Raw genomic sequence first — 227,501 nt, 5'->3', positions numbered from 1 at the left:
ACCGCCGCGGCGGCTCCATCGGTGCGGCGGCCGGGTCGCCGCGCCCTCTTTCCCGAGGCGCTGCCCGATCCCGAGGGCGAGGCCGCCGCTGCGATCGCATCGCTGCGCTTTACCGTCACGCTGGCGGATCGCAGCAAGACGATCGACCTGACGATGCTCGCCGGCCGCAAGGCATTGGCGCGGACCTTTGCCGGCGCGCTCTGGCGCGCCTGCCAGGTCGGTGGTCCGGCCGGCTCGATCTCGACGGCCTACGCCTATGCCAATGCGCTCAAGACATTTTGGCGCTATCTCGATTCCGCCGGATCGCACGTCGCCCGTCTCTCCGACGTCAGTGCCGTCTGCATCGACGGCTTCGATTCCTGGATGGAGGGGAGCGGCCTGCATCCCAATCACCGCCTGCACCGCATGAGCAAGGTGCTCAACCTGCTGCGGCTTGCCGAGGCCGCGGAGCCCAGCCACCTGCCGCCCGATGCCTCACGCCGGCTGATGTACACGAGCGATCGGCCCGGCGTGCGCGCCAGGCCGCGCGATGCCTATGGCGATGATGTCGCCGCGGCATTGCGGAAGGCGGCGCGCACCGATCTCGCCGCCATCATCCGCCGCTTGGGCGAGGCCGATCGTATTCCGGCGGTCGAGGATTCCGATCGGAGCAAGGCGCTGGCAGCAACCCACAAACAGGTAATGGAAGTGATCGACGCGGAAGGCGTCATCGGGCACAGGCACCCTCTCTTCAAGCGACTCTACACGCTCCGCCGCGAGAGTGGCCTGCCGAACGATCGCCTGATCCACGATCTGCATGGCCGCCGGCATCTCATCGCCGCCGATCTCGTGCCGCTCATCGTGCTTATCTCGCTCGACACCGGCATGGAGATCGAAGCGATCAAGGGCTTGCGAGCGGACTGCCTGAAGAACCCGGCGGGCGGCTATGTCGAGATCGAGTATTGCAAGCGTCGGGCGCGCGGCGCCGAGTGGAAGCGGCTGCGTGTGCGCGACGGCGGTTCCTCGACGCCGGGCGGCTTGATCCGCAAGGCGCTGCAGTGGACCGGTCCGGCGAGAAGCCGGCTCGGCGCCGACACGCTCTGGGCGCACTGTGCCTGGGGCCGCCTGACCCCTCGGGTGCTCAGCATGAAGGAGCTCGCGGCTTCATGGACGCGCCGGCACGGCATCCTTGATGAGCGGGGCCAACGCCTTCGCCTCAATCTGACGCGCCTGCGCAAGACGCATAAGGCGGCATGGTACCGGCGCACGGGCGGCCAGCTCGACCGCTTCGCCGTCGGCCACACTGTCGCGGTCGCGGCCGACCACTACGCCGACATTCCCGCGCTTCGTCATCTGCACGAGGCGACAATTGCCGACGCCATGACCGATGCGCTCGACGCCGCGTTCCCCCCCTGTGTCCTGTCGTCGGAGGAGGAAGCGGCCGTCCAGACCGATCCCGACAAGGCGACCGGCCTTCCCGTTGTCGGCGCCGCCGCGGTCAAGGCGCTGTTCGGCGGCGAGCAGGACGTCTGGCTCGCCAGTTGCGGCGGCTTCTACAACAGCCCGTTCGGCTCGGAGGGAGAGGCCTGTCCGTCCCCCTTCTGGGGGTGTCTCGAATGCAGCAATGCCGTGGTCACCGCCCGCAAGGTGCCCGCGCTCCTGGCCTTCCTCAACTTCATCCGGGCGCAGCGGCAGGTGCTGAGCGAAGCCGACTGGATCGCCAAGTTCGGCCGGGTTCACGGACGCATCGCCGAACAGATTCTGCCCCGGTTCGCCGACGCCGAGATCGAGGAAGCCCGTCGGATTGGGTCATCGGACCCCGCGCTCCTCTACCTGCCGCCCGAAGCGAGAGCGCCATGATGCCGGCACCGATCAAGCTGCCGCAGCACGCGTCGCTGCCTTCGGCCATTTATGGCAACGACGAGCCCGTGCTTGCCGGCGTGGCGGTCAGGGACGATGCCGACCGCACGCGACTTCCGCGCTTCGGTGACGATCTTTGGGACCTGGGCGCCGCCATTTTCCGGGTGAACGCCCGCTACAGCAATTACCGGCTGAACCTCGCCCGCATCGCCGATCCCGTCACGCGGCGGCTGGCGAAGGAGTACGTGATCGCCCGCCTGCGCATCCATGTGCCGGGATATCGGGCGCCCTGCGGCGCGACCTCGGCGATCCGCCTGCTGCGCTACATCCAGCATTTCGCCGCGTTCCTCCGCGCAAGGACTGGCGCCGTCGATCTCAGCCGGATCGATCAGGCGCTGCTCGACGCCTATCTGGCGTATGCCCGTGACGGCGGACGGCGAACGCCTCACGAGACGGTGAAGTATGTCGAGGTGCCGATCGACCTGCATCACCTGGCGCCATGGCTAACCGGCGGCGGCATCGGTTTCCTGCCGTGGCGTGGACGTGCGGCGCACCGCGTTGCCGGCCGGCCGCCAGCGCCCGCCGAGAACGCCACGCCGCGCATTCCCGAGCCGGTCATCGGCGCCATGCTGCGCTGGGCGCTCAAGTATGTCGAGGTCTATGCGCCCGATATCCTCGCGGCGCGGGCCGAGCTTGACGCTCTCGAAGCCCGCTGCGCCCGATTGATGGCGCGGGACGCGCGGGCCGGACGGGCCGTGGCCAAGAACTATCGCGCCCGCGTGGCCAAGTGGCTCGACGTGCGCCGGGCCATGGGCCGAGGCGTGCCGATCTGGGAGCACGCGCCCAATGTGGCCCGCCGCATCGACCCGCTCACCGGCGAAGAGACCCCGCCCTACAATCTCCATCTGATGCGCCTTCACGCCGGCGCTCCGCAGAGCGGCCGCATCAGCCAGTCCGAGCCGACTGCACGACTGATCGAGAAGGCAGCCGCCGAGCTCGGAACCGAGATCGGCGGGCTCGATACGCCGATCTCGATCGATCCGGACACCGGACTGCCATGGCGCGAGCGCTTCGACGGCCTCAGCCTCGCCCGCGAAGAACGGATGTTGCAGGGCGCCTGCTATCTCGTCTGCGCCTACCTCACCGGCATGCGCGACAGCGAGGTGCAGGCGATGCAGCCGGGTTGCGTGTCGCCGGTGCGCAGCGCCGACGGCCTGGTCGAGCGGTACCGGCTGCGCAGCACGGTGTACAAGCGCCATGGCGCGCGCGGCGTCACGGCCGACTGGATCACGATCGAGCCCGTCGCTCGCGCCGTCGCGGTGATGGAGGTTCTCTCGGCACGCAATCGCCGAGAGAAGGAACTGTCATCCTTGTGGGTGGCGCTGAAGGACTGGCCCTGGAGCAACGATCATCTCGGGATGGGTGCAACGCCGACACTCAACCTTTTCCGCGAGGGCCTCGACACGCGCTCGGAGGCCGCGCCGGCGATTCCGCGCATCGGCGACGAGCCTTGGAAGTTTACGACCCGGCAGCTCCGACGCACGATCGCCTGGTACATCGCCAACCGGCCGTTCGGCACGGTCGCCGGCAAGATCCAGTACAAGCACGCCTCGGTCGCCATGTTCGAAGGCTATGCCGGATCGGCGCAGGCCGACTTCCGCTTGGCGATCGAGCGCGAACGTGCACTCGGCCAGCTCGACGACATTGTCGCCCATTACGAGGCCTATCTTCGCCGTGAAGGCCCGGCGGGACCGGGTGCTGCGCGACTGCGACGCGAGTTCGGCCGCGTGCAGGAGGAACTTGGCGATCTTCCCGGCCGGATCTTGGACCGCAAGCGGCTGCGCACCATGGTTGCCCATCTCGGGCGGACCCTGCATGTCGGTTTCCTCAACGACTGCCTGTTCGATGCAGCGACCGCGCTCTGCCTCACCGGCGCGCCAGATGCCGAGCGGACGGCGCCGGCCCTATCGCGCTGCAGCCCCGACCGGTGCCCGAACGCCTGCCTGACCGCCCGGCACCGCGAACCGTGGCAGGCCTCGATCGTCGAGGGCGAAGCGCTTCTGGCCGACCGGCGTCTATCGCCGCTGCAGCGCACGGCGATCCTGCGGGACAACGAGCGCAAGTGCCGGCTGATCGCGCCTCTCATGGACGGTGACGCATGACCGCGCTCGGGCCGAAGAGCCAAGCGGCGCTAAGGGCTGCCATGAAGCGGTTGCTCGACGGCCGCCCTGAACGCACCGACGGGGCGCTGACCGTCGCCAACCTGGCGCGCGAGGCCGGCGTCAGCCGAGCGACGGCGAACCGGGCCGGCGATCTTCTCGCCGAGCTCCGCGCGGCCGAAGCCCGCCTGCGGCGATCGTCGCCCAGGGCCCTCAAGGAACGCATCCATGCTCTGGAAGCGGAACTACGCGCCGTGCGTGGTGCCGAGATGGCGGAGCTGCGGGCGCTCACCCGGACGCTCGCGCAGCACATCCAGATGCTGACGTTGCAGCTCGCCGAGCGAGATGCCGTCATCGAAGGTCTGCGAGCGGAGCTGTCTCGATCCGTGGACGCCAGGGTCGTCCCGTTGCGGCGTCCGCCTCTGGACGGCACCGGCTGACAGCCGCGCTTCATCCTGACCGGTCCAGGCGCCGCTCGCCGGTCATGGCTGCCTCCCGTGCTCGCCCGTCGAGGCAGGGCTCGGGTTGTGGCAGACGCTGCCGGCCCATCAACCCTGTTCCGCACCAGCACCGAGAACAGGGTGTGACGGCCCGGCTTCCCGCGTCTGCCCCTGCCGCCTCGCCCTCGACGGAGAGGGCGAACACAGGAGGCAGCCATGACCACCGATCGCACACCCCAGCCCCGGAACGACATCTACGAGCGTGTCACCAGCCAGATCATCGCCGCCATCGAGGCCGGCGCCGACCAGTACCGGATGCCCTGGCACCACGACGGATCGGCCATCACTACGCCCGTCAACGTCGCCTCGCGCAAGGCCTATCGTGGCGTCAACGTCATCGCACTCTGGGCCGCCGCGCACGCCGCCGGCTTTCCCGCCGGCATCTGGGGCACCTATCGCCAGTGGCAGGCGCTCGGCGCCCAGGTCCGCAAGGGCGAGCGCGGGCACCTCGTCGTGTTCTGGAAGACCGTCGATCGCCACGGCAAGGCAGACGTACAGGACGGCGACGAGGATCGCGACGAGCCCGCCCGGCGCATGTTCGCCCGCGGCTACACGGTCTTCAACTGCGCGCAGGTCGACGGCTACACGCCGCCCGAGATACCGGTGCTACCCGAGGCCGAGCGCATCGAGCGGGCCGAACGGTTCTGCGCAGCGCTCGGCATCGACATCCGCCACGGCGGATCGCAGGCCTGTTACCGCCCATCCACCGACCACGTGCAGATGCCCGACTTCGCCTGCTTCCGCGATGCCGCAGCCTATTACGCCGTGCTGCTCCACGAATGCGGGCACGCCTCCGGCGCCAGGCATCGCCTCGACCGTGATCTCTCCGGACGGTTCGGCTCGGCCGCCTATGCTATGGAGGAATGCACGGTCGAGCTCCTGAGCGCCATGATCTGCGCCGACCTCCATCTCAGCGTCGAGCCGCGGCCCGACCACGCCAGCTATATCGCCTCCTGGCTCGAGGTGCTTCGCTCCGACAAGCGCGCGATCTTCACCGCCGCAGCCAAGGCGCAGCAGATCGCCGACTGGCTGCACGCCCAGCAGGGCAACGCTTGCCGGAACGACGTCAGGGGCGCCGCATAGGCGCTCCTCGACCCGATCAGTTGACAGTTCGCTCCCGGAACAGCGCCTCAATCAGCGGACATTCCGGCCGCGTGCCGTCGGCGCATTGCGCGACGACGTCCTTGAGCACCCGCTCCATGCGCTTCAGGTCAGCGATCTTCGCCCGCACATCGTCGAGATGCGCGGCGGCGACCGCGCTTGCCTCGGCGCAGGGCTGGTCGCGTTCGTCGACCAGGCGCAACAGCTCGCGGATTTCGTCGAGTGAGAAGCCGAGCTCGCGTGCCCGCAGCACAAAGCGAAGGCGCCGCTCGTGCGTCGTGTCGTAGCTGCGGTAGCCGGCCGCCGTGCGCGGTGGCTCGGGCAGGAGCCCGACCTTCTCGTAGTAGCGCACAGTCTCCAGATTGCTGCCCGTCCGCCGGGCGAGCTCAGCCCGCTGCAGGCCCTTCACGCCAGCGTGATCGCGCATCGCAAAAATCCCTCTTGACCCTGTAGTTGCTACAGACCGCATGGTACTGCGCAATGAGGATTTCGGCAAGGAAAGCGAGATCGGACATGGATATATCGCGACCCAGCACGGCGGGCATGACGTCCGCCACGACCGACGTGCTCGCGTCGGACCGAGCCGAAGTCGGACGGCAGCGCCTGGTCGCCGTCGGCGGCATTCTCGGCGCGCTTGCCGCCTCCTCGTGCTGCATCGTCCCGCTCATCCTGTTTAGCCTAGGCATTGGTGGCGCCTGGATCGGCAATCTGACGGCGCTCGCGCCCTACAAGCCGCTCTTCGTCGCCGGGACGACGGGCGTTCTCGGCTACGGCTTCTATCTCGTCTACTGGAAGCCGAGGCGGGCCTGCGCCGAGGATGCTGCCTGCGCGCGCCCGATCCCCAGCCGCATTGTCCAGATCGCGCTCTGGTTTGCGACGGTGCTCGTCGCGGCCGCCTTCGCATTCGACTACGTCGCCCCGCTGCTGCTTTCCGCCTGACACCAAGAGGAGACCCGTCCCATGAAGAAGAGTTTGAGTGCTCTTGCTTTGATCATGTCGGTGATGACCGCGCCTGCCGTGTTCGCTACCGAACGCACAGTCACCTTCGCCATCGACAACATGACCTGCGCCTCCTGCCCCTACATCGTGAAGACCTCGATGGCGGCGGTCCCCGGGGTCTCGACGGTGGCCGTCTCGTTCGAAGCCAAGACCGCGACCGTGACCTTCGACGACGCGCAGACGACCCCGGATGCCATCGCGGCCGCCAGCATGAATGCCGGCTATCCGGCCCGCCCGACGCAGGAGCAAGGCAGTTGACATGCATGACCGCGCCCTGATCCGCACCGGCGCCGCAGGCGCCATTGTCGTTGCGATCTGCTGCGCGGCGCCACTCCTTGCCGTGCCCCCGCCGCTGGCCGGCCTCGGCGCGTGGTTGACGGGTTCGGGTCTGGTCGTGCTTTCCCTGATCGCCGCGGGCCTCGGGCTTGTCGCCTGCGGCATCCATCATCGCCGTGCAAAGGTCGTCTGTTCCAACACGAAGATTCTGAATGAAGGCCTGAAGCCATGAACGATTGCTGCACATCCTCCGCGTCCCGCGACAAGGCGACGGTTTCTACATCCGCAACGGTGCCGAGCTTGGCCGTGCGGCCGGGTGTGACGTTTCCGGACTGGTCGGTGGTTTCGTCACCCGTGGTGAAGGAGGCCCTGCTGGCCATGGTCGGCTCCGACCATGTGCTCAACCGCTGGAGCGGCTACGAGGCGGCCACGGATCGCGTGCGCGTTGCGTTGCTACAGCTCTACGCCGAACACGGGCGAGCCCCGACCCCAAGCGCGCTTGCCAAGCGTGCGGGGCTGAGCGAGGAAGCCGTCCGTGCGCTGCTCGAAGAGCTCCGCCGTCGCGACCTCGTCGTACTCGATGGCGACATGATTGTCGGCGCGTATCCCTTCACCGACCGCGACACCGGCCACCGGGTCACACTGGACGGACGCACTCTTACTGCGATGTGCGCGGTCGACGCGCTCGGCATCGGCGCTATGACCGACCAAGACATCTCGATCGTCTCGCGCTGCCGCCACTGCGGCGCGCCGGTCCGGATCACCACGCAGGAACGGGGCCGGGCTCTGGCCGACGTTGAGCCGACGACGGCCGTCGTATGGCTCAGCGTCCATTACGAAGGCGGATGCGCTGCGAACTCGCTGTGCACTGCAACATCCTTCTTCTGTTCCGACGATCACCTCGCCGCGTGGCGCCGGCAGCGTCCTGCAGAGGAGCCGGGATTCCGGCTGTCGATCGAGGAAGCTCTCGAAGCAGGTCGGGCGATCTTCGGGCCCAGCCTTGCCGGAATCGGCACAATCGCCGGCCACGGCAACAACGCGGCCGAGACACAAGGTGAGCCTCAATCGTCGGGCGATACGGCATCGCCGGACAGGCCCGTGACGCATCGGCGCCTTGGCACGAATGGCCGCAACAATGGTTCCTACGACCTTGCCATCATCGGCGCCGGCTCGGCCGGCTTCTCGGCCGCGATCACGGCAGCCGATCAGGGCGCCCAGGTGGCCCTCATCGGCAGCGGCACCATCGGCGGCACCTGCGTCAATATCGGTTGCGTGCCGTCGAAGACGCTGATCCGCGCCGCCGAGACGCTCCACAATGCCCGAGCCGCGGCACGTTTCGCCGGCATCACGGCCGAGGCCGAACTGACCGACTGGGGCGGAACCGTCCGTCAGAAGGACGCGCTGGTTTCGGAGCTACGTCAGGCCAAGTACGCCGACCTGCTCCCGGCTTACAACGGCATCGCCTATCGCGAAGGGCCGGCGCGCATCGTGGACGGCGGCGTCCAGGTGGACGGCACGTTTGTCTCAGCCGGCAAGATCATCATCGCGACCGGCGCGCGACCGGCCGTCCCTGTCATCCCCGGCATCGAGACCGTGCCATACCTGACGAGCACGACGGCGCTTGATCTCGAGGCGCTGCCCCGATCTCTGCTCGTGATCGGCGGCGGCTATATCGGGGCCGAACTCGCCCAGATGTTCGCCCGCGCCGGCGTCGAGGTGACGCTGGTGTGCCGCTCGCGTCTCCTTCCGGAGGCCGAACCCGAGATCGGCACGGCGCTGACGGGGTATTTCATGGACGAGAGCATCGCGGTGATTTCCGGCATCACGTACCGGACGATCCGCAAGACCGCGGACGGTGTTGCACTCACTGTCCATCGCGACGGCAAGGACGTCACGATCGACGCCGATCAGGTGCTCGTGGCGACGGGCCGCGCGCCCAATATCGAAGGTCTCGGGCTCGCCGAGCATGGGATCGCTCTCTCGCCGAAGGGCGGCATCTTCGTCGATGACCGCATGCGCACGACAAGATCGGGCGTGTACGCTGCCGGCGACGTCACCGGTCACGATCAGTTCGTCTACATGGCCGCCTACGGTGCCAAGCTCGCGGCGAAGAACGCCCTCAACGGCGACAGCCTGCGCTACGACAACAGTGTCATGCCGGCCATCGTCTTCACCGATCCGCAGGTGGCGAGCGTCGGGCTGACAGAGGCGGCTGCGCGGACCGCCGGCCACGCCGTCCGTGTCTCCACGATCGGTCTCGACCAGGTGCCGCGCGCGATTGCCGCCCGAGACACACGCGGGCTCATCAAGCTCGTCGCCGACGCTGGCAGCGGCCGGCTGCTCGGGGCGCATATCCTCGCACCGGAGGGAGCCGACAGCATCCAGACGGCGGCCCTGGCAATCCGGCACGGCCTCACCGTCGACGACCTCGCGGATACGCTCTTTCCGTATCTCACCACCGTTGAGGGCCTGAAGCTCGCGGCTCTTGCCTTCGACAAGGACGTGGCGAAGCTCTCATGCTGCGCCGGCTGAGCCGTGAAGGCTCGGATGTCGAACGTGACAATGTTGGAGGAGATCTAGTGGCGAAGAGATATGACCTTGCGATCATCGGCACGGGAACGGCTGCGATCGTAACAGCACACAGGGTTCGTGCGGCTGGCTGGAGCGTCGCCGTCGCGGACTTCCGGCCCTTCGGGGGCACCTGCGCCTTGCGCGGTTGCGATCCGAAGAAGATGATGGTCGGCGGCGCCGAGGCGGCTGATCACGCCTGGCGCATGAGCGGACGTGGAATCGAAGGGGACGCGACGCTCGATTGGACGGGACTGATGGCCTTCAAGCGCAGCTTCACCGATCCGGTACCGCAGAAGCGTGAGAAAGCCTTTGCCGACAAAGGGATTCACGCCTTCCACGGTCACGTTCGCTTTATCGGCCCGAATGCGCTCGAGTTCGGAGGAGAGAGGATCGAGGCGGACCGTATCGTGATCGCCGCCGGCGCCGAGGCCGTGCCGCTCGGCATTCCGGGCGAGCAGCACCTGATCACCAATGAAGGCTTCCTGGAACTGGAGAGCCTGCCTGAACGCATCGTCCTTGTCGGCGGCGGTTATATCGCGGCCGAGTTTTCGCACATCGCGGCGCGCGCCGGAGCACAGGTCACAATTCTTCAGCACGGGAAGCGAATGCTCAAGCAATTCGACCCCGATCTCGTCGGCTGGCTGATGGACAAGTTCAGCGAGCGCGGCATCAATGTCCGCACACAGGCAGGGGTGACCGCCATTGAGAAGGTATCAGACGGCTATCGCGTCCGGGCGGACTGTCCTGACGGCGAACTCGATATGGACGCAGATCTGGTCGTCCATGCCGCGGGTCGGGCGCCGGCGCTCGCGACGCTCGATCTCGATGCCGGGAGCGTAAAGCACCATAACGGGCGGCTGGCGTTGAACGGATTTTTGCAAAGCGTCTCCAACCCCGCGGTCTACGCAGCAGGTGATGCCGCCGGCCTAGGACCGCCGCTCACTCCGGTATCAAGCCATGACGCGAAGGTAGTCTCGGCGAACCTGCTCAACGGCAACACGGTCAGGCCTGAATACACAGGCGTTCCGAGTGTCGCCTTCACCATCCCGCCGATCGCAGCCGTCGGCATGAGCGAAGCCAAGGCGCGTGAGAAAGGCCTGAACGTTCGCGTAAAGACCGAGCGCGTGGACGGCTGGTTCACCGCACGCCAGCAGGCCGAGACGGTGTATGGCTTCAAAACGTTGGTCGACGCGGACACTGACCGCATCCTCGGCGCCCATCTTGTCGGTCCGCACGCTGACGAAGTGATCAACATCTTTGCACTGGCGATCAGGCAAGGGCTGACGGCAGAGCAGTTGAAGACCACCATGTTCGCATATCCCAGCGGCGCGTCAGATATCGGCGAGATGCTTTGAGCGTAAGTGAGGTGGTCGACCGGTACGGCCGCGGAGCAGTCTGCACGAAAGAAATCCCTTCACCAGTCGCATTCGGTTCGCTGAGCAGTCGTAAAAACCACGAACCGCAATGCGAAGAGCAGCCCTCCAGATACTCCCGAGTGTCTCACCCGTTCTAAAACCGCGCAACGCCGCCAGATCGGCTGGTTTCGGCTGATGAAAGTCCGCTGAGACAGCTTGACTGTTCAGATAAGTCGCCGAGCTTGTGAAGACGCTTGAGGCGGATGACGGCCGCATTGAGCTTCGCGCCGTGACCGGCCCCGACTATGGCCGCATCTGGGATCACGAGCTTGTCGCCGCCGTCATGAAGATCGCCGGCAACGGCACTGGCGACACCATGTGGAAGGTGCCCGGCGTGCTGGACTGGGCGACCATGACGCACAATCCCTTCGTGGACATCACGAAGGATACGACCACCCTCTATGCCAGCGACCGCGACGTGTTCCTGTTCCTCGTGGACGACACCCACCCCATCGAGGCAGGGCGCCTGCCGAACGGCGAGCCGGATTTGTATTTCCGGGGCTTCTACTGCTGGAACAGCGAAGTCGGATCGAAGACCCTCGGCATTGCGAGCTTCTATCTCCGCGCTGTGTGCATGAACCGCAACCTTTGGGGCGTGGAAGGTTTCGAGGAGATCAGCATCCGGCACAGCAAGTTCGCGGCCCAGCGCTTCGCCCATGAGGCGGCGCCCGCGCTGACGAGCTTTGCCAATTCCTCGCCCGCGCCATTCATCGCCGGGATCAAGGCGGCCCGGGAAAAGATCGTCGCCCGCACCGACGAGGAGCGCGAGAGCTTCATGCGCAAGCGCGGCTTCAGCAAGGCCGAGACCGGCAAGATCATCGAGACGGTCTTGCAGGAGGAAGGCCGCCCGCCAGAAAGCATCTTCGATTTCGTGCAGGGCATGACGGCGCACGCCCGCGCCAAGGCGCATCAGGATAGCCGGCTAGAACTGGAAGCGAAAGCAAAGACCCTGCTGGAGAAGGCCGCATAGCCGCAGATGCCGCGCGGCCTTCTATATCCGGAAATTTTCCGCCGATCCGTAAATCCGGGTCGGCGGCGCGGCCGCGGCTCGCCGGGCTCCGCCCGGCTCGCAAAGTCATAGCTGGTACGGCCTCAACTATCCGAACAAATACCGCCTGCAATCGCCCTCTCCCGACGATGCACGACACCTTAACTTTAGCCGCCTCATTTTGGGGGACACGGTGCGTGCTCTTGAAAATAGAAGCTTTCCGAAACACATGGAGAAAACATGCCCCACACGCAAGACTGGATGGCCAACGCCGCCTATCTCTACATCCTCTTTCTCGACCGTCCGGCCGTCGCCTGGGAGCACCTGCGGCGCAATCCCGGCTATCGGAATGACTGGCGCCGCTTTGGCACGAAGCGGCGTCCATCATTGAGCGCATATGCGCAGAATTGGGGGTTACGATTTCTTCGAGAACCCCAAACACGACGCGCGCGACGCGCTGCCGTTCTGGCGGCCTGATCCAGACATCGCCCTGCCGATCGTGCCGGACGAAGACCCGGAGGCTGGTACGCCGGTCTTCGACCTCTGGACCTTTCCCGGCCGCAAGGCGATCGGCCATGACGGCGGCCGCCTCGCGCTGAAGCTCACCCGGCGCGGCCGCTCCTGGCATATCCATATCGCTGGCGCGCTTGACGCCACCATGCCCTTCACCTTCGCGATCGCACCGGACGACCGGGCCGATGCCCGCTTGCGCGAGGCCAAGGAACTGCTGGCCGTGATCGCCACTCGCCCAGCCGGACTTGCCGGCCGGCGCGGCTCGCCCGAGCCGATCATCACCATGCAGTCCTTGCAGGCCCTCGACGGTCATCTCGCCGGAGCCAGCGAGCGCGAGATCGCCATCGCGATCTTCGGCGCACGCCTCGTAGAGGAGAAATGGCATGGTGACAGCGAGCTGCGCGCCAGGGTCCGCTATCTCGTCCACCGTGGCCGCGCCCTCATGAACGGCGGCTATCGCCGTTTCCTGTGGGGCGCGACCGCGCGTCGGGCCGGCGAGTATCCCATGCCCGCCGCCGCCCCGTGAGGGAGAAAGCCGACCGGCCAGGATTCTCCATACGCAGCAGGACAGGCTTTCCCCAAGCTGCCTCCCAACCGCTGGACCGGGCTTCGCTCGGCCAGCCTGAGACGGAGGCAGCTTCATGGATCGTCCCGAATCCAAACCGGCCAGCCGCTACCTCACCAATGAGGAAGCGGCCGCCTATCTCAAGCTCTCGCCGCACACGCTGAACAAGAAGCGCGTCATTGGCGGCGGACCAAAGTTCCGCAAGCTCGGCTCCCGCGTCGTCTACGCGATCGACGACCTCGAAACCTGGATCGAGGCGCGCGCTTGCAACACCACCTCAGATCCCCGCTACGCCCAAGCCCGCTGACGGCAACGCATGGCGGCGCGCAGACACATATCCGAGCGCGACCAGCTCGAACTGTTCCGATCGCGCCCCGGCGACATGGCGACCCGCGACTCGCAGGATCTCATGGCCTATCCCTTCTTCTCCCTCGCCAAGTCGAAGCGCGTCCAGCCGATTAAATTCGAGGCCGGCGACGTCCGCATCCATGTCGAGGCCCCGGCCGAATTCGGCCTGGCCACCATATGGGACGCCGACATCCTGATCTGGGCCGCTTCGCAGATCGTCGACGCTCGTGACCTCGGCCTGCGCACCTCGCGGCTGATGGCGACGACACCCTATGAAATCCTGACCTTTATCGGCCGCGGCACCTCCGTCCGCGACTATCAGCGCCTCAAGGCCGCGCTCGACCGCCTGCAAGCCACCACCGTCGCCACGTCGATCCGCCAGCCCTCCGAGAGGCGCCGGCATCGCTTTTCCTGGATCAACGAATGGAAGGAAAGGCTCGACGCCAAAGGCCGACCGCTCGGCATCGAGCTGATCGTGCCGGACTGGTTCTACGAAGGCGTTCTCAACAACGCCCTGGTCCTGACGATCGACCGCAACTATTTCGATCTGTTCGGTGGCATCGAACGCTGGCTGTACCGGCTGGTGCGCAAGCATGGCGGCCGCCAGCCCGGCGGCTGGAGCTTCGATTTTCATCATCTCCATGCCAAGTCGGGCAGCCTCTCGCGCTTCTCGAACTTCGCCTGCGATTTGCGCGACATCGTGCGCCGCCAGCCCTTGCCTGGCTATCGGTTGCGCATCGACCGGCTCGACAACGGCCGCGAACTGCTCGTCTTCGCGCCGGCCACACCGCTTCTGTCCGCTCGTTCAAGGGAGGCTGTGGAAAGGCTGTGAATAGTCTCGTGCTATCGAAGGCATTCGGACTCGTGCTATCGGGGGCACGGCTATCGTGCTATCAAAGGCGCGAATGCGCGTTAAGCAATTGCGGCGCTTTGCAAAAATTATCCCCTAACTTCTCTAATATGGAATCTAACTCTCTTTATTTATCTGGCGACATTGTTGATAACTATGACCAATATAAACTGAGAAAAGACGATTATGTCTTAAGTTATACGAATAAGTACGCTTATGAACAATCCCATACGATCGTCGCGCTGCCTATCGCGCCAGCATGCCCCCAAGGGCGACCGATACCCGGACATGACGACCGTGCCAGCCTGGAGGGCGCGTCATGATCGTGGCGCTCCTCAACCAGAAGGGCGGCGTCGGCAAGACGACGCTCGCCACCCATCTCGCCGGTGAGCTGGCGGCCGCTGGCGCGCGTGTCGCCGTCGTCGACGCCGATCCGCAAGGCTCGGCGCTTGACTGGTCGCAGCGGCGCGCGGAAAGCGGCCTGCCGCGCCTGTTCGGCGTTCTCGGGCTCCCCCGCGAGACGCTGCATGCGGAAGTTCCTGACATCGCCCGCGGCGCTGATCACGTTGTCATCGACGGCCCGCCACGCGTAACCGCGCTGGCGCGTTCCTCGATCCTCGCCGCCGACCTGGTGCTGATCCCGGTCCAGCCGTCGCCCTATGACGTCTGGGCGAGTGCCGAGATCGTAGCGCTCATCGGCGAGGCGCGGCTGTTCAAGCCGCAGCTCCGCGCCGCCTTCGTCGTCAACCGCCGCATCGTCGGCACCATCATCGGCCGCGACGTGCGCGCCGCGTTGCCGGAGGGCTTGCCCGCGCTCACCGCCGACATTGGCCAGCGCGTCGTCTTCGCCGAGAGCGTCGCCACTGGCCGTCTGGCCAGCGAGCTGGAGCCCGGCGGCGCGGCCGCACAGGAGATCACCGCACTCGCTGCCGAGATCATGGGAGGCAGCTCATGAGCGGCAAGCGCGTCACCTTCGGCGCGAAACCCGCCGCACCCACAGTCGATGCCTGGGTGCAGCAGGGCAACGGCGTCGAGGTGGCCGTTCAGGCAACACCGCCGACTTCGGCAGCGAAGGCCGAGATCTACACCGCGCGCCTTACCATCGACGTGACGCCGGAACTGCGCGGCCGCGTCAAGGTCGCCGCCTTCAGGCAAGGCGTCACGGTCGCCGAGATGATCCGCGCGCTGCTCGAGACGCGCTTTCCTGAGGGCGGAGCAGACGCATGACCACGCGCCGCTACACTTGCGTCCTGGCCGTCTTTGAGCGCGACCGCATCAATGTCCGGCTGCGCTTCGGCAAGCCGGTGTGCGAGCGTCAGATCGATCGTCGCAGACGCCTCGCGATGTTCACTCCGGGCAGCACATTCGCGCTATTGCGCTGGGAGGCGAACGCTTATGGCACAACCCTCTCCCATCTCGCCATCATGCGCGCGGTTGCGCCGGGTGAAACGTGCTGCATGTGGCCTTATGTGCGTCCCGGCGCGAAAATACTGCTCTTCGTCGCCGGATGGGGTCAGGTCGAGCGCGCCTTGAAGGCGGTCGACACCGTCGAAGCCCTCGGCGTGGCTCCCTCTGACGCCGCGCCGGAATATTGGCAGCAGGTCCACAACAGGCTCTGGGTGCATGAGACACCACGCACCTATTCGCAAGAACAGCATGACGCCTGGCTCCGTCGCCGGGAGCTGCTGTCATGACGGCACGTGGCCTCTTCTTGATGATGACAGCCAGCGGTGTGCTGCTGATCGCAGCACCCGTCTGGTCGGGGCACGCGCCGCGCTTCATCTGGAATGCGTCGGCAAGTGTGCCGGTCGGCCTCTATCGCGTCGAGCCGGCAGACCGGATCGCGGTCACGGACCTTGCCATTGTCATGCCGCCGGAACCGCTCGCCGGTTTCCTCGATGCCCGCGGCTATCTTCCGCGCGGCGTGCCGCTCTTGAAGCGCGTGCTCGCGCTCGCAGGCCAAACCGTCTGCCGTGAGGGCTTCGACATTATCGCTTACGGCTGGCGCTACGGGGCGGCTCGTGAGCGTGACAGTCGTGGCCGACCACTGCCTGTCTGGCAGGGCTGCCGCGTCGTCCCGAGCGACGCCGCTTTCCTCATGAACTGGGATGCGCCGGACTCATTCGACAGTCGGTATTTTGGCCCGCTTCCCCTCTCTTCCATCGTCGGTCGCGCGGTTCCGATCTGGACCAACGACGGCGACATTGATCCGGCTTCAGAGCCGGTTCCCGACGAGCCATAGGCGGCTCGTGTCCGACCCCAGAAGGAGTGTGCCATGCCGCAGATCGGGACTTTCAAGAAGACGAAGGACGGCTTCACCGGCCGTATCCGGACGCTGACGCTCGACGCCGAGCTGGTCATCAGGTCGGCTGAAAATGCGGACGCCGAAAATGCGCCGCACTATCGCATCTTCACCACCGACGATATCGAAACCGGTGCTGGTTGGAAGCGCACCGGCGAGAGAGCCGGAGACTACCTGTCGCTCGCCATAGACGATCCGTCCTTCACCCAGCCGCTCCGCGCTCACCTGTTCCAGTCGGAAATCGACAACGCGACTTGGAACCTGCTCTGGACACGCCCATCGAAGCGTGATGAGCGGACCTGATGTCATGTGTGGGTCGCGCGAACTGGGATTGACCCTTATCCCTCTGATCGATGGGAAACGGGATCATCCCTCCGACCCGATCGCTGGCCAGACAGCCACCGCGCGCAGTGAAGGTCAGGGGCGGTCGCTTTGCGGCCGGCAACGCCTCGCCCTTGACCGGAGCGAGGACGGTGGCAGGCTGTCGGCGCTCGGACAAGGAGCATGGTGCAAAACGTCGTCGCGCTCGCCTCTACGGCGCGTCATGCAAGCGATCATCACCTGTACGCTGATGATGATTTCCGGCGCCGTGGCCCGAGCGGAACCTGCGTCCTCACCGCCGCCTGGGAAAGCGCCCACGAACCATCAACTATCGGCCGATCCGTGGGCTGCACAGATCGCCGAAGTGGCACAACGTTTCGACATTCCGGAGCAGTGGATACGCTCCGTCATGGGTGTCGAAAGTGACGGCGAAACCCGCGTGGTGTCAGCGAAAGGTGCGATCGGCCTGATGCAGATCATGCCCGCCACCTGGGAGGCGATGCGCAGCCGATACGGGCTCGGCGACGATCCCTTCGATCCGTATGACAATATCACCGCTGGTGCTGCCTATCTGCGCGAGATGTACGATCGCTACGGGGCGCCGGGATTCCTCGCCGCTTACAATGCGGGGCCAGCGCGCTATGAGGAACACAAACTCCTCGGTGTGCCGCTTCCTGATGAGACGCGTGCTTATCTCGACAAGCTCGCATCGATCATCGGCAGCCCGACTCCGAGCCTCTTCGCGGGTTCGGAGACGCACACAAACCGCGGTCCGGAAGCACCACTGTTCGCGGTCGACGCGCGCAAGAAATCTACCGTCGGTGCACTCCCCTCTCGACCATCTGCTGGCGCGCTCTTTGTGACCGTCAAGCCACGCGTCGAATACGTCGAACCAAACGACAGCGACAGCTCCGACGTGCAGCAGAAGTGATCCCATAGCCACGATGAAGCACGGATTCGGAGCGCTGAAGGCGCAGGGCAAGATAAAAGGGGACGGCACGCGCCTGTCCCGAAGTTCTTGTCTGCACGTCGGTTGGGGCGGCACGCGGCGGATGAGCCCGCGTGCCTATAGAATCATCAAGCCATTGTTTATGCGTGAGCTTTCGCGTGCTTCATCGCATGGGCTTGTACAGGATTGGCAGGATCGCCGTCATGCCAGATCGTGACGACAACCGCTTCCGGCCAAGGGCCTCGCCACCAAAATCGCGTGGTCGAGCAAGGACGCCTAAGTTCACCGCACGCGTTCTTAAGGCCGTTTCCCATTCCGGTTCGACAAGCGGCCGGTCGTTCAGTTCCGGGCGGGTGCGTTCCGGCGCCCGTCTCGGCCGCGGCCACGTCGCCGCGAAGTTCGCTGGTCAGACCCTGCGCGGCAGTTCTCGCCGCGTGGTCATCAAGACCCGCTTGGTCAAGTTGGAGAAGGCCGGTACGCGCTCGACCATCACCCATCTGCGCTATATCGAGCGCGACGGCGTGACCAAGGATGGCAGCAAGGCCCACGCCTATGGACCCGGCACGGACAAGGCCGATACCACCGCTTTCGAACAGTGCGGCCGCGAGGACCGACATCAGTTCCGTTTCATTGTCTCGCCGGAAGATGCGGCCGATCTTGGCGATCTGAAAGCCTTCACTCGCGATCTCATGGGCCGCATGGAAGCCGATCTAGGAACCAAGCTCGATTGGGTGGCGGTCGATCACTGGAACACCGACAATCCTCACACTCATATCGTGCTGCGCGGTCGCCAGGACGACGGATCGGATCTGGTCATCGCCCGCGATTACATCGCCGACGGCATGCGCAACCGTGCCCGCGAACTGGCAACCGAATGGCTCGGTCCCCGCACTGAGATGGAAATCCACAACTCCATGTTGCGCGAGGTCGAGCAGGAGCGCTGGACCGCCATCGACCGAATGATCCAGCATGAGGCGGAGGCGGGTGTCATCGACCTGCTTAGCGAACCCGCCGACGCCCACGCTCGCTTCCGACGCACGGTGATGATCGGTCGGCTCCAGCGGCTCGTCGAGATGGGCCTTGCCGACCGCACTGGCGGTTGCATCTGGGCGCTGCACGACGACGCCGAAACCGCGTTGCGTGGCATGGGCGAGCGCGGCGACATCATCCGTACCATGCAGCGCGTCATGTCCGGCGAGAAGCGTGAGCTGGTCGTGCTTGACGCGATGTCATCACAAACGCCCGTCATCGGTCGCATCGTCGACAAGGGACTGGCTGACGAACTCTATGATCGAGCCTATCTCGTTGTCGACGGGATCGATGGCCGGGCACACTATGTTCCGCTTTCGGTGAGCGCCGATCTCGAAGCCCTTCCGATCGGCGGTATCGTCGAGACGCGCGCGGTAGTGGAACGCGGGGCGGATAGGACCATCGCCAGCCTCGCTGTTGACGGCGTCTACCGCGCCGAACACCATCTTGCGGTGGAGCGCGCCGAAGCCAAGCCAGGATACGATCCGGAGAGCTTCGTCGCCGCACACGTCCGTCGACTCGAAGCCCTTCGCCGGGTCGGGATCGTCGACCGTACGGAAGACGGCGTCTGGCGCGTGCCGGCCGACCTCGCCGAGCGCGGTAAAGCTCATGATGCCCGCGGCCTTGGTGGTGTCGATGTCGAGCTTCGATCACATCTGCCGCTTGATCGACAGACGCGCGCGATTGGTGCGACTTGGCTCGATCGGCAGCGCTTTGGCGACACCTCCGCACTCGCGCAGACCGGATTCGGCGCCAGCGTTCGAGAGGCCATGCGCGAGCGGGAGAACTTCCTCGTCGATCAGGGCCTGGCCGAGCGGCGTGGGCAGCGTGTGTTGCTCGTCCGGAATCTGCTCGCCACGCTGCGCGATCGGGAAGTCGAAACCGCTTCCAGAAAGATCGTCGAGGAAACCGGCCTGCATCATCGTGCCGTGCGCGACGGAGAACACGTCAGTGGCATCTATCGCCGCTCCGTCATGCTCGCCAGTGGTCGCTTTGCCATGCTGGACGACGGCGTGGGATTCAGCCTCGTGCCGTGGCGTCCGGTGCTGCAAAAGCGCCTTGGCCAGACGGTCGCTGGGGTTGTTCGTGGCAATAGCGTCTCGTGGGAATTCGGGCGGCACAAGGGTCTGGGAATTTGACGTCAACCTTGACGCCGAGCCACGCGACGACCATCTTCGACGTGGGCTTGCCACCTTCGACCTATCGCCGGGTCAAACGGCCTAAATATTGATCTTCATGCCACCTCTCATCGATCCTTGCGGATTGGGCTGGCTGCGTAATCGGCGAACTGCTCGAGCCCGCAACCGAGGACTTGATGATGAGATTGGAAATCACCGCAAACGATGTCGAGGACATGAAGGCAGAGCTGCGTGCAACTCTGCCGGAGGTGAAATCGTCGCATAGGATCGAGGCTCTTGCTCGGGGCCTCGGGTGGAACACCAATGCCGCCATGAGGGCGAGCCTCGCGAATGGCTCAGCCGAGGTTTCCACCAACGAAGGAGCCTTCCTGGGCTATCTCCAAGAGCACGGTTTCGATTCCGAACCTGGACGGATCGCACGCACTTTGGCCAAGGTCGGCATTCGACGTGCGATGGCGCTGGAACCGCTCCTCACTCAATTCGGCTACAATGTTTATCGCGGCCGTTCAAAGACCCCTGAGGAGCGCCGGGCCGAGTTCATGGCAGACCGAGCGTCAATGCTGGGCGATCACGCCGCCGATGAGTTCATCCAAGCATCCCGTTTTCTATCGCAATTCAGCAAACGTAAGACGATCAACCGCAAATCTTCTAGTTATGGTCTGAAACATCAGGCTGAGCGTTTCGGGGATTCGCGGCATTCGCGTGGTTATGTCGCGAATGGAATGCTGATCGCAGCCGCCTTAACCCTTGGTTTCAAGGTCCAGCAGATCGATCCCGATTCTCCAAATGCGTGGTTCAACATCAGCTCCAAGATGACGAACGACGGGGCAAAGCTGGCGTTGGCTGCCTAACCAAGCGGGGAATTGAGAACAGCTCAACTTTATCGTCATTGGCGCTTTCAATTCTTACCGAAAATGCCAATGACATCGATCGGAAGCGCGGGACCGTGATCGATCGCATGAGCCAATGCGAAGTCGGGAATGTCGACATGGCTTCTAAGCTAAGCGGAGTATATACCCGCTTGCATCACCCATTTTGACGCGTTGCACAAATCGTTATCGGGGTAGACGCCTTCCGCGTATACTAAAAGTAGAATGCAGGTACTGTATTGCGCGGCTGTATGCTGCTTGTCTCTGACGCGTCTTGGTGCCCAAGATATTTCTGGCGCTTTACGTGACTCATTGCCGCAATACCAAATTGCCATCAGTAGTAATAAATAGTAAGGAGTAATGTCGGATCGTACTTAGATCATAGTTGCCGCTGTTACGCGCAAGAATGGTCTTTGACTTAACCCCTTCAAGCAACAAGCCTTATGCCTTGTCGGTCGTTCGCACGGCCGAAAACTGCGGCTGTTGCAGGAGCGGGAATGACACCGACGAAGGTGTTGATCGGTCAGATGCTGGTGGTGTTCGGCATCGCGCTTGCCGGCACCTGGGCCGCCACGCAGTGGGTGGCCTTTGAGCTTGGCTTCCAGCGACGCCTTGGAGAACCCTGGTTCTTAATCGATAACTTACCAATTTACTACCCTTGGCGGTTGTTCGAGTGGTGGTATGTTTATGATGCTTATGCTCCGGACATTTTCCAAACGGGGGGTACGGTCGCTGGAGGCAGCGGCGTCATTGCCGCTCTGTCCGCCATCATCGGTTCCGTCTGGCGAGCCCGGCAATCGAAGCTCGTCACCACCTATGGTTCCGCCCGCTGGGCCGATAAGACGGACATCGCGGCGGCGGGCCTGACGAAGCCGGCCGGCGTCTTTCTCGGGCTCATGGCCAGCACCTATCTGCGCCATGCCGGCCCCGAACACATCATGGCGTTTGCACCGACGAGAAGCGGCAAGGGCGTTGGGCTCGTTGTGCCAACGCTGCTGTCATGGCCGTACTCTGCCGTGATCCATGACATCAAGGGGGAAAACTGGACGCTGACCGCCGGCTGGCGCGCGCAGTTCTCCCATTGCCTCCTGTTCAACCCGACCGACCCGAGGAGCGCCGCCTATAATCCTCTCTTGGAAGTCCGCAGAGGCGTCCATGAGGTCCGCGACGTCCAGAACATTGCGGACATATTGGTGGATCCCGAAGGCGCGTTGGAGCGGCGCAATCACTGGGAAAAGACCAGCCATTCGCTTCTAGTCGGCGCGATCTTGCATGTCCTCTACGCCGAAGAGGACAAAACGCTCCGCGGTGTGGCCAACTTTCTCTCCGATCCGGCCCACCCCTTCGAGAAAGCCTTGTGGTCCATGATGACCACGGCGCATCTCGGGGCGCTTGGCCCGCATCCCGTCGTGGCCAGCGCCGCGCGCGAGGTATTGAACAAGAGCGAGAACGAGCGCTCCGGTGTGCTCTCGACCGCCATGTCGTTCCTCGGCCTCTATCGCGATCCGACGGTCGCGACCGTCACATCGCGCTGCGATTGGCGCATCGCCGACTTGATCGCCGCCGATCATCCGGTCTCGCTTTATCTGGTCGTGCCGCCTTCGGACATTTCGCGCACCAAACCGCTCATTCGCTTGATCCTCAACCAGATCGGCCGCCGGCTGACAGAAAGCCTCGACGGCTCGGACGGCATCGCCCGCAAGCACAAGCTGCTTCTCATGCTCGACGAGTTTCCGGCGCTCGGCCGGCTGGACTTCTTCGAGAGCGCCTTGGCCTTCATGGCCGGCTATGGCCTGCGCTCCTTCCTCATCGCGCAGAGCCTCAATCAAATAGAAAAGGCCTACGGCCCGAACAATTCCATCCTCGACAACTGCCACGTTCGAATCGCCTTCGCGACCAACGACGAACGCACAGCCAAGCGCATTTCGGACGCGCTCGGCACGGCGACGGAACTTCGCGCCCAGCGCAACTATGCCGGCCATCGCCTGTCACCCTGGCTGGGGCACCTAATGGTATCTCGGCAAGAGACGGCCCGCCCGCTCCTGACACCCGGCGAGGTCATGCAGCTTCCCGACACTCAAGAAGTCATCATGGTCTCCGGCCATCCACCGGCCAAGGCCACCAAGATCCGATATTTCACCGACAGCAATTTCACTTCGCGCGTGCTGCCAGCACCGGTTCTCTCAGACGATGGATATGCTGATCGGCCGGCTGCGCGAACGGACGATTGGACCGGCCTTCCGCGGTCGAAATCTCCTATCCTCGCTTCTACGGGCGCACAGGCATCCGCCGTGCCCGTAGAAGGCGGACATCAGCTCGTCCCGGAGTTCGACAAAGCCGAAGTCATACGTCTGCCTGATGGTCGCGATGACGATCTGTCCGTCCTCGACGATGAGACAGATAACCCCGTCACACGCGACGGTAAGCTTCCCAAACCGGACCGGCAGTTCCGGCGCGTGGCGCGTCTGGCCTCGCTCGATCCCGATGACGGGATCGCGCTATGAGCAAAACCCGTCTCAACATCTTCATCGAGCCCGACCATGCCAAGCGGCTGCGTCAGCTTGCAGCCCTCAAAGGTGAAACGAAATCAGCGATCGTCGCGGCTGCGCTCTCTTCCTATCTTTCTCCCGATGGTGCCGACCGGCGAGAGGCGGCGCTGGCCTCACGCCTCGACCGACTGTCGAACCAGTTCGGCCGGCTGGAACGCGACCAGACCATCCTGATCGAGACCCTGGCGCTATTCATCCGCTACACGTTGTCGGTTTCAGCTCCTCTTCCGGAGGCGCATCAGAAGGCGGCTCGCGCGCAGGGGCGCCTACGCTTCAACCAATTCGTCGACCAACTCGGCCGCCACCTGCAGCGTGGCGGCAGCCTCGTTCGGCAGGTCCATGAAGAGATCTTCCCTGATGAAGGTTGCTTCTTCGGCCAGGCCGACGACAACGAGGATCAGGGGTCCGCTGGATCGGAAGACCACGATGCCGAGGCGGCGCCACATGATGGATAGGCCGCGCTCCCCGTCCCGGATCGTCAGCGATCGTCAGGTCCGCATGCTGCGCAGTGCCATGGGGCCGGCGATCATCGCCGCGCTCGACGATCCGGACGTCGTGGAAGTCATGCTCAATCCCGACGGAAAGCTTTGGATCGACAGGCTCGGCTCGGGCCGCGAGCCCACGGGCGCCATCCTCTCCCCGGAGGATGCCGCCCGCATCATCAAGGTTGTGGCGAACCATGTCGGCCTGGAGGTCAACCGCGAGCATCCGATTCTCTCCGCCGAGTTGCCGGAAACGGGTGAAAGGTTCGAAGGCGTCCTGCCACCCATCGCCGTCGCACCGATCTTCGCCATCCGCAAGCGCGCCGCCGGCGTCATACCGCTGGCCCGATATGTCACCAACGGCATCTTGACCGAGGTGCAGGCAGAGTTTCTGAGGAGCTCTGTCCTCGACCGACGGAACATCATCATTGCCGGTGGAACGTCGACGGGAAAGACCACCCTCGCCAACGCCCTGCTCCAAGAGATCGCGGCCACTGGCGATCGCGTTCTGGTGCTCGAAGACACGATCGAGCTGCAATGTGTAGCCGACGATCATGTGGCTCTCCGGACAAAGGCTAATACCGTCTCCACCGCCGATCTGGTGCGTTCCACCTTGCGGCTTCGCCCGGATCGCATCGTTGTTGGCGAGGTGCGCGGCGCTGAAGCGTTGGACCTCCTGAAGGCGTGGGGAACCGGGCACCCCGGCGGCATCGCGACATTGCATGCAGGCTCTGCGCGGGGAGCACTCACCCGGCTGGAGCAGCTCATACAAGAAGTCGTCGTCACCGTGCCGCGCGCGCTGATCGCGGAGGCCGTGGACATCATCGTCTTCATCGCCGGGCGCGGTAGCAAACGCCGCGTCGAGGACATCATCCGCGTCATGGGCCTCGACGGCGATGCCTACGCAATAGAGCACTTCACAGGAGATTAGGGATGCCGCCCATCACGTCCGTATTCATGCTTTTCCTGAATGCTGGAACAAACCAGAAACGTAAATCCGCAAGTGCGGATTCGAGCGTTTCCGTAAATCCGGAGACACCCATTTCAGCAAATCCGCTTTCGAGCGTTGCAGGAAAGTTTCGAAACCGGATCTCCGGAACGGCGGCTTTGCTGATGTCCGCCTTTCTGGTTTCCCCAGCTTACGCCGCTGGTTCGTCCATGCCATGGGAAGCGCCCCTGCAATCCATCCTTGAATCGATCGAGGGGCCGGTTGCCAAGATCATCGCCGTGATCATCATCATCGTGACCGGGCTCACCTTGGCGTTCGGTGATGCCGGCGGCGGTTTCCGCAAGCTGGTCCAGATCGTCTTCGGCCTCTCCATCGCCTTCGCCGCCAGTTCCTTCTTCCTCAGCTTCTTCAGCTTTGGCGGCGGAGCGCTGGTCTAATGGCGGTCCATGCCGACGGCTTCGAAGTGCCGCTGCACCGCTCACTGACGGAGCCCGTCCTGCTGGGCGGCGCCCCGCGATCGGTGGCGATCCTCAACGGGACACTCGCCGCCGCCATCGGCATCGGCCTGCATCTGTGGATTGGCGGCATCGTGCTCTGGATGGCGGGCCATGCGCTCGCCGTCTGGGGGGCGAAGGCCGATCCCCAGTTCATGGAGGTCTTCGCCCGCCACCTGAAGCACCGCGCGTTTCTGGAGGCGTGAGTTCATGATGAACCTTGCCGAATATCGCACGCACCCCGCGAGCCTCGCGGATTATCTGCCTTGGGCCGGGCTCGTCGCATCGGGCGTCGTGCTCAACAAGGACGGTGCGTTCCAACGCACCGCACAGTTTCGTGGCCCCGACCTCGACAGCGCAACGGAAAGCGAGCTGGTGGCGACCACTGCCCGGCTCAACAACGCGCTGAAGCGCCTCGGCTCCGGCTGGGCGCTGTTCGTCGAAGCTGAACGGCGCATCGCCGCCGGATATCCCATCTCGGAATTTCCCGACGCGGTGTCGTGGCTCGTAGAGGAAGAGCGGCGCGCGGCGTTCGAGGAAGCAGGCACACATTTCGAGAGCGCCTACTACATCACGCTCGCCTTCCTGCCGCCGTCCGAAAGCAAGGCCCGCGCCGGCCAGCTCCTCTACGAGAGCACCGAGCGGCGCACCGTGAATTGGCGCGACCATCTCGCAGCCTTCATTTCCGAGACCGACCGCTTTCTCTCCTTGCTCGACGGCGTCATGCCGGAGATCCGCTGGTTCTCCGATGAGGAAACGCTGACTTACCTTCACGCTTGCATCTCCACGCAGCGGCACCCTGTCGCCGTTCCCCAGGTGCCGTTCCATCTCGACGCGCTGTTGCCTGACTGCGATTTCACCGGTGGACTAGCGCCGATGCTGGGGGACCAGCATATGCGCGTGCTGACCATTCGCGGCTTTCCGCCCTCGACCTGGCCCGGCGTCCTTGACGACCTCAACCGTCTCGGCTTCGCCTATCGTTGGTCGACCCGTTTCCTGTCGCTCGACAAGGCGGAAGCCGAACGCGAGCTGACCAAGGTGCGGCGGCAATGGTTCGCGAAACGCAAGGGTATCGTCACGCTGCTGCGCGAAACGATCTTCCAGCAGGAAGTTTCGCTAGTCGATTCAGACGCCGCCAACAAATCCGCTGATGCGGACGAAGCATTGCAGGAGCTGGGCTCAGATGCCGTGGCCTATGGCTATGTCACGGCCACCGTTACGGTCATGGACAAAAGTCCGGATCTCGCTGACGAGAAGCTGAAGGCCGTCGAGCGGATCATCCAGGGGCGTGGCTTCGTCACCATTCCGGAGACGCTGAACGCGACGGAGGCATGGCTGTCCTCGATCCCTGGACATGCCTACGCCAATGTTCGCCAGCCGCTGATCTCGACTCTGAACCTCTCACACATGATGCCGGTCTCGGCGGTTTGGGCAGGCCCCGAGAAGAATGGCCATCTCGATGCTCCGCCGCTGATCGTCACCCGCACGGCCGGCGGCACGCCGTTCCGGCTCGTCACTCATGTCGACGATGTCGGCCACACTTTGATCGTGGGCCCTACCGGTGCCGGCAAATCCGTGCTGCTGGCAATGCTGGCGCTCCAATTCCGCCGCTATGCCGGCTCTCGCATCTTCATCTTCGACAAGGGTGGCTCGGCCCGCGCCACCATCTTGGGCCTCGGCGGCGAGTATTACGATCTCGGATCCTCCGACGCCATTGCCTTTCAGCCGCTCGCCCGCATTGAGGATGACGACAGCCGCTCGTGGGCGGCCGATTGGATCGCCGGCTTGCTCGGGCATGAACACGTCGAAATCGTGCCCGATGTGAAGGACGCCGTCTGGTCGGCACTGACCAGCCTTGCATCCGCCCCACGTGAGGAGCGAACGCTCACCGGCTTTTCCACGCTGTTGCAATCGAACCGGCTCCGCCAGGCGCTGCAACCCTACACCCTGTCGGGGCCACATGGCCGGCTGCTGGACGCCGATGCCGATCGGCTTGGCTTCGGCGACGTGCAGGGCTTCGAAATGGAGGAACTGATGCACACGGCGAGCGCCGTGACGCCGGTCCTCACCTATCTTTTTCATCGTCTCGATGAGCGTTTCGACGGATCGCCCACGCTGCTCGTGCTCGATGAGGCTTGGGTGTTTCTCGACGATCCCATCTTCGCTGCGCGCATCCGTGAATGGTTGAAGGTGCTGCGCAAGAAGAACGTCGCCGTCGTTTTCGCCACCCAGTCGCTTGCCGACATCCAGCGTTCTGCCATCGCGCCAGCCATCGTCGAGAGCTGCCCGAGCCGGATCTTCCTGCCGTCGCCGCAGGCGAGCGAACCGCAGCTCCGCACGATCTATGAAGGATTTGGCCTCAACAGCCGCCAGATCGATATCATCACGCGGGCTCAGCCGAAGCGGGATTACTACTACCAATCCCGTCTCGGCAATCGGCTGTTCGACCTCGATCTCGGACCTGTGGCGTTCGCCTTCGCCGGTGCCAGCCGCCCCGAGGATCATCGCCAGATGGACGATGTCCTCGTGTCCCATGGGCGCGATGCCTTTGCCGCAGCATGGCTCGACGTGCGCGGGCTCGATTGGGCAGCCGACCTCATCCGCCAATTCCCGCTTCCGCAAAATCAGGAGACCGCATCATGAGGACACCACTTTGCCTTGCCGGTGCCTGCGCGCTCGGCATCGCTCTCGCGCCGCCGGTCGCGGCGCAGATCGTTTTCGATCCGAACAACTACAGCCAGAATGTGCTGTCGGCGGTTCGAGCCCTGGACCAGGTCAACAACCAGATCAAGAGCCTGCAAAACGAAGCTCAGTCGCTCCTCAATCAAACAAAGAACCTGACGAGCCTCGATTTCTCCGCACTAAACGATCTGAAACAGTCCGTCGCCAAGACGGAGCGCCTTATCAGCGAGGCCGAGGGCTTGAGCTTCGACATATCGGCGATGGAACGGCAATTCCAGCAGCTCTACCCGAAGGAATACGCGGCGTCCGCATCGAGCGATCAGATCCTCGCCGATGTGCGAAAGCGCTGGGAGCAGTCTCGATCCGCTCTGGAAACGGCCATGAAGATGCAGGCGCAGGTCTCCGAAAACCTCGCCTCCGACGAGGCTACTCTCGGCGATCTCGTCACTCGCAGCCAGTCGGCAACGGGGAATCTCGACGCGACGCAGGCGACCAACCAGCTCCTTGCCCTTCAGGCTAAGCAAGCGATCGACGCCTCCCGGCTCAAGCTCTCTCAGGACCGCGCCGTCGCCGCGGAACAGGCCCGTGCCGTCGCGGAGGAGGAGCGGGCGCGTGAGGTTCGCCGCCGATTCATGGGTGATGGCAGCAGCTATACGCCGGCACCCGTCCGGTTGTTCCGCGATTGAGGGACCCGCCATGCTCAGACAAATCATCCGTCTCGCTGTCGTGGCCGCGGTTGCCACCGGCGCCGGACTTCTCGTCCAATCGGCGCGGGCGGCCGACACGGTGGACAGCCTCGCCGCCGATCCGCAACGGCTCCGTGAGGTGCAAAAGCTTTGCAAGGACGACTGGGTTGGGACAGGCGACGAGCTGTGCACCATGGCCAGCAAAGCGCAGCGGCGCCGCTTCATGGGTTCAGGCAGAACGCCGTACACGCCACATCCGGTCGATCTATTCCCGTCACTGAAGAAGAGCGGAACTCCGGAGAAAACCGACCCTATCGCGCCGGACGCGGAGTGATTGTCCATGGACGATCTCTCCGTCATCGACCGCTTCACCGACACCTTCTCGCAGTATATCGACAGCGGGTTTGGCCTGCTTCACGGTGAGATCACTTACCTTTCGGCGACGCTCATCGCCATCGATATAACGCTCGCCGGCCTGTTCTGGGCCTTCGGAGCCGGCAATGACGAGATTCTGGCGAAGCTCATCAAGAAGGTCCTCTATGTCGGTGCCTTCGCCTACATCATTACAAACTTCAATTCGCTGGCCGGCATCATCTTCAGATCTTTCGCCGGGCTCGGCCTGACCGCCTCTGGCTCCGGCCTGTCCCAGGACGATTTCCTGCGTCCCGGTAAGCTCGCCTCTGTCGGCATGGACGCCGGCCGGCCGATCCTCGCGCAGATAGGCGACTTGTCCGGCTTCACCTCCGTCTTCTCCAACATCGACACCATCGCCGTCCTGTTCCTCGCCTGGCTCGTGGTCATCGTCAGCTTCTTCGTGCTCGCGGTGCAGCTCTTTGTGACGTTGCTGGAGTTCAAGCTGACCACGTTGGCCGGCTTCGTGCTGGTGCCCTTCGCATTTTGGAACAAGACGGCTTTCCTGGCCGAACGCGTGCTCGGCAATGTCGTGTCGTCCGGGATCAAGATCCTGGTCCTTGCCGTTATCGTTGGCATCGGCAACGGCCTCTTCGCGGAATTTCGTGCCTCGGCGGGAACAGAGCCGTCCATCGATCACGCGCTGGCGATCATGCTGGCGTCGCTCGCCATGCTTGGGCTGGGCATCTTCGGCCCGTCGATCGCGACGGGTCTCGTCTCCGGCGCCCCGCAGCTCGGCGCGGGTGCAGTCGCTGGCACCGCGCTCGCCGCCGGCGGCATGGCGGTCGCGGCAGGCGCCGGAGCTGTCGGCGCGGCACGGCTCGGCGGGGCCGCTATAGGTTCCGGCGTCAAGGCGGCATCCACCATGTCGGGCGGCGCGCGTGCCGCCTTCGAGCTTGGTGCGGCGACGTCCGGTGCATCGGGCATGGGAGAGGTCGGAGCTGGTCTTGCCAGCGTGGCGCAAGCGGGTGGTGGCGCCGTCATGCAGGCGGGCCGCAGTGTCGTGTCACGCGTCGCGGGCACGGTCGGCGCCCGTGCTTCCGCCGGCGCCCATAGCGCTTGGACGGCTACCGGCGGCAAGCCCATGGGAGCGATGGGTGGGGCTGGGAACGATGCGTCGTTCGCCGGTGCCGGCGGTGCTCCCGCATGGGCCAATCGCGTGAGACATGGACCGCGCAACTCGCGCGTCTCCCACGGAGCAACCACTGCGGCTCACGCCCTTCGCTCGGGGGATCATGGCGGCTCGGGAGCCAACCCATCCCTGCGACAGGAGGATTGAACAATGCGCTTCAAACGCGCTGGCGTGCGCTATTCGCAAACGTCGGAACCCGCCACGCCCTATCAGGCCGCCGGCCAGTTGTGGGATGAACGCCTAGGCTCCGCCCGCGTTCAAGCACGCAATTGGCGGCTCATGTCCTTCGGCTGCCTGACACTTGCCGTGGGCATGGCTGGCGGTCTGCTGTGGCAGGCTGGCCGCTCCACCGTCACGCCCTATGTGGTCGAGGTCGATCAGCTCGGTCAAGTCAAGACCGTTGGCCCGGCCGTGGAAGCTTATCGGCCGACCGACGCCCAGATTGCCTACGCGCTCGCCCGGTTCATACAGAATGTGCGCGCACTGCCCACCGATCCCATCGTGGTGCGGCAGAACTGGCTCGAGGCTTACGACTTCACCACCGATCGCGGCAGCGCCGGGTTGAATGACTATGCGCGCGCCAACGATCCGTTCGGCAAGGTCGGCAAAATGTCGGTCGCCGTCGAGGTCACCAGCGTCGTGCGCGCATCGGACAGCTCCTTCCAGATCCGCTGGATCGAGCGGCGCTATGAGAACAATCAGCTTGCCGGCACGGATCGCTGGACCGGCATCCTCACCATCATCATGCAACCACCGCGCACCGAGGACCGGCTGCGTAAGAATCCTCTCGGCATTTTCGTCAACGGCATCAACTGGAGCCGTGAACTCGGCGCCGGCGGGTCGTGAAGGAGAAAAGGATCATGACCCGCATGCTGCCATTCCGCATTCTCCTCCTCTCGTCCGTCACGTTGCTGGCGGGTTGCGCCGGGAAAACACCGCCGCCGGAAATCTCCCTGGATGAACCCTACGAGGCGAGCCGGATCGTCGAGCCGGCTGGTCCCGTCGAGATAGTCGAGCTGCCGAAGCCATTGCCACTGCCCGGCCAGTTAAAGCCGATGCCAGTCAAGGGCGGAACAGTTGAACCTGCCGATCCGAAGCTACGCGTCACGACGGCCAATGATGCGGCCCGCGTGCAACCGACCCGCACCGGCTATGTCAATGCAACGCAGGTCTGGCCCTACATGGCTGGCGCGCTCTATCAGATTTATGCGGCGCCTGAAAAAGTAACGGACATCGCCCTGCAGAGCGGCGAAGAGCTGATCTCCGTCTCGGCCGGCGACACCGTGCGATGGGTGATCGGCGACACGACCAGCGGTGGGGGCGGAAGCCAGCAGACCCACATCCTGGTGAAACCCACGCGGCCGGATCTGAAGACCAATCTGGTGGTCAACACCAACCGCCGGACCTACCTCCTCGAACTCACATCGACGCCCCAGACCTGGATGGCATCGGTTTCCTGGGACTATCCACACGACCGTCTTCTCGCGCTGCAACGTCAGAATGATCGTGCGGGGACTGCCACGCCGGTCGCAAATGCCGTCGCGCTCGAGCGAGTCCAGTTCCGCTATGAGATCACAGGCGACAATCCATCGTGGCGGCCGACCCGCGTCTTCGATGACGGTGAGAAGGTCTATATCCAGTTTCCCGCCGGTATCGCCCAGGGCGAGTTGCCGCCGCTGTTCGTTGTCGGCCCCACTGGGGAGAACCAGCTCGTCAACTACCGCGCAAAGCCGCCTTATTACATCGTCGATCGCCTGTTCGGTGCGGCGGAGCTTCGTCTCGGCGGCGAGAAGCAGCAGATCGTGCGTATCTCGCGCACCGATGGCAACCGGCTGGGGATCTTCGGGCTATGACCGTGCCACCCAAATCCCCGCCACCCGATCTCGCCATTCGCGCCAAGCCGCGTCCCGTGACCCGTCTCAATCGCTGGACCTTGATGGTGCTCGCCGGCGCCGTCTCTACCGCAGTGCTTGGCGCGATGATTTGGGCGTTGCAAAGCCGGGACAGATCAGCCCGGACCGATGAGGAGCTCTACAACACCGATCGCGTCAACCCGGCGGAGGGGCTGCAAACGTTACCGCGCGACTATACGCAGGTTCAACCACCGAAGCTCGGTGCCCCCTTGCCCGGTGAGCTCGGTGGGCCAGTCGTGCGCACCGAACGGGAGGCGGGCATTCCGCCCATGCCCGAGCGGCCGAGTTTCAGGGCTGATCCGGAAGAGGATGCCAAACGCGCGGCGCGCCTTCGTGCCCAGCAGGAAGCGGAAGCCGCAGCGAAAGCAGCCGTGTTCTTTCAGACGACACGCCCGAAGCAGGAGGTATCGGCAACCGCGGCCGCCTCGCCGGAGCCAAACCGGCTCGATCTCACCGCCATACGCGCTACCGGTGCGGAATCTACCGTTGCTCCGCCCGTCGATGAAATGACCACGCAGAATATGCAGGATCGCAAGCAGGCGTTCGCAAGCCGCGAAGCCGACCAGAAGATTTACGGATCTGGAACTCTCCAAACGCCACGCTCGCCCTATCAGGTAATGGCCGGCACCATCATTCCGGCCGCCTTGGTGACGGGGATCAATTCCGATCTGCCGGGCCAGATCATCGGTACCGTCACCGAGAATGTCTACGACACGGCTACGGGCAGGCATCTCTTGATCCCCCAGGGCACCCGCCTGATGGGCCAGTACGATTCCGGCGTCACCTTCGGCCAGAGCCGTGTGCTCCTGGTCTGGAATCGCCTCATCATGCCGGACGGCTCCTCCATCGTGCTGGATCGTCTCTCCGGCGTCGATACCGCCGGCTATTCGGGCCTTGAAGATGAGGTCGACAATCACTGGCTCCGCCTGATCGGAGGCGCGGTCCTCTCCTCGCTGCTCGGCATTGGCGCCGAACTGGCAGCCCCTCAAAATCAGGGAACGAACGGCGATCAGGTCATCATCGCGACCCGGGATGGTGCCCAGGACACCATCAACGATGTCGGCCAGCAGATCACACGGCGAAATCTCAATATCCAGCCGACCTTGAAGGTGCGGCCGGGCTTTCCGGTCCGCGTCATCGTCAATAAGGATCTCGTCTTGCGACCCTATCGCGCCGCCCCGATGACGGCTGACATCAGGAGGGATGATTGACCAGAAAACTTAGCCTCGGACCGGTGCCGAAAGCTGAAACCGTCAAACTCACCATCACCATGACGGTGCAACTTCGAGCCGACCTCGATCGATATGCCGCTCTTCATTCCGAGCTTCACGGCACGGTTGTCGATGCTTTGACGTTGGCCCCACTCATGCTCGAAACCTTTATTGCTCGTGACAAGGGATTCCGTGCCGCGCGGCCTTGCCGTAGAGGCGCTTTAAATAATGGCCCGGGCTCGCTCGATGAAACGAGATAGTGGCTCGTTGAGTGTCCCCTCACGCACCATCAACCAAGTCTTCAGATCAGCGGGCGCATCGCTCAGGGGCCGGAGGGCAATGCCATCCACCTCGACCGCCTCGAGTTGAGCGGCGGTCGCTATTCCGATGCCATAGCCCGCAAGAACCAGCGTAACCAACATCGGAAGCGTCGTGGTGCGACTAACAATATTGGGGGTCGAGCTTGCGCTTCGAACGAACTGTTCGATCTGGGATTGTTGGCTAAGACCCGTGTCGGGTCTACTTAGAATGAGAGGCTCTTTAACAATCCCAGACAGTTTGATCCGCTTCTTTCCGGCCAGGGGATGACCACTCGGCATCAAAGCGATCGGCGGGTCTCGCCAGACTGCTTCGGACAAAATCCCCTTGCCGTATCCGCTCTCTGGCGTGAGCGCCGCATCAAGAAAGCCGCTTCGCAAGCCTTCGATATTCTGCGTCACTGACGCTTCATGGATATACACGACGACTTGTTGACTTTCCTGTTTTACTTCGTAAATCAGCCGTGCGAGGCGTGCTAGTGGTACACCGTCGCAAATGCCGATGTGCAAATGGCTGATTGTGTCTCCCGTCGTTGCTGCCGTGCGAACGTCTATGCGCGCTTCGTCGGCGGATGCGAGGAGCGCACGCGCATGGACGAGAAGACGTTCACCGGCCGGCGTTAGCTTCGTGGATCGCCGTGTACGCTCGAATAATACCACGCCAAGGCGCCGTTCGAGAGTCTTGATTGATCGAGACAATGGGGATTGCTCGATGCCGGCGCGTTGCGCGCCACGTGTAAAATGGAGCTCTTCTGCGACCGCCACGAAATGCCGAAGATGACGAAGCTCCATTCCCGCTCCCGTTGATATCAAAAGGTTAGCGTCCGAACCCATGAATTGTTTGGCGTTTTCAGCGACGTGCAATTCACTGCTTCGGAGAGGAAGTCGCGATGGATCGGGATCGTTTTTGCCCGGCAAACGCGCAGTCTCACGCATTGAACCTCATTTTCAGAGAGACACGCGAAGCAAGCCGCGTGTCGATGACCGCCGGGTAGCCAGCGACATCGTTCATGTTGAAGTCCGGTGGCCGCTGGATTGACGGATTGCCCAACTACGAGCCGCGCAAAACGCTCTAAAACCGGTATATCCGGTGGGCCAACGAGGGGCGGGATCGATCTCTTCCATGCTCTTGCGAGCGCAGGCGGTCCTCAGGCCCAAGTGCTCATCTCGACCGTTCTGCTGTGAAAGCGCACTGCTCGGCCTCCGGCGGAAAGGGGGAGAGCCCAGTCAAGCAATCGGCCGCTCACGTGGCGGGCGCACGACCAAGATCCACACGCGGACCTCCCAACGCTGGAAGAACTGCTTTTCGCCGGCGCTCTACCGAGACCACAACGCAATCGACCGCATGTTCTGCCGCCTCCGGGAGTTCCGACGTGTCGCCATGCGATATGACCGCCTCGCCGCCAACTTCCTGACCGCGGTCTGCATCGCCGCGACTGTCAGTTACTGCTTATGAACCGGACCCTGGATCGACCTTATTGTCAGGCGCTATCCTCCCGCGGATGTTTGGGAGGCCTCCCAGCCTGCCCCGTCACTGCATCATACCCATCGGTCCCATTGGGCTCGTCATCAGTTGATCAGCCGCGCGCTTCTGCTCATCGCTGAAGCCCGCATAAAGCGGCGCCACCGCTGCTTTGATCTTCTCGATCGTTCGGAGGCAGACGGTGAGCGCCTTCTCGGTCTCGTCGATGCGTGCCGGCAGAGATCCGCCGCGCGCATTCATCATGCTCTCGCGCATCCCCATCATTGCCGTCGCACTGGCCCGCGCGGTCTCCGCGAACGTGCTCCACTGGGTCTCCTGCGCTGCCGTGATCTTGAGTTCTGCCTTCAAAAACGCCAGCCGACCCTCGATGTGGTCCGTCATCATTCCCATCATGGGCATGGCGCCGCTGCCCATCATCGACATCATGCCACCCGACGGCATCGGAGGTCCGGGCACATTTATCGATTGGGAAGGAGCCGCAGCGCCGTCAGCCGGATGATGTTCATCGGCCGCCAACGCAGGAGCGCCAACCAAGAGCATGGCGCCGAAAAGAAGATGTGAGCTTATCTTGATCATCCAAGCCGACTCCATGTTGATGTGATGCATTGCCTGCTGGAACCGTCATCAGTCCGTCGTGTTTAATCCGCGAGGCCGAGTCGCATGCCCTTAGCCCTCTCCGGCTTGGCTATGTTTCGGACCGCTGAGCCGTGGAATGAAGCCCGGAACGTCCTGCATGTATCGTTCATAGTCAGAGCCGAATTCGGCAAAGGACTCGCGTTCTTCGGCGCGCGCGAGGCGCACGTACATGAACACCAGCACCGGGAACATCGCGAGTGTCAGCAAGGTCGGCCATTGCAGCAGGAAGCCGAACATCACCAGCACGAAGCCGACATATTGCGGATGCCGCACATAGGCGTAGACACCGCCGGTGGCGAGCGTGCGATGGCGTTGTGCTTGATACAACACCTTCCAGCCGGCCGAGATGAGGATAAAGCCGCCGCCGATGAACACGAAGCTCAGCAGGTGAAACGGCCCGAAATGCGGATTGGCTCTCCAGCCGAACATCTCCTCGAGAAGATGCCCGGCGTCATGGGAAAACCAATCGACACCCGGAAAGCGGCTCTGCAGCCAGCCCGAGAGCAGATAGATCGTGAGCGGGAACCCATACATCTCGGTGAACAGCGCGACCAGAAAGGCGCTGAAGGCGCCGAAGGACCGCCAGTCGCGCTTGGTCTGCGGCTTGAAGAAACTGAAGGCGAAGAAGATGAAGATCGCCGAATTGATAATCACCAGTGACCAGAGGCCATAGGCAGGAACGTCGTCGTGCATGGTCGACCTCCGGACCGTTGATCGCGGCTCAGTGATTGTGGGGCTGGTTCTTGCGAACGTCCGCTGATCCGCTTCCGCTATCGTCTCTGCGCCCATGTCCGCCGTGGCCGCCATGCATGAAAACATGCATCAACGGGCAGGCGAGGATCAGCAGGAACGGCAAATACCCCAGATACGGGATGAGATGCGCGCGGTGCTCGGTCAGAAGATAGAAGGCACCGATCGCGAGAAAGCCGATCAGGACCCAATTTGCGCGGGAGCGAAAGAAGCCACCCTCACTACCATGACCGTCATGTTCCATGGAGACTCCACCCACATCAGACCGGGACGCACCGGCACGCCCTGCAATCGTCTAGAGCTCGCTAGACGATGCAGGCTGGCATCGACCTGGCGCCATCCTCCGAGCGACACGACAGCGCTCGAACCATGGCCGGCCATCTGTTCTGAATCTTTGATCCCGGTTAAACTTGTGCCGGGTATGGGCCGAAGCAGCAGGATCGATCAGATGTTCCGCCTGTCCCGCCCCGCGGCAGCCGGCGTCATGCGGCAACGAGAGCGGGAAAGCAGGCCACGAGCTCCTGGATCGTCCTCACGCATGGCCCGAGCCTCACATCGATCCCGGCAGCACAAAGTCTCTGTTTCTCTGGCTCGCCGATAAAACCGCAAACCAGGCGACCCGGTCTGGCCGCGACAATGAGATCGCATAGCGCGGCGGACGTGCGCTGGGGATTGGCGTGGAACTCTGTCGCGCCCGTAAGCGTATCGACGATCCATATTCCATCGCACTTGCCGAAGAAGGGGCATAGTGCTGGGCCCGCGTCGGTTTTCATCACGATGACCGCAATGCGATTTGCCGGCGGGGGTGGTACGCAGGCGGACCTAGCCATCGGCTCCTCGTTTGAACACCAGCAAAGCGAGCGAATTATATGACCGGCTAACATATCGGACTTTAAACTCGATCAAACATTCGCGTGGGCGGGGCGGCACCTCACAATCTGCAAGGTGTCCGGCGGACAGCGGGAAGGCGCCACGCGCGCAGGGTTCCGGGCGGTCGGTGCGCACCGACCGCCACTTGATTTCAATCAATCTCGTCGAGCCTTTCCCCGTATAGGTTTCCGCCGGGCTAATTGGTAGCTGCGGGGCCGTGTGGTAACTTGCGGCTCAGGCCTTCTTGGAAAGAGGCGGATGCTACGGTTGCTCGCCATATTGATCTTTGCCACGGCGATCTTCACGACGCTGAGCGGGCGGAGTATGGCCGGGACTGTAGCGATCAGCGCCGACGCGACTATGGTGGTCGTAAGCGCTTCTGACTTTCGGCCCCATATTGACGAATGCGATGATTGCCCGGAGTGTCCGAATTCGGACAAGACCTCCTGTCCGATGAGTAGCTGCTCCTGCCCGGCGGCCTGCTCAACGACTTTAGCGCCCCTGCCTGGCAACCTCCCGGCCCATGCGTTCCACCGCTCTTCAGCGGGGATGCGGCCCGAAGAAGCCGATCCAAACTCAGTCGTCCCCGGACTCGACCCCCCAGTTCCTCGGCGCTCGACCTAGCGGGTCGATCGGCCCAGCGGAAGGCGATCCAGCTTCCAACGGTTCACGCCTCGCGTGGACCGGGATGGCGGCTGGATTGACCAATCTCCGCTGGCGTCGCGCCGCCAAGGCGGCCGGCTGAGCCGGGCGACCTGGTCAGATGGATTCAACCTTCCAGGTGAAACCGACCAGATCGAGGACTGTAATATGACTCCGAGCCAAGCGTCTTATTTGGAGAGCACTATCCGAGCGTCGCGGGATCACGCCCATGGCCGATACGAAGGTCTGCAACCCGGCGTGCTCCGGTCCCCAGTTCCCCGGGGAGCCGCAAACACAATCAGTGATGCGGAAAGGAACGCCCGTATGCCGATGCCGGGGAATGGCACGACAAAGCAGCTACCGGGTTGTGAGGCTTGCTTCGCCCGGGTTAACCGGGGTTTGTGCGGGGATTGCCAGCCGGGATCTCCATGTGCGGTCGCGAGTTATAAAACTGCTGATCGGGAATACAAGGTCGGCCAGGATCTCTTCAGCCTGGGCGAACCGTGTGACTCAATATTCAATCTCCTCGAAGGTTGGGTTATTCTTTACAATATATTGGATGACGGTCGGCGACAGATTTTGCACTTCGCTTTGCCGGGCGCTGTGCTCGGATTCCATCCCGGCGGCGGCGCGATGATGACATATGGCGCGCAAGCTCTGACTGACATCGTCGTCAGCACAATTCCGCACAAGGCTCTACAGCCGATTGTCAGCCAGCAGCCCGAGTTCGGTCTGCGGCTTGCCTGGCTGGTCGCGCGGGATTGCACCTTGGCCTACGATCGCCTTACCAGCATTGGCCGGCATTCAGCGCGGGAGCGCGTTGCGCACCTGCTGCTCAAGCTGTTCGTCCGCTGCCGCGCGCAATGGCCGGGCAGTCATATCGAGGAGATGAATCTTCCGCTGACCCAAGAAGATATTGGAGATGCAACGGGTCTGACCTTCGTCCATGTCAACCGGGTGCTGAGGGATCTGCGAAAGGATAGGATCCTAGAATTCCACTATCGACGGCTCCGAATCCTCGATCCGGACAAACTCGTCGACGTTGCAGGTCTTGACCCGCAACTCGTCATGTCCTGGATTCGCTGATGAATGATCGGCCGGGACAATATGGAATGGAGCGCGCGGAGTGTCCGATCCAAGCGCTGCTTCGTGCTGGCGCGTCCCGCTCCTTCGGCTCCATTGTCGCACAAACACAACTGCTGATTTTCCGTCGCCACCGACCCTTGCGTCGCGGCGTCGCCCGTCGCGTCTGCGCCCAAGATGCGATCTCACACCACGACGAGGCTACCTCGAACATCCCCATCGGGCCGCCGAACTTGCCGGGTTTGTCCGGCATGATCTCGACGCAAACCATCTCTCCGGTCGGCAGGTCCTGGCGCTTGTTGACGTCAGCGAAAATGACCCTTTCGGAGCCGGACACCAACTCCTTCCGCCGAAAGCTCAATCGTACCAACTTGCCATGGCGAACGACGATGGTGTCGAGCCTATACCGCCGGTGGCGTTGCTGGCCGTGCTGAGGCGGGAAGATCGTAAAGCGCCTGGAAGACCCGCTCCTCCGCCGTGTCGCGCTGCTTGCGGCCGTTTTCGATAGCCTCGGAGACACGGTCAATCGCCTCCCGCTCACGACGCAGATTGCCATCGTCCTCCGGCAGTGGCTGCCGGCGTTTCTCGATCAGGCGCGCGAGTGCAGCGACGCCATGCATCCATGGACTGAAGGATTCCGACATCAGGTAGCGGCTCGTGCGCATGGGATGGAGCCATTCGAGCGTTGCCGCGGTCCAGGGATTGGAGGCCATACGCACGAATGGGCTGACCATGGTCTTGTAGAACTGCTCGTTCACCTCTGAGCGATGGCGAACCTGCTCGAATGCTGCCCGGGGCGTCTCGAACCGCAGATCCTCGACGGCCCGCTCGTCGAACCGGACCGAGTATTCCGGCTTGCGGCAGTCCGGATCGCCGGTCGGATTGTCGATCTTCATCTCGTAGAGACCGGGAGCGAGGGTCTCGATCTCGCCGAGGCTTTCGAGGATTGCGCGATGTTCGAACCTCGCCACCTTGGCTGACACGAAAATGCCGAGATGGCCGGCATGGGGGTTCGTCAGGTAGATGATGCGCTGACCAGCGGCCTTGAGATCGTCGGTATCTTTGTACACCACCGGGATCCAACCGAGCGCCTGGTGCGGCGGGGTGATGTTGTCGCCATAGGAGGCGAAGATCACCAGCGGATTGCGAATGCGCCGAAGGTCGGCGACGCACCCTTCGCAGATCCGCATCTTTCCCTCCTCGAGGCGATTGCCGATGAAGAGGTTCTCGACGATGGCGACGATCTCTTCCCGGCTGAGCAAATAGAAGCCATTCCACCACCGCTCGAACTCCAGGAAGCGCTCCCGTTCCGTGTCGACATGCGTGAACAGGTTGGCGTATTTTTCCCAGACGGCTTCGGGCTGAAGATTCTCGAAATTGAAGGCGAGCCACGCACCGTCCAGGCGGCCGTCGTTGAGATCGGCGAGAAGATGGGTAGCCCAGACGCCGCCAAGCAGCCCGCCGGCGATCCGCATCGGATTGACGCCTGATTCTCCCGCCCAATAGGAGAGCGGAGAGCCGTTGAGCACGGCCGGGCCGACCAAGCCTTCGCAATCCGCCGAGAGCAAGGTGATCGCCCAGCCGGCCTGACAGTTGCCATAGAGCACCGGAGGCTTGCCGGGGTGGCGTTTGACCACGTCCTCGACGAAGCGCCGGAGCGTGTGCAGCACATCGGCTAGGGTTTGGCCCGCGCAGGGTTCAGGAAAGAAGGAAACGAAATAGACCGGATAGCCCTCGTGCATGGCGATCCCAACCTCGGAGTCGCGCTTGAAGCCGCCGATGCCGGGCCCATGGCCGGCTCGAGGGTCGAGGACAACGACGGGCGGCTTCGCCGGATCGACACAATCCTCAATGCAATCGTCGCCGATCCGGGTAATCCGCAGGAGGGCGTAGTTGACGGGTCGCTCGAAGCGGCGGGCATCGACCAGCGTCTCATAATCGAAGTCGAGAAGCGGCGGCTTGCCGGCCCGCTCATGCGCGATCATGTTGTTGGCGCGCTGGCGCAGCGTATCCCAGAACAGAATCGACCGTTCGAAGAAATCCCGCTGATAGGCGAACGGATCATCGATGTTGATCGGCGGTCCGGCTGGATTCGCCGCGACGGCCGGTTCCGGGCTCTTCAGCGCGGCGGCCGCTGCGATATCCCGCCGAACAGCCAATTGCCGACCCGGCGACGCCTTCGGCTGGTCAATCAGCGCGGAATCCGATCTTGCTTCGGGCATCACCATCTCCATCATCCGATCTTTAGGGCGAGGACGTTGAACAGCGGCCAGAAGTCAGGATGCTGTGTCAGCCATATACCAAGGTCTCGACAAGACCCCGCCGAACGCTCTTCAACCCAGCGTGCGGCTAAGATGCCTTGACGCTGCTTCTGGCGTCAGGGGTTTCAGTTGCTTGCTGACGAATCTCACCTGCGGTCTCCCGTGCCATGTTCGCGCAGTATTGCTGGACCTTCTGCGAGAGCTCGAGCCAGGTCTTCGTCTGCAGCGACGTCTCTTCCAGGATGGCCGCCATGACGCCCGATTCTGCGGCGACCACGTCCTGCGGTCGCCGGCACTGGACGAATTCCAGAAGCGAGCGTCCGATACGCTCGTTGGCGCCGAGGAGAGTGCTCATCTGAGCGCTGTATGTCTCGCCATAGGCCTTCTGCAGATCGGTCGTGAATGCCTGGAACCGTTTGAACTGGCCGTCGAGCTTGCCGGTATTGTCGACGCCCGACAGTCCCCACCATGTGAATACAGCGTTCACGCGATCGAAACCAACGGGCGCTTCACTCTTCGTAGCCATTGTTCTCTCCTTCATTATTTGGTTGCGGCTTCAGGAATTCGACGTTCGGTTTATTGTCACGGGTCGCTTTTTTCGCTCTCGCGGTCAGTGGAGAGCCTCAAGCGCCAACGCGACCCCCTGACCGCCGCCGATGCACAGCGTCACCAATCCGCGCCGGATACCGTCTCGGTGCATCGCGTGAAGGAGGCGGGTCGTCAGCACGGCTCCTGTCGCACCGATCGGATGGCCATGTGCGATGGCGCCGCCCTCGACATTGACGATGTCCTCGGGGAGCCCGAGTTCCCCGATGAGCGCCAAGACGATCGCCGCGAAGGCCTCGTTGATCTCCACGCGCTCGACGTCGCCGAGCGTCCAACCAGCGCGATCCAAGGCCTGCCGCACCGCGGGAACAGGCCCGAGACCGAACAGGCCGGGTTCGACCGCGCCGACCCCGAAGGCCACAAGACGGGCCATCGGCGTCAGGCCATGCTTCTCGGCCCAGCGGGCATCCGCAACGATCATGCCCGCGGCGCCGCTGTTGAGGCCCGGTGCATTGCCGGCGGTAATGGTTCCATCCTTGCGGAAAGCCGGCTTCAGCTTGGCCAGCGACTCCAGCGTTGCGTCCGGGCGGTTGTGCTCATCCTTGTCGAAGATCGTCGGCCCCTTGCGACCGGGGATTTCGATCGGCGCGATCTCGGCATTGAACATGCCGGCCGCCTGCGCCGCGCCAAAGCGCTGCTGCGTCCGCTCCGCCCAGCGGTCCTGCGCCTCGCGCGTCACCTGAAACTTGCTGACGAGGTCCTCGGTCACCAAGCCCGAGTGGTGATCGGAGAAGGCGTCGTTGAGGCCGTCGCGCAGCATGCTGTCGTAGATTTGGGCATCGCCCATGCGGTAGCCCCACCGTCCGCCAGACATCAGGTAGGGCGATTGGTCCATGTTCTCCATGCCGCCGGCGATGGCGCTCTCGGCGAGGCCGAGCATGATCTCCTGCGCGGCGGTCGCGATCGCTTGTGCACCCGAGCCACATACCCGGTTTATGGTCATCGCTGGAACGCCGACCGGAATGCCGGCCGTGATCGCCGCCTGCCGCGCTGGGTTCATCTTGGCGCCGGCCTGGACGACCTGCCCCATCACCACGGTGCCGATCGCGCCGTCTGCGATCTTCGCGCGCGACAATATTTCCCTGATCACCACCGCCCCGAGATCGGGTGCCGCTATGTCCTTCAGCGTTCCGCCATACGTGCCGATGGCTGTCCGCACCGGGGCGCAGAGCACGACGTTCGACTGTGCCATGTGGATGTCCTTTCTATTTCCGGGGGGCGCCATGCCATGAACAGGCCGCCATTGGCGGTGACCTTCGAGCCCGTGACGAACGTTGCCTCCCCGCTCACCAAGAACCGGACGATGCGTGCGACCTCGTCGGCATTGCCCAGCCACCCGACAGGGATTTGCCCCTCGATTTTTGCAAGAGTATCTTCAGACATGGCATCAAGCGTGTCCGTTGCGATGTAGCCGGGCGCGACAACATTCATCTGTGTTCATTGCATTCATCCGTCCTGGGGCGGCGACTTGGTTTCGTCGGCGAGACCGCGAGCTCGTTGGCGAATGCGCTCGGCCTCATCGCACCGGCAATCGAGAAAGCCGTGGACCGGACAGGTCAGGCACATTTCCTCGAGCCTCTTGCGGAGCGCCTGGCGCCCCCTGTGGAGCCTGACCGCGATGTTGTTGAGCGTGGTGCCGAGGCTGGCGGCGATCCGATCACGCGGCTCGCCAAGAATGTCAGAGCGCCAGACGACGTCGGCATATTCGGGCTTGAGCGTCGGTAGCAGCTTATGCAGGCAGTTACAGACGGCCTCGTCGGTTTCTCGATCCGGCTCGATCGGCAGGCTCTCCACATCCGACTGGTCCATGTCGACCTCCTGGCGACGGCGTCTGATGGCGCGTCGCTGGTGATCGACGAGGGTGGTCGCCAGAATGCGCCCGAGCCAACCGCGAACCGTGCGGACGTCCCGCAACTGCCAGGCGCGCTCGAGCGCCCGAAGCGAGAACTGCTGCAACAACTCTTCGGCCTCGTCCCGGCTGCCTACCCGATGATGCAGAAAGACCAGAAATTCTTCGCGTGCCTCGACAAGCGCTCGTCGTACAGCCGCGTCCGCCGGCTTCGCGGCTTCCTGTCCTTCCGCATCACCTTCCGAATGCCGGACATCCTCTTCATGCCTATTGGTCATCGTCCAGCCAAATCTTTCAATGGTTGAGACGTATTCTTAAACTGTCCCTATCAGAACCAGACAGAATTTGACGTTACGACCGCACCCACCCACGTTCTTTAACGCAGATCAAGCTTTCCTCTGCCAACCCTCGTTATGAATTCCTCTTGGATATCTGCCTTTCTGGCTGCGGCGGGCTGCTATCGCGGCGGGTTCGGAACGGAGCGCCCCCCGCCGGTGCTTCGCACGCCGCCGTAGAGCTTTGGCCAGAGGTGGGAGGGCTTACGACCATGCGAGCAAGGAGTGTCGGAGTGGCGCTGAGCTTGCTTCTGCTTTCTGGATTGGCCCACACCACGGCAGCGGCCCCTAGCGGCGACAGCAGGGTCGTCAGCGATGTCCAGATCTATATGGGAATCCTGCTGTCGGAATTGATCCGCGGTCATCCGCAAGGCCACACGGAGAATTCCATGCATAGCGGGCAGCCCGCCACCCGCGGGGAATTCCATATCGTTGGGTCACTGTGCAAAGCCTCCGCTTTTCGCTGGATGGGAAACAGAGTGAGCGGGCACATCGACATCCGCCGCATCAATCTTGTGTAATCGCTCCCAGTTCTGGATGTAATCGCGGGTCAACGGCGCGGCATTGACACGCTTACTCACCTGAATCTGGAAATTGATCAGGCCACCGTGACGAAAGGCTGCTTCGCAACTGGCCAGGTAGAATTCCCACATGAGACAGAACCGCTGGTCATAGATTTCCGCGACGCGCCCACGGTTTGCGATGAAGCGTTGCCGCCACGCCTTCAGCGTTTCTGCATAGTGCAGCCGCAGTATCTCGATGTCGGTGACGTACAGCCCCGCCTGCTCGATGGCGGGCAGAATCTCTGACAGCGCCGGGACGTACCCACCCGGAAAGATGTACTTGTTGATCCAGGCGTTGGCCGCGCCCGGACCATCGGCGCGCCCAATCGTATGGATCATTGCGACCCCGTCGTTCGTCAGGAGGCTCCTGACCTTCTTGAAGTATTCGCGGTAATGTCCCACCCCGACATGCTCGAACATGCCGACCGAGACGATGCGGTCGTACCGGCCTTCTTCTTGGCGATAGTCTTTCAGTAGGAATCTCACCCGGTCCCCCAAGCCGGTCTCGGCAGCGCGGCGTTCGGAGTATGCGTGTTGCTCGGTCGAAAGTGTCAGGCCTGTCACGTCAACAGCGGCGATCTGGGCAAGATAAAGGCTGAGCCCACCCCACCCCGATCCGATGTCGAGAATCCGCTGTCCTGAGCTCAGTAGCAACTTAGCCGCCAGGTGCCGCTTCTTTTGTTCTTGCGCGCGCTCAAGGGTGTCGTCGCTAGAATTGTAGTACGCACAGGAATACTGACGGTCTGCGTCTAGAAATTGCTCATAGAGTGTGTCCGAGAGGTCGTAGTGGTGCGCGACGTTCGCACGTGCGACTGGGATGGGATTGTGCTGAACAAAGCGTCGGACGAGGCGACTCAGGGATGCACGCGCGCGCCTTACCCCTTGGCCAGAACTCGAGCCGATGTTTGAAAAGCAGATATCCAGAAAACCGTAAATATCCCCGTCATCCACCAATAGCGCGCCATCCATGTAGGCCTCGCCGAGGGCAAGATCTGGATTGAGGAGCAGGCGCGGAATCACAGCTGGATCCACAATACGAATCGTAATCGACGGTGTGCCATTGCCGATGTGATGGATGCCTCCGTTCGGAGCGATCACAGTCAATCTACCGTCGTGGATGATCTGCCCGAGCATCTTCCGCAACAGGAGCATTGTCGCATTCGTGCTCACGTTTTTGAGCGACCGAATTGGGCTTGATCGGCTCACTTCGATATCAATCGATTGGTGCCTCTCAGAAACGGCGGAAGCAGACGAAGGATCGGATGGGATGCTCATTCTCGGACCCACGCTGACGACGGTTGGCTGCCAATCAACCCTGCAGGGCGGGCGCGTTCTTTGATTGGAGTTAAACATCGGTATTCGATGATGGCTTCAATCGATCGCCGATGAGAGCGGCCGCGACGACGGCTCGGGTGCCCCGTGAATGCACGATCGACCCAAGGAGATCTTCAATGGCATTGATGAGAGCAGCCGTTTTGTCGAGCCTGGTCGCATTGTCCTTGATGAAAAGGCGATTCCAGAGATTGGTCCGCTCGACGCGCTCATCAGGATTGCGGCCACGACGATCTGTGGAACTGACGTGCATATTTTCAGGGGCGAGTATCCGATGGAAAAAGGCCTGACCATTGGTCACGAGCCGGTCGGAGTGATCGAGAAGCTCGGTTCTGCCGTTTCCGGCTTTCACGAGGGCCAGCGTGTCATCGCCGGCGCGATCACACTAAGCGGTCACAGCAATGCATGTCTTTGCGGCTATCACTCGCAGGACGGCGCGGGCACCAGGCACGGCTGGAAACCGGCGGGCGGCTGGAAATTCGGCAATACGATCGATGGCTGTCAGGCCGAGTTCGTGTGCGTCCCCGACGCCATGGTCAATTTGAGTCCCGTACCGGACGGTTTGACCGACGAACAGGTGCTGATGTGCCGGACATCATGTCGGCAGGCTTCGTCGGTGCAGAGAATGGAGACATCCGCATCGGCGATAGCGTCGTGGTTTTCGCTCAAGGGCCGATCGGGCTTTGTACCACCGCCGGCGCCAAATTGAGAGGCGCCACGATTATCATCGCCGTCGATGCAATCGCCGAACGAATGGCCGTGTCGCACATGCTCGGCGCGGACTTCGTCGTCGATTTCAAGAATGCCGACCCCGTCGAGGAGATCATGAGGATCACGGATGGCCGCGGGGTCGACGTCGCGATCGAAGCGCTGGGGACGCATACAACCTTCGAGGCTGCGTTGGGCGTGCTTCGGCCGGGCGGCACGCTGTCGAGCCTCGGCGTCTACTCGACCAATCTTCGGATTCCGCTCGCGGCGTTCGCCGCAGGGCTGGGGGACCACAAGATCGTCACGGCGCTGTGTCCGGGCGGCAGGGAGCGGATGCGGCGGCTCATGGACGTGATCGCTTCCGGCAGGATCGATCTGACGCCGCTCGTCACTCACCGCTACAAGCTCAACGACATCGAGAGTGCCCATGAGCTTTTCTCCAATCAGCGTGACAGGGTGTTGAAGATTGCCATTACGCCCTAGTCCCTGCAGGGCAGCTTGCGGCTAGTACGTCGAACCCGTCCACGCGTTTTGCTACATTTCTCTATGAGGCGGCGCGACACAGCAGCTACTCCGCGACCAAGCCATTTGTGATCGCCGCTTTGTCGTACAGGAATACGATGTTGGGATCGGGAAGGTCGCGAGCTCGGTCTTTGCCCTCGAAGTCAAAGCGGGTCAGGAGATCTCGGATGACATTGAGCCGCGCGTTCGGCTTGTCATCAGCACGCACAACCGTCCACGGCGCAAATGGCGTGTGCGTGCGCGCCAACATCTCGTTCCGCGCAGCACTGTAATCGTTCCAGTGCTTCGCCGCCGCATCGTCGATGGGGCTGAGCTTCCATTGCTTGAGCGGATCGTCGCGGCGATCCTTCAGCCGGCGCTTCTGTTCGGTTCGTGAAATATCCAGATAGTATTTGAGGATGGTGACACCACAGTGAGCGAGCAATTGCTCGAACAACGGAGCCGTCATGAGGAACTCGTCATATTCCTCGTTGGTGCAGAATCCCATCACCCGCTCGACACCGGCGCGATTGTACCAACTGCGGTTGAACAACACGATTTCCCCGCCTGCCGGTAGGTGCGGCACCCACCGCTGAAAATACCACGACTTCTGATCGCGATCGGATGGTTTACCCAGGGCGACCACGCGGGTCTCCCGTGGGCTGAGATGCTCGATGATTCGCTTGATTGTTCCATCCTTGCCGGAAGTGTCGCGCCCCTCGAAGATCACAAGCACCTTTTTGTCAGAACTGATGAGGTACTTCTGGAGACGCGCCAAGTCTACTTGAAGGTCATGAAGTGCCTCCTTGGCCGCCGCACGCTTCTGTTTTTCGCCCATTTGGAACTCCTGCTGGTATGCGCGCTTTTGATGCTGGTTCCTCGCTGAGGCGATCCAGACTTAGCGAGCGAATTCGATCATGGCGTCGTTTCGAGCAGCCCGCGGCAGCGGCCATGTACCAGAAGCCTCGAAATGCCGATGCTTGCGACGAGACCTCCCACGACGACGACGGCCGCGAGCATGAAGGGTGCGTTCGGCAAGAAGGCGAGGCCGAACAACAGACCTCCGGCGGCCGATCCGCTAGCCTGGCCCAGACTTGCTGCCGCGGTCTGTCTGCCCAACTCGATCCCTTGCCGCTCATCGGCATTGAGCGAAATCCAATAGGTCGCGATGGGGGAAAGGATACCCGCGCTGGCCGCGATCGCCGCCACGACGACGGCGGTGGACATGGTCGCTTCCGCGAATGGCACGGCCGCGACGCTCACCGCCAAGACAGCGAGGGCGGGCGTGAGAAACCAGCGTGTGACCTCTGGCTTCACGAGCGGCGAGAAGACTACCGTTTGGGCGACCAACATGACGAGGCTGCACACGCTGAACATGAGCCCGATCTGGTAAGTGCTCATGTTGAGAATTTGCGTTCCGCGAAGCGCCAGGCTGACTTCGAAGGCTCCCAGAGCCGCGGCGGTTGCGAATGAGATAATAAGCAAGCGTGGCAACGCAGCACCGGCCTCAGGCCCGCTTGCAGTCCCCCCCTCGCCAGGGCTGCGCTGAACAGAGCCGGGCACGAAGATCCATATTGCCAGCGCCACAACGAGCGAAAAGCCCGATATGGCAAAGTAGGGCGAACGAGAGGCCGCAACCTCGCCCGAGCCTGGAACGAGGGCAGCGGTAACAACTACGGTGAAGCTTCCCAGCATCGGTCCGACCAGAAAGCCGATGGCGCCGGCAATGTTGAGCAGAGCAAAGCGGCGCGCGCGCCATTCCCTGGACCGAGCATAGTCGCCGACAAGAGCATAGGCCGCCGGCACAATGGAAGCGGCGAACAGCCCATTCAGGAAGCGGCCGAGATAGAGCAGCGGGAGGCCATCGGCAACCGCAAACAGTGCCAGGGTCAAGGAGAATCCAACCAGTCCCGCGAGCAGCACGGGGCGGCGGCCATGCCGATCCGCAAGGCGGCCCCATAGAGGTGCGAACAGAAACAGCGCGAGGGTGTAGGTGCCAGTCAACATGCCGGTGTGCCGCGACACAACAATGGGATCCGTCGTTCCTGCGAGCCGTTCGATCGCAAGCGGAAGTATCGGCAGAAGGAACCCATAGCCCACGGAAATCGTGAACATTGCGAGCAGCAATGACAATGCCATCCACCATCGCAGTGGCTGGAAGGCGGTTGCCCCAATCACGTCGCCGCCTCGGCCGCGGCTTCCGTTGGTCCGCTTTGGATTCTGCTGCCGCGCGTAATGCCGGCCCGCCACGGGCGGTTGAGCATCAGGACGTTGATCGCCACCAGTACCGAACGGCTGGAGATAGCGAGAGCGCCGATTTCCGGATTGAGCAGCATCGGGCGCTCACGCGGCACCGTCTACCTGGGCCCGGATCGCGGCGTCAGCCACCACCACAGCAACCGGATTTCTTCGGGTGATGACCAGCACTGGAGACCGGTTGGTCCTGATCGCTGGCAGGCACGGCGGTGTCGGGCGCCGCCGCGCTTCCGTGATTCCCGCGGGAGCCAGGGGCATTCGCCTTCTCCGAGGCTTCCGTGCCGGTATGGTCCCCGCCACAGCAGGACGACGCATTCGAAACCGAAGGCTCAGGGGTCGCCTTGGTGTGGTGGACGGAGGTGTTGCTCATTCCGATGGCTCCAGCTTTCGGGGCATGACGATCGAGGGCGGCTTTGCGGGCGCTTTCACCCTATGCCGCCCATGCCCTCCCATTTCGTCATTTTCCAGAGTAGGCGCTGGTCCGGGCAGGCATCTTTAACCTCGATTAAGGTCCGTCGTCATTGGGGCGCCCATTGTTGTCGTACTAGATGCTCCCCCTTGGACTCAACATTCCGGTTGTCTCACTTGGCCGCATTTCGACTTGCATCGCTGCGATACGCGGCGGTTGGAACAGGGAAACCCTCTGGCGCCGGGCTATGTCGCTCGGATCAAGACTCGACCTGGGCTCACGGAACCGGCCACTCAAAATGCGGCAGCGTCGCAAAGGCGGCATAGCCGAGCGCTATTGCCGCCACCGTGGCGCCCGCCAGCGGGAGCCAGAAACGAACCGGTCCCGCGGCGGCAGCGATGGACAGGCGGCCAATGGCATTCGTGGCGAGCGCCAGAAGGACGGCATGTCCGACCGCCTCAACGGTTGCCGACTGCCCGAGCAACCGCAGCGCGCTGAGCACCGCGATGTCGACGTCGAATAGTCCCGAGATGGCAGAGGTCGCCACCATCCCGCCGCTGCTTCCGACCGAAAGGGCGGCGCTCACGGTGGAGACGACTGCGAAGAGCACCGCGAACAGGATCAGCGGCCCCACCTCGAAGGGGTTGCGCGGCGATTGCGCATCTTCACCCGAGACGGTGTGGCGCGACAGCAGGATGAGACTGCCGCAGGCCGCAAAGCCGGCGAATGCGGCCAGGATGGCCAGACCCGCGACGCCCAGCACCGCCGGCGCGATGATGGCGACGATTGCGGTAACCCGGATCGCGGATACGCCCGCCGCAAGGATCGCGGCACCCGCCAACGGCCAGGGATCCCCTCCCGTCCTGGCGGTCCGCGCCAGCGACAGGGTTACCGCGGTGGACGAGATGACGGCCCCGGCAAGACCGCTGACCAGAACACCCCGGGTGGTGCCGAGAACCCGCACCGCGATGTAGCCGAGGAAGGAGATCGCCGCCGTCAGCACGGTGAAGAACCATACCTGCCGGGGATTGAAGCCGCCCCAGGGATCGACCGCTCGATCGGGCAGCAGCGGCAGGATGATCGCCGTCATCACCGCGAGCACCAGAGCCGAACGAAGCTCGATCCAGGAAATTCGCCTGAGAAGCCCGTGCAGAAGCTCGCGACTGGCGAGAACGGCGGCGAGCGCGGCCCCGCCGGCGGCGGCGGCGCGTTGATCCCCGACGACGGCAAGCGCACCCAGGGCGAACACACCCAGCGCGGCGATGGTGCCGGTCACGCTGTAATCCTCGTCGTGGAGGGATTCGCGCGCCTTGTACCAGGCGAAGACCGCGGTGAAGGCGAGGAAGCCGGCGATCAGGATGGAGGGGGCGTCGAGGCGGACGCCGAGAGCTGCCGTCGCGCCGCCGAGCAGTCCGGAAATGCCGTATGTCCGGATGCCCGCCGCGCGCCCGCCCTCCGGTGTGTCGCGCTCACGCCATCCACGCTCCAGGCCGACGAGCAAGCCGATGGCAAGCGACAGGCCGAGTTGCAAGATCAAGACGTCCATGGCTTGGTCCATGATGGATAAGTCACCCGATCTGCATAGCTGATCAGGATTTCTGCCCGTTCATCCGGAGCAGTAGCTTGTCGCACCGATGGAATGAATGCCAAAGCGCTGCCGCGATCCACGTGAGAATCCGTGGCCCTGCACATTGCGTTCAACACGCTAGGGAGCGTAGCAAAGCTGAATTTCAGCTTGGTCGCGGCGGTGCCAATGACTGCGTAGAGGCGATAGGAACCTTGGAGATACACGCCGCAGCGAGCGAAACATCCCGCGCCGCATCCTCATTTGTGCCGCCTGTAGAAACGCAGGAACTGCGCGTTGATGGCGACGATAACGGTGCTGGCGGACATGAAGACAGCGGCGACGGCCGGGGTCATCAGGAAGCCCGTTCCGAAGGTGATGCCAGCCGCCATCGGGATGGCGATTGCATTGTAGCCGGTCGCCCAGATCAGGTTCTGCACCATCTTGCGATAGGTAGCGCGTGACAGGCCGAGGATCGCGGCTACATCGCGCGGGTCGCTCCTGACCAAGACGACATCGGCGGATTCCACCGCGACGTCGGTGCCGGCGCCAATGGCGATCCCGAGATCGGCCACAACCAGCGCTGGCGCGTCATTCACGCCGTCGCCAACCATGGCAACCTGCAGTCCGCGCGCCTGCAACTCCACGATCTTCTCGGATTTCTGATTCGGCAGCACCTCGGCGAAATACTCGGCTATGCCAAGTTCCTCCGACACCGCTTGCGCGACCCCCGTGGCGTCGCCGGTGAGCATCACGGAGTCGATGCCGAGCGACTTCAGTTCGGCGATGGCCGCCTTCGATTCCGGCCGGACGATGTCGGCCAGCGCGAACAGGGCGCGCGGCTCGCCATCGCGGACGAGGATGACCACCGTCTTGCCCTGAGCTTCCAGTTGGTCGAGCCGATCGCGGCCGATCGCCTTGCCCTGCCTTGCGAGATGGCCGGGGCTCACGATACGGATGTCGGCGCCATCGACCTTTGCGACGATGCCCTCGCCGGTGATGTTGCTGACCTCGCTGGCCTTCGGGATGGTCAAGTTGCGAACTCTCGCCTCGGCTACGATGCCGTGGGCGATCGGATGCTCGGACTGGCTCTCGGCCGCTGCGGCGAGGGCGAGTTCCTCGTTCTCGTCACCGCCGGCGAGCAGCACGATGTCGCTGACGCCAAACCGGCCTTCCGTCAACGTGCCGGTCTTGTCGAAGACCACAGCGTTCAGATTGCGCGCGCGTTCGAAGGCCGCGCGGTCACGGATCAGAAGTCCGTTCCCAGCGCTGAGCGAGGTGCTGACGGCGACGACGAGCGGAACGGCAAGCCCGAGCGCATGTGGGCACGCGACCACCATAACCGTCACCATGCGCTCAAGCGCGAACTCGAGCGACTCTCCGAGAACCAGCCACCAGACGAAGAGCGTGCCGAAGCCGACGGCGAGAGCGATATAGGTGAGCCATGAGGCGGCGCGGTTGGCGATGTCCTGCGTTCTGGAGCGCGTCGCCTGCGCCTTCTTCACGAGATCGATGACTTGGGCGAGATAGGTAGCGTCGCCCGTAGCGGTCACCTCGATGGTCACGGCATTGGCGCCGTTGATCGCGCCGCCAATGGCGGTGGCGCCGACCGTCTTGGAAACCGGGCGGGATTCGCCGGTCAACATCGCCTCGTTGAAGCCGGATGACCCCTCAATGATCTTCCCGTCCACGGGCACCTTGGCGCCCGGGCGTACGAGAACCCGATCCCCCGGCTGCAATGCGAAGATGGGAACCTCTTGCATCGAGCCGTCGGCGCCGATCTTCGTAGCGCTATCGGGCAGCAGCCGGACCAGTTCCTCGAGCGCCCGCGAGGCACCCATCACGGAGCGCATCTCGACCCAGTGGCCGAGAAGCATGATCGCGACCAAGGTCACGAGTTCCCAATAGAACGGCTCTCCCGGAAAGCCGAAAGTGGTGGCGGCCGAGAAGAAGTAGGCCGCCGAGATCGCCAGGGCGATCAGGGTCATCATCCCGGGCTGCCCCTTGCGCAGCTCGGACGTGAAACCGGTGAGGAATGGCCACCCGCCATAGACGTAGGCGATGGTCGAGAGCGCGAATAGGACGATGCTGTCGCCCGGAAATGCCATTTTCTCGGCGATGCCAAACCAATGCTGGATCATCGGCGACAGAAGCAAGACCGGAGGCGTGAGAACGAGCGTGACCCAGAAACGGCGCCGAAAGTCGGCGACCATCGCGCCATGATCATGCCCGGCATGCTCGGAATGACTGGAACCGGCTGCCGCCACGATCGTGGGATCGGTGTGACGATCATCCTGCCGCAGGCTGCCAGCATGATCGGCATGACCGTTGTGATCGTGGGCATGTGGCCGGTCGGAGGTCATTCTACGCAATCCTGCTGTTTGTTGCGGCCTTCGGGAGATTGTGGTGCTTACGGAATCGATGAAGTTCGGCCTGCGCACCCCCAACGTGGGCGCACTTTCATGCCGCGCCTGTTTGGTCGCCGGTTGCTCAAGGCATGTCTTTGATCGAGGTTAAGTTCGCCGATGGGCCAAGAGGTCATGGATGAAGCTCAATTTGGCGTCGTGCACCAACGGCCGAGCAGGCACGGCTTGCCGGGCCGAATCGTGAAAGCTCGTGCGGCCAGCGATTTCGGGAAGACAAGCCGGCTCTCGGACAGAGAGTTCGCCCCACGCTTCCATGCGTGCGCTAGGCAAATTCGTCTGGTCACGTTCTTTTCATGCCGACGACCATTCGACGAAGAACCTCGTCGCGCTGGACGAAATGATGCCAGAGGGCAGCGCTCACATGAACGACCGTGACGGCGAGCAGCAGCCATGTGAGAACTCAATGGATTGGGGCGAAGGCCGTGCTGTCCACATACATCGCGACAATGCCACTAATCGGCAGCGCCTTCCGAATGCTCTCCGATCGTTCGTCCATGGCTGTGCGCTCAACTTGGAATCGGGCTGGCGCCGCGGAAGCGCATGAACACGCTCGGCGGTTCGGAACCAAAAGCCATCACGTCGTAGGTCTCGGGTTCCATTCCGGCGACGTCCATGCCGGGTGATCCCACCGGCATGCCGGCAACAGCAACTCCGCGCACGGACGGCCGGGCAGCCAAGAGCCGGGCCAAAGCCGCGGCCGGAACGTGGCCCTCGAGAAGGAAGTTCTCGACCTCGGCCGTGTGGCAGGACCAGAGCGCCGACGGAATCCCAAAGCGAACTTTGATCGCGTTGATCCTCGGCTCCTCGACGATCTTCGTGGGAAAGCCGGCCTTCGCGATGTGGTCGGCCCAAGCGCTGCAGCAGCTGCAGGACGGGTCCTTGTAGACCGTGACCAGAGGTTGGCCAGCGGCCCTGGCAGCCGCCGGCGCGAACAGTGTCGCGCCCGCGAGCAGGAGCATGCGTCTGCGGTCCATGTTCATCGGGCAATCCTCCGGCGGACGGGGAGCGCTGCGGCGCTCCCCGAGACAACGAGATGTTACTTCGACTTGTCGATCTTGGTGACCGTCAGTCGGCCGCTCACCCGATCGGCCTCGAACTTCACCTTGTCGCCCACCTTGACCGCTTTCAGCATGGCCGGGTCGGCGACGGCGAACACCATCGTCATGCCGTCCATGTCGAGGTTCTTGATCGGCCCATGCTTGAGCGTGACCTTGCCTTGGGCCTGGTCGATCTTGGTGATCTGCCCGTCGACCGGCGCGGTTTGCGCCAAGGCGACGGTCGAGAACGCGGAGATCGCTGCTGCTATCATCAGTTTGCGCATGTCTATGCTCCTTTGTTCGGTGCAACTACTTGACGATGATGGTGCCGGACATCCCGGCTTCCCGATGACCGGGGATGAGGCAGGAGAAGTCGAACTCCCCGGCCTTGGTGAATTTCCAGACGATGTCGCCGGTCTTCTTCGGGGCCAGGCGCTTGGCGTTGGGATCGTCATGCTCCATGTCCGGGTTCTTCATCATCTCGGCCATGTGCTTGAGGTTTTCGTCGAGCGTGCCGACGACGATCTCGTGATCGAGCTCACCATTGTTGCGGATGGCGAACTTGACCTGCTCGCCCTTGCGGATGTCGATCTTGTTCGGGATGAACACCATCTTCCCGTCCGCTTCGCGCATGGTGATTTGGATGGTGCGTGCTGGTTTCTTGGGATCTCCGGGTTCGCCATAGGCCCGGTCATCCCCGTGGGAATGACCAGCGTCGGCCAGCGCTGCGGTCGACAGAGTAAGGGCCGCAAGCGCGGCGATCAGGAATCGTGGTTGCACGTAGAAATCCTTCTCAATGATTGCCATGGGGGGATTTTTTGCCGGGTTTCACGACGGTGAACTCGGCAGTTTTCGTCTTGTCGAACGCGGCGGGAGGCTTGCGTTCGGCTTTTTTCGGTTCGCCCTTCCACTCGAAGGCGACCGTCCCTTCCGGGTGCTTGAACCAGCCCGGATCCTTGTAGTCGCCGGATGCGAGCCCCTCGCGCACCTTGACGACCGAGAACATGCCGCCCATCTCGACCGCCCCGAACTGGGCGAAGCCCGTCATCATCGGCAGGGTGTTGTCGGGCAGCGGCATTTCCATCTCGCCCATGTCGGCCATGCCGGCGGTGCCCATCGGCATGTAGTCCGGCACCAGCTTGCGGACCTTCTTGGCAAACTCCTTCTTGTCGACGCCGATGAAGTTGCGCACGTCGTGACCCATGGCGTTCATGGTGTGGTGCGACTTGTGGCAGTGGATCGCCCAATCGCCGGGCTTGTCGGCGACGAAATCGAAAGCGCGCATCTGTCCGACGGCGCAATCGATGGTGACCTCCGGCCAGGCCGCCGCCTCCGGCACCCAGCCGCCGTCCGTGCACGACACCTTGAAGTCGTAGCCGTGCATGTGGATGGGGTGGTTCGTCATGGTGAGATTACCGAACCGGATGCGGACTTTCTCACCTTTGCCGGCGACGATGTGGTCGATGCCGGGGAAAACCCGGCTGTTCCAGGTCCACATGTTGAAGTCGGTCATCTCGGCGACCTTCGGCACATAGGTGCCGGGATCGATGTCGTAGGCCGCCATCAGGAACACGAAGTCGCGGTCGACGCGCCGGAAGGCGGGGTCCTTCGGATGCACCACAAAGAAGCCCATCATGCCCATGGCCATCTGGACCATCTCGTCGGCATGGGGGTGGTACATGAACGTGCCGCTCTTCTGGAGCTGGAATTCGTAGACGAAGGTCTTGCCTGGCCTGATGTGCGGTTGGGTCAGCCCGCCGACCCCGTCCATGCCGCAGGGCAGCAACTGCCCGTGCCAATGGATGGTGGTGTGCTCCGGCAGCTTGTTGGTGACGAAGATGCGGACCTTGTCGCCCTCGACCGCCTCGATGGTCGGTCCTGGCGACTGGCCGTTATAGCCCCACAGGTGGCCGACCATGCCGGGCGAGAACTCGCGCACCACCGGCTCGGCGACGAGATGGAATTCCTTCCAGTCGCCGTTCATGCGCCACGGCAGGGTCCAGCCGTTGAGCGTGACGACGGGCTGATAGTCCGGCCCGCTCGTCGGAACGAGCGGTGGCTGCATGACCGATTCCTTCATGGTTGCGGCTTCGGGGATCGCAGCCGCCTGGGCGCGGCCTGAGACCGCGCTTGCGCTGATCAGCGCCATGCCACCGGAGGCGCCGAGGAAATTTCGACGTGAGATCGTCATGATGGTCTCCCTTTTCCGGTCAGTTCCCGCCTTCGGCGGCCGCGGTTACGACGGAGCCCTCGGCCGAACCGGCTGAGCTGCCTCCGCCGATGATCGCGGTCTCGAAGTCCACGGTGGCGATGAAGAAGTCGCGCTTGGCGGCGATTGCCGCGACGTTGGTGGCGATGCTTTCCCGCGCCGTCGTCAGAAGCTCGAAGACGTCGATCAGCATGCCGTTGTATTCGAGCAGGGCCTGCTCGTTGATCGTCCGGCGCAGCGGCAGAATGCTGTTCTGATACTGGCGGGCAATGTCGTAGCTGCCGCGATAGGTGAGATAGGCCGCGCGCGCTTCCGAGCGCACGTTCACTGCTTTCTCCATCAGGCGGTTGACCGCCTGCATGTAAGTCTCCTGCGATCGGCGCACATTGACTTCGCCGCCGTCGAAGATCGGGATCTGGATTTCAAGTTCGAAGCCGCGCGGGGACGAGCTCTCCCGCACGCCGTCCACGGTTGATCGCTCGTAGTTGCCGCGCCAGCCACCATCGAGCATGGAGATGAACCGCGTCGCCTCGGTCAGCCCAAGGGTCTTGGCCATGGCGTCGAGCTCGAGGCGTGCCGCGATGAGATCGACCCGCTTTCGAATGGCATCGACTTCGACCTGTTGTGCCGTCTGGATGCGGGGCATGCCCGGGAGTTGCCCCGGCAATCTGTAGTCGACGTCGGGCCCCCACAGGCCGAGCATGCGGGTCAGCGCCTCGCGATCCGTGCCGACCCTCAATCGAGCCTGGGCAAGCTCGTTGGACACCTCGGCGTAGAAGGCACTTGCTCGGGCCTGGTCGAGTTTCTTCGCGGCGCCGGTCTCTCCGAGCTTGCGCGTGAGGTCGGCGGCTGCGTCGGCCGAGACCCGCGCCTGTTCGAGGAACGACGCCGTCTGCCGCGAAGCCACGGCGCGGTAGTAGGCACGGCGTGTCTCCGCGGCGGTGCGGAAGGTTGCCTCGATCGCCTTCTGTCGAGCGGCTTCGAACTGCGTCCTGGCGATATCGCTGCGGGCCGGAAGTGTCAGGAGCGCCAGGATATTGGCGATCACGCGACGTTCGATATCCAGCGAGCCGCCGGTGGAGAGTCGCTCGACCCCGATGACCGGATTGGGCGGCAGGCTGGCCTCGACGAAGGCGGCCTCGGAAATGCCGAGCGCATTGTACTCGGCCTGAAGACCCCGGTTGTTGATGAGCGCGAGCTGAACGGCGCCGTCCGCGGTCAGGGGTTTGGTCAAGAGCGCATTGACGCGGCTTTGGACCGCTGACGCCTCGGCCGATGATGCGATCTTCACGGTGTCCTTGCCGATCGCGGCCGAGACCTCCGCCGACACCGGGCTCATGCCACCATCCGGCGTGAATGTTACGCAGCCACCCAGCGTCGCGGCGACGGCGCCGATCGCGACGAGCCGCCTCCAAGGCGGTGCAGGAAGAGGCTTCGCCTGGCTGTCGATTGTGAGCACCATCATTCGCCCCCCGTCTTGGGAGCGACGCGCTCATTGCGTTCAATCCAGGGTTTCGGATCGACCGGACGGTAGTCGACCGTTCCCGCGGTGACGGGCGCGTAGCGCAATGGCTTCACGCTCGAACTCGCGTCGGACGGGCTGGGACCCACCTCAATCAAAGGTGGTCCGGAACATGCGGACAGGACGACGGCGAAGGCCGTCAGGAAGACAGGTTTCATGGAGATCCTCGGAATCGGCCCAGTCGGCCCGAGCGGCATGGCCGCGCGGCATCGAACAGCGATCTTCAGCGGCTGCGGAGACGCAGCAGCAAAAGCCGTCGGCAGAAACCCGAAGACAGAAACGGAGACGGATCTTGTCCGTCAGCGATCAGAGGTCGTGAAGGGAGTCGGCCGACGATCAGACGTCGGCGGATCTCGGCGGGCGTTCAAGGCGCGTCGCGGACGATCCCTTTACACCCGCCTCAAGCGACGGATGATCGATGGTCCGCTCGAAGGCGATAACGACCATGGCGCATGCGCTAGCCGGAATTGCAGTGTGGCAGGCCATAGCGCAGCAGGAACTCGATGTGTCGCTGTGTTGATGCTTAGCAGCGCAGGCTGGGCCGTCCGCTTCCAGACAAGCGGAATTCTGGGCCAAGTCGCTGTCGCCGTGCTCATGCGATCCGCTAGAATGGCTGGCTTCGATCGGCGCGTGGTGCCCTTTCCCACCGCTCGACGCCATCAAGCCGCTCGCAATGCCCCAACCCGTGCTTGCCACCGAAAAGGCGAGCACGGTCAGAAGAATCACGAATGAGCGAAGCGAAGGCATCATATCGCATTGCAAACTACGGGTGACGCCGCGAAATGGCAAGGACCAATTTGGCCTCATATGAAAAAACCCCGAGGCTGGTGTTCGGCAGTCGCACCAATTTTCCCCGCAAGGCTTCCGCTGTGGAACGTCAGCCCGTGAATACGACGTGTTAGACGGCTCAGGATGAAGAAACAACTTTCCACGTGACTTTGACGTGACGACGGCCGTCATTGCTGCCGACTCTGCCAAGAACGTGAACGCGATGCTCTTCCACCGATCAAGATATTGTGAGATTTAGGATATGACGATCCAGTCTTGGCTTTTTCGACTGCTCTCAATCCTGGCGATCGCCGCCCCGTCGCCGCACCTGCCGGTAGCGACATAACAACGGGGGTATGACGGCGGAAACCAGCGGGGTCATGCTGATCTACCTCGACCGCGTTTGGAACGAAGTTGGCACGAAGATCACGGCAACAGGCCGGAGCCTGACGCGCGCCGACCTCCATCACGCCATCATGGAGGGCGCCGTCGAGCGCGTGCGGCCCAAGATGATGACCGTGGTTGCCATCATGGCGGGCCTGATCCCGATCCTGTGGAGCACAGGAGCCGGCTCCGAGATCATGCAGCGGATCGCCGTGCCGATGATCCGCGGCATGGTTTCTCGACCCTGCTGACGCTGATCGTCATTCCGGCGATCTACGGCCTAGTCAAGGGATGGGGGCTGGCGTCGAACGCTGCGGCGGTGAGGTCGGAGTCTGTTGCCGGCCAACTCGCGGCCGAATGAGACATGCGCCGGGACAGAATCGGCGGCCCCAGCCCAAAGGCCTCGCGAAGGGACACGTTCTCGTGACGCGAGAACACCTCACAGAGGCCATTGATGTGGATCAAGGTGGAATTGTGCGGAGGGTGCCTTCTTGAGGAGGCAGGGGTCAGGCATGAGCGTCGGGTTGCAGACGATCGGATGGATGAGAGCGTTGCTGGCCTTTCTGGTCGCGATCGCGCTGCTCGTTGCCCCTGTCGCCAGCGCACAGGCCATGCCGTGTCATGACCTTGTTCGCCACGAGCAAACAACCGTCGTGGAAAGCGGGCAGCTTCGGGCCGTCATCAGCGGCGATGGTCTCCAAGGTCATTTTCACGCCGTCGACCATGCGCTCTGTTGCAGCAGCGTATGCGCATCCTGTGTTGTGGCCCTTGCCGCGCCAGATGCGACTGTCCCGCAGCGCATCGTGCTCACTGCGCGTTACGCACAGCGTGACGAGATCGTCACCGGCGTGGCGTTTCCACCCACCCTCGGTCCTCCCCGAACCCGTGCCTGATCGGACCTGACCTGATGCTCCGTGGGCATCAGGTCGCTCAATGCGCATTCGCATGATCAGTCAGCCGGCCTGCTACCGGCAAGGGAACAAGGACCCACACCATGAATCGTCGTCATTTTCTCAACCGGATGATGGCCGGAGCGGCCGTATTCGGCACCTCAGCTGCCTTTCATCCAATCAACGCCTGGGCGCAGACGGCACCCGACGCCACTCCGCCCGCGTCAAACGCCATACCGCGCCCGCTCGGCGTGGTCAGTCGGACCATCGAGGTCAATGGCAAGGCAGCGCGCGTGTTCGGGCTTGCCCAGACCGACGGCACATTGGGCCTGGCGCTGGATGCCGGGAGCAGCTTCGACGTCGCGCTCTCCAACCGGATTGGTGAGCCGACCCTGATCCATTGGCATGGCCTGACACCGCCCTGGACGATGGACGGCGTGCCGGACAATCCCGCTGCGCTTCTGGGACCCTCCGAAACGCGCCGCTACACCTTCCCGGTCGGCACCGGAGGCACCCACTGGATGCACGCTCATACGCTGCAGGAGCAGAATCTGCTGGCGGCGCCGCTGATCGTGCGGACCGCCGCCGACCGGCAGCGGGACGAGCAGGAGGTGGTGATCCTGCTGCATGATTTCTCGTTCACGCCCGCGGAGGAGCTGCTCGCCAAGCTCAAGGCAAGCTCCGCCGGCGCCATGCCGATGGATCACGGCGCGATGGGCCAAAGCGACGCGATGAAGGGAATGGCGGGCATGATGGCCTCCGGCGCGATGGGCCAGATGCAAAGCATGCCGGGCATGGCGATGGACCTCAACGATATCGACTATGATGCCTACCTCGCCAATGACCGCACGCTGGACGACCCCGAGGTCGTCGCCGTCGACAAGGGCGGCCGGGTGCGCCTGCGGATCATAAATGGCGCGACGGCGACCGCCTTCACCATCAATACCGGAAGTCTGGATGGTGAACTCATCGCGGTCGACGGCCAAGCCGTTCAGCCGGTCGCCGGCCGGTCCTTCCCGATTTCCATGGGCCAGCGCTTGGATATCCGGTTGGCGCTGCCGAAGGCGGGCGGGTCGCATCCGATCCTCGCCCTTCGGGAGGGTGGCGCCGAACGAGCGGGAATCATCCTGGCATCCGCCGGCGCGGTCGTCGGCAAGATTCCGGAGCTCGGAGAGGCCAAGGGACCCGTGCTCGGGCTCGGCCTCGAGCAGAGGCTGCGCGCCATAGAACCGCTCGCGCAGCGTCCCGCCGACCGCCGCTTCGCGCTCACCCTCACCGGCAATATGGCGGACTATAGCTGGGGTATCGGAGGAGGCGACGCGCTACGGATCAAGCGGGGAGAGCGCGTTGAGCTCGCATTGACGAACATGTCGATGATGGCTCACCCGATGCATCTGCACGGCCACGCATTCCAGGTGGTCGGCGTTAACGGCAAGACGCTCGGCGGTGCGCTGCGCGACACTATTCTCCTCCCGCCGATGGCTCGCGTGACCGTTGCCTTCGACGCGGACAATCCCGGACGCTGGCCACTCCACTGCCACCACCTGTACCACATGGCGACCGGCATGATGACGTTCGTCGCTTATGAGGGCGTCGGCTGAAACCGGGAAGCCGTTCACCGGCGCGATCATCACGATCATTAGCCGCCCTCTCCTTCGCGGGGATGATCTCCGCGATCGAACGCGCTCCGCTGCACCCCCATCGGGAGGTGGTGCAGCGAGGGCCGGTACCTGAAGCCGCTATCTTTCGTGAACGACCAGCTCAACGCGTGCATCGGCGTCGGCTGTAGCCAGGACTGCCTGGTATTATGATATTCTCGACGGCCTCCCTCTTTCGGCCATCCCCCGGGTCCAACCACCCAACTAAGACAGTTGCGCGCGATAATTTTTTCCTCCACAAATGAGGCGATGAAAATTATCGTGGGAGTGATTCGATGGCTGCGGTTCGTGTGCTTGCCGATCATCCTGAAGTCGATGCTCGCCTCGCCGAGTTCGGTGTCACGCGCCAGGCGCTGCTTGAGGTCGTGCGCGGCGTGGTCGCTGCGCGTGCCGACGCGATCGCCGATGATCCCGCTTCTGCGGAGGGGCTGCTCGCCTACATCTACGGCACCCGATATGTGCGGCAACTTTTCCGGGCAATCGGCTGGGTCAATTATCGCGAGAACAACGTCGAATCCGTCAAGCATCCGGATAGCCCCCTCAAGGTGGTCTATCAAAGTGTCGACCTTGCCGCCGACAAGTTGCACAAGCCGCAAGCGGTTTCCGGGAAAGGCTCCGGCGCCGACCGTATCATTGCGGTGGGACAGGCCGGGCTGTTCCCCGAGGAAGAGATGTCAGCGGTGCGGGATCAGGGGCTGGCGGAACTCCGGACCGGCGTATGGTTCTTCTGCGTGTCGGTTCAAGGTGATGATGTCCGCGCCGAGCTGTCGCTGCCTTCAGGTATTTCCGGCGGCAATTTCGAGGGCTTTATCGAGCGCATCTTCATCCTCGGTGGTGGTGAATGGCCGGCGGATGCCATCCTTGATAGCGATCGTCCGGATGGCATCGAGTTCGAGCCTGCTGTTCTGCGTCGCTAGGCCATGTTCAACATTGGCAGAATGGAGCTCGCGCGGAAGCGGCAGCGGTTGACCGCCAAGGCCCTCGCCGAGCAAGCCGGCATATCGCCGGTCACCCTGTCGCGTGTCGTCAACGGGCAGCAGGTTCCGGATGAAGACACGGTCGACGGCTTGGTGCGCGCGCTGGGATTCCCGCGGGAGTTCTTCTTCCGGGACGACGCGGCACCGATCAGCGCTGATGCCGCCAGCTTCCGGAGCCTCACGGCGATGTCGGCGCGAGAGCGCGATGCGGCGCTCGCGGCTGGCTCACTGGCCTTCGAGATGTCAGCCTGGGTGCGGGAACGGTTCGTTCTGCCGCAGCCAGACCTGCTCGACCTCAGCCATGAACGCGATCCCGCTGGAGCCGCACGTGCGCTGCGCCAGCATTGGGCGATCGGCGAACGGCCGATCTCGCATATGATCAAGCTGCTTGAGACGAAGGGCGTCCGCGTCTTCTCGCTGGCCGAGAACACGAAGAATGTGGATGCCTTTTCCTGTTGGCACGATGGCGAGCCGTATGTCTTCCTCAACACCTTCAAGACCACGGAGCGCAGTCGGTTCGACGCTGCTCATGAGCTGGCGCACCTTGTCTTGCACAAGCATGGTGGTCCCAATCAAGGGCGCGCTGCCGAACTCGAGGCACATGCGTTTGCATCGTCGTTCCTGATGCCTCACGACGACGTCGTGGCGACGATCCCATTCGTCCGAAGCCTCGATCAATTGGTGCTCGCAAAGAGGCGGTGGGGCGTATCCGTCGCTGCGCTTGCGCATCGCCTCCACCGGATCGGCCGGATCTCCGATTGGAACTACCGGACATTCTGCATCCAGATAAACAAGCGGTTCGGCGTCAACGAGCCTGACGGCCTTCCACCGGAGCGATCTGCAATATGGCAGCGTGTCCTTACCGAACTTTGGCGGGAAGGCGTGACGCGCCGGCACGTTGCGGCCCGCTTGGATATCCCTGAGGCAGAACTCGACAATCTACTGTTTGGGCTTACCGGCGATGTGAATCCGCCATCCGTCGGTGGTTCGTCTCTCCGGCTAGTTCCGTGATTGAGCCCGGTAGCTTCGCCGTTGCGGCGCTTCGCCGAAGAACCTGTTGCGGATTCCGTCGAGCGGCCACGCTCCCAGCTCTCTTCGTATGGCATGGTCTCTTTGCGCTTGCGGCTACCGCTGGTGGGGATCCTGCTTCGCTCCGTGTGACCATCCCCGACATGTGATCCGGCGACGGCGGTTCCGATGCCTTTTCTTCGCCGGCCGCGTGCGTTCGCGATGCACGTCCTCATCCTGAGAATGGCAGTGACGTCCATCTGCCACGAACCTGTGACAACTCCGTACCGCTGCTCGCGTTCCCAAAATGCGTCGCCTATGACATGTTGCGCTGCATGAAGGTCGCCCCTTGGCTACGCAGGTTGCTCCCGATCCTTGCGATCGTGGGGCTCATTGCCGGACCGTTCACCGCGCCGGTGAGCGGCCCCGCGATGGCGGCGGCCTCCGATATGTCCATGTCCGCGATGCCGGACGACATGCCATGCTGCCCAGACAAGCCGGCCGTTCCGGACTGCCAGAAGACCTGCCCATTGATGGCATTGTGCATGGCCAAGTGCTTCTCGGTCGGGCCGATGCTCTCAAGCCTGGCTTTCGTTCTGCGGGCCGAGGGCGATGCCATCCGCCCCGGCAGTGACGCCATGGGCGATGCACTCTCGATAGAGCCTCCGGCTCGACCTCCGCGAACCTAGAACATCGCCGGCGTTTGCGCGCCGGTTCGTGCCGCCCCAGCGAGACTCGGGCGGCCGAGAGCGCGTGGCCGTAGGCCGCGCAACGCCGGGCCATGCGCACGGTGCTCCGATCAATCTGGGATTTTCAGACCATGACAACTTCTTCTATGAAGCGCGCCGCTGTGGCGGCGCTCGCGGCCGCGCTTTCCGTGGCGGCCCTCTCGACGGCGCGTGCCGACATCACGGACTACGAGTTCCGGCTCGTTCAGACGGACATCAAGCAGGGCAACGGCGCCATCGTCGCTGTCCGGCTCGTCGACAAACGATCCGGCAAGGCGGTTCCCGACGCGGTGATCTTCGCGACCCGAATCGACATGGCGCCTGACGGCATGGAGACGATGGTAGCGCCGATCGAGGCTCTCCCGTCGACCGAGCCGGGTGTCTATCGCTTCAAGGCCAATCTGATGATGGCTGGCGGCTGGCGCCTTTCGCTCGGCGCCAAGATCCAGGGTGAGACCGGCACGATCGAGAACAAGCTGGTCCTCAAGGCCACGCCATGAAACGGATCGCCCTTACGGGCCTCGCCCTCGCCGCCATATCGGCGGCGGGGGTCGGAGGCTATTGGGCCGGCGTTCGGGGTCTACCCGCGCCCGGCCTTCGCGAGTTGTTCGATGCCGCAGGCATTCCGGCGGTGGCCGAACCGACCGGCACGGGAACCGTGATCTATTATCAGGATCCCGACGGCAAGCCCGCCTATTCGGCGACCCCGCGCCAGACCGAGGACGGCCGGGCATTCCGCGCCGTTCGCGCCGGCGAGGACGTGAGCTTCGAGGACAAGCCGCCAGTGATGGCCGAGGTGGCGAGCCCGCGGCGCGTCCTCTACTACCGCAATCCAATGGGTCTGCCGGATACCTCGCCGGTGCCGAAGAAGGACTCGATGGGGATGGACTACATCCCCGTCCACGAGGGCGAGGACGACGACGGTACGGTCGTGAAGGTCTCGCTCGGCAAGCTGCAGCGGACGGGCGTGCGTTCGGAGCTGGTCGGGCGGCGTGTCGTCGGCAGGCTGGTGCGGGTGCCGGGAATGGTCCAGCTCGACGAGCGGCGCGTCTCCGTGGTTGCAACGCGGAGCGACGCTTTCATCAACGAGGTGGCGGACGTCACCACGGGCGACCGGGTGACGAAGGGCCAGATGCTGCTCCGGATCTATGCGCCGGATATCGCCACCGCCGGCGCCCAACTCCTCACCGATCTCAATAGCGGCGGCCGCGATAGCGCTCTCGGAGGCGCCCGCCAACGCCTGGAGAATCTCGGCCTCCCGCCCGAGGCGATCGCCGACATTGAGCGCACCCGCAAGGTGCCGCTGTCGATGATCTGGCGGGCGCCGAGCGATGGCATCGTGCTCGAACGCAATGTCGTCGACGGTATGAAAGCGGCGCCGGGCGATGTGCTGTTCCGCCTTGCCGACATCTCGACCATTTGGGTGCTGGCGGATGTGCCGGAGTTCGATCTTGGGGCCGTTCGGCTTGGCGCGCCGGTCACGATAGGGGTGCGGAGCCTACCGGGACGCAGCCTCAGTGGCCGCGTGTCGCTGATCTACCCGCAGGTCGGCGAAGCCACGCGGGCCACAAAAGTGCGGATCGAGATCGCCAATCCCGACGGCGCGCTGCTGCCCAACATGTACGCCGAGGTAGAGATCGGCACCGGCGCTGCCGCTCCAGTCGTCGCCGTGCCGGACGACGCCGTCATCGACACCGGCACAAGGCAAGTGGTGATCCTCGACCGCGGCGAAGGCCGGTTCGAGCCGCGCGCGGTGAAGATCGGCTTGCGCGGCGAAGGCTTCACCGAGATCCGCGACGGCCTCGCCGAGGGCGACCGAGTCGTGGTCGCGGCTAATTTCCTGATCGACGCCGAGAGTAATCTGAAGGCGGCGCTGCGCGGCCTGACACCTGCGAAGGCACAGCCATGATCGCCCGCCTCATCGGCTGGTCCGCCCGCAACCTCGTGCTGGTTTTTGTCGGTACGGCCTTCGCCGTCGCTGCCGGGCTTTATGCACTGAAGACGCTGCCGCTCGACGCCATCCCCGACCTCTCCGACGTGCAGGTGATCGTCTACACCGACTATCCCGGCCAGGCCCCGCAGGTGGTCGAGGACCAGGTCACCTATCCGCTCACCACGTCCATGCTGACAGTGCCGAAATCGAAGGTGGTGCGCGGCTTCTCCTTCTTCGGCGTCTCCTTCGTCTATGTGATCTTCGAGGATGGCACCGATCCTTATTGGGCACGGAGCCGCGTGCTGGAATATCTCAACGCCGCCGCGCAGCGCCTGCCGGCGGGCGTCACCCCGACCCTCGGGCCGGATGCGACCGGTGTCGGCTGGATCTACCAATACGCCGTCGTCGCCAAGGAGATGACGCTTGCCGAGCTGCGCTCGCTGCAGGATTGGGTGATCCGCTTCGGCGCCTCCAAGGCGGAGGGCGTTGCCGAGGTCGCCAGCGTCGGCGGCTTCGTGAAGCAATATTCGATCGTGGTCGATCCGAACCGGCTGCGGGCGCTGGGCATCCCGCTCGACAAGGTGCGCGACGCCGTAAAGGCGAGCAACACCGATGTCGGCGGGCGCACCGTCGAGCTCTCCGAGTTCGAGTTCATGGTGCGCGGCAGGGGCTATCTCCGCAGCGTCGCCGATATCGAGAACGTGGTGCTGAAGACCGACCGCGGCGTGTCGCTGCGGGTGAAGGATGTCGCCCGCGTCGAGATCGGACCGGACGAGCGGCGCGGCATCACCGAGCTCAATGGCGAGGGCGAAGTCGCCAGCGGCATCGTGCTGCAGCGCTTCGGCGCCAATGCGTTGACGGTGATCGAGAACGTCAAGGCACGGCTCGCCGAGATCGCCTCCAGCCTGCCGAAAGGCGCCGAGATCGTCCCGGTCTATGATCGCTCCGGATTGATCGACCGGGCGATCGAGACGCTGAAGGGGACGCTGATCGAGGAGAGCATCATCGTCGCGCTGGTCTGCGTGGTGTTCCTGCTGCATCTGCGCAGCGCGTTGGTCGCGATCCTGATGCTGCCGGTCGGCATATTGATGGCGTTCGCGGCGATGAAGGCGATCGGGCTCGGCTCCAACATCATGAGCCTGGGCGGCATCGCCATCGCGGTGGGCGCCATGATCGACGCCGCCATCGTGATGATCGAGAACGCCCACAAGCATCTGGAGCGCGCGTCACCGGACAAGCCGCGGGTCGAGATCCTGATCGAGGCGGCGAGCCAGGTCGGTCCGGCGCTGTTCTTCAGCCTGCTCGTCATCACCGTCTCCTTCCTGCCGATCTTCACGCTGGAATCGCAGGAAGGCCGGATGTTCGGCCCGCTCGCCTTCACCAAGACCTTCGCCATGGCAGCCTCGGCCCTTCTGTCGGTGACGCTGGTGCCGGCTTTGATGGTCGTCTTCGTGCGCGGCCGGATCATCCCGGAGCACAGGAACCCGATCAACCGCTTCCTGATCTGGGTCTACCGGCCGGTCATAAGCGGCGTGCTCAAGGCGAAGACGCTCACCATCCTCATCGCCCTCATCGTGCTCGGGGTGACGCTCTGGCCGGCGCGCCAGCTCGGTTCGGAGTTCATGCCGAATCTCGACGAAGGCACGTTGATGTATATGCCGACCACCTTGCCGGGTATCTCCATCACCAAGGCCGCCGAGCTACTGCAGGTGCAGGACCGGATCATCAAGAGCTTCCCGGAGGTGGCCTCGGTCTATGGCAAAGCGGGGCGAGCATTGACCGCGACCGATCCGGCCCCGACCGAGATGTTCGAGACCATCATCAATCTGAAGCCGAAGAGCGAATGGCGGCCCGGCGTCACCATCGACAGCCTGAAGGCCGAGATGGACCAGGCGTTGCAGTTCCCAGGTGTCTCCAATGCCTGGACGATGCCGATCCGCGCTCGCATCGACATGCTTGCCACCGGCATTCGTACGCCGGTCGGCGTCAAGGTGTTCGGCACCGATCTCAGCCAGATGGAACAGAGTGCCCGCGAGATCGAGCGGGTGCTGCGGTCCGTGCGGGGCACGTCCAGCGCCTATGCCGAGCGGGTGATCGGCGGCTACTATCTCGACATCGTGCCGGACCGGGAAACGCTCGGCCGCTACGGCCTGGCCGTCGGCGACGTCCAGAGCGTGATCGCGACCGCGCTCGGGGCCGAGACGGTGACGACCACGGTGGAGGGGCGCGAGCGCTATGGCGTGACCATCCGCTATCCGCGCGACTTCCGGAGCGATCCGCAATCGATCGCCCGCGACGTGCAGGTGCCGCTGCCGGGCGGCGGCACGGTGCCGCTCGGCGAAGTCGCCAAGGTCGAGCTGACGCGCGGCGCGACCTCGATCCGCACCGAGAACGGCCAGCTCGCGGTCTATGTCTTCGTCGATATCGCCGGCCGCGACCTTGGCGGCTATGTCGCGGAGGCTCAAGCGGCGGTGGCGAACGAGGTCAAGCTGCCGCCCGGAACCTACGTCTCGTGGAGCGGCCAGTTCGAATATCTGCAGCGCGCCGAAGCGCGGCTGAAGATCGTCGTGCCGGTGACGCTGCTGGTCATTTTCCTGCTGCTTTACCTCAACTTCCGGGCCCTGACGGAAACGCTCATCGTCATGCTATCGCTGCCCTTCGCGCTGGTCGGCGGCATCTGGCTGATGTGGTGGCTCGGCTTCAACATGTCTGTTGCCGTGGCGGTCGGCTTCATCGCGCTTGCCGGCGTCGCCGCCGAGACCGGCGTCATCATGCTGATCTATCTCGAACAGGCGATGGCGGAGCTGAAGGCCGAGCGGGTGGCGGAAGGGCGGCCTTTCACCCGGACCGACCTCTACCAGGCGATCATGCTCGGAGCTGTAGAGCGCGTCCGGCCGAAGATGATGACGGTCATCGCCATTACGGCCGGGCTCGTCCCGATCCTGTGGAGCACCGGCACGGGCTCGGAAGTGATGCAACGCATTGCGGTGCCGATGATAGGCGGCATGGTGTCGTCGACGGTGCTGACGCTGGTCGTGATCCCCGCTGTCTATGGACTGATCAAAGGCTGGCGGTTGCCGCGGACCGTCACCGCCGACGAGAGGGCAATCGAACAGGGGCCAGCCGGCCTCAAGGCTGCCGCCAAATGAGAGGAGGTTCCAATGATGCACGACATGATGGGATCCATGGGATGGGGCATGGGCCTTGCCGGCCTGATCGGCATCCTCGTCTTGGTGCTGGTGATCGCTGCCCTCACGAAATACGTCTTCTTTCGGTGAGGAGCGTCATGCGCAGCTTCGATCGGAAGCTGGACGCGAGGAAACAGCCAGCGAAAGGAGAAGCGCCATGACAACCAGGCTAGGCAACTTCACTTTCTATGGTCTGGTGTTCATATGCACCCGATTGCCCGCTCTGAGCCGGTGTCTCGTTCTTTCCCGCCAGTGCCTCAGCAATCTTTCCCGAAATCCGAGTAGCCGCACGACGCGAAGGATCATGTTGCACATGCGCGTAGATAGCCGTCGAGCGTGCATTAGCATGGCCAAGGATGGCTCCTGTCAGGGGCAAACCCTCGCCATAGGAGACGGCGGTGGACCCCATCGTATGCCTCAGCGTATGGGGGGTAACGCCAGGTAGTTCCGCTTTCGCGACAACCTTAGTCCAAACGCCCTTTGTTCCCTGAAAATGGCCATCTCCCCGTTCCGCCGGGAATACGAAGTCGGAACCCGGCTTCCTTGTCATGCCACGCAGCAGCACGATTGCAGCCGCGCCAAGCGGCCGAATGGACTTTCCAGTCTTGCTGTCGTCCAAAACGAGAAGGCCGTGCTCGAAACTCACCTCATTCCATCGCAGCGCGGCAATCTCGTCGCGACGACAGCCGGTCAATGCCCACAGGCGTGCAATGTTCAATGCTTTGGCGTTGACGCCCTCCTGTTCCAGCGCGTCGAATGCCCTGCCGAGACGGCCGATCTCCTCGAGCGTCAAATACCTATCGCGCCTGTTGTCGGTTTTTTTCACAGCAGCGATGTCGCAAGGATTGGAAGACACGATCTTGCGCCGCACAGCAAAGCTAAAAACGGCGGAGAGATCCTTTACGACCTTCCGTGCGGCTCCCTCGCCGCCGCGAACGATGATGCGTTTGCGGAACCCGATTTTCTCATCCTTGGCGGTCTTGCCGTTGGTCACATCCCGCACGAAGCGTTCGATCTCGCCCGCGCCAACCTCCGACACACGCTTTCGTCCGAGCAGCGGCACAACATGGTGTCGTAGACGCGCGATCGTGTAAGCCTTGGTGCGGGGCTTCATGGGCTCGCCCTGCCGAATGCCGCGCTGAACGAAGCAGCCTTCTTCGTCATAAAGGTCGACCAGCTCGGCCATCAGCATTTCGCGACGCTTTGTCTGAAGCTCGCCGGCAGGATCCTCACCTTTCGCGGCTGCGCCGAGCAGAATCTTCGCCTTCTTGCGTGCCTCGTCGACGGTCAAATTTCCATAGCGGCCGACCGTCTGAAACCGCTTGGGAGCGTTCCGCCCGCCGCCATTGGCGCGGTATCTGATGATGAACGTCTTTGATCCGCTGGGGTCTGCTCGGACACCAAACCCGGATAGCTCACTATCCCAAACGAAACGACGCTCATCGTTCGAGACGATGCCATCGACTACCTTTTTTGTAAGCCTTACGGCATTTTCCTTCGTCATTTCCGTGCCTTTCGATCGGCCGACACCATCGAAATTGGTGACCACCTGGTGACCACCTTGACGGAAAATCTCATACCATGTCAGAAAGGCGAGTATCAATAACTCACTGAATAATATTGACTTTTACAAGTCAGTCCAACTGAGGAAAACCCCAGAAAACCCTGTCCCCAATTTTGCCAAGGTTGGGGTCGAGGGTTCGAATCCCTTCGCCCGCTCCAGTTTCTCCTAAGAAAATCAATGGCATGCCGCGCACGGCGTGTCATTTTTGATGGAGAGAGCGGCCGGGTTGGCGGCTCTTGTCTCCATATTGTCTCCAGGAAAAATCGCAAAAGCGGCTCCTTCCGGAATTCCCGGAGCAGGCTGCCGGCAAGCGCTTCCCCACGGCCCGGGCTATTCTTCCAGCAGTGCCTATCGGACCTGGACCAAATCCTCTCGGACCTGACCCAGTTCGATCGGCTCTCCCAAAGCTCAAGGCCCCCCCGGTCCGCACGCGAGAAGTCAGCGCTTGCGGCTCTCGATCTCTTCCGCGACGCCGATCGCCTCGAAACCGGCCGACACGAACGGCAACATGATGCTGAAGATGCGCTCAATCTCGGTCGATTGAAGCGCGCCGTCGGAGAGATTGTTGGCGCGACCGGTCTCTGCGGCGATCCCAAGCATGGCACTTACCATGAAGGTGAAGCCGGCCGTCAGGTGATCGCGTGAGCTCGCCGGCAAGGTGCGGTGGAGCTCTCCGAGGAACACGGACGCCACCGGATCGTAATAGGCGCTGATGAGAGACGTCCAGCGCGGTGAGTTTGCCACGCTCGAGATGATCTTCGTGTAACTCTTCCATTCTGGCCCGGCGGCATGCGAGAGCTGAAGGAATGGCCAGCAATACGCATAGATAATACGCGAAACGGGAATCGGGCCTGGTGCGTACTTCCGTCTTTCCTGCCCCAGAAAATCCAGCCGGCGCTGACCCACTTCTGATGATCGCCGCTCGATGATCGTCTCGTACAAGGCTTCCTTGGTCGAAAAATGGTACGAAACCAACCCGATCCGCGTCTCTGCCAGCATCGCGATGTCCCGCAGGGACGTGGCGTCATAGCCGTGTTCGGCGAAGAGATTTTCAGCGGCGGCCAGAATGCGATCGCGAGTTGGCGCGGGGGCGTCAGGTACGGGCTTCTTTTTCACTCTTCTCTCACGTCGCACGCGCACGGGCGCTGATGAAAGGAGGATGTCGCATCGCCTGCATGCCCACAAGCCTCCACATCGATCCCATGCATCAACATTGAGTTGGACGTATGACTCATTGGCGGAGGTCGCGGACCTCCTGAAAAAGAAAGCCCCGCCGGACGGGCGAGGCAAGGGAGGGTTCAATGGCTGCACACTGCAGGCGGGCTACGCGGCCTGCCTTGTGGTGGATCAGCCCGGCTTCTTCACCGCAGGACAGGCGCTCTCGGAAAGTGGGCGAAAGGCCTCTTGGCCGGGAATGACCTGCAGGATGTTGTAGACATCCCATTCCGACGTCGATTGCGCCTGCGTCTTCACCTGCAGCAGGTAGGTATCGTGAACCAGCCGGCCGTCCGGCCGCAGTGTCGCGTTGCGGACGATGTCGTCCTCGATCGGAATGTCGCGCATCTTCGCGATCACCGTCTTCGGATCCTTCGAGCGGGTCGCGGCAACCGCCTTCAGATAGTGCAGCGTTGCGGAATAGGCGCCGGCGTGGCTGATGGAAGGCATCCTCCCGCCGCCGAAGGCCTGGCCGAACCGGGCCGACCAGCGCCGGGTCCGGTCATCATAGTTCCAGTAGAAGCTCTCGGTGAGTTGCGTGCCTGCGGCAGCCTTGAGCCCGAGGGCCTTCACATCCTGCAGGGTCAGGAACAAGGCAACAGGCTTCTGCCCACCGGACTGCAGGCCGAATTCCGCCGCCTGACGGATCGAGGTGGTGGCGTCCGCACCGGCATTGGCGAAGGCGACATAATTTGCGCCCGCCCCCTGTGCCTGCAGAAGAAAGGAGGAGAAGTCGCTGGCCTGGAAGGGGTGCCGGACCGCGCCGACCACCTGGGCGCCCTGCGCGTTGATGATCTCCGTCCCGTCCTTCTGGAGGGAATGGCCGAAGGCATAGTCGGAGGCCAGGAAGAACCATTTGGTACCCGGCTTGGCCAGCGGCTTCACCGCGCCCGCCACCTGGCTGTACGTGTCCCACATCCATTGCACTGAGGTGTTGGGAGAGCAGTCCTCATTGGTCAGGCGTGCTGTTCCGCCGGGAAACAGCACCGCGAAAGTCTGCCGTTCCTTGGCCAGGGACTGGATCGCCAGTTGCACGGCCGCATTCACGACGTCGCCGAGCACATCCACGTTTTCAGTGTCCACCCACCTGCGGGCTATGCCAACGGCCACATCTGCCTTGTTTTGGTGGTCCGCGGAGACCACCTCGATCTGCATGCCCTTGCATTCAGCCTTCAGGCAGTCATCCACCGCCATTTGCGTGGCCACCACCGAACCCTTGCCGGCGAAATCCGCAAAGCTGCCGGAAAGATCCGTCAGCACGCCGATCTTGAGCTTGAAGGGCCACTCTTGGGCCCGTCCTGGAGAGGACGAGGCGCAAGCCATGATTACGGCAAGCGCGGTGGCGCAGATTTTTGCTCGCATGTTTCCATCCCTCTTTTGTCGATTCTTGGCGCCGTGCGCAGATCTTCACGGAAGATCGCTTGCATTGAAGGCAGGAACCGTCTTCGGCAGCCCGAATAGATCGCCACCATCCGGCTGAGACAGGTGTCCCCAGGCTCGGTCGGGAGCGCATTTCCTGCGGCCACGTACCCCGCTTCCTCCACCGCAACGCCGCTACCGGCAAGAGCTGCCTTTGCCGCTCTCGTCGCGAGTTGGGATCGGGAGACGTTCTTCCGAAGGTGCCGATGGCCGTGCGTGCTGCATCGACGATCACGATGGCACGCACATGCCCCCTCTTTCGCCGAGATCGCCGTGCATCGACGCGCACCGGGCCTGGTCCTGGCCGTATGTTGCCACGCGGCGGAAACCCGAAGGCACAAGGCCTCCGCCGCGATCTCATCAAGCAACGTCGACGAGGTGCTTCTTGATAAAGGCGGACGCCTGCGCTCCCGCGCGGGACAGGTGATCCTGCTGGGAGTAAAGGCTCATGTGCGAGACCTTCGGGATCACCGCCAGCTCCTTCTTCGCGGAGGGCACAGAATGGTAGGTGGCGATCTCCAAATCCCAAAGCGTGATTTCGTCACCTTCCGCGATCACGAACATGATCGGCTTGTCGTAGATGCGCCGGGCGAAAGGCCCAACGTCGTAGCTCAGCAGCAACTCGGTGCTCTCCACCGTGCTCCAGTGCTCGTGGTTGGGAGCTTCCCGCTCCTTGATCTGGTTGAACACGGTGTGGATCGTCGGGAAAGGCCAGGTCGAGAGTTCCGTCGGGGGCGTCAAGGAGGACATCGGCATGCGACCGTCTTCGCCCTTGGCTCGGGCGCGACGATCTTCCAGCAACAGTTCCTCGAGGTCGTTGAAGCGGATCGACCCATGGGTCCGGCGCATGGTCTCGAAGCCGTCGACCACCGGGATATTGGACACGGCAAGCTTGACACGGCTGTCGATCGCCGCGACCGCGATGACGTGTCCGCCGGCATAGGAGATGCCCCAGACACCGATGCGGCGCGGGTCGATCTCCGGCAGGGTTTCCACATAGGTTACGGCGTTCCGGAAATCCTCAATCTGCTCCCATGGATCGATGTGCTGGCGACGGGTGCCGCTGCTCTCGCCGAAGTTGCGATAGTCGAACATGAGAACAGCCGCGCCGGCAGCCAGGATGCCCTTGGCATAGTGCGGCATGACGATTTCTTTAACGTAGCACCAACCGCCCCCCATCACGACAATCGGCACCGGACCCGCTGCAGCCTCAGGCAAAATCAGGATGCCACTGAGGGTGAAGTCCCCGCTCTTGAATTCGACCTTCTTCGTGTTGCTCATGTTCCTCAAGCCCTTGGCGCTTCCGTTTTTAAGTTGGTCGTACGACCTATTCAATATGGCTGCAGACAAGAGGTGTCAAGACGATGTTTGTCGCCGGATGCTCGCCAAAATGTCCGTTTCCATAACCTTCCGCCAGACCTCTCCCTGTCCGATGCTCGTCCACACGAGCGGGTATATTGGTCGGTCACCCCACTCATTTATCGAGCGAAGGGAGCGCCCAACCGGGCGACAGGGCGCCCGTCGCCGGACGGCCATCCTGCTCAGGTTCGATGCCCGCAACGAAGCTTGATCCTTGGACCAAGTCCATGGCCGCTTGCCATCGACCGCCCCTTCTTCGACCGCCCGTAGGCGTTCCGTCACGCCTGTGCCGGAATGACCGGCAGCAGGACACAAGCATCCTGTCGTGGACCGACGTGCAGCGTGCAGGTTTCGCGGTCTGGATGCCGTGGGCGACCTGCTGGCAGCGCCGGATGCGCCGCGCCCCATCGGGAACACCACCGGAAGATGCCCGAGCGCTCGACGAAAGGGCTGTGGCTCCGAAGGCCGGCGGCGCGGCGCAGACCCGCGCAAGGGAGAAGTTGCGGCAGTGGCTCGGGCCGGGAAGGCAACGCCCTGCCCGCGACAAGGCCAGCGCGTTTACGGCAGCTCGCGGTGGTGTGCGGATGCCTTCAAGGCAATTGCATCCGCAATGTTGCGCAACGCCTCGGAATGGGCCGACAGGGCATCCGCCAGGGAAAGCGCCGACCGGATCCAGATCATCGACACCACCGCCTCGACGTGATCGCCGATCATGACGGGAACGGCGATGCTGGATGTCTTCGGCCTGAACTCGCCGCCGTCGCGCACGGCGATCATGCGCCGCCGGGTCTCCTCGATCATGCGTGCAAGCCACGCCCCATCGAGGAAAGGGCGGTCCTCCGGGTCGTCGATGCGACGCAGATGGTCCAGGATCATCGTGCGCTGCTCCTCCCGGCAGAAGGCGAGATAGGCCCGGCCGGCGGAGGTGCGCAGCATGGGCAGGCGGTAGCCGATCATGCCGCGGTCGATGGAGAGGGGGCTGCGCGTGTGCGTGGTTTCGTGGATCACCATGGCCGCATTCTCATAGACCGTCAGGTCGAGCGGCCAGACCAGACGCGGGCCATATTCGCCCAGCACCGGGCCCGCCGCCTGGCATATGCGGGAATGCGCGGCATAGCTGTCACCGAGGCTGGCGGCGAGGCGGGTGACCCGCACCTGCGTGGAGGAGGCGGAGAAGGCGATGTAGCCTTCCTCTTCCAGGGTCTGCAAAAGCCGGTAGACGGTGGGCCGGGGGATATCCAGGGCGCGCGCGATGGCCGCGGCGCCGGTGCTGCCGACCGAGTTGATGTAGCGCAGCACGGCGAGCCCGCGGCGCAGCGCACGCACGCTGTCGCTGCGGTCCTGCATTGCCGTGCGCTCGTCCGCCAGTCGCGGGCCCATGATCAGAGCCAATCCTCGGCCTGTCCAAGATGATCCGGTTTGGTCCGCATGGTATACATCATGCGCATGTCGTGCCCAGCGGGGCACGACATGCGCCGGAATGTCCCCTGCGGAAAGAGACCTGCGGGCCTGCCCTCAGGCCACTTCGGCGACGATGGGGTTGCGCAGCACGCCGATCGCGCTCACCTCGACCTCCACCACGTCACCGTCCTTCATGAACAATTTCGGCGTGCGCCGCGCGCCCACCCCGCCGGGCGTGCCGGAGACGATCACATCGCCCGGCAACAGCGGCAGGATGGTGGAAGCGTAGGCGATCAAGGTGGGGATCGGCGTGATCATGAGGTCAACGGTGGTGTGCTGCACCTCCTGGCCGTTGAGGCGGGTGGCGAGGGTCAGACGGGTGGGATCGCCGATCTCGTCGGCGGTCACCATCCAGGGACCGAAGGCGCCGGTGGAGGCGAACGTCTTCCCGGCCATGAACTGGCTGGTGTGGCGCTGCCAGTCGCGCACGCTGGCATCGTTGTAGCAGGCGTAGCCGGCGACATGGGACAGGGCATCGGCTTCGCGGATGCGCCGCCCGGCCTTGCCGATGATGACGGCGAGCTCGCCCTCATAGTCGAACTCGTCGGATTCCAGCGGCTTCACCAGCGCCGCGCCGGCACCGACCTGGCTTCCCGGATAGCGCGCGAACAGCATGGGATGCGGGGTGACGGTTCGGCCGGTCTCGTTCACGTGGTCATGGTAGTTGAGGCCCACGCACACGATCTTGTCCGGGTCCGGAATGACGGGCGCGAGCACCACGTCCGCCAGCGCAACATCGGCCGGCGCCTGGGCGAAGGCCGCCGCCCGGTCGAGCCCGCCGGCGATGAAGGCCCGCAACGTGGGGGCGTCCGGGAACCGGCGGGCGAGGTCGACGATCCCGGCGTCGGTCACGAGACCGTAAGCGGCGCGGCCGGCATGGGTGAAGGAAGCAAGCTTCATCGGGGCAAACCTTTTCCTTGAGCGTCTTCTTGGTGGTGAGGTCTTCTGGAACCGGGATCAGGCGGCGGAGGCGCGCCGCGGCTGGTAGGGCGCGATCCAGTCCGCCAGGGCGGCGAGCTCGCCTTCGTCTGCGGCGGCGCCGGCGACGTAGCGATCCGGGCGGATGAGGAGGGCCGGCACCCCGGCATCGCCGAGCAGGCCGGCGAGATCCGGGCAATCGGCCTCGGTGACGACAGGGATGCCGGCCTCCTCGAAGCGCTTGCGCACGCTTTCGCCCGCGCTGCGCCACAGGCGATCGCTGGCCAGCAGGGCAAAGGCATAGCCCGCCGCATCGTCGATGCGTCGCCCGTCGCCGAGCCGGGGCTGGGCCATGCGGCTGCCGGCGAGGTCCGACCGGCCGATGGCGATCCCCGGCCCCAGCCGCGGCACCCGGCTGCGCAGCCGCACCACGCCGTCCGCATCGCGGAAGGCGGCGCTCAGCGCGGCTTCGGTGCCGCAGGTATTGATGAGCCCACCGAGGCGCACCGCCGTCTCGATGTAGGCGCGCGCGTCAGGCGCACGCTCGCTCTGGTAGGTGTCGAGCAGGCCATCGCCGGCGCGGCCCTGCACCACCAGCGCCAGCTTCCAGGCGAGGTTGGCCGCGTCGCGGATGCCGGAGCACATGCCCTGGCCCATGAAAGGCGGGGTCTGGTGGGCGGCATCGCCGGCGAGCAGCAGCCGGCCGGAGCGCCACTGACGGGCGACCGCAGAATGGAAGGTGTAGACCGCGGCGCGCTCCAGCTCGGCGTCATCCGGGGCAAGCCACGCCGCGAGCAGGGACCAGACCTTCTGCGGATGCACCATCGCACGGCTGTCCTCGTCCGCAAGGACGGTGATCTCCCAGCGCCGGCGGTCGCCCGGGCCACGCACATAGGTGGCCGGGCGGGCCGGATCGCAATACTGGATCGTGTGGTCGCCCAGCGCCGGCTTCGGCCGCTTGAGCACCACATCCACCACCAGCCAGCGCTCATGGAAGCCGAGGTCGTCCATGGACGAGCCGATGAAGCGGCGCACCAGCGAGCGCGCGCCGTCGCATCCCACCACGTAGCGCGCGCGGGCCTGGCGCAGCCGGCCGGTGTCGAGCGCCTCGTACCGCACGGTGATGGCGTCGCCCTGCTCCTCGAAGGCGAAGGCGTCGCAGCGCGTCTGCACCTCGACGCAGGCAAAGCGCTTCAGCCCGTCGCGCAGGATCCGCTCCAGATCGGGCTGGTGGAAGCGGTAGCTGGCGTGCCAGCCGAGGGGGCTCACGTCCCGCGGGCGCGGCCAGTCCATCAGCAGCGCGCCTTGCGCGTCCACGAAGCGCATGCCGGGATTGATGCGGGTGCAGGGGGTGATCGCGTCGGCGAGGCCGATGGTCTGGAACACGCGCATCACCTCGTCATCGAAGTGCACTGCGCGCGGCAGATGGTAGGCTTCGGTCTCGCGTTCAAGGACGAGAGTGGAGACCCCCTGGAGGCCGAGCAGGTTGGCGAGCGTCGCCCCAACGGGGCCGAGGCCAACGATGACGACGTCGAACTGATCCTCGGCTGCGCCGGCTGCCTCGGGCATGGGTTCCCCCCCGTGTTGTCTGGCCGTTGGTGGGAGAGACTGATCTCAGAGCGGGTCCCCGCCAGCAATGAAGCCGGCGGGAGCGTCCGCCAGGCGGACAGCGACGCCGGAACCCGTCCGCCCTTGACGCAGGTCATTAGAAGGACGGGGCAATCTGCCGGGAGGTTTCATGCGGCCCATATGCGTGATGTCAGCGATCAACGGCGCCCGCCGCACCAAGGCGGATCATCCTGCCTTGCCCATGTCCGCGGGGGAGATCGCGGCCGAGAGCCGGCGCTGCGCGGCGGCCGGCGCGGCGGCGATCCATCTCCACGTGCGCGACGACACCGGACGGCACAGTCTTGATGCGGGGCGCTATGGCGAAGCCATCGCCGAGATCCGCAGGCAGGCAGGCGACAGCCTGATCATCCAGGTCACCACCGAGGCGGTGGGGATATATCGGCCGCAGGAGCAGATGGCGGTGGTGCGGGCGCTGCGGCCGGAGGCCTTCTCGGTCGCCGTGCGCGAGCTGTTCGCCGATGCCGCGGTCCCGGGGGCCGCCGCGGCATTCCTCGCCGACTGCGCCGCGGCCGGGATGGCGGCGCAGTACATCCTCTATGACGCGGACGACGTGCGGCGCTTCGATGCGCTGCTCGATGCGGGCGCGATCCCCCGCTCCAATGCCTCGCAGCTCTTCGTGCTCGGCCGATATGGGGATGGCCCGCCTTCGGTGCCGTCGGCCATCCTCGGTTTCCTCGCCGCCCGACGGCACCCGCTGGACTGGTCCGTCTGCGCCTTCGGTCCCACCGAGGCCGCCTGCTGCCTTGCCGCCGCGTTGCTCGGCGGCGATGTGCGCATGGGGTTCGAGAACAACATCCACCTGCCGGACGGGCGCCTGGCGCCCGACAATGCCGCGCTGGTCGAGCACTTCACCGCGGTGGCGGGCGCGCTGGGCCTTTCGGCCGCGTCGTCGCGCGACGCGCGGCTTCGCCTGGGATTGCCGGAGCGTTCCTGAAACGGAACGGCCCATGCCGGCGCGCAGGCACGCTCCGGCATGGGGAATGTCCGGCATGGGCAATGGCGGTGTCCGGACCTCGGAGGGAAGCGCGGCGGACGGCGCACCCGTGAGCGGCGGTCGTCAGCCCATCAGCTGGCCGTAGAGCCAGGGGCAGTCCACCACTTCCGGCGCCCTGAGGCCACGCGCGGCTGCCTCCAGACGCATGTTGCGCAGGCGCGCACGGGGCTCCTCGGGCAGATAGAGGCGTTCGTGGCCCCAGAAGCTCGGCCCGGCGAAGGTTTCGTGCGGCTCCCAGGTGGCAGGATCGATCACCCGCCCGCCCCAGCCGTTCTCCACGAAGAAGCCGGAAGGCGAGTTGGCGTAGAAGGAGGTCATGTAATCGTTGGTGTGGCGCCCCAGCGTATAAGCGAGGCGGCCGTCCTGCAGGCCGGCGATGTCATAGCCCTGGCCGACATCGTCGAGGTTGTTGAACTCCACCATGAAGTGGTGAAACCCCGTCTGCCCCGAGCCGACCATGGCGAGGCTGTGGTGGCGACCGTTCACGTGGAAGAAGTACAGCGGATAGGGGGTCAGCCCGTAGTCGCTGATGTGGAAGCCCAGAAGGTCGCGATAGAACGGCAGGAGCGCATCGATGCGCACGGCGTGCAGCACGGCGTGTCCCATGCCGAGAGGGCCCGTGCGAAAGCCGGAGATGGGGCGTCCCGGCACGAACGGCGCGCTGGCCCGCATGGGATTGAAGAACAGCTCGATCCGGTTGCCGTCCGGGTCGGCGAACACGATGAGGTCCTCGACGAAGCGCTGGTCGGCAAGGGCGCGCGCGCCCCGCCGCACCGCGACACCGGCCGCTTCAAGACGGGCGGCGAAGCGGTCGAGATCGTCCTTTTCCTCGACCTCCCAGCCAATCGCGGCAACCACCGGGCCCGGCTCGTTCGTCACGAACAGGCGCTGTCGCTGGTCGTCCATGCGGAACGTGGCGTGGGACCGCGTCGCATCCACCGCCTGCATGGCCAGCAGTCCCGAGGCGAAGGCGTGCCAGTCGTCCATCCTGTCGGAACGGATGCCGAGATAACCAAGCGCAATGACGCCCATGGCGTGCTCCTCTGTGTCGTGTCGCGCGCTGTGTCATGGGGCGGTGGGGCCGGCCCGAACGCCAGCCCCGCCGATGTCCACGGGAGGTCTCAGGCCGGCGGCATGCCCGAGCGTTCGAGGGGCGCCTGAGCGGCGTCGGGCACGGCGCCCTCCCGCGCCCGTCCGGGGACGAGGAAGCTGCACCAGAAGCTCAGGGCCGCGCACAGGGCGATGTAGAGTGCCGGCGCCGCATTCATGCGGGTGTGCTCGATGAGCATCGTGGCTGCGAGCGGGGCGAAGCCCGAGAGGAAGGTGACGCTCACGTTGTAGGACAGGGCGATGCCGGTGAAGCGGACCTGCGTCGGGAACATCCCGGCGAGGATGCTCGGCCAGATGCCGCTGGCCAGCGAGAAGACCAGCGACAGCAGGCCCAGCACGAGGACGATGCTTGCCGCGTGGTTCGCCATCAGCACGAAGAGCGGGACCACGACGATCAGCATTCCCAGCGAGCCGGCCCGCAGGATCAGGCGTCCGGGAACGAAATCCCCGGTCCAGCCGGCGATGATGAGGCCGATGGAGCTGGCCACCAGCGCGACCGTCATCGCCAGCGCCACCTCGGGGGCCGGATAGTGCAGCGTCTTCACCAGGAAGGCGGGCACGAAGCCGTAGAGCATGCCGTTGAAGCCGGCGATGATCGCCGCAACCCCGGCGGCGACCAGCACGGCGCGGCCGTGATTGCGCACCAGCTCGCCCAGCGGATGCTTGGCCGCCTTGCCGTGGAGGTTCACGAACTCCGGCGATTCCTCCAGCTTGCGGCGCAGGGCGAAGCTGATGAGGCCGATGACGCCGCCGAACAGGAAAGCGATGCGCCAGCCGTATTCGGCGACGTCCTGCGGCGGAAGCGCATACTGGATGCCGAGATTGACGAGGGTGGCGATGAGCACGCCGACATTGACGCAGAAGATGATGAAGCCGCATGCAAGGCCGGCGCGCCGGGGCGCCGCCTCCACCGCGTAGGTGACGGCGCCCGGCAGCTCGCCGCCCAGGCAGATGCCCTGCACGAGACGGAAGGCCACCAGCAGCAGCGGCGCCGCGATCCCCCATGACTGGTAGTTGGGAAGAAGACCGATGGCGATCGTGGCGAGCGTCGTCAGGCCGAGCGAGGCGATGAACACGGGCCTGCGTCCATATCGGTCGCCCAGCGTGCCGAGCACCGCGCCGCCGAACGGCCGCGCCAGGAAGCCGAGGGCCAGCACCGAGAAGGACAGGATCAGCGAGACGTAGGGATCATCGGCCGGAAAGAACTGCGCCGATATGTACTGGACGAAGATGCCGTAGATGATGAAATCGTAAAACTCGAGAGACCCGCCAAGGCTTGCAAGACAGATGATGCGCCATTGCGCTTTGTTGAGCGCGGGCGCGGCAAGCCCGGACATGGAACAGGTGGCGTGCGTCATTGGTCCTCGGAGCCTCCCAATGTCTTTATTGGCTGTGTTTTTTTGCAGCAACGCATGCGCGCCGGCGGAACGCCCGCGGCTTTCGCACGCGCGAATGGCGCCCCTGGTCTGGCCAGGCGCATGATCGGAAGTCGTGATGGCGCGCGCTCGCGCGCCTACTGTCCCGCAGCTTGGAACGTGCGCGGATCTTTCGATAACCGCAGGTTGCCCGCACCGTCGATCACGTCATCCTCCCTCTGTTATTTTCTTTTGCTGGGATAGGGCGGCGGATGGGCCTGCAACAGCGGAATATCCCGGATGTCCGCTTGCCGGACACGTGCCGCCAGACGTGGGAAATCGGCCGGCCGGGCGCCGCGCGTCCCCGGCCGTGCGGGTTCAACGTCCGCTTGCAGAAGGACGGAACAGGACCGGAGCGGACGCGGGCGCGCGAACCAAGGGCTGGACGGTCACTCGGGATACGTCTCGCCGTGATCCGGCGCATCCTTATGGAACAGGATGAAGGCCAGAGGATTTCCGGGTTCGGCCATCGCATCGCTGCGCTGGCCGGTCATTTCCCCGGCCACGGCGCTCGTGTATTCCGCCACCACTTCGCCGAAGCTGTTGCGCTGGATGGCGATCTTCTGCCCCGGCGCCACCTTGTCGTTGAGCCTGACCAGATGCTCGACCAGCCCGCCTTCGGTCGCGAGCACCGGAAACGCGCTGTTGCCGACGAAGACGCTCACGTCCTTGCCGGTCCTGCCCATCGGCCCGGGCACGATGCCGTAGTGCTTGAGGACGTTCATCGTGCCCTCCACGAACAGCCCGATCATCTCCGGATCGAGCACGCGCGCGGCGCCGATCTCCGGCGTGAAGGCGGGGATGCCCACGTCCATGAAGGCGTTGTGCAGGACACCCGGATATACATGGTTGTCGAAGATCTGGCCGACGGGGTAGAGCTCAAGCATCGCCCTGACCTCCGGCACGTCCATGCCGCCGATATTGAAGGCCGTGACGTCGAAGCCGGTCGTGCCGGTGTGGAAGTCGATCGCCGCGTCGGCGTTGGGCCGCAGCAGCCGGTTGAACAGCAGACCGGCATGCCGGCTCGGGGCGGTCAGGCCGTTCTCGTTGCCGGGCCATTCCCTGTTCATGTCGATCAGGTCGGCGCCCCTGCCGGCATTAGGCCATCGGCGCTGCATGCCTTCCATGGCCGCGCGGGAGACATCCGTGACCGCCATGACCGTGCCCGACATCCGTGCCGGATCGAGCTGGCTCATCACGGAATGAACCGTGTGAACGGAACTCATCTCGTCGCCGTGCACGCCGCTGACCAGAACCACGCGCTTGCCCGGCCTCGCTCCCCTGGCAACGGTGACGGACACGTACCAATGCTGCCCGGTGGGCATCTCGACACCCTGAAAATACAGGAGATGCTTCCGCCCCGGCTCCAGATCCTGGACATTGAGCGCGCTGACGACCTTCTTTCCCTGGATGACATCGCCGGTATAGACGGTTGCGGCGGCCGCCCCCGATGAAGAGCCGGCAGCGGGGATCGGCGCGCCCTGGGCCAAAGCGGAACCGGCACTGCCGGCGAGCGCAACCGACGCGCCGATCGCGGCGGCTGATGCGATCATGAAGTCGCGGCGATCGAGGCGCTTGTCCGTCCCGTTCGGCATGACGCAGATCCTTTCCGTGGGATCGGCATCGCCTTGCCGCGACCGACCGCCTGATGAGCCCTCGCCAATCTGGCCCAGTCGATCGGCGAGTTTGAGGCGGGAGCGCCGTGATTTCACCGCCGCCTGTGTGCCTGTTCCCTGCGCGCACGCTTGACGCGCATCGCCACCGTCCGTCCGCCTGTCCCTGGCTATCGCGGGCCGCCGCGGGCCCCGCGCCACGCGCCGCCCCTTGCGGTTCCCCCGTGCGGTTCCCCCTTGCGGAGCAGAGCACGATTGGGTACCCCTACCAAAAAGGATATAAAACTTACTCACGAGTTTTGTGGACGCCGGTCCGCAGGCCGATGAGCAATAGCGGGGAGGAATGGGTATGGATCGGATGGTTTCGCACAGGCGTGCGCTGCTCGCGGGCGTCGGCACGGCGCTCGCCCTGCTGCTTGCGCCCCATGGCGCCGCGCAGGCGCAGACGCCGGTGAAGATCGGCGTGGTGGAGGGCCTGAGCGGGCCGCCCGCCATCGTCGATTTCGGCGAAAGCTACCTGCAGGGCATCAAGCTCGCGCTCGAGGACTACAAGGTGAAGGGGGGCAAGACCCCCATCGAGCTCGTGGTCTATGACGACGAGGCCAATCCCCAGCGCGCCGTCTCCGTGGTGCAGCGCCTCATCCAGAACGACGGTGTCGCCGGCGTCATCGGCACGGTGTCGAGCGGCAACGTGATGGCGTTCGCTCCGGTGCTGCAGCGCGCCGGCGTGCCGCTCATCGCCGGGCCCTCGGCCGCGACCGACGTCACCACCAAGTTCATCGACCAGAAGCCCAGCTTCATCTTCCGCTGCTCGATGATCGAGAAGTACCAGATCGATGCGATCCTCGACTGGGCCGTGAAGAACTACAAGAAGATCGGGCTGCTGCACTCCACCACCGGCTATGGCAACTTCGCCGCCCAGGAGGCCACCGCCGGCCTCAAGGCGCGCGGCGTCGAGCTCGCCGCGGTGGAGGCGGCGGCGCCGGGGGTCAACGACCTGACGCCGCAGATGATCAAGATGCGCGACGCCGGCGTCGATCTCATCCTGCACTTCCACGAATCCTTCGAGCTGCCCTACCGCCCGCTGCCGCGGCTGGACTACAAGCCCACCTTCGCCGGCAACTGGGGCCTGTCCTCGCTCAAGGTGAAGGACATCGTGGGCGTGGACGCGATCCAGGGCACCGCCATGGGCCAGGCGCTCGACCTTTCCGATCCGAAGGCGCAGGCCTTCAACACGCGCATGATCGAGAAGTACGGCAAGGACTATCGCTGGCCGGTGGTCGCCGCGCTCGGCTATGACGCGGGGCAGATCATGTTCGCGGCGGTGGACAAGGTGGGCAAGTCCGACCCGGCGAAGCTGCGCGACGCCATCGAAAACATCGACGGCGTTCAGGCCATCTCCGCCACCCCGGCGAAGCCCTTCAGCGCGAACGACCACGAATGCCTCGGCCAGGGCGACATCTTCCTCGGCATCTGGAAGGGCGACACCGTGGTGCCTGCGCCGAAATAGGATGCGCCGCTCCGCCGCCGGCCCCCGTGCAGGGACCGGCGGCGGGCGGGCATTCAGGTCTGCGGCTTCGCCCGGGCACGCTTGCGCGGGGGCGGAGCCGGTGCCGCGAGGCCGGAAATCAGCAGCGCGGCGAAGCTCTCCATGATCTCCTCGGGCGTGTTCGGTCCGGAATCGCGGTACCAGGCCGGAATCCAGTTGACGACGCCCAGGGCGAACAGGCTGGCGAGCTTCGGATCGCACGGCGCGATGGAGCCGTCGGCGACGCCCAGCGCGATCAGGTCCTTTGTCGCGTGGCTGATGCGCTTGCGGCGGGCGACGACCTTCTCGCGGTCCTCGGCGGTGAGCGAATCCACATCGGTGAGCACCGGGCAGTTGCCGAGGTCTCCGAAGATGCCCTCCATGTAGCGGCGCAGGTAGATGATGAGCTTCTCGAGGCCGGTTCCCTCATGGCTGGCGGCCAGCGCGAGGCCGGCCTCGCCGTTGTCCATGGCCACCTGGTGGCAGGCGTAGAGCAGTTCCTGCTTGCTCTTGAAATACTGGTAGAGCGTCGGCTTCGACACGCCGAGCACGGATGCCACGTCATCCATGGACGTGTTGGCGAACCCCCGGCGATTGAAGGCGGAAGCGGCCACCCGCAGCACCGCCTCGCGCTTGCGGCGGCGCTGCTCCTCTCGGTCGAAGGCCGCGCGCCCCGGTGCCGGGCCGCGGGTCGCCGTGCTGGACGTGTCACTCATGAACTGCCGGACCCTGCTTGCGACGGACGAAGGCCGACCCCCGCCGGAATAGCCATCCGGGAAGCTCCCCTCGAACAATTATTGCCCGACATGCTTGCACAAAACCACCAAAACAGCTAGCCTGACTCTTGAGTAAAGAAAACTACTAAACAGTAGGGAGGAATGATGAGCATCGCCACGCTCATCCTGCAGACCGCGCGCCGCCTGCCGGACAATCCCGCCATCACCGACCCCGATGGCACCCTCACCTACGCGGCCCTCGCCGGGCGTTCCGAGCGCATCGCCGGCGGGCTCAGGGCGGCCGGCATCGCGCCTGGCGCCCGCGTCGTGCTGTTCATGGAGAATTCGGGCGCCTTCTTCGAATGCCTCCTCGGCTGCTGGATCGCCGGGCTGTGCGCCGTTCCGGTGAACGCCAAGCTCCACCCGCGCGAGGTCGCCGGCATCGCCGCCGATGCGGGCGCCGAGGCGCTCATCACCACGCCGGGCCTCTTCACCGCCATCTCGGCCGAGGCGGGGTCCCTGCCCGGGCTGCGCGCGCTCGTCACCACCGGCACGCAGGCCTACGCGCGCCTTGCCGCCGCCGAGCCGCTGGCCTGCACGGACGTGGCGCCGGATGAGCGGGCCTGGCTGTTCTACACCTCGGGCACCACCGGCAAGCCGAAGGGGGCGATGCTGAGCCATCGCAACCTGCTCGTGATGAGCCTTGCCTATTACGCCGACGTGGACCCGGTCGGGGCGGACGACACCCACATCGCCTGCGCCCCCGTGTCCCACGGCGCCGGCCTCTACGCCCTGCCTTTCCTCATGAAGGGCGCGCGGCAGGTGGTGCTGCCGGGCTTCGACGTGGAGGACGTGCTGGCCGCCATCGCGCGCTACCGGAAGGTGAGCTTCTTCGCGGCCCCCACCATGCTCACACGCCTGGTCAACCACCCGGCGACCCTGACGGCGGACCTGTCGAACCTCAAGACCATCTATTACGGCGGCGCGCCCATGTATGTCGCCGACCTGAAGCAGGCATTGCGCATGCTCGGGCCGAAGCTGTGCCAGATCTTCGGCCAGGGCGAGGCGCCCATGACCATCACCGCGCTGCCCAAGGCGCTGCACGTGGACGCCGACGGCGCTCCCGCGCCCGACGCCGTGCTCGCCTCCTGCGGCTTCCCGCGCACCGGGCAGGAGGTGCGGGTGGTGGACGAGGCCGGCCGCGACCTGCCTCCCGGCGAGGTGGGCGAGGTCATCACCCGCGGCGACAGCGTGATGGAAGGCTACTGGAACAACCCCGCCGGCACCGCGGCGGCCTTGCGCGGGGGCTGGCTCTACACCGGCGACGTGGGCAGCCTCGACGCCCGCGGCTGGCTCACCCTGCGCGACCGCTCCAAGGACCTCATCATCTCCGGCGGCAGCAACATCTATCCCCGCGAGGTGGAGGAGGTGCTGCTGCTGCACGAGGGGGTGCAGGAGGTCTCCGTCATCGGCGCGCCGCACCCCGACTGGGGCGAGGAGGTGGTGGCGTTCGTCGCCGTGCGGCCCGGCGCGCGCGTCGATGCCGACGCGCTCGACCAGCTCTGCCTCGACAACATCGCCCGCTTCAAGCGACCCAAGCGCTACCGCTTCCTGGAAGCGCTGCCCAAGAACAACTACGGCAAGATCCTCAAGACCGAGCTGCGCCGCCGGCTCGCCGAGGAGAGCACCGACGACCTGGGAGCCGCCTCGTGAGACCCGTCTTCATCGCCGGCATCGGCTCCTCGGCCTTCGGGCGTCATCCCGACACCGCCATCGAGGCCCTCGCCATCCGTGCCGCGGATGCCGCGATCCGCGAATCCGGCCTCGACCGCAGCGACATCGGCGCGCTCTACCTCGGCAATTTCGTCGCCGGGCCGCTGCTCGGGCAGGAGGTGCTGGCGGGGCTGGTCGCCGACGGCCTGGGCCTGCCGCAGATCCCCTGCACCAAGGTGGAAGGCGCCTGCGCCTCCGGCGGCATTGCCTTCCGCCATGCGGTGCTCGCGGTGGCGAGCGGCATGTGCGACATGGCGCTGGCGGTGGGCGCGGAGAAGATGACCCATGCCGACACCGCCGCCGTCACCTCGGCGCTCAACTGCGCCATGGACTTCCGCAGCGACGGCGTGAGCGGGCTCACCTTCCCCGGCCTGTTCGGCCTCGCCTGGCGGCTCTACGAGGAGCGCTACGGCGCGACGCGGGACGACATCTCCGCCGTGGTGCGCAAGAACAAGGGCAACGGCCTCAGGAACCCCCTCGCCCAGATGGGGGCCGACCTGTCGGTCGAGGAGATCGGCGCCGCCCGCCTGATCTGCGATCCGCTGCGCCTGTTCGACTGCTGCCCGGCCAGCGACGGCGCCGCCGCGGCGCTGATCGTTTCCGGCGACCGGCTGCGCGATGTCCTTCCCCCGCCGGTCGAGGTGCTGGCCTCCGCCCAGGCGCGGGGCAGCGCGCGCATCGCCGGCCATCCGGACCTGTGCACCTTCGAGGCGACGGTGGCCGCCGCGCAGGCCGCCTACCGGCAGGCCGGCATCTCCGCGGACGAGGTGAGCTGCGTGGAGCTGCACGACTGCTTCTCCATCGCCGAGATCATCGACGGCGAGGACCTCGGCCTCATGCCGCGCGGCGCGGGGGCCGCCTATGCCGCGGAGGGCCGCACCGCGGTGGACGGCGACCGGCCGATCAATGCCAGCGGCGGCCTGCTCGCCAAGGGCCATCCGGTGGGCGCCACCGGCCTCGGCCAGATCTACGAGAGCGTGCTCCAGCTGCGCGGCGCCCACCCCAACCAGGTGAAGGGCGCGCGGATCGCGCTCACCCACAATCTCGGCGGCACCGGCGTCGCCTGCACCGTCAACATCCTGCGCGCGGCCGGCGCCTGATCGCGCTTCCCGCACAGCATCGGATCACATCCATGGGCGACATTCGCTGCGACCGCCACGGCAGGGTCTGGCTCATCACCATCGACCGTCCGGCGGTGATGAACTCCCTCGACTTCGCCGCCAACGACGAGCTGGTGGAGACCTTCCGCGCCTTCGACCGCGACGACGACGCGCATGTGGCCGTCGTCACGGGGGCCGGCGACAAGGCGTTCTGCGCCGGCGCGGACCTGAAGACCTATACGGTCAACTTCGCCCGCACCCCCGCCCCCGAGTTCCGCACCCGCTACACCAACGGGCCCGGCTTCGGCGGCATCACCCGGACGCTGGAGATCGACAAGCCGATCATCGCCGCGGTGAACGGCTTCGCCATCTCCGGCGGGTTCGAGCTGGCGCTCGCCTGCGACCTCAGGTTCTGCGCGCCCCATGCCGAATTCGCCCTGCAGGACGCCAAGTGGGGCTTCCATGCCTGCGACGGCGGCCTCATCCGCCTGCCCCAGATCGTCGGCCTCGGCCATGCCATGGAGATCATCCTCTCCGGCGACCGGGTGAACGCCGAGCACGCGCTCCGCATCGGCCTCGTCAACCGCATCGTGCCGGCACAGGAGCTGGTGGCCTTCGCGCTGGACTACGCGCAGATGCTGGCGAGGCGCTCGCCGCTCTCCCACCGCTTCGCCAAGGAGGTGATGCGCCGCGCCGTCGGCATACCCATGGGCGAGGCGCTGCGGCTGGAATCCCGCTCCTTCTTCGACCTCGGCCAGAGCAGCGACATCGTGGAGGGCACCACCGCCTTCCGCGAGAAGCGCGAGGCCGATTTCCAGGGTCGCTGAAACACTCTCCCTCGCCTGCCACCGGGATCACCCAACGCCGATGCCTTCCAGCCTCACCTTTCCGCACGACATCGAGATTCTGCGCTGCGCCGCCTGCGGCCAGCTGGATCCGGGCCCGCGCGAGCTCTGCCCCGCCTGCCACAGCCCGCGCATGGAGGCCGTCACGGTGCCCGGCGACGGCCTGCTCGTCTCCTGGACGCTGGTGCGCCGCCCGCCCACGCGGTTCCAGGCGGACGGGCCCTATGCGGTGGCCGTGGTGGATCTCGACTGCGGCGTGCGCCTGACCGGCCGGCTGGCGGCAACGCCGCAGGCCGAGGCGGATGCGCCGCCGCTTGGCACCCGCATGCGGTTCTGCGGCGGCTCCGCCGGCATGGCCCTGTTCGCGCCCGCGGCCGCGCGCCTCTGAGCATCTTGCACCAGGAGGCCGGCGCAAGACCGGCCCGACACCAGCTTCCGGGAGAACGCATGTGACCAGCCCCTGCCCGCCGCCGTCCCTCCAGCCCTGCGGGGCCGGCGCATCATGACCCTGCTCAACTTCTTCCAGCTGCTGGTCAGCGGCATCGCCATGGGCGCCATCTACACGCTCACGGCCAAGGGCCTGTTCATCACCCATCTCGCCACCCACCGGCTGAACTTCGGCCAGGGCGACTTCCTGATGGTGGGCGCCTTCGCCTCCATCGGCATGCTCGCCGCGGGCGTGCCGGCGCCGCTCGCAGTGGTCGGCGTGCTCGTGCTCATGGGCGTGCTCGGCTATCTCCTGGAGCGCTTCGCCATCCGCCCGCTCGACCGGCTGGGCGACCGGGCCGGCGCCTATTCCTGGGTGCTCACCACCGCCGGCGCGGCGCTGATCCTGCAGAACATCGTCGAGCTCGGCTTCGGCAAGTCGGCGCAGTATGCGCCGCCGCTGTTCTCCAGGACGCGCGACAACGTCATCAACATCCTCGGCGTCGGCATCTTCTTCGAGGAGGCGGCGATCATCGTCACCGCCTGCGTCGTGGTCGGCGCCTTCTACTGGTTCCTGTTCGGCTCGCGCTGGGGCAAGGCGGTCTATGCGGTGGCCTTCAACCCGGAGGCGGCGTCCCTGTTCGGCATCGACGTGCGGGGCGTGGTGGTGCTGGTGTTCGTGCTCGCGGCGCTGATGGCCGGCATCTCCGGCGTGCTGGTGGGACCGCTGGTGTCGGTGCATCCGCACATGGGGCTCATCTTCACCATCAAGGCGCTCGCGGTGGCGGCGGTGGGCGGGTTCACCAACCCGGTCGGCATCCTTGTCGGCGGGCTCATGTTCGGCGTCGCCGAGGCCTTCTCCAACTACTGGGACAGCGCCTTCGGCGATCTCTACCCGCTGCTGTTCGTCATGGCCCTCCTCGCGGTGCGCCCGTCCGGGCTGTTCGGCGAGCGACGCGCCGACGTGCGCTGAGGAGGCCAGGATGCACCGGATTCCCCGTCTCGCCGTCTACGGCCTCGCCGCCGTGGCCATCGCCCTGTTCCCGCTGGTCGCGCCCAACCCCTTCTTCGTCCACGTGGGGCAGACCTTCGCCTACACCGCCATCGCGGTGATCGGGCTCAACATCCTGCTCAGCCTGTCCGGGCAGATGTCGCTCGGCCATGGCGGCTTCTACGCCGTGGGCGCCTACGTCTCCGCCATCCTCGCCACCACCTACGGCTGGCCGCTCACGCTCTCCATGGCGCTGGCGCTGGGCGCCAGCCTCCTCGCCGGCCTGCTGGTGGGCGCGGTGGCGCTGCGCACGCGCGGGCTCTACCTCGCCATGGCGACGCTGGCGTTCGGCTTCATCGTGGAGATCGTGGCCCAGCGCTGGGTCTCCGTCACCGGCGGCACCATGGGCCTCATGGGCGTGCCGCAGATCGACTTCGGTAACTTCCGCATGGGGCCGACCTATTTCTTCTGGTTCGCCGCCGGCGTGCTGCTGCTGGTGCAGATCGCCAGCGACTACGTGTTCGGCTCCTCCATCGGCCGGCACCTGAACGCGGTGAAGGAGAGCGAATCCTTCGCCGCCACCGTCGGCCTCAACGTGCCGCTGTGGCGCATCGGCGTGTTCGCGGCGAGCGCGGGGCTGGCGGGAGTGGCGGGCATCCTGTTCGCGCACCAGAGCGGTTTCGTCTCCTCCGACGCCTTCAACATCCGCCTCACCATCTCGCTGCTGATCGCGACGGTGATCGGCGGGCTGGGGCGCTCGGCCGGGCCGCTGCTGGGCACCGCGATCCTGATCGCCATCGCCGAGGCCATCGCCGCGGTGCACGACATCGGCCTGATGCTCTACGGCGGCATCCTGCTGGTGGTGCTGCTGGTGTTCCCCGAAGGCGCCATCGGCCTGTTCGGCCGGCGGCGGACGCGGCCCGCGCCCCTGCCGGCGGCGACACCCGCGTTCCATCCCGCCCACGCCGCACGCGGCGCCGGGGGCCGGCTGGAGGTGGAGGGCGTGACCAAGAGCTACGCGGGCGTGGTGGCGCTGCGCGACGCGACGCTGACGGTGGAGCCCGGCACGGTCCATGCGCTCATCGGCCCGAACGGGGCCGGCAAGTCCACCTTCATCAACGTGGTCGCCGGCCTGTATGCCCCGACCGCCGGGCGCATCCGCATCGGCGGCGAGGACGTCACCCGCCTGCCGGCGCACCGCCGGGCCCGGCTCGGGCTGGTGCGGACCTTCCAGAACCTGCAGCTGATCCAGGGCGTGAGCGTGCTGGAAAACGTGATGCTGGGCATGGAGCGCCGCCGCGGCCTCCTGGCCGACGTGCTCGACTTCCTCGCCGGCGCCCGCCACGAGGCGCGCGAGCGGGCGGAGGCTGCCTCCATCCTCGCCTTCCTCGGCATCGCCGACCTCGCGGACAAGAGCCCCAAGGACCTGTCCTACGGCCACCGCAAGCTGGTGGAGCTGGCGCGTGCCATCGCCCAGAAGCCCGCCATCCTGCTGCTGGACGAGCCGGTGGCCGGCGTGAACCCGCAGGAGGCGCGGGAGGTCGCGCGCATCGTGGCGAAGCTGCGCGACGCCGGCATCAGCGTGCTGCTGGTGGAGCACAACATGGAGTTCGTCATGGGCCTCGCCGACCATGTGACGGTGCTCGACTTCGGCAACCGCATCGCCTGCGGCACGCCGGCGGAGGTGCAGAAGGACCCCAACGTCATCCGCGCCTATCTCGGCGCCGTGGAGGATGCGGCATGATCGAGGTGGAGAAGATCGAGGTGGCCATCGGGCCGGTGGACATCCTGCACGACGTCTCCCTGCGCATCGCGCCGGGGCGGCTGGTGACGGTGATCGGCGCCAATGGCGCGGGCAAGACGACGCTGCTGCGCGCCCTGTCCAATATCGTGACGCCGCGCGCGGGCACCGTCCGCTTCGATGGCCGGCCGACCGCCGGCATCAAGCCGCATCTCTTGGCGCGCACCGGCCTCGTCCATGTGCCGCAGGGCCGGCAGATCGTTCCCGGCCTCACGGTGCGGGACAATCTGGTGATCGGCGCCGACCGCGTGGCCGGCCTCGACGCCGATGCCATCGCCCAGGGGCTGGAGCGGGAGTTCGCCCGCTTCCCGGTGCTGAAGGAGCGCCAGCACATCCTCGGCGGCAACCTCTCCGGCGGCGAGCAGCAGATGCTGGCCGTGAGCCGGGCGCTGATGATGCGGCCCAAGGCGCTGCTGCTGGACGAGCCCTCCCTCGGTCTTGCGCCGCAGGTGGTGACGACCATCCTGAAGGCGCTGCGCGGCCTCGCCGACGGTGGTCTCGCGGTGCTGCTGGTGGAGCAGCTCGCCCTCCTCGCCCTCGAGACCGCGGACGAGGCCCATGTGCTCCAGCGTGGACGCGTGGCGCTGAGCGGGCCGGCGCACGAGCTGCGCCGCGACCGGGCGGTGATCGAGAGCTATCTGGGCTAGGACCGGCGGTGCGGGGGGCACTGCCGCCGCCCGTGCCGGCCCGCGCGGCGCATCCGCCGCGCGGCACCAGGTCTCCATGCCGGTCAGGGGCGCAGCGGACGCGCCCCTCGGACTGCCCCCGCGGCTCAGCCACCGCGGCGCCGCGATGCGGACCGTGGGGCGCATAATGCCCAACGCCCCGGCCTGCGCGGGGGCGGGACCTCAGGCGTCGAATTCCACCTGGAGGATCTCGTTGAAGCGGTTGAACGCTCCGCACAGCGCGGTGCGCCACGTCAGCTCGACGATCTGCGGTTCGGTGAAATGGACTTTCAGCCGGTCGAAGATCTCGTCGCGGGTGCGGTTCCAGGTGTTGGTGACGGCGATGGCATATTCCACTACCAGCCTGTCCACGGCGTCGAGCTCGGGATGGTCGGCATAATCCAGCACCGTCAGGGCGCCTTCCGGAGAAATGCCCTGGATGGCGAGCTTCGGCGTGTGGTGCGCCACGCAGTAATCGCACTTGTTGAGCAGCGACACCGTGACGATGGCCAGCTCCAGGTAGCGCTTCGGCAGCAGCCCCTCTTCCGAAAGCTGGATCAGCAGCCGCCAGGTGTGCTCGAAGATGGGCAGGCGCTGGGCCATGACGCCGGACTGATCCGCGAAGTCGCCATAGCTCTCCATCTTGTCCCAGAGCGGGTGAAGGGCCTCGGGCAGGTCGGCCCGGCGCTTGTGGGTGATGCGGGACATGGCTGTTCTCCTGTCAGGGTGCGCCGGAGCGGAGGCGATATTCGCGCACCAGCCCCTCCGGTCGGTAGATGAGGATGGCGATCAGGCTGACACCCACGAGCACGAGGCGCAGCGCCGCAAGCTGGGCGCCATCGAGGAAGGGAATGACGTCGGAAAGGAACCGGCTGCCCTCCAGCAGGAGGATCACCGTGAAGCCGGCGACCAGCACGCCGATGTGGCTGCCGCGCCCGCCGATGATCACCGCCATGAAGGCATAGGCGGTGAGCGTGGTGCCGAACTGGGTCGGGTCGATATAGGTGTAGTAGAAGGCGTGCAGGCTGCCCGCGACCCCCAGCAGCGCCCCGCCGATGGCGAACACCTTGGCCCGCAGCGCCAGCACGTTCTTGCCCAGCGCCTCCGCCACTGTCGGGTCGTCCCGCGTCGCCCGCACCAGCCGGCCGAACGGCGCGCGGGTGATCCGGCGCAGCAGCAGGAAGGCAAGGGCAAGGCAGGCATAGGCGAACACCAGGAACACCGCGTCCGACCATTGCGGCCCGATCTGGTGGGCGAACGGGCGCGCGATGCCGGGGACGCCCAGCATGCCGCGCGTCAGCCAGTCCTCATAGCTGATGAACAGGCGCAGGCATTCGGCGAAGCCCAGCGTGACGATGGCGAGATAATCCTCGCTGAGGCGGATGGAGATGAGGCTGACCGCAGCGCTTGCGGCCGCCGTCACCGCGATCGCCGCGGCCATGGCCGCAAGGGGCGGCACTCCGTTCACATCCAGCAGCGCGCAGACGTAGGCGCCGAGCATGTAGAAGCCGAACAGGCCGAAGTTCACCAGCCCGCCCAGTCCCCATTGCAGGTTCAGGGCAAGCGCGGCGATGGTGGCGATGGCGACGAGGATGAGCGTGGCAAGAAGATAGGCGGTCACTTCGCGCCTCCCGGCACGCTGAAGAGGCCGGAGGGGCGGAACAGCAGCAGCAGCGCCATGACGGCGAAGGCGACCATGGTGCGGTAATGCGGAGCGAGGACGAGGGTGGCCAGCTCCTCGGTGATGCCCAGCACCACCGCCCCGGCCACCGCCGCCATGGGATTGCCGATGCCGCCGAGGATGGCGGCGGTGAAGACGGGCAGCACGTAGTTCCAGCCCATCTGCGGGTCCACGTTGCCGTCGAGGCCCACCAGGATGCCCGCCAGCGTCGCCAGCACCGAGCACAGCACCCACACCACCGCCACCACCTGCCGGCGCGGAACGCCGCGAACGGCGGCGAGGTCGGGATTGTCGGCCACCGCCCGCATGGCGCGGCCCAGCTTGGTGAAGCGGAACAGGACCCAGACGAGGCCAAGCGCCAGCAGCACGGTGGCGATGGTGACGATCTGCTCGTGATTGACGCGCAGGCCCAGCAGGCGGAGCGGCCGCGCCACCTCCACCACATAGCCCCGCGTGCTCGCGCCGGCGATGAAGCGGACGGCGTTCTCCAGCGCGATGCCGACGCCGATGGACGCCACCAGCAGCGTCACGCCGCCCCGGTCGCGCAGCGGCTCGTAGACCAGCTGATTGACGAGCAGCGCGATCGCGGACGCGGCGATGCAGCCGGCGACGGCCGCCAGCGGCAAGGGCAGGCCGAGGCCCGCGTTGAAGGCATAGACCAGATAGGCGCCCACGGTCAGCATGGCGCCGATGGCGTAGTTGGCGAACCGCAGGACGCTGAAGACCAGGGCCAGCGACAGCGCGGGCAGCGCGATGAGAAGGCCGGTGACGAGGCCGTTGAAGATGAGTTGGCCCATCAGCGGGTTCCCAGATAGAGCTTCTGCATCAGGCCGTCCGCAAGCAGCTCCGCGGCGGGGGCGCAGACCTTCACCTGCCCGGCCACGAGCACCAGCCCCTGATCGGCGATGGACAGGCCGAGGCGGGTGTTCTGCTCGATCATCAGCAGCGTCACGCCGGCCCCGGCGATGCGGGAGATGGCGCCGAACAGCAGCTCGGCGTTGCGGGGCGAAAGGCCGGCAGAGGGCTCGTCCAGCGCCAGCACGGTCGGTTCCGGCATGAGGGCGGCCCCCATGGCCACCATCTGCCGCTGGCCGCCCGAGAGCAGGCCTGCCGCCACCTTCAGCTTGGGCTCGATCTCGGGAAACAGGCCGAGCACGGCGTCCAGCCGGCTGGAGAGCGCGGCACCGCTGCGGGAGGGGATGAACTCGAAGGCCAGCCGCAGATTTTCCCGGACGGTGAGGGAGCGGAAGACGTTCGCTTCCTGCGGCACATGGCCGAGGCCCCTGCGGGCCCGCGCGGGGGCATCGAGGCGGGTGATGTCCTCTCCTTCCAGCAGGATGCGGCCCCGGTCCGGCCGGATGAGGCCGACGACCGACTTCATGAGAGTGGATTTGCCGGACCCGTTGGGCCCGACGACCGTCAGGCTGGCGTGCGCCGGCACGCTCAGGCTCACGCCCTGGAGCACCGGCCGCCCGCGATAGCCGGCGATGACGTCTTCCAGCACCAGCGCGCTCACGCCACGCCTCCGAGATAGGCTTCCGTGACGCGGCTGTTCGAGGAGATCTCCCCGAAGCTGCCGCTGGTCAGCACGCGACCCTCCGCCAGCACATGGATCGGGTCGCACAGGGCGGCGATGAGATCCATGTTGTGCTCGACGATGCCGAAGCTCAGGCCCTCGTCCCGCAGGGTGCGGATGAAGTCGCCCAGCTCCCCGACAAGGACCGGGTTGACCCCCGCCGCCGGCTCGTCGAGCAGCACCACGCGGGGCTCGAGCATGAGGGCACGGCAGAGCTCGAGCAGCTTCTTCTGCCCGCCGGACAACGCATTCGCGGGGGCATCGGCCAGCCGCCAGAGATTGACGCGCTGGAGCAGGGCGCGGGCGCTGGCGATCGCCTCCTCCTCCGCCCGGCGGACGGACGGGCCGTTCAGCAGCGCCGCGAAAACCTGCTCCCCCGGCTGGCGGGGAGAGGCGAGAAGCAGGTTTTCCAGCACCGTGAGGGCGCCCAGCTCGCGCGAGATCTGGAAGGTGCGCGTGAGGCCGTGCCGCGCGCGCGCATGGGGCGGCCGGCGGGTGATGTCCCGGCCGTCCAGCAGCACGCTGCCGCGGTCCGGCCGCAGCTGCCCGCCGAGCACGTTGAAGAGCGTGGACTTGCCGGCCCCGTTGGGGCCGACGATCCCGGTGATGCCGCCGCGCCGGAAGGTGAGGCTGACCCCTTCCAGCGCAACGAACGCGCCGAACCTCAGCCCGATGTCGCGGGCCTCCAGCGCGGCCGAGCCCTCATCGCTCACTTGTTGATGCCGATGAGCTTGCTGACGCCATCCGCGATGCGGAAGTGGCCATAATCGAGGTTGGTCTGGTCGCCATTGGGCGCGAACCGGAAATCGGAGGTCGCACCGGCGTAGCGGATGGCCTTGCCCTCGCGGATCAGCTTCAGGCCCTCCACCGGGTCGGTGACGGTGACGCCGGGGCCGTTGACCACGCCGGCGATTTCCTTGGCGAAATCGGCCGCCTTGTCGCTCTTGGCCTTCTCGATGGCGAGGGCGAGGACGTTGATCTCGTCGAACACGTTGGCGCCGAACGCGACCACGGTGCCCGGCTTCTGATCGGTGAGCTTCAGATAGAGCTGGTAGGTGCCGCTGGTGCCGGCAGGAACCGCCTGCACGTGGTTGATGCCCTCGGCCACCTGCTTGCCCACGTTCTGCACGAACTTGCCCTGGCTGTCGGCGGCGTGGCTGAACGTATAGAGCTTGCTCTCGAAGCCCGAGCGGTAGGCCTCCTTGGCAACGGCGGTGAATTCGGGAATGTAGCTCGGCACGAACACCGCGTCCGGCTTGCTCGCGAAGACCTTTTCGACCTCGGTCCGGTAGGACGGCTGGTTCGGGTTGAAATAGATCACGTCGATGATCTTGCCGCCTCCGGCGGTGAACGCCTCCTCGAACGGCTTCACGGTGCTGAGGGTGAAGGGCGTCTGGAGCACGAGAATGGAGGCCGTCTTGGCGCCGTCCTTCAGGGCGGCATTGGCGAAGGCCCGGCCCCATTCCTTGCCATTGGTCTGGAACCGCCAGACGAGGCCCTTGGTGTCGCCCTGCGTCAGCTCGTCGGCCGAGCCGTTGGGCAGGAGGGCGGCGCCCTTCTCGATGGCGATGGGCCGCACGGCAAGCGCGACGGCGCTGCTCCACACGCCGGCGATGGCAGACACACCGTTCACGTCGATGAGCTTGCGGGCGGCGGCGACGCCGGCGGTGGGCGTGCTCTCGTCGTCCGCCACGAACAATTCGAGCTTGCGCCCCAGCACCCCGCCGGCCGCATTGATGTGCGCGACGGCGGCCTTTGCCGCGTCCTCCTCTTCCTTGCCATAGGGGCCGCCCGTGCCCGTCAGCGGCGCGAGCAGACCGATCCGGATGGGCTCCGCGCTCGCCTGCGCGCTCGCCGGGCCGGAAAGAGCAAGCGTTGCCGTGAGGGAGAGCAGGGACGCGGCGAGGAACGTGCGGCGGGCAAGGGTGGAATTCGGCATGGGGAACATCCGGAACTGAAGGAAGGCCGGGGCACGGGACGCCTGTCGGACCATCGAGGTCGAGGCGCGAGCGACCGGTGAAGCCCGCGATCTTTATCCAATTTCGATTGACTTGATCAACTTATTATTCCACCAGATTCCGACCATTCACAGCCACCCACATCATATTCCCGTGAATTGCGCGCGTCGCGTGCGCAGCGGCGCCTAGGACACCTTGAGGAACGCAGATGGCAAAGCCCCGCGAGCTCAGGCTCAACACCTTCCAGATGGCGGCGCCGTCCCACAACTGGTCGGGGCTCTGGCGCCATCCGCGGGATACCCAGGCCACCTACAACACGCTCAGCTATTGGACGGATCTGGCCCGCACGGCCGAGCGCGGCCTGCTGGACGGCATCTTCATCGCCGACGTGTTCGGCCTCTACGACGTCTTCGGCGGGAGCGGCGACACGGCGCTCGCATCGGGTGCGCAGGCGCCGAGCGCGGACCCGATCATTCCCATCTCCGCCATGGCCCACGTGACCCGCCATATCGGCTTCGGCGTCACCGCCAACCTGACCTACGAGCACCCCTTTCAGTTCGCGCGCCGCTTCTCGACGCTGGATCACATGACGGGTGGGCGCGTCGGCTGGAACATCGTCACCGGCTATCTCGACAGCGGGGCACGGGGCATGGGCCTGAAGGTCGCCCGCGACCATGACGAGCGGTACGACGCGGCCGAGGACTTCATGGCCGCCATCTACAAGCTGTGGGAAGGCAGCTGGGAGGACGGCGCCGTCCTGCGGGATCGGGAGCGCGGCATCTTCAGCGATCCCGCGAAGGTTCACCGCATCGTTCACGAAGGCCCCTACTACCGGGTCGATGGCCGCGCGCTGGCGGAACCTTCGCCCCAGCGCACGCCGGTGCTCTATCAGGCGGGCACCTCCACGCGCGGGCTGGGTTTTGCCGGCCGCCACGCAGAGGCGGTCTTCCTCAACGGCCAGACCATCCCCATCGCCGCCAAGGCCGTGCGCGCCCTGCGGGAGGCCGCCGTGGCGGCGGGTCGGGCTCCGGACGACATCGTCGCCTTCCTCGGCGCCACCGTGATCGTTGCGCCCACTTCCGCCGAGGCGCGCGAGCTGAAGGAGGAATACCGCCGCTGGCTCGACACCGCCGGCCAGCTCGCCCTGGTCTCCGGCTGGACGGGCGTGGACCTGTCCGGCCTCGGACCGGACGACGTGCTCGAGTTCCAGCGCAGCAACGCCATCCGCTCGACGCTGGAGAACCTCACGGTGAAGGCGCAGAGCCTGCCGAAGGTCCGCGATCTGGCGGACTTCACCCCCGCCGGGGCCCGCGCGCCCATCTTCGTCGGCTCGCCGGCTGAGGTGGCGGACGAGATGCTGGCCTGGGTGGAGGGAACCGGGGTGGACGGGTTCAATCTGGTGCGGACCGTCATGCCGGAATCCCTCGACGCCATCGTCGATCTGCTGATCCCCCAGCTGCAGGACCGGGGCGTCTTCAAGACCGCCTACGCCGAAGGCACGCTGCGGGAGAAGCTGTTTCCCGGCGCTGGCGGCCGCCTGCCGGCACGCCATCCCGCAGCCGCCTTCCGGCGGGCAGGGTAAGCCGCACGACGTGGCGCTGGCGGCCGGCGGAACTGCCGGTGCCGCGTCCCCCGGCCCCCGCCGCCGGGTCCGTGCGCGCGCGGACGGTCTATTCCCTGCCCATGCGCTGGATGACCGCCTGCGCCGTCTCGATGAAGGCGGCCATGAGCGGCGATGGCTGCTGCTCGATCCAGGCGAGGAGCACCTGGACGTCCGGCGCGGCCTCCGCCAGCGGCCGGTAGACCACCTGCTCCACCTGGACCCGCCGCACGGACGCCGGGACGAATGCGATTCCGGCGCCCGAGCTGACCAGCCCCAGCGCGGTGTAGACCTGCGCCACCTCCGTCGCGATGCGCGGCACGAACCCGGCCGAAGCGCACATGCCGGTGATCATCGCGTGAAAGTCCGGCGCCGACGTCTGGCTGTAGGCGATGATGTCTTCTTCCGCGCACGCCGCAATCGGAATGATCTCCCGGCGGGCGAATGGATGATCCTCCCGGTATTATGTAGCAAACTCACCTAAAAATAATGACGCCAACGCAATGCGTTGGCGTATGTGAAAAGCCCGGCGCTTGGCCGGGCTTAGTGAGTTCACGATGGGCGCCCGCTATCTCGTTTCGCCTTTCGGAGAAAGATCTCAAGGTAGTCGCCCAACTCCTCCAAGGCAGAGGGGGAAAGGTCGGCTGGGAAAATCAGCGTTACGTCCCCTTCGGTTAGGGGAAAAACCGCCTTTCGCGACCCCTCCGGCACAGAGACCTCCGGGCTTGAGGCCGCCGCGCCGCCACCAGCAAATCGGACGGTAGGCGCGGGTGCCCGCGGCGGGATGTCTTCCATGGCTGGCTCCTCTACGTCATCAGGCGGCCCTATGTCCGCCGCGTCGTCAGGAACCATATCAGAATCGCCCAACCCCGCATAGCTGACCGTCAAATCGTAGACCGTCAGAAACTTCGCGGCGGCTTCCTCGGTAAAGCCCCGCTTGTCGCACAGTTCCCACTTGCAGTCGTTATCAGGAGGGCGGCGGGCTCCCCATTCCGCCCAGTACTCAGAAATTACCTTCGACCCTAGGGCCGCCTGTTGCAAAAGCTGGCGCTTAACGTCCGGAGGTGGCCCGCGCAGAAGGCGGCGGCCGAGATCTGAAACTTGGACCTTACGTTCTTCGTTGCTCCCGCTATCGGTGAGCAGGCCGAAGCTCTTTAGAGCCGCGATGGTCTGAATCCCGCCGCTGCTTTTGGGCTGGTAGCCCCACGCCACAACTGCTGATGCAGTTCGGACAGGGTGCCCCTTGCTGTACTCATAAAGCTTGGCGGCCCGCTCAAGCGCCTTTTCCAGGCTTATGAACGGGAAAGGCGGGCTCCGCCCCTGAAGCCGCCGCTTGGCATCATCTTCCACGTCGCTCATCGCGCCCTCCACTAGGCGCGAGTCATATCCGAAATCAGATATAGCCGCAAGACGTGCGCAACCTGCCCGTCGCCTGCCTCCACGTCTCTACAAGACATAACTCGGACATGCCGTTGACATCGGCGGAGACGTGGACAAGAATGCCTCAGCTGAAGGAGCCGAATCATGCTGAGGAGGGTTTCCAGCCCTAGCGTTTCCGCCGACCGACGCTAGGTGCGAGGACATATAGGAAAGGCCGCTACCCTGGCCCCTGAGAAGGAAAGGTAGCGGCCTTTAATCGGCGCCTTCAGGCACTATGGGAGCGGTTGGCCGGGCCAAGGAACCAGTTGCAGGGTCTCCCCTTGGGGTTCGACTCCCCCCGCCTCCACTTTCCCTCCCTGTGTGAGCAGGAGAGGTCGGAAGGTCCCGTAGAGGGACCGAGTGTTAGGGCTGTCTCGTCTCACCGGGGCGGCCCTTCACTTTTTCTAGCACCTAAAGCGGGATTCGTCCAGCAGAATCAAGCTGCTGCGCCGTTCCGGAACTCGACGCCCAATGTCTCGACGCCATCACCAACGAACCGAGCACCCCGCGCCTCAAGCGCAGCTCTCATTGCCGTTAGATTATTCGCTATCGGGACCCGCCGACCTTTCTCAAAGTCGCGGACGGTCGATAGGGAAACGCTGGCCGCGCGCGCAAGATCGTCTTGCGACCAGTCAATCCAAGCCCTTGCTGCACGGCACTGTTCCGGTGTCATGCCTACCGTATAGCGAACTTTTTCGCGAAGGCCAACGATTTTTGTTGACGCCAACGATCTACGCCATTATCGCTGAGGTCAACGAAAATCGTTGGCACGGACATGGCGCAGCACTTCCTCCTTTCCTCCGCGGCCCGCTCGCTCTCTCTGGCGAAGGTTGCCCGCATGTCGGACGAGGAAGCCCATGACGCCTTCCGCCTGGTCCGTTGGTCTGACACGGACGGCAAGCCGGTTTGCCCGCGCTGCGCCTGCGCCGAAACCCTCACCTACAAGACCCGCAAACTCTATAAGTGCAAGGCGTGCGCGCATCAATTCTCGGTCACGTCCGGGACCATCTTCGCCAGCCGCAAGCTGCCGATCCGCGACTACCTCCTCGCCATCGCTATCTTCGTCAATGGCGCCAAGGGCCACAGCGCCCTCCAGCTCTCCCGTGATCTGGACGTGCAGTACAAGACCGCCTTCGTCCTGGCCCATAAGCTCCGAGAGGCCATGGCGGCCGAAATGGCGGAAATGACCGTCTCCGGCACGGTCGAGGTTGATGGCGCCTATTTCGGTGGCCACATCCGCCCCGCCAACAATGTCGAGAACCGCGTTGACCGTCGCCTTGCCAAGCACCAGACCGGCAAGCGCCGTGTCGTGGTCATCATGCGCGAGCGCGGCGGCCGGACGCTCCCCTTCGTGTTCAAGGCGGAAGGCCAGTCCGTCGAGACCATTGCCCAGCGCGTGGCCCCCGGCTCTGTGATCCATGCCGACGAAGCCGCCCATTGGGACAAGCTTCATGCGCTGTACCTGACCAAGCGCATCAACCATCAGGAGAGCTATTCAGACGGCGAGGCCTGCACCAACGGCGCGGAAAGCTTCTTCTCCCGCATCCGCCGCGCTGAGATGGGCATTCACCACCACATCAGCGGCCCGTACCTCGCCGCGTACTCCGCCGAAATGGCGTGGCGCGAGGATCATCGCCGGGTGAGCAATGGCGAGCAGTACCTGATGACGGTCGGCGCTGCGCTGGCGCACCCTGTGAGCCGCGTATGGAAGGGATATTGGCAACGGTAAAACAAAAGGTGTGGACAACCTTGGCTGGGATTCAAGAATCAAACCGCCATTGATAGGCTATGGCGAGTCGGAGAGGGTGGCCACCACACATTCTTAACCCTGTCAAGTGCCGCGCTTGACTTTGAGCTAAGAATCACCTATCAAGCGCCTATACCCGCCGATAGCATGCTGTCGGCTCAAGGGCCGCCCTCTTCGTGGGGGTGGCCCTTTGCTTTTTTGGGGGGTGGGGATGGATGCGGTCGTCTATATCGATGGCTTCAATCTGTTTTATGGCCAAATGAAGGGTAGGCCAAATAAATGGCTAGACCTTCACCAATTTGCCCAAAAACTAGTTCCTACCGGAACCAACATCGCAAAAATTAAATACTTCACTGCGAGAGTATCCGGGGCACAGGACCCGGATGCTCCAAAAAGTCAGGCTATTTATCTTAAAGCTCTTTCAACACTGTCGGTCGTTGAAGTTCATTTTGGTAGTTTTTTGGCAAAAACGATATGGAGACCATCAATAAATGTCCCGATTGGCGGAGACCCTATAGCGTGCTCTACGCCGAGCGTAACGCTGCCAATAGGTAACCACCCTGTATCCAGTCACAAGCCATCGATACTTCCCGTTGGGATTTTCCCGCCACGGGGAGCGCCGCGCTCTACGGTAGCGGAATCTCCATTGCCTAATGCGACGATCGTTAAAGTCCATACAATGGAAGAAAAAGGCTCCGATGTAAATTTAGCTGCACATCTCGTGAATGATGCCTGTTCTCTTCAATTCGATATTGCTGTTGTTGTTTCAAATGACACAGACCTGATAACGCCAGTACGAATGGCTCGCCAAAAAGGAAAACGAGTTATTATTGCGTGCCCAAGCAAATCAGGCGTGGCCACTAAATTGCAAAGAGAAGCATCCTCGGTAGTTCATATTCACAGCACTATGTTAAGAAATTCTCAGTTCCCGACATCACTCTCTGGCGGAGCAATTCAAAAGCCTACTGCGTGGCTATAAGCTGTCCCCATAGCTGAACGCCGTTGCGTTTTCTTATTGCGCTTATTGCCATTCTTTTTGCTTGCAGCCTTAGCGCCTGCACAATCCGCAGCGCTATCGTCTGCCGTAGCGCCTTGTCGCCTTCGTCCAGGCCCTTCGCTCGGATCACGCGCAAGGCCAGTTCCCGCGTGTCTAGCGCGCCTTCCTGCGCCAAAGCGGCCTTACAGATGGCCGTCATCTCCCCACGCTTGAAGAGCCTGTGTATCTCGACATAGGCTGGGAACTCCCTTGGCTCCCCGTTCACCTCGAAGATGCGGATCGTGGCGTTGATCGCGGATAGATCGCGCTTGGCGGTATCAATCTGCTTTTCGAGCTTGGCGATAAAGCCCTCTACCTCTGAGCGTTTGCGCCGGAGCGTTGTCAGGACTTGGGGATCAGCGGCCATGCCCTTAGCATACCTCAACGCATTGCGTTGGCGTCATTATTTTTAGGTGAGTTTGCTACATAATACCGGGATGAAAGACGGAAGCTCCCGGTGCTTGTAAGGAAGACCTGATCACCGCGGCGAGGCATAGGGGATCTACCGACCTCGTGGTACGCAAGAGTCCGTGGGAGCCAGGGGCGCCAAGCCGCGCGTCTCATACCCTGTCGAATTTTGGAGAAGGCGAGATCCGTATGCAGGTTGGAGCCGCTTTACGACCCTGCCAAGGCGGCCAATCAGCTTTCAGCGGGAGGACAAAAACGGGCGTCTGCCACTCAAATGCCAAAACAACCCTTAGTTGCAATGGCGCACCCGACACGATTCGAACGTGTGGCCTCCGCCTTCGGAGGGATTACTTGTAGCTCCGTCGAAATCACGATGGAGCACGAAGAAATGCGATATCATACTGTTATTAAAAAAGAATTTGTAGCTGGCCATAGCCGAGACTATCCTTCTCTCCGCTACCACTTTCTTCCTGCCGCTTACGTGGCGCTTACGCGAGACGAAGCGACAAGGGCGGAGATTTTCCATGGCTAAGCTCACAAAAAGGGCCGTCGATGCAGCAGAGGCCGGCGCCAAGGATTACGTGATCTGGGACGACGAGCTCCCTGGTTTTGGCCTCCGGGTTTTCACGTCCGGCAAGCGAAGCTACGTCCTTCAGTATCGGTCGGCGGGCCGATCGCGTCGGTTCACGATAGGGCTGCACGGGGTATGGACACCTGAACGCGCGCGCCAGGAAGCCAAAGCGCAATTGGGCCGGATCGCGCAAGGCGACGACCCGGCTGAAGAACGGCTGCTTGATCGCAAGGCGCTCACGGTCAAGGAACTCTGTGACCTCTACCTCGCCGACCTGCAAGCCGGTCTCATCCTCGGAAAAGGCGGGCGCCCCAAGAAGCCGGGCACGATCGCCTCCGATCTCGGCCGCATCCACCGTCATATCGTTCCCCTCCTCGGCTCGCGTCGCGTCAGGGACCTGACGAAAGCCGACATCACGAGGGCCATGAAGGACATCATGGCAGGGAAGACGCGTGTCACCGTCATGACGAAGAACCTGCGCGGCAAGTCCATCGTGAGAGGCGGCGCCGGCACAGCCACGCGGACAATCGGCCTGTTGGGCGGCATTCTCACCTACGCTGTCGAAGCGGGGATCATCGAAACGAACCCGGCGCACGGTGTGCGGCGGCCGAAAGACAATGTCCGCGCCAGACGACTGAGCGAAGCCGAATATCGCGTCCTCGGCGACCTGCTCAAGACGGCTTCCAAAAACGAGAACTACAGGATGTCGGTGGAGATCATCCGCCAGATCGCCCTGACCGGCTGCCGGCGCATGGAGATGGTGACGCTGCGATGGGATGAAGCCGATACGGATTGCAGTTGCCTGCGCCTGAAGGATAGCAAGGAGGGAAGCTCCATCCGGCCCATCGGGCTGCCCGTGGTGGAGTATCTGGAGAGGCGCCGGAATGAGGCGATCGGAGATTACGTCTTCCCCGGCCGGGGCGGCGAGAACGCGTTCGGCAGCTTCCCCAATCACTGGGGGAAGATCTTCGCAAACTCACCCCTGGCCGATATTAGCCCTCACGTCCTCCGCCACAGCTTCGCCAGCGTTGCGAACGATCTGGGTTTCACCGAGGTCACCATCGCCGCCCTGGTTGGCCATGCGAAGGGATCGGTCACCAGCAACTACATCCATACGCTCGACACAGCTCTGATCATGGCCGCAGATACCATTTCGGGCTACATCCAGGGGCTGCTCGACGGGATTGAGTTCAAGCAGACCGCCTATGCGCTCGATCGTGGGTCCCGGAAAGCGGCGCTGGTCCAGTTTCTACAGGGAGCCTCGATCTCTCGGAGCACCAGTCAAAACGCCGGGGAACATGTCGGGCCATAAGCTCAATGGTCCTCATCATAGTCAATCGTTACCGGAGCGCGGGCGATAGCCGTCCGTTGCCCCCCGGAGCGCAACATGCAGCGACCATCAGCGCCGCCCTTCCCCCGTTCTGAGAGCGTGTTTGACAAGGATTCCCAAGGGGCGTGATCATAGGGCGTCGGATCCACGAGACGAGCCGACGCTCCATGCCCCGCAAGACCCCGCCCGGACGGCGCCGCTACGAGACCGACCGGACGGACGGACAACGGGATCTGATCGCGCCGCTGATCCCTGCAGCGCAGGCGGGCGGGCGGGCGGGCGCCCCAGGAAGGCGACGTCGCGCGAACTAGTAAACACCATCCTCTATTTCGTGCGGGCCGGCATGGCAGCTTCTGTCTCGTGACCTGCCGCCGTGGCGGACGGTCTATTATTATCTGCGCCGCTGGCAACGCGAGGGCGTCTGGGAGCGAGTTCACCACACCCTGGTCATGGCCGACCGCGAGCGCAGCGGCAGGGCTGCCTCGCCCTCGGCGGCGATCCTCGACAGTCAGTCGGTGCGCACCGCTGATCAAAAGGGGACGCCAAGAGCTACGACGCCGGCAAGAAAATCACCGGCCGCGAACGGCGCATCCTGACCGACACAGACGGGCGCTTGCTCTGCGTGTGTCTCCACGCAGCCGATATCCAGGACCGCGATGGCGGCAAGCTGCCGCTGACGGCCTCGCGCCAGCGCTACCCGTTCGTCGCCCGCGTCCTCGCCGATGGCGGCTATGCCGGGCGGCTTGCGGCATGGGCGGCGGATAAGGCCCACATCACCCTCGAAATCATCCGCCGTGGCACCAGCGCCAAAGGCTTCGAGGTCCTGCCGCGCCGATGGGTGGTGGAACGCACCTTCGCCTGGATCTTCAAGAACCGCCGCCTCGTCCGCGACTACGAGCAGATCACCGCTGTTGCTGAAACCCTCATCACCGTCGCGGCTTCAGCCACACTGCTGCGCAGATGGCAATGAACCGATGCCCTTCTCAAACACCCCCTCAGCCCTTGCGAATTTATCTGCGAATGCCGAACAACGAGGCTGGAACGATCCTCCAATCCATCGCAATCAGGATTGAAGATCGATGGTCTCCGGTCACAGAAACGTGAGACGCTTGCATCTCGGTTATCTGACGCCACAGCAGCGAAAAGATGATGTGCTGTGTCTGGGATACCCTTGACAGGCGGATTGTCCCGGAGCACTTCAGAAACATGCTTCGTGTCCTCACCCGCATGATGATCGCGTGCCGTGCGCTGGCCTTCCGCCAGGGCGTGGTGCTGGCGCTCGTCATGGGTCTCGTCGCGGGCCCGATGCTCAACACGCTCACCACCCGCCATGCTGAAGAGGCGAAGGCGGCCATTGCCGGTTTGTCGCTGGGCTTTTCCGATCCCGGTGGCGTTTTGCCGGACGTCCTCGCCGCGGAGCATGCTGAGCCGCAGTCTCAGAGCAACGGCAAGTCTTCCCCCCAGGCCGACACATCCACGGTCGATCACAGCTGTCACGGCTGCGTGGCGTTCGTGCTGCCCGTGGTGGCCACCGCGCCGCTCGGCGGCCTGACGCCCGTTCGCGTCGCGATTGAACCGGCGACCGCGTCGAGCCGTACCGTTCCCACCGAAATCCGTCCCCCCTGCGCCTGATCTGACCCCTGTCCGCGCGCGGGCGCCCTGCGCCTGCGTTCAGCTCACAGCCATCGGATCAGATCATGCCGCCTCGTGCCCTTGCGCGTGCGCTTATGGCAGCCCTTGTGCTGCTTCCGGCGTCGCCGACGCTTGCCGAATCCGCGCGTCCCCAATCCACACGCCCTGCAGCCGCGCGTTCTTCAGCCGAGCGCCCTCTCGCCTTGACCAGTGCGATGGCGAGCGCGCTCGCCGCCAATCCCCGCCTCACGGCGGCGGAACGGGACATCGGCATGGCCTCCGGCCGCTCCACCCAGGCCGCCGCACTGCCCAATCCGGCCTTGTCGCTGGAGGTGGACAACGCCATGGGCTCTGGCTCCTACCAGGGGCTGGACCTCGCCGAGCAGACGCTGCAGATCAGCCAGCTGGTGGAGCTGGGCAGCAAGCGCGAGGCGCGCATGGCCGCCGCCGGCGCGGGTGTCACAGTCGCGCGCTGGGAGCGTGAGGCGACCCGCCTGCAGGTGCTGGCGGAAACCACCGCAGCTTTCTCCGCCGTGCTGGGCGCGCAGCAGCGCGTCTCCATCCTCGATCAGCAGGCGGCGGCGATTGCGCGCCTTGCGCCGCTGCTGCAGACGCGGGTGGATGCGGGCGCGTCCTCTCCTGCGGAGATTTCGCGCGCCCGTGTCGCCGCAGATTTCGCGAAAGTCGAGCTGGACCGGGCCAAGGCGTCTCTCGGGACCGCGCGACGTGACCTGGCCGTGCTCATGGGCATGAACGAGGCCCGGTTCGGCCGCGCCACGGGCAATCTTTTCAAAGTCAGCGCGCCGCCAGCGCTGCCGAGCCTCATCAAGCAGGCTCAGGGCAACCCCCAACTCACGCGTTTCACGGCCGTCCAAGGGCAGCGGCGGGCCGAGCTGCGCGCCGCGCAGGCGAAAGCGGTGCCCGACGTGACCCTGGGGGTCGGCTATCGCCACTACAACGAGACCGCCGACAGCGGCATGCGGGTGACGCTCTCAGTGCCGATCCCGATCTTCGACCGCAATGAAGGCGGCATTTACGAGGCACAGGAATCCCTGCGCCGGGCGGAGGCGGAGGAGGCCATCGCCCGCGGTGCGCTGATCGCCCAGTTGGGGCGCGCCCACGACACCCTGAAGGCGGCCTATGACGAGGTCAGCCTGCTGCGCACCAGCACCATTCCCGGCGCGCGCAGCGCCTTCGAGGGCGTGGAGCGTGGCTACGGCGAGGGCCGCTACACGCTGCTCGAGCTGCTGGACGCCCAGTCCGCGCTCACCGATGCGTCGCTGCGCGAGCTCGACGCCCTGGTCAATTTCCACACCGCGCTCGCGACCATCGAGGGCCTGATCGGCCGGCCGGTGAACCTCAGCAAGGGAAAGACGAAATGAGCCGCACGGCGCGACGCGACCTGGCGATGCTCGTGGTCGGCCTTATGGCCGGAGCGGGCGCCATCTATGCTTTTCAGGGGCCTACGGCACCGGTGCCCGGCACGGTGGCCGCCGAAGCCGGACATGGGGCCGAACCGGGCCAAGGCGAGGGCGGCGAATCCCACGGCGAGGGCGCCGTGGAGCTGAACAACGCCAAGCTTGCAGCGGCCGGCATCGGCCTTGAGACGGCGGGACCGGAAAAGCTGCGGCAGAAGCTGCGGCTCAACGGTCTCGTGCAGACCAACCAGGAGACCGTGGTGCAGGTGACGCCGCGCTTTCCCGGCGTCGTCCGCGAGATCCGGAAGCGGATCGGCGACACGGTGCAGAAGGGCGACGTGCTCGCCGTCATCGAGAGCAACCAAAGCCTGACCACCTATGACCTGAAGTCCCCCATCGCCGGCACGGTGGTGGACCGGCAGGTGGCGTTGGGCGAATACGCCTCGGAGCAGAAGCCCGCCTTCGTGGTGGCGGACCTCTCCACCCTGTGGGTGGATCTCTCCGTCTACCGGCGCGACTTCGCCCGGGTGCGGGTCGGCGACAAGGTGGAGGTGGACCCGGACGACGGCGGCGCCCCCATTGCCGGCGAAGTGGCCTATGTCTCGCCCATCGGCGCGTCGGACACGCAGACGGCGCTCGCCCGCGTGGTGATCCCCAATGACGGCCTGCGCCTGCGCCCCGGCCTGTTCGCGGTGGGCACCATCACCCTTGCGGAGAAGCCTGTGGACCTCGCCGTGCGCCCCGGCGCGCTGCAGGCCGTCGACGGGCGCACGGTGGTGTTCGTGCGCAACGGCGACGCCTTCGAGCCGCGCGACGTGGAGATCGGCGACCGCGACGCCGAATGGGCCGAAGTGTTGTTCGGCCTGATGCCGGGGGATGTCTATGCCGCGAAGAACTCCTTCGTGGTGAAGGCCGAGCTCGCCAAGGGGAGCGCCAGCCATGAGCATTGATCTCACGCCCCGGATTGATCCTGCGCCCCAGGAGGATCTGAAGCTTTTGACCGCGCTCATCCATCCCCACCTTGAGGGACGGGTGGTGCAGGCGCTGCAGGAGCTGCCGCAATTCCCCGGCTTCACGCTGGTGGAGGTCCGCGGCCAGGGCCGCGGGCGCGGCGTCGGCGGCACCTATGTGGCGAGCGAATACGACCTCGTCTACCAGCGCCATCTGCGGCTGGAGATCGTCTGCCGCTCCAGCGAGACGGAGGCCATATCCGGCCTCATCGCCCGCGCCGGCTGGACCGGGCGGCGCGGCGACGGCGTGATGTTCGTCACCCCCGTGGAGAGCTTCGCCCGCATCCGCGAGGTGGGCGCGCCGAGCGAGACCGAGGGGGGCGCGCGATGATCGACGCCATTCTCGCCTTCTCCATCCGCCAGCGCTGGCTGGTGGTTCTGGTGTGCCTCATGGTCGGTGCGTTCGGGGCGTGGAACTTCACGCGCCTGCCCATCGATGCGGTGCCGGACATCACCAATGTCCAGGTGCAGATCAACACGTCCGCGCCCGGTTTCTCGCCGCTGGAGGTGGAGCAGCGCATCACTTTCCCCATCGAAACCGCCATGGGCGGCCTGCCGGGGCTGCAATATACGCGCTCCCTCTCCCGCTATGGCCTGTCCCAGGTCACCGTGGTGTTTGCCGATGGCACCGATATCTATTTCGCCCGCCAGCTGGTGAATGAGCGCATCCAACAGGCCAAGGACCAGCTTCCCCAAGGGGTGGAGACGGCCCCCGGGCCGATCTCCACCGGCCTCGGCGAAATCTACATGTACACGGTGGAGGCCAAGCCCGGAGCGAAGAAGCCGGATGGCACGCCTTATTCCCCCACCGAGCTTCGGACCATCCAAGACTGGATCATCAAGCCGCAGCTGCGCACCGTGCCCGGCGTGGTGGAGGTGAACACCATTGGCGGCTTCGCCCGGCAGTTCCATGTGCTGCCGGACCCGGCGCGGCTGATGGCCCACAACATCTCGTTCCGCGACGTGATGACCGCGCTCGCCGCCAACAACGCCAATGTCGGCGCCGGCTATATCGAGCGCAATGGCGAGCAATATCTGGTGCGCACGCCGGGCCAGGTGGCGAACCTGGAGGAGATCCGCGACATCGTCATCGGCAGCCGCGATGGCACGCCGATCCGCATCGGCGACATTGGCGAGGTGCGCGAGGGCCGCGAGCTGCGCACAGGCGCGGCGACGCTCAATGGCGGGGAGGTGGTGCTCGGCACCACCATGCTGCTCATTGGCGAGAACAGCCGCACCGTGGCCCAGCGGGTGGCCGCGCGCCTGGAGGACATCTCCCGCTCCCTGCCGGAGGGGGTGATTGCCCGCGCCGTTTATGACCGCGCCCATCTGGTGGAAGCCACCATCGCCACGGTGGAAAAGAACCTGCTGGAAGGCGCGCTGTTCGTGGTGGTGGTGCTGTTCGTGCTGCTCGGCAATTTCCGGGCCGCGCTCGTCACCGCCTGCGTGATCCCGCTGTCCATGATGCTCACCATCACGGGCATGGTGGAGAACAAGGTTTCCGCCAATCTCATGAGCCTCGGCGCCATAGATTTCGGCATCATCATCGATGGGGCCGTCATCATCGTGGAAAACTGCCTGCGCCTGCTGGCGGAAGAGCAGCACAAGCGCGGCCGGTTGCTGACACGCGCGGAACGTTTTCAGACCATCCTCGCCGGCTCCCGGGAAGTCATCCGCCCGAGCCTGTTCGGCACCCTCATCATCGCCGTGGTGTATCTGCCCGTGCTCACGCTGACCGGGGTGGAGGGCAAGATGTTCACGCCCATGGCGGTCACGGTGCTGATGGCGCTGGCGGCGGCGGCGGTGTTCTCCATGACGTTCGTTCCGGCGGCGGTGGCGCTGCTCGTCACCGGCAAGGTCTCCGAGCACGAGAACATCATCATGCGCACGGCGCGGCGCATTTACACGCCGCTGCTGGACGCCGCCATCAACTATCGCGCGGTGGTGGCGCTCATGGCGATGGGGCTCATCCTTGCCACCGGCGTGGCGGCCTCGCGCATGGGCGGCGAGTTCATCCCCAGCCTCGACGAGGGCGATGCCGCCATCCAGGCCCTGCGCGTGCCCGGCACCAGCCTCACCCAATCGGTGGAAATGCAGGAGGCGTTGGAAAAGCGCCTGCTCCAGGTGCCCGAGGTGAAGGAGGTGTTCGCCCGCACCGGCACGGCGGAGGTCGCCACCGACCCCATGCCCCCCTCCATCTCCGACGGCTACATCATCCTGAAGCCCCGCGCCGAGTGGCCCGATCCGCGCAAGCCCAAGGCCCAGGTGATGGCGGATATCGAGGAAGCCTCCGAGGAGGTCGCCGGCAGCAATTACGAGCTGTCCCAACCCATCCAGCTGCGCTTCAACGAGCTGATCTCTGGAATCCGCTCGGATGTGGGCGTGAAGATCTTCGGCGATGACCTCGACACCCTGTTACAGGTGGCGGGTCAGGTGGAGGCGGTCATCCGCGCCATTCCCGGAGCGGCCGATGTGAAAAGCGAGCAGGTTTCCGGCCTGCCCATGCTTACAGTATCCCTCAACCGTCCCGCCATGGCCCGCTACGGCGTGAGCGTGGCGGAGGTGCAGGAGCTGATCGAGATCGCCGTGGGCGGCCGCTCCGCGGGCGTGCTGTTCGAGGGCGACCGCCGCTTCGACATCATGGTGCGCCTGCCGGAGGAGTTGCGCACCGACATCGAGGCCCTGCGCGCTCTGCCCGTGCCCCTCCCCCCGGCGGTGGCCGACCCGGACAAGCCGCGTCCCGCGGTGTGGGCCTCGGGTGCCAATGCCCAGATCCGCTATGTGCCATTAGCCGCCATCGCCAGTCTCTCCATCTCCCCCGGCCCCAACCAGATCAGCCGGGAGAACGGCAAGCGCCGCATCGTGGTGAGCGCCAATGTGCGCGAGCGCGACCTCGGCTCGTTCGTCACCGAGGCGCAGCGTCAGGTGGCCGAGAAGGTGAAGCTGCCGGAGGGCTATTGGATCGGCTGGGGCGGGCAGTTCGAGCAACTGGTCTCCGCCACCCAGCGGCTCGCCATCGTGGTGCCCATCGCGCTCGCCCTCATCTTCCTGCTGCTGTTCATGAGCTTCGGCTCGGTGGCGGATGCTGCGCTGGTGTTCTCCGGGGTGCCTTTGGCGCTCACCGGCGGCATCGCCGCGCTGCTGCTGCGCGGGCTGCCATTGTCCATCAGCGCCGGCATCGGCTTCATCGCGCTCTCGGGCGTCGCGGTGCTGAACGGGCTCGTCATCATCGCCTTTATCCAGAAGCTGCGTGACGAAGGCCGCGACATGGTGGCCGCCGTGCGCGAGGGCGCCCTGACGCGCCTGCGGCCCGTGCTGATGACGGCGCTGGTCGCCTCCCTCGGCTTCGTGCCCATGGCGCTCGCCACCGGCGCGGGTGCCGAGGTGCAGCGGCCGCTTGCCACCGTGGTCATCGGCGGCATCGTCTCTTCCACCATCCTCACATTGCTCGTGCTGCCGGCGCTCTACGTGCTGTTCCGGCGCGAGACCAAGGCCGCCGAGACCTCGCAGGCGGCGGCGGAAAACCCAGCCTCCTGAACCTTCAAGAACGGAGACCAAGTCATGTTGAAGCCTCTCATCATCGCGGCCAGCCTTCTGGCCGCGGCCCCCGCGCTCGCCCAGGCCCCCGCCGAAAGCGGCCACGCCCACGGCGCCCAGAAGGGACCCCACGGCGGCGCGCTGGAGGATATCGCGGGCGTGCACGCCGAAATCGAGGTTTCGGGCAAGACGCTGACGGTTCATGTGCTCGACGGCGCTGGAAAGGGCGTGGACACCGCCGGCTTCACCGGCTCGGCCATGCTGGTCCTCGGCGGCGCGCGCCAGACGGTCGCGCTGAAGCCTGCGGGCGAGACCCTCGTCGGCGAGGCGGGCGCGCCCATCGCGGCCGGCACCGCCGTCACGCTGGTGCTCAAGACCGCCGCCGGAAAATCCGGCCAGGCCAAGTTCACCACCCACTAAGGAGAGGTCCCATGGCTGGAACACGCATCCTACGGCAGCGTATCGTGCTGCTCAGCACTCTCGCCGCTCTCACGCTGCCGGCAAGCGCCGCCTTTGCGCTCGACCCGCAGCCGAAGACCTACCGCGAGAAGCAGCGCCACGAGTTCCGTGACGTGCAGTTGGGTCTGTCCCATCCCGCTCCCCACGGTCGCAGCACGCTCACTAACGCGGCTGGTCGCAATGACATGAATGGGAACAAGGACAGTACGAGCATGGCTGCGCAAGACAGCCGGCCTCCGGTCGACCAGAGTCCACTACGAGGCGCGTCTCAATGAAGACGCGAGCACTCAACCGGCTGGCGCGAGCGATCAGATGAGCAGGCTGCTACGACTTGCCCTGCTGCGTCTCCTGCTCGCGGTGGGGGTGTGCCTGGCGCCGCTCGGCATCGGCGATGGCCTTTATGCGCAGCCTGTGGCCGGCGCGAGCCTGACCGATTCTGCGCATCACGAGGAACGGGATTCGTCCTCCGGGCAGCCGGTCTGCGCGCTGGTGCGGTGCGAGTGCCATGCCTGCCCGCATCTCGCCGTGACGGCGGCGTCAAGCTGGCCGGTCCGGTGGGATTCGAGGGGCATGTGGTTGCGCGGGGAGCGCATGATGAGAGGCGTCGCCCCGGAGGTGGATCCGCCTCCACCCCGAGCCTGAATGTTGAAACGACATGAACAGTTCAAGACGATATCCAACATTCGAGGTTCAATCATGAAGCGTTACGTCATCGCCCTGGGTTTCGCCCTTCTCCCGGTCGTGGCTTCGGCCGAGCCCTATTCCTCGACGCTGAGCGCAGAGGAGCATGAGCGGCACGAATTCTTCGACGCCCAGAAGAACAACTATCCAAGCGGACGGGCCGAAAGCGGAGTGAGGCCGCCGCGGCTTCAGCCAACCGATGCCCAGAGCACCACGGGCAACTCGACGGGCAGGACGATCAGCACCGCCTCCGGCGCGCAGCAGTAATGCCGAAGGCATGAACCGAGAGGGGCGTCCTCCGCCCCTCTCACCCTTGGATGACCAACAGCTGCGAGATCAAAGCATGAGGATATTTTTGGTCTTGGCCACGCTCCTTGCGGTCACCGCAGGCGCTTCCGACGTGGCGCCGGCGTGGGCGGCAGCCAGTTCCGCCACTCAGCCGGCTCCTGCGGACCTACGGGCGCAGGCCACGGCGCACCTGAAGTTCCTCTACGCAATGTATTTTGCCATCCGGGCCTGCACGGAGGCAGCTGAGGAGCAGTCGGACCCCAGATTTAAGCCGACGCTCAGCTTCGCGGAAGCCCAGAAGGTCCTGCGCGCGGCGGACGCTTCCGCCCGTTCGGTCGGCATCGATATAGATCAGGCGTGGCTCGAGATGAGTTCCATCGGACAGGCGACTGGCGAGGCGCTGAAACATAAAACCGAAGAAAATTTCCAAAAGTGCCGACAGAGCGGAATGTTTTTCAGGACGATTACATCAAAGCTGCAAATGGCGATCAGCCAGCTCAAGGGATCGATTCCTTTGATCGAGAAGGATTTTTGATGTGTCTTCGATTATGGGTGGCTTCGCCGCCTCGCAATCCGCTTCGGAAGCTCTAACCGTCTACACGTCAAGAGCTGGAGATTTCGCGCCCGTCACGCCGGAAAGGCCTGCTCCGCTTTGGAGGGGCAGCGTGAGAGAGAGATCCCAGATGATGACACTGAGGCATCGTCTGGACATTCCGATCTCTTTGCAAAACTTGGCCGATCCGATCTGCGCCTGGATAGCGCCACGGCTCGGGGACTCGCGGGGACGCAACGACTTCATTTCTCCCACTCCCACTCCCTCTCCCTCTCCCTCTCCCTCTCCACGAAACACTCACGATGCAGTTCTTCTCCAGCAGAGGACCCCATCACGAAGACGCTGCGAATTGGTTCAATTCGGCGACGATCTGTCTTGCCTCTCTAGTAACTAGATGGGTCAGGCTCCGGCGCCCCCCCGAAAACCGGAAGACAAACTGCGGAGCGTAACAATGATTGAACCTTCAGCTCAGGGGCTGCTTTGCCCTGTCTGCCGCACCGATCTTGTCATGACCGAGCGGCAGAACGTCGAGATCGACTATTGCCCGAGATGCCGCGGAATCTGGCTTGATCGTGGAGAATTGGACAGGATTGTAGAAAGAAGCATTGCGACGGTGACGTCGAGCACGCCCACCAATGCGCCTCCGAGTTCGACGGCCGGGCAGCCCAGCGCGCCGATGCCGTGGGGGCAGACCCCAGGCGGCTATTCGCCAGCCCCAGGCGCTCACGGTTCGAAGCATCACGGTTCGAGTCACGATTCACACGGCAGTTCGCGCGAGCACGGCGGGCACAAGCGTGGTTTTCTTGGCCGCCTCTTCGATTAGCGTACGATGCGTGGGCAACGCGCCCTGTCGTGCACTTCCAAGCACTTGCCGGCGTATGTGGCGCCGGAGCTGCGGGCCGTCGTGCCAACCTTTAACGAGCAGGAGAGCGTGGAAACGCTCTCCTACGAACTCGACGCGGTGTTGGAGGACTTGGTTTGGGAAGTGAGCTTCGTCGATAACCGCCCCCTTGACGGACCAATACGAGCAGCCCTCGCGAGGTCGCGCGAGACGCGAGTGAACTGTATTTACAACATACGATATATATTCAGAACGGCAGAATGATCGTCGATCCGCCACATTCAATTATTTTCACAATCAATCTGAATAACGATATCGCTCACGAGCATTCGTCATAATGTAACGGCAGATCCACTATTTAATAACATTTTAATTTATATTTTTTAAAATCCATCTCACCAGAAAAATAAGAATTTATATAAAATTATGAAAATAAATATGATGCGACACTTACTTGTATTTGAGATGTGAAATATATACGGAAAAATATGAGGTCTCAAGAGCATGACTGAAAAGCTTCGATTGGACATTCCGATCCTGCTGCCGAAGGTGCGCGATGCTGCCGACGCCTGTGTGGCCCGGCTGATTTCCGAGCTGCAGGGACGCGAGGGCATTGCGTATGTGCATGTCGCTGCCGGAGAACCGGCCCAGCTTTGCGTTCACTACGACGCGGCGGTCATAGCTTTGTCCCGCATTCGGGAATTGGCCGAAGGTGCCGGAGCGCGCCTTACCGCACGGTTCGGCCACGCGAGCTGGCAGGTGGACGGGATTACCCACGAACGGCGCGCGCGCACCGTTGCCGAAAGCCTGCGCAGGCTGCCCGGCGTGCTGGAAGTGGAAGCGAGCGCTTCCGGCGTCGTGCGTATTGAATTCGACCGCGAGACGGCAACAGAGGATGAGATCAGAAAAGCCCTCGCTGAAATGGAAGTCACCGTAGTGGGAGACCCTGCCGCGGGGAGCCAGCATGCAAAGCTGGATTCCCGCCCTGACCACGAACACGGTGCAGGCAGTCATGAGCATGCCAACGCTAAGCATGGGGACGCAGAGGCTGAGCATGACCATGCTCATGGCGGCTTTCTCGGGCCCAATACAGAGTTGATCTTTTCCCTGGCCTGCGGCGCGCTGCTGGCGATCGGTGTTGCCATCGCAAACCTGATTACCGCTGCTCCGGGCTGGCTTCCCGACGCCTGTTTCATCGCAGCATACGTCTTCGGCGGCTTCTACACGGTGCGGGAGGCTGTGGACAACCTGCGCCTGCGCAAGTTCGAGATCGATTCCCTCATGCTCGTGGCAGCCGCAGGCGCGGCGTCGCTCGGGGCATTTGCTGAAGGTGCGCTGCTGCTCTTCCTGTTCAGTCTCGGCCATGCGCTGGAGCATTATGCCATGGGCCGCGCGAAGCAGGCCATCGCTGCGCTGGCGGAACTTGCGCCGCGAACCGCAATCGTCCGGCGCGATGGGGGAAGCATCGAACTGCCTGTCGAGGATCTCCTGATCGGCGATGTGGTGATCGTGCGACCCAACGCGCGGTTGCCAGCGGACGGCTTTGTCGTGACGGGCTCCTCCGCCATCAACCAGGCCCCGGTCACGGGTGAGAGCATTCCCGTGGACAAGCGCCCGGTAGAGGATGTGGCGGAAGCACGCGAGCGCCCGGATGCTGTTGGGGCCAGCTCGCGCGTCTTCGCTGGAACAATCAACGGCGCGGGAGCGATTGAGGTAGAGGTCACTCGCCTGTCGGAAGACACGGCGCTCGCCAAGGTCGTGAAAATGGTGAGTGAGGCGGAGACCCAAAAATCCCCGACACAACGCTTCACCGAGAAGTTTGAGCGGGTCTTCGTGCCAATAGTCCTGGGACTTGCCGTCCTGCTGCTGTTTGCGTGGGTGGTGGTGGACGAACCCTTCAGTGCCAGCTTCTACCGTGCGATGGCTGTCCTGGTTGCGGCGAGCCCCTGCGCACTCGCCATTGCCACCCCGAGTGCCGTGCTCTCGGGTGTTGCACGGGCCGCACGCGGCGGCGTGCTGGTGAAGGGAGGCGCGCCGTTGGAGAATCTCGGCTCCCTCCAAGCCATCGCTTTCGACAAGACCGGAACATTGACGGAAGGCAGACCGCAGATCACCGACGTGATCCCTGCCCCCGGTGTTTCCGTTGAGGACCTACTCATTGTGGCCGTGGCAGTAGAGGCTCTCAGCGACCATCCTCTCGCCGCTGCCATCGCCCGCGACGGGCGCAAGCGGCTCGAAGGGCGTGACATCGGTGAGGCGAGTGATCTCGAAAACCTGATCGGACGTGGGGTGACCGCGACGTTCGCTGGCCAGCGCGCATGGATCGGCAAAGCGGAGATGTTCGGGGGCGAAGGCGTGGCACCTCTGAGCCCCGTGATGGCTCAGGCGATTGAGAAGCTAAGGGAAGAAGGCCGCACCACGATGATCGTGCGGCTTGGAGACCGGGACCTGGGCGCTATCGGCCTGATGGATGCCCTGAGGCCTGAAGCAAAGTTCGCGCTGAAGCGTCTCCGCAAACTCGGCATGACGCGGATGATCATGATATCCGGCGACCACCAGAAGGTGGCGCAAGCCATCGGCCGGGATGTGGGCGTGGACGAAGCTTGGGGCGACCTGATGCCCGAAGGCAAGGTCAAGGCCGTCCAGGCGCTGCGAGATGAGGCGAAGGTCGCGATGGTCGGCGACGGAGTGAACGACGCACCGGCCATGGCCAATGCCACAGTCGGTATCGCAATGGGTGCCGCCGGCTCCGACGTAGCCTTGGAAACAGCAGATGTCGCGCTCATGGCCGATGATCTGAGGCACCTGCCTTTTGCGGTCGGGCTCAGCCGCCACACCCGCGCGATCATCCTGCAAAACGTGTTCATCAGCCTCGGCGTTGTGGCCTTGCTGGTTCCCGCAACTATTTTCGGCCTGGGCATCGGACCTGCCGTCGCAGCGCACGAAGGCTCCACGCTTGTGGTCGTATTCAATGCCTTGCGCCTGTTGAGATACAGCGATCCAGGGGACTGAATACGTATATCAAATATTGAAATACTATAATTAACGTGATAAAATTATACGCGAATCGCGTTGAAAACAGGAATATGTAAAATTATATTATATAGTAATTTTTTGTGGATGTCTGATCAATGAATAATAATCCGCCAAAAACCTCCGGGAGCATGAGACATTTACGTCATTTTATCACCGCTGCAGAGGCAGGAAGCCTTCGGCGCGCTGCGGAGGTGCTGGGTTTGCAGGAATCGACGGTCAGCCGATCGGTGCGAGACCTGGAGGATCAGCTCGGGGCCTCGTTATTTCTCCGGCACCCCAGTGGTGTGACTCTTACGTTGGCAGGACAATGCTTTCTTCACCGCGCACGTCAGGCACTTGTGCAACTTCAGAAAGGCTGGGAAGAGGTCGCGGCAATTGGACGTTCGGAAAACGGGATCTTAAGGATAGGCATTTTCTCAACCCTGGCTTCTGGTTTTATGGGAGATCTGTTTCGCGCGTATGATGTACATCATTCAAGCGTACATATCGAATTTGTTGACGCCGAGGCCAATGAACACGCTGCCTCCATTCGGAGCTTTGACATCGACGCGGCATTCGTCATCGGTCGATTCCAGTGGGCGGAATGCGACTCTCTTCATCTTTGGACCGAGACGGTCTTTATCGCCTTTCCGGAAGGCCATCCATTGACTCGCAATGAAGAGGTCACATGGCAGGATCTCGTTGATGAGAGATTTCTTGTGCGGATCGAAGGTTCAGGGGGCGAGGTGCGGGAATATCTCAGAAGGCGCTTAGCTGTTCTCGGTCGTCGCCCGCTCATCAATGCACAACGGATAGGCCGCTCCAGCTTGTTGGGACTTGTGGCGTCGGGGCGCGGGGTGGCGCCCGCCACCCAGTCTGAAACCGTGATCTCGGTCCCAGGTGTCGTCTACCGTCCTATCGCGGGCGAAACTCTACCCTTCTCGGTGCTCTTCTCGCGACGAAACGACAATCCCGCATTTCGGGCGCTGCTCAGTCTTGCTCGAAGCATGGCTCAGCACTCGGATCGAAGCTGACTGAAATGAAAAACACAATGCTTCACCGGGCTGCGCGACGTACTCTCATAAAGCCGCGGTCCGTCACAATGAAGCGCTCCAGCATGGGCACGATCAGCTTGAGCGGGTCTGCGATTGGGCTTCCTGTCTCTCCGCCCAGCACCCGTGCATAGGCGACAAGATCGCGATGCAGCTTCGCCGGCAGTTCGACGGTCACCTTCACCGGCTTCTCGTCGAGGATCTCGCTGAGCTTCAGCTTCGGCATGTCAGCCTCCATAGGGTTCGAGAACGAGGTCGCGCGTGACGATGACCCGCACCGGATATCCCGGCCGGACGGTGAGCGTCGGTGCGATGTTGAGCTGGCGCTGGACGATCTGGCGGCCAGTCTGGCTGATGCTGTCGGAAGCTCCCTCGCGTAGAGCGCTAGCGAGGTCGCTATCGCTGCCTGACGTGCCAGCACTCGCCCCGACGCTCAGGATGGTGGAGAGCGCTGCCGCCTTGAATAGCTCGCCCCAGTGATAGTCGACGCCATCTTCGAGCCCGGCATAGCCCTCAACGTCAGCTCCGGGCTGGCGCTCCAGCACGATGGAGCGGCCATTGGGGAAGATGAGGCGGTTCCAGACGAGCAGCACCCGGCGCTGTCCGAAACCTACGCCATTGTCGTACTGGCCAATGATGCGGGTGCCCTGGGGGATCAGGAGGATCCGGCCGGTCGGGCTGTCATGGACGTTCTCAGTGACCTGGGCGGTGATCTGACCCGGCAGATCGGAGCGGATGCCGGTGATCAGCGCTGCGGGAATGACCGCGCCGGCCTGCAGGCTATTGGGCGAGGCCGGAGCCGCGACGCGATCTGGCGACACGGTGCGCCGGTCGACTGCCTGGTTAAGGAAGGCGAGCTGCCGCTCCTGGGCCGTTGGTGTCGCCGCTTGCGGACCAAGGCCGAGGGATGCGAGGTCGGGGACAGACGCCGCAGTGGTCACCGAGGCCGCATCCACCTGTTGCGCCACGACGGTGCTCGCAGGCCGCGAGTTGGTCTGGGCGAACAGCCGTCCCGTCCGCGCCGCCTCGCTTTCCTGCTGCTGGCGCTGCTCATCGGGACTGAGGGCAGGATTGGGCATGCCTGCCATAGTCGGCATCGGCGGTTGCGCCGCAGTCTGCGCATTGAGGATGGGCCGGCCGAGGTCGCCGGGCAGCGGCGGCCCCAGCTTCGGGATGCTGGTGTAATCCTTCGGCAAGCCGGCGAGCCCGTCGGGCGTCGCCTTGACGTCGGTGGCGTAGAGCTCCTGGCCCGGCCCGTGGTCCTTGCGGGCCTGGAGGGCGTAGATCAGCGCGCCGCCGATCCCAAGGCCCGCGACGAGCCCCAACCCGGCCAACACCTTGCGGGAAAGGCGGGTCACCCGCGGCGGCTCCGGTCTCAGCCGCATGGCCGCAGCCGCCTCCCCCGCCAGCGGCCGAGCGCCGTCGTCGCCGGTTCGCCCCGGCCTTTTCTCCTTCCCGGGGTCGATGCCGTTCATAGGACAGGTCTCCCGTCGGTGCGGGAGATGCGCACACGCTTCTGGTCCTTGTCGGCGCCAAAGCGCAGCTCGGCTGCGGCGAAGAGGCGATCGACGATCATGTAGGTGCCGCGCACGCGATAGTTCACGAGCTCGGAGGTGTCGCCCTCGGGGCCCACCACGAAGAGCGGCGGCATCTCGCCCTGGCCGATGCCGCGCGGAAACTCGATGAACACCTGCTGGCCGTCGTCGAAGGCCCGCAGCGGCCGCCACGGCGCCCGGTCGCCCGAGACCTCGTAGCGGAAGTTCACCCGCGTGAGGTCGATGCCGGTGGCGGCGGGCTGTACCGCCTGGGCCTCGGCATTCTGACGCCGCAGGGCGATGAGCTGGTCCTGGGGATATTGCCAGGAGACCGAGGCCATGTAGGTCTTCTCGGTGGAGCGCAGCTCCATGTGATAGGTGCGCAGATTGGTGTTGATGACGAGGTTGGTGGTGAGGTCGGGCCGCGTCGGCTTCACCAGGATATGGACCTGCTTGGCAGCCCCTGCTCCGCTCTCAGTGTCGCCGATGATCCAGCGCACCGTATCGCCGGCGGCCACCGGCCCCGAGCCCACCAGTTGCTCACCGGGCTGTAGTGCGATGTCGGTGACCTGCCCAGGCGCGGCATAGACCTGATAGAGGGCACCCTCCACGAAGGGATAGACCTGCATGGAATTGATGAAGCCATTGCGTACCGGCTGAACGCGGGCGGCCGCATTGGCCTGCTTGACGCGGGCCTGCGGATCGGCCGGCTCCGGTTCCGCCTTCCCGTCCCTGCCCACCGGCTTCAATTGGCCCGGTAGAGGCAGAGGCTTCGGCAGCTCGACAATACGCACCGGCCCCGGCGGCTCGGCCTTGAAGACGGCAGGCGGTGCATCGTCATAGGCGATCTCGGGCGGCTTCTCGAAGGTGGCGCAGCCGGCGAGCGCAGACGTGCAAAGCAGCAGAAGCGGCAAGCCGGACTTACGGAAAGCCGGAAAAGAGAGGCCACGGCGCGCCGGCCTCGCGGATGTACGGATGGCAGGCGTCATTGGGCGAGCTCCTTCGACCAGTTGATGGCGTTGACGTAGATCCCGAGGGGATTGGCTCGTAGGCGCTCGGCATCCCGCGGCGCCTGCACCACGACGGTGAGGATGGCGCTCCAGCGGGCGGTGTCGGCGAGGCTGCCGTCCTGGTAACGGCGCTCAGTCCAGGCGATGCGGAAGGACTCCGGCGAGGCGCGGATCACGCTCGAGACCTCCACCACCACCTGCTGCTTGCCGACCCGGGCGAAGGGATCGTCGGCGCGGGCGTAATCGTTGAGGGCGATGGCGCCGGCCTGGGTCGTGTAGGCGTAAGCCCTCAGCCAGTTCTGCCGCACGATGACAGGATCGGCGGAGATACCGCGCACCTCCTCGATGAAGCGGGCGAGGTGGAAGGCGATCTGGGGATCGGACGGGCGGAAGTCCGCGGCGGCGGGCGCCACGGCTTGCGCCTGTCCGAGCTTGTCCACCTGCACGACCCACGGCACCACCGAGCCGCTCAGGGCCTGCCAGGCCAAGGCGCCAGAGAGGCCGGCCGAGAGGGCAAGGCAGCCGAAGGCCATGAGGCGCCAGTTCTTCGCCTGGACCCGGGCGGAACCGATGCGATTGTCCCAGACCTGAGCCGCGCGCTGATAGGGCGTCTCGGGCTCGGGTGCGCGGCCGTAATGAACCGCAGGTCGCTTGAACGGGGTCATGGACGATCGCTTTCAGAGAGGGAGATGGACGATCCGCCGCCATGGCTGTCGCCGGACCGCACCGCATGAGTGGCGGCCTGGACCCCATGGGACATCTGCTGGGAGCGCCGCATGTGCCGGGCCCAATCGGGGGCATCACTGGTGGAGGTGGCGGTCGGAGCAGGAGCGCTCGACGGCGCGGAACTCGGGCCGGCGGCGGCGGATGCCGTCTCGCCAGCTGCGTCAGCGGAGCGCCTCAGGGGAGATGTCGCTGCCGCACCGGCCGCCCTCGCCATGCCGCCAAGGCCACCTGCGACACCGGAAAGACCCGACTGGCCAGCAGCGCCGGCGCCGTACGCGGATGCCGCACTTCCAGCGAGACCCGCCCCCGCTTGTGCGGCGGCAGCGGTCGCGGAGAGTGCCGCGCCAGCCCCGCGAGCGGCGAGGCCCGCGGCACCGAGGCCTGCGAGCGCGACACCACCCGCGGCAAGCCCGGCCCCCACGGCAGCGCCGGCCCCGAGCTGGGGCGCGCCCGTGATCAGTCCCGTCGCGATTCCGGGACCGAAGATGCCGAGGCCCAAGAGCGCCAGCGCGGCCAGGACAGCGGACAGGGCCTGGCTGATGGTCGGCTGGGCATCGCCATAACTGGAGGCGAATTGGGAAAACAGCGTTGAGCCAATGCCGACGATGACGGCAAGCACCATCACTTTCACGCCCGAGGCGACGATATTGCCGAGCACCTTCTCGGCGAGGAAGGCGGTCTTGCCGAAGAAAGCGAAGGGGATGAGCACGAAGCCCACCAGCGTCGTCAGCTTGAACTCGATAAGGGTGACGAAGAGCTGCACCGCCAGGATGAAGAAGGCGATCAGGATCAGGAGCCAAGAGATCAGCAGCACGGCGATCTGCACGGCATTGACGAAGATCGCCACTGGCCCGGTGAGCTGGCTTGCCGCATCGAGCAGCGGCTGGCCGGCCGAGAGCCCCACTTCCGCAAGACGCCCCGGCCGCAGGAAGTCCGCCGTGCTGATGGTCGACCCGCCGGCCTTGAGGCCGAGCCCGGCGAAGCTCTCGAAGGCGATCTGGGCCAGGGAATTGAAGTTGCCGATGATCCAGGCGAAGAAGCCGATGGCGAGGGTCTTCTTGACCAGCCGGCGCATCACATCCTCGTCGGCACCCCAGGCCCAGAACAGGCCGGCGAGCGTGATGTCGAGGGCGATCAGAATGGAAGAGAGGCCCGTCACGTCTCCCTTGATCAGGCCGAAGCCGGAATCGATGTAGCTGGTGAAGGTGTTGAGGAAGGTGTCGATGACCCCTACGTCGTTCATCGGATCACTCCCTCAACGGACTCGCCGAAGAAGCGGCGGCGGTTCTGCTCCCAGAGCGCGGCGCAGCGCGGATCGATGGGGTCGGCCGTCTCGATCTGGGCGCAGCTCTTGAGATCTACCGACGAGACGGGCGCGATCCTCCCTCTTGCGACGACGTTGGGCTCCGGTCGTCGACCTGCGGCGGCAGCGAGCGCAGCCAGCACTGCGCCCACGAGGCCGGCGACGATGAGGGTTCGAAGCGCGGTGTCCCGGTCCATGGCCACGCCTCACTTGCCGTGGAACATGGTGACGGCGGCGGGCTGATAGCTCGACCCGGTGGAGAAGCGCCGGTAGCGCTCCTGCCCTTCCGACACCGCAGTTGCCCGCTCGGCTTCCGACAGAGCCTGCGCTCGGCCGTTGGCCGTGACCACGGCGGTGAGGTCGGAGAGCTGCTGGGCCTGGAGCGCCTGAAGCTGGTTGCCGGCCTGCATGGCCTGCAGCGCGCCGGTTGCCGCCTGGCTCTGGTCCACCAATGTGGAGGACTGCGTCCGGTTGGTGTCGAGATTGCCGACGACACCGGCCTGCACCCGCATCGCATCCTGAAGGCCGGCGAGCGTGGTCTCCCACCGCGTCTTCGCCTGGGAGACGAGTTGTGCATCCGAAGTGCTCAGGGAGACGGAGCCGTATTGACTCTGGAAGGCCTGATCGATGGCGCTGACGTCATAGGCGATCTTCTGGGCCTGCCCGAGCAGTTGCTGGGTACGCTGGGCGGACTGCTGGAGCGCGCTGAGGGAGGAGTATGGCAGACTCGCGAGGTTGCGGGCCTGGTTGATCAGCATCTGTGCTTCGTTCTGCAGGGAGGTGATCTGGTTGGTGACCTGCTGCAGCGCCCGAGCGGCCTGAAGGACGTTCTGGGCATAGTTGGAGGGGTCGTAGACGACGTACTGCGCGGCAGCCGGCGCCAGCGGGCATAAGAGGAGCGGCGCGGAGACGAGCGCCGCCCGCAAAGAGTGGCGGATCATGAGGGTGTCTCCAGATTGTCGAGGGTGGGGATGAGGTCGGCCGCCCAGCCGAGGCCGCGGTACCGCAGCCAGGCGGCGAGGAAGCCATCGCCCCCGTGCTCGGCCAACACCTGCGAGAGCGCAGCCTGGTCGGTCTTGGATGAAGTGGCGCATAAAGCGAGCGCCACCTGCGAGAGCCCGAGCTCAAAGAGGCGGTTGCCGCGCCGGGATTGGCAGTAATAGTCCCGCTTTGGCGTCGCCCGGGCGAGGATCTCGATCTGTCGGTCGTTAAGGCCGAAGCGGCGGTAGATAGCCGTGATCTGGGGTTCCACCGCCCGCTCGTTCGGGAGAAGTAGCCTGGTCTGGCTGCTCTCGATGATGGCGGGGGCGATGGCCGAGCCATCGATATCGGACAGAGACTGCGTGGCGAACACCACGCTGGCGTTCTTCTTGCGCAGGGTCTTGAGCCATTCCCGCAACTGCCCGGCGAAGCCGTGGTCATCGAGGGCGAGCCACCCCTCGTCGATGATGAGGAGGGTGGGAGACCCGTCGAGCCGGTCCTCGATGCGGTGGAAGAGATAGGAGAGCACCGCCGGGGCGGCGCTGGTGCCGATCAGCCCCTCGGTCTCGAAGGCCTGGACGGAGGCCTGCCCCAGATGTTCGGTCTCGGCATCAAGCAGCCGGCCATGGGCACCGCCGATGCAATAGGGGCGCAGCGCCTGCTTGAGGGCATTGGACTGGAGAAGGACGGCAAGGCCGGTGAGCGTCCGCTCTTCGATGGGAGCGGAGGCGAGCGAGGAGAGCGCCGACCAGATGTGCTCCTTCACCTCCGGGGCAGTGGAGACACCTTCGCGGGCGAGGATCGCCACGATCCAGTCGGCCGCCGAAGTTCGCTCGCGCAGCTCGTCCACGCGTGATAGCGGCTGGAGGGCGATGCTGTCCTCCGCGAGACCTCCACCGAGATCATGCCAGTCGCCGCCCATGGTGAGGGCCGCCGCCCGGATGCTGCCGCCGAAGTCGAAGGCGAACACCTGGGCTCCGGCATAGCGCCGGAACTGCAGCGCCATGAGTGACAGCAGCACCGACTTGCCGGCGCCGGTCGGCCCCGCCACCAACGTGTGGCCCACATCCCCCACATGGAGGGAGAAGCGGAAGGGGGTGGCGCCTTCCGTCTTGCCGTAGAACAGCGGCGGCGCGGCAAAATGCGTGTCCTGCTCGTCGCCCGCCCAGACTGCGGAGAGAGGGATCATGTGGGCGAGGTTGAGGGTGGAGACGGGCGGCTGGCGGACATTGGCGTAGACGTGTCCCGGCAGGCTGCCCAGCCAGGCCTCCACTGCATTGAGGGTCTCCACCATGGCCGTGAAGTCCCGGCCCTGGATCACCTTCTCCACCTGCCGGAGCTTCTCGTCCGCGATGCGGGGATCGGCGTCCCAGACCGTCACTGTGGCGGTGACATAGGCGATGCCGGCATGGTCGGCGCCGAGCTCCTGCAAGGCGAGATCTGCGTCCTCCGCCTTGTTGGCGGCATCCGAATCCACCAGTACCGACGCTTCGTTGGTCATCACCTCCTTAAGGATGGCGGCGATGGACTTGCGCTTGGCGAACCACTGCCGGCGGATCTTCGTGAGGAGCCTGGTGGCGTCGGTCTTGTCGAGGAGGATGGCGCGGGTTGACCAGCGATAGGGAAAGGCCAGCCGGTTGAGATCGTCGAGGATCCCGGGCGTGGTTGCCGTGGGAAAGCCGACGATAGTGAGCACGCGCAGGTGCTGGTCCCCGAGCATGGGCTCGAGCCCGCCGGTCAGTGGCTGATCGGCGAGGAGCGCGTCCAGATACATGGGCGTTTCGGGGACACGCACCCGCTGGTGCCGGGTCGAGACACATCCGTGCAGATAGGTCAGGGTCTCCGTGTCATCGAGCCAGCGACACTCAGGCATGAAGGCTTCGACCAGCCTCAGGACGCGGTCCGTGCGATCGACGAAGCCATCTAATGCTTCGCGGGGATCGACACCCTCGTCCCCACGCCCCTCATAGAGCCAGCTCTCCGCCCGCGCGGCATCCTCCGCCGGGGGGAGCCAAGCGAAGGTGAGAAAGTAGCTCGACTCGAAATGGATTCCGGCCTCGGCGAACCCGGCCTTCCGCTCGGCATCCACCAACGCGGAAGCAGGATCGGGAAACAGGCTCTCGGGATAGGCTCCCGCCTCGTGCCGCTGGGCTTCCACGAACAGTGCCCAGCCGGAGCCGAGGCGGCGGAAGGTGCTGTTGAGGCGACCCGCCACCGCCACCAGCTCAGCAGGCACCGCGGAATCGAGGTCCGGCCCGCGGAAGCGCGCGGTGCGCTGGAAGCTGCCGTCCTTGTTGAGGATGGTGCCAGGGCCGACCAGGGCCGCCCAAGGCAGATAGTCTGCGAGCCGGCTCCCGTGTCCGCGATACTCGGCAAGGTTCATCATGGTGCGTCCCCTCCTCAGACTGACAGGTGGGAGGGGATGCGCAGATGCCGGCGCACCACGTCGACGAAGAGCGGATCGCGCTTGCCAGCCCAGACGGCGGCGAGGTGGCCGATCGCCCAGAGGGCAAGGCCCACGAGCCAGAGCCGGAGCCCCAGTCCGACGGCGCCGGCGAGCGTGCCGTTGAAGATGGCCAGCGCCCGCGGCGCGCCGCCGAGCAGGATCGGCTCACTGAGCGCTCGGTGGACCGGAACGGAGAACCCCGGCACCTCGCCCGCATCGCTCGCCATCAGACCAGCGCCCCGCCGCTGAAGGAGAAGAAGGAAAGGAAGAAGCTGGAGGCGGCGAAGGCGATGGAGAGGCCGAACACGATCTGGATCAGCCGTCGGAACCCGCCCGAGGTGTCGCCGAAGGCGAGCGCCAAGCCGGTCGAGATGATGATGATCACCGCCACGATCTTGGCCACCGGCCCCTGGATGGACTCCAGGATCGACTGCAACGGTGTCTCCCACGGCATGGAAGAACCAGAGGCATGGGCAGCGGATACCGCGCAGGCGAAGGCGACGACCACCACGGCGGTTCGCAGCAGGCGGCGATGGCGAGAGACAAAGCTTGTCTTCACAGGGAGGTTCCTTCTTCGGTGGGAGAGATCGCGGGCGAGATCCGGTAGTCACCGTCAGGGCCAAGCCCTTCGACGTGGGCGAGTTCGGTGAGCCGGCGTGCGGCACCGCGGCCCGACAGCACGGCGATCAGGTTGATGGTCTCGGCGAGCAGTGCGCGGGGGACGCTGACGACGGCTTCCTGGATGAGCTGCTCGAGCCGTCGCAGGGCGCCCATAGCGCTGCCGGCGTGAATGGTGCCGATCCCACCGGGATGGCCCGTGCCCCACGCCTTCAGCAGGTCCAGGGCTTCCGCACCGCGCACCTCGCCGATGGGAATGCGGTCCGGACGCATGCGGAGCGACGAGCGGATCAGATCCGAGAGCGAGGCGACGCCGTCCTTGGTGCGCAGAGCTACGAGATTGGGCGCAGCGCACTGAAGCTCACGTGTGTCCTCGATCAGGATGACACGCTCGGAGGTCTTGGCCACCTCGGCGAGGAGGGCATTGGTAAGGGTGGTCTTGCCGGTGGAGGTGCCGCCCGCCACCAGGATGTTGGCGCGGGATGCCACGCCCTTGCGTAGGGCCTCGGCTTGCGCCGCAGACATAATGTCGGAGGCCACGTAGTCGTCGAGCGTGAACACGGCGACGGCGGGCTTGCGGATGGCGAAGGTTGGAGCCGCTACGACGGGCGGGAGCAGTCCCTCGAAGCGTTCTCCCGTCCTGGGCAGCTCGGCGGAGAGCCGCGGGGCACCGGCATGGACCTCAGCCCCGATATGGTGCGCGACGAGGCGGATGATGCGCTCGCCGTCAGAGGGTGATAGCCGCTCGCCCGTAGCGCCGAGGCCTTCGGACAGCCGGTCAACCCAGAGGCGACCGTCCGGATTGAGCATGACCTCGACGACAGTGGGATCATCGAGAAGACGGGAGATCACCGGGCCGAGTGCGGTGCGCAACATACGCACGCCGCGCGTCAGGCCTTCCGAACTGTAAGCTGAAGCCGCCATGTCATCCCCGCCGTGGCCGGGCGCGATGCAAGGGCTTCCCGGACGGGGATGATTAAAGAAGGGGGAATTGGGGGAGATTCAACAACAGGAATGAGCCATCGCAGTGTGGCGTGAAAAGACAGGCAAAAGGGCCAATAGCTCTGACATCACCGTGGTCAGGAAAATAGCGCTGTTGACCCATAGAGGCCCCTCGACGTCGCTTGCAGCGACGTCGGCTTTGCGCCCCCTTCTCCGCCGTAAAACGACCGTGCGACCTATCCCGAAGCCGGCCGTTCGTTCATTTTGTAGCGATAAGACTGATGTGGAGATTATCTGAAATAACCGGCGCATCACTCAGGGACAGATTGGTCACGCGGTGTAGTTTTATTGAGGTATCGTGGGAATATATCAAATATATATGTTGATTTCCGACGCAACGTGGATGATTTTATGCGCTCCAGTGACCGCGCTGTTCACGGCTCGACCCGCACGCGACCTCGATCTATTCGTGATGTCGATCGCCGACTAGTGCCTCTTTGTTAGCCTTCTCGCGCGCTCTAGCCCAGCGCTGGATGGGTCCACTCGCTGACGTAGGCAGAAAGCGAATTGCCGAAGCTTTCTCTTCAGCTTAAGGTTGATCTGGGTCTTGTCTCGCCGCGACGTCCGGCGGTCGAGTTTTTAGGATTGGGGTGTGTTCCTCGACGATCGCCGCTTGGCCGGGGGATGGACGAGGACGGTCCGCAGGTGGGGGGATTGGCTTGCGCGTATTTCATGTGCCGTGCGGGCCGTTCGCGAACGCGAGCGAGTTGAAGGCGTTCAACGCGATTTACCAGGAGCTCAGGCGGCGCGACGGCGAGGGCACCGCCTACGTCTTGACCAACCTGACGCATCCCAACCTGCGCGGGCAGGCCGACGAGATAGACGTGGTGGTCATCGGTCCCGGCGGAGCCGTCGTCGTCGAGGTCAAGCACTGGGACACATCGGCGCTGCGCCGGGTCGACCTGGCGGATCCGGCGGCGGAGCTCATCGTCGCCAAGTCGAAGCGCATCGCAGGGCGTCTAAAGTCCGGCGATCCGCGGACGGGCTTCGTCGCTGCGGCCTTTCTACTCACGAAGGAGGCGGCGAGCCTTCGGAAGGACGGTCGTCTTCCGCGTCATCCCATGGGCGTCGTGGCTTATGGCCTCAAGGACGTTGCCGACCTGGTCTCTAATCCGGCTTCCGCCGGCGCGGTGGACGCGCGGCGGTTGGCCGACCTGCTGGCCGAGCGATACAACCTCGGCGAACCGGACCGACTTAAGCGGTTGGGCCGCTTCGACGAGCTGCGACTACTCACCGATGAGCAGGACCGCTTCCAGCGCATCTTCACGGCACGGGATCCCTGGACGGGGGACCGCGTGCTCTTGCACACCTATGACCTGTCCGCGGCTCCGGTCGGGCAGGCCGCGGTACTCACCGAGCGTCGGGCACGGCGGGAGTTCGACGTCCTCCAGCGCTTCCAGAAGTCCGCTCACCTTCCAAGCCTGGTGGACACCTGGCAGGCGGTGCCCAACTACGCGGGGGAAATGTACTTCTTCAGCGTCGGCGATAGCGCAGCGAACCCAGTCTCGGTTCTTTCGTCCAGCCCCGATTGGACCTCAGCCGAACGTCTCGACTTCGCCAAGCGCTCGCTGCTGGCACTTTCCGAGTTCCTCGACACGGAGGACGGAGCGCTGCTCCACCGCGCGCTTGATGGCGAGAGCCTGCGCGTGCGGGCCGACAACAGCCCGCTCTTCGCCGGCTGGCGGTGGGCCAGGCTCACGCCTGCCCAGACAGTCAGCCCGGATCAGGTGGGCGACGAGACCGGCTCCTACGCCGCGCCGGAGGTCGTGTCCGGCGGTCTTGCAGCTGCTACGCCGAAGTCGGACCTCTATAGCCTCTGCGCCGTGCTCGCCGAGCTCTTCGCCGACCCGGCAGACCACGAGATCCGCGCCGCGTTGCTTCTCGGCTGCGATCCCGATCCCAGCCGTCGTCCGGGAATTGCCGAGCTTCTCGAGTTGATCGAAGTCGATGGCGAAGACGGCATGGACATTTCGCCGGAGCCGACGCCCTCGTCCTCAGATCCCGTCTCGGTCTCTCGCTGGGACGAAGGCCACACCTTCGAATGGAATAGCAACAGGTATCGCGTCGTCGCCGTCCTAGGTCAGGGGAGCGTCGCGCGGACTTTCAAGCTCGAGCAGGTTGATGCCGCGGGGGACCCGATAGGCACCTTCGTCGGCAAGGCTGCTTTCAATCCGGAGTTCGGGCCCACATCGCTGGCCGCGTATCAGCGGATGCGGACCTTCTCCCTGCATCCTGGGCTTTCGAACATCCTGGAGTGCGCGAGCGAGTGGACGGCCAGCGGCCTGATGGCCCTGCTTCGATGGAGCCAGGGCTCGCCGCTCGACGCATGGCGGGGCGATCTCGACTTCATCGCCCAGGTTGGCGAAGCCACCAACACCGAAGGGCTGGTGCTCGAGTGGTTTGAGAGGCTCTGCGAGGCGCTAGAGGCGCTGCACGTCCAAGGCTGGGTACATGGGGACGTCAGCCTATCGAACATCCTTGTAGATGAATCCCACGTCATGCTGATCGACTACGACCTCTCGGGGCCCAATGGACATGTCCCGCGCGGAATCGGCACTCTAATCTACGCTTCGCCAGAGCGACGGGACGGCACCGAGGTCTTGGCGCGAGACGATATCTACAGTCTTGCTGCGTCGTTCTTCCACGCGATAACGGATCGTCCTCCCACCTTGGCCGCCAGCGGAGCGGGCCTCGCTTGGACCGAAAATGAGAAGGCCTCGTTTCCGACGCTGGTGCCAATCTTTGACCGAGCAACCGGACCGGCAGCGGGACGCTTCGCCAACGCGAGCGCCGCGCTAGCGGCCGTGCGCGAGGCGAAGCCCCGCCGGGTGGACGTGGCGAAGACGCAGGCGCGCTTCGCGCCCGAGCCCGCCCAGCTCGAACTCAGGCCCAACGTCGTGCCGCGGGTCAGAGACATCCTGAGTACTTACCCGGGTTCGCGCTTCGGGAATGCCGAGACCCGCGGTCTCGATACCGAGTTCGCGTTTGACACCTACGTCGCGACCGGTCTTGACGAGATCCTTCCGGAAGAGATCAGAGCCGGGAACGTTTCTCTCGTGATCCTGTGCGGCAACGCCGGCGACGGGAAGACGGCCTATCTCCAGCGCCTCGTCCAGACACTCGGAGGCTCTCCGCCACAGTCGAGTGAACGCGTCTGGACTGGGATGCTCGCCGGCCGGAAAGCGATGATCAACCTGGACGGCGCTGCCAGCTGGAAGGGGCGCTCGGCCGACGAACTGCTGGACGAGCTTTTCGCGCCGTTCATGGATCGGGCGCCAGTGAACGGGAGCGTCCATCTCGTCGCCGTGAACGATGGCCGGCTCATGGAATGGATTGAACAGGCTGAGATGCGGCACGGTGAGAGGTCGCTTACGCTGGCGCTCACGGCGGCCCTGACCCAGCAGGACGAGGGCCTCGCCTCGCACGTTCGGCTCGTCGAGCTGAATAACCGCTCGCTCGTTGGTGGCCTGGATCTCGAGCGACGGGAGATCTCGACCCGCTTTGTGGACGAGCTCGTCGCTAGGCTGGTGGGCGGCGAACGCGCTCCCGATATCTGGGCGCCTTGTCGCACCTGCTCAGCCAATGCGCGGTGTTCCATGCGGCGTTCCGCCGACATGATGGGGGCGAGCTCCGACCCGGCGGTGCTGGCGGAGGGTGTGTGGGTGCGCCGACGCCTGACAGAGGCTCTGCAGACGGTCCATCAGCGCAACGAGATCCATATCACCGCTCGGGAGCTCAAGGCCGCAATCAGCTATATCCTGTTTGGTTTGGACTGCTGCGACGATCTTCACGAGAATCCCGAGCTTCTTCCGCACGATCCCGCCGATCATGCTTTCAACCCGCAGTCCCGCGCGAGGCAGGGAGAGCTTCTGAGTGAGCTGGCTCGCCTAGATCCGGCGCTCGAGGGGCACGCGCGGGTCGATAGATACCTCGTTGGCAAGGGCGCACCTCACGCGGCGCACGGCGCGCCGCGCTTCCGGGATGTCGTGGGGCGTCCGCTTTCGCTCAGGAGCGCTCGGCGCCGGGCCTATCTTAGTTGGTCGAAGGATCAGGTCGAGGCAGTCGGTGGTGACGATCACGCGCTCACGCTAAGGGACGGCCGTCGCGCCAGCGAGTTTAGGAATTTTCCGCTTTTTTCGGAGATCGAGCGCGATCGCATCAAGCGACGGCTATGCAGCGGGCTCTCGCGTCTGGAGGCGCTTCCCGAGGTGTCATACCGAGACGCGGACAGGGTGCCGATTCGCGTTCTTCCGCGCACGCCGACCGAGACCGCCTTCTGGGTAGAGAAGGCGGCTTCGAATTTCACGCTAGCGGCGGAGCGGTTCCATTCGGTCGCCGGCCTCGAGACGCTGCACCGCTTCCTCGTGCTCGGATACGAGCGGGATAACGGCGGTGCGGAGCAGCTGACCGTGCCCCTCGAACTCTACTCGCTGCTGATGGATCTCGCCGACGGCGTGCAGATTCTCGACGCGTTCTCGGACGACGTGTTCGCAAATCTCGGAGTATTCACCAGCCGTATCGCCCAGGAGGATGAGCGCAGCCTGAAGGCTTGGAATCCAGTCGAAAGCGGCGCGGTGCGCGAGCTCGGCGTTGCCGACCGCGCGGGCAGACAGACGATATTCCTCACGGGCGGGGCGGAATGATGGCCAAAGGTACGCGGCAGGTGATCGAGTCGGTTCTCGGAAGCCAGATGACGGCGCAGATTTGGACCAGCAACTACTCCCCGGTGTTCCCCTTCACGCCGCAGGACTTCTCGGTCGGCGCCGTACTGCCCATGATGCTATACCTGTTCCGCTGGGGCAGTCGGCGCGGCAAGGGACAGTTCGCTGCCACCTATGGCGGCGAGGACGCGGGCGCGCCGACGATCGCGAGCACAGTCGACAAGCTGATCGAGAACCCGGCCATCGATGGCTTCAACATGGCCTCGGGCAGGGCCATCCTAGGCGATTTCCTTCTTACGTCTATTCTCGAGAACCGGCGGCGTTCAGAATCCCACGGCGAGCAGGTCCAGCGCTGCTTCGCGAACCACTACTATGCGTCATGGATCGACCTTCCTGTGAGCGCGGCGAACCTCCGCGGCGTGCCGGAGATGATCACGGCGCTGCTGAGCGATCAGGAAGAAGGGGAGACAGTCCTGCCCTTCGCGGAACGCGGACGCTACCGCGTCGGCGCGCGGATCCAGGATAACGACCTTTTGCGTGCGTTGGCGCCGGGGACGTCCACATCGGGGACGAAGAGCGACCTCGGATCAGATGAGTTCGACGAGGCGACGGACCTACCGCTTGACCAGCTCGTCACCGTGCGGCTGGCTCAGGGATGCGGCGGTGCGCCATCCAAGGCGGTTGGGCGGAATAACCCCGGTCCTATTCCGAACCAGCGACCCATTGCCGCTAAGGCCGCGGAAGACTTCCGGGACGATCTTCTCGTGTTCCTCGACTGCTACGCTGCCGGGGGTTCCGTGCCACGAGCTGCCCTTCTCCAGATGCTGGAGTCCGCGCTCGCGATCGGCCTGACTAGCGTTCTCACCGCCTCGGTGGAGATAATGAACCGCTGGGCCACCTTGGGCAAGATCCCCGAAGCGGACGACGTGACGCCGTTACCTCTATTCTTCGACTGTTCTAGCGGGTCCGACCCGGACCTTCGCGCCACCTCGGAGGAATCGGGTTTCCTCCTTCGACAGGCGTTGAACCGGCTTCCAGCAGTGCTGATGCATGCAAGGCTCCTAGACCACTACGTTCGCAGCGAGTCTGAGCTAGACCGGCGCAAGCTGCCGCCGACCTCGCCGGACGCGACCGAATGGCTGAATCTGACAGGAAGTCTCCTCAACGGAAGCCACGAGGAGGCGTCGGACGCTCGACGCTTTTTCCGCAAGACCGCGCAGAAGCTTCGCGACGCATCCGACGAAGCCGACGAGCTCGAGCTGCGCGCGCTGCTCGGGGAACAGGCCGCGGACGGCGACGCCGGGCGTGCCCTGGCGGAGGCGCTCAGCGCCGCGTTCGCGGAATCGTCGAACAGCGGCAAGGAACGCCTGAATAACTTCCTCACATCCGCTCTGATGATCGACGAAGTTAACGGCTTGGCAAAGCGGCGGAAGGTCATGCTCCACCAGACGAGGCGGAAGGGCCAGGGGCGCCGGGGCGATGCGCTGTCGTTCGTCCTTACAAACCCGGCAATCGAGTATCTGGTCCACCGTCATGTCAGGCTGACGGGCAAGGGGCGCAAGGAGCGGCCTCTGTCCTATCCGGAGTTCCTGACGATCCTTCGTGAGCGATATGGTTTCCACATCGACCGCGCGCCTCCGAACCTGGCCGTCCCGAGCGAGGTTCTTCAGCGCAATCGCCGCATGTTTGAGCGGCGACTGAGGGATCTCGGGCTGCTCGTCGGAGTGAACGACGCAGAGCGCATGAAGAAGATCCGCTGGCGGTATCGCGCGAGCCAGGACCTAGCTGGACAGGAGAATGCGGCGTGATCGGCCCCCGTCATGTCACCCATCTCGCCCAGGCCGTCGCCAACCGCCTCGGACGGCCGACGCCGGGCGCGGTCGCCTTCATGCGATGCCTGACCTCCGAGCAGGTCGACGCGCTCGCCGACAGCGATGCGTTCGAGGTGGCTGGCTGGACCGTGAACGCGGTCATTGACGTCGCCGGGAACCGCCGCATCACTGCCGATCAGGCGGTGGAGCAGCGCGAGGACAAGGCGGATGCCGTATTGCTTCTAATCGATCCACTTCGCGCCGGGGCCGGCTTGGATGGCATCTACAGCGCCGGAAGGGAGATCGGAGAGGCAGAACTGTTCCGCGAGGCCTTGAGGCTCGCGCGAAAGCCGCTTGCTGGGCGCACTGCCGTGCTGGACGGCGCCATGTGGCGCGCCGAGCGCCTTGGCCGCCGCAGGAGGCTCACGCCGTGGTCGAGGTTCGACTTCTGCATCAGCGCCGCTGAGAACATGGGCGGAGCGCTCGCGCGGATCGGTCTTTGGCCGATCGCCAGCAACGAGGATCCGTCTACGAGCGACCTGGATGTGTCGGCCGAGCTTGCTGACCGGCTGCTCTACGTCAGCGATACCCGCGCGATAGCCGAACGCGTCCGAAGCCTCCAATTGGAGAACTCGGAGGATCGGGGTCCTGCGCTGGAGCAGGCGCTGCGTCTCGCCGCTGGAATGAGCCCAGAAGAGGCCGCGAGGCGGATCGAGGATCGCCCGGATCTTTGGCTCGGCGCTATCATGCCTGGTTTCGCCAGCGAGGAGCTGCGGCGTCTTCGGCTGACGTCCTGGCGCGACGCGAAGGGTAACGTGCTCAAGTGGTCCGGGCTGACGAAGCCCGATGGTGAGGATAGCGCGCCGCGACTGGTGCTGGACCGAAATGCCTCCCCGAAGGACCGTGCGCAACTGACCGTGCGCTGGACTACCGATCCCGAAGAGTTGGCCGCAGGGAGCGTCGAGTATCGGGTGTCCGTGATCGCCGGGGAGGACGTGCTGGCGGTGCGATCGGTCCATCATCGCGATCATCGGAACCAGCAAGTCTCGATCACCGTGGACGACTTCGAGGACCTAGAAGGGACTGAGAGGTTCGACGCCGTCGTGGAAATCGCGGCGATCGGCCAGGAGGCCGTCGAGCCTACTCAAAGCGAGCCGTTCATTCTGGAGTTCGGCGAGACGGTCAAAGAACTGACCAGCTCGTCCGGGCAGGAGGTCCGCACGCTCGTCGAAGGAGCTATCGTCGTCGGTGAACGCGCTGCCTTCGACGTCTTAGTCGGTGGGCCAGGAGCGGCGGAGCGCGCGGTCGAGGACAAGAAGGGCTTCCTCACGTGGAAGGGAGAAACGGGGACCCGAGGGTCGCGCGTGTTTCGCCCATCGCTGCTCCGGGCGGTGGAGCAGGACTGGAAGAAGCGCAGCGGGGCGATCGGCTACTGGTCGCAGACCGTCCGCGCCGACGGATCTCCTGTCGGTGAGCTGCAGTTCGTCGAGATCGAGCCGGAGGACCGCAGCGCTGCAACCGAGCGGGCGCGTGACGCGAGCCGCAAGCTCGCGTCGGATCTGGGCGGTGTGGGCCTATTGGGCATCGTGATCGCGTCTGGCTGGCAGGCCGCGGACAATTACATCAATGCCTGGGAGAAGGCGCTGGAAGCGGGCGATCCGGCCCTCGCACGGCACGGAACGGTTGAGGTGCGGACTCAGTCGGAGAAGGTCGTCGGGCTGCTCGTCACACCTCTTCATCCACTCCGCTTCGCCTGGCACGCGCACTACGATCAGGTAGTCGCGCACTCCAGGTTCGAACAGCAGCAGCCGCCGGGACACGTCCTGGAGTCGGTCCGGCCGATCGACTCGGCGTTCTTCCCGTTCGCGCTGCCCGGCGATGGAGGGGCGGGCTTCGTGTTCGCAGACGTCATTGGGTTCCACACCGTTGCGATGACCGTGGATGGCGAGAGCGAGCCGAAGGCGGCGACAGCGCTGCTCGCGGCATGCCTGGGCGCCGGGACAGTGACCGCGCCGTCGATCGGACACGCGAGCGCCGCCGCAATCGCCCGGGAGCTCGGGCACTATCTCGACTGCTATGGCGGCGCGAGCGGTGAACGGCCGGACATGCTGGCTATACAGGCTTGGCGCGCTGGCGACGGCCTGACAGTGGCCCGCGCGCTTGGCAAGACTCTCGAGGCGGCGGGGCTGAACGAGGACGAAGAAGCCAAGTCGCCACTGTGCTTCACGCTAGACCTCTTCCACGCCCCTAGCTCCGGGGGTGCTGGCCACTTCCTCTCCGCCGTGGGGCAGCGACGGCGCATCGGAGGACCACCTGTCGATCAGAGGGACCGCTGGCTCGCCGAGACCGCGGCGCGTCCTGGAGAGGTTCTGATGCCGCGCCTTAGATGGGCCAAGCACGAGGAGCCCGAGATAGACAATGCCGAGGTCTGGAGGCGAATGCGCGCCTCGCATGTCAGCTTGGCGTTCGACCTGTTCGGCACGGGCCTCAGTACTGTTCCGGCCTCGTCGATATCGGACGTCAGGCCGCTGCACGCCTGGGGACTTCTGCGCGCGCTGGAGCGGCGCGCTGTGCCGGACGAAACGCACGAGTGGATGACATATGCCGCACCGGAAGTTGCTGGCGAGGCGGCCCCCGAAAGCCGCACCGCGAGCGATCGGCTTCGCCGCATCGATCGAGCCACGGCTCGCGCGACCGCCCGATCGCTTGGCGGGACGAGCGACGATTGGCCGGTGCTCAAGACGCGCCTGTCGGCAGAAGATCGTCGTCGGATCGAGCTCATGCATGATCAGAGCGACTGGGTGATCACGCTCGATCGCAATGCTGCGCTGGACTACTTCGATTCTCCTCAGGACAGCCCAGACGCCTACGAGCGCTTCGTGATCGACACCGTTCCGGAGCGAACGGACCTCACGGCGATGCAGCTCGTCACCTCCACGTCGAAGCTCGACGCGGTCCGCGACTTGGTCGACGAGGCGCTCGGCGACATGGGCCTGAGCAGCAGCGAGCGGAACAGTCGATTCTTGGTCGCTCAGCTGAAGGCGCTGAGCGGCCGGCTGGCCATAAGGCTAGCCGACGGCGGGACACGCACGGGCGAGCTGATTGCGCTCGCGCTGACGTATGCCCATTGCGTGGCCGGCGGCGAGCAGAAGGGGCCATGGCTCAACATGGCGCAGGGAGTGCTCATTCCGGTCGATGAGATCGCCGACCACGCACCTATCGTCGGGATGCCAGCAGTCGAGGGGGAGTCCGCGCGCCGCGCCGACTTCATCCATGTGAGCGCTCCCCTTCGCGGACCGCTCGAATTCAGGTTCGTCGAGGTCAAACATCGAAGGCACCTGAGGACGGCGAGACAGCCTGAGATGCTCGCGCATATGGTGGCGCAGACACGTGACTTGCGCGAGCGATGGACCGAATGGTTTTTCGGCTCTGGGCTCAAACCGCTCGATCGGGTCGTGAGGCGGGCGCAACTCGCGAAGCTGATGCGCTTCTATGTCGATCGGGCGAGCCGTCACAGGCTATCGCCTTCGGCCTCGACGCGACTGCGCGCAGAGATTGATCAGATGCTGCTAAGAGAGAACTATCAGCCGGGAACCGTCGCCGACCCCGATGTGGGCTACGTGTTTTGCCCCGAGCATCGCTCCGGGCAGGTGGAGCGCGTCTATCCGGAGCGGAGCGACACCGCCCTCTGGCTGTTCGGTCCGACGATTCTTCCGGCCGAGATCGGTGGCGCGCCTGGCATTGTGGTGCTCCCGTTCGCTCCGGCCGACAGCTCAGAGACTGCGGCGATTGCCGATGAAGCGAATGGCGGTGCAGCGGAGCTTGCGGCTTGGGACGCGTGGCCCGACAAAGGCGAGGAACCATCTGAAACAGCGCGGACTGATGGAGTCGGTTATACCGCCGACCCTGAAGCGCCCGAAGCGGCTGCCAGCGCGTCTGAAGAGTTTCAGCCGGCCGTTACCGCGACTTCGAATAATGGACAAAACCTCGCGAGCCGGGAAGCCGGCGGCGAGATGCCGCCGGCGAAGTTAGTAGTGGACCCGGTTGAAATCCGGCTCGGCGAATCGCTCGCTCAGGCCCCAATCGACTGGTCCGTGTCGATCCGCAGCAATCCCCATATGATGATGGTCGGCCTTCCTGGGATGGGCAAGACGACGGCGCTGATCAACATGTGCAGGCAGCTGACCGAGGCCGGCATAGCTCCGGTGATCTTCTCCTATCACGACGACATCGACGAGAAGCTGACCGACGCAATTGGGCAGATGCGGACGATCGACTTCGACGGCCTGGGATTCAATCCGCTCCGCGTCGACTCGGCAAGTCAGACGGCATACATTGATGTGGCGGGAACGTTACGCGACATCTTCTCCTCGATCTTCCCGGATCTGGGCGAGATCCAGCTTGAGGAACTTCGAGGGGCGATCAAGCAGAGCTACGACGATCTGCGATGGAACGAGCGCGGTGTCGGGCGCCCGCAACCGCCGCGGTTTCGCATCTTCCTGGACATCCTGAAGTCGCGGCCGAAGCCAAACCAGAACCTGCTGGCGCGGCTGCAGGAACTGGACGACTATGGGTTCTTCGACGGAGAGGGTGGCGACGCCGGTATCTTGCTCGATCGTCGGCCGACTCTCATACGGGTGCACCTAAGTACCAACGAGATCGTGCAGCGGGCGTTCTCGTCATTCGTGCTCTATAGCGTTTACAAGGACATGTTTCGGCGTGGCGTCCAGGAAAGAATGACCCACGCGATCATTTTCGACGAAGCGCATCGCGCAGCTAAGCTAAAGCTCATCCCTAAGCTGGCGAAGGAGTGCCGAAAGTACGGCCTCGCTCTCGTCCTCGCTTCGCAGGGCGTCCGCGATTTTGACGGCACCCTCTTCGAGGCGGTCGCGAACTATCTGGTGCTTAGGGTGACAGAGGCCGACGCGCGAACTCTTGCCCGCAACACAGGTCCGACTGCCGACCAACAGCGGACCACCGACCGGCTGAAGGCGCTTGAGCCCTATCACGCGATGTTTTTCTCGGCGGTTTCGCAAAAGCCTATCTCGCTTCGTCTAAGCTCCACGTAGCATGAGATTTAGTCAGCGGATGGTGACGCAAGAGACCACTTAATGTCCGTCTCGCTCAAATCGGCGGACCAATCCCGTCTGACCGTTAGCGTCCAAATTTCCACCTCGCGACGTAACTGATGTTTCCTCCGAAGGTCTGCTTCGACGTAAGTCGATCCGAGACCGGACTGTCGGCAATCGGCCCCAAACCGGCCCTTCGTCCTCACCGCAGCGAACTTCTGCTTCTGGCGCACTCCAGAGGTAATGGCAGCATCGCCCTCTCTCGCGTCAATGCGGCGGGATGCCATCCATCGGAGCGACGCGTTTTTGGGGTGGGGAGGTTGAGCCCCTCATCCGCGCGATCGAGAGTGAGAGGTTGGAGCGGATTTCCGTGACGGGTTGAGGGCAGGGAGAGAGGCTCCCGGCGCCCGTCGTGGAGTTTAGTCCCATGACTGAGGTTGAGGTTTTAGATGCGGGCCGGGAAGCGGCCGGCGGTTACAAGGTGGATGCGAGCCGCGGCGAGCGGAACGGCCGTGTGTCCTCCGAGTGGTTTTCCCGGCCGGCGGACGAGCGTTATCTGTCCCTGTCTGAGCTGTATGGCGCGGTGCGCGGTCGGTCCGACCGGAGCCGGACGCGCACCGTGGAGAGCGCCGCCATCCGCGTCGAGGCGAGCCGCGAGGTGCCAGACCGGCTGACGCTCACGCTGCCCGGGGCGGAGGCTCCGGTTGCGCCGACCCACTGGAGCTTCGGCCAGCTTGCGAGCCTCATCGGCGCGCCGGCCTCCTATCTGCGCCAGCTTCCGGCGCCGCTCGCCGGCATCAACCTGCAGCACGGCCTGCTCACGCACCGCGCCGAACAGGTGAAGACACTGGAGGTGGAGGACGGCCGCGTCGAGCTCCGGGCTGTGACCGGCCCCGACTATGGCCGCATCTATGACCATGAGCTGGTGGACGCCGTGCGCCGTATCGCCGGCAACGGCACCGGGGACACCCGTTGGAAAGTGCCTGGCGTGCTCGACTGGTCGACCGGCATCTACAATCCCCGCGTCGATATCACGAAGGACACGACCACGCTCTACGCCTCCGACCGGGACGTCTTCCTCTTCCTGGTGGACGATCTCAACCCCATCGAGGCCGGGCGGCTCCCGGACGGCTCCCCCGACCTGTTCTTCCGCGGCTTCTATTGCTGGAACTCAGAGGTGGGCGCCAAGACGTTGGGCATCGCGAGCTTCTATCTCAGGGCGGTCTGCCAGAACCGGAACCTGTGGGGCGTGGAGGATTTCGAGGAGATCACCATCCGCCACTCGAAGTATGCCGCATCCCGCTTCGCCCATCAGGCCGCGCCGGCCCTGGAGCGCTTTGCCAACTCCTCCCCCATGCCCTTCGTCAACGGCATCAGGGCGGCCCGCGAGCGCATCGTAGCGCGCAGCGACGAGGACCGCACCAAGTTCCTGCGCCGCAAGGGCTTCTCCAAGGCGGAGACGCAGAAGGTGATCGAGACCGTGCTCGCCGAGGAGGGGCGCAAGCCCGAGAGCATCTTCGACTTCGTGCAGGGCATCACCGCCGTGGCGCGGGACAAGCCGCACCAGGACGCCCGTCTCGATCTGGAGGCGCGGGCGAAGAAGCTCCTCGATCGCGCTCCCTGAGATCCGCAAAGCCGGAGATGGGGATTGCCGTGTCTCCGGCTTTGCGTTGTTCCGGATCATCGGCTTTGCGGCGCTGCCCTCAGAGGAAGAGGGTGGCGCCGTGCTTCGTGACGGGTTCGAAGTTGAGAGAGAGGTTCTCCGGCCGCCCGTCGCGGAGAAGCATCCCATGGCCACGTCCGTTCAGAAGATCACCCTTTCGTCCTCGCGGGACATCCCCTTCAACAAGCTGGTGCTCAGCCAGTCCAACGTCCGCCGGGTGAAGGCCGGCGTCTCCATCGAGGAACTCGCCGAGGACATCGCCCGGCGCGGCCTGCTCCAGGGCCTCAATGTCCGCACCGTGATCGATGCTGATGGCGTCGAGACCGGCATGTACGAGATCCCGGCCGGCGGCCGGCGCTACCGGGCGCTGGAGTTGCTGGTGAAGCGCAAGCGCCTCGCCCGGACGGCTCCCGTGCCCTGCATCCTGCGCGAAGGCGGCATTGCCGAGGAGGATTCCCTTGCCGAGAATGTCCAGCGCGCACCGCTGCACCCGCTCGACCAGTTCAGGGCGTTCCTTGCGTTGCGGGAGAAGGGCCAGTCCGAGGAGGAGATCGCGGCCGCCTTCTTCGTCTCGGTCGCAGTGGTGAAGCAGCGGTTGAAGCTCGCCTCCGTCTCGCCGAAGCTGCTCGACGTCTATGCCGAGGATGGCCTCACCCTCGACCAGCTCATGGCCTTCACCGTGTCGGGTGATCATGAGCGGCAGGAGCAGGTGCTGGAGCGTCTCGCCCAGGCTTACGACAAGCAACCCCATGCGATCCGGCGCATGATGACGGAGGGTGCGGTGCGGGCATCCGACAAGCGGGCCCGCTTCATCGGCATCGGGGCCTATGAGACGGCTGGCGGCACCGTGCTGCGCGACCTGTTCCAGGGGGACGACGGCGGCTGGCTGCAGGATGTCACCCTCGTCGATCGCATGGTGGCGGCAAAGCTCGCCATTGAGGCCGACGGGATCCGCGGCGAAGGCTGGAAGTGGATCGAGGTGGCGCCGGACTTTGCCTATGGCCACACCTACGGCCTGCGCCAGCTGCGGGGTGAGCCGACGCCCCTGACCGAGGAGGAGGAGGCAGCTCGGGCGAGGGCCCAGGCCGCATATGATCGCCTCTCCGAAGAATATGCCGATGCCGACGAGCTTCCCGAGGAGGTCGATGCGCGGCTCGGTGAGCTCGAGGCGGTGCTGGAGGCCTTTGAGACGCGCCCCCTCGCGTTCGATCCGGCGGAGGTCGGCCGCGCCGGCGCCTTCGTCAGCATCGCCCAGGACGGCAAGCTCCGGGTGGAGCGGGGATATGTCTGCCCGGAGGACGAGGTGCCGGTCGTGCAGGACGATGAAGCTCCCGCCGGGACCGATGGAGAAGACCATGCGGCCTCGGCCCCTCGTCAGGAAGCAGCCGTAGGTGATGCACCTGCGGAGCCCGAGGAAGAAGACGGCCTCGCGCCGATCTCCGATCGGCTACTTACGGAGCTGACCACCCATCGCACCCTCGGCCTGCGCCATGCCCTGGGCGAGCAGCCCGATGTCGCCTTCCTCGCTGCGGTCCACGCTCTGACGCTGAAGGCCTTCTACGTCTACGGCTCGGACAGCTGCCTTGAGCTCGACCTCAAGAGCGTGTCCTTCAACGCCCAGGCGCCGGGCCTCAACGACAGCGTTTCGGCCGAGGCCATTCGTGTCCGGCACGAAAACTGGGCCAAGGCTCTGCCCAAGGAGCCGGGCACGCTCTGGGACACCTTGAGCGGGTGGGAGCGTGACAGCCAGGCCGCCTTGTTCGCCCATGTGGTGAGCCTCTCGGTCAATGCGGTGCATGAAGCATGGAACCGCCGTCCCCGCGCCTTCGCCCATGCCGACCGGTTGGCGCAGGCGGTAGGGCTCGACATGGCGGCGGCGGGATGGAGGCCCACTGTTGACACCTTCCTCGGCCGGGTCACCAAGGCCCGCATCCTGCAGGCGGTGACCGAGGCGAAGGGGGAACGTGCAGCTGAGCGGATCGCCCACCTCAAGAAGGGCGACATGGCACGGGAGGCAGAAGCCCTCCTTGCCGACAGCGGCTGGCTCCCGGAGGCGCTGCGGAACCAGCCCTCCGACACCGCCGGCGAAGAGACGGCGGAGACCGACGGCGAAACGGCCATGGGCGAAGGGGAAGACCTCGCCGACACTGAGGAGCCCGAAGTGATCTCCTCCTCGATTGCTGCCGAATAATCCTCCCCGGGCAACCTGGCCCGCCGTCCGTGGCTCCGCGATCCCCCCATCGCGTGGCCGGACGGCGGGCTTTTCTCTTGGAGCGTCCCTATGACGGATGCTGCGCACGATCTCGCACGGCGGCTGGGGCGGCAGGCGGAGGCAGTTTGCCGCCATTATCTCTCCGCGGGTCGGCGGCAGGGGCACTATTGGCAGGTGGGCGATGCTCGCAACTCGCCCGGCCGCTCCATGTTCGTGCGGCTGACGGACAGCGTGAAAGGCCATGCCGGCAAATGGACCGATGCGGCGACGGGAGAACACGGCGATCTCCTCGACGTCATCCGGGAAAGCCGAGGTCTGCCCAACTTCAGCGACGTGGTGGCCGAGGCTCAAGCCTTTCTGCACATGCCCCGATCCTGGCAGGTCGCGGAAGCTCCCGTGTTCAGGACGAACAGCCCTTCACGTGACCCTGTCACCTCGGCATGTCGTCTCTTTGCGGCCGCAAAGCCGATTCCGGGCACAATCGTGGAGACGTATCTGCGGAAGCGCGGCATCACGGCTCTGCACGAAACCGGAAGCATGCGCTTTCACCCGCGCTGCTATTACCGCCCGGATCCACGCGAGCCCATTCAACCCCGGCCGGCCATGATCGCCGCCGTCACCGATCTCAGACAACGAGTCATGGGCATCCACCGGACATGGCTCGCTCCCGACGGATCGGACAAGGCAAGCATCGCCACGCCCCGACGTGCCATGGGCCACCTGCTGGAACATGCCGTTCGCTTCGGCAGGCCTGACAACGTTCTGGCCACCGGCGAGGGCATCGAGACCATCCTTTCCGTGCGGACCGTGCTGCCCAGCCTCCCGATGGCAGCGGCGCTCTCGGCCGCTCACCTTGCCGTCGTCGCATTCCCACCCGACCTGCGGCGGCTCTACATCGTCCGCGACAACGATCCTGCCGGCGACAGGGCACGGGACAGCCTTATCGCACGAGCGGCTTCTGCCGGGATCGAGGCCATCGTGCTCTCACCAGCTCTCGGAGACTTCAACGAGGATCTGCGCGCCTTTGGCGTCGACGCGTTGCGAGCGGGACTCCGATGTCAGCTTGCACCTGATGACGTCGGCCGCTTCATGGTGCTGAGCCCGTGAGCTGGAGCGACAGGGAGCGGGAATGCTCTGACGTCACGCTCTGATGCCCACCGTTGCTAGAGGATCCGCAGCCAGGCCTTCCAGAGGGCGATCGGCCGGCAGTCGTTCCGGACCGGCAATGGCTCCGGCCGGTGATTTTCCGGCGGCGGTGTTTCCCCACGACGCAAGCGTCGCGGGTCCCGACACACGCCTTTCCATCGCGAAGCAAAATCGCCGGCCTCCGCCATCCTCCGCTGCCGCTCCGGCCCCGCGTTTCCCGCGGGGTGCAGGTCCGTCCCGCCCGCCGGCTTCGTCGCCATGAAGGCCGCAAGGCTGCGGTCCAATCGACGGAGCCTCCCATGAGCACCGAGCACGACGAACCCCACGCCTCTTCTCCCACTGATCACCTGCTGCAGGAACTTCAGCTCTACGGCTACCGTCCCTTCGGGGACGAGCCCGATTCCCGGCCGCTTCCCGAAACTGACCGTATCACCGGCGCAATCGCCGATATCTTCGATGCGCTGATCGCGACACTGCAGGACACCCGCCTGGAGCCCGACCTTCCCGACCTCCTTTGGTCGACCGTCCATCTCTTCCACCGTGCCGCCGGCCGCATCTCCGGTACCCTCGACGACAATGAGCAGGGCCAGCGCCGTAGCCAGCAGGAGCAGGACGGCAGCGAGGTGCGCTCGGTGGAACTGGAACGTCTGATCGTCGAGGGGCAGAGCCTCATGGAGCGCCGCGATGCCTTCGAGCTGATGCGGGATGAAGCCGCCGATGCCTTCGAGCGGCACACCGGCTCAGCCTGGCGCCCACGCGCCGGATCCCTAGTGAACCATCGGCACCTGACCTCAGCTCTTATCGACAGCCGCGACTTCCTCGCCGCCCGCAGGCGGGCGGAGACCGAGGTGCTGATACCCGCAGGTCCGAAGATCGCCTTCTCCGGCGGCGACACGGTGGACCACAGGCTCATCTGGGCGAAGCTCGATCAGGTCCGCGCGAAGCACCCTGACATGGTGCTGCTGCACGGTGGCTCACCCAAGGGTGCCGAAAGGATCGCCGCCTGCTGGGCTGATGCCCGTAAGGTGCCGCAGGTCGCGTTCAAGCCCGACTGGACACGCCACGCCAAGGCCGCCCCCTTCAAGCGCAACGACCAGATGCTCTCGGTCACGCCCATCGGGGTCATCATCTTCCCCGGCACGGGCATCCAGGACAATCTCGCCGACAAGGCCCGCAAGCTCGGCATCCCCGTCTACCGGTTTGGGTCGGGCGGCGCATGAGCGCTGCCCTTCCTTCATCGTCGGAATCGGATTTCACGGTGCGTCACCGCTTTTCACGAGATTGCGGTTCCCATCATCGGTTTTCAGCGGACAAGCGAGCGGGACCACCGCTTATCACGGGTGGAGCTCAACGCGCCTCCTGAGCCCGACCATGCAGGCAAATGGCTGCACCCGGTGCTCTTCGAGCAAGAGACCACCCCCGCTTTCCTGCGCTGTTCCTTGGTCCGACCGAGGGCCTGACGCCATCAACCCGCAAGGGGTCGGCTACGCACAGCGTGCCGCCGTTGCGGCTTTGCCTCCACGGTGATTGCGGCCCGCGGCCGGACCCGTCGGGCGCCTGTCAGCGGGGGATGTTCCTCCGCTTCGAGCAGGAGCCGGACCCCATGTCCTCCACCGATGCACAGGCCTTCGCCCTCAGCCTCGCCAAGACCTTGATGGTCGTCATCGTGATCTTCCGCGCCGGTGACGGCACTCTGTCCGTTGTGCCTGCCGACGAGTTCGACGGCGACGCCTCCCAGATCATCCGTGAGATCGACCCCTTCGGGTCCTAACAGGAGTGAAACGAGACGCCTCAATCTACTTGGTTCAGGGCTCCCAGTTGGCCGATGATGAAATCAGCGCGGTCGGCAGCCGATACCCTGGGCAGGATCGTCACCTCATAGCCGAGCTTCGGAAAGGCTGCGATCAGGCGCTCATATTCGGCAATCGACGCCGACAAATCGTGCTGGCGCGCGTCATCGCCGCTGAAGATCTCTGGCCATGGGGGTGTCATAAAGACAGTGCGATTGTAGCGATGGGCATTGCAGAGCGTCTCGGAAATGGGCTCCCCGGTTGCGTATTCAAGCGCAACGGCCGCATCGACAAGCCCACGGTCAAAAAAGACCCATCCGCTCTGGGCAAGCGCCGTGGACCTGTCTTCCAGCGCCATGGCGATCGCAAGTCGCGCGAAAGCGGCCAGATCCACCCAAGGCAGATCCGATCCGCCGCCGCTGATCTGCTCGGCGACAATGCGCCGCCCTGGCTCCTCGACCACGGCAAAGCCACGGCGTGCAAGCTCGGCGATCAGTGTCGACTTGCCCCCGCCGGAGCAACCCGAAATGACGACATAACGATCCATACCCACCATCTCATTTGGCGCGGTAACGCGGTGTTTGAACTGACCCGCGGTGCACACGATCTCGGCCTTCGATCCTTGCCTCATGGGGACATCAGGCTGACCAGTGCAGCCTCGCCATACGCTCTGTCCAGCCCCTGGCGCGGGCCTTGGAGCGACACGACCCGATCAGGCAAGAGCAAATCAGCGGGGCGACATTTCCCATGTCGTCGAGGATGCGATGGCGACGGCGAAAGGATCGAGGCACGAGGCCGCGAGTGCGCAAGCATGGCAGGGCTTGGTGACAAGCTTCGCGCGGTTGCGCGCGAGCCATCGCATGGCCGGTGAGGAAAGCGTTCCACCCGTTGGTCCTGTCAGTTCGAAGCACACGCAATGGCCGGAAAATGAAGAGGTCAACACCGGTGAAGGTTGGGCCGCCTTCGTGCAGGGCCCGTGAGAGATCGCCATCTCCTCCTTATCTCCAACCGTTGATCGCGCGCACCAGCTGGCCTCTTCCATGGCCTGATCTGGCCGAAGGCCGGCTGCGCCTCGACCGCCTCTGCCGCAATGGCGGCGTCGGGCTTTCTTCCCCTGAGCGTTCCGCCCATTCCTCGCGGGACAAGAAAGTCCTCCTTGGCCATCAAGCCCCTGCCGGGGTGCGGCGGCAGTCGCCTTCCGCCCTTCGATCGCCATCGAGGCCGCAACGGTGCGGGCTCGGAAACGGAAGACGGAGATCGACAATGGCCACCATCGGCACTTTCAAGAAGATCGGCGCGAACGAGTTCACCGGCGAGATCGTCACCCTCAGCGTTCAGGCCAAAGGTGTGCGCATCGTCCCCGAGCTGCGCGCCAATGGTGAGAATGCTCCCAGCCACCGGGTCCTGGTGGGTCGGATCGAGATCGGCGCCGCCTGGTCCAAGCGCTCCAGCGAGGGGCGCGACTATCTGGGCCTCAAGCTCGACGATCCGAGCTTCAACGCCCCGATCTACGCCAACCTCTTCGACGACGAGGACGGCGACACCTTCTCGCTGATCTGGTCCCGCCCCAGCGGGCGACGCGGCGAGTGAGCCGCCCAACGCCCCGGCCGGCTCCGGCCGGGGCTCTCACTTCGAAGTCAGCAGTTGCCAACCGGTCCCGCGCTTCACTCGACCGGGTTTTCGGGGCCGCTCGGCACGTCCGCGGCGGGTCTCTTCAGCAAGGCGGCGGCGTCGAGCTCAAGGGCGCCGGCCAGGCGATCTACGACATCGATGCTGGCGTTATAGACGCTGCGCTCCAACGAGCTGATATAGGTGCGGTCGATCCCGGCTCGATGGGCGAGCTCTTCCTGCGACAGGCCTTTGGCGAGCCTCGCAGCCTTCAAATTCCGGGCGAACACCTCTCGGATCTCCATGGTCGAGAGAGCATCGCCTTGATGAGTATTTCACCACGGAGTATTCTCTACAAACGCGACCGTGGCAGTGGTGTCATTGGAAGTCGTGTAGGATTTTGGGAAGAACCCGATCTTGAGAGAAGTGGCAGGCAGACATGGTGACTGCGGCGTTCGAGGACATTGCACCGACGGGTCCCGAACTGACGGACTATGACCGGGCCCACATCAGGCTCTATGCCCGTCTGCTTGATGCAACGGCGGATGGCGCCGGCTGGGAGGAGATCGCCGCGGTGCTGTTCGGCATCGACGCGGCTCGGGAGCCCGAGCGCGCCCGTCATGTTCACGACACTCATCTTGCCCGAGCACGATGGATGGCCGCCGGCGGCTATAAAGACCTTCTCCGCAGCCCCGCCTGAGTCGACAGGGGTGATGCCGCAAGCGCATCACGCGATGCCTTTTAGCCGGCTTCTCACGCCCCTCTCAATCCCCGATTGTCTTTGCTCAATGCGCACGCCTCTGATGCGGAGACGAGTGAATGAAGCCGGACACATCGCGCTGGCGGGATAACGCCAGCTACGATTACTTCGACGACCTGTCGGTCGAAGGCCTCGCCTGGGAATGCCTGCGCCGGGACGAAGCCTATCAGGATCATTATCAGTCCATCGTGACCACCGGCACCGACGCCGAGCCGCTCCCCCGGGAGGTGGAGCAGCGCTGGGGGCTGCGATTTCGCAGCACGCCCTGCCATGAGCGCCGTCGAGCAGACCGTTTTGTGGTCTCCCATCGTCGACCCGGCCGTCGTGCTTCTTGGTCCATCGCCGGATTTCTTGGCCGGCGCACACATGAACGTCCTCGACAACGTTTCTGTGGTGCAAAGTAGCCCTGAGGGGAAGCTTGCCATCCTTGGCTTGGCCGCGCGTTCGTCCCAACTCCTTGCCTTGCCGGGCTCTGTTTCTGACGCGCCTATCGCTGCGATCATTCCGCTGGACACCGATATCGTGGGCCGCGTGGAAGCTTTATCCCGCTTTTGGCGCACCATCGAAGGTCGCCCGGCGCTCCCCGACACGCGGATGACCACACAGCAGCGACAGCGCCTGCGCGCCATGATGCTGGCCGCAGACGGACGCACTGACGGCGCCAGCTATCGCGACATCGCATTCGCTCTCTATGACCAGAGGCGCATCGCTGCCGAGCCTTGGAAGACCTCGTCGCTGCGCGATCGCGTCATCGGTCTCGTCAAGGGCGGCCGAGCGCTGATCGCCGGCGGCTATCTCAAGCTCCTGCGTCATCGTCGGCGACCATAACAGCATCGCCGAGACGTTCGGGGTGGGCATTTTACGCCCCTCAACTTCCCCATCCCTCACGACGGCCGCCCTTCGCCACCGTGATCGCCATCCGCCGCTGATGATCAGTGGCCCGATAGCGCCCACGGAGGTTCGATCCATGCGCCCCGATGCTGTCCCGCTGCCGCCGCGCTATCTGCGCACCAAGGAAGCCGCCGTCTTCCTCAGCCTCTCGCCCCGGACGCTCGAGAAGCACCGCACCTACGGAACTGGTCCCGCCTATCGCAAGCTCGGCGGACGCGTCGTCTATTCCGTCGAGGATTTGCAGGCCTGGGTGGCCCGAGGCGCCGTCACCTCCACCTCCGATCCGCGCGGCTCCATCCTGCCGGCCAAGCGTCATTCCATGTCTGGCGTCCTGCCGGGCAGCCTGGCGCGCTGAGCGGCCATTTCGTCATGGCCGCACCGCACCGCTCTCCGCAACCTGGCAGACAGCTTGAGCTCTTCCGCGCACTCCCCGGCGCCTTCGCGCCCCGCGATGCGCAGGATCTCATGGCCTATCCCTTCTTCTCCCTCGCCAAGACCCACCGTGTCGCCCCCATCGATTTTGTCTCCGGCGACATCGCGATCCGGGTCGAGGCGGTGCCCGACCATGGCATGGCCACCATCTGGGATGCGGATATCCTGATCTGGGCGGCCAGCCAGATCGTCGAAGCGCGCGACGCCGGCCTGCGCACCTCGCGCTTCATGGCCGCGACGCCCTACGAGATCCTTCGGTTCGTCGGCCGGGGCACATCGATCAGGGACTATCAGCGCCTGAAGGCCGCCCTGGACCGCCTGCAGTCCACCACAGTGTCCACCTCCATCCGCCAGAGAACGGAGGGCCGGCGCCACCGCTTCTCCTGGATCAACGAGTGGAAGGAGCGCACGGATCGGGATGGCAAGCCCGCCGGGATCGAGCTCATCGTCCCCGACTGGTTCTATTGCGCCATCGTCGAGGACGCGCTCGTCCTCACCATCGACCGGGAGTATTTCGACCTCACGGGCGGGCTGGAGCGCTGGCTCTACCGGATTGTGCGCAAGCATGGCGGGCGGCAGCGCCGGGGCTGGCGCTTCGATTTCCGCCACCTCCACCTCAAATCCGGCAGCCTCTCGCCCTTCAAGCGCTTCGCCTTCGAACTGCGCGACATCGTCCGCCGTCAGCCGTTGCCGGGCTACACCCTGTTCACGGAGGTGGAGATTGGCGGGCGGGTGCTTCTCACCTTCGAGCCGTCGGCGTCCTGTGGAAAAGCTGTGAAAGCCTTCGTGCCATCCGGAACCCGGACTGGCGTGCCATCGGGAACGGGCCTCCCGTGCCATCGGGAACCGAAACAGGTCTCAAGCCCAGGTGATGAAAATGAAAATTGCACCCCTAACTTAGAATCTAACATAGAGTCTAACCTTAAAAGGCGCGCAGGCGATGTGGATAACTGCCATCTCCCGTACGCTTCTCAAGATGATGGTCTTCCGTCTTTCCGTAAAGACGGATTTCACGCTCCCGATCCTTTGACAGCAGGAAAAGCGATGCTTGCCGACACATCGGGAGCATCCCGATGATCGTCGCGCTGCTCAACCAGAAGGGCGGCGTCGGCAAGACGACGCTCGCCCTTCATCTCGCCGGCGCGTGGGCGAGCCGCGGCCAGCGTGTCACGCTCATTGACGCGGACCCGCAGGGCTCGGCCCTGGACTGGTCGCAGCAGCGCAGCCGCGAGGGGTTGCCGCGCCTGTTCGGCGTCGTCGGCCTCGCCCGCGATACGCTGCACCGGGAAGCCCCCGAGCTGGCACGCGATGCCGACATGGTCGTCATCGACGGACCGCCCCGCGTCGCCGGCCTGATGCGCTCGGCCTTGCTCGCCGCCGATCTGGTCCTGATCCCGGTGCAGCCATCACCGCTCGATGGATGGGCGTCCGCGGAGATGCTCGCCCTCCTCAGCGAGGCGCGCATCTATCGCCCGGAGCTTGTCGCGCGCTTCGTGCTGAACCGCTGCGGCGCTCGCACCGTGCTCGCCCGCGAGACCGCCGAGACGCTGGCGGATCACGATCCGCCCGTGCTCGTGAGCACTGTCGGCCAGCGCGTCGCCTTCGCCATGTCCGCTCAGTCCGGACGGCTCGTCGGCGAGCTCGACGAGGGTGGGCCAGCAGCGCGGGAGATCATTGCGCTCTCCGCCGAGATCGCCGGCCTCGCCGGTTCGAGATCTACGCCATGACCCGGCAACGAACGCGCAAGGGCTTTGCCGCGCGTCCGGCCGATCCAGAGCACTGGATCAAGGACGCCGACACGAGGCCGGTTGGCCATGGATCAGCCGAAGCCTTCACCGCGCGGCTCACCATCGACATCACGGCCGACCTGCGCGGGCGCATCAAGATCGCCGCCTTCGGACGCGGCCAGACCGTCGCGGACATGCTCCGCGAGCTCCTCACCCGTGAATTTCCTCCCACCTCAGGAGAGGCCTCATGATGAGCACGCCGGCGCCATACTCCGTTCCCCGACCCATCGCCCCGTCACCGGCCGCGCCGACCGCAGATCCGCTCACCCATGTGGAGCTGACCTGGATCGAGAAACGGATCGAGAACTGGATCCGCTTCGGCCGGCCGGTCCATGCGCAGACCCTCGACCGCAGCCGCCGCATCGTTTCCTTCGCCCCAGGCGCCATCTTCGCGCTCGTCCGTTGGGCTGCGAACGACTTCGGCACCGTGGTGTCGCGCATCGACATCGTGCGGGCCGTGGCGCCGGGCGAGGCTTATCAGACGCTGCCCTTCGTGCGCCCCGGCGGCGAGATCCTGCTGCGCGCGGACGGCTGGCCGAAGGTGGAGAAGGTGCTCCAGCACATGGATGCCGTCGATGCCCTCGGCATCCATGGGGCCGACGTGGCCCCGGATCACTGGCGGCATGTCCACAATCGCCTGGCGGCCGGCCACGCGCTCCGAACCTACACGGTCGAGCGCCATCAGGCCTGGCTCAAGCGGCGGGAGTGCGAACAATGACCCGCTTCGGCTATGCGATGGTGACGTATTTCTCGGTGATGGGGGTCGCGGCGGCCTCCTTCGTTCCGACACCGCTGAAGCTGGTGTGGAACGTCTCCGCCAGCGCACCCATCGGGCTCTACGCCATCGAGCCGGCGCGCAGGCTCGAGGTCACGGACCTCCTCGCCATTACGCCTCCGGCGGCACTCGACCGCTTCCTGGTGGCGCGCGGCTATGTGGGGGCTGGTGTGCCGCTGATGAAGCGCGTGGCGGCGCTTCCCGGCCAGGAGGTTTGCCGGAAAGACCGCTCCATCACCGTGGATGGCGTGTCGTACGGCGAAGCATTGGAGCGCGACCGCATGGGGCGTCCGCTGCCGGTCTGGCGCGGCTGCAGGCGCATCGCCGCAGGCGAGCTCTTCCTCATGAATTTCAACGTGCCCGACAGCCTCGACGGACGCTACTTCGGGCCACTGCCGGCCAGCACCGTGATCGGCCGCGCGGTGCCGATCTACACCGACGAGGCCGGAGACGGACACTTCGCCTGGCGCGCACCGACACGCTGAGCGCGGCCGAGCAAAACCACCATCAGCTTCGAGAGGCCATCATGCTGCAGGCGGATTTGTTCCTGCGTGTCCGTCCCCCGACGGACAAATCAAAAAGAGCGCGCGCCCGCCGCGGCGCGATCGTCTTTATTCTCCTTTCCGGAATGCCTTTCGGCTGGGCGAGTGCTGCCCTGTCGGCAGAGGCTTCGGCAACACACAAGCTGCCGGTACCGAGCGAACCCTACGCGGATCTCATCGCGGAAGCGGCGGAGCGCTTCGACATTCCCTCCGTCTGGATCCGAAGCGTGATGCGCGCGGAAAGCGATGGCGCTGCGCGCGCGACATCGCCGAAGGGCGCCATGGGGCTGATGCAGATCATGCCCGAGACCTGGGCCGAACTGCGCATTCATTACGGCCTCGGCGACGATCCCTATGACCCGTACGACAACATCATGGCCGGCGCGGCTCATCTGCGGGAGCTGTTCGACCGCTACGGCAACCCCGGCTTCCTCACCGCCTACAATGCCGGGGCAGGACGCTATGATGCAGCTCGGAAGGAGCGACCCCTGCCGGCGGAGACGCGCGCCTATGTCGACAAGCTGGCGTCGGACATTGCACACCGTGAAACCGAGCACGACGCGCGGAAGCTGTCCGCTCCTCCGGCGGTCGAAGCGGCATCCTGGGCCCGGTCTTCGATCTTCGCCGTGCCGCCGATCCGGGTGCCGGCTGCAGATCCGGTGTCACCCGATCGTGCACAGCCGGTGCGTGACGTGCGCGATGTCTCGGCGATCGTTCCGCAGTCTGATGGGCTGTTCGTTGCTCGCGGCGGCACGGGAGGCGCGCCATGAGTACGGCCGCGCCTATGCGCACCCTGTCGGGCTTTCTCGTAGTGGGGCGCATGTCTGGAGAGGAGACGCAAGAAACAACCGATCGATGGCAAGAAACAACCGATCGATGGCGAGATAAAAGGGCGCAGGGTGCGCTGCGGTCGGGCGGTTGTTTTTGCTTGGGAATTTTGAGCCAAACGCACATTGCGGCGCTGTTTGGCAATGTGCGTCGAACGCTCAAGCCATTGGTCCTGTTTGCTTTCTCGCACATTGCGGGCGCGCGTCATGGCCGATGAGCATGAGTTCCGCGTCCGGCCGGGCCGCATCCGCTCCTCTCGTGCACAGCGGGCACGCCCTTTCATCGCCCAAGCCCTCGCGGCGGCCCAGAAGGCCGGCGGGCACGTCTCCCGGTCCGGCCGCATCTCCTCGGGCACCCGCTCGCGCTTCGGCCGCGGCCGGGCGGCGAGCATCGTCGCCAATCGGTTCCTCACCGGGCGCTCGCGCGTCGTGGTCATCAAGACCCGCGTGGTGCGGCACTCGGTGCGGGCTGCACCGCTCTCGGCTCACCTCTCCTATCTGCGTCGGGAGGGCGTGACCCGGGATGGGGAGAAGGCCCGCCTGTTCGGGCCGGGCGCTGAGGAGGGAGACGGCTGCGCCTTCGCGGAGCGATGCGCCGACGACAGGCACCATTTCCGCTTCATCGTCTCGCCCGAGGATGCGGCGGACATGGCCGACCTCAGGTCCTTCGCCCGCGATCTCGTCGGGCAGATGGAGAAAGACCTCGGCACGAAGCTGGACTGGGTTGGCGTCGACCACTGGAACACCGACAATCCCCACCTCCATATCCTGGTGCGAGGCCGGACAGATGACGGCCAGGATCTGGTCATCTCCCGCGACTACATCAAGGAGGGTATGCGCGCCCGCGCGCGGGACCTGATCACTCAGGAACTGGGGCTACGCACCGATCTCGACATCCACCGCGCCGTCGAGCGGCAGGTGGAGGCGGAGGGCTGGACCCAGCTCGACCGTCAGCTGCTTCGGGACCAGCGTGAGGCCGGCGTGATCGACGTGGCGCGCCATGCCGATGGCGGGCCGGACGCTTTCCTGCCGCAGAAAGTCGGCCGGCTGCGCAAGCTCGAGGCCCTCGGGCTCGCCGATGAGATCGGTCCCGGCCAGTGGGTGATCGACGAGAAGGCCGAGGCGACGCTGCGGGCCCTCGGCGAGCGGGGCGACATCATCAAGCGGATGCATCGGGCGCTCACTGCCCAAGGCATCGAGCGGGGCACGGCCAGCTATGTGCTCGCCGGCGAGAGCCTGGATGCTCCCGTCATCGGCCGTCTCGTCGATCGCGGCCTCGATGATGAGTTGAAGGGCACGGCCTATGCCGTCGTCGACGGCGTGGATGGGCGTACCCACCACATCCGGCTGCCCGACCTCGATGCGGCAGGCGACGGCGCGCCCGGCGCCATCGTGGAGCTTCGGCGGTTCGAGGACGGGCGCGGCCAGCAGCGGGTCGCGCTGGCCGTCCGCTCCGACCTTGACATCGAACGCCAGGTCACGGCTTCGGGCGCCACCTGGCTCGACCGGCAGGCGCTCAGCCGCGCGCCGGCATCGCTCTCCGAAGGCGGCTTCGGCGCCGAGGTGCGTGAGGCTATGGAACGCCGCGCCGACCATCTGGTCCGGGAGGGGTTGGCCGAGCGCCACGGCCAGCGTGTCACCTTCGCCCGGGACCTGATCGAGACTTTGCGCCGGCGGGAAGTGGACGCGCTGGGCGAGAAGCTCTCCGGGGAGACGGGGCAGCCTTTCAACCGATCAGGATCGGGACACTATGTCTCCGGCACCTATCGCCAGCGCTTCGCGCTCGCCTCTGGCCGCTTCGCCATGATCGACGACGGCCTCGGCTTCCAGCTCGTGCCCTGGACGCCGTCCCTCGAGAAGCAGCTCGGCAAGCACATCTCCGGCGTCGCCCGCTCAGACGGCGGCATCGACTGGTCCTTCGGCCGCAAGCGCGGCCTCGGCCTCTAACTTGCTAATCACTGGAGCACCGCATGTCCGCGACCAAGATCCTTTGGGGCCAGATCCTCCTTGTCCTCGCCATCGTGCTCGCCACCACCTGGGGCGCCACGCAGGTCGTGGCCTGGCGGCTGGGCTTCCAGGACCAACTGGGACCGCCCTGGTTCCTGATGGGGCCCTGGGCCGTCTACCCTCCGCCCGCTTTCTTCTGGTGGTGGTATTTTTACGACGCCTATGCGCCGGCCATCTTCGTTGAGGGGGCGATCATCGCCGCCTCGGGTGGGTTCCTGTCCATCGCCGCCGCCATCGGGCTTTCGGTGTGGCGGGCGCGGGAAGCGAAGCGCGTCGAGACCTATGGCTCCGCCCGCTGGGCCGAGCCGGACGAGATCCGGTCAGCCGGACTGCTCGGGCCCGATGGCGTGGTGCTGGGGCGCCATGGTCGGGACTATCTGCGCCATGACGGACCGGAGCACGTTTTGTGCTTCGCACCGACCCGGTCGGGCAAGGGCGTCGGCCTCGTCGTACCCTCGCTGCTCACCTGGCCCGGCTCGGCCATCGTCCACGACATCAAGGGCGAGAACTGGCAGCTCACCGCAGGCTTCCGGGCGCGGCACGGGCGGGTGTTGCTGTTCGACCCCACCAATGTGCGGTCCTCCGCCTACAATCCCCTGCTGGAGGTCCGCCGCGGGGAATGGGAGGTGCGGGACGTCCAGAACATTGCCGACATCCTGGTGGACCCGGAAGGCTCCCTGGAAAAGCGCAACCACTGGGAGAAGACCAGCCACGCCCTCCTCGTGGGCGCCATCCTCCACGTGCTCTATGCCGAGCGGGACAAGACCCTGGCCGGTGTCGCCGCCTTCCTCTCCGATCCCCGGCGGCCCATCGAGACGACGCTCGCGGCCATGATGACGACGGCGCACCTCGGGGAGGCGGGTCCCCATCCGGTGATCGCCAGCGCCGCCCGCGAGCTGCTCAACAAGTCCGAGAACGAGCGGTCCGGCGTGCTCTCCACCGCCATGTCCTTCCTTGGGCTCTATCGCGATCCCGTGGTGGCAGAGGTGACGCGGCGCTGTGATTGGCGTATCACCGACCTTGTGGCAGGTGCCCGGCCGACCACACTCTACCTCGTCGTGCCGCCGTCTGACATCAACCGGACCAAGCCGCTTATTCGGCTGATCCTGAACCAGGTTGGTCGCCGCCTCACTGAGGACCTGCAGGCGAAGGCCGGTCGCCACCGGCTTCTCCTGATGCTGGACGAGTTCCCCGCGCTCGGGCGGCTCGACTTCTTCGAGAGCGCGCTCGCCTTCATGGCGGGCTACGGGCTAAAGAGCTTCCTCATCGCCCAATCTCTGAACCAGATCGAGAAGGCCTACGGGCCGAACAACTCCATCCTCGACAACTGCCATGTGCGGGTGAGCTTCGCCACCAATGACGAGCGCACCGCCAAGCGCGTCTCCGATGCCCTCGGCACTGCCACCGAAATGAAGGCCATGAAGAACTATGCTGGCCACCGACTCTCCCCCTGGCTTGGTCACCTCATGGTCTCCCGCTCGGAGACAGCCCGTCCGCTTCTGACGCCGGGCGAAGTGATGCAGCTTCCGCCCGCCGACGAGATCGTCATGGTGGCCGGCACGCCGCCGATCCGGGCGAAGAAGGCGCGCTACTATGAGGATGAGCGGTTCAGGGAGCGGGTACTGCATCCGCCGGAGCTCTCGGCTCCTTGCGATCGCCAGACCGACGACTGGACGGTACTTCCGTTGCCCGCGCCATCGCAACTGAGCCTGATGGTCGAGGAAAGTGACGATGAGGACACAACCGGCTCGGAGCAACGGCGCCAGCCGGAGCTTGCACGAGTAGAGACGGTGGAGACGTCGCAGCAAGTGCGGAACGAGTTCGAGATCGATCTGGTCGATGAGACTGAAGACGACGTGGCCCGGACCAGTCGCATGACGGGCGTCATGCAGGGCGTCGCGCGTCAGGTCTCGCTCGATCCCAATGATGGCATGGAGCTGTGATAGCGATGACCCCACGCAAGAAGAAGGCTCAGATCTCGGTCTATCTGGATCCCGCGACGATGGGGCTGCTGGCCGACTATGCCGCGCGGCGCGGCCAGCCTCAGTCCCTGATCGCCGAGGCGGCCATCGCGTCCTTCCTGTCGCCGGACGCCGCGGAGCAGCGGGAAGCTGCAATCGCCAAGCGCCTCGATCAGTTGGACCGACGGATGGCCCGGCTGGAGCGGGACCTCGGCATCTCGGTCGAGACGCTGGCAGTGTTCGTGCGGTTCTGGCTGGCCACCACGCCGGCATTGCCTGAGCCGGCGGCCCAGGCAGCCCGAGCCAAGGCGGGGGAGCGATATGAGGCGTTCGTCGCGGCGCTGGGGCGCCGGCTCGCGAAGGGGCCGAGGCTGGCGCATGAGGTTTCTGAGGACAGCGGCGCTTATAAAACGTGAGAAAGGGGCCCTCCGCCAGAGGACTAAACCGCTGCCGCGGTAGCGGCCCTGCATGAAGGGCGGCTGGCTATTTTCGATGTGGCGCCCGGCATCCGCGGGCGGAGCATCACGGGGTTTCTCAACCTTTGGAGAGCCCCCATGGACGCTTCCGAGCATTCCACCAACACGCGGCCAGCCATCAGCCCGCTGCGGCAGCGGATGATCGAGGACATGACCATCCGCCGGTTCGGCGACCACACCAAGCGCGATTACATCCGCCAGGTCGCCGCGTTCACCGCCTTCCTCGGCCGGGCGCCGGATCAGGCCGAGCCCGAGGACCTGCGGCGCTACCAGCTGCATCTCGCCAGCCTCGGCGCCAGCTATGCCCGCATGAACCTCGCCTGCACGGCGTTGCGCTTCTTCTTCCACGTCACCCTCGGCCGGGCGGGGTTCGGCGACCGGATGGCCCGCATCCCGACGCCCGAACGACTGCCCGTGGTGCTCAGCACCGAGGAGGTGGCGCTGTTGCTCGCCCATGCGCCGAACCTCAAGTACCGGGCCGCGCTCAGCCTCGCCTATGGCTGCGGCCTACGGGTGTCGGAGGTCGCCCACTTGAAGGTCGCCGATATCGACAGCGCGCGGATGCTGATCCGCGTCGAGCAGGGCAAGGGGCGCAAGGATCGCTACGTGATGCTCGCGCCCGACCTGCTCGACCTGCTGCGTCGCTGGTGGAAGGAGCGGCGGCCGCAGGGCTGGCTGTTTCCCGGCCGCGACCCGGGCCAGCCCATCACCACCCGCCAGCTCGACCGGGCCTGCAGGACCGCCGCCTCCGCCGCCCGGCTGGACAAGCGCGTCTCCATGCACACCCTGCGGCACAGCTTCGCCACCCACCTGCTGGAGCGCAAGACCGATATCCGCGTCATCCAGGTGCTGCTCGGCCATCGCAAGCTCGACACCACGGCGGTCTATACCCGCGTCGCCCTGAAGACCTTGCGCGAGGTGGAGAGCCCGCTCTCCTTGCTGACCCCGCCGCCCCTGTGAGCCGTGCCGGTCCGTGGCGCGGCCTGCGCTGGAGGTCGCGGATATCCTGAACGCCCATGGCGATGCCTATGAGAAGGCCCACGCCGGGCATCTCAGCCGCGGCCAGTTGAAGGTGATGTCGGCGATCCGCTCCTGCCGCACGGCGGTGCTCGGCGGGCATGTGGCGCGCTGTGCCGGCTGCACCCATCTGGAGATCGCCTACAACTCCTGCCGCAACCGGCACTGCCCGAAGTGCCAGGAGGCGACCGCCCGGGACTGGCTCGCCGCCCGCCAGGCTGAACTGCTGCCGGTGCCCTATTATCATCTTGTCTTCACCCTGCCGGCCGCAATCGGCGCCATCGCCTACCAGAACAAGGCGGCGGTCTACGACCTGCTGTTCAGGGCCTCGGCCCAGACGCTCACCACCATCGCCGCCGATCCCCGGCATCTCGGCGCCCGCATCGGCATCACCGCCGTGCTCCACACCTGGGGATCTGCGCTCACCCATCATCCCCACATCCATGCTGTGGTGCCTGGCGGCGGGCTCTCGGCAGACGGCGTCCGCTGGATCTCCGGCCGGGCCCGGTTCTTCCTGCCGGTGCGGGTGCTGTCCCGCCTGTTCCGGCGGCTCTTCCTCGACGGTCTGCGCGCGCTGCATGCCGCCGGCCGGCTCGCCTTCTTCGGCGATCTCACACCACTGGCGGAGACGCCTGCCTTCGAGGTGCTGCTCGCGCCCCTGCGCCGCGCCGAGTGGGTGGTCTATGCCAAGCGCCCCTTCGCCGGCCCTGCCGCAGTGTTGGCCTATCTGTCGCGCTACACCCACCGTGTGGCGATCTCAAATAGCCGGCTCCTTGCCTTGGACGACCGCGGCGTCACCTTCCGCTGGAAGGATTACCGCGCCAGGGCCAAGGCCGCGGGCAATGGCTGGATCAAGGCCATGACGCTTCCGGCGGATGAGTTCATCCGCCGCTTCCTGCTCCATGTCCTGCCCGACGGCTTCCACCGCATCCGGCACTACGGCCTGTTCGCCAGCGCGGTACGCGCCGCCAACATCGAGAGGATCCGCGCGCTGCTGGGGCCGCAGGAGGAGAGCACGCACCCGACGCCTTCTGCTGAGCAGGAGAAAGCCGACGAGCGGCCGCGGTGCCGCTGCTGCGGTGGCCTCATGACCATCATCGAGACCTTCGCTCGCGGATCACTACCGCGGACCTGGTCCGCTGAACCCATCAGGATCGACAGCTCATGGGCACCGCGCCCGTTCCCCGGTATCAGGCTCTCGTCGCAGGCCATGCCATCTCCGGCATCGGGGCCGTGTGCGCTCTGCCATCCGCGAGGCCACTTCCATCATCATCGCGGCACCAGAAAGATGTTGCCGCCACGACGCCCCGTGCACGATTGGACTGGGTGGGTACCACCCAGTGCCTGGATATCCGCCCCTCGATCGGTATTTCCCCCGTCGACGCCCGCCTCAAATCCCCATAGCACCGCAAAGACCTCGACCGTCGCGCACGTCGGACCGCGGTTTCCTCCCCTGGGGGCTTTCCGACGCCGGCCCGCGCGCCCAGCCTCACCCTCGTGATCGGGCCGGCATCCGAAACCCTTCACAGATACAGACATTGACGAGGTGTTTAAAGCCGGACGTTGTAGGTCGATCTAATCGAGCGCAACTGCACGTTCGTCCATGCTCCGATCAGATACCAGGCCACTATCGCAATTCGCTTAATCGATCAGTGGATCAATGGCTTGAAAGGCTTTCGCGAGCGATCTCCGTTGTCGAGAAATGCTGCCCGATCCGTGCCATCCTATTGCGTTTTCGGCGCCAAGGAGGAGAAAGTCGCGCCCTTCGTTCCACAATGCATTTCGGCCCCGTGGGTCGCGTGAGCCATAGGACGGCTTTCTATAAATCAGATATCGGCTAATATGCGAGCTATAGAGGGGAGACTCTATCGCTCATGGCATGGAATTGGACGCAGCCTCATTGGCCGCATTTGACCTATGATCCGGCAGCCCTTGAACCGCTGGAGCGGCACTTCCTGCTGCTCTCCGGAGAGGTGATCGGCGCGGTCCGCCACGTGGGCGACGATGACCGCGACCTGCTGCGGATCGAGCTCCTCAGCGAGGAGGCGGTCAAGACCAGCGCGATCGAGGGTGAGGCCCTGGATCGTTTGAGCGTGCAATCCTCCCTGCGCCGGCAATTTGGCCTCGATACCGACGATCGCGCGGTGAAGCCGAGGGAACGCGGCATCGCGGAGATGATGGCTGATCTATACCGGAGTTGGGCGGATCCGCTGGACGACGATACCCTGTTCCGCTGGCACCGCATGCTCATGGCAGATAGCCGGCATCTGGAGACGATCGGCGGCTACCGTCGTCATGAAGACGCGATGCAGATCGTATCCGGTCGCTACGATCGACCGACAGTGCATTTCGAGGCGCCGCCTTCGTCCCAGGTTCCCGACGAGATGACCGCCTTTCTCACCTGGTTCAACGGCTCGGCACCGAACGGCAGCACGCCGCTACCCGCCCTCACGCGTGCCGGGATGGGACATCTCTATTTCGAGAGCATCCACCCCTTCGAGGATGGCAACGGTCGGATCGGTCGCGCCGTCGCGGAAAAGTCCCTCGCGCAGAACATTGGACAACCGACGCTGATCGCACTCGCCCATACCATCGAGCAGCACCGCAAGGCCTATTATGAACAGCTGGAGGTCTATCAGCGGACGCTCGAGATCACCGGCTGGTTGATCTACTTTGCCGAAACGATCATCGCGGCCCAGCAGACGACGCTGGGCCGCGTCGCCTTCCATATCGCTAAGACGCACTTCTACGATCGTTTCCGCGACAAGATGAACGAACGCCAGGAGAAGGTGATCACCCGGCTATTTCGTGAAGGCCCGGGCGGATTCACGGGTGGCCTGAGCGCAGAGAATTACATCGCGATCACCGGCACCTCGCGTCCGACCGCTACGCGTGACCTCCACGATCTGGTCGAGAAAGGCGCCCTGACGCGAACCGGTGAGCGCCGCTATACGCGCTACCACCTGAATCTGCCGGGAACCGCTTCGAAGCCATAGCGCCAATTCGGCTCATGTCACTCACGCGATCCAGGCATAGGCTGGCTCTTTGCTGTGCCGCGCCAGAAGCAGAAGCTCGCTGCGACCACGACGAATGGCCGGTCTGGGGCCGTCTCCGTACGGTCTGCTATCGGGTAGCGAATGCCATTTAGCTGTCGTTCTGCTCCCGACCCCATCACAGCCGTTCAGCATCCGAAAGGCGGGACCCGAAAGCGGACGTTGCAAATGGCTCGCGGTCGCGCGGTCGCGCAAGGCAAGTGGCAGACAGCATCCACGACTGTTGCTCAACTTTGAACAAGGCTCCGTCCTGAACCCGCGATCACCTGATCCGCACTCGGAAGTTCCGCTGCTGAAGGAAGGTGCTATTATTGGCGGATGAGATTGTATTCCGTACTCCTAAGGGCACATGCGGCCTCGACTCTAGGTTCGAATTGGATCGACCACGAGTCGCCGTTTCAAACGAGCCCCGACTACCGGGCCCCATGGAGCGCATAGTCCGCTTGGAAATCGACGAAATGCCGCTCGGGCTCCATCACCCTGGCGCGCTCGACTACATTGGGAGATACGTCGGGGCGGCAGCGCTTGAGCCATTGCTACGGTTCGACGATCTCCGAAAGGCTGCGCTTCCTGGCGTCCTGGTGGATGGTACTTCAACAAAAGGCGGCCTACGGCACCGGTTCCGGGTCGGTCCCCACTTTCGCTGGTCGGACGGACGTGCGCTCGGCGCGGGAGATATTGCCGAACGGCTTCGCCAAGCCCAAGCCAAGCACCCATATTGGGCCCATCATCTGCAATGGATGGATGTTATCGAGGGTCGCGGTGATACTTTGGCAATCGACACGAGGCGGCCGGTTCGCCACCTTCCCGCGCTCCTCTGTGCGGATGAACTGGGGCCGGGCTGGGGTCATCTCTGGGATTCCTGCGCGCCAAGCTTGGGGCCGTACGTCCTCGAACACGTAGACTTCTATCAATCGTGGCTCCGATTCGCCCCCAACCCTTGCTCTCCCGGCGCCTCAGAGCGACCGCACCTTGAGTTCGTTCTCCGGCGAGATGTGAGCGGCGTGCCTGACCGTTTCCTTCGCGGCGCGGTAGACGTCACCTGCAGCACCATGTTCCCACTGTCATCGTTGGCCGAGTGGTCCGGACGCTCCGAATTCCATTCCGGACCCGCGCCTATCTGGATGCAGGTTGAGTTCGGAGCAGCGCTTGATCCAGCCTTGCTGCGGCGCGACGTTCGAGCCCAGCTCTCGGCCGCGCTAGACAGGAACGCTCTTTCAGCTGCGCTTTGCGGCGGAGCGACCTCCCGCCAAAGCGTCCTAGCCACAACGCGGCCACCTGGCGCGCGTTTGAGGCCTCGAACGGCGTCTCAGCGGACCGTTCGCTCACTGCAGGACGGGCAATCTCCGGTCCGCCTTGCGTTCTACGACTATTATCCAAACCGGATAGTCGCGGAGTTTCTGCAGAGGTGTTGGGCAGAAACGCTTGACCTCGTCGTTGCGCTCGAATCGGTTCCATTCGGATCGCCTGCGGGAAGCGGTGCCGACATGCGCCTCGAGCTACGCTACCCATCTTTCCCCGACCCGATCGCCGAGCTCGAGGCTGCAATGGTGATGCTCGCCCGGGTGGGCTCGCCGGACAAAAGAATACAGGTGGCGAAACTCGCCGCAGACTATTTTTACGGCGCGGCGGGCGGCGCGAACGAATGCTTGGCTGCACTCGTAGACCTACTAGATGAGGAGGTTCCGGTGATACCTCTCGTCAATCTTCGTCACCACTGGCTTATGAACTCGCGGATAGTCGGCTTCGATCTCCCGCATCTCGCCAATTTTGACTACAAGAATCTTAGGTTCAGGAACGAAAACAACGAACAGGATGAAGCAAGTGCAGCGACCAGATAGACTAAAGCTAGCCGACCACGTCATCCTGGCACGATCCGGTGCAGATGTCCTGTTCAGCAGTGATGTCATTCTCAAGTTTCCGGACTGCTCGCCCCGCTGCGCCGAACTCGCCTTGTCCATCCGGAAAGGTCTTACCCGCGCAGAAATCGAAGCTGCGGCGGCAGAAGACTCGGAATGTGCAGAGATGGTTCACGCGCTGACACGACTGGGGTTTGTAGTACCCGAGGAAACGAACCCGTGGAACGGTGAGCCATTTGCGGCGAACTTTTCATATTTCGCAGGTATCGGGCTTGACCCGCGTGCAGCTCAAGGGGCGCTGCTCGATGCGCACGTGGTAATCCTCGGCGTTGGAGGTACGGGAACCGTAGTGCTGCAGCATCTCGTTGGTGCAGGAGTTGGGCGGTTTACACTGATCGACCCAGATGTCGTCGAGACCAAGAACCTAAACCGTCAATTCACCTTTGCCAAATGCGATGTCGGGCGCGCGAAAGTGGATGCAGCAGCTGACTACGTGCATACGCGCCTGCCGGACGCGAGGGTAGAGACACGGAGTTATTCGGTCGATCGCGCCAACAACCTTGAAGATCTTGAACTATCGCTGCCCATCGCGTTTTTCGTCAACACCGCAGACCACCCCGCGTGTGAGGTGTTGGAAGCTGTGGCCGAGTACTGCGGATCTCGGAATGTGCCTTTCCTCGGTGGCGGCTGCGGCTTTCTGGACGGACGATATGGGCCGCTGGTTCCGCCTGGCGGCGCTCCAGACTACCTCCGCTTGCAGAGGCTTGCGAGGGCTCGAGCTGCGGCGTTGGGCGCTGTCGAGGAGCCCCTGCAGCCGGTCTCCTTTGCTCCGCTCAACACGATACTCGGTGCGTTGATGGCTCGTGACATCATCGAATACTTGGCGGGTGGCGTCCCTTTCTCTTTGGGCCACAGCGTTTGGATCGACCTTCGACAGACAGCGATCTCGCGAACGCCCGCATGCGCAGAGGGAGAAGATTAGTCGTGAACAATCTTGCAAAATACAGGGAAAAGAACCGTGCGGCGTGGAACGAGGCGACGACGCTCCATCTCCGCAACCCGAACAACCCGCTGGGTCGTGTTCTCCAAGGCGGTTGCAGCCTCGCGCGCGTCGAACGCGAGGAACTCGGCGACGTGCGGGGACGCCGTTTGATCCACCTCCTGTGCAATTGCGGTCATGATACCCTTTCGCTAGCGCGCCTCGGCGCTCGCTGCACGGGGGTTGATATCGCTGACGAAGCAATCGCTGCAGCGCGCAGTGCGGCTGCAGTCCTAGGCCTGCCCGTTCGCTTTATTCGATCTGACGTCTACGATCTCGCGCTCGACGAGCACTTTGACATCGTCTACGTCGGCAAGGGCGCACTCTACTGGCTTGACGACTTCGCCGAGTTCGCTCGAATTGTCGCCCGGTTGCTCGCCCCGGGCGGCAGGGTCTACGTCTACGAAGAACATAGCCTGCTGCCATTCATGCTAGAACTCGATCCGACAGCCTATAACCCCGCTAGCGGTGACCTAAACTATTTTCACGACGTGGAGCCCACCTCGTCCGTCGGCCTCGATTACGTTGGCCTTTCCGGTGAAGGGACGAAGCGAAGCTATGAGTGGCAGTGGACGCTCGGCGACATTGTCACAGGTTTTGCGCAAGCCGGGCTCCGGATCGAGTTCCTGCACGAATGGCCGTTTATTTCGAGCTTCAAATACTGGGACTGGCTTGAGGAGCGGGAGGACGAAGGTGCGTTTCATATACCCGCGGATAAACCGCAGCTACCCTTGTCATTCTCGCTCCAAGCTCGGCGCGATTGATCACAAGGTTTGCTGTCGCATCTAGTCTGCTTCAGTGACTCCGCACTGAACAATTGAAGTGTGGCGGCGACCGCGGAGTACGCAGAGTGAAAGCTCGCCCCAGTCCGCGCCGCCAGTCGAGAAGCCCATTCGTTGGAGAGCAACCCCTCCGCCTGAGGTGGAGCCAGCGAATTACCCAGTGTCTGCCAAAGCTCGCGCTGCCAATCCTTAAGGCGAATTGAGGCAACATCTCCGCCCTCGCGCCGAAATAAATAGCTGACAGGATTCCGCACCGCAGTCTCAATTCGGGGAAGCGCGGCAAACATTAGATGGACCTCATGGTCGATGTCGACGACGACGACGCGCGCTGTCTCGGGATTTTGGGTCGGCCGTGCATATACGTTGCTGATTTCAGCGACAACATCCACGCCCTTTACGGCTTCGATTCCTGCTTCGAAGCAGTAGACACTCCGAAAAGCCGCCAGCTCATCTTGCGATGCTCCCACGTCTTCAGCGAAGCGGCTGAGACGTTCACCGTAGCGAGAAGGCGAAATCTCCCCTGCGACGCCCTCCAGGGCGACACGATACGGAACCCCCATAATCTCTTTAAGGAAGTAGATTGAGCGGAAGAAGTGGCGGGTGAAATAGCGTATGAGTTCTGCCAAGCGAGTATAGTATTCATACGGCATGTTGGCCTGACGTATAAAGCCGAAGCCTGTGAACACGTCACCGTGCTCGGTGATGAGGTCGCGAGCCTCAACGGGGAGGTACGTTTGGAGGCTCCCGAAGGTCGGTTCGATGCGGTCGCGATGAGCCATCGTTACAGGGGCGCCTGGCAACGGCTGCAAGACGCTGACGTCGGCTGTGTATCCTCCGTGCGCGATGGCGTCGAAGACGATTTTTAGCGCCGCCTCGAGGGCGTCATCGTCCTCATTAGGATAGCCGATGATCGTGTTCGTCTCGAAAACCAAGTCGGCCTCTCGCGCGTCGCGAAAAAAACGGTACGACTTGGCGCTCGAGGTCATCTTGCGCATGTCTCGCAGGATCGCTGCGTCTCCTGCGTCCGTGCCACAGAAGAGGAAACGACAGCCTGCAGTCCGCATTCGCTTCATCAAGTCAAGCGGTACGTTGTCGGGGCGAACGGCGCACCCCCAAGAAAAACGCGTGTTGTTCTCCGCAAAATAGGCGACGAACGCATCGATGTAGCGCCTGTCATTCACAAAGTTATCGTGGATGATGTTGAAATCGCTGATGCCATAGGCCTGTGATAGCCGTTCCATCTCAGCGAGAATGGTTCCGGGCGAACGAGCGCTAAAGACATGCTTCCAGAATGGCGCTGTTGTACAGAAAGAGCACTTGTATGTGCACCCCGAGCCCACGTGCAGATCGAAAATGCGCGGGCTGGCGATGGCAAGGTAGGCCGGCACATCGACGAGGTCGTAGGCCGGGAAGGGCAGCGCGTCGATACGGACGCTCGGCGCGGATTGGACCTTGGTCCCACTCCCAACCGTGAGCATGCCCGGCACGTCCCCAAGTAGATCGAGATCGCTCTCAAGGAGGGCGAGGAGTGCGCTCTCGCCATCGGCTATGCAAAGATAATCAACGCATTCTGCAAACCGCGCCGCGACCGCTCTCGCGGTCCCATGTATTCCCGGCCCGCCCAGTACGACCCGTACCTCCGGCCGCACACGCTTCAGATATCGGCCAATAGCTAGCGCCGTTGGAAGCGTGTCCGCAAGCACGGTAATGCCGACTACCGAGGCCGGATGTTCGGCGATCCGATTGACGAACGTTGACACAGGTTCGTCAGGCGCGAAACCACAACCAATCCGGTGTTCAAACTCAAAGTCGATAATTCGGACGCTGTGGCCTGCCGCTCGAACGGCCGCAGCCACGCTCAACAGGCCGACCGGCAAGAAAAAGGGCGAGTTCCGCTCAACATTGATGAATGGACGTACAAGTGTGACAGAGCGACGATATCCGGATCTACCGCAACCGCAAACATCGGGGTGGCCGATCCCCAGGCTACTGTGGTGGTGATCAGTTGACATCAGTCAACTGTCAGCAGCGGCGAGGCCCCATCGCCTCGAAGGTAGCTGCATCGAGGGCGACAACCTCAATATCGAGGTAATCCTTCACATCAGCGCCCTCGGGGACAAACATAATCGCCTTCTTCTTCGAGCCACTTTGCTTAGAGACGGACTTGCCGCCATCCTCCTCGAGCTTAACTGAATATTGTCCAATGCTCTGGCCCGAGCGATTGTCTTCAGCCATGGCGCGCCTCCCGTTCCTTCAACCGCAACAGATTAACTCAACGGCAAGCTAGAGGCAACGCGCTTTAACATCCGATACTGCGGAGCGGGACGCACGCGAAGTCGCTAGAGGCAGGCTGATCCGGAGACCTCCTGGATTCGCTTGAGCATAGCCGATAAGATGGCGCCTCTGGGGAGGGCGGAACCGGCCCCATCCAGAACCTCCCAGGCTGCCGGTCGACACGGTCATGCGGCCGTGCGCATCTATGACGCTTCTTCCCGGCAGCCGACGGGGAAGAAGCGGCCAAGTTCACCCGTTGAGTGAATGTCCACTTTCTTAGTCACCGGCGAGAAAACTGCCCGACGGGTTTCCACCCCAAGACCGACAGGCAGGCAACGTATCCTGCGGGTCAAAGCGGTCATCCGCGCTGCCTCGGATGACCGCCCATCTTCAGATTTCCGTCCGCTCTGCCAACAGCAGTGCGTCCTCCACGTCGACACCAAGATATCGGACCGTGTTCTCAATCTTGGAGTGACCGAGCAAGATCTGGATGGCGCGGATGTTGCCCGTCGCCTTGTAGATCATGGACGCCTTCGTGCGACGGAGCGAGTGAGTGCCATACTCCTCTTGGCGCAGGCCGATCGCGGTTACCCACTCGTCCACTAAGCGAGCATACTGCCTTGTGCTCATGTGGTGCGCGTGATCGATGCGGCTCGGAAAGGCATAGTCCTCAACGGTGCCGCCGCGCCGTTCCAGCCAAACCAGCAGGCTCGCTCTCACGTCGCTGGTGATCTCGAACTGGACGGGCCGCCCCGTCTTCTGCTGGACGACGATCGCGCGAGTCCTAATCCCCGGACCGGCGACCACATCACGGATCTTGATCTTGACCAGGTCGCAGCCGCGAAGCTTGCTGTCGATGGCCAGATCGAACAGCGCACGGTCACGAATGCGTCTTTCGCGATCGAGGAAGAATCGAATTGCCCAGATCTGTTTCTGAGTGAGAGGGCGCTTGGTGCCGACCAGCTTTCCGGCATTCCAAGCTGCACGCTCGCGGCTGGCATCGTCAAATTGAGAATGGCCCATGTGAGTTCTCCCTGGCCTTGATTGGCCAAGGGAGAAACGTCGAGGGAACCTACCGCAGAGGGGCCGTTTCCGGACTGGTAGGTTTAAAGCGCAAACCTCGATGAAGGCGACTGCAGGGGCGACATTTCACCATCTCATGAGCAAAGGTCGCTAATCTCGCGTTCGACAAGCCGGAAACGCTCCCTAACCTCTTCTCCCGCATAGAAAGCGAGCATGTCGTCCTTCGTGAGGGTCCCTTCGGCGAGAAACTTGATGAGGTAGCGCTGATTGAATTCAGCAAGAAGGATGCCTTTCTCGATCTGTACGAGGATCTGCTTCATATTGTCGATATTGGCGTTGACGAGATGCTTCACCAGCGCCATGTCGCGCGCATCCTTGATCAGCCGGTTCACGATGATCTTAAGGACGTCGGTGTCGAGCTCGAGCGTCTTCGCGTTGAGGGCGATGTCGCGCGCTAGCATGTAAGCGATGGCGAGGTTGCGATAATCGCCCTTCTGGGAATCGATAATCGCGATCAGCCCGATACCGGGGAGGAATTTCAGGTCCTGGACGGTGGCGAGTATACTGTTGTCGACGAGCGAGGCGTCGAAGACGATAATTCCGGCCTGCCCCTCGCGATTGGCCTGCGCTTCAAGTAGCTGGCTCCAGGCCGTATCCGCTTTTTTGGTGAAGACATCCTTGGTCTGGATGTCACCGAGGCGGATGCTCTTGTCGAACTTGCATTCGATCGCGATCCGTTTGCCGCTGTCGCCAGCAAGATGGCAAACAATGTCGCCCGTCTTGTTTCGACGGATTGCGCCGGCACGGTCGCCGGTCAGCTCGATACGGTCGGCGAGCTTCTGGCGATTAAAAAACTCCGACAAGAAGTCGGCGATGTCGGCCTCGGCGAGCACGCCCTTCACCGCCGACCGGTAGAAAAGCTCCTTCTTCATATCGAAGATGAGCTTCAGACTTTCGAGCTCAGTCCCGAGTTCGTTCGCTGTCCGCGAGAGGAAGCTCGAGAGCCGGTCCTCCATGAGAGCCAAGACACCGATATAAAGCGCCTTGTGAAGCTGTTCGTCGCGATCGATAGCAGGAACCTTGTTGAAAAACTCGAACAGGACCTTGTTGTCGACCTCGAAGGCACCAAACTGAACGCGACTATTTTTCTGGTCAAGGCTGACAAGTGGCATATTAGACCCGGCTGTAGCGATAGTGACCTTTGATGGTCGACGCGAGGAATGTCCCCTTCGATTCGGCCTGATCGAAGGCCTGCGCAATCTGCGGCGGCACATCGTAATAATGATAGCGGGTGCTGTTGAGAAACTCGACCTCGAGCAGCAGCTGTTTTTCATCGTAGCGGATTGCGGCGATGTTTGACGAGGTGAAGGGGGCGAATTCTTGCCAGGCCATATGTGTTATTCCTTCTTGATCGGTGTGGGGACCGGGTTCTGCTGGAGCCAGGTCTCGACAAAATATTGATAGTCCGTGGCGATGTGCATTTTCAGGTTCCAACCGCCTGGCGTCATCGAATCCTCGGGCGCGGCTTCGTCACAGATCAGCGGATCCTGACTGTCGGGGCGACGATCGCGAGGCGGCGCTTGGATCATTGTCCGCATCGGAAGCCTCACCGCTTCGCCGAGAATGATAGCCTCGCCGGTGCGCAGCACTGGCAACATGCTGGTCAAACCTTCAAGGTTGTCGGAGAGCGCGCTGGTCACATGTGAGCGATCGGTGGCGTTGCTCAGGCGCATCGCAAAGAAGGTTCCGCATTGTGACAGGATCGTGGGATTGATCTCGGCCGGGCGCTGGCTGACGATCATCGCGCCGATCCCATATTTGCGCCCTTCCTTGACGATGCGCTGGGTCGCGATTGAGGCGGCGCTGCTGCCATTGTCGCCAAGATAGCTGTGCGCTTCCTCCATCACGACCAACAGCGGGCGTTCGCGTCCACCCTCCGAGAGGTTCCGCGCCCAGAAGAGACCATCGTACAGGACGCGCAAGATGCTGCCGATGATATCGTTCGTGACCGTCGAGGGAATGCCTGACAGGTCGAGGATCGTGACCGGTTTGTCACTGCCGAGCCATTGACCGACGAGGTCGGCGAGCGTCTTGGTCGTCGTGCCGTCGAGCTCGGGATGCCAATCGCCGGCCTTCAGCAGGAAGTCGTAGCGCGCGACGCGAAGCCGGGCGCCGAGCGCCTCAAGTGGCCCGCGGATGTTGAGGACGTCCGGAAGCCAATTGATCTTCTCCGGATCAGAGGCGACATTCTTGACCTTGCGAAAGCGCGGTGGGACCCCGGCCTGCGCATCCCCCACGATCTTCGCGCCCATAGGATCGCCTTCGTAGGCCCAAGTCGCCTGATCTGATGGGTTTGCGCCACCGGCGCTGAGATAGGTTCCGAACTCCCGGCAATAGAGGTCATGCCAGAGTTTGTTGAGCGAGAAAGGCACCGGGCTATCGGCGGTGATGTTGGCTGAATCGACACCGGCGACCGGCTGCGCCGTTAGGGTTGCGATCTTGGCCTCGAGTATCTGCTCGAGGATGATGTTGCGTGCTTTTCCATCGGGCGGGAGGCTTCCAAACGTCACCCGAATGAGCTCATCGAAGCTAAGCGCCCAGAAAGGGATGCACAGCCGATGCTCATTGGCGTTGCGGGCATTCGGGCTGATCTTGAAGATATTCGCTCGGTCGCCGAGTGCCTTGCCATATTCGCCGTGGAGATCGAGCACGACGATCCGCGCCGACGGGAAGCGCCTTTCATCCGACAGGACGTTCAACAGCCCAGCGACTGTCGTCGACTTGCCTGAGCCGGTCGTCCCAACGACCGCGCTGTGGCGCGTCACGAGTTTGTTGACGTCGACAAGTGCGTCAATCGACTCGCTGCCTGCAACATGACCGACCCGGACCAGATGGTTCTGCTTGCCCGACCGCCCATAGATCGCCTGGAGATCTGCCTCAGAGACGAGATGGACCTCGTCCTCGAAGGTCGGATATTGCGAGATGCCGCGCTGGAACCGGCCTGTCCTGTAGCCTTCGCCGATCAGTTGAACTGTCATCCAGCGCAGCCCGTTGGGCATCGAAAGCGCGGCCTTCTCGGGAACCGCACTGGCGCCTACCTGCGACACGATCCCATAGAGGTCGACATAGCCGATCGGAATTTTAACAAAGCTACCGATCTGGCCGATTTTATGGCCCTGACCGTGGACAAAGCTCAGGCCCGAGAAGCGGTCCGACGTCAAGGTGACGCTGACCGACGTGCCGCTGACGTCTTGGACAGTGCCGATAACTGTTGCCCGGCTGGCTACATCAGGCTGGATCATCGCTCATCCCGTCGCCGGAGAGACCACGCAACAGCGCGCCGAGCGCAGCAAAGTCGCCTAGCCGCACGGTGACCTTGTCGCCATCTTTCACGAGGATGCTGGGCGGCAGTACAAGGTCATCCGCGCCGTCGCCTGTCCAGTCACCCGGTGTGCGGCCAATGATAGCCTTGTCGAAACCCAACAGGCTCAGATTCGGGGTCGCTAGCGCACACTGGCGCGCTAGCTTGTAGCTATCTGTCTCTAGGTCACCATAAACAAAGGCAAAAACATGCGCGGTCGGGTTCGCCTCGAGACTACGGCGTATGACGTCGTTGATATGCTCGTCTGCGAAGGAATAGCCACAGATGAAGAGCAGCGACGACGGCGCGAGCATGAAGGCCTTAAGTCGATCGAGCATCGCGAGATAGGGCATCTTGCGGCTCTGGTCATATTTGAGATGCGACGGATAGATTAGATAGCTCTGCTTATCGGTCTTCTCATCGGTTCGAACGACGACCGTCTCATTCTCCAGGCGCCAGTTGAGCGAGCCATGGATTTTCCACAGCCGGGCCCACCGCGGCGGCAGCAAGCCCTCGTCCTCAACGGCGCCGAGGTCGAAGAAAGCCTTCCGGGCACCGATGAAGCCGTCGAAATAGGGCGCCGAGCTTTCCTCGAGAGCTTGCTCCATCAGCAGGTCGTAATTGGTCGTAAAGAAATGGACGGGCCGCTCACGACGGATCGAGCGACTCCAGATTGCAAGATTGTGATAAGGGCTGTCCTTTTTCGGAAGCGTACGAGTGACCTCCTTGGAGATCACCTTACAGACCTCGGAATCGAGCACTTCGAGCTCTGCTGCCGTGAGGCCTCGCACATTTCCGATGCCGGCGACGCTCGCGAATACGCGGATGCGGCTGAGGATCAGTTCAATATTGCCGCTGTTGCCGCCATCCTCCTTCACGATCTGAACGATCTTGTCCCAGCTCTTGGGGTTCGCGGGGTCCCCGCTGGACAGGGTCTTGGCAATCACCTTCGTCAGTCCAGCCACGTCCCATATCAGCGGGTCGGTGACAGTCTTCCCATCCTCCTCGCGCTCATTGACACGGATCGACAGCGGGCAGCCCGCGCCGAGGAAGAAGCCGATCGGTTTACGGTTCTGCGACAGCGCCTGCTGAATGAAGCTGATCTGTCGAACCGGATCATGTTTATGCATCTCACCCCCTAACCAGAATTCCCTCCCTGGTCCGGAATCATTGGTCCATAATCTTCTACCCGAACAGGCTGGACAAGTCGCGGCCCCGGAGAGTTACGATGAGCAAATGACTGCTTTGGGGCGCAAAGCGGACGTGGCAGCAAGGGGCAGCTATGGGTCATCTTTGCCCTTGCAAACAGGGCTACTCCCTTCGGCCCGATCGTTAGGGTTCGACAAATCCTGAAGTACAATCCCGTTGGAAGCGGAGAGGGGAGCCCCTGCTGCGGGTGCTGTGCCTGTCATTCAGAGCGGCGGGATAGCGCCCTCCTTTGCACGACGCATCCGTCACAGAGAGCGTTCAGATTAGCAACCAGGGAGCGAGAAGTGGAGGCGAGAGCTGGGCGGCGGGATGAAAGACGGAAGCTCCCGGTGCTTGTAAGGAAGACCTGATCACCGCAGCGAGGCATAGGGGGCTACCGACCTCGTGGCACGCCAGAGGCCGAGGGAGCCAGGGGCGCCAAGCCGAGCGTCTCATACACTGTCGAATTTTGGAGAAGACGGGATTCGTATGCAGTAAGGGCCGCTTTACAACCCTGCCAAGGCGGCCAATCAGCTTTCAGCGCGGGGACAAAAACGGGCGCCCCCACCCAACCGTCAAGACAACTATTAGTTGAAATGGTGCACCCGACACGATTCGAACGTGTGGCCTCCGCCTTCGGAGGGCGGCGCTCTATCCAGCTGAGCTACGGGTGCCTGCTGCTTACGCAGTGCTTACTCGGATTTCCTGCGAAAGTTAAGCTCCACGAGCCAACCCTCACAAGCCATTGAATTCAAAAACTCTTTTCTTCACACTTTGCGCATCGGCTGGCTTGACACGCGCCTTCGGAGGGCGGCGCTCTATCCAGCTGAGCTACGGGTGCTAGGCACTGGTGGGGCCTTCTTAATGGAAGCGACGGCCGGCGGCAACAGGGGGATGGGAGGGGCGCGGGGTGTCGTCCCCAGGTCCGGCGCCTGCCCGGCATCTCCCTGCGGCTGTTCGGATCATCCGGCAGGGTGACGGAAGGGCGCTCGGGTGAAAAGATCCCCGCATGCGGGCAGGCGCCACCAGGGAGGCGTGGGGCGGCGGACAGTCGGGGATGGCCGCCACGGGAACCGGAAGCCCCGCCGCGGGTCCCGCAGGGCGCGGGCGCAGGGAGCGCATGCGGTCGCGGGCCGGCGCCTCACCCGAAAGAGAGGTATCATCGTTCAACGCCGGCCTTGCCATTGCCCGCTTCCGGTTTTCCCATAGGGCGGGCGCAGGGCGCGGTCCGATACCAGCGGCGGGGCGATGCGATGAGTTCGAACACCTCCTTCTTCGGCGACCTGTTGACCACCATTGCGGAGCGCGGCCGCGCCCTCCTGGAGCGCAACGGGCGCGGCAGCGGTGCCACCAAGGCGGCGACGCTGGTGGAGCGCTGCGAGGCGCTGCTCTCCGGCCAGGGCGAAGCCTCGGGCGTGGCGCTCGCCACCGAGATCCTCGACCGCTACGGCCGCATGAAGACCGGCGAGCGCATCGCCTTCTTCGAGGCGCTGGCGGAGACCTTCGGTCCCGACCGGGCGCGGCTGGAGAAGGCCATCGAGAGCTATGGCCGCACCGGTTCCGACGCGGCGGCGGCCGAGCTCCACCTCGCCAGCGAGCCGCGCCGGCAGGAATTGTTCCGCCGCTTCAATCTCGCCCCGGGCGCCACCCTGTCGCTGGTGCGCATGCGCGAGCACCTGATGGACGCCATGGTGCACCGGCGCGACCTTGCACCGGTGGACCGGGATTTCGGCCACCTCTTCTCGTCCTGGTTCAACAGAGGCTTCCTCGTGCTCCGCCGCATCGACTGGTCCACCCCCGCCAACGTGCTCGAGAAGATCATCCGCTACGAGGCGGTTCATGCCATCCGCGACTGGAACGACCTGCGCGCCCGCGTCGATACCCCGGACCGGCGCTGCTACGCCTTCTTCCATCCCGCGCTGGTGGACGAGCCGCTGATCTTCGTCGAGGTGGCGCTGACGAAGGACATCCCCGGCGCCATCGCCCCGGTGCTGGACCAGGCGCGCGAGCATCTGGAGCCGGGCAAGGCCACCACCGCGGTGTTCTATTCCATCTCCAACTGCCAGCGCGGGCTGGGCGGCGTCTCGTTCGGCAACTTCCTCATCAAGCAGGTGGTGGAGGAAATCTCCCGCGAGATCCCCTCGCTCACCACCTTCGTCACCCTCTCTCCGGTGCCGGCGTTCCGCGCCTGGCTGGAGGCGGAGCGCAAGGCGGAGGCCTCCCCTGCCCTGTCCGCCGCCGACCGCGAGGCGCTGGCCGCCCTCGATGCACCGGACTGGGCCGAGAAGGAGGAGGTGCGCGCCGCGCTGGCACCGGTGCTCGCCGGCGCCGCAGCCTATTACTTCCTCGTGGCGCGCAGCAACAAGGGCAAGCCGGTGGACCCGGTGGCGCGCTTCCACCTCGGCAACGGGGCGCGGCTCGAGCGGATCAACCCCATGGGCGACCTCTCCGCCAAGGGCCTCGCCCAGGCGGCGGGGCTGATGGTGAACTACCGCTACGTGCTCACCGACATCGAGAAGAACCACGAGGCCTTCGCCGGCAAGGGCGAGGTGGTGGCCAGCGCCGCCGTGCGCAAGCTATTGAAGGCGGACGCCGCAAGCCGCGCGCTGGTTCCGCTGAACTGAGCCGGCCCCGGCCGCACGAGACGGAAGACGATGAGCGACAACCACCTCTTCGGCGCCATCCGCGCCGCCATGCCCGCCCTCGACACGCCCCTCGCCGTCCTCGACGACGGGCGGGTGGAAACCTATGGCGACGCGCTCGCCCTGTCCGGCCGGCTCGCCAGCCTGCTGGCGGCGCGCGGCGTGAAGCCCGGCGACCGGGTGGCGGTGCAGGTGGAGAAGTCCTGGCCGGCGCTCGCGCTCTATCTCGCCACCGTGCGGGCGGGCGCGGTCTATCTGCCGCTCAACACCGCCTATACCCTTGCCGAGGTGGAATATTTCCTCTCCGACGCGGAGCCGGCCCTGTTCGTCTGCCGGCCGCAGATCGAGGCCGAGGCACGCGCCCTCGCGGCCCGGCTCGGCGTCGGCTGCGTGGAGACGCTGGGGACGGATGGCGAGGGCTCGCTGACGCAGGCCGCCACCGGCTTTTCGCCCGACTTTGCCGACGTGCCGCGCGGGCCGGAGGATCTCGGCGGCATCCTCTACACCTCGGGCACCACCGGGCGCGCCAAGGGCGCCATGCTCAGCCACGACAACCTCCTGTCCAACGCGCTGACGCTGAAGGACTACTGGCGCTTCACCCGCGACGACGTGCTGATCCACGCCCTGCCCATCTTCCACACCCACGGGCTGTTCGTGGCGTCCAACATCATCCTGCTGGCTGGCGCGTCCATGATCTTCCGGGCGAAGTTCGACCCGCGCGAGGCGCTGGCGCTGATGGCGGCGGGCAAGGCGACGAGCCTCATGGGCGTGCCCACCTTCTACACCCGCCTGCTGGACCAGGAGGGCCTCACCGCCGAGGCGACGGCGGGCATGCGCCTGTTCGTCTCCGGCTCCGCGCCGCTTTTGGCGGAGACGCACCGCGCCTTCCGCGCCCGCACCGGCCACGCCATCCTCGAGCGCTACGGCATGACCGAGACCGGCATGAACACCTCCAACCCCTATGACGGCGAGCGCATCGCCGGCACGGTCGGCTTTCCCCTGCCCGGCATCTCGCTGCGCGTCACCGATCCGGAGACCGGCCGGGAGCTTGCAACCGGCGAGATCGGCATGATCGAGGTGAAGGGCCCCAACGTGTTCAAGGGCTACTGGCGCATGCCGGAGAAGACCGCCTCGGAGTTCCGCGACGGCTTCTTCATCACCGGCGACCTCGGGCGCATCGACGAGAAGGGCTATGTGAGCATCGTCGGCCGCGGCAAGGACCTCGTCATCACCGGCGGCTTCAACGTCTACCCCAAGGAAGTCGAGGGCGAGATCGACGCCATCCCCGGCGTGCTCGAAAGCGCGGTGATCGGCGTGGCGCATCCGGACTTCGGCGAAGGCGTGACGGCGGTGGTCGTGCCCGTGAAGGGGGCCACGCTGACCGAGGCGGACATCCACCACGCGCTGGAGAGCCGGCTCGCCAGGTTCAAGCAGCCCAAGCGGGTGTTCTTCGTGGACGACCTGCCGCGCAACACCATGGGCAAGGTGCAGAAGAACGTGCTGCGCGAGACCTACAAGGACATCTACCGCAGCGTGGCGTGAGGCGGGGCGGCGAGCGCATACCCGCCGGAAGCCGTCCACCCGCTGCGCACTGGCCTCCGCGCGGCGGCGGTACGTCTGACCTGCCCCAGCGCGGACGCCGCTGCGCTTGGCGCGCCTCAGCACGGATTGATTGTTCTTGACGTGCCTCAGCGCGTTGCGGGGATCACCGGCGCCACGTCCACCCCCACGGAGAGGATGTGGTCGCCGGAGGCGACGATGACCCCGTCCACCGGCGACACGTCTGCATAGTCGCGCCCGACGGCGAGGATGATGTGGTCGTCGCCGGCAGGGATGGCGTTGGTGGGATCAAGCCCGATCCAGCCGTGCTGCGGCCCGCACCAGATCTCCACCCAGGCATGGGTCGCGTCCGCCCCCTCCAGCCGCGGCTGGCCCTCGGGCGGGATGGTGCGCAGGTAGCCGGAGACGTAGCGCACCGGCAGGCCGAGGCCGCGCATGCCGGCGATCATCACCTGCGCGAAATCCTGGCACACGCCGGCCCGCGCGGTGAACGCCTCGTGCGGAGTCGTGGCCACATGGGTGGCGCCGGGCTGGTAGGCGAAATCGTCCTTGATGCGATGCATCAGCTCCAGCCCCGCCTCCAGCACCGGCCGGTCGCCGCGGAAGCTGGTCGCGGCCCAGTCGGTGATCTCGGAATCGAGCGGCACGGCGCGGCTCTGGAACAGGCCGTGCGCCGGCGCCTCCGGACCGAGGTCCGGCTGCTCCAGCGCCAGGGTGCGCACATCGTCCACCAGCGGCGTCTCCGCCGGATCGGGGAGCGGGCGGGAGGACACCTCGACACGGCTGCGGGTGGTGATCTGCAGATGGCCGTGCGGCTGGTCGATGGTCAGCCAGGCGAGGCCGTTGCCGAAGAAGTCGTGCCCGCGCGTGAGCTCGGCCGGCTCGGGGTCGATGTCCAGCATGTGGGCGATGACGTGCTGGTGGCCGGGCCGGTCCACCGGCGTCATGCGCAGCACCTGGCGCACCACGCGCACCGGCACCTGGTAGCTGTAGGAGGTGGTCTGGCGGATGTCGTAGAGCATGGCCGCCTCACATGGTCAGGGCGAGCGTCATCTCCGGGGAGTGGCCCTGGAGGAAATAATGGCTCGCGATCTCGTCGGAGAGCTCCATCAGCATCTTCTCCATGGCGTCGAACCATGCCGGCTCGAAGCTCTCGGCCGTGCTGGCGGCAAGCTCGGCCTGCATGCGCGCCACGAGGCGCTCCCACAAGGGCGGCGGGGCATCGGGATCACGTCCGGGCAGCACCTTCAGGTGGTTGCCCATGCGGTGCACCTGGAACGCCACCGAGCGCGGGTTGTCCGGGTCCAGCAGCACGAGGTCCAGCACCGGGCCCCGCGCCTCCATCATCACGTAGCGGGTGCGGTAGGTGATGAGGCTGTCCGCCACCTGCAGCAGCGCGTCGAGCGAGCCTTGCGGCGCGCCCTGCTCGCCGAAGGTGCGGGCGAAGCGCAGGGTGCCGATGGAGCGCTCGATGCGCCGCCCCAGCTCCAGGAAGCGCCAGCCGGTCAGCCGGTTCATGTTCTCGCTGGCGAGGCCCGAGAAGGCAGCGATGATGCGCAGCGCCTGGTCCGCCCGCTCGGCGGCGTCGGCTTCCGAAGGCGCGGTGGCGATGGGCGCGTCCACGCAGGCGTCGAGGTCCACCAGCGCCTTCCACGCATCCGGCGAGAAGCGGTCGCGGATCACGGAGGCGGCGGCGCGGGCGGCCTGCACCAGCTGCGGCAGGGCGCCGGGCACGTCGCGCCGCGTCAGCACCGCCACGGCGTAACGCGCCGGCGTGGCGCGGGCGAGGTCGCGCGGCATGGCGCCCCACGCGCCGAGCAGGCCGAGCAGGCGCGAGACCAGAGGACTGGTGCCGGTGTCGCCGCTCTCGGCAAGGCGGCCCACCAGCACGCGGGAGAGGCGCAGCGTCGCCTCGGCGCGCTCCACGTAGCGGCCGAGCCAGAACAGGTTGTCGGCCGCCCGGCTCGGCAGCGTGCCGGAGGAGCGGCGGACCTTCACGTTGTCCGGGCTCGGCAGCAGGGTGGTGTCCGCCACCTCGCCGTCGGCCAGCACCCAGACGTCCGCCGAGCGGTCGCCCTTCTGCATGGAGACGGCGCGCGCATCCGGCGCCGAGGAGATGCGGCAGAACCCGCCGGGCATCACCGCCCAGCCCTTGTCGGTGGCGGCGAGGAACACGCGCAGCATGAACGGGCGCGGGGTCAGCTTCTCGCCGGTCCAGACCGGCGTGGTGGAGAGGCGGGCGATGTCCTGTCCCACCACATCGGCGCCGCGCCGCGCCAGCAGCGTCGAGAGGCGGCGGCGGTCGGCGGCAGAGAGGTCCGCCCCCAGCACCGAGCCGCCATCCGGCATGCCGGGAAGCGAGCGGCCGAAGGCGGAGGAGATGACGAGCTCGTCCAGATGCTCCATCACCTGCGCGCGCTCGGCCGGCTGGCCGCACCACCAGGTTGCGACATGCGGCAGGCTGAGCGGCCGGCCGTAGACCCGCATGGCCACGCGCGGCAGGAAGGCGAGCAGCGCCGGCACCTCCACCAGCCCCGAGCCGAGCGCGTTGGCGAGCGACACGCCGCCCGTGCGCACCGCCTGCACCAGGCCGGGCACGCCGAGGCGGGACGAGGCGTTCAGCTCCAGCGGATCGGCGAAGTCCGCGTCGAGCCGGCGCAGCAGCACGTCGATGCGCCGCAGGCCCGCCACCGTGCGCACATGCAGCGTGTCGCCGCGCACGGTCAGGTCCTCGCCTTCCACCAGCAGGAAGCCGAGATAGCGGGCAAGGAGAGCGTGCTCGAAATAGGTCTCGTTGAGCGGCCCGGGGGTGAGCAGGCCGATGCGCCCCTCCCCCGTGCGGTCGAGCTTCAGCAGCGAGGTGCGCAGCGCCTGGAAGAAGGCGGCGACCCGCTGCATGTGCAGGTTGCGCGAGACGTCCGGCAGCGCGCGGGTGGAGGCGAGGCGGTTCTCCAGCGCATAGCCGGCGCCGGAAGGGGCCTGCGTGCGGTCCGCCAGCACCCACCAGCGCCCGTCGGGGCCGCGGCCCACGTCGGCGGCGTAGAGGCGCAGGAAGCGGCCGCCCTCGGGCTTCACCCCCACCAGCGGGCGCAGGAACTCGCAGCTGCCCGCCACCACCGCGGCCGGCAGGTCGCCGTCCGACACCAGATGGCCGGGGCCGTAGAGGTCCTGGAGCACGGTCTCCAGCAGCTCGGCCCGCTCGATGAGGCCGGCGGCCAGCACCTCCCAGTCGGCCTTGTCGATGAGCAGCGGCATGTGGCTGAGCGACCACGGCCGCTCGCCCCCGCCGGCATCGTCATAGACACGGTAGAAGACGCCGGAATCGCGCAGATAGCGATCGGCGGCGGAGAAGCGGCGACGCAGCTCCTCCGGCCCCAGCTCGGCCAGCGCGGCCAGGAAGGGCAGCCAGTGACGGCGCGGCTGGCCGTCCTGGTCCATCATTTCGTCGCGGATGCCTGGAAGTGTGCGGTAGCCGCCGATGAGGCTGTCGGCCGCGGCCCTCTCGAACACCTCGCTCCGCTGCTCGGCCCCCGACACCATCGTTCCTTCCGCGCCCAAGGTCCGGACGCTCCATTATGCCCGGCCCGGCGGCGGATGCACCCGTCTTCGGGATGCGCCCGCGCTCGCGCCGCTCGCGTGCCGGGCGAGGCCGGCGCCGCAGGGGCCGCGCCCCGCGAAGGGAGCGGCGTCGGCTCCCGCCGCGCAGCCGGAGCGGCGCGGCGGGGCTGGCGTCACACGCCGATGGGACGGCGCAGGTCGAGGGTGGTCGGGAACTCGTCCGGAGCGGTCTCCGCCGGCACATGGGTGATGCCGGGGGTGTGGCCATATTCCTGGAAGCGGGCGAGGCGGCGCGCCTCCGCCTCGTAGGAGTTCACCGGGAAGGTGTCATAGTTCCGGCCGCCCGGGTGGGAGACATAATAGAGGCAGCCGCCGCGCGAGCGCTCGCTCCAGGTGTCCACCACGTCGAACACGAGCGGGGTATGCACCGGAATGGTCGGATGCAGGCCGGACCAGGGCTGCCACGCCTTGTAGCGCACGCCCGCGACGAAGGTGCCGTTGCGCCCGGTCGGCGCGAGCGGGATGCGGCGGCCGTTGCAGGTGAGCACGTGGCGGGCCGGGTTGAAGCCCTCCACCAGCACCTGCAGGCGCTCCACCGAGGAGTCGACGTAGCGGGCGGTGCCGCCGATGACGCCCTCCTCACCCAGCACGTGCCAGCATTCGAGCGCCTGACGCACCTCAAGGTCGACGCCGGCGCGCTGCACCTTGCCGTAATGGGGGAAGCGGAACTCGTACTGCGCCTTGAACCACTCGGGATCGAAGCTGTAGCCCGCGTCGCCGAGGTCCTCCAGCACGTCGAGGAAGTCCGCCCACACATAGTGCGGCAGCATGAAGCGGTCGTTGAGGATGGTGCCCCAGCGGGCGCAGTTGCCGTGCACCGGCTTGTGCCACAGGCGAGCGATGAGGGCGCGCAGCAGCAGCTGCTGGGCCAGGCTCATGCGCCAGTCCGGCGGCATCTCGAAGCAGCGGAACTCCACGAGGCCGAGGCGGCCGGTGGGGCCGTCCGGCGAATAGAGCTTGTCGATGGAGATCTCGGTGCGGTGCGTGTTGCCGGTGACGTCCACCAGCAGGTTGCGCAGCAGCCGGTCCACCAGCCACGGCGGGGTCGGCAGGTCGGCGCCCGGCAGCGGGATCTTGGAGAGCGCGATCTCCAGCTCGTACAGGCTGTCGTGCCGGGCCTCGTCCACCCGCGGATGCTGGGAGGTCGGGCCGATGAACAGGCCGGAGAACATGTAGGACAGGGACGGATGACGCTGCCAGTAGAGCAGCAGGCTCTTGAGCAGGTCCGGCCGGCGCAGGAACGGGCTGTCGGCCGGGGTGCCGCCGCCCACCACCACGTGGTTGCCGCCGCCGGTGCCGGTGTGGCGTCCGTCGACCATGAACTTCTCGGTGCCGAGACGGGCGAGCCGCGCCTCCTCATAGAGGATGCGGGTGATCTCGACGCAGCCCTCCCAGGTGTCGGAGGGATGCACGTTCACTTCCAGCACGCCCGGATCGGGGGCGAGGCGGATCAGGTTCAGGCGGTAGTCGAACGGCGGCGGATAGCCCTCGAGGTGCAGCGGCGTGTTCAGCTCGATCGCCACCTGCTCGATGGCGGCGATGAGGTCCACATAGTCCTCGAGCATCTCGACCGGCGGCAGGAACACGCACAGGCGGCCGTTGCGCGGCTCCACGCACAAGGCGGTGCGGGTGTCGGCGGTGAACACCTGCGTGTCGTAGCGGGCGATGAACTCGCGCGTCAGCTCCTGCGCCCGCTCGCCCACGCCATAGGCCTCGGTGCGCGCGGCCATCTGGTAGCGGTCACGGAAGTCGGCGGTGGGCCGGCCGTCGGCGCCGGTGCGGTAGCGGGCGGCCAGATCTTCCGCGTCGGGCAGAGGGCCGCGCGGCTCGAAGGGGTCGGTCTCGATGATGTAGGGGTACCGGGTCGGCGCCAGATAGTGCAGCGATTCCAGCGGCAGGCGGTAGCCCATGGGGCTCTCGCCGGGGATCAGGAACATGAACAGGCGACGGTAGGTCCATTCCTCGGAGCGCCAGGCGCGGCCTTCCGGCCCCCAGATGCGGCGCAGCGGCAGCACCGACCCGGTGGGGGTGCCGAGGCCCTGGTTGAAGGTGCGCGCCAGCATGCGCCGCTGCACCTCGTCGGACATGCGCTCGTCGCCGGGCGCGATGTTCTCGGGAAGGTTCTGCTCCTTCCACATGTAATAGATGTTGTCCTCGAACGCCTGCTGGACGAACTGGCTGCCCACCGCGAGCTTCTCGGCGATGGCCTTGCAGAAGCGCTCGGCGTCGGCGGGGGTCGGGTTGTAGTTGGTGCTCTCGTCGGCGATCAGGTCGTCGCGCAGCCACATGGGCTGGCCGTCCTTGCGCCAGAACAGGTCGAACGACCAGCGCGGCAGCGTCTCGCCGGGATACCACTTGCCCTGGCCGTAGTGCAGCACGCCCTGGGTCTTGAAGCGGCGACGCAGGCGGCGGATCAGGTCATCGGCGCGCACCCGCTTCTGCGGGCCCAGCGCCTCGGTGTTCCACTCGGGGGACTGGTAGTCGTCGATGGAGACGAAGGTCGGCTCGCCGCCCATGGTCAGGCGCACGTCGCCGGCCTTCAGGTCCTCGTCCACCTTGTTGCCGAGCTCGTCCAGCGCGGCCCAGGTCTCGTCGGAGAACGGCAGCGTCACGCGCGGCGCCTCGGCCACGCGGGCGACGCTCATCTCGAAGCCGAACTCCACCTCGGCCTTCTCGTTGAGATAGCCGGCGATGGGGGCGGCGGAGCGGTAGTGGGGCGTGGCCGCGAGCGGGATGTGGCCCTCGCCGCACAGCAGGCCCGAGGTGGGATCAAGGCCGATCCAGCCTGCGCCCGGCACATAGACCTCGCACCAGGCGTGCAGGTCGGTGAAGTCCACGTCGGTGCCGGACGGGCCATCCAGCGACTTCACGTCGGGCTTCAGCTGGATCAGGTAGCCGGAGACGAAGCGCGCGGCGAGGCCAAGGTGGCGCAGCAGCTGCACCAGCAGCCAGCCGGTGTCGCGGCAGGAGCCGAGCTTCTTGTCCAGGGTCTCGTCGGGCGTCTGCACGCCCGGCTCCATGCGGATGACGTAGCCGATGTCCGACTGCAGACGCTGGTTCAGGTAGACGAGGAAGTCGACGATGCGGGTCTTGTCGCGCGGGATGGAGGCAAGATAGCCGTCGAACAGCGCGCCCTCGTGCTCGAGCTCGAGGTAGGGCGCCAGCTCGGCCTTCAGCTCGGGCGCGTAGGTGAAGGGGAAATTCTCGGCATATTCCTCGACGAAGAAGTCGAACGGATTGATCACGTCGAGCTTGGCGAGCAGGTCGACCTCGACCTTGAACTCCTCCACCCGCTCGGGAAACACGATGCGGGCCAGCCAGTTGCCGAACGGGTCCTGCTGCCAGTTGATGAAGTGCTCGGCCGGGGTGATCTTCAGCGAATAGGCGGGAATGTCGGTCCTGCTGTGGGGGGCGGGGCGCAGACGGATGGTCTGCGGACCCATCGACGCCGGATGGTCATACCGGTAGCTCGTGACGTGATGCAGGCTCGCGAGGATCGACATTTAAGCACCTGGTCCTGCGGGCAATCGCCCCGTGGGGCAGCCCGTCGATGGGTGAGGCTGGTACCGGCCAAGGTTAGACAAGGCCGCTATAGGGCGAAAGCGCGACTTTGCGGCGACAACTGCCCAGTGCGCGGGCAGTTGTCCCTTCATTGTGCAGCCTGTCCGCGCCGCGATCAGGCAGATGCGGGTGCGGGGGGCACTCCGGGGCCGGCCGCCGGCGGCTCCTGCGGCTCGGGGGGCACATGCCCGGACGGCCGCTGCTTGCGGCCCTTCAGCTTCTCCTCGAAGCGCTGCAGCACCGTATAGAAGGACGGCACGAACAGCACCGCAAGGCAGGTGGACGCCAGCATGCCCGAAACCACGGCGATGCCGATGGACTTGCGGGAGTTGGCGCCGGCGCCGGTGGCGAACACCAGCGGCAGCACGCCGAGGATGAAGGCGAAGGAGGTCATCAGGATCGGGCGGAACCGCAGGCGCGAGGCCTCCACCGCCGCATCCATGATCTCCATGCCCTCGGCCCGTTTCTCGCGGGCATACTCGACGATGAGGATCGCGTTCTTTGACGCGAGCGCGATCAGCAGCACGAGGCCGATCTGGGTGTAGAGGTTGTTCGCCACCCCGAGGCCGAGCAGCGCGCTCACCGTGCCGAGCAGCGCCAGCGGCACCGCCAGGATCACCGACATGGGCTGGATCCAGCTCTCGTACTGGCCGGCCAGCACGAAATACACCAGCAGGATGGCAAGCCCGAACACGAAGTAGATCTGATTGCCGACCGCCTTCTCCTGGTAGGACATGGCGGTCCACTCGAAGCCGGTGCCCGGCGGCAGGGTCGCAGCGGCGATCTGCTCCATCAGCGACAGCGCCTGGCCGGACGAGAAGCCCGCGGCGTTGGAGCCGACGACGGTGGCGCTCGGGTAGAGGTTGTAGAGCGAGATCAGCGGCGGGCCCTGCACCATCTTCACGGTGACCAGCGTGCCGAGCGGAATCATCTGCCCCTGCGGCGTGCGCACCTTCAGGTTCATCAGGTCGGCCGGGGTGACCCGGTAGCCCGACTCGGCCTGGATGTAGACCTGGAAGACGTTGCCGAAGCGGTTGATCTGGTTGACGTAGGTCGAGCCGAGATAGGACGAGATGGTCTGGAACACCTGTCCGACCGTGACGCCCAGCGTCTCGGCCTTGACCCGGTTCACGTCCACCTCGAGCTGCGGCGCGCCGGCCCGGAACGAGGAGCCCACGTGCTGCAGCGCCGACTGCGCGCGCGCCTTGTCCACCAGCGACGTGGTGATCTGCTCCAGCAGCTGGTAGTCGAAATTGCCGTTGCGCAGCTGCGGCTGCATGGTGAAGCCGGCGGCGTTGCCGATGCCCTGGATCGCCGGCGGCACCAGGATCATCACCTCCGCCGCCTCCACGTCCGCCACCGCCTTGTTCAGGTTCTGGTAGAGCGAGAGCAGGTCCTGGCCCTTGGTGGCGTAGCGCTTGTCCCACGGATCGAGGGTGATGTAGATCACGCCCGCATTGCCGAGGGTGGACGAATTGTCCAGCACCGAGATCCCGGAGATGGCAAGCGCGGTCTGCACGCCCGGCACCTTGCGCACCCGCTCCGACACCTCGCCCACCACCTGCTTGGTGCGGTTGAGGTTGGAGGCGTCCGGCAGCTGCACGTGGGCGAGGAAGTAGCCCTGGTCCTCGATGGGAAGGAAGGCGGTCGGGATGCGGGTCAGGCCGTAGGCGGCGACGCCCATCAGCGCCAGCGCGATCAGCACCATGGCGTGGGAGTGGTGCACCATTCGGCCGATGAGCCCGGCATAGGCGTTCTCCGCCTTCGCATAGATGGCGTTGAAGCCGCGATAGATGAAGTTGCGCTTCTCCGGCGGCACCGGCTGGCGCAGCCACAGGGCGCACTGGGTCGGCTTCAGGGTGGCCGCGTTGATGGCCGAGATGAAGGCGGTGGCGGCGATGACCAGCGCGAACTGCTTGAACATCTGCCCCGACAGGCCGGGAATGAAGGACGCCGGCAGGAACACGCTCATCAGCACGAGCGTGATGCCCACCACCGGGCCGAACAGCTCGTCCATGGCCTTCTCGGCGGCCGGCTGTCCCGCCATGCCCTCCTCGATGTGCCGGGCGACGCCTTCCACGATGACGATGGCGTCGTCCACCACGATGCCGATGGCGAGGATGATGGCGAACAGCGTGGACAGGTTGATGGTGAAGCCCATGGCGTCCATGGCGGCGAAGGCGCCGATGATGGTCACCGGCACCGTGGTCGCCGGCACCAGCGTGGCGCGCCAGTCCTGCAGGAACAGCAGGATCACCACCAGCACCAGGATCGCGGCCTCGAACAGGGTCTTCCAGACCTCGTCGATGGAGGCGGTCACGAACAGGGTGGTGTTGAACGGGATGCCGTACTCGAGGCCCTCGGGGAAGTCCTTCTTCAGCTGCTCCATCTTGTCGGCGACGCGCTGGGCCACGCTGAGGGCGTTGGCGGCGGGCAGCTGGAAGATGCCGATGCCGGCGGCCGGCTTGCCGTCCTGGGTGAAGTCCTTCGAATAGCTCTGCGATCCGAGCTCGACGCGGCCGATGTCGCGGATGCGCACGATCCGCCCGCCATCGGTGTTGTCCACCTTGACGATGATGTCCTCGTAGTCCTTCACGTCGTCGAGGCGGCCGGCGATGTTCACCGTGTACTGGAACGCCGTGCTGGAGGGCGCCGGCGGAATGCCGAGCTGGCCGGGGGTGACGATCTGGCTCTGCTTCTGGATGGAGTTGCTGATGTCGGACGGGGTCAGGCCGAACGCCTGCATGCGGTCCGGGTCCATCCAGATGCGCAGGGCGTAGGTGCCGGCGCCGAAGATGGCGACGTTGGCCACGCCTTCGACACGCTCCAGCTCGTTCTGGATGTTGATGATGGCGTAGTTGTTCAGGAACAGGCCGTCAAAGCGGCTGTCCGGCGAGGTCAGGGTCACGAACTCGAGGATCGAGGTGCCCTTCTGCAGGATGGTCACGCCCTGCGCCTGCACCGCCTGCGGCAGCGAGGCGAGCGCGATGTTGACGCGGTTCTGCACCAGCACCTGCGCCATGTTCGGATCGGTGCCGATGGCGAAGGAGACCACCAGCGTGTAGGTGCCGTCCGAGGCCGACCACGACTGCATGTAGATCATGCCCTCGACGCCGTTCACCTGCTGCTCAATGGGCAGGGCGACGGTATCGATCAGCGTCTTGGCCGAGGCGCCGGGGTAGGAGGTGGAGACCGACACCGTCGGCGGCACGATGTTCGGATACTGCGACACCGGCAGGCGTATCAGCGACACGAGGCCGATGAGCACGAACACCAGCGCGAGCACGTTCGAGAGGACCGGCCGCTCGATGAAAAAGCGCGAAATCATGGGCGCTGCCTTTCCCTCGGGAGCGGATCAGTTCTTCGGAGACGCGGGAGCACTCGGGGTGGGCGGCACCGAGGGCGCGGCCTTCGCCGGGGCATCGGCGGGCGCCACGCCGGCGGGCTTGGGCAGCGGCTTGGAGCCGTCGTCCTGCACCGGGGCGGCGGCGCCGGCGATCTTGCCCACCTCCACCTGCACCTTGGAGCCGGGCACGGCGCGCTGGATGCCGTTGATGATGATGCGGTCGCTGGCGGAAAGGCCCTTCTCCACCGCGCGCAGGCCGTCCGCCTGCAGCTGGCCGAGGGTGATCTGGCGCTGCGTCACCACATTGTCCGTCCCAACCACCAGCACATAGGGGCCGAGCTGGTTGGAGCTGATGGCGGCATCGGGGATGAGCACCGTGGTCGCGGCCTGCCCCAGCGGCAGGCGCACCCGCGCGAACAGGCCCGGCAGCAGCGCGAGGTCGTCATTCTGGAAGATGCCGCGCACGCTCAGCGTGCCGAGGTTCGGGTCCACCTGCGGCGCCACGTAGTCGATGCGGCCGACATGGGGGTAGCCGTTCTCGGTCTGCAGGCCGATCTCCACCTTGATGTCCGGCACGTCGCGGGTGAGCGAGACCAGCGATTCGCCGCGCCTGGCCAGCGCCTCCTTGATGCGCAGCACCTCCTGCTCGGACAGGGTGAACCACACCCAGATCGGGTTCAGCTGGACGATGGTGGCGAGCTTGGTGGGGCCGCTGTAGCCGACGAGGGCGCCCACGTCCTGAAGGTGGGCGGTCACGGCGCCGTCGAACGGGGCGGCGATCTCGGTGTAGCCGAGGTTGATCTGGGCGAGCTCCAGCGAGGCCTGGGCGTTGGCCACCCCGGCCACCGCCGAATCGCGCTTGGCGCGGGCCTGGTCGAGGGCCGCCTGCGAGGCGAAGTCCTGCTTGGCCAGCTGGAACTGGCGGTTGTACTCGGCCTCGGCCTGCACCTGTTGGGCCTGGTTGGCGGCGAGCGTGGCCTTGGCCTGCTCCACCTGCGCCTTGTACTGGTCCTGCTCGATCACGAACAGCACGCTGCCCTTCTTGGCGAGGGCGCCGTCCTTGTAGTTGATGCTGGTCAGGAAGCCCTGCACGCGGGCGTTCAGGTCCACCGAATTGATGGCGGCGGTGTTGCCGGTCAGCTCGAGGACGCGGGTAACGGGCTTCTCCAGCACCGTCGCGACGGTGACGGCGGGGGGCGGCGGGGGGACGTAGGTGTTCTTTTCCTCGCAGGCCGCCAGCAGCAAGGCCGCGCAGAGCGCCATTCCGCCACGGGCCGCGCCGGACACCCGGATACCCCCTACCATGCCGCAATCCCCCATTCTGCGATTGCGGCGGATACTAAGCGTGGGGTCATGACCTGTCCATGCAAGGGGGCACATCAAACCGACGCCGGGCAAAGCCATTCCGAACGTGTTGCCCGCGCGCCGCAACCCCGGCTTCCGCTCCCCGCCGGCCGGGTCGGGACCGGCGGGGTCGCAAAGGGGAACCGTTGCCGCAGATGGGACCACGCGCCCGCGCCGCCCCGCGCCAGCCTGCCCCAGGGTCAGACCGTGCCCGGGCGCCCGCGACGACGCCCCCGGCCCCCCTCGCATTGACATTGCACCGACCGGTTCATAAGTGTCCGCGTGGTGTGCTGCCCGCCCTGGGGCGCAGGAATCCGGCTGCGCGTTGGTCGCTGCGGCGGTTCCGGCCTCCTCGGACTTGCTGACGCCGCATTGCGGGTGTCCAACGGCGCCCCAATCCCCCGGAGGGTCCGGCGGCCCGTCTCCGCCCTCCTTGAGACCTGACGGATCGGAACAGAGACACATCCCATGTTAGGTGGACTTGCCCGCAAGCTCTTCGGCTCCGCGAACGATCGTCGGGTGAAGGGATACCGCCCCCGCGTCGAGGCCATCAACGCGCTGGAGAAGGAGCTGGAGGCTCTTTCCGACGACCAGCTGCGCGCCCGCACCGAGGACTTCCGCCGCCAGCTGGCCGAGGGCAAGGCCACGCTCGACGACCTGCTGGTGCCGGCCTTCGCCACCGTGCGCGAGGGCGCCAAGCGCGCGCTCGGCATGCGCCACTTCGACGTGCAGCTGATCGGCGGCATGGTGCTGCATGAGCGCTCCATCGCCGAGATGAAGACCGGCGAGGGCAAGACCCTGGTCGCCACCCTCCCCGTCTATCTCAACGCGCTCGCCGGCAAGGGCGTGCACGTGGTGACGGTGAATGACTACCTCGCCAAGCGCGACGCTGAGTGGATGGGCCGGCTCTACCGGTTCCTCGGCCTCTCCACAGGCATCATCATCCACGGCCTCGACGACGACGAGCGCCGGGTCGCCTACAATTGCGACGTCACCTACGCCACCAACAACGAGCTGGGCTTCGACTACCTGCGCGACAACATGAAGTACGAGCGCGGCCAGATGGTGCAGCGCCCGCACTTCTACGCCATCGTCGACGAGGTGGACTCGATCCTGGTGGACGAGGCGCGCACGCCCCTCATCATCTCCGGCCCGCTGGACGACCGGTCCGACTTCTACAACACCATCGACACCTACATCCCCCGCCTCTCCAAGGAAGACTACGAGGTGGACGAGAAGCAGCGCACCGTCACCATGACGGAAGCGGGCATGGAGAAGATGGAGCAGATGCTCTCGGAGGCCGGGCTGCTGAAGTCCGAGAGCCTCTACGACATCGAGAACGTCTCGGTGGTGCACCACGTCAACCAGGCCCTGCGCGCGCACACCCTGTTCCAGCGCGACAAGGACTACATCGTCCGCAACGGCGAGGTGGTGATCATCGACGAGTTCACCGGCCGCATGATGCCCGGACGGCGCTATTCCGAGGGCCTGCACCAGGCGCTGGAGGCGAAGGAACGGGTGCAGGTGCAGCCCGAGAACCAGACTCTGGCCTCCATCACCTTCCAGAACTATTTCCGCCTCTACGAGAAGCTCGCCGGCATGACCGGCACCGCCGCCACCGAGGCGGCCGAGTTCGCCGACATCTACAAGCTCGAGGTGGTGGAGATCCCCACCAACCTGCCAGTCTCGCGCATCGACGACGACGACGAGGTCTATCGCACGGCGGGCGAGAAGTACGCGGCCATCATCGAGCTCATCAAGGAATGCGCCGAGCGCGGCCAGCCGATCCTGGTGGGCACCACCTCCATCGAGAAGTCGGAGCTTCTGGCCGAGCTGCTCAAGCAGGGCGGCTTCATCCAGAAGGACTTCTCCGATCCGGACGCGTTCACCGGCCGCGACCAGCTGGCCCAGGAGGGCGCCAACAAGGCGTTCGCGGTGCTCAACGCCCGCTACCACGAGCAGGAAGCCTACATCGTCTCCCAGGCCGGCGTGCCGGGGGCCATCACCATCGCCACCAACATGGCCGGCCGCGGTACCGACATCAAGCTCGGCGGCTCGGCGGACATGCGCATCGAGCAGGAGCTGAAGCATCTGCCGGAGGGCGAGGAGCGCGCCGCCGCCGAAGCCGGCATCCGCGCTGAGGTGGAAGAGCTGAAGGCCCAGGCCCTCGCCGCCGGCGGCCTGTTCGTGCTCGGCACCGAGCGCCACGAGAGCCGGCGCATCGACAACCAGCTGCGCGGCCGCTCCGGCCGCCAGGGCGATCCCGGCCACTCCAAGTTCTTCCTCTCCCTCGACGACGACCTGATGCGCATCTTCGGGTCGGACCGGCTCGACGGCATGCTGCAGCGCCTCGGCCTGAAGGAAGGCGAGGCGATCATCCACCCCTGGATCAACAAGGCCCTGGAAAAGGCCCAGCAGAAGGTGGAAGCCCGCAACTACGACATGCGCAAGAACGTCCTCAAGTATGACGACGTGCTGAACGACCAGCGCAAGGTCGTGTTCGAGCAGCGGCTCGAGCTGATGAACGACGAGGACGTGGCCGACACCGTGGTGGACATGCGCCACGCGCTCATCACCGAGACGGTGGCCAAGTTCATCCCCGAGAACGCCTATCCCGAGCAGTGGGACGTGGACGGGCTCGACGCCGCGCTCAAGGAGATGCTGGCGCTCGACCTGCCGGTGAAGGAATGGGCCCGCGAGGAAGGCATCGCCGGCCCCGAGGTCACCGAGCGCATCATCCGCCAGGCCGACGAGATCATGGCCGCCAAGGCCGGCCAGTACGGCCCGGAGATCATGCGCTACGTGGAGAAGTCCATCCTTCTCCAGACCCTCGACCACCTCTGGCGCGAGCATATCGCCATGCTGGACCACCTGCGCCAGGTGGTCGGCCTGCGCGGCTATGCCCAGCGTGATCCGCTGAACGAGTACAAGTCCGAGGCGTTCAACCTGTTCTCCGCCCTGCTCAACCGGCTGCGCGAGATCGTCACCGCCCAGCTCATGCGGGTGGAGATCGTGGCCCAGCCGCCCATGCAGGACGAGCTGCCGCCTATGGAGGCCCACCACGTCGACCCCTTCACCGGCGAGGACGAGATGGCGAGCATCGGCGCGGCGCTCGGCGCCCGGCCGGAGCCGCTTTTGTCCGGCGACGTGGCGGTGCTGGAGCGTGACCCCAACGATCCCGCGACCTGGGGCAAGGTGGGCCGCAACGAGGCCTGCCCCTGCGGCTCGGGCAAGAAGTTCAAGCACTGCCACGGCCGCTACGCCTGACGGCGGCCCGCAGCCTCGCCGAACCGCCAGACGCCCGGCCCAGCGCCGGGCGTTCTGCTTTTCAGGCCCCCTTGCCGGAACGCCACGCCAGCAGCCGGTCGAGGCCGAGGAACACCAGCGCGGTGGCCCCGAACACGGCGGCGAGGAGCACCGTGTTGAGCACGAAGCGCCCATCCCCGAGCTTGGCGGGATCGAGAAACCAGTAGGCGTACCAGCCGTCATCGGCGCCACGCGCCAGGGCATAGGCGAGATAGCCGAGCGGCGGAGCCAGCGCCCAGCCCGCATCCTTCAGCCCGAGCCCGCCATGTCCCGCCAGCACCCAGGTGCCGAGGAACAATAGCGGCGTCGCCTGATGCAGCATCCTGTCCGCCACCAGCTGCCAGCCCGCCGGGTTCCACACATGGCGCAGCAGCGCGGCATAGATGATGCCCACCAGCACGATCGACACCACCGTCGTGAGCCGCGCGGGACCGGCAGCGAGCCGTCCCTCAGGCCGCACCGCGCAGGCAGTCGCGACCACGGCCACCAGCAGGTTGGTGAGCACCGTGAAATAGCCGAGGAAGCGCCAGACCGCGGCGGGAAAGCCCTCGGCGGTCATCTTCTCCACCACGATCGCGAGCTGCAGCGCGAGCGCGATCCATGCCACCGCGGCCGTCACCGCCGCCACCCGCCGCGCCCACACGCCCATCGCCGCCCCCGCCATCGCCCGCGCCGCCACGTCTGCGCTGCCACGTCTGCGCTGCCCCGCCCAAGCCTAGGCGCGGGTTGCGGATGAGAGCAAGGCGGTCGGGCCGCCTGAAGCTTGCGCGACCATCGGACCACCGCGAGGTTGACCAGCGTGGAGCGCCGCCGAGCCGGTGCGCCCCAGGGCAACGGAAGGAGCCCCACCGGATGCAGGCCGGCCGCGGCGACCAGGAGTGGCACGCCCGGCGGACGGGAAGACGATGCGGCCCGGTGGGTCCATGCGGTGGAACAGGCGCGGACGGGAAACCGGCCGGCGTTCCGGTCCCTTTGCGCCGGATCCGGCGCATGGGCGGCCGGCGGGCCCGCCCCCTGCGCCCGCCAAAAGCAAACGGCGCCGGTGGTAGCCGGCGCCGTCTGGCAAAAGGTCTGAAGCGGGGCGGCCGACTAACGGGAGAAGCTGCCGGTCGAGACGATGTCCGAGCCGCCCGACACGGCAGCCGGCGGCGCGAACGATCCGGCGGAGGCGGCGGCCACCGTCGTGCCGGGTCGTACCGGCGGCTTTTCGGCGGTCCCGTTCGCCGGCTTGGCAGCGGCGGAGGCGGGCTTTGCGGGCGGCACCGGCTTGGCCGTGGCCGCGGAATGGGGCGCCGCCGGAGCGGCAGGCGCCGGAGCGGCAGCGGCTGCGGCTGCGGCTGCGGCTGCGGCCGTTGCTGGCGCGGCGGCGCCGTCGTTGTCCAGGGCCACCTTCTCGGGCGTCATGCGCGGCGGATTGACGTATTCCGGCAGCGTGCCGGGCGCCTCGGCGAACGACATCTGGCCGCTCTCGCGCTCCTTGAGCTTGGCGAGGAACACCGGATGCATGCCGCCGTCGCTGTTGGTGCGCACCGGCGCGAGCGGCGAGGAGGAGGCCAGCGCCGCCACCTGCGCCTCGTCCCCACGCTGCTTGGCCGACACGGCCGAGGCGATCTGCGCGGGCACCTGATAGGGCGGGCAGGCGGCGTTGGCGTCGAAGCCGCGGCCGGGTGCCGGCTCGGCGTCGAACACATAGGCGCGGCCGCACACGTTCACCTTGGGCTCCTGCCGGGTGACCTCGAAGTGGTCGTAGCCCTGCTTCAGGTTGCGCCAGAAGGCCATGTTGGGGTTGTTGCGGTGGCGGGCGAGGTTCTTCGGCGTCATGCGGAAGGGATAGGCCTGCACCTGGAAGGCGCGCTGGCCGCCGGCGAAGCTCTCGCGCGCCAGGGAGAAGATTTCCGAGATCTGCTCGTCCGTCATGGCGTAGCAGCCGGCGGAGGAGCAATCGCCGTGCACCATCAGGAACTCGCCCGTGCGCTCGTAGGCGCGGTCATAGGCGTTGGGGAAGCCGAGGTTGAACGAGAGATAGTAGGACGAGTTCGGGTTCATCTGGCCCGGAGTGATCGTATAGAACCCCTCCGGCGCCTGCCGGTCGCCCATGCGCACCTTCGGGCCGAGCTCGCCCGACCAGCGGCAGATGGGATAGGTCTTCAGAAGCGCGAACGACCCGTCGGACGTCGCCTTCCACACCTCCAGCTCGGATTCCTGCTTGAAGATGCGCACCAGCATGGGGCTGGAGGGCGCCATGTCCTTCTGGGACAGGAGCGAGACCATCTGCGGCGAGAGCGGCTTGTTGGCCTTGCGGGCCACCTCGTCGGTCTGGTTGCAGCCGGCAAGCGCCAGCGCCGCCATGGCGGCGAGGGCGGCCATGCGGACGCGGGACGAGAATCCCGTCAACGGACGGCGCGACGCGGAACGGTTCACCGTGCAACTCCCGGGTCCGGATCGGCCATTGGCCGATGGGTCAGGCCCCTTCGTTAGCCCCTTCGCCCTTGCCGGCGCGTTACCGCACCGCCGGGGTGAGCCATGGAGAAAATAAGGCAAATGCGGCCAAGATGAGGAACCGGGCCCCCGCGGCGCCGCCGGCCTTTCGACATGGTTAAAGCCCGCGGCCGATGGCGAGGAACTTGTCGCGCCGCGCCTTGCGCACCGCGGCGCCGTCGAGGCCCGCCAGCGCGCCCAGCGCATCGGCGATGGCGTCGCCCGCGGCGGCGATGGTCGCCTCGGGATCGCGGTGGGCGCCGCCGGCCGGCTCCTTGACGATGCCGTCGATGATGCCGAAGCGCAGCAGGTCCTGCGCGGTGATCTTCATGTTGGTGGCGGCGTCCTGCGCCTTGGCGGTGTCGCGCCACAGGATGGAGGCCGCGCCCTCGGGCGAGATCACGCTGTAGATGGCGTGCTCCATCATCAGCACCTTGTTGGCGGTGGCGATGGCGATGGCCCCGCCCGAGCCGCCCTCGCCGATCACCAGCGCCACGTTGGGCACCGACAGGCCGAGGCAGGCATCGGTGGAACGGGCGATGGCCTCGGCCTGCCCGCGCTCCTCGGCGCCGATGCCGGGATAGGCGCCGGCCGTGTCCACCAGCGAGATCACGGGCACGGCGAAGCGGTCCGCCAGCTCCATGATGCGGGCGGCCTTGCGGTAGCCCTCCGGACGGGCCATGCCGAAATTGTGCCGGATGCGGGTCTCGGTGGTGGAGCCCTTCTCGTGGCCCAGCACGCACACGCTCTCGCCGCGGAAGCGCGCGAAGCCGCCGATGATGGCCTCGTCCTCGCCGAACTTGCGGTCGCCGGCGAGCGGCGTGAAATCCTCGAACAGGCCCTTGGCGAAGTCGGCGAAATGCGGCCGCTGCGGATGCCGCGCCACCAGCGTCTTCTGCCACGGGGTGAGATTGGCGTAGAGGGCGACCAGCGCGTCGCGCGCCTTGGTCTCGAGCCGCTGCACGTCGTCGGAGATGGCGACGCCGTCGCCCGCCGATGCGAGCGCGCGCAGTTCCTCCACCTTGGCCTCGAGTTCGGCGACCGGCTTCTCGAAGTCCAGATAGCTGCGCATGAGGGTCCGTGACAGTTGGAGGTGGTCGCGCGCGGCGAACAGTTGGAGGTGGTCGCGCGCGGCGACAGGCCGTACGGGTCGCGCGCGTCGGTCCGCCGACGGCGCCGGAAGCTGCCCGCGACAGGCCGCCAAGTCAAGCTGTGGCGTCCACTGCCGGGTCAGGCCGCCGGCGCGGCCCCGCCGGGCGCGCGCGCATGTGATGGCCGCTGGCTGCAACATTGCGGCGGCGGGAGCGTTGAACCCCAATCATGGTCACATCAAGGAGACCGACATGACCGCGCCGAAACGCTCCGTGGCGCCGGCCGCATCCCGCTCCGCAGCGCCCGGCAAAAAGGTCCGGAACCCGAAGGCAGGCCGCACGCGGGAGGACGACATGCCGGCCGCCGGCCCCCACGCCAAGCCGCATCTGATGGATCCGGAGCGCACCCCGGGCGCGGGCGCCCTGTCGCGGCCGGGCGACCCGCGCGATTCCGACGCGACCGGCTGACGCAGCCCCGCCGGACGCCATCGGGGCGCCGGCGGCCTTGTTCAAGCCCGCCCCGGGGGGCTATTGCTGACACGCAACTCCCCGGGGACCGTTCCTGCGATGCGCGCGCTGCTCGACGTCATTCTTGTCGTCCTTCAACTCTACGTCTGGGTGCTGATCGCCGCGGCGGTGCTGTCCTGGCTCGTGGCCTTCAATGTGGTGAACCCCTACAACTCGTTCGTGCGGAGCGTGGGCGAGTTCCTCTACCGCATCACCGAGCCGGTGCTGGCACCGATCCGCAACGTGCTGCCCAGCATGGGCGGCCTCGACCTGTCCCCCATGGTGCTGATCCTGCTCATCTTCTTCCTGCAGCAGGTGATCGCCTACTACATCTACCCCTACGTGTTCTGAGGGGCGGGCGGCCTTGGCCTTCCTGAAGCTGCTGGCCGATGGCGTCGAGGCGACGGTGCGGGCGACCCCGCGCGGCGGGCGCGACGCTCTCGACGGGCTGGCGGAGCTTTCCGACGGCCGGACCGTGCTGAAGGTTCGGGTGCGGGTGGCGCCGGAAGACGGGGCCGCCACCGCCGCAGTGGCGCGGGTGCTGGCGGAAGCGGCCGGTGTCGCGGCCTCGCAGGTGCGGCTGACATCGGGCGCCACGGCACGGGTGAAGACGTTCCGCATCTCTGGCGATGCCGCCGCGCTCGCGGCTGCCCTGCGTTTGGCCGCAGCCTCTTCGGGCCGCTGATCCAGGCTGCGCCAGCGCGGCGCGCGTCACGGGCCGGATGCCGCTCGGGCCGACCTCCGCTGGTGGCGCCATCCGGTGCGGGCCGGACCGCTGCTACACATCATCCGTAGCCTCGCGACCCGCTTGTCCTGAGCACCGCGCGAGATGCCCCCTGCCGGCTGGTGCCGGCGGCTGGGGCACGGGCGCTGCCCGGACCTGTCGAGGTGCATCGGCCCTGCGCACGCCCGGGCCCCTTCGCTCGCGCTTGCAGGCTGGTCGGGGCGACAGGGCCGCACGCCCCGCCGTCCGGCACATGCCGTTACGGGCAAGGGGCGGTATGGCGCCGCGCCGGCATCGATGCCGGGCCGGAGAGAGATCGGCCCTCGCCCGGCCGGGCTCCACCGCCCTTCCGCCCGATACCGTGCGGCACGCGACGGCGTGGCACGTCTGCCGATGCGGCGCGTCTGCCGGCGCGGGGACGGGCTCCACCTCTCCTTGCCGGCGCCCGCGGCTGTTCCGACCGCTTGCCTGACACGTCCGCACCGGAATGCCCGGCACCCCGCTGTCAACGAGGCGGCAGCCGCCGGGTGACCAGCGCACGATGCAGGGACAGCGCTGGCACGAAAGCGGGGGCGGGAGAGCGGGGGCGGGAGAGCGGGGCAGCCCATTATCCGGCGGGACACTGCAAAACGGCGCCGCTTGAGCATCGCGCCCGATGGCTCCGGCAGGAGCACAAAAGAAAAGGGCGCCGTGCGTGTGCACGGCGCCCTGTCGCGTCGGGGACGCGGGTTCAGATCACTTCAGCGCGTTCAGGCTGGTGTCGAAGGACAGGCTGGCCACGAAGCGATCGCCGCAAGCGTTCTGCAGACCGGAGATCACGCCGCAGGTGCCGAAGGGCGCGAAGCCCACGCCCTGCACGAAGGCCGGGCCTTCCGAGAGGGTGCTGCCGTAGTAGCGCAGGTCGAGGGTGGCAGCCTTGTAGGTGAAGGCGACGCCCACGTTCCAGGTGGTGTAGGAAGGCAGCTCGTAGTTGACGGCGAAGATGTTGCCCAGGTCGGTCTGGCCAAGCCACTGATAGCCGAGCTCACCCGACACGTAGACGCCGACGTCCTTGACCGGGCTCCACTTGGTGAAGTCCACCTTGAGGGTGCCGGACAGGTAGGTGCCGTCCGAGCCCGAGCCGGCGTAGCTGTCGGTGTAGTAGAGGTTGCCGCCGACGGTGAGCACGTCGTTGATGACGTAGGTCGGCTTGAAGTAGATTTCCCAGTAGTCGATGTTGACCGCCGGGAGGCCGGGGGCCAGCGTGTTCACGCCGATCTCGCCCGGGTAGTAGTAGTACACGAAGCCGACGTCAGCGGTGAAGCCACCCCAGGTGTGACGGATGCCGCCGTACAGGTCGACTTCGGCGGAGGCGTCGGTCAGGCCGGTGAAGGCGCCGAACTGGTTCACGGGCGGGAAGTCGACGTTCGACATGAAGATGCCGCCGTAGACCCAGTCGAACAGGCGCAGCTCGGCATAGCCCTGGATGGCCGGGTTGCCGTCGGTCTGCGTGATGCCGCGGAACACGTAGTCGGTGGCGAGCTTGGCGCCGAAGGCGACGTCCCAGAGCGGAGCCTCGGGAGCCGGAGCGGCCTTCACCGGCATCGGCGAGCTGAGGTCGGCCGCATTGGCGGCTCCGGCCAGGAGCAGGGAGGCGGCGACGACTGCAATCTTCTTCATGTGATAACCCCGCAGCGATTTAGACTGATAAAAATCAGCTGGAGGCCTCAAGTCCAATGTGAAATTTGAGGCAGCAAATGCTCCCCATTTAGGCAAACCCGCATGAACGCTGGATTCTTGTGTTGCGTTTGCGCAACGGACTTTGTCGAAACGATGAAACCGGCTCTCTTGGGAAGAAAACCTGTCACAAAAAAGGGGGTAGCCGAAAGCCTCTGAGAGGCACGCGCGGGCCAGCCTGACGCTGCAAAGCCACAACGCATCGGTGCCGGGAATCACGCTTCACGGAATCACGCCCCACCTGCGGACGGGCCCCGGATCCCGGCGCCGTGCGCCAATTCAGGGCGCCAAGGTCAGGGCCGGGCCCCAAGTCAGGGCCGTGCCCCAGGTCAGGGCCGGGCCAGCCTCACGGGCGGGACATCAGCAGCGGGCGGCCGCGCTCGGGCGTGCGCGCCCAGGCGCCGTCCTCCTGCCGGGCGAAGCGGATGGTGGTTGCCCCGCCCTCCCCGCGGACCAGGATGTTGCCGCCCTCGATGTCCCACGCCACGGGGCCGAAGCGCAGAAGGCCCGAATCGCAGCCGTCGGCGATCACCAGCCCCTTGCCCTTGCCGCCTGAGGCCGGCGTGTCGAGCAGGGTCCAGCGGCATACGGCAGGGGCGCCGGACTGGCGGGCGAGGTCCCAGTCGCCCACCACCTCCTCCACCTTCAGCTCCATCTCGGACTCGGCCGCGAGGGCGGGATTGACGAGGAAATAGACCCCGTCGCCCTCGCGCAGGGCCTCATAGCTGCCGTTGGTGGCCTCGGTGAACTCGGCCACGGTCCGCCCCTGCGCGTTCAGCAGCCGGAGCGATCCGGACGGGTCGGGCAGCCAGGCGGAGACCTGCGGGGAAAATGCGATGATGGCGCAGGCGTCGCGATCGAACTCGACCGCGAGGCCGGGGCCGGAGGGGTCCGCCTTCAGCGCGAACGGACAGGCGCGGCTGCCGTCGGCATTGGTGAGGCGGAAGGGCGCGGCGAGCTTCTGCGCCGTCTCGCGCACGGCGGGATCGAGCTTCGGCCCGGGCGCGGCGGGACGGGGCGCGGCGGCGGGCGGCTGCTGTGCCAGCGCCGGGCCGCCCGCCATCATCCAACCCACCAGCGCAAGACCGAGAAGATGCCTGTGGCGCGCCATCCTGCCCTCGCATGCGGAACACCGGGATGGCGACACTAGCACCTCGCGCGCCCGCGATCACCCGCGCGCGGCAGCCAACGGCCACGGCGTCTCGGCAACGGGGGTCAGCGGCCCCTTGCCATCGAGGACCGAGACGAGGTTGTCCACCACCAGCTGGCCCATGGCGCCGCGTGTATAATGCGTCGAGGAGCCCACATGCGGCAGCAGCACCGCGTTCTCGAGCGCGAGGAAGCCCTCGGGCACATCGGGCTCGCGGGCGAACACGTCGAGGCCGGCGGCGAGGATGGTGCGTCCCTGCAGCGCCTTCAGGAGCTCCGGCTCGTCCACCACGGTGCCGCGCGCCACATTGATGAGGATGCCGTCTGGCCCGAGGGCGGACAGCACCTCGGCATTCACCATGTTCCGCGTGGCCGGTCCGCCGGGCACGATGACCACCAGGATGTCCACCGCGCGGGCAAGGTCCACCAGCCGCTCGAACCAGGGCCAGGGCACGTCCGCGCGCGGGCTGCGGGTGTGGTAGGCGATCTCCACGCCGAATCCCTCCAGCCGGCGGGTGATGGCGCGGCCGATGCGCCCCATGCCGAGGAGGCCGACCCGCCGCCCCCGCAGGGTGGCGCCGAGGGGAAACGCCCCCTCCTTCCACTTGCCGGCGCGCAGGAAGCGCTCGGCGCGCGGGATCTCGCGCACGGTGGCCAGCAGCAGGCCGAGGGTGAGGTCGGCCACCTCGTCGTCGAGCACGTCCGGCGTGTTGGTGACCACGACGCCGCGCGCCGCGGCCGCGGCCGCATCCACCGTATCGTAGCCGACACCGAAATTGGCGACGATGCGCAGCGCCGGCAGGCGGGCCATGAAGGCATCGTCCACCCGCACAGCGCCGCGCGTCGCCACCGCCGGGATGCGCGCGGCGTCCTCTTCGGTGAGGTCGGCGAGGGAGACGAGGCGGAAGCGGCTGGCGAGCTGACGCTCCACCACATTCTCCATCACGGGGCCGGTGAGGAGAATGGCCGGACGGTCCTGGTCGATCATGGGCTGGGCTCGCTGCGGATTGTCCCGGCCGGGCCGGGGCGCGGCGGCGGCGGCCCGCCCTTCGGACCGCCCGCGCCACCGCGCGTCGCATGTGTGTAGCGCCAAGTCTGGTCCGACCTCAATCAATGTTCAATCGTTTTAAATTCCCCCTTGATCCCGATCGCGGCTCGCACCATGATCGCGCCGCGTCCGGAAGGGCGCCGGCCCGGCGGGCCCAACAAGCAATGTCGAAAAGGCAGACGGCGCACGGCAACGTCCGGCGGCCGCGCCAGTGGACGGTGGGGAGAGGAAGCTCGATGGCGACCGTGGACATTCGCGGTGTGAAGAAGGCCTATGGCGCGACGCAGGTCATCCATGGTGTGGATGTCAGCATCCGCGACGGCGAGTTCGTTGTGCTGGTTGGCCCCTCCGGCTGCGGGAAATCCACGCTTCTGCGCATGATCGCCGGGCTCGAGAACATCTCCGGCGGCGAGATCCTGATCGGCAACCGCGTCATCAACGAGATGCCGCCGAAGGAACGGGACATCGCCATGGTGTTCCAGAACTACGCGCTGTATCCCCACATGACGGTGGCGGACAACATGGGCTTCTCCCTCAAGCTGCGCAAAGCGCCGAAGGAGGAGATCGACGGCCGGGTGAAGCGCGCGGCGGAGATCCTCAATCTCTCCAAGCTGCTCGATCGCTACCCCCGCCAGCTCTCCGGCGGCCAGCGCCAGCGCGTCGCCATGGGCCGCGCCATCGTGCGCGATCCGCAGGTGTTCCTGTTCGACGAGCCGCTCTCCAACCTCGACGCCCAGCTGCGCGTGCAGATGCGCACCGAGATCAAGGAGCTGCACCAGCGGCTGAAGACCACCACCGTCTACGTCACCCACGACCAGATCGAGGCCATGACCATGGCCGACAAGATCGTGGTGATGCACGACGGCATCGTCGAGCAGATCGGCGCGCCGCTCGACCTCTACGACCGGCCGGCCAACCAGTTCGTCGCCGGCTTCATCGGCTCCCCCTCCATGAACTTCATCAAGGGCAAGGTGCGGCTCGGCGCCAGCCCGCACGTGGAGACGTCCGGCGGCGTGAGCATGCCGCTGCCGCAGGCCGAGGGCCTCACCGACGGCCAGGGCGTCGTCTACGGGCTGCGGCCCGAGCACATCCGTCTCGATCCCCAGGGCGTGCCGATGCGGGTGGTGGTGACCGAGCCCACCGGCTCGGAGATCTTGGTGGTGGCACGCCTCGGCGACGGCACCCAGGGCGAGGGGCAGGAAGTGACCTGCCTGTTCCGGGAGCGTCTCTCCTTCACCGCGGGCGAAGTGATCCGCATCGCCCCGCAGCCCGGCCTCACACACCTTTTTGAGGAGGCCAGCGGACGCCGCCTCTGACACACTGACGCTGCGAGAAGGCCGCCCGGCGACGCCAGGGTCCCCGCCAGGGGATCAAACGCCAGGGCGGCACCGCTGAAAAAGAACAGGCATCTTCACGGGAGGAAGACGAATGACCTTTTCCAGACGCGACGTGCTGCTGGGCGGCGCCGGCCTTGCGGCGGGCTCCATGGCCCTGCCCTTCGCCGGAGGCATCTTGGGCGCCACGCAGGCCTTCGGCCAGTCCGTTCCCAAGTTCGAGCCGGAGCCCGGCGCCTCCCTGCGCCTGCTGCGCTGGTCGCCCTTCGTGAAGGGCGAGGAGGACGCCTGGGTCGCCAACACCAAGAAGTTCACCGAGGCCACCGGCATCGAGGTGCGCATCGACAAGGAGAGCTGGGAGGACATCCGCCCCAAGGCCGCGGTGGCCGCGAACGTGGGCTCCGGCCCCGACATCGTGTGGGTGTGGTTCGACGACGCCCAGCAGTATCCCGACAAGCTGCTCGACGTGACCGACCTCGCCACCGGCCTCGCCGGCCAGTACGGCGGCTATTATCCGGGCAACGAGGTGTACGCGAAGGTCAACGGCCGCTTCGTCGGCCTGCCGCTCGCCACCATCGGCAATGCCGTGGTCTATCGCGACAGCTGGGTGAAGCAGGCCGGCTTCTCGGAATTCCCGAAGGACACCAAGGCCCTGCTGGAGCTCGGCAAGGCCCTGAAGGCCAACAACCACCCCATGGGCTTCACGCTGGGCCACGGCGTCGGCGACGGCAACAACTACTGCCACTGGGTGCTGTGGAGCCACGGCGGCAAGATGGTGGACGAGAACGGCAAGGTGGTCATCAACTCGCCGGAGACCGTCAACGCCCTGCGCTACGCCGCCGAGCTCTACAAGACCTTCATCCCCGGCACCGAGAGCTGGCTCGACGTCAACAACAACCGCGCCTTCATCGCCGGCGACCTGTCAGTGACCGCCAACGGCGTGTCCATCTACTACGCCGCGGCGAACGATCCGAAGCTGCAGGACATGGCGGCGGACATGAAGTCCACCAACTTCCCGGTGGGCCCGGTCGGCAAGAAGGTGGAGCTGCACCAGACCACCACCGCCTGCATCTTCAAGTACACGAAGTACCCCAAGGCGGCGCAGGCCTACCTCGCCTACATGTTCGCGGCGGACCAGTACAATGCGTGGCTCACCGGCGCGAGCGCCTATTGCTGCCAGACGCTGAAGGCGTTCTCCAGCAATCCGGTGTGGACCTCCAAGCCGATCCACGCCGCCTACGCGGTCGCCTCCGAGACGCTCCAGCCCAACGGCTATGCCGGCCCGCTGGGGCCGAAGTCGGCCGCCGCCATGGCCGACTGGATCGTGGTGGACATGGTGGCGGAGGCCTCCACCGGCCAGCGCACGCCCGAGGAAGCTGCCAAGCGCGCCCAGCTGCGCGCCGAGCGCATCTACCGCTGAGGACGCCTGCCCGCCCGCGGCCCCGGCCGCGGGCGGAGCCCTCCTCGTGCGGCGCTCCCTCTCCCGGCGCGGGAAAGGGCCGCCGCACAGCTCCGGCGCGGCCGCCGCGCCATCCCCTCCCCCGAAGGGCGGCGGGGCAAGATCCAAGGACTTCCGGAGACCCGTTCCATGGCCAATGTCGCAGCGGCTGAGCCGTCCCCCTCGCGGTCCTTCTGGGCCGGCATCGGCCAGGGCCGCCACGTGCTCGGCATCGCCTTCATGCTGCCGGCGGCGGTCTTCCTGCTGTTCTTCCTCACCTATCCGCTCGGGCTCGGGGTGTGGCTGGGCTTCACCGACACGCGGATCGGCCGCGAGGGCGTGTTCGTCGGCCTCGAGAACTACCAGCTCCTGTGGCAGGACAGCCTGTTCTGGCTGGTGGTGTTCAACACCCTGCTCTACACCATCGCCGCCTCGATCCTGAAGTTCGGCCTCGGCCTGTGGCTGGCGCTGCTGCTGAACCAGAACCTGCCGTTCAAGGCCTTCTTCCGCGCCGTGGTGCTGCTGCCGTGGGTGGTGCCCACCGTGCTCTCGGCCATCGCCTTCTGGTGGATCTTCGACAGCCAGTATTCGATCATCTCCTGGGCGCTCATCAAGATGGGGCTCATCTCCGCGCCCATCAACTTCCTGGGCGACGTCTCCAACGCCCGCGCCTCGGTGATCGCGGCCAACGTCTGGCGCGGCATCCCGTTCGTGGCGATCTCGCTGCTGGCGGGCCTGCAGACCATCTCGCCCTCGCTGCACGAGGCCGCGACGCTGGACGGCGCCTCCTCCTGGCAGCGCTTCCGCTACATCACGCTGCCCATGCTCTCGCCCATCATCGCGGTGGTGATGACCTTCTCGGTGCTGTTCACCTTCACCGACTTCCAGCTGATCTACGTGCTCACCCGCGGCGGTCCGCTGAACTCCACCCACCTCATGGCGACGCTGTCGTTCCAGCGCGCCATTCCCGGCGGGCAGCTGGGCGAGGGCGCGGCCATCGCGGTGGCGATGATCCCGTTCCTGCTGGCGGCCATCCTGTTCAGCTATTTCGGCCTGCAGCGCCGCAAGTGGCAGCAGGGCGGGGCGGACTGACCGTCCCCCGCCCCTCCCCGGCCCCCGATTCCGCGAGATTTGCCATGGCGCAGCCCCAGTCCACCCAGATGACCGACAACTCCACCGGCATGAGCTACCTCGACAGCCTGCCGAAGCGGCTCGTCACGGTCATCCTGCCGCTCCTCGTCTTCGTGTTCGTGCTGCTGTTCCCGTTCTACTGGATGGCCATCACCGCCATCAAACCGAACTTCCAGCTGACCGATTACAACAACTACTCGCCCCTGTGGGTGGTGGAGCCGACGCTGGAGCACATCAAGTACCTGCTGTTCGAGACCTCCTATCCGCACTGGCTGTGGAACACGGTGTACATCTCGGTGGCGGCCACCTTCATCTCGCTGGTGACCAGCGTGTTCGCGGCCTATGCCATCGAGCGGCTGCGCTTCCACGGCTCGCCGTGGGTGGGGCTCGGCATCTTCCTCGCCTACCTCGTGCCGCCGTCGATCCTGTTCATTCCGCTCGCCATCATGGTGTTCGGCCTCGGCATCTACGACACCAAGCTGGCGCTGATCCTCACCTATCCCACCTTCCTCGTGCCGTTCTCCACCTGGCTCCTGATGGGCTATTTCCGCTCGATCCCGTTCGAGCTGGAGGAATGCGCGCTGGTGGACGGGGCCTCGCGCTGGCAGATCCTCATCAAGGTGCTGCTGCCGCTCTCCGTGCCGGGCCTCATCTCGGCGGGCATCTTCTCCTTCACCCTGTCGTGGAACGAGTTCATCTACGCCCTCACCTTCATCCAGTCGTCGGAGAACAAGACGGTGCCGGTGGGCGTGCTCACCGAGCTGGTGCGCTCCGACGTGTATGAGTGGGGCTCGCTGATGGCCGGCGCCCTGATCGGCTCGCTGCCGGTGGTGATCCTCTACTCCTTCTTCGTGGACTATTACGTCTCGTCCATGACCGGGGCGGTGAAGGAGTAACGCCCGCCGCCCGCCCGTCCCGGCAAGGGGAACGGACGGGCGTCCCCTGCGAAGCTTTGCCCGCTTGCCCTCACGTCGCGGTCGTGGCACCCCTTGGCCTGTTGCGGCGCATCATGCGCCCCGGCGACCGGGCCGGCGCTGCCGAGGAGGGGTGAGGGATGCTTGAGCGTGCGATCGAGTCGGTGCTGTTCCGCAGCCGCTGGATCATGGCGCCGTTCTATCTCGGCCTCGTCGTCTCGCTGTTCGTGCTGCTGTTCAAGTTCGGCAGCGAGGTGCTGCACTTCGTGGTGCATGTGCCCTCCGCCTCCGAGAGCGACGTGATCCTCGGCATCCTCGCCCTGGTGGACCTGACGCTGACCGGCAACCTGGTGCTGATCGTCATCTTCTCCGGCTACGAGAACTTCGTCTCGAAGATCGATCCCGAGGGCCACCCCGACTGGCCGGAATGGATGACGCGGGTGGACTTCACCGGCCTCAAGCAGAAGCTTCTGGCCTCCATCGTGGCGATCTCGGCGATCCAGCTGCTCAAGGCCTTCATGAATCTCGACAAGGGGAACATGGCCGAGAACACGCTCATGTGGCTGGTCATCATCCACGTGGTGTTCGTGGGCTCGAGCCTCGTCCTCGCCTGGTCGGACAAGCTCTCCGCCAGCAAGCACTGACGCGCCACCTCACCGTCCCGGCAGCACCAGGATGGTGGGGCTCCTCGGCAGCGTCTCGCGCGCCAGGGTGACGGTGGGGGCCGATGCGCGCTCCACCTGCCACTCCCGGCCGAGCCGCCCGAGGAAGCGCTCCAGCCCCCACGCGCTGAAATAGTGCATGGGGATGACGAGCGGCGCGTTGATGGCCTTCAGCGTCTCCACCATGCCCTCGATGTCGAGCGTGTAGGAGCCGTCCACCGGCGCCAGCACCACGTCGATCCGCCCCAGCGCCTCCAGGTGATCGGGCGTCAGCAAATGGTGCAGGTGGCCAAGATGGGCGATGCACAGGCCGGCCACCTCGAACACGAAGATGGAATTGCCGTCATAGTCCGTCCCCGCCCCGCGGCGGATGTTGGTGGGCACGTTGCGGATCCACACGTCGTCCAGCGTCAGCTCGTGGCGGGCGGTGCCGCCCTGCGGGTCCCAGCCGCGCAGCACGTATTCCACCGCCGGGTCGGGCGCCTCGGTGTAATGGGTGTCGTGGGCGTAGTTCATGGTGGCGACGCGCGGCACCAGTGGCGGGCGCACGTAATCGTTGTAGTCGGTGACGATGGTGACGCCGGCCGGACTCTCGATCAGGAAGCTGGCGTGGCCAACGAAGGTGAGTCGCACCATGCGGTCCGCCGCCGCCTCGGCGAAGCGCAGGGCGCCGTCGAGCGCCGCCAGCCGCACCGGCGCGCGATCGGCCACCATGCGCGGGCATTTCTCCGGCTGGGCCTGCGCCGGCGCGGCGGCCAGCAGCATCCCCCCGAGCAAGCCGATGGCGCCCAGCCGCAGACCACGCCAGGCCGATCGTCCGCGCGGGCAGGAGCCGGGGTCCGCCCGCCCGGCGCGGCCTGTGGAAGGCGGCGCGGCGGCACGGGCAAAACGGCGCAGCACGGGCATGGCCTCTCCTTCCGGCGCCGTCCGGCACCCGTTCCCTTGCGGCATATCTGATGCCTCGGACGCCGCGGAGCGTGCCGCCGGCGGCATCCGGGTGGGGATCGATTGTCGCCAGCCGGCGGGTGCGCGGCAACGCCCGGGCGAGTCACGCCGGCGTGAAGACCCAGTGCACTGCGCCGGTACGGCAACCCGGGATGGAATTCCGGAAAGGAATCGCCGATCGTGCCGACCGCGTCAGGCTGGGAGCGCTTTCACAATGTCTTTCAACATGGTCATCATTCAGCCCGCCGTCGCCCTCGGGGCCGGGGTGCTGATCCTGCTGTTTCCGCGGCTTCTCAACGTTCTGGTGGCGCTGTACCTGATCGTTGTGGGGCTGACCGGCCTGCTCGGCCACTGAGCCCTCCGCGGCGCCCCGCTGGGGGCGCGGCGAAAGCCCCTGTTGATGCTTTGTGCGCTGCACGCTAAAGCATCAGCCCATTCTGCACGTCCCAGCTACAGGGATCAGCCACATGACGAAATGGGTCTACACCTTCGGCGACGGCAAGGCCGAGGGCAAAGCCGACATGAAGAACCTGCTCGGCGGCAAGGGCGCGAACCTCGCCGAGATGTCCAATCTCGGCCTGCCTGTCCCTCCCGGCTTCACCATTCCCACCGAGGTGTGCACCTATTATTACGCACACGGCCAGACCTACCCGGCCGAGCTGAAGGGTGACGTGGAAGCCGCCCTGGCGCAGGTCGGGCAGATCACCGGCAAGTCGTTCGGCGATCCGGCCAACCCGCTGCTGGTCTCGGTGCGCTCGGGCGCCCGCGCCTCCATGCCCGGCATGATGGACACGGTGCTCAACCTCGGCCTCAACGACGAGACCGTGGAAGCCGTCGCCAAGCTCGCCGACCGGCGCTTCGCCTACGACAGCTACCGCCGCTTCATCACCATGTATTCCGACGTGGTGCTCGGCGTGGACCACCACCACTTCGAGGAGATCCTGGAGCACTACAAGCTCCAGAACGCCCTGACCCTCGACACCGACCTCGGCGCCGACGACTGGGCCGCCCTGGTGGTGAAGTACAAGGAGAAGGTCGCGGCCGAGCTCGGCAAGCCCTTCCCGCAGGATCCGCACGAGCAGCTGTGGGGCGCCATCGGCGCCGTGTTCTCCTCCTGGATGAACGCCCGCGCCATCACCTACCGCCGCCTGCACACCATCCCGGAGAGCTGGGGCACCGCGGTGAACGTGCAGTCCATGGTGTTCGGCAACATGGGCGACACCTCGGCCACCGGCGTCGCCTTCACCCGCAACCCGTCCACCGGCGAGAACGCGCTCTACGGCGAGTTCCTGGTGAACGCGCAGGGCGAGGACGTGGTGGCGGGCATCCGCACCCCGCAGGACCTGACCGAGAAGGCCCGCAAGGCCGCCGGCTCGGACAAGCCCTCCATGGAGCTGGCCCTGCCGGACGCGTTCAAGGAATTCGAGCGCATCTCGCACATCCTCGAGAACCACTACCGCGACATGCAGGATCTCGAGTTCACGGTGGAGAAGGGCAAGCTCTGGATGCTCCAGACGCGCTCCGGCAAGCGCACGGCCAAGGCCGCGCTGCGCATCGCCGTGGAGCTCGCCGCCGAGGGCCTCATCACCGAGGAGGAGGCGATCGGCCGCGTCGATCCCGCCGCCCTCGACCAGCTGCTGCACCCCGCCATCGACCCCAAGGCCGAGCGGCGCGTGCTGACCACCGGCCTGCCCGCCTCCCCGGGCGCGGCGGCCGGCGCCATCGTGTTCTCGGCCGACGAGGCCGAGGCCGCCAAGGAGCAGGGCCGCAAGGTCATCCTGGTGCGCGTGGAGACCTCGCCCGAGGACATCCACGGCATGCACGCGGCGGAAGGCATCCTGACCGCCCGCGGCGGCATGACCTCGCACGCCGCCGTGGTGGCGCGCGGCATGGGCAAGCCCTGCGTCTCCGGCGCCGGCGCCCTGCGCATCGACAACGCCGCCCAGACCCTGACGGTGGGCGGCGAAACCTACAAGAAGGGCGACTTCATCACCATCGACGGCGGCACCGGCCAGGTGCTGGCGGGCGAGGTGGCCATGCTCCAGCCCGAGCTGTCGGGCGAGTTCGCCACCCTGATGGGCTGGGCCGACAAGGTCCGCAAGCTGAAGGTGCGCGCCAACGCCGAGACCCCGGCCGACGCCCGCATGGCCCGCTCGTTCGGCGCCGAGGGCATCGGCCTGTCGCGCACCGAGCACATGTTCTTCGACCAGGGCCGCATCCTCGCCGTGCGCGAGATGATCCTGGCCGACGACGAGGCCGGCCGCCGCGCCGCCCTCGCCAAGCTGCTGCCCATGCAGCGCGAGGACTTCGTTGAGCTGTTCGAGATCATGAAGGGCCTGCCCGTCACGATCCGCCTGCTCGACCCGCCGCTGCACGAGTTCCTGCCCCACACCGACGAGGAGACCGCCGAGGTCGCCCAGAGCCTCGGCGTGGACGTGGAGCGCATCGAGCGGCGCAACAAGGAGCTGCACGAAGTGAACCCGATGCTCGGGTTCCGCGGCTGCCGCATCGCCATCGCCTTCCCCGAGATCGCCGAGATGCAGGCCCGCGCCATCTTCGAGGCGGCCGTCATCGCCGCCAAGAAGACCGGCGAGATGGTGGTCCCCGAGGTGATGGTGCCGCTCATCGCCACCAAGGCCGAGTTCGACATCGTCGAGAAGGTCATCCGCGACACCGCCGCGGCGGTGGAGAAGGAGACCGGCGCGACCCTCACCTTCCAGGTGGGCACCATGATCGAATTGCCCCGCGCCGCCCTGCGCGCGGAGGAGATCGCCAAGGGCGCCGAATTCTTCTCCTTCGGCACCAACGACCTCACCCAGACCTGCTTCGGCGTCTCGCGCGACGATGCCGGCACCTTCCTCGGCCCCTACGTGCAGAAGGGCATCCTGGAGGTGGACCCGTTCGTCTCCATCGACGTGGACGGCGTGGGCGAGCTGGTGAAGATCGGCGTGGAGCGCGGCCGCAAGTCGCGTCCTGACATCAAGCTCGGCATCTGCGGCGAGCACGGCGGCGATCCGGCCTCGGTGGCCTTCTGCCACGAGGTGGGGCTGAACTACGTGTCCTGCTCGCCCTTCCGCGTGCCGATCGCCCGCCTCGCGGCGGCGCAGGCCGCGCTGAAGAAGTGAGGGCGCGCGGCCTTCCGCCGCGTTCCGCCTGACGAGATCAAGGGCCGCCCCCCCGGGCGGCCCTTTTTCATGGGGGCAGCCTCTCCGGCGCCTTCCCCCCGCGCGCGCTGGAACGCGATGGAACAAGCTGGGCCGCAGGCCGTTTCTCCTGCACGCCGGCCTCCACCCGCGAGGCCGCGGCGGCATAAGGGGCAGTGACGCCATGGGAAATGCGGAAATCGGCTGGATCGCGGCCATCATCATCGGCGGCTTCGCCGGCTGGTTCGCCTCCATGTTCATGAAGAGCGACACCGGCCTGTTCGCCAACATCATCCTCGGCATCATCGGCGCCGCCATCGCCGGCTTCCTGTTCGGGCTGCTGGGCGTGAACTTCGCCGGCTGGCTCGGCTACCTGATCGCAGGGTTCGTCGGCGCCTGCATCCTCATCGCCGGGGCGCGGGCGATCCGGCGCTAGGCGCGCGGGGTCGCCGCTAGATGTAGCCGCGCTGGATGTAGAAATCGCCCGAGAGCAGCACGTCCAGCAGCACCAGCTTGTTGCCCTCGATCCGGTAGGAGCAGCCGAACATGCCCTTCTGCTTCAGGCCGAGGGAGGGGCCGCGGAACTGCGCCACGATCACCAGCAATTCGTCCGCCGGCACCTTGCGCTCGCCGGTCATGATGTCGCTGTAGCGCTTCAGCATGACGATGCGGGCCGCGAGCACCGACGGCGCGAACGCGGTGGACTGCTCCATGTCCTTGATGCGCTCGAGCAGGCGGTCCCGGCACGCGTCGGTGATAGCCGGCGTCAGCAACGCCTCGCCTCGCACGGTGGCGCGCTCGAACGGCTCGTCCCGGCGGCGGATGGCCTCCTCCGAAGCGCAGCCCGAGACCGCCAGCGCGCCGATCAGCGCCCCCAAGGCCGTGACACGCATCGTTTCCCCTTCCCCCGCCGCAGGCCGCGGCCGGCGGAGGTGTACAGCCTCCTCGTCTGCAATCAAGGGTAAAGTTCCGCTACGTGATCCGCGCTCGCCGCTGCGCGCGGGCCCCCTGCCCCGGCGCACCGTCTCCCCGCCGCGCACAGTCACAGCAGCAGGACAATCTCGACCGTCACACTTTCGGCACAGACGTGATTTGCGGAAACAATTCGAGGCTCCTACCGTCGATCAGACGCAGAGCATACTGACGTTGCGTCAAGTATTTCGGAGTTCCCGATGGTCCACACTGCCCCGGCCGGCACCGTTTCAGCCCACGAAGACATCCACGACGTATCCCGCCGCATCCGCGCGATCCTCATCGGATCGGCCGGAAACCTCGTCGAATGGTACGATTTCTACGCCTACTCCGCCTTCGCGCTGTATTTCGCCAAGGCCTTCTTTCCCACCGAGGACCCGGTGGCGCAGTTGCTCTCCACCGCGGCGATCTTCGCCCTCGGCTTCTTCATGCGGCCCATCGGCGGCTGGCTGTTCGGCTACATCGGCGACACCTACGGGCGAAAGCGCTCGCTGATGCTGTCGGTGACGCTGATGTGCTTCGGCTCGCTGATCATCGCCGTGACGCCCACCTATGCCACGGTCGGGGTGCTGGCGCCGGCGCTGCTGCTGCTCGCCCGCCTGCTGCAGGGCCTCAGCCTCGGCGGCGAATACGGCTCGAGCGCCACGTATCTCTCGGAAATGGCGACGGCGGACCGGCGCGGCTTCTATTCCTCGTTCCAGTACATCACCCTCATCGGCGGCCAGCTCACGGCGCTGGTGGTGCTGCTGGTGCTGCAGAACGTGCTGCTGACGGGGGAGGAACTGCGCGCCTGGGGCTGGCGCGTGCCGTTCTTCATCGGCGCCGGCCTCGCGGTGTTCACGCTGGTGATGCGGCGCACCCTGTCGGAGACCGAATCGTTCGAGAAGACCAAGGGCCGCCGCAAGACCAGCGCGCTGCGCGGGCTCATGGACCATCCGCGCGAGGTGCTCACGGTGGTCGGCCTGACGGCAGGCGGCACGCTCGCCTTCTACGTCTACACCACCTACATGCAGAAGTTCCTGAAGCTCTCGGCCGGCCTCAGCGACGAGCAGACCACCTGGGTCTCGGCCGGCACGCTCATCTTCGCCATGGTGCTCCAGCCCATCTATGGCGCGCTTTCCGATGTCATCGGCCGGCGGCCGCTGCTGATCGGCTTCGGCGTGCTGGGAACGCTCGGCACGGTGCCGCTGCTCACCGCCATCCAGCACGCGCAGGGGCCCTGGCAGGCCTTCTTCCTGATCGCCGGCGCCTGGCTGATCGTCTCCGGCTACACCTCCATCAACGCGGTGGTGAAAGCGGAGCTGTTCCCCGCCGCCATCCGCGCCACCGGCGTGGGCGTGCCCTATGCGGTGACGGTGTCGGTGTTCGGCGGCTCGGCCGAATACATCGCGCTCTGGTTCAAGAGCATCGGCCACGAGGAATGGTTCTTCTGGTACGCGACGGCGGTGATCTGCTTCTCGCTGATCATCTACCTGACCATGCCCGACACCAAGAAGACCTCGCGCATCGACGCGGAGCTGCGGGCGGCCGGCTGAGGGGCCGCCGCCGTCGCGCCCCCGCGCGCGACGGCGGCCTGCCTTCACTGCACGAAGGTGTTGCGCAGCGTGCCTACGCCGTCGATCTCCACCACGATCTCGTTCTGCGGCTCCTTCATGGTGCCGACGCCGAGCGAGGTGCCGCAGGCGATGAGGTCGCCGGGGTTCAGGGTCATGTCGCGCGACAGCATCGACACGAGCCGCGCCGGCGGGAAGATCATGTCGGCGAGCGGGTAGTTCTGCCGCTCCTGGCCGTTGAGGATGGTGCGCACATGGGCCGCCGCCGGGTCGAAGCCGGTGACGATCCACGGGCCGAACGGGCCGTAGCCGTCGATGCCCTTGGCCCGCGCCCACTGCGGAAAGGTGGGGTCGCGGTTGAGGATGTCGGCGGCGGTGATGTCGTTCACCACCGTGTAGCCGAAGATGTGCCCGGCGGCCTCCTCCTCGGAGATGTTGGCGGCGGTCTTGCCGATGACGATGCCGAGCTCGCCCTCATACACCGTCTTGCCCGCATAGCCGGCCGGCCGGCGCACCGTGGCGCCCGGCGCGGCGACCGAGGTGGTGGCCTTGAGCAGGTAGAGCGGCTCGGCCGGCTCGGCCACGTTCAGCTTGGCGGCGAGCTGGTGGAAGTTGTTCCACAGCGCCACGATCTTGGAGGGCGCGCACGGCGCCTCCAGTGTCACCTCGGCCAGCGGCAGGCGCGCGCCGGTGGGGGTGGCGCCGGAGAACATGCAGCCTTCGTGCACGGCGATGGCGTCGCCCTCCAGCGTGCCGAAGCCGGAGGTGCCGTTGGCGCTGAAGCGCAGCCAGGTGGTCATGGGTGCTTCCTCGTTGGTATGGGGCCGGGCCCGGCGGGCCCGTGCCGGCATGTGCCGTCTCAGCCCTTGAGCACCTCGACGAGGGTCTTGCCGAGGCGCGCGGGGGAGGGAGACACGCGGATGCCCGCCGCCTCCATGGCCGCGATCTTGTCCTCGGCGCCGCCCTTGCCGCCGGAGATGATGGCGCCCGCATGGCCCATGCGGCGGCCGGGAGGCGCCGTGCGGCCGGCGATGAAGCCCACCATCGGCTTCTTGCGGCCCTTCTTCGCCTCGTCGGCGATGAACTGCGCCGCGTCCTCCTCCGCCGAGCCGCCGATCTCGCCGATCTCGCCGATCTCGCCGATCATGATGATCGATTCGGTCTTCGGGTCGGCCAGGAACAGCTCCAGCACGTCGATGAACTCGGTGCCCTTCACCGGGTCGCCGCCGATGCCCACCGCCGAGGTCTGGCCGAGGCCTTCCTGGGTGGTCTGGAACACCGCCTCATAGGTCAGCGTGCCGGAGCGCGAGACCACGCCCACCGAGCCGGTCTTGAAGATGTTCGCCGGCATGATGCCGATCTTCGACTGGCCGGCGGTGACGATGCCGGGGCAGTTGGGGCCGACGAGCCGCGACTTGGAGCCCGACAGCGCCCGCTTCACCTTCACCATGTCCAGCACCGGGATGCCCTCGGTGATGCAGACGATGAGCGGGATCTCCGCGTCGATGGCTTCCAGGATGGCGTCCGCCGCGCCCGGAGGCGGCACGTAGATCACCGAGGCGTCGGCGCCGGTGGCCTCCTTGGCTTCCAGCACGGTGTCGAACACCGGCAGGCCGAGGTGGGTGGTGCCGCCCTTGCCGGGGGAGGTGCCGCCGACCATCTTGGTGCCGTAGGCGATTGCCTGCTGGGCGTGGAACGTGCCGTTCTTGCCGGTGAAGCCCTGGGTGATGACCTTGGTGTTGACGTCGATGAGCACGGACATCACGCGGCATCCTTCTTCACGGCGGCCACGATCTTCTGCGCCGCATCGTCCAGATCGTCGGCAGGGATCACGTTCAGACCGCTCTCGCGGATGATCTTCTTGCCTTCGGTCACGTTGGTGCCGGCGAGCCGGACCACGAGGGGCACGTTCAGCCCCACCTGCCGCACGGCGGCGATGACGCCCTCGGCGATCACGTCGCACCGCATGATGCCGCCGAAGATGTTCACGAGGATGCCCTCCACGTGGGGATCGGCGGTGATGATCTTGAACGCCGCCGTCACCCGGTCCTTGGTGGCGCCGCCGCCCACGTCGAGGAAGTTGGCGGGCTCCATGCCGTAGAGCTTGATGATGTCCATGGTGGCCATGGCGAGGCCAGCGCCGTTGACCATGCAGCCGATGGTGCCGTCGAGCGCGATATAGGACAGGTCGTAGTGGGAGGCCTCGATCTCCTTGGGGTCCTCCTCGCTCTCGTCGCGCATCTGCAGCACGTCGGAGTGGCGGAACAGGGCGTTGGAATCAAACCCGACCTTGGCGTCGAGGCAGACGAGGCGGCCGTCCCTCGTCACCACCAGCGGGTTGATCTCCAGAAGGCTCATGTCCTTGGCGGTGAAGGCGCGGAAGAGGTCCTGCGTCAGCGCGCCGGCCTGCCTCGCGAGGTCGCCGGTGAGGCCGAGGGCCTGCGCCACCTTGCGGCCGTGCAGGGGCTGGATGCCGGTGGCCGGGTCGACGGAGAAGGTGTGGATCTTCTCGGGCGTCCTGTGGGCCACCTCCTCGATGTCCATGCCACCCTCGGTGGACACGACGAAGGCGACGCGGGCGGTGGCGCGATCCACCAGCATGGAGAGGTAGAGCTCCCTCTCGATGGACGCGCCTTCCTCGATGTAGAGGCGGTTCACCTGCTTGCCCGCGGGGCCGGTCTGCAGCGTCACCAGCGTGTTGCCGAGCATCTCGGCCGCGCTTTCGCGCACGTCGGCGGGGGTCTTCACCACCCGCACGCCGCCGCGGGCGCCCTCGGGCAGCTCCTTGAACTTCCCCTTGCCGCGGCCGCCGGCATGGATCTGCGCCTTCACCACGAAGGCGATGCCGCCCAGCGTGCGGGCGGCCGCCTCGGCCTCCTCCGGCGAGAAGGCGGCGATGCCGCGCGCGACCGGCACGTCGAACTGCCGCAGGATGGCTTTCGCCTGGTATTCGTGGATGTTCATGGGGCTTCCTCCCTCGAGGGGCCGCGTTGGCGCGGCTCTGGCGCAGGCCTTGGGGCCAGTCTACGACTAAAGTCGCAGTCTGCACGCGTTCGTGCGACGCGCACCGGGGCGGCGGCGCGCAAGATGGCCGCAGGCGTGACGCGCTCGGCGGATGATGTTCGGACTGGCCGGGTCCCTCAGGGGCGGCATGGGGACGGCGGCCGCGCGCTCAGCGCTGCGGTTGGCCGTCGGAAGGCGACAGGCGGCGGATCCGGGGGCGCCATCGGGCGCGATCCTCACCGGGGCCGGATCATCGGGGACTGGCGCCGGACACGGGTCCGGCGCCGGGGTCCGCGCCCCTCCCCTCCGAGAGGAGGCGGCGCGGACGGAGCCAACAGGCGGTCAGACCACGCGGTTCTCGTGCATGGACTTGATCTGGTCGGCGGAATAGCCGAGCTCGGCCAGAACCTCGTCGGTGTGCTCGCCGAGCAGCGGCGAGCCGGTGACTTCCACGCTCATGTCCGAGAACTTGATGGGGCTGCCCACCGTCAGGTACTTGCCGCGCTGCTTATGGTCGACCTCGACGATGGTGCCGCTCTTGCGGAGCGACTCGTCCTCGGCGATCTCCTTCATGGTGAGCACCGGGGCGCACGGGATGTCGAACTTGCGCAGGATGTCCACCGCCTCGAACTTGGTCTTGTCGGCCAGCCACGCCTCGATCACCGCGAAGATGTCGAAGATCTTGTCCTGGCGGGCGAGGGCGGTGTTGTAGGCCGGATCGTTGATCCACTCCGGCTTGCCGATGGCCTCGGCCACCTTGCCCCAGGCCTGCTCCTGCACGGTGAAGTAGATGTAGGCGTTGGGATCGGTCTCCCAGCCCTTGCACTTCAGCACCCAGCCCGGCTGGCCGCCGCCGCCGGCATTGCCGCCGCGCGGAACCACGTCGGAGAAGGTGCCGTGCGGGTACTGGGGATACTCCTCCAGGTAGCCCACGCGGTCGAGGCGCTGCTGGTCGCGCAGCTTGACGCGGCAGAGGTTGATGACGGCATCCTGCATGGACACCGCCACCTTCTGCCCCTTGCCGGTCTTGTTGCGGGCGTGCAGCGCGGTGAGGATGCCGATGGCGAGGTGCATGCCGGTGTTGCTGTCACCGAGCGCCGCCGCGGACACGGTGGGCGGGCCGTCCCAGAAGCCGGTGGTGGAGGCCGCGCCGCCCGCGCACTGGGCGACGTTCTCGTACACCTTCAGGTCTTCGTAGTGGTGGCCGTCGGAGAAGCCCTTCACCGAGGCGACGATCATGCCCGGGTTGAGCTCGTTGATGTGCTCCCAGGTGAAGCCCATGCGGTCGAGCGCGCCGGGGGCGAAGTTCTCGACGAGAACGTCGCTCTCCTTGATGAGCTTGGTCAGCACGTCCTTGCCTTCCTGGGTCTTGGTGTCCAGGGTCAGGGAGCGCTTGTTGGAGTTGAGCATGGTGAAGTAGAGCGCGTCGGCGTTCGAGATGTCGCGCAGCTGGTTGCGCGTGACGTCGCCGGAGCCGGGCCGCTCAACCTTGATCACGTCCGCGCCGAACCAGGCGAGGAGCTGCGTGCAGGCGGGGCCGGCCTGGACGTGCGTGAAGTCGATGATCTTGATGCCTTCCAGTGGCTTCGTCGTCATTGTCGCGTTCCCTTTCAACAGTGCCTTTAAGACCAAGGTGAGAGGGGCGCTGGGCCCGTCTCCTCCCGAGAACCCTTGTCGGGCCCGCCGGCGGCTGCCGTGCGCGGACCCCTGTCCCGCCGGTTGGCCCGGTTCTTATGCTTGCGACGTCTCCCGCAGCTTGGCCTCGAGCTCGGCGAGGCGCTTGCGCAGGTCGCGTTCTTCCTTCCACCGCTCCGTCTCGTCGCGGATGACCGCGGCGATCTGGTCGACCTTCCCGTCGGCCGCGAACACGAGGGCGACGGTGAAGGCGATGGACAGGGCATGGCCGTCCTTGTGGATGGCCGGCACGCGCAAGAGGCTGGTCCCGTAGCGGGTGACGCCTGAGCGCATGGTCTCGTGATAGCCGTCCCAGTGCCGCTTGCGCTGGCGCTCGGGGATGATGATGTCGAGCGAGAGGCCGAGGGCTTCCTCGGGGGCGTAGCCGAACATGCGCTCGGCGGCCTTGTTCCACAGGGTGATGGCGCCTTCCGCGTCGCAGACGACGATGGCGTCGCCGACGGCATCTAGCAGCTGAGCAAGATCTAGGGCCGTAGTCATCGAAGCGTCCTCTTCAGCCAATGCCGGCACCCGCGGCGCGGGTACCCTTGCACCGGGCGGCCCCTTGAAGGGCCAGCCGCCCGGCCGTGGGCGTCACTGCCGCGCCGCCCTCACTCGGCCGCCATGCGCCGGGGCAGGCCCAGCGCACCCGACTCGCGCAGCGTGTCGATGCGGTCAGGCGTGAAGCCGAGCACCTGGGCGAGCACCTCCTCCGTGTGCTCGCCCAGCAGGGGCGAGCGCTCCACGTCGACCTGGTTGTCCGACAGCTTGATGGGGTTGCCGACGGTCACGTACGAGCCGCGCACCGGGTGCTCCACCTCCACCAGCGTGCCGGTGGCGAACAGCGAGCGGTCCTCGGCGATCTCGCGCATGGACAGGATCGGCCCGCACGGGATGTCGTACTTGTTGAGGATCTCCATGGCCTCGAACTTGGTGTGGGCCATGGTCCACGCCTCGATGCGGGTGAAGATCTCGTTGAGGTGCGGCAGGCGCGCCGCCGGGGTCGCGTAGTTGGGATCGGTCTTCCACTCGGGCTCGTGGATGACGTCGCAGATCTTCTCCCAGACCGGGCCCTGCGTGATGAAGTAGATGTAGGCGTTGGGATCGTGCTCCCAGCCCTTGCACCGCAGGATGCGGCCCGGCTGGCCGCCGCCGGAATCGTTGCCGGCGCGGGGCACGGTGTCGCCGAACGGCACGCCCTCGCCGTACTGGCTGTATTCCTTCAGCGGGCCCTGCGACAGGCGCTGCTGGTCCCGCAGCTTCACGCGGCAGAGGTTGAGCACCGCGTCCTGCATGGCGCACAGCACCTTCTGGCCGCGGCCGGTGTGCTCGCGCTGGAACAGGGCGGTGACGATGCCGAGCGCGAGGTGGAGGCCGGTGCCCGAGTCGCCGATCTGGGCGGCGCTCACCACCGGCGGGCCATCGCGGAAGCCGGTGGTGGAGGCCGCGCCGCCGGCGCACTGGGCGACGTTCTCATACACCTTGCAGTCCTCGAACGGACCGGGGCCGAAGCCCTTCACCGAGGCGAGGATGAGGCGGGGGTTGATGGTGGAGAGGCGCTCCCAGGTCAGGCCCATGCGATCGAGGGCGCCGGGCGCGAAATTCTCCACCAGCACGTCGCACTGGCGCACCAGGGATTCCAGGACCGCCTTGCCCTCAGGGTTCTTGGTGTCGAGGGTGATGGACCGCTTGTTGGCGTTGAGCATGGTGAAGTAGAGGCTGTCGGCGCCGTCGAGGTCGCGCAGCTGGCCGCGCGTCACGTCGCCTTCGCCCGGCCGCTCCACCTTGATCACGTCCGCGCCGAACCAGGCGAGCAGCTGCGTGCAGCTCGGTCCGGACTGAACGTGCGTGAAGTCCAGGATGCGGACTCCCTCAAGTGCCTTGCCCATCTTGTCCTCGCGTCCTGTGTGCGCCCTGTCCCCGGCCTTCTTGGATTTTTCTCCCGGATTTTTCCGGGTTGGACGGGCGGGGTTGGCCCCGCCCGCCGGTTCGCCCCGCGGGGCGAGATCACTTCTTCTTCTTGACCACGCTCTGCGGGTTCAGCGAGCCGATGTTGCCGCTCTCGGAGCCGGCGGCCGGATCGATCACCGCGTTGATGAGGGTGGGCTTTCCGCTGTCCATCGCGGCGCTGACGGCGCGGTAGAGCTCGTCCGGCGAGGTGACGTTGACGCCGACGCCGCCGAAGGCTTCCATCATCTTGTCGTAGCGGGCACCGGGCACGAACACCGTGGTGCCCGGATCGCGACCGGTCGGGTCGGTGTCGGTGCCGCGATAGATGCCGTTGTTGTTGAAGATGACGATGGTGACCGGCAGGTCGTAGCGGCAGATGGTCTCCACCTCCATGCCGGAGAAGCCGAAGGCGCTGTCGCCTTCCACCGCCAGCACCGGCTTGCCGGTCTCCACCGCCGCGCCGACGGCGAAGCCCATGCCGATGCCCATCACGCCCCAGGTGCCCACATCCAGGCGCTTGCGCGGCTGGTACATGTCGATGATGCCGCGGGCGAGGTCGAGCGTGTTGGCGCCCTCGTTCACCAGGATGGCGTCGGGACGCTCCTTGATGACGTTCTTCAGCGCGCCGAGCGCCGAGTGGAAGTCCATGGGCACCGAGTTCTTCAGCAGCTTCGGCGCCATCTTGGCGATGTTGGCTTCCTTCTTGGAGCGGATGGTCTCGATCCAGTCCGCCGGGGGCGCCTGCCAGCCGGCGGCGATGCGGGCGTTCAGCGCCGCCACCACCGAGCCGATGTCACCCACCAGCGGGGCGGCGATCTCGACGTTGGAATCCATCTCGCGCGGCTCGATGTCCACCTGGATGAACTTCTTGGAGAAGGGCTCGCCCCAGGTCTTGCCCTTGCCGTGGGAGAGCAGCCAGTTGAGGCGGGCGCCGAGCAGCACCACCACGTCGGCATCCTTGAGCGCGGTGGAGCGCGCCGCGCCGGCGGACTGGGGATGGGTGTCCGGCAGCAGGCCCTTGGCCATGGACATGGGCAGGAACGGGATGCCGGAGGTCTCGACCAGGGTGCGGATCGCCTCGTCGGCCTGGGCATAGGCCGCGCCCTTGCCGAGGATGATGAGGGGCTTCTTCGCGCCCTTGAGCAGCTCGATGGCGCGGTCCACCGCCTCGGGGCCGGGGATCTGCGCCGGGGCCGGGTCGATCACCTGCACCAGCGACTTGGCGCCGGCCTCGGCATCCATCACCTGCGAGAACAGCTTGGCCGGCAGGTCGAGATAGACGCCGCCGGGACGCCCCGACACCGCCGCGCGGATGGCGCGGGCGACGCCGATGCCGATATCGGCGGCATGCAGCACGCGGAACGCCGCCTTGCACAGGGGCTTGGCGATGGCGAGCTGGTCCATCTCCTCATAGTCGCCCTGCTGGAGGTCGACGATCTCGCGCTCGGACGAGCCGGAGATGAGGATCATCGGGAAGCAGTTGGTGGTGGCGTTGGCCAGCGCGGTGAGGCCGTTGAGGAAGCCGGGAGCGGAGACGGTGAGGCACACGCCGGGCTTCTTGGTGAGGAAGCCGGCGATCGCCGCCGCGTTGCCGGCATTCTGCTCGTGACGGAAGGAGACGACGCGGATGCCCTCCGCCTGCGCCATGCGGCCGAGGTCGGTGATCGGGATGCCCGGCACGCCGTAGATGTTCTCGATGCCGTTCAGCTTGAGGGCGTCGATGACCAAATGGAAGCCGTCGGTCAGCTCACGCTCCGCCTCGCCGGCGGGGTCGAGATGAACCACATTGTCTTCGATCTTCTTTTCCGCCGTTGCCATTGAGGCGTCTCCTTGCTGTGTAATCCCGGCTCGGCTTTTGGGCTGCCTATTCGGGAAAGACACCGTGCCGCTCCACATGGGCCGCCAGGCCCATGGTGTGTTCCCGCACCAGGCGCTCGGCGAGATCGGGGTCCCGCTTCTCAAGCGCATCGATGATCGCCATGTGTTCCCGCATGGAGATTTCGAACCGGTTCTCCTGCCGAACCGACACCGCGCGAATGGCGCGCATGTGCAGGAACAGGTTCTCGGTCATGTCCACGATCAGCCGGCAGCCGCCCATGCGGATGACCGCCTGATGGAAGGCGATGTTCGCCTCCGAATATTCGTTCATCTGGGCCGGAGCCTCGGCGCGGAACTCGTTGAAGAGCCGGCGCAGGCCCGCGATCTCCTCGTCGCTGGCGGCGGTGGCGGCGAGCCGGGCCGCCATGGCCTCCAGCGCCGCCCAGACCATGATGAGGTCGATGATTTCCCGCTTGGTCTTGCGCACCACGAAGATGCCCCGGCGCGGCACGGAGCGCACGAAGCCCTCCTGCTCGAGCACCGTCATGGCCTCGCGGATGGGGGTGCGCGACACGCCCAGCGTCTCGGAGAGCTGACGCTCGTCGAGACGGAACTCGGCGGCGCTGCCGTAGATGTCCATCTGCGTGATCGCCCGCTTCAGCGCGTCATAGGCGAGCATGCGGAGGCTCGACGCGGCCTCCAGCGGCTCGACGTTGAGCCTCGGAGGATCCGTGACCTGCACGGGGGTCT

Annotated in this window: 199 protein-coding genes, 1 tRNA gene and 7 pseudogenes (2 of these 207 cut by a window edge); 119 read left to right on the top strand and 88 right to left on the bottom strand. The window is 65.5% G+C overall.

Translation table 11 applies throughout. The annotated features are described in order from the left end of the window. Position 1 carries a 1-nt sliver of a tyrosine-type recombinase/integrase gene (locus V5F49_RS16475; protein WP_245283067.1) on the top strand. The gene continues 1,355 nt to the left of window position 1, outside the view, so just 1 of its 1,356 coding nucleotides falls inside the window; the start codon falls outside the window, past its left edge; the stop codon is cut by the window's left edge — 1 of its three bases falls inside, at position 1. Continuing rightward, a protein-coding gene (locus V5F49_RS16470; RefSeq protein WP_012112822.1) for a site-specific integrase crosses the window boundary here: on the top strand, positions 1-1,839 show its 3' portion. 3 nt of this gene lie to the left of the window's left edge; the window shows 1,839 of its 1,842 coding nt (coding positions 4-1,842); its start codon lies beyond the left edge, outside the window; it ends in the stop codon at positions 1,837-1,839. Before V5F49_RS16475 ends, V5F49_RS16470 begins: the two co-directional genes overlap by 4 nt. Continuing rightward, the gene (locus V5F49_RS16465) at positions 1,836-4,001 is read left to right on the top strand and encodes a hypothetical protein (protein ID WP_012112821.1); all 2,166 of its coding nucleotides are present in this window, start codon (positions 1,836-1,838) and stop codon (positions 3,999-4,001) included. The genes V5F49_RS16470 and V5F49_RS16465 overlap by 4 nt, the downstream gene beginning before the upstream one ends. Further along, on the top strand, positions 3,998-4,438 hold the full coding sequence (locus V5F49_RS16460) for a hypothetical protein (RefSeq protein ID WP_012112820.1): 441 nt from the start codon (positions 3,998-4,000) through the stop codon (positions 4,436-4,438). Before V5F49_RS16465 ends, V5F49_RS16460 begins: the two co-directional genes overlap by 4 nt. Positions 4,439-4,654: 216 nt before the next feature. Continuing rightward, positions 4,655-5,581, top strand: a complete 927-nt coding sequence (locus tag V5F49_RS16455; RefSeq protein WP_012112819.1) for an ArdC family protein — start codon at positions 4,655-4,657, stop codon at positions 5,579-5,581. A gap of 16 nt (positions 5,582-5,597) precedes the next feature. Here the strand turns inward: V5F49_RS16455 and V5F49_RS16450 are convergent, their stop codons facing one another. Then, the gene (locus V5F49_RS16450) at positions 5,598-6,026 is read right to left on the bottom strand and encodes a MerR family transcriptional regulator (RefSeq protein ID WP_012112818.1); all 429 of its coding nucleotides are present in this window, start codon (positions 6,024-6,026) and stop codon (positions 5,598-5,600) included. A 116-nt stretch (positions 6,027-6,142) separates the two neighbouring features. On the opposite strand from V5F49_RS16450, the gene V5F49_RS16445 reads away from it, so the two are divergent. The 31 genes and pseudogenes from V5F49_RS16445 (at position 6,143) to V5F49_RS16295 (ending at position 33,502) form a co-directional block, all read left to right on the top strand. After that, the gene (locus V5F49_RS16445) at positions 6,143-6,538 is read left to right on the top strand and encodes a mercuric transporter MerT family protein (RefSeq protein ID WP_231771510.1); all 396 of its coding nucleotides are present in this window, start codon (positions 6,143-6,145) and stop codon (positions 6,536-6,538) included. A 21-nt stretch (positions 6,539-6,559) separates the two neighbouring features. Then, positions 6,560-6,856: a heavy-metal-associated domain-containing protein gene (locus V5F49_RS16440; protein WP_012112816.1), complete on the top strand. Its 297-nt coding sequence runs from the start codon at positions 6,560-6,562 to the stop codon at positions 6,854-6,856. Between the two features lies 1 nt (position 6,857). After that, on the top strand, positions 6,858-7,106 hold the full coding sequence (locus V5F49_RS16435; protein WP_036742955.1) for a hypothetical protein: 249 nt from the start codon (positions 6,858-6,860) through the stop codon (positions 7,104-7,106). Beyond that, positions 7,103-9,406, top strand: coding sequence for a bifunctional organomercurial lyase/mercury(II) reductase MerBA (gene merBA / locus V5F49_RS16430; RefSeq protein WP_281810080.1), 2,304 nt, complete (start codon positions 7,103-7,105; stop codon positions 9,404-9,406). Before V5F49_RS16435 ends, merBA begins: the two co-directional genes overlap by 4 nt. After that, complete coding sequence (locus V5F49_RS16425; RefSeq protein WP_246670937.1) at positions 9,391-10,800, top strand: dihydrolipoyl dehydrogenase family protein; 1,410 nt, start codon at positions 9,391-9,393, stop codon at positions 10,798-10,800. Before merBA ends, V5F49_RS16425 begins: the two co-directional genes overlap by 16 nt. A 235-nt stretch (positions 10,801-11,035) precedes the next feature. Further along, positions 11,036-11,830: pseudogene (locus V5F49_RS16420) on the top strand (DUF932 domain-containing protein); the annotation flags it as partial. Positions 11,831-12,088: 258 nt separating this feature from the next. Then, entirely contained in the window at positions 12,089-12,325 is a 237-nt protein-coding gene (locus tag V5F49_RS16415; protein WP_373878250.1) for a transcriptional regulator domain-containing protein, read from the top strand. After that, positions 12,246-12,887 carry a DUF2285 domain-containing protein gene (locus V5F49_RS16410; RefSeq protein WP_210308505.1) on the top strand — a complete coding sequence of 214 codons (642 nt, stop codon included), beginning with the start codon at positions 12,246-12,248 and terminating at the stop codon, positions 12,885-12,887. The genes V5F49_RS16415 and V5F49_RS16410 overlap by 80 nt, the downstream gene beginning before the upstream one ends. 115 nt (positions 12,888-13,002) lie before the next feature. Continuing rightward, on the top strand, positions 13,003-13,233 hold the full coding sequence (locus V5F49_RS16405; protein ID WP_183856692.1) for a helix-turn-helix transcriptional regulator: 231 nt from the start codon (positions 13,003-13,005) through the stop codon (positions 13,231-13,233). A gap of 9 nt (positions 13,234-13,242) precedes the next feature. Next, positions 13,243-14,106 carry a replication initiator protein A gene (locus V5F49_RS16400; protein WP_183856694.1) on the top strand — a complete coding sequence of 288 codons (864 nt, stop codon included), beginning with the start codon at positions 13,243-13,245 and terminating at the stop codon, positions 14,104-14,106. Positions 14,107-14,443: 337 nt separating this feature from the next. Further along, positions 14,444-15,079 carry a ParA family partition ATPase gene (parA, locus tag V5F49_RS16395; protein WP_183856697.1) on the top strand — a complete coding sequence of 212 codons (636 nt, stop codon included), beginning with the start codon at positions 14,444-14,446 and terminating at the stop codon, positions 15,077-15,079. Continuing rightward, complete coding sequence (locus tag V5F49_RS16390; protein ID WP_183856699.1) at positions 15,076-15,351, top strand: ribbon-helix-helix protein; 276 nt, start codon at positions 15,076-15,078, stop codon at positions 15,349-15,351. Before parA (V5F49_RS16395) ends, V5F49_RS16390 begins: the two co-directional genes overlap by 4 nt. Then, complete coding sequence (locus V5F49_RS16385; protein WP_183856701.1) at positions 15,348-15,818, top strand: DUF2840 domain-containing protein; 471 nt, start codon at positions 15,348-15,350, stop codon at positions 15,816-15,818. The genes V5F49_RS16390 and V5F49_RS16385 overlap by 4 nt, the downstream gene beginning before the upstream one ends. Further along, on the top strand, positions 15,815-16,366 hold the full coding sequence (locus V5F49_RS16380) for a S26 family signal peptidase (RefSeq protein WP_183856703.1): 552 nt from the start codon (positions 15,815-15,817) through the stop codon (positions 16,364-16,366). The genes V5F49_RS16385 and V5F49_RS16380 overlap by 4 nt, the downstream gene beginning before the upstream one ends. 33 nt (positions 16,367-16,399) lie before the next feature. Beyond that, a complete protein-coding gene (locus V5F49_RS16375) occupies positions 16,400-16,729 on the top strand; it encodes a DUF736 domain-containing protein (protein ID WP_110372405.1) in 330 nt (109 codons plus the stop codon). Then, on the top strand, positions 16,716-17,678 hold the full coding sequence (locus V5F49_RS16370; protein ID WP_281810078.1) for a lytic transglycosylase domain-containing protein: 963 nt from the start codon (positions 16,716-16,718) through the stop codon (positions 17,676-17,678). Before V5F49_RS16375 ends, V5F49_RS16370 begins: the two co-directional genes overlap by 14 nt. Positions 17,679-17,899: 221 nt before the next feature. Further along, the gene (locus V5F49_RS16365; protein ID WP_281810200.1) at positions 17,900-19,864 is read left to right on the top strand and encodes a relaxase/mobilization nuclease and DUF3363 domain-containing protein; all 1,965 of its coding nucleotides are present in this window, start codon (positions 17,900-17,902) and stop codon (positions 19,862-19,864) included. A gap of 176 nt (positions 19,865-20,040) precedes the next feature. Next, a complete protein-coding gene (locus V5F49_RS16360; RefSeq protein ID WP_183856707.1) occupies positions 20,041-20,715 on the top strand; it encodes a hypothetical protein in 675 nt (224 codons plus the stop codon). A gap of 515 nt (positions 20,716-21,230) precedes the next feature. Beyond that, on the top strand, positions 21,231-23,237 hold the full coding sequence (locus V5F49_RS16355) for a conjugal transfer protein TraG (RefSeq protein ID WP_394118470.1): 2,007 nt from the start codon (positions 21,231-21,233) through the stop codon (positions 23,235-23,237). Next, positions 23,234-23,737 carry an Ada family protein gene (locus V5F49_RS16350; RefSeq protein ID WP_183856711.1) on the top strand — a complete coding sequence of 168 codons (504 nt, stop codon included), beginning with the start codon at positions 23,234-23,236 and terminating at the stop codon, positions 23,735-23,737. The genes V5F49_RS16355 and V5F49_RS16350 overlap by 4 nt, the downstream gene beginning before the upstream one ends. Then, a complete protein-coding gene (gene trbB, locus V5F49_RS16345; protein ID WP_445329382.1) occupies positions 23,727-24,695 on the top strand; it encodes a P-type conjugative transfer ATPase TrbB in 969 nt (322 codons plus the stop codon). The genes V5F49_RS16350 and trbB (V5F49_RS16345) overlap by 11 nt, the downstream gene beginning before the upstream one ends. Positions 24,696-24,877: 182 nt before the next feature. Next, a complete protein-coding gene (locus tag V5F49_RS16340) occupies positions 24,878-25,150 on the top strand; it encodes a TrbC/VirB2 family type IV secretion system protein (protein ID WP_183856974.1) in 273 nt (90 codons plus the stop codon). Continuing rightward, positions 25,150-25,413 carry a VirB3 family type IV secretion system protein gene (locus tag V5F49_RS16335; protein WP_110372410.1) on the top strand — a complete coding sequence of 88 codons (264 nt, stop codon included), beginning with the start codon at positions 25,150-25,152 and terminating at the stop codon, positions 25,411-25,413. Before V5F49_RS16340 ends, V5F49_RS16335 begins: the two co-directional genes overlap by 1 nt. 4 nt (positions 25,414-25,417) lie before the next feature. Beyond that, entirely contained in the window at positions 25,418-27,850 is a 2,433-nt protein-coding gene (gene trbE, locus V5F49_RS16330) for a conjugal transfer protein TrbE (RefSeq protein WP_183856715.1), read from the top strand. Continuing rightward, positions 27,847-28,575, top strand: coding sequence for a P-type conjugative transfer protein TrbJ (trbJ, locus tag V5F49_RS16325; protein WP_183856717.1), 729 nt, complete (start codon positions 27,847-27,849; stop codon positions 28,573-28,575). Before trbE (V5F49_RS16330) ends, trbJ (V5F49_RS16325) begins: the two co-directional genes overlap by 4 nt. 10 nt (positions 28,576-28,585) lie before the next feature. Continuing rightward, complete coding sequence (locus tag V5F49_RS16320) at positions 28,586-28,909, top strand: entry exclusion lipoprotein TrbK (protein WP_183856719.1); 324 nt, start codon at positions 28,586-28,588, stop codon at positions 28,907-28,909. Between the two features lie 6 nt (positions 28,910-28,915). After that, positions 28,916-30,265 carry a P-type conjugative transfer protein TrbL gene (gene trbL / locus V5F49_RS16315; RefSeq protein ID WP_183856721.1) on the top strand — a complete coding sequence of 450 codons (1,350 nt, stop codon included), beginning with the start codon at positions 28,916-28,918 and terminating at the stop codon, positions 30,263-30,265. 3 nt (positions 30,266-30,268) lie between these two features. After that, positions 30,269-30,964, top strand: a complete 696-nt coding sequence (trbF, locus tag V5F49_RS16310; protein ID WP_183856723.1) for a conjugal transfer protein TrbF — start codon at positions 30,269-30,271, stop codon at positions 30,962-30,964. Between the two features lie 14 nt (positions 30,965-30,978). Beyond that, complete coding sequence (trbG, locus tag V5F49_RS16305; RefSeq protein WP_210308507.1) at positions 30,979-31,971, top strand: P-type conjugative transfer protein TrbG; 993 nt, start codon at positions 30,979-30,981, stop codon at positions 31,969-31,971. After that, entirely contained in the window at positions 31,968-33,242 is a 1,275-nt protein-coding gene (locus tag V5F49_RS16300; RefSeq protein WP_183856725.1) for a TraB/TrbI/VirB10 family type IV secretion system protein, read from the top strand. The genes trbG (V5F49_RS16305) and V5F49_RS16300 overlap by 4 nt, the downstream gene beginning before the upstream one ends. Further along, entirely contained in the window at positions 33,239-33,502 is a 264-nt protein-coding gene (locus V5F49_RS16295) for a DUF2274 domain-containing protein (RefSeq protein ID WP_183856727.1), read from the top strand. The genes V5F49_RS16300 and V5F49_RS16295 overlap by 4 nt, the downstream gene beginning before the upstream one ends. Here the strand turns inward: V5F49_RS16295 and V5F49_RS16290 are convergent. Beyond that, positions 33,464-34,495, bottom strand: coding sequence for a LysR family transcriptional regulator (locus V5F49_RS16290; RefSeq protein WP_246429778.1), 1,032 nt, complete (start codon positions 34,493-34,495; stop codon positions 33,464-33,466). The two genes, V5F49_RS16295 and V5F49_RS16290, sit on opposite strands and share 39 nt — an antisense overlap. Here V5F49_RS16290 and V5F49_RS16285 point away from each other — a divergent pair. Next, a pseudogene (locus V5F49_RS16285) lies at positions 34,467-34,832 on the top strand (transposase); the annotation flags it as partial. The gene V5F49_RS16290 and the pseudogene V5F49_RS16285 overlap by 29 nt on opposite strands. A 12-nt stretch (positions 34,833-34,844) precedes the next feature. After that, positions 34,845-35,015: pseudogene (locus V5F49_RS16280) on the top strand (transposase); the annotation flags it as partial. A 75-nt stretch (positions 35,016-35,090) separates the two neighbouring features. Here the strand turns inward: V5F49_RS16280 and V5F49_RS16275 are convergent. The 4 genes from V5F49_RS16275 to V5F49_RS16260 form a co-directional block, all read right to left on the bottom strand. Continuing rightward, complete coding sequence (locus V5F49_RS16275) at positions 35,091-35,618, bottom strand: Spy/CpxP family protein refolding chaperone (protein WP_246429779.1); 528 nt, start codon at positions 35,616-35,618, stop codon at positions 35,091-35,093. A gap of 90 nt (positions 35,619-35,708) precedes the next feature. Beyond that, on the bottom strand, positions 35,709-36,371 hold the full coding sequence (locus tag V5F49_RS16270) for a methyltransferase family protein (RefSeq protein WP_394118469.1): 663 nt from the start codon (positions 36,369-36,371) through the stop codon (positions 35,709-35,711). 28 nt (positions 36,372-36,399) lie between these two features. Beyond that, positions 36,400-36,672, bottom strand: coding sequence for a DUF2933 domain-containing protein (locus tag V5F49_RS16265; RefSeq protein ID WP_281810074.1), 273 nt, complete (start codon positions 36,670-36,672; stop codon positions 36,400-36,402). A gap of 238 nt (positions 36,673-36,910) precedes the next feature. Then, positions 36,911-37,201, bottom strand: a complete 291-nt coding sequence (locus tag V5F49_RS16260; RefSeq protein WP_509210793.1) for a NifB/NifX family molybdenum-iron cluster-binding protein — start codon at positions 37,199-37,201, stop codon at positions 36,911-36,913. 1,063 nt (positions 37,202-38,264) lie between these two features. On the opposite strand from V5F49_RS16260, the gene V5F49_RS16255 reads away from it, so the two are divergent. Beyond that, a complete protein-coding gene (locus V5F49_RS16255; protein WP_246429780.1) occupies positions 38,265-39,026 on the top strand; it encodes a Crp/Fnr family transcriptional regulator in 762 nt (253 codons plus the stop codon). Between the two features lie 398 nt (positions 39,027-39,424). On the opposite strand, the gene V5F49_RS16250 is transcribed toward V5F49_RS16255, so the two are convergent. The 5 genes from V5F49_RS16250 to V5F49_RS16230 form a co-directional block, all read right to left on the bottom strand. Then, positions 39,425-41,257, bottom strand: coding sequence for a DUF3141 domain-containing protein (locus V5F49_RS16250; protein WP_394117595.1), 1,833 nt, complete (start codon positions 41,255-41,257; stop codon positions 39,425-39,427). 115 nt (positions 41,258-41,372) lie between these two features. Then, positions 41,373-41,810: a hypothetical protein gene (locus tag V5F49_RS16245; protein WP_183856737.1), complete on the bottom strand. Its 438-nt coding sequence runs from the start codon at positions 41,808-41,810 to the stop codon at positions 41,373-41,375. Positions 41,811-41,894: 84 nt separating this feature from the next. After that, positions 41,895-43,082, bottom strand: coding sequence for a thiolase family protein (locus V5F49_RS16240; protein WP_183856739.1), 1,188 nt, complete (start codon positions 43,080-43,082; stop codon positions 41,895-41,897). Then, the gene (locus V5F49_RS16235) at positions 43,013-43,273 is read right to left on the bottom strand and encodes an SDR family oxidoreductase (protein WP_509210792.1); all 261 of its coding nucleotides are present in this window, start codon (positions 43,271-43,273) and stop codon (positions 43,013-43,015) included. The genes V5F49_RS16240 and V5F49_RS16235 overlap by 70 nt, the downstream gene beginning before the upstream one ends. A 63-nt stretch (positions 43,274-43,336) precedes the next feature. Beyond that, positions 43,337-43,699, bottom strand: a complete 363-nt coding sequence (locus V5F49_RS16230) for an RNA polymerase sigma factor (RefSeq protein WP_393985946.1) — start codon at positions 43,697-43,699, stop codon at positions 43,337-43,339. A 39-nt stretch (positions 43,700-43,738) separates the two neighbouring features. Between V5F49_RS16230 and V5F49_RS16225 the strand changes: the two genes are divergently transcribed. Then, positions 43,739-44,044 carry a hypothetical protein gene (locus tag V5F49_RS16225; protein ID WP_393985945.1) on the top strand — a complete coding sequence of 102 codons (306 nt, stop codon included), beginning with the start codon at positions 43,739-43,741 and terminating at the stop codon, positions 44,042-44,044. 467 nt (positions 44,045-44,511) lie between these two features. On the opposite strand, the gene V5F49_RS16220 is transcribed toward V5F49_RS16225, so the two are convergent. After that, entirely contained in the window at positions 44,512-45,789 is a 1,278-nt protein-coding gene (locus V5F49_RS16220; protein ID WP_183856746.1) for an SAM-dependent methyltransferase, read from the bottom strand. 271 nt (positions 45,790-46,060) lie between these two features. On the opposite strand from V5F49_RS16220, the pseudogene V5F49_RS16215 reads away from it, so the two are divergent. Then, a pseudogene (locus tag V5F49_RS16215) lies at positions 46,061-47,160 on the top strand (zinc-binding dehydrogenase). An 85-nt stretch (positions 47,161-47,245) separates the two neighbouring features. Here the strand turns inward: V5F49_RS16215 and ppk2 are convergent. The 12 genes from ppk2 to V5F49_RS16155 all read right to left on the bottom strand — a co-directional run bounded on the left by ppk2 (position 47,246) and on the right by V5F49_RS16155 (position 58,759). After that, a complete protein-coding gene (gene ppk2 / locus V5F49_RS16210; protein ID WP_183856748.1) occupies positions 47,246-48,016 on the bottom strand; it encodes a polyphosphate kinase 2 in 771 nt (256 codons plus the stop codon). Between the two features lie 77 nt (positions 48,017-48,093). Then, positions 48,094-49,317, bottom strand: coding sequence for an MFS transporter (locus V5F49_RS16205; protein WP_183856750.1), 1,224 nt, complete (start codon positions 49,315-49,317; stop codon positions 48,094-48,096). A 35-nt stretch (positions 49,318-49,352) separates the two neighbouring features. Further along, complete coding sequence (locus tag V5F49_RS16200; RefSeq protein ID WP_281810075.1) at positions 49,353-49,514, bottom strand: hypothetical protein; 162 nt, start codon at positions 49,512-49,514, stop codon at positions 49,353-49,355. A gap of 606 nt (positions 49,515-50,120) precedes the next feature. After that, a complete protein-coding gene (locus V5F49_RS16195; protein WP_183856754.1) occupies positions 50,121-51,389 on the bottom strand; it encodes an MgtC/SapB family protein in 1,269 nt (422 codons plus the stop codon). Between the two features lie 278 nt (positions 51,390-51,667). Then, complete coding sequence (locus V5F49_RS16190; protein ID WP_238123034.1) at positions 51,668-53,770, bottom strand: heavy metal translocating P-type ATPase; 2,103 nt, start codon at positions 53,768-53,770, stop codon at positions 51,668-51,670. A gap of 343 nt (positions 53,771-54,113) precedes the next feature. Further along, a complete protein-coding gene (locus V5F49_RS16185) occupies positions 54,114-54,194 on the bottom strand; it encodes a hypothetical protein (protein ID WP_238123147.1) in 81 nt (26 codons plus the stop codon). A 145-nt stretch (positions 54,195-54,339) separates the two neighbouring features. Next, positions 54,340-54,813, bottom strand: coding sequence for a DUF411 domain-containing protein (locus tag V5F49_RS16180; protein WP_183856756.1), 474 nt, complete (start codon positions 54,811-54,813; stop codon positions 54,340-54,342). Positions 54,814-54,869: 56 nt separating this feature from the next. Further along, on the bottom strand, positions 54,870-55,154 hold the full coding sequence (locus V5F49_RS16175) for a copper-binding protein (protein WP_183856758.1): 285 nt from the start codon (positions 55,152-55,154) through the stop codon (positions 54,870-54,872). Between the two features lie 25 nt (positions 55,155-55,179). After that, complete coding sequence (locus V5F49_RS16170) at positions 55,180-55,677, bottom strand: cupredoxin domain-containing protein (RefSeq protein ID WP_210308508.1); 498 nt, start codon at positions 55,675-55,677, stop codon at positions 55,180-55,182. Next, positions 55,664-57,061 (bottom strand): multicopper oxidase family protein, encoded by a 1,398-nt coding sequence (locus tag V5F49_RS16165; RefSeq protein ID WP_183856760.1) that lies wholly within the window; start codon positions 57,059-57,061, stop codon positions 55,664-55,666. The genes V5F49_RS16170 and V5F49_RS16165 overlap by 14 nt, the downstream gene beginning before the upstream one ends. 19 nt (positions 57,062-57,080) lie before the next feature. Further along, a complete protein-coding gene (locus tag V5F49_RS16160; RefSeq protein ID WP_183856988.1) occupies positions 57,081-58,541 on the bottom strand; it encodes a TolC family protein in 1,461 nt (486 codons plus the stop codon). Further along, entirely contained in the window at positions 58,541-58,759 is a 219-nt protein-coding gene (locus V5F49_RS16155; protein ID WP_183856763.1) for a hypothetical protein, read from the bottom strand. The genes V5F49_RS16160 and V5F49_RS16155 overlap by 1 nt, the downstream gene beginning before the upstream one ends. Positions 58,760-59,722: 963 nt before the next feature. Between V5F49_RS16155 and V5F49_RS16150 the strand changes: the two are divergent. The 5 genes and pseudogenes from V5F49_RS16150 to V5F49_RS16130 form a co-directional block, all read left to right on the top strand. Then, a pseudogene (locus V5F49_RS16150) lies at positions 59,723-60,114 on the top strand (efflux RND transporter permease subunit); the annotation flags it as partial. 151 nt (positions 60,115-60,265) lie between these two features. Further along, a complete protein-coding gene (locus V5F49_RS16145; RefSeq protein ID WP_183856765.1) occupies positions 60,266-60,646 on the top strand; it encodes a hypothetical protein in 381 nt (126 codons plus the stop codon). Positions 60,647-60,747: 101 nt separating this feature from the next. Beyond that, entirely contained in the window at positions 60,748-62,244 is a 1,497-nt protein-coding gene (locus V5F49_RS16140) for a multicopper oxidase family protein (protein ID WP_183856775.1), read from the top strand. Between the two features lie 332 nt (positions 62,245-62,576). Further along, a complete protein-coding gene (locus tag V5F49_RS16135) occupies positions 62,577-63,218 on the top strand; it encodes a hypothetical protein (protein WP_183856777.1) in 642 nt (213 codons plus the stop codon). A gap of 48 nt (positions 63,219-63,266) precedes the next feature. Next, positions 63,267-64,289: an ImmA/IrrE family metallo-endopeptidase gene (locus V5F49_RS16130; RefSeq protein WP_246429781.1), complete on the top strand. Its 1,023-nt coding sequence runs from the start codon at positions 63,267-63,269 to the stop codon at positions 64,287-64,289. 313 nt (positions 64,290-64,602) lie between these two features. On the opposite strand, the gene V5F49_RS16125 is transcribed toward V5F49_RS16130, so the two are convergent. Continuing rightward, on the bottom strand, positions 64,603-64,833 hold the full coding sequence (locus tag V5F49_RS16125) for a hypothetical protein (protein ID WP_509210703.1): 231 nt from the start codon (positions 64,831-64,833) through the stop codon (positions 64,603-64,605). Between the two features lie 273 nt (positions 64,834-65,106). Here V5F49_RS16125 and V5F49_RS16120 point away from each other — a divergent pair, with 273 nt between their 5' ends. From V5F49_RS16120 to V5F49_RS16110, 3 genes are read left to right on the top strand one after another with little or no spacing between them, the layout of a single operon-like run. Beyond that, entirely contained in the window at positions 65,107-65,514 is a 408-nt protein-coding gene (locus V5F49_RS16120; RefSeq protein ID WP_183856989.1) for a FixH family protein, read from the top strand. Next, positions 65,511-66,923, top strand: coding sequence for an efflux RND transporter periplasmic adaptor subunit (locus V5F49_RS16115; protein WP_183856789.1), 1,413 nt, complete (start codon positions 65,511-65,513; stop codon positions 66,921-66,923). The genes V5F49_RS16120 and V5F49_RS16115 overlap by 4 nt, the downstream gene beginning before the upstream one ends. Next, a complete protein-coding gene (locus tag V5F49_RS16110) occupies positions 66,920-70,096 on the top strand; it encodes an efflux RND transporter permease subunit (RefSeq protein WP_183856791.1) in 3,177 nt (1,058 codons plus the stop codon). The genes V5F49_RS16115 and V5F49_RS16110 overlap by 4 nt, the downstream gene beginning before the upstream one ends. Before the next feature lie 208 nt (positions 70,097-70,304). Here the strand turns inward: V5F49_RS16110 and V5F49_RS16105 are convergent, their stop codons facing one another. The 7 genes from V5F49_RS16105 to mhpA form a co-directional block, all read right to left on the bottom strand. Next, positions 70,305-71,684 (bottom strand): tyrosine-type recombinase/integrase, encoded by a 1,380-nt coding sequence (locus V5F49_RS16105; RefSeq protein WP_238123036.1) that lies wholly within the window; start codon positions 71,682-71,684, stop codon positions 70,305-70,307. Between the two features lie 453 nt (positions 71,685-72,137). Continuing rightward, the gene (locus tag V5F49_RS16100; RefSeq protein WP_394117596.1) at positions 72,138-72,815 is read right to left on the bottom strand and encodes a TetR/AcrR family transcriptional regulator; all 678 of its coding nucleotides are present in this window, start codon (positions 72,813-72,815) and stop codon (positions 72,138-72,140) included. Positions 72,816-73,046: 231 nt separating this feature from the next. Further along, the gene (locus tag V5F49_RS16095) at positions 73,047-74,276 is read right to left on the bottom strand and encodes an ABC transporter substrate-binding protein (protein ID WP_394117597.1); all 1,230 of its coding nucleotides are present in this window, start codon (positions 74,274-74,276) and stop codon (positions 73,047-73,049) included. A 417-nt stretch (positions 74,277-74,693) separates the two neighbouring features. Further along, a complete protein-coding gene (locus V5F49_RS16090; RefSeq protein WP_394117598.1) occupies positions 74,694-75,614 on the bottom strand; it encodes an alpha/beta hydrolase in 921 nt (306 codons plus the stop codon). A 636-nt stretch (positions 75,615-76,250) separates the two neighbouring features. Next, positions 76,251-77,072 (bottom strand): DNA-binding transcriptional regulator, encoded by an 822-nt coding sequence (locus V5F49_RS16085; protein ID WP_394117657.1) that lies wholly within the window; start codon positions 77,070-77,072, stop codon positions 76,251-76,253. A gap of 135 nt (positions 77,073-77,207) precedes the next feature. After that, positions 77,208-78,053, bottom strand: coding sequence for a fumarylacetoacetate hydrolase family protein (locus V5F49_RS16080; RefSeq protein ID WP_394117599.1), 846 nt, complete (start codon positions 78,051-78,053; stop codon positions 77,208-77,210). Positions 78,054-78,110: 57 nt separating this feature from the next. After that, a complete protein-coding gene (gene mhpA, locus V5F49_RS16075) occupies positions 78,111-79,640 on the bottom strand; it encodes a bifunctional 3-(3-hydroxy-phenyl)propionate/3-hydroxycinnamic acid hydroxylase MhpA (protein ID WP_394117600.1) in 1,530 nt (509 codons plus the stop codon). Positions 79,641-79,827: 187 nt separating this feature from the next. On the opposite strand from mhpA, the gene V5F49_RS16070 reads away from it, so the two are divergent. Next, the gene (locus V5F49_RS16070; RefSeq protein WP_394117658.1) at positions 79,828-80,634 is read left to right on the top strand and encodes a beta-keto acid cleavage family enzyme; all 807 of its coding nucleotides are present in this window, start codon (positions 79,828-79,830) and stop codon (positions 80,632-80,634) included. Between the two features lie 123 nt (positions 80,635-80,757). Here the strand turns inward: V5F49_RS16070 and V5F49_RS16065 are convergent, their stop codons facing one another. From V5F49_RS16065 to V5F49_RS16055, 3 genes are all read right to left on the bottom strand, one after another. Continuing rightward, complete coding sequence (locus tag V5F49_RS16065; RefSeq protein WP_394117601.1) at positions 80,758-81,726, bottom strand: VOC family protein; 969 nt, start codon at positions 81,724-81,726, stop codon at positions 80,758-80,760. 89 nt (positions 81,727-81,815) lie between these two features. Beyond that, positions 81,816-83,162 carry an MFS transporter gene (locus V5F49_RS16060; protein ID WP_394117602.1) on the bottom strand — a complete coding sequence of 449 codons (1,347 nt, stop codon included), beginning with the start codon at positions 83,160-83,162 and terminating at the stop codon, positions 81,816-81,818. Between the two features lie 446 nt (positions 83,163-83,608). Continuing rightward, positions 83,609-84,814 carry a M14 family metallopeptidase gene (locus tag V5F49_RS16055; RefSeq protein WP_394117603.1) on the bottom strand — a complete coding sequence of 402 codons (1,206 nt, stop codon included), beginning with the start codon at positions 84,812-84,814 and terminating at the stop codon, positions 83,609-83,611. Between the two features lie 367 nt (positions 84,815-85,181). Here V5F49_RS16055 and V5F49_RS16050 point away from each other — a divergent pair, with 367 nt between their 5' ends. After that, positions 85,182-86,342 carry an ABC transporter substrate-binding protein gene (locus V5F49_RS16050; RefSeq protein WP_394117604.1) on the top strand — a complete coding sequence of 387 codons (1,161 nt, stop codon included), beginning with the start codon at positions 85,182-85,184 and terminating at the stop codon, positions 86,340-86,342. Positions 86,343-86,395: 53 nt separating this feature from the next. Here V5F49_RS16050 and V5F49_RS16045 read toward each other — a convergent pair whose 3' ends face one another. Beyond that, positions 86,396-87,076, bottom strand: coding sequence for a TetR/AcrR family transcriptional regulator (locus tag V5F49_RS16045; RefSeq protein WP_394117605.1), 681 nt, complete (start codon positions 87,074-87,076; stop codon positions 86,396-86,398). Between the two features lie 165 nt (positions 87,077-87,241). Here V5F49_RS16045 and V5F49_RS16040 point away from each other — a divergent pair, with 165 nt between their 5' ends. The 7 genes from V5F49_RS16040 to V5F49_RS16010 all read left to right on the top strand — a co-directional run bounded on the left by V5F49_RS16040 (position 87,242) and on the right by V5F49_RS16010 (position 94,659). Beyond that, complete coding sequence (locus V5F49_RS16040) at positions 87,242-88,789, top strand: acyl-CoA synthetase (RefSeq protein ID WP_394117606.1); 1,548 nt, start codon at positions 87,242-87,244, stop codon at positions 88,787-88,789. Then, a complete protein-coding gene (locus V5F49_RS16035; protein ID WP_394117607.1) occupies positions 88,786-89,949 on the top strand; it encodes a thiolase C-terminal domain-containing protein in 1,164 nt (387 codons plus the stop codon). The genes V5F49_RS16040 and V5F49_RS16035 overlap by 4 nt, the downstream gene beginning before the upstream one ends. Before the next feature lie 32 nt (positions 89,950-89,981). Then, positions 89,982-90,776 carry an enoyl-CoA hydratase/isomerase family protein gene (locus V5F49_RS16030; RefSeq protein WP_394117608.1) on the top strand — a complete coding sequence of 265 codons (795 nt, stop codon included), beginning with the start codon at positions 89,982-89,984 and terminating at the stop codon, positions 90,774-90,776. A 40-nt stretch (positions 90,777-90,816) separates the two neighbouring features. Then, positions 90,817-91,182: a Zn-ribbon domain-containing OB-fold protein gene (locus tag V5F49_RS16025; protein WP_394117609.1), complete on the top strand. Its 366-nt coding sequence runs from the start codon at positions 90,817-90,819 to the stop codon at positions 91,180-91,182. 114 nt (positions 91,183-91,296) lie between these two features. After that, a complete protein-coding gene (locus V5F49_RS16020; protein WP_394117610.1) occupies positions 91,297-92,193 on the top strand; it encodes a branched-chain amino acid ABC transporter permease in 897 nt (298 codons plus the stop codon). Between the two features lie 10 nt (positions 92,194-92,203). Next, positions 92,204-93,955 (top strand): branched-chain amino acid ABC transporter ATP-binding protein/permease, encoded by a 1,752-nt coding sequence (locus V5F49_RS16015; RefSeq protein ID WP_394117611.1) that lies wholly within the window; start codon positions 92,204-92,206, stop codon positions 93,953-93,955. Continuing rightward, complete coding sequence (locus tag V5F49_RS16010; RefSeq protein WP_394117612.1) at positions 93,952-94,659, top strand: ABC transporter ATP-binding protein; 708 nt, start codon at positions 93,952-93,954, stop codon at positions 94,657-94,659. Before V5F49_RS16015 ends, V5F49_RS16010 begins: the two co-directional genes overlap by 4 nt. 201 nt (positions 94,660-94,860) lie before the next feature. On the opposite strand, the gene V5F49_RS16005 is transcribed toward V5F49_RS16010, so the two are convergent. The 6 genes from V5F49_RS16005 to V5F49_RS15980 are packed head-to-tail and all read right to left on the bottom strand — an operon-like array spanning position 94,861 to position 99,873. Further along, positions 94,861-95,385, bottom strand: a complete 525-nt coding sequence (locus V5F49_RS16005) for a carboxymuconolactone decarboxylase family protein (protein ID WP_394117613.1) — start codon at positions 95,383-95,385, stop codon at positions 94,861-94,863. Positions 95,386-95,398: 13 nt separating this feature from the next. Beyond that, positions 95,399-96,298 carry a branched-chain amino acid ABC transporter permease gene (locus V5F49_RS16000; protein ID WP_394117614.1) on the bottom strand — a complete coding sequence of 300 codons (900 nt, stop codon included), beginning with the start codon at positions 96,296-96,298 and terminating at the stop codon, positions 95,399-95,401. Next, on the bottom strand, positions 96,295-97,155 hold the full coding sequence (locus V5F49_RS15995; protein ID WP_394117615.1) for a branched-chain amino acid ABC transporter permease: 861 nt from the start codon (positions 97,153-97,155) through the stop codon (positions 96,295-96,297). The genes V5F49_RS16000 and V5F49_RS15995 overlap by 4 nt, the downstream gene beginning before the upstream one ends. Next, positions 97,155-97,874, bottom strand: coding sequence for an ABC transporter ATP-binding protein (locus tag V5F49_RS15990; protein WP_394117616.1), 720 nt, complete (start codon positions 97,872-97,874; stop codon positions 97,155-97,157). The genes V5F49_RS15995 and V5F49_RS15990 overlap by 1 nt, the downstream gene beginning before the upstream one ends. Further along, entirely contained in the window at positions 97,871-98,647 is a 777-nt protein-coding gene (locus tag V5F49_RS15985) for an ABC transporter ATP-binding protein (RefSeq protein ID WP_394117617.1), read from the bottom strand. The genes V5F49_RS15990 and V5F49_RS15985 overlap by 4 nt, the downstream gene beginning before the upstream one ends. Continuing rightward, on the bottom strand, positions 98,644-99,873 hold the full coding sequence (locus V5F49_RS15980) for an ABC transporter substrate-binding protein (protein ID WP_394117618.1): 1,230 nt from the start codon (positions 99,871-99,873) through the stop codon (positions 98,644-98,646). Before V5F49_RS15980 ends, V5F49_RS15985 begins: the two co-directional genes overlap by 4 nt. 227 nt (positions 99,874-100,100) lie before the next feature. Between V5F49_RS15980 and V5F49_RS15975 the strand changes: the two genes are divergently transcribed. Beyond that, on the top strand, positions 100,101-101,474 hold the full coding sequence (locus V5F49_RS15975) for an LLM class flavin-dependent oxidoreductase (RefSeq protein ID WP_394117619.1): 1,374 nt from the start codon (positions 100,101-100,103) through the stop codon (positions 101,472-101,474). 88 nt (positions 101,475-101,562) lie between these two features. Here the strand turns inward: V5F49_RS15975 and V5F49_RS15970 are convergent, their stop codons facing one another. The 3 genes from V5F49_RS15970 to V5F49_RS15960 form a co-directional block, all read right to left on the bottom strand. Beyond that, positions 101,563-101,889, bottom strand: coding sequence for a LysR substrate-binding domain-containing protein (locus V5F49_RS15970; RefSeq protein ID WP_509210791.1), 327 nt, complete (start codon positions 101,887-101,889; stop codon positions 101,563-101,565). Between the two features lie 155 nt (positions 101,890-102,044). Continuing rightward, positions 102,045-102,851, bottom strand: coding sequence for a hypothetical protein (locus V5F49_RS15965; RefSeq protein WP_394117620.1), 807 nt, complete (start codon positions 102,849-102,851; stop codon positions 102,045-102,047). 496 nt (positions 102,852-103,347) lie between these two features. Then, a complete protein-coding gene (locus V5F49_RS15960) occupies positions 103,348-103,584 on the bottom strand; it encodes a helix-turn-helix domain-containing protein (protein ID WP_394117659.1) in 237 nt (78 codons plus the stop codon). A 102-nt stretch (positions 103,585-103,686) separates the two neighbouring features. On the opposite strand from V5F49_RS15960, the gene V5F49_RS15955 reads away from it, so the two are divergent. Then, positions 103,687-104,640 carry an IS1595 family transposase gene (locus tag V5F49_RS15955; RefSeq protein ID WP_394117621.1) on the top strand — a complete coding sequence of 318 codons (954 nt, stop codon included), beginning with the start codon at positions 103,687-103,689 and terminating at the stop codon, positions 104,638-104,640. A gap of 229 nt (positions 104,641-104,869) precedes the next feature. After that, entirely contained in the window at positions 104,870-105,637 is a 768-nt protein-coding gene (locus V5F49_RS15950) for an NYN domain-containing protein (RefSeq protein ID WP_394117622.1), read from the top strand. Here V5F49_RS15950 and V5F49_RS15945 read toward each other — a convergent pair. Further along, positions 105,621-106,061, bottom strand: a complete 441-nt coding sequence (locus tag V5F49_RS15945) for a hypothetical protein (protein ID WP_394117623.1) — start codon at positions 106,059-106,061, stop codon at positions 105,621-105,623. The two genes, V5F49_RS15950 and V5F49_RS15945, sit on opposite strands and share 17 nt — an antisense overlap. 565 nt (positions 106,062-106,626) lie before the next feature. Between V5F49_RS15945 and V5F49_RS15940 the strand changes: the two genes are divergently transcribed. The 14 genes and pseudogenes from V5F49_RS15940 to V5F49_RS15875 all read left to right on the top strand — a co-directional run bounded on the left by V5F49_RS15940 (position 106,627) and on the right by V5F49_RS15875 (position 122,471). Then, the gene (locus V5F49_RS15940) at positions 106,627-107,985 is read left to right on the top strand and encodes a tyrosine-type recombinase/integrase (protein ID WP_238123843.1); all 1,359 of its coding nucleotides are present in this window, start codon (positions 106,627-106,629) and stop codon (positions 107,983-107,985) included. A 185-nt stretch (positions 107,986-108,170) separates the two neighbouring features. Then, positions 108,171-108,973: pseudogene (locus V5F49_RS15935) on the top strand (IS5 family transposase). Between the two features lie 236 nt (positions 108,974-109,209). Beyond that, positions 109,210-109,635 (top strand): hypothetical protein, encoded by a 426-nt coding sequence (locus tag V5F49_RS15930; protein ID WP_238123842.1) that lies wholly within the window; start codon positions 109,210-109,212, stop codon positions 109,633-109,635. Positions 109,636-109,700: 65 nt separating this feature from the next. Next, positions 109,701-111,017 carry a TolC family protein gene (locus V5F49_RS15925; protein ID WP_238123841.1) on the top strand — a complete coding sequence of 439 codons (1,317 nt, stop codon included), beginning with the start codon at positions 109,701-109,703 and terminating at the stop codon, positions 111,015-111,017. After that, positions 111,014-112,003 carry a divalent metal ion exporter adaptor subunit IhpB gene (gene ihpB / locus V5F49_RS15920; protein ID WP_012112638.1) on the top strand — a complete coding sequence of 330 codons (990 nt, stop codon included), beginning with the start codon at positions 111,014-111,016 and terminating at the stop codon, positions 112,001-112,003. The genes V5F49_RS15925 and ihpB overlap by 4 nt, the downstream gene beginning before the upstream one ends. Then, a complete protein-coding gene (locus V5F49_RS15915; protein WP_238123840.1) occupies positions 111,993-112,394 on the top strand; it encodes a P-II family nitrogen regulator in 402 nt (133 codons plus the stop codon). Before ihpB ends, V5F49_RS15915 begins: the two co-directional genes overlap by 11 nt. Further along, complete coding sequence (locus V5F49_RS15910; RefSeq protein WP_238123839.1) at positions 112,391-115,600, top strand: efflux RND transporter permease subunit; 3,210 nt, start codon at positions 112,391-112,393, stop codon at positions 115,598-115,600. Before V5F49_RS15915 ends, V5F49_RS15910 begins: the two co-directional genes overlap by 4 nt. Before the next feature lie 24 nt (positions 115,601-115,624). Further along, positions 115,625-116,020: a hypothetical protein gene (locus V5F49_RS15905; RefSeq protein ID WP_012112635.1), complete on the top strand. Its 396-nt coding sequence runs from the start codon at positions 115,625-115,627 to the stop codon at positions 116,018-116,020. A gap of 11 nt (positions 116,021-116,031) precedes the next feature. Then, the gene (locus V5F49_RS15900; protein WP_238123838.1) at positions 116,032-116,334 is read left to right on the top strand and encodes a hypothetical protein; all 303 of its coding nucleotides are present in this window, start codon (positions 116,032-116,034) and stop codon (positions 116,332-116,334) included. Between the two features lie 421 nt (positions 116,335-116,755). Further along, complete coding sequence (locus V5F49_RS15895) at positions 116,756-117,007, top strand: hypothetical protein (protein WP_394117624.1); 252 nt, start codon at positions 116,756-116,758, stop codon at positions 117,005-117,007. A 94-nt stretch (positions 117,008-117,101) separates the two neighbouring features. After that, the gene (locus V5F49_RS15890) at positions 117,102-117,563 is read left to right on the top strand and encodes a hypothetical protein (protein ID WP_198139188.1); all 462 of its coding nucleotides are present in this window, start codon (positions 117,102-117,104) and stop codon (positions 117,561-117,563) included. Positions 117,564-117,975: 412 nt separating this feature from the next. Then, a complete protein-coding gene (locus V5F49_RS15885; protein ID WP_394092170.1) occupies positions 117,976-118,404 on the top strand; it encodes a TFIIB-type zinc ribbon-containing protein in 429 nt (142 codons plus the stop codon). A gap of 522 nt (positions 118,405-118,926) precedes the next feature. After that, positions 118,927-121,434, top strand: coding sequence for a heavy metal translocating P-type ATPase (locus V5F49_RS15880; protein WP_238123836.1), 2,508 nt, complete (start codon positions 118,927-118,929; stop codon positions 121,432-121,434). Positions 121,435-121,553: 119 nt separating this feature from the next. Next, complete coding sequence (locus V5F49_RS15875; RefSeq protein WP_012112630.1) at positions 121,554-122,471, top strand: LysR family transcriptional regulator; 918 nt, start codon at positions 121,554-121,556, stop codon at positions 122,469-122,471. Positions 122,472-122,493: 22 nt separating this feature from the next. Here V5F49_RS15875 and V5F49_RS15870 read toward each other — a convergent pair whose 3' ends face one another. The 11 genes from V5F49_RS15870 to trbB (V5F49_RS15820) are packed head-to-tail and all read right to left on the bottom strand — an operon-like array spanning position 122,494 to position 132,032. Further along, on the bottom strand, positions 122,494-122,715 hold the full coding sequence (locus V5F49_RS15870) for a DUF2274 domain-containing protein (protein ID WP_012112629.1): 222 nt from the start codon (positions 122,713-122,715) through the stop codon (positions 122,494-122,496). A 1-nt stretch (position 122,716) separates the two neighbouring features. Further along, positions 122,717-123,964, bottom strand: a complete 1,248-nt coding sequence (locus tag V5F49_RS15865; protein WP_238123835.1) for a TraB/TrbI/VirB10 family type IV secretion system protein — start codon at positions 123,962-123,964, stop codon at positions 122,717-122,719. Then, on the bottom strand, positions 123,961-125,013 hold the full coding sequence (trbG, locus tag V5F49_RS15860; protein ID WP_238123834.1) for a P-type conjugative transfer protein TrbG: 1,053 nt from the start codon (positions 125,011-125,013) through the stop codon (positions 123,961-123,963). Before trbG (V5F49_RS15860) ends, V5F49_RS15865 begins: the two co-directional genes overlap by 4 nt. Then, positions 125,010-125,699 carry a conjugal transfer protein TrbF gene (trbF, locus tag V5F49_RS15855; RefSeq protein WP_238123833.1) on the bottom strand — a complete coding sequence of 230 codons (690 nt, stop codon included), beginning with the start codon at positions 125,697-125,699 and terminating at the stop codon, positions 125,010-125,012. Before trbF (V5F49_RS15855) ends, trbG (V5F49_RS15860) begins: the two co-directional genes overlap by 4 nt. Further along, positions 125,696-127,003 (bottom strand): P-type conjugative transfer protein TrbL, encoded by a 1,308-nt coding sequence (gene trbL / locus V5F49_RS15850; protein ID WP_238123832.1) that lies wholly within the window; start codon positions 127,001-127,003, stop codon positions 125,696-125,698. The genes trbF (V5F49_RS15855) and trbL (V5F49_RS15850) overlap by 4 nt, the downstream gene beginning before the upstream one ends. Then, a complete protein-coding gene (trbK-alt, locus tag V5F49_RS15845; protein ID WP_238123831.1) occupies positions 127,000-127,260 on the bottom strand; it encodes a putative entry exclusion protein TrbK-alt in 261 nt (86 codons plus the stop codon). The genes trbL (V5F49_RS15850) and trbK-alt overlap by 4 nt, the downstream gene beginning before the upstream one ends. 9 nt (positions 127,261-127,269) lie before the next feature. Next, positions 127,270-128,004, bottom strand: a complete 735-nt coding sequence (gene trbJ / locus V5F49_RS15840) for a P-type conjugative transfer protein TrbJ (RefSeq protein ID WP_238123830.1) — start codon at positions 128,002-128,004, stop codon at positions 127,270-127,272. Next, positions 128,001-130,430: a conjugal transfer protein TrbE gene (trbE, locus tag V5F49_RS15835; protein WP_394117625.1), complete on the bottom strand. Its 2,430-nt coding sequence runs from the start codon at positions 130,428-130,430 to the stop codon at positions 128,001-128,003. Before trbE (V5F49_RS15835) ends, trbJ (V5F49_RS15840) begins: the two co-directional genes overlap by 4 nt. Positions 130,431-130,444: 14 nt before the next feature. After that, entirely contained in the window at positions 130,445-130,717 is a 273-nt protein-coding gene (locus V5F49_RS15830) for a VirB3 family type IV secretion system protein (RefSeq protein ID WP_238123828.1), read from the bottom strand. Continuing rightward, the gene (locus V5F49_RS15825; protein WP_238123856.1) at positions 130,717-131,016 is read right to left on the bottom strand and encodes a TrbC/VirB2 family type IV secretion system protein; all 300 of its coding nucleotides are present in this window, start codon (positions 131,014-131,016) and stop codon (positions 130,717-130,719) included. Before V5F49_RS15825 ends, V5F49_RS15830 begins: the two co-directional genes overlap by 1 nt. 29 nt (positions 131,017-131,045) lie before the next feature. Continuing rightward, positions 131,046-132,032: a P-type conjugative transfer ATPase TrbB gene (trbB, locus tag V5F49_RS15820; protein WP_238123827.1), complete on the bottom strand. Its 987-nt coding sequence runs from the start codon at positions 132,030-132,032 to the stop codon at positions 131,046-131,048. Positions 132,033-132,769: 737 nt separating this feature from the next. On the opposite strand from trbB (V5F49_RS15820), the gene V5F49_RS15815 reads away from it, so the two are divergent. The 8 genes from V5F49_RS15815 (at position 132,770) to V5F49_RS15780 (ending at position 150,443) form a co-directional block, all read left to right on the top strand. Further along, complete coding sequence (locus tag V5F49_RS15815) at positions 132,770-136,753, top strand: protein kinase domain-containing protein (protein WP_394117626.1); 3,984 nt, start codon at positions 132,770-132,772, stop codon at positions 136,751-136,753. Further along, positions 136,750-138,579, top strand: coding sequence for a methylation-associated defense system protein MAD7 family protein (locus tag V5F49_RS15810; RefSeq protein ID WP_282891235.1), 1,830 nt, complete (start codon positions 136,750-136,752; stop codon positions 138,577-138,579). Before V5F49_RS15815 ends, V5F49_RS15810 begins: the two co-directional genes overlap by 4 nt. Then, positions 138,576-143,651, top strand: a complete 5,076-nt coding sequence (locus V5F49_RS15805; protein WP_394117627.1) for an ATP-binding protein — start codon at positions 138,576-138,578, stop codon at positions 143,649-143,651. Before V5F49_RS15810 ends, V5F49_RS15805 begins: the two co-directional genes overlap by 4 nt. Positions 143,652-144,078: 427 nt before the next feature. Further along, positions 144,079-145,275 (top strand): hypothetical protein, encoded by a 1,197-nt coding sequence (locus tag V5F49_RS15800; RefSeq protein WP_012112594.1) that lies wholly within the window; start codon positions 144,079-144,081, stop codon positions 145,273-145,275. A gap of 166 nt (positions 145,276-145,441) precedes the next feature. Beyond that, complete coding sequence (locus V5F49_RS15795; RefSeq protein ID WP_012112595.1) at positions 145,442-147,505, top strand: ParB/RepB/Spo0J family partition protein; 2,064 nt, start codon at positions 145,442-145,444, stop codon at positions 147,503-147,505. A 90-nt stretch (positions 147,506-147,595) separates the two neighbouring features. Then, positions 147,596-148,633: a DUF7146 domain-containing protein gene (locus V5F49_RS15790; RefSeq protein ID WP_012112596.1), complete on the top strand. Its 1,038-nt coding sequence runs from the start codon at positions 147,596-147,598 to the stop codon at positions 148,631-148,633. Positions 148,634-148,971: 338 nt separating this feature from the next. Beyond that, a complete protein-coding gene (locus V5F49_RS15785; RefSeq protein ID WP_238123821.1) occupies positions 148,972-149,892 on the top strand; it encodes a DUF2493 domain-containing protein in 921 nt (306 codons plus the stop codon). Positions 149,893-150,275: 383 nt separating this feature from the next. Beyond that, entirely contained in the window at positions 150,276-150,443 is a 168-nt protein-coding gene (locus tag V5F49_RS15780) for a hypothetical protein (protein WP_238123820.1), read from the top strand. Between the two features lie 20 nt (positions 150,444-150,463). Here the strand turns inward: V5F49_RS15780 and V5F49_RS15775 are convergent, their stop codons facing one another. Beyond that, positions 150,464-151,009: an AAA family ATPase gene (locus V5F49_RS15775; RefSeq protein ID WP_238123819.1), complete on the bottom strand. Its 546-nt coding sequence runs from the start codon at positions 151,007-151,009 to the stop codon at positions 150,464-150,466. A 716-nt stretch (positions 151,010-151,725) separates the two neighbouring features. Here V5F49_RS15775 and V5F49_RS15770 point away from each other — a divergent pair. After that, the gene (locus V5F49_RS15770) at positions 151,726-152,052 is read left to right on the top strand and encodes a DUF736 domain-containing protein (RefSeq protein ID WP_238123818.1); all 327 of its coding nucleotides are present in this window, start codon (positions 151,726-151,728) and stop codon (positions 152,050-152,052) included. Between the two features lie 74 nt (positions 152,053-152,126). On the opposite strand, the gene V5F49_RS15765 is transcribed toward V5F49_RS15770, so the two are convergent. Next, entirely contained in the window at positions 152,127-152,375 is a 249-nt protein-coding gene (locus V5F49_RS15765) for a helix-turn-helix domain-containing protein (RefSeq protein ID WP_238123817.1), read from the bottom strand. Between the two features lie 134 nt (positions 152,376-152,509). Between V5F49_RS15765 and V5F49_RS15760 the strand changes: the two genes are divergently transcribed. From V5F49_RS15760 to V5F49_RS15665, 20 genes and pseudogenes are all read left to right on the top strand, one after another. After that, complete coding sequence (locus tag V5F49_RS15760) at positions 152,510-152,770, top strand: DNA -binding domain-containing protein (RefSeq protein WP_238123816.1); 261 nt, start codon at positions 152,510-152,512, stop codon at positions 152,768-152,770. Positions 152,771-152,889: 119 nt separating this feature from the next. Further along, the gene (locus tag V5F49_RS15755) at positions 152,890-153,234 is read left to right on the top strand and encodes a transcriptional regulator domain-containing protein (protein ID WP_238123815.1); all 345 of its coding nucleotides are present in this window, start codon (positions 152,890-152,892) and stop codon (positions 153,232-153,234) included. After that, positions 153,197-153,658 (top strand): DUF2285 domain-containing protein, encoded by a 462-nt coding sequence (locus V5F49_RS15750; protein ID WP_238123814.1) that lies wholly within the window; start codon positions 153,197-153,199, stop codon positions 153,656-153,658. Before V5F49_RS15755 ends, V5F49_RS15750 begins: the two co-directional genes overlap by 38 nt. A gap of 139 nt (positions 153,659-153,797) precedes the next feature. Next, on the top strand, positions 153,798-154,076 hold the full coding sequence (locus V5F49_RS15745; protein WP_238123813.1) for a helix-turn-helix transcriptional regulator: 279 nt from the start codon (positions 153,798-153,800) through the stop codon (positions 154,074-154,076). 14 nt (positions 154,077-154,090) lie between these two features. Next, the gene (locus V5F49_RS15740; RefSeq protein ID WP_238123812.1) at positions 154,091-155,230 is read left to right on the top strand and encodes a replication initiator protein A; all 1,140 of its coding nucleotides are present in this window, start codon (positions 154,091-154,093) and stop codon (positions 155,228-155,230) included. After that, positions 155,227-155,880: a ParA family partition ATPase gene (gene parA, locus V5F49_RS15735; protein WP_238123811.1), complete on the top strand. Its 654-nt coding sequence runs from the start codon at positions 155,227-155,229 to the stop codon at positions 155,878-155,880. Before V5F49_RS15740 ends, parA (V5F49_RS15735) begins: the two co-directional genes overlap by 4 nt. Next, the gene (locus tag V5F49_RS15730) at positions 155,877-156,131 is read left to right on the top strand and encodes a hypothetical protein (protein WP_238123810.1); all 255 of its coding nucleotides are present in this window, start codon (positions 155,877-155,879) and stop codon (positions 156,129-156,131) included. The genes parA (V5F49_RS15735) and V5F49_RS15730 overlap by 4 nt, the downstream gene beginning before the upstream one ends. Continuing rightward, a complete protein-coding gene (locus tag V5F49_RS15725) occupies positions 156,128-156,658 on the top strand; it encodes a DUF2840 domain-containing protein (protein WP_238123809.1) in 531 nt (176 codons plus the stop codon). Before V5F49_RS15730 ends, V5F49_RS15725 begins: the two co-directional genes overlap by 4 nt. Next, a complete protein-coding gene (locus tag V5F49_RS15720) occupies positions 156,655-157,200 on the top strand; it encodes a S26 family signal peptidase (RefSeq protein ID WP_238123808.1) in 546 nt (181 codons plus the stop codon). The genes V5F49_RS15725 and V5F49_RS15720 overlap by 4 nt, the downstream gene beginning before the upstream one ends. Positions 157,201-157,241: 41 nt before the next feature. Further along, on the top strand, positions 157,242-158,027 hold the full coding sequence (locus V5F49_RS15715; RefSeq protein ID WP_238123807.1) for a lytic transglycosylase domain-containing protein: 786 nt from the start codon (positions 157,242-157,244) through the stop codon (positions 158,025-158,027). Beyond that, entirely contained in the window at positions 158,024-158,302 is a 279-nt protein-coding gene (locus V5F49_RS15710) for a hypothetical protein (RefSeq protein WP_238123806.1), read from the top strand. The genes V5F49_RS15715 and V5F49_RS15710 overlap by 4 nt, the downstream gene beginning before the upstream one ends. Continuing rightward, positions 158,292-160,031: a relaxase/mobilization nuclease domain-containing protein gene (locus V5F49_RS15705; protein ID WP_238123805.1), complete on the top strand. Its 1,740-nt coding sequence runs from the start codon at positions 158,292-158,294 to the stop codon at positions 160,029-160,031. The genes V5F49_RS15710 and V5F49_RS15705 overlap by 11 nt, the downstream gene beginning before the upstream one ends. A 23-nt stretch (positions 160,032-160,054) precedes the next feature. Next, positions 160,055-162,034, top strand: a complete 1,980-nt coding sequence (locus V5F49_RS15700; protein ID WP_238123804.1) for a conjugal transfer protein TraG — start codon at positions 160,055-160,057, stop codon at positions 162,032-162,034. A gap of 5 nt (positions 162,035-162,039) precedes the next feature. Continuing rightward, positions 162,040-162,468: a hypothetical protein gene (locus V5F49_RS15695; protein WP_012112614.1), complete on the top strand. Its 429-nt coding sequence runs from the start codon at positions 162,040-162,042 to the stop codon at positions 162,466-162,468. Positions 162,469-162,606: 138 nt separating this feature from the next. Next, positions 162,607-163,488, top strand: a complete 882-nt coding sequence (locus tag V5F49_RS15690) for a tyrosine-type recombinase/integrase (protein WP_238123803.1) — start codon at positions 162,607-162,609, stop codon at positions 163,486-163,488. A gap of 13 nt (positions 163,489-163,501) precedes the next feature. Then, positions 163,502-164,710: pseudogene (locus V5F49_RS15685) on the top strand (IS91 family transposase); the annotation flags it as partial. A 709-nt stretch (positions 164,711-165,419) separates the two neighbouring features. Further along, the gene (locus V5F49_RS15680; protein ID WP_238123802.1) at positions 165,420-166,541 is read left to right on the top strand and encodes a Fic family protein; all 1,122 of its coding nucleotides are present in this window, start codon (positions 165,420-165,422) and stop codon (positions 166,539-166,541) included. A 1,544-nt stretch (positions 166,542-168,085) separates the two neighbouring features. Then, positions 168,086-168,439, top strand: coding sequence for a hypothetical protein (locus tag V5F49_RS15675; RefSeq protein WP_238123801.1), 354 nt, complete (start codon positions 168,086-168,088; stop codon positions 168,437-168,439). Continuing rightward, the gene (locus V5F49_RS15670; protein WP_454915893.1) at positions 168,423-169,439 is read left to right on the top strand and encodes a HesA/MoeB/ThiF family protein; all 1,017 of its coding nucleotides are present in this window, start codon (positions 168,423-168,425) and stop codon (positions 169,437-169,439) included. The genes V5F49_RS15675 and V5F49_RS15670 overlap by 17 nt, the downstream gene beginning before the upstream one ends. A gap of 2 nt (positions 169,440-169,441) precedes the next feature. Further along, positions 169,442-170,260 carry a class I SAM-dependent methyltransferase gene (locus V5F49_RS15665; protein ID WP_238123799.1) on the top strand — a complete coding sequence of 273 codons (819 nt, stop codon included), beginning with the start codon at positions 169,442-169,444 and terminating at the stop codon, positions 170,258-170,260. On the opposite strand, the gene V5F49_RS15660 is transcribed toward V5F49_RS15665, so the two are convergent. The 8 genes from V5F49_RS15660 to V5F49_RS15625 all read right to left on the bottom strand — a co-directional run bounded on the left by V5F49_RS15660 (position 170,197) and on the right by V5F49_RS15625 (position 178,798). Further along, on the bottom strand, positions 170,197-172,155 hold the full coding sequence (locus tag V5F49_RS15660; protein ID WP_238125026.1) for a B12-binding domain-containing radical SAM protein: 1,959 nt from the start codon (positions 172,153-172,155) through the stop codon (positions 170,197-170,199). The two genes, V5F49_RS15665 and V5F49_RS15660, sit on opposite strands and share 64 nt — an antisense overlap. A gap of 145 nt (positions 172,156-172,300) precedes the next feature. Beyond that, a complete protein-coding gene (locus tag V5F49_RS15655; RefSeq protein WP_238123798.1) occupies positions 172,301-172,513 on the bottom strand; it encodes a hypothetical protein in 213 nt (70 codons plus the stop codon). Positions 172,514-172,942: 429 nt separating this feature from the next. After that, the gene (locus V5F49_RS15650; protein ID WP_238123797.1) at positions 172,943-173,575 is read right to left on the bottom strand and encodes a tyrosine-type recombinase/integrase; all 633 of its coding nucleotides are present in this window, start codon (positions 173,573-173,575) and stop codon (positions 172,943-172,945) included. Positions 173,576-173,709: 134 nt separating this feature from the next. After that, positions 173,710-174,747 (bottom strand): hypothetical protein, encoded by a 1,038-nt coding sequence (locus V5F49_RS15645; RefSeq protein ID WP_238123796.1) that lies wholly within the window; start codon positions 174,745-174,747, stop codon positions 173,710-173,712. Position 174,748: 1 nt separating this feature from the next. Then, positions 174,749-174,967: a KTSC domain-containing protein gene (locus V5F49_RS15640; RefSeq protein WP_238123795.1), complete on the bottom strand. Its 219-nt coding sequence runs from the start codon at positions 174,965-174,967 to the stop codon at positions 174,749-174,751. Between the two features lie 5 nt (positions 174,968-174,972). Next, complete coding sequence (locus V5F49_RS15635; protein WP_238123794.1) at positions 174,973-176,877, bottom strand: ATP-binding protein; 1,905 nt, start codon at positions 176,875-176,877, stop codon at positions 174,973-174,975. Beyond that, a complete protein-coding gene (locus V5F49_RS15630; protein WP_238123793.1) occupies positions 176,864-178,066 on the bottom strand; it encodes an SIR2 family NAD-dependent protein deacylase in 1,203 nt (400 codons plus the stop codon). Before V5F49_RS15630 ends, V5F49_RS15635 begins: the two co-directional genes overlap by 14 nt. Before the next feature lie 655 nt (positions 178,067-178,721). Continuing rightward, positions 178,722-178,798: transfer RNA gene (locus V5F49_RS15625), tRNA-Arg, on the bottom strand. A 579-nt stretch (positions 178,799-179,377) separates the two neighbouring features. On the opposite strand from V5F49_RS15625, the gene V5F49_RS15620 reads away from it, so the two are divergent. Beyond that, positions 179,378-180,748 carry a malonyl-CoA decarboxylase gene (locus V5F49_RS15620; RefSeq protein ID WP_394117629.1) on the top strand — a complete coding sequence of 457 codons (1,371 nt, stop codon included), beginning with the start codon at positions 179,378-179,380 and terminating at the stop codon, positions 180,746-180,748. A gap of 30 nt (positions 180,749-180,778) precedes the next feature. Further along, a complete protein-coding gene (locus V5F49_RS15615; RefSeq protein ID WP_394117630.1) occupies positions 180,779-182,308 on the top strand; it encodes a malonate--CoA ligase in 1,530 nt (509 codons plus the stop codon). 146 nt (positions 182,309-182,454) lie between these two features. On the opposite strand, the gene V5F49_RS15610 is transcribed toward V5F49_RS15615, so the two are convergent. The 5 genes from V5F49_RS15610 to V5F49_RS15590 form a co-directional block, all read right to left on the bottom strand. Beyond that, a complete protein-coding gene (locus V5F49_RS15610) occupies positions 182,455-183,348 on the bottom strand; it encodes a transglutaminase family protein (protein WP_394117631.1) in 894 nt (297 codons plus the stop codon). 7 nt (positions 183,349-183,355) lie between these two features. Next, positions 183,356-185,866 carry a circularly permuted type 2 ATP-grasp protein gene (locus tag V5F49_RS15605; RefSeq protein WP_394117632.1) on the bottom strand — a complete coding sequence of 837 codons (2,511 nt, stop codon included), beginning with the start codon at positions 185,864-185,866 and terminating at the stop codon, positions 183,356-183,358. A 191-nt stretch (positions 185,867-186,057) separates the two neighbouring features. After that, positions 186,058-189,447 (bottom strand): transglutaminase family protein, encoded by a 3,390-nt coding sequence (locus V5F49_RS15600; protein WP_394117633.1) that lies wholly within the window; start codon positions 189,445-189,447, stop codon positions 186,058-186,060. A gap of 173 nt (positions 189,448-189,620) precedes the next feature. Then, positions 189,621-192,833 (bottom strand): efflux RND transporter permease subunit, encoded by a 3,213-nt coding sequence (locus V5F49_RS15595; protein WP_394117634.1) that lies wholly within the window; start codon positions 192,831-192,833, stop codon positions 189,621-189,623. Positions 192,834-192,860: 27 nt separating this feature from the next. Beyond that, positions 192,861-194,156, bottom strand: a complete 1,296-nt coding sequence (locus V5F49_RS15590) for an efflux RND transporter periplasmic adaptor subunit (protein ID WP_394117635.1) — start codon at positions 194,154-194,156, stop codon at positions 192,861-192,863. Positions 194,157-194,663: 507 nt separating this feature from the next. Here V5F49_RS15590 and secA point away from each other — a divergent pair. Next, positions 194,664-197,462, top strand: coding sequence for a preprotein translocase subunit SecA (gene secA, locus V5F49_RS15585; RefSeq protein WP_394117636.1), 2,799 nt, complete (start codon positions 194,664-194,666; stop codon positions 197,460-197,462). A 61-nt stretch (positions 197,463-197,523) separates the two neighbouring features. Here secA and V5F49_RS15580 read toward each other — a convergent pair whose 3' ends face one another. From V5F49_RS15580 to V5F49_RS15570, 3 genes are all read right to left on the bottom strand, one after another. Further along, a complete protein-coding gene (locus tag V5F49_RS15580; protein ID WP_509210702.1) occupies positions 197,524-198,180 on the bottom strand; it encodes a Pr6Pr family membrane protein in 657 nt (218 codons plus the stop codon). A 410-nt stretch (positions 198,181-198,590) separates the two neighbouring features. After that, positions 198,591-199,922, bottom strand: coding sequence for a hypothetical protein (locus tag V5F49_RS15575; protein ID WP_394117638.1), 1,332 nt, complete (start codon positions 199,920-199,922; stop codon positions 198,591-198,593). Positions 199,923-200,097: 175 nt separating this feature from the next. Further along, positions 200,098-201,051, bottom strand: coding sequence for an acetyl-CoA carboxylase carboxyltransferase subunit alpha (locus V5F49_RS15570; RefSeq protein WP_394117639.1), 954 nt, complete (start codon positions 201,049-201,051; stop codon positions 200,098-200,100). A 199-nt stretch (positions 201,052-201,250) separates the two neighbouring features. Here V5F49_RS15570 and V5F49_RS15565 point away from each other — a divergent pair, with 199 nt between their 5' ends. From V5F49_RS15565 to V5F49_RS15555, 3 genes are all read left to right on the top strand, one after another. Then, positions 201,251-201,538 (top strand): hypothetical protein, encoded by a 288-nt coding sequence (locus V5F49_RS15565; RefSeq protein WP_394117640.1) that lies wholly within the window; start codon positions 201,251-201,253, stop codon positions 201,536-201,538. A gap of 99 nt (positions 201,539-201,637) precedes the next feature. Continuing rightward, on the top strand, positions 201,638-201,928 hold the full coding sequence (locus tag V5F49_RS15560; RefSeq protein WP_394117641.1) for a YggT family protein: 291 nt from the start codon (positions 201,638-201,640) through the stop codon (positions 201,926-201,928). Between the two features lie 13 nt (positions 201,929-201,941). Further along, positions 201,942-202,262 (top strand): DUF167 family protein, encoded by a 321-nt coding sequence (locus V5F49_RS15555; protein ID WP_394117642.1) that lies wholly within the window; start codon positions 201,942-201,944, stop codon positions 202,260-202,262. A gap of 774 nt (positions 202,263-203,036) precedes the next feature. On the opposite strand, the gene V5F49_RS15550 is transcribed toward V5F49_RS15555, so the two are convergent. From V5F49_RS15550 to V5F49_RS15540, 3 genes are all read right to left on the bottom strand, one after another. Then, on the bottom strand, positions 203,037-203,960 hold the full coding sequence (locus V5F49_RS15550) for a TorF family putative porin (RefSeq protein ID WP_394117643.1): 924 nt from the start codon (positions 203,958-203,960) through the stop codon (positions 203,037-203,039). Positions 203,961-204,363: 403 nt separating this feature from the next. Then, complete coding sequence (locus V5F49_RS15545; RefSeq protein WP_394117644.1) at positions 204,364-205,128, bottom strand: protease inhibitor Inh/omp19 family protein; 765 nt, start codon at positions 205,126-205,128, stop codon at positions 204,364-204,366. A gap of 57 nt (positions 205,129-205,185) precedes the next feature. After that, on the bottom strand, positions 205,186-206,154 hold the full coding sequence (locus V5F49_RS15540; protein WP_394117645.1) for a 2-hydroxyacid dehydrogenase: 969 nt from the start codon (positions 206,152-206,154) through the stop codon (positions 205,186-205,188). Between the two features lie 296 nt (positions 206,155-206,450). On the opposite strand from V5F49_RS15540, the gene V5F49_RS15535 reads away from it, so the two are divergent. From V5F49_RS15535 to V5F49_RS15515, 5 genes are all read left to right on the top strand, one after another. Beyond that, positions 206,451-207,530, top strand: a complete 1,080-nt coding sequence (locus tag V5F49_RS15535; RefSeq protein WP_394117646.1) for an ABC transporter ATP-binding protein — start codon at positions 206,451-206,453, stop codon at positions 207,528-207,530. Positions 207,531-207,642: 112 nt separating this feature from the next. Beyond that, complete coding sequence (locus V5F49_RS15530; RefSeq protein ID WP_394117647.1) at positions 207,643-208,968, top strand: ABC transporter substrate-binding protein; 1,326 nt, start codon at positions 207,643-207,645, stop codon at positions 208,966-208,968. A gap of 258 nt (positions 208,969-209,226) precedes the next feature. After that, positions 209,227-210,078, top strand: a complete 852-nt coding sequence (locus V5F49_RS15525; protein ID WP_394117660.1) for a carbohydrate ABC transporter permease — start codon at positions 209,227-209,229, stop codon at positions 210,076-210,078. Between the two features lie 44 nt (positions 210,079-210,122). Continuing rightward, positions 210,123-211,013 carry a carbohydrate ABC transporter permease gene (locus V5F49_RS15520; protein WP_394117648.1) on the top strand — a complete coding sequence of 297 codons (891 nt, stop codon included), beginning with the start codon at positions 210,123-210,125 and terminating at the stop codon, positions 211,011-211,013. 158 nt (positions 211,014-211,171) lie between these two features. Further along, entirely contained in the window at positions 211,172-211,675 is a 504-nt protein-coding gene (locus tag V5F49_RS15515; RefSeq protein ID WP_394117649.1) for a TIGR00645 family protein, read from the top strand. A gap of 9 nt (positions 211,676-211,684) precedes the next feature. Here V5F49_RS15515 and V5F49_RS15510 read toward each other — a convergent pair whose 3' ends face one another. Continuing rightward, positions 211,685-212,599: an MBL fold metallo-hydrolase gene (locus V5F49_RS15510; RefSeq protein WP_394117650.1), complete on the bottom strand. Its 915-nt coding sequence runs from the start codon at positions 212,597-212,599 to the stop codon at positions 211,685-211,687. A 253-nt stretch (positions 212,600-212,852) separates the two neighbouring features. Between V5F49_RS15510 and V5F49_RS15505 the strand changes: the two genes are divergently transcribed. From V5F49_RS15505 to V5F49_RS15495, 3 genes are all read left to right on the top strand, one after another. Further along, the gene (locus tag V5F49_RS15505; protein ID WP_394117651.1) at positions 212,853-212,993 is read left to right on the top strand and encodes a DUF3096 domain-containing protein; all 141 of its coding nucleotides are present in this window, start codon (positions 212,853-212,855) and stop codon (positions 212,991-212,993) included. A 112-nt stretch (positions 212,994-213,105) separates the two neighbouring features. After that, complete coding sequence (gene ppdK / locus V5F49_RS15500) at positions 213,106-215,763, top strand: pyruvate, phosphate dikinase (RefSeq protein ID WP_394117652.1); 2,658 nt, start codon at positions 213,106-213,108, stop codon at positions 215,761-215,763. 202 nt (positions 215,764-215,965) lie between these two features. After that, on the top strand, positions 215,966-216,217 hold the full coding sequence (locus V5F49_RS15495; protein ID WP_394117653.1) for a GlsB/YeaQ/YmgE family stress response membrane protein: 252 nt from the start codon (positions 215,966-215,968) through the stop codon (positions 216,215-216,217). A 16-nt stretch (positions 216,218-216,233) separates the two neighbouring features. Here the strand turns inward: V5F49_RS15495 and V5F49_RS15490 are convergent, their stop codons facing one another. Beyond that, entirely contained in the window at positions 216,234-216,674 is a 441-nt protein-coding gene (locus V5F49_RS15490) for a hypothetical protein (protein ID WP_394117654.1), read from the bottom strand. Positions 216,675-216,953: 279 nt separating this feature from the next. On the opposite strand from V5F49_RS15490, the gene V5F49_RS15485 reads away from it, so the two are divergent. Next, complete coding sequence (locus V5F49_RS15485) at positions 216,954-218,288, top strand: MFS transporter (protein WP_394117655.1); 1,335 nt, start codon at positions 216,954-216,956, stop codon at positions 218,286-218,288. 44 nt (positions 218,289-218,332) lie between these two features. On the opposite strand, the gene V5F49_RS15480 is transcribed toward V5F49_RS15485, so the two are convergent. The 8 genes from V5F49_RS15480 to V5F49_RS15445 all read right to left on the bottom strand — a co-directional run bounded on the left by V5F49_RS15480 (position 218,333) and on the right by V5F49_RS15445 (position 227,430). Next, complete coding sequence (locus V5F49_RS15480) at positions 218,333-219,106, bottom strand: fumarylacetoacetate hydrolase family protein (RefSeq protein ID WP_394117656.1); 774 nt, start codon at positions 219,104-219,106, stop codon at positions 218,333-218,335. 59 nt (positions 219,107-219,165) lie between these two features. After that, the gene (gene sucD / locus V5F49_RS15475; protein ID WP_509210701.1) at positions 219,166-220,068 is read right to left on the bottom strand and encodes a succinate--CoA ligase subunit alpha; all 903 of its coding nucleotides are present in this window, start codon (positions 220,066-220,068) and stop codon (positions 219,166-219,168) included. Next, a complete protein-coding gene (gene sucC, locus V5F49_RS15470; protein WP_509210700.1) occupies positions 220,068-221,270 on the bottom strand; it encodes an ADP-forming succinate--CoA ligase subunit beta in 1,203 nt (400 codons plus the stop codon). Before sucC ends, sucD begins: the two co-directional genes overlap by 1 nt. Before the next feature lie 381 nt (positions 221,271-221,651). After that, a complete protein-coding gene (gene frc / locus V5F49_RS15465; protein ID WP_394117158.1) occupies positions 221,652-222,905 on the bottom strand; it encodes a formyl-CoA transferase in 1,254 nt (417 codons plus the stop codon). A 135-nt stretch (positions 222,906-223,040) separates the two neighbouring features. Further along, entirely contained in the window at positions 223,041-223,484 is a 444-nt protein-coding gene (locus V5F49_RS15460; protein ID WP_394117157.1) for a PAS domain-containing protein, read from the bottom strand. A gap of 110 nt (positions 223,485-223,594) precedes the next feature. Continuing rightward, positions 223,595-224,872 carry a formyl-CoA transferase gene (gene frc, locus V5F49_RS15455; RefSeq protein ID WP_394117156.1) on the bottom strand — a complete coding sequence of 426 codons (1,278 nt, stop codon included), beginning with the start codon at positions 224,870-224,872 and terminating at the stop codon, positions 223,595-223,597. Between the two features lie 118 nt (positions 224,873-224,990). Then, positions 224,991-226,751: an oxalyl-CoA decarboxylase gene (gene oxc / locus V5F49_RS15450; RefSeq protein ID WP_394117155.1), complete on the bottom strand. Its 1,761-nt coding sequence runs from the start codon at positions 226,749-226,751 to the stop codon at positions 224,991-224,993. A gap of 46 nt (positions 226,752-226,797) precedes the next feature. Then, positions 226,798-227,430 (bottom strand): GntR family transcriptional regulator, encoded by a 633-nt coding sequence (locus V5F49_RS15445; protein WP_394117154.1) that lies wholly within the window; start codon positions 227,428-227,430, stop codon positions 226,798-226,800. Between the last annotated feature and the right edge of the window lie 71 nt (positions 227,431-227,501).

The sequence above is a fragment of the Xanthobacter lutulentifluminis genome, from assembly GCF_043194675.2.
GTDB lineage: Bacteria > Pseudomonadota > Alphaproteobacteria > Rhizobiales > Xanthobacteraceae > Xanthobacter.
The sequence above is the reverse complement of the archived record's forward strand: the minus strand, read 5'-3'. Positions and strand labels throughout refer to the sequence as shown.

What these genes read in the sequence shown, in the direction of transcription:
- V5F49_RS16465 (WP_012112821.1), top strand. Translation starts at nt 1,836, where the DNA reads ATGATGCCGGCACCGATCAAGCTGCCGCAGCACGCGTCGCTGCCTTCG.
- V5F49_RS16460 (WP_012112820.1), top strand. Translation starts at nt 3,998, where the DNA reads ATGACCGCGCTCGGGCCGAAGAGCCAAGCGGCGCTAAGGGCTGCCATG.
- V5F49_RS16455 (WP_012112819.1), top strand. Translation starts at nt 4,655, where the DNA reads ATGACCACCGATCGCACACCCCAGCCCCGGAACGACATCTACGAGCGT.
- V5F49_RS16450 (WP_012112818.1), bottom strand. Translation starts at nt 6,026, where the DNA reads ATGCGCGATCACGCTGGCGTGAAGGGCCTGCAGCGGGCTGAGCTCGCC.
- V5F49_RS16445 (WP_231771510.1), top strand. Translation starts at nt 6,143, where the DNA reads ATGACGTCCGCCACGACCGACGTGCTCGCGTCGGACCGAGCCGAAGTC.
- V5F49_RS16440 (WP_012112816.1), top strand. Translation starts at nt 6,560, where the DNA reads ATGAAGAAGAGTTTGAGTGCTCTTGCTTTGATCATGTCGGTGATGACC.
- V5F49_RS16435 (WP_036742955.1), top strand. Translation starts at nt 6,858, where the DNA reads ATGCATGACCGCGCCCTGATCCGCACCGGCGCCGCAGGCGCCATTGTC.
- merBA (WP_281810080.1), top strand. Translation starts at nt 7,103, where the DNA reads ATGAACGATTGCTGCACATCCTCCGCGTCCCGCGACAAGGCGACGGTT.
- V5F49_RS16425 (WP_246670937.1), top strand. Translation starts at nt 9,391, where the DNA reads ATGCTGCGCCGGCTGAGCCGTGAAGGCTCGGATGTCGAACGTGACAAT.
- V5F49_RS16415 (WP_373878250.1), top strand. Translation starts at nt 12,089, where the DNA reads ATGCCCCACACGCAAGACTGGATGGCCAACGCCGCCTATCTCTACATC.
- V5F49_RS16410 (WP_210308505.1), top strand. Translation starts at nt 12,246, where the DNA reads ATGCGCAGAATTGGGGGTTACGATTTCTTCGAGAACCCCAAACACGAC.
- V5F49_RS16405 (WP_183856692.1), top strand. Translation starts at nt 13,003, where the DNA reads ATGGATCGTCCCGAATCCAAACCGGCCAGCCGCTACCTCACCAATGAG.
- V5F49_RS16400 (WP_183856694.1), top strand. Translation starts at nt 13,243, where the DNA reads ATGGCGGCGCGCAGACACATATCCGAGCGCGACCAGCTCGAACTGTTC.
- parA (WP_183856697.1), top strand. Translation starts at nt 14,444, where the DNA reads ATGATCGTGGCGCTCCTCAACCAGAAGGGCGGCGTCGGCAAGACGACG.
- V5F49_RS16390 (WP_183856699.1), top strand. Translation starts at nt 15,076, where the DNA reads ATGAGCGGCAAGCGCGTCACCTTCGGCGCGAAACCCGCCGCACCCACA.
- V5F49_RS16385 (WP_183856701.1), top strand. Translation starts at nt 15,348, where the DNA reads ATGACCACGCGCCGCTACACTTGCGTCCTGGCCGTCTTTGAGCGCGAC.
- V5F49_RS16380 (WP_183856703.1), top strand. Translation starts at nt 15,815, where the DNA reads ATGACGGCACGTGGCCTCTTCTTGATGATGACAGCCAGCGGTGTGCTG.
- V5F49_RS16375 (WP_110372405.1), top strand. Translation starts at nt 16,400, where the DNA reads ATGCCGCAGATCGGGACTTTCAAGAAGACGAAGGACGGCTTCACCGGC.
- V5F49_RS16370 (WP_281810078.1), top strand. Translation starts at nt 16,716, where the DNA reads ATGAGCGGACCTGATGTCATGTGTGGGTCGCGCGAACTGGGATTGACC.
- V5F49_RS16365 (WP_281810200.1), top strand. Translation starts at nt 17,900, where the DNA reads ATGCCAGATCGTGACGACAACCGCTTCCGGCCAAGGGCCTCGCCACCA.
- V5F49_RS16360 (WP_183856707.1), top strand. Translation starts at nt 20,041, where the DNA reads ATGATGAGATTGGAAATCACCGCAAACGATGTCGAGGACATGAAGGCA.
- V5F49_RS16355 (WP_394118470.1), top strand. Translation starts at nt 21,231, where the DNA reads ATGACACCGACGAAGGTGTTGATCGGTCAGATGCTGGTGGTGTTCGGC.
- V5F49_RS16350 (WP_183856711.1), top strand. Translation starts at nt 23,234, where the DNA reads ATGAGCAAAACCCGTCTCAACATCTTCATCGAGCCCGACCATGCCAAG.
- trbB (WP_445329382.1), top strand. Translation starts at nt 23,727, where the DNA reads ATGATGGATAGGCCGCGCTCCCCGTCCCGGATCGTCAGCGATCGTCAG.
- V5F49_RS16340 (WP_183856974.1), top strand. Translation starts at nt 24,878, where the DNA reads ATGTCCGCCTTTCTGGTTTCCCCAGCTTACGCCGCTGGTTCGTCCATG.
- V5F49_RS16335 (WP_110372410.1), top strand. Translation starts at nt 25,150, where the DNA reads ATGGCGGTCCATGCCGACGGCTTCGAAGTGCCGCTGCACCGCTCACTG.
- trbE (WP_183856715.1), top strand. Translation starts at nt 25,418, where the DNA reads ATGATGAACCTTGCCGAATATCGCACGCACCCCGCGAGCCTCGCGGAT.
- trbJ (WP_183856717.1), top strand. Translation starts at nt 27,847, where the DNA reads ATGAGGACACCACTTTGCCTTGCCGGTGCCTGCGCGCTCGGCATCGCT.
- V5F49_RS16320 (WP_183856719.1), top strand. Translation starts at nt 28,586, where the DNA reads ATGCTCAGACAAATCATCCGTCTCGCTGTCGTGGCCGCGGTTGCCACC.
- trbL (WP_183856721.1), top strand. Translation starts at nt 28,916, where the DNA reads ATGGACGATCTCTCCGTCATCGACCGCTTCACCGACACCTTCTCGCAG.
- trbF (WP_183856723.1), top strand. Translation starts at nt 30,269, where the DNA reads ATGCGCTTCAAACGCGCTGGCGTGCGCTATTCGCAAACGTCGGAACCC.
- trbG (WP_210308507.1), top strand. Translation starts at nt 30,979, where the DNA reads ATGACCCGCATGCTGCCATTCCGCATTCTCCTCCTCTCGTCCGTCACG.
- V5F49_RS16300 (WP_183856725.1), top strand. Translation starts at nt 31,968, where the DNA reads ATGACCGTGCCACCCAAATCCCCGCCACCCGATCTCGCCATTCGCGCC.
- V5F49_RS16290 (WP_246429778.1), bottom strand. Translation starts at nt 34,495, where the DNA reads ATGCGTGAGACTGCGCGTTTGCCGGGCAAAAACGATCCCGATCCATCG.
- V5F49_RS16275 (WP_246429779.1), bottom strand. Translation starts at nt 35,618, where the DNA reads ATGATCAAGATAAGCTCACATCTTCTTTTCGGCGCCATGCTCTTGGTT.
- V5F49_RS16270 (WP_394118469.1), bottom strand. Translation starts at nt 36,371, where the DNA reads ATGCACGACGACGTTCCTGCCTATGGCCTCTGGTCACTGGTGATTATC.
- V5F49_RS16265 (WP_281810074.1), bottom strand. Translation starts at nt 36,672, where the DNA reads ATGGAACATGACGGTCATGGTAGTGAGGGTGGCTTCTTTCGCTCCCGC.
- V5F49_RS16260 (WP_509210793.1), bottom strand. Translation starts at nt 37,201, where the DNA reads ATGAAAACCGACGCGGGCCCAGCACTATGCCCCTTCTTCGGCAAGTGC.
- V5F49_RS16255 (WP_246429780.1), top strand. Translation starts at nt 38,265, where the DNA reads ATGCCGATGCCGGGGAATGGCACGACAAAGCAGCTACCGGGTTGTGAG.
- V5F49_RS16250 (WP_394117595.1), bottom strand. Translation starts at nt 41,257, where the DNA reads ATGGAGATGGTGATGCCCGAAGCAAGATCGGATTCCGCGCTGATTGAC.
- V5F49_RS16245 (WP_183856737.1), bottom strand. Translation starts at nt 41,810, where the DNA reads ATGGCTACGAAGAGTGAAGCGCCCGTTGGTTTCGATCGCGTGAACGCT.
- V5F49_RS16240 (WP_183856739.1), bottom strand. Translation starts at nt 43,082, where the DNA reads ATGGCACAGTCGAACGTCGTGCTCTGCGCCCCGGTGCGGACAGCCATC.
- V5F49_RS16235 (WP_509210792.1), bottom strand. Translation starts at nt 43,273, where the DNA reads ATGTCTGAAGATACTCTTGCAAAAATCGAGGGGCAAATCCCTGTCGGG.
- V5F49_RS16230 (WP_393985946.1), bottom strand. Translation starts at nt 43,699, where the DNA reads ATGGACCAGTCGGATGTGGAGAGCCTGCCGATCGAGCCGGATCGAGAA.
- V5F49_RS16220 (WP_183856746.1), bottom strand. Translation starts at nt 45,789, where the DNA reads ATGCTCCTGTTGCGGAAGATGCTCGGGCAGATCATCCACGACGGTAGA.
- ppk2 (WP_183856748.1), bottom strand. Translation starts at nt 48,016, where the DNA reads ATGGGCGAAAAACAGAAGCGTGCGGCGGCCAAGGAGGCACTTCATGAC.
- V5F49_RS16205 (WP_183856750.1), bottom strand. Translation starts at nt 49,317, where the DNA reads ATGGCATTGTCATTGCTGCTCGCAATGTTCACGATTTCCGTGGGCTAT.
- V5F49_RS16200 (WP_281810075.1), bottom strand. Translation starts at nt 49,514, where the DNA reads ATGCTGCTCAATCCGGAAATCGGCGCTCTCGCTATCTCCAGCCGTTCG.
- V5F49_RS16195 (WP_183856754.1), bottom strand. Translation starts at nt 51,389, where the DNA reads ATGGACGTCTTGATCTTGCAACTCGGCCTGTCGCTTGCCATCGGCTTG.
- V5F49_RS16190 (WP_238123034.1), bottom strand. Translation starts at nt 53,770, where the DNA reads ATGACCTCCGACCGGCCACATGCCCACGATCACAACGGTCATGCCGAT.
- V5F49_RS16180 (WP_183856756.1), bottom strand. Translation starts at nt 54,813, where the DNA reads ATGAACATGGACCGCAGACGCATGCTCCTGCTCGCGGGCGCGACACTG.
- V5F49_RS16175 (WP_183856758.1), bottom strand. Translation starts at nt 55,154, where the DNA reads ATGCGCAAACTGATGATAGCAGCAGCGATCTCCGCGTTCTCGACCGTC.
- V5F49_RS16170 (WP_210308508.1), bottom strand. Translation starts at nt 55,677, where the DNA reads ATGGCAATCATTGAGAAGGATTTCTACGTGCAACCACGATTCCTGATC.
- V5F49_RS16165 (WP_183856760.1), bottom strand. Translation starts at nt 57,061, where the DNA reads ATGACGATCTCACGTCGAAATTTCCTCGGCGCCTCCGGTGGCATGGCG.
- V5F49_RS16160 (WP_183856988.1), bottom strand. Translation starts at nt 58,541, where the DNA reads ATGGTGCTCACAATCGACAGCCAGGCGAAGCCTCTTCCTGCACCGCCT.
- V5F49_RS16155 (WP_183856763.1), bottom strand. Translation starts at nt 58,759, where the DNA reads ATGAAACCTGTCTTCCTGACGGCCTTCGCCGTCGTCCTGTCCGCATGT.
- V5F49_RS16145 (WP_183856765.1), top strand. Translation starts at nt 60,266, where the DNA reads ATGAGCGTCGGGTTGCAGACGATCGGATGGATGAGAGCGTTGCTGGCC.
- V5F49_RS16140 (WP_183856775.1), top strand. Translation starts at nt 60,748, where the DNA reads ATGAATCGTCGTCATTTTCTCAACCGGATGATGGCCGGAGCGGCCGTA.
- V5F49_RS16135 (WP_183856777.1), top strand. Translation starts at nt 62,577, where the DNA reads ATGGCTGCGGTTCGTGTGCTTGCCGATCATCCTGAAGTCGATGCTCGC.
- V5F49_RS16125 (WP_509210703.1), bottom strand. Translation starts at nt 64,833, where the DNA reads ATGCACAATGCCATCAATGGGCAGGTCTTCTGGCAGTCCGGAACGGCC.
- V5F49_RS16120 (WP_183856989.1), top strand. Translation starts at nt 65,107, where the DNA reads ATGACAACTTCTTCTATGAAGCGCGCCGCTGTGGCGGCGCTCGCGGCC.
- V5F49_RS16115 (WP_183856789.1), top strand. Translation starts at nt 65,511, where the DNA reads ATGAAACGGATCGCCCTTACGGGCCTCGCCCTCGCCGCCATATCGGCG.
- V5F49_RS16110 (WP_183856791.1), top strand. Translation starts at nt 66,920, where the DNA reads ATGATCGCCCGCCTCATCGGCTGGTCCGCCCGCAACCTCGTGCTGGTT.
- V5F49_RS16095 (WP_394117597.1), bottom strand. Translation starts at nt 74,276, where the DNA reads ATGCGAGCAAAAATCTGCGCCACCGCGCTTGCCGTAATCATGGCTTGC.
- V5F49_RS16090 (WP_394117598.1), bottom strand. Translation starts at nt 75,614, where the DNA reads ATGAGCAACACGAAGAAGGTCGAATTCAAGAGCGGGGACTTCACCCTC.
- V5F49_RS16085 (WP_394117657.1), bottom strand. Translation starts at nt 77,072, where the DNA reads ATGGGCCCGCGACTGGCGGACGAGCGCACGGCAATGCAGGACCGCAGC.
- V5F49_RS16080 (WP_394117599.1), bottom strand. Translation starts at nt 78,053, where the DNA reads ATGAAGCTTGCTTCCTTCACCCATGCCGGCCGCGCCGCTTACGGTCTC.
- mhpA (WP_394117600.1), bottom strand. Translation starts at nt 79,640, where the DNA reads ATGCCCGAGGCAGCCGGCGCAGCCGAGGATCAGTTCGACGTCGTCATC.
- V5F49_RS16070 (WP_394117658.1), top strand. Translation starts at nt 79,828, where the DNA reads ATGTCAGCGATCAACGGCGCCCGCCGCACCAAGGCGGATCATCCTGCC.
- V5F49_RS16065 (WP_394117601.1), bottom strand. Translation starts at nt 81,726, where the DNA reads ATGGGCGTCATTGCGCTTGGTTATCTCGGCATCCGTTCCGACAGGATG.
- V5F49_RS16060 (WP_394117602.1), bottom strand. Translation starts at nt 83,162, where the DNA reads ATGACGCACGCCACCTGTTCCATGTCCGGGCTTGCCGCGCCCGCGCTC.
- V5F49_RS16055 (WP_394117603.1), bottom strand. Translation starts at nt 84,814, where the DNA reads ATGCCGAACGGGACGGACAAGCGCCTCGATCGCCGCGACTTCATGATC.
- V5F49_RS16050 (WP_394117604.1), top strand. Translation starts at nt 85,182, where the DNA reads ATGGATCGGATGGTTTCGCACAGGCGTGCGCTGCTCGCGGGCGTCGGC.
- V5F49_RS16045 (WP_394117605.1), bottom strand. Translation starts at nt 87,076, where the DNA reads ATGAGTGACACGTCCAGCACGGCGACCCGCGGCCCGGCACCGGGGCGC.
- V5F49_RS16040 (WP_394117606.1), top strand. Translation starts at nt 87,242, where the DNA reads ATGAGCATCGCCACGCTCATCCTGCAGACCGCGCGCCGCCTGCCGGAC.
- V5F49_RS16030 (WP_394117608.1), top strand. Translation starts at nt 89,982, where the DNA reads ATGGGCGACATTCGCTGCGACCGCCACGGCAGGGTCTGGCTCATCACC.
- V5F49_RS16025 (WP_394117609.1), top strand. Translation starts at nt 90,817, where the DNA reads ATGCCTTCCAGCCTCACCTTTCCGCACGACATCGAGATTCTGCGCTGC.
- V5F49_RS16020 (WP_394117610.1), top strand. Translation starts at nt 91,297, where the DNA reads ATGACCCTGCTCAACTTCTTCCAGCTGCTGGTCAGCGGCATCGCCATG.
- V5F49_RS16015 (WP_394117611.1), top strand. Translation starts at nt 92,204, where the DNA reads ATGCACCGGATTCCCCGTCTCGCCGTCTACGGCCTCGCCGCCGTGGCC.
- V5F49_RS16010 (WP_394117612.1), top strand. Translation starts at nt 93,952, where the DNA reads ATGATCGAGGTGGAGAAGATCGAGGTGGCCATCGGGCCGGTGGACATC.
- V5F49_RS16005 (WP_394117613.1), bottom strand. Translation starts at nt 95,385, where the DNA reads ATGTCCCGCATCACCCACAAGCGCCGGGCCGACCTGCCCGAGGCCCTT.
- V5F49_RS15995 (WP_394117615.1), bottom strand. Translation starts at nt 97,155, where the DNA reads ATGGGCCAACTCATCTTCAACGGCCTCGTCACCGGCCTTCTCATCGCG.
- V5F49_RS15980 (WP_394117618.1), bottom strand. Translation starts at nt 99,873, where the DNA reads ATGCCGAATTCCACCCTTGCCCGCCGCACGTTCCTCGCCGCGTCCCTG.
- V5F49_RS15975 (WP_394117619.1), top strand. Translation starts at nt 100,101, where the DNA reads ATGGCAAAGCCCCGCGAGCTCAGGCTCAACACCTTCCAGATGGCGGCG.
- V5F49_RS15965 (WP_394117620.1), bottom strand. Translation starts at nt 102,851, where the DNA reads ATGAGCGACGTGGAAGATGATGCCAAGCGGCGGCTTCAGGGGCGGAGC.
- V5F49_RS15960 (WP_394117659.1), bottom strand. Translation starts at nt 103,584, where the DNA reads ATGACACCGGAACAGTGCCGTGCAGCAAGGGCTTGGATTGACTGGTCG.
- V5F49_RS15955 (WP_394117621.1), top strand. Translation starts at nt 103,687, where the DNA reads ATGGCGCAGCACTTCCTCCTTTCCTCCGCGGCCCGCTCGCTCTCTCTG.
- V5F49_RS15950 (WP_394117622.1), top strand. Translation starts at nt 104,870, where the DNA reads ATGGATGCGGTCGTCTATATCGATGGCTTCAATCTGTTTTATGGCCAA.
- V5F49_RS15945 (WP_394117623.1), bottom strand. Translation starts at nt 106,061, where the DNA reads ATGGCCGCTGATCCCCAAGTCCTGACAACGCTCCGGCGCAAACGCTCA.
- V5F49_RS15940 (WP_238123843.1), top strand. Translation starts at nt 106,627, where the DNA reads ATGGCTAAGCTCACAAAAAGGGCCGTCGATGCAGCAGAGGCCGGCGCC.
- V5F49_RS15930 (WP_238123842.1), top strand. Translation starts at nt 109,210, where the DNA reads ATGCTTCGTGTCCTCACCCGCATGATGATCGCGTGCCGTGCGCTGGCC.
- V5F49_RS15925 (WP_238123841.1), top strand. Translation starts at nt 109,701, where the DNA reads ATGCCGCCTCGTGCCCTTGCGCGTGCGCTTATGGCAGCCCTTGTGCTG.
- ihpB (WP_012112638.1), top strand. Translation starts at nt 111,014, where the DNA reads ATGAGCCGCACGGCGCGACGCGACCTGGCGATGCTCGTGGTCGGCCTT.
- V5F49_RS15915 (WP_238123840.1), top strand. Translation starts at nt 111,993, where the DNA reads ATGAGCATTGATCTCACGCCCCGGATTGATCCTGCGCCCCAGGAGGAT.
- V5F49_RS15910 (WP_238123839.1), top strand. Translation starts at nt 112,391, where the DNA reads ATGATCGACGCCATTCTCGCCTTCTCCATCCGCCAGCGCTGGCTGGTG.
- V5F49_RS15905 (WP_012112635.1), top strand. Translation starts at nt 115,625, where the DNA reads ATGTTGAAGCCTCTCATCATCGCGGCCAGCCTTCTGGCCGCGGCCCCC.
- V5F49_RS15900 (WP_238123838.1), top strand. Translation starts at nt 116,032, where the DNA reads ATGGCTGGAACACGCATCCTACGGCAGCGTATCGTGCTGCTCAGCACT.
- V5F49_RS15895 (WP_394117624.1), top strand. Translation starts at nt 116,756, where the DNA reads ATGAAGCGTTACGTCATCGCCCTGGGTTTCGCCCTTCTCCCGGTCGTG.
- V5F49_RS15885 (WP_394092170.1), top strand. Translation starts at nt 117,976, where the DNA reads ATGGGTCAGGCTCCGGCGCCCCCCCGAAAACCGGAAGACAAACTGCGG.
- V5F49_RS15880 (WP_238123836.1), top strand. Translation starts at nt 118,927, where the DNA reads ATGACTGAAAAGCTTCGATTGGACATTCCGATCCTGCTGCCGAAGGTG.
- V5F49_RS15875 (WP_012112630.1), top strand. Translation starts at nt 121,554, where the DNA reads ATGAATAATAATCCGCCAAAAACCTCCGGGAGCATGAGACATTTACGT.
- V5F49_RS15870 (WP_012112629.1), bottom strand. Translation starts at nt 122,715, where the DNA reads ATGCCGAAGCTGAAGCTCAGCGAGATCCTCGACGAGAAGCCGGTGAAG.
- V5F49_RS15865 (WP_238123835.1), bottom strand. Translation starts at nt 123,964, where the DNA reads ATGAACGGCATCGACCCCGGGAAGGAGAAAAGGCCGGGGCGAACCGGC.
- trbG (WP_238123834.1), bottom strand. Translation starts at nt 125,013, where the DNA reads ATGACGCCTGCCATCCGTACATCCGCGAGGCCGGCGCGCCGTGGCCTC.
- trbF (WP_238123833.1), bottom strand. Translation starts at nt 125,699, where the DNA reads ATGACCCCGTTCAAGCGACCTGCGGTTCATTACGGCCGCGCACCCGAG.
- trbL (WP_238123832.1), bottom strand. Translation starts at nt 127,003, where the DNA reads ATGAACGACGTAGGGGTCATCGACACCTTCCTCAACACCTTCACCAGC.
- trbK-alt (WP_238123831.1), bottom strand. Translation starts at nt 127,260, where the DNA reads ATGGACCGGGACACCGCGCTTCGAACCCTCATCGTCGCCGGCCTCGTG.
- trbJ (WP_238123830.1), bottom strand. Translation starts at nt 128,004, where the DNA reads ATGATCCGCCACTCTTTGCGGGCGGCGCTCGTCTCCGCGCCGCTCCTC.
- trbE (WP_394117625.1), bottom strand. Translation starts at nt 130,430, where the DNA reads ATGATGAACCTTGCCGAGTATCGCGGACACGGGAGCCGGCTCGCAGAC.
- V5F49_RS15830 (WP_238123828.1), bottom strand. Translation starts at nt 130,717, where the DNA reads ATGGCGAGCGATGCGGGCGAGGTGCCGGGGTTCTCCGTTCCGGTCCAC.
- trbB (WP_238123827.1), bottom strand. Translation starts at nt 132,032, where the DNA reads ATGGCGGCTTCAGCTTACAGTTCGGAAGGCCTGACGCGCGGCGTGCGT.
- V5F49_RS15810 (WP_282891235.1), top strand. Translation starts at nt 136,750, where the DNA reads ATGATGGCCAAAGGTACGCGGCAGGTGATCGAGTCGGTTCTCGGAAGC.
- V5F49_RS15800 (WP_012112594.1), top strand. Translation starts at nt 144,079, where the DNA reads ATGACTGAGGTTGAGGTTTTAGATGCGGGCCGGGAAGCGGCCGGCGGT.
- V5F49_RS15795 (WP_012112595.1), top strand. Translation starts at nt 145,442, where the DNA reads ATGGCCACGTCCGTTCAGAAGATCACCCTTTCGTCCTCGCGGGACATC.
- V5F49_RS15790 (WP_012112596.1), top strand. Translation starts at nt 147,596, where the DNA reads ATGACGGATGCTGCGCACGATCTCGCACGGCGGCTGGGGCGGCAGGCG.
- V5F49_RS15785 (WP_238123821.1), top strand. Translation starts at nt 148,972, where the DNA reads ATGAGCACCGAGCACGACGAACCCCACGCCTCTTCTCCCACTGATCAC.
- V5F49_RS15780 (WP_238123820.1), top strand. Translation starts at nt 150,276, where the DNA reads ATGTCCTCCACCGATGCACAGGCCTTCGCCCTCAGCCTCGCCAAGACC.
- V5F49_RS15775 (WP_238123819.1), bottom strand. Translation starts at nt 151,009, where the DNA reads ATGGATCGTTATGTCGTCATTTCGGGTTGCTCCGGCGGGGGCAAGTCG.
- V5F49_RS15770 (WP_238123818.1), top strand. Translation starts at nt 151,726, where the DNA reads ATGGCCACCATCGGCACTTTCAAGAAGATCGGCGCGAACGAGTTCACC.
- V5F49_RS15765 (WP_238123817.1), bottom strand. Translation starts at nt 152,375, where the DNA reads ATGGAGATCCGAGAGGTGTTCGCCCGGAATTTGAAGGCTGCGAGGCTC.
- V5F49_RS15760 (WP_238123816.1), top strand. Translation starts at nt 152,510, where the DNA reads ATGGTGACTGCGGCGTTCGAGGACATTGCACCGACGGGTCCCGAACTG.
- V5F49_RS15755 (WP_238123815.1), top strand. Translation starts at nt 152,890, where the DNA reads ATGAAGCCGGACACATCGCGCTGGCGGGATAACGCCAGCTACGATTAC.
- V5F49_RS15750 (WP_238123814.1), top strand. Translation starts at nt 153,197, where the DNA reads ATGAACGTCCTCGACAACGTTTCTGTGGTGCAAAGTAGCCCTGAGGGG.
- V5F49_RS15745 (WP_238123813.1), top strand. Translation starts at nt 153,798, where the DNA reads ATGCGCCCCGATGCTGTCCCGCTGCCGCCGCGCTATCTGCGCACCAAG.
- V5F49_RS15740 (WP_238123812.1), top strand. Translation starts at nt 154,091, where the DNA reads ATGGCCGCACCGCACCGCTCTCCGCAACCTGGCAGACAGCTTGAGCTC.
- parA (WP_238123811.1), top strand. Translation starts at nt 155,227, where the DNA reads ATGATCGTCGCGCTGCTCAACCAGAAGGGCGGCGTCGGCAAGACGACG.
- V5F49_RS15730 (WP_238123810.1), top strand. Translation starts at nt 155,877, where the DNA reads ATGACCCGGCAACGAACGCGCAAGGGCTTTGCCGCGCGTCCGGCCGAT.
- V5F49_RS15725 (WP_238123809.1), top strand. Translation starts at nt 156,128, where the DNA reads ATGATGAGCACGCCGGCGCCATACTCCGTTCCCCGACCCATCGCCCCG.
- V5F49_RS15720 (WP_238123808.1), top strand. Translation starts at nt 156,655, where the DNA reads ATGACCCGCTTCGGCTATGCGATGGTGACGTATTTCTCGGTGATGGGG.
- V5F49_RS15715 (WP_238123807.1), top strand. Translation starts at nt 157,242, where the DNA reads ATGCTGCAGGCGGATTTGTTCCTGCGTGTCCGTCCCCCGACGGACAAA.
- V5F49_RS15710 (WP_238123806.1), top strand. Translation starts at nt 158,024, where the DNA reads ATGAGTACGGCCGCGCCTATGCGCACCCTGTCGGGCTTTCTCGTAGTG.
- V5F49_RS15705 (WP_238123805.1), top strand. Translation starts at nt 158,292, where the DNA reads ATGGCCGATGAGCATGAGTTCCGCGTCCGGCCGGGCCGCATCCGCTCC.
- V5F49_RS15700 (WP_238123804.1), top strand. Translation starts at nt 160,055, where the DNA reads ATGTCCGCGACCAAGATCCTTTGGGGCCAGATCCTCCTTGTCCTCGCC.
- V5F49_RS15695 (WP_012112614.1), top strand. Translation starts at nt 162,040, where the DNA reads ATGACCCCACGCAAGAAGAAGGCTCAGATCTCGGTCTATCTGGATCCC.
- V5F49_RS15690 (WP_238123803.1), top strand. Translation starts at nt 162,607, where the DNA reads ATGGACGCTTCCGAGCATTCCACCAACACGCGGCCAGCCATCAGCCCG.
- V5F49_RS15680 (WP_238123802.1), top strand. Translation starts at nt 165,420, where the DNA reads ATGGCATGGAATTGGACGCAGCCTCATTGGCCGCATTTGACCTATGAT.
- V5F49_RS15675 (WP_238123801.1), top strand. Translation starts at nt 168,086, where the DNA reads ATGCGCCTCGAGCTACGCTACCCATCTTTCCCCGACCCGATCGCCGAG.
- V5F49_RS15655 (WP_238123798.1), bottom strand. Translation starts at nt 172,513, where the DNA reads ATGGCTGAAGACAATCGCTCGGGCCAGAGCATTGGACAATATTCAGTT.
- V5F49_RS15650 (WP_238123797.1), bottom strand. Translation starts at nt 173,575, where the DNA reads ATGGGCCATTCTCAATTTGACGATGCCAGCCGCGAGCGTGCAGCTTGG.
- V5F49_RS15645 (WP_238123796.1), bottom strand. Translation starts at nt 174,747, where the DNA reads ATGCCACTTGTCAGCCTTGACCAGAAAAATAGTCGCGTTCAGTTTGGT.
- V5F49_RS15640 (WP_238123795.1), bottom strand. Translation starts at nt 174,967, where the DNA reads ATGGCCTGGCAAGAATTCGCCCCCTTCACCTCGTCAAACATCGCCGCA.
- V5F49_RS15635 (WP_238123794.1), bottom strand. Translation starts at nt 176,877, where the DNA reads ATGATCCAGCCTGATGTAGCCAGCCGGGCAACAGTTATCGGCACTGTC.
- V5F49_RS15630 (WP_238123793.1), bottom strand. Translation starts at nt 178,066, where the DNA reads ATGCATAAACATGATCCGGTTCGACAGATCAGCTTCATTCAGCAGGCG.
- V5F49_RS15620 (WP_394117629.1), top strand. Translation starts at nt 179,378, where the DNA reads ATGAGTTCGAACACCTCCTTCTTCGGCGACCTGTTGACCACCATTGCG.
- V5F49_RS15615 (WP_394117630.1), top strand. Translation starts at nt 180,779, where the DNA reads ATGAGCGACAACCACCTCTTCGGCGCCATCCGCGCCGCCATGCCCGCC.
- V5F49_RS15610 (WP_394117631.1), bottom strand. Translation starts at nt 183,348, where the DNA reads ATGCTCTACGACATCCGCCAGACCACCTCCTACAGCTACCAGGTGCCG.
- V5F49_RS15605 (WP_394117632.1), bottom strand. Translation starts at nt 185,866, where the DNA reads ATGGTGTCGGGGGCCGAGCAGCGGAGCGAGGTGTTCGAGAGGGCCGCG.
- V5F49_RS15600 (WP_394117633.1), bottom strand. Translation starts at nt 189,447, where the DNA reads ATGTCGATCCTCGCGAGCCTGCATCACGTCACGAGCTACCGGTATGAC.
- V5F49_RS15595 (WP_394117634.1), bottom strand. Translation starts at nt 192,833, where the DNA reads ATGATTTCGCGCTTTTTCATCGAGCGGCCGGTCCTCTCGAACGTGCTC.
- V5F49_RS15590 (WP_394117635.1), bottom strand. Translation starts at nt 194,156, where the DNA reads ATGGTAGGGGGTATCCGGGTGTCCGGCGCGGCCCGTGGCGGAATGGCG.
- secA (WP_394117636.1), top strand. Translation starts at nt 194,664, where the DNA reads ATGTTAGGTGGACTTGCCCGCAAGCTCTTCGGCTCCGCGAACGATCGT.
- V5F49_RS15570 (WP_394117639.1), bottom strand. Translation starts at nt 201,051, where the DNA reads ATGCGCAGCTATCTGGACTTCGAGAAGCCGGTCGCCGAACTCGAGGCC.
- V5F49_RS15565 (WP_394117640.1), top strand. Translation starts at nt 201,251, where the DNA reads ATGGCCGCTGGCTGCAACATTGCGGCGGCGGGAGCGTTGAACCCCAAT.
- V5F49_RS15560 (WP_394117641.1), top strand. Translation starts at nt 201,638, where the DNA reads ATGCGCGCGCTGCTCGACGTCATTCTTGTCGTCCTTCAACTCTACGTC.
- V5F49_RS15550 (WP_394117643.1), bottom strand. Translation starts at nt 203,960, where the DNA reads ATGAAGAAGATTGCAGTCGTCGCCGCCTCCCTGCTCCTGGCCGGAGCC.
- V5F49_RS15545 (WP_394117644.1), bottom strand. Translation starts at nt 205,128, where the DNA reads ATGGCGCGCCACAGGCATCTTCTCGGTCTTGCGCTGGTGGGTTGGATG.
- V5F49_RS15540 (WP_394117645.1), bottom strand. Translation starts at nt 206,154, where the DNA reads ATGATCGACCAGGACCGTCCGGCCATTCTCCTCACCGGCCCCGTGATG.
- V5F49_RS15535 (WP_394117646.1), top strand. Translation starts at nt 206,451, where the DNA reads ATGGCGACCGTGGACATTCGCGGTGTGAAGAAGGCCTATGGCGCGACG.
- V5F49_RS15530 (WP_394117647.1), top strand. Translation starts at nt 207,643, where the DNA reads ATGACCTTTTCCAGACGCGACGTGCTGCTGGGCGGCGCCGGCCTTGCG.
- V5F49_RS15525 (WP_394117660.1), top strand. Translation starts at nt 209,227, where the DNA reads ATGCTGCCGGCGGCGGTCTTCCTGCTGTTCTTCCTCACCTATCCGCTC.
- V5F49_RS15520 (WP_394117648.1), top strand. Translation starts at nt 210,123, where the DNA reads ATGGCGCAGCCCCAGTCCACCCAGATGACCGACAACTCCACCGGCATG.
- V5F49_RS15515 (WP_394117649.1), top strand. Translation starts at nt 211,172, where the DNA reads ATGCTTGAGCGTGCGATCGAGTCGGTGCTGTTCCGCAGCCGCTGGATC.
- V5F49_RS15510 (WP_394117650.1), bottom strand. Translation starts at nt 212,599, where the DNA reads ATGCCCGTGCTGCGCCGTTTTGCCCGTGCCGCCGCGCCGCCTTCCACA.
- V5F49_RS15505 (WP_394117651.1), top strand. Translation starts at nt 212,853, where the DNA reads ATGTCTTTCAACATGGTCATCATTCAGCCCGCCGTCGCCCTCGGGGCC.
- ppdK (WP_394117652.1), top strand. Translation starts at nt 213,106, where the DNA reads ATGACGAAATGGGTCTACACCTTCGGCGACGGCAAGGCCGAGGGCAAA.
- V5F49_RS15495 (WP_394117653.1), top strand. Translation starts at nt 215,966, where the DNA reads ATGGGAAATGCGGAAATCGGCTGGATCGCGGCCATCATCATCGGCGGC.
- V5F49_RS15490 (WP_394117654.1), bottom strand. Translation starts at nt 216,674, where the DNA reads ATGCGTGTCACGGCCTTGGGGGCGCTGATCGGCGCGCTGGCGGTCTCG.
- V5F49_RS15485 (WP_394117655.1), top strand. Translation starts at nt 216,954, where the DNA reads ATGGTCCACACTGCCCCGGCCGGCACCGTTTCAGCCCACGAAGACATC.
- V5F49_RS15480 (WP_394117656.1), bottom strand. Translation starts at nt 219,106, where the DNA reads ATGACCACCTGGCTGCGCTTCAGCGCCAACGGCACCTCCGGCTTCGGC.
- sucD (WP_509210701.1), bottom strand. Translation starts at nt 220,068, where the DNA reads ATGTCCGTGCTCATCGACGTCAACACCAAGGTCATCACCCAGGGCTTC.
- sucC (WP_509210700.1), bottom strand. Translation starts at nt 221,270, where the DNA reads ATGAACATCCACGAATACCAGGCGAAAGCCATCCTGCGGCAGTTCGAC.
- frc (WP_394117158.1), bottom strand. Translation starts at nt 222,905, where the DNA reads ATGACGACGAAGCCACTGGAAGGCATCAAGATCATCGACTTCACGCAC.
- V5F49_RS15460 (WP_394117157.1), bottom strand. Translation starts at nt 223,484, where the DNA reads ATGACTACGGCCCTAGATCTTGCTCAGCTGCTAGATGCCGTCGGCGAC.
- frc (WP_394117156.1), bottom strand. Translation starts at nt 224,872, where the DNA reads ATGGGCAAGGCACTTGAGGGAGTCCGCATCCTGGACTTCACGCACGTT.
- oxc (WP_394117155.1), bottom strand. Translation starts at nt 226,751, where the DNA reads ATGGCAACGGCGGAAAAGAAGATCGAAGACAATGTGGTTCATCTCGAC.
- V5F49_RS15445 (WP_394117154.1), bottom strand. Translation starts at nt 227,430, where the DNA reads ATGCTCGCCTATGACGCGCTGAAGCGGGCGATCACGCAGATGGACATC.